Source organism: Pseudomonas pharyngis (assembly GCF_021602345.1).
Taxonomy (GTDB): domain Bacteria; phylum Pseudomonadota; class Gammaproteobacteria; order Pseudomonadales; family Pseudomonadaceae; genus Aquipseudomonas; species Aquipseudomonas pharyngis.
Map to the genome: position 1 here is coordinate 341,319 of NZ_BQID01000001.1, position 226,656 is coordinate 567,974.

General features: G+C 60.8%; 215 protein-coding genes, 1 other RNA gene and 2 pseudogenes (2 of these 218 running past the window's edge). 86 read left to right on the forward strand and 132 right to left on the reverse strand.

From position 1 onward, the window contains the following. Nucleotides 1–170, forward strand: partial view of a glutamine synthetase family protein gene (locus L6D74_RS01555; protein WP_039765386.1) — the end only. Its footprint begins 1,207 nt before the window's first position; the window shows 170 of its 1,377 coding nt (coding positions 1,208–1,377); the start codon falls outside the window, past its left edge; it ends in the stop codon at nt 168–170. Between the two features lie 231 nt (nt 171–401). Beyond that, nucleotides 402–1,034, forward strand: a complete 633-nt coding sequence (locus L6D74_RS01560; protein ID WP_039765384.1) for a TetR/AcrR family transcriptional regulator — start codon at nt 402–404, stop codon at nt 1,032–1,034. Nucleotides 1,035–1,129: 95 nt separating this feature from the next. Here the strand turns inward: L6D74_RS01560 and L6D74_RS01565 are convergent, their stop codons facing one another. From L6D74_RS01565 to L6D74_RS01600, 8 genes are all read right to left on the reverse strand, one after another. Beyond that, nucleotides 1,130–1,345 (reverse strand): TOBE domain-containing protein, encoded by a 216-nt coding sequence (locus L6D74_RS01565; protein ID WP_007953520.1) that lies wholly within the window; start codon nt 1,343–1,345, stop codon nt 1,130–1,132. Between the two features lie 27 nt (nt 1,346–1,372). Continuing rightward, the gene (ssuB, locus tag L6D74_RS01570; RefSeq protein WP_236187536.1) at nt 1,373–2,179 is read right to left on the reverse strand and encodes an aliphatic sulfonates ABC transporter ATP-binding protein; all 807 of its coding nucleotides are present in this window, start codon (nt 2,177–2,179) and stop codon (nt 1,373–1,375) included. Further along, on the reverse strand, nt 2,176–2,958 hold the full coding sequence (ssuC, locus tag L6D74_RS01575; protein WP_011336451.1) for an aliphatic sulfonate ABC transporter permease SsuC: 783 nt from the start codon (nt 2,956–2,958) through the stop codon (nt 2,176–2,178). The genes ssuB and ssuC overlap by 4 nt, the downstream gene beginning before the upstream one ends. 9 nt (nt 2,959–2,967) lie before the next feature. After that, nucleotides 2,968–4,116, reverse strand: coding sequence for an FMNH2-dependent alkanesulfonate monooxygenase (ssuD, locus tag L6D74_RS01580; protein WP_011336452.1), 1,149 nt, complete (start codon nt 4,114–4,116; stop codon nt 2,968–2,970). A 25-nt stretch (nt 4,117–4,141) separates the two neighbouring features. Further along, nucleotides 4,142–5,122 carry a sulfonate ABC transporter substrate-binding protein gene (locus L6D74_RS01585; RefSeq protein WP_236187537.1) on the reverse strand — a complete coding sequence of 327 codons (981 nt, stop codon included), beginning with the start codon at nt 5,120–5,122 and terminating at the stop codon, nt 4,142–4,144. Between the two features lie 89 nt (nt 5,123–5,211). Further along, nucleotides 5,212–5,805: an NADPH-dependent FMN reductase gene (gene ssuE, locus L6D74_RS01590; RefSeq protein ID WP_011336454.1), complete on the reverse strand. Its 594-nt coding sequence runs from the start codon at nt 5,803–5,805 to the stop codon at nt 5,212–5,214. A gap of 297 nt (nt 5,806–6,102) precedes the next feature. Continuing rightward, the gene (locus L6D74_RS01595) at nt 6,103–6,741 is read right to left on the reverse strand and encodes a peroxiredoxin (protein WP_011336455.1); all 639 of its coding nucleotides are present in this window, start codon (nt 6,739–6,741) and stop codon (nt 6,103–6,105) included. 294 nt (nt 6,742–7,035) lie between these two features. Beyond that, nucleotides 7,036–8,379: an OprD family porin gene (locus L6D74_RS01600; protein WP_064600252.1), complete on the reverse strand. Its 1,344-nt coding sequence runs from the start codon at nt 8,377–8,379 to the stop codon at nt 7,036–7,038. A 365-nt stretch (nt 8,380–8,744) separates the two neighbouring features. Here L6D74_RS01600 and tauA point away from each other — a divergent pair, with 365 nt between their 5' ends. Continuing rightward, nucleotides 8,745–9,734, forward strand: coding sequence for a taurine ABC transporter substrate-binding protein (gene tauA / locus L6D74_RS01605; RefSeq protein ID WP_445009179.1), 990 nt, complete (start codon nt 8,745–8,747; stop codon nt 9,732–9,734). Between the two features lie 39 nt (nt 9,735–9,773). On the opposite strand, the gene argA is transcribed toward tauA, so the two are convergent. Both argA and argE read right to left on the reverse strand, forming a co-directional pair. After that, the gene (gene argA, locus L6D74_RS01610; RefSeq protein WP_007951778.1) at nt 9,774–11,072 is read right to left on the reverse strand and encodes an amino-acid N-acetyltransferase; all 1,299 of its coding nucleotides are present in this window, start codon (nt 11,070–11,072) and stop codon (nt 9,774–9,776) included. 135 nt (nt 11,073–11,207) lie between these two features. Continuing rightward, nucleotides 11,208–12,356 carry an acetylornithine deacetylase gene (gene argE, locus L6D74_RS01615; RefSeq protein WP_236187538.1) on the reverse strand — a complete coding sequence of 383 codons (1,149 nt, stop codon included), beginning with the start codon at nt 12,354–12,356 and terminating at the stop codon, nt 11,208–11,210. A 156-nt stretch (nt 12,357–12,512) separates the two neighbouring features. On the opposite strand from argE, the gene L6D74_RS01620 reads away from it, so the two are divergent. Continuing rightward, the gene (locus L6D74_RS01620; RefSeq protein WP_236187539.1) at nt 12,513–13,883 is read left to right on the forward strand and encodes a CYTH domain-containing protein; all 1,371 of its coding nucleotides are present in this window, start codon (nt 12,513–12,515) and stop codon (nt 13,881–13,883) included. Between the two features lie 85 nt (nt 13,884–13,968). Here L6D74_RS01620 and L6D74_RS01625 read toward each other — a convergent pair whose 3' ends face one another. After that, on the reverse strand, nt 13,969–14,439 hold the full coding sequence (locus tag L6D74_RS01625; protein ID WP_007951785.1) for an Lrp/AsnC family transcriptional regulator: 471 nt from the start codon (nt 14,437–14,439) through the stop codon (nt 13,969–13,971). A gap of 126 nt (nt 14,440–14,565) precedes the next feature. Between L6D74_RS01625 and L6D74_RS01630 the strand changes: the two genes are divergently transcribed. From L6D74_RS01630 to L6D74_RS01640, 3 genes are all read left to right on the forward strand, one after another. After that, entirely contained in the window at nt 14,566–14,904 is a 339-nt protein-coding gene (locus tag L6D74_RS01630; RefSeq protein WP_236187540.1) for a hypothetical protein, read from the forward strand. Nucleotides 14,905–14,994: 90 nt separating this feature from the next. Further along, nucleotides 14,995–16,779 (forward strand): type IV pilus assembly ATPase TfpB, encoded by a 1,785-nt coding sequence (gene tfpB, locus L6D74_RS01635; RefSeq protein ID WP_064379973.1) that lies wholly within the window; start codon nt 14,995–14,997, stop codon nt 16,777–16,779. Nucleotides 16,780–16,848: 69 nt separating this feature from the next. Beyond that, a complete protein-coding gene (locus L6D74_RS01640) occupies nt 16,849–17,166 on the forward strand; it encodes a DUF2388 domain-containing protein (protein ID WP_007951791.1) in 318 nt (105 codons plus the stop codon). Between the two features lie 55 nt (nt 17,167–17,221). On the opposite strand, the gene gcvP is transcribed toward L6D74_RS01640, so the two are convergent. From gcvP to L6D74_RS01690, 10 genes are all read right to left on the reverse strand, one after another. After that, the gene (gene gcvP, locus L6D74_RS01645) at nt 17,222–20,095 is read right to left on the reverse strand and encodes an aminomethyl-transferring glycine dehydrogenase (RefSeq protein WP_236187541.1); all 2,874 of its coding nucleotides are present in this window, start codon (nt 20,093–20,095) and stop codon (nt 17,222–17,224) included. A 134-nt stretch (nt 20,096–20,229) separates the two neighbouring features. Then, nucleotides 20,230–20,613, reverse strand: a complete 384-nt coding sequence (gcvH, locus tag L6D74_RS01650) for a glycine cleavage system protein GcvH (RefSeq protein ID WP_011336464.1) — start codon at nt 20,611–20,613, stop codon at nt 20,230–20,232. Nucleotides 20,614–20,661: 48 nt separating this feature from the next. Beyond that, nucleotides 20,662–21,744 carry a glycine cleavage system aminomethyltransferase GcvT gene (gene gcvT / locus L6D74_RS01655; protein ID WP_236187542.1) on the reverse strand — a complete coding sequence of 361 codons (1,083 nt, stop codon included), beginning with the start codon at nt 21,742–21,744 and terminating at the stop codon, nt 20,662–20,664. Nucleotides 21,745–21,901: 157 nt separating this feature from the next. Beyond that, on the reverse strand, nt 21,902–23,518 hold the full coding sequence (locus L6D74_RS01660) for an ABC transporter permease (protein ID WP_236187543.1): 1,617 nt from the start codon (nt 23,516–23,518) through the stop codon (nt 21,902–21,904). Nucleotides 23,519–23,780: 262 nt separating this feature from the next. Then, on the reverse strand, nt 23,781–24,785 hold the full coding sequence (locus tag L6D74_RS01665) for an extracellular solute-binding protein (RefSeq protein ID WP_236187544.1): 1,005 nt from the start codon (nt 24,783–24,785) through the stop codon (nt 23,781–23,783). A 107-nt stretch (nt 24,786–24,892) separates the two neighbouring features. Further along, nucleotides 24,893–26,110, reverse strand: a complete 1,218-nt coding sequence (locus L6D74_RS01670; RefSeq protein ID WP_236187693.1) for a 2-octaprenyl-3-methyl-6-methoxy-1,4-benzoquinol hydroxylase — start codon at nt 26,108–26,110, stop codon at nt 24,893–24,895. A gap of 9 nt (nt 26,111–26,119) precedes the next feature. Continuing rightward, entirely contained in the window at nt 26,120–26,605 is a 486-nt protein-coding gene (locus tag L6D74_RS01675) for a DUF4442 domain-containing protein (protein WP_103385897.1), read from the reverse strand. After that, nucleotides 26,598–27,785, reverse strand: a complete 1,188-nt coding sequence (gene ubiH / locus L6D74_RS01680) for a 2-octaprenyl-6-methoxyphenyl hydroxylase (RefSeq protein WP_064600276.1) — start codon at nt 27,783–27,785, stop codon at nt 26,598–26,600. Before ubiH ends, L6D74_RS01675 begins: the two co-directional genes overlap by 8 nt. Further along, nucleotides 27,782–29,116 (reverse strand): Xaa-Pro aminopeptidase, encoded by a 1,335-nt coding sequence (gene pepP / locus L6D74_RS01685; protein WP_039765352.1) that lies wholly within the window; start codon nt 29,114–29,116, stop codon nt 27,782–27,784. Before pepP ends, ubiH begins: the two co-directional genes overlap by 4 nt. Nucleotides 29,117–29,143: 27 nt before the next feature. Then, entirely contained in the window at nt 29,144–29,704 is a 561-nt protein-coding gene (locus tag L6D74_RS01690) for a YecA/YgfB family protein (protein ID WP_085647021.1), read from the reverse strand. A 125-nt stretch (nt 29,705–29,829) separates the two neighbouring features. Here L6D74_RS01690 and L6D74_RS01695 point away from each other — a divergent pair, with 125 nt between their 5' ends. From L6D74_RS01695 to L6D74_RS01710, 4 genes are all read left to right on the forward strand, one after another. Then, nucleotides 29,830–30,039, forward strand: a complete 210-nt coding sequence (locus tag L6D74_RS01695; protein ID WP_007940359.1) for a TIGR02449 family protein — start codon at nt 29,830–29,832, stop codon at nt 30,037–30,039. Then, nucleotides 30,036–30,353 (forward strand): cell division protein ZapA, encoded by a 318-nt coding sequence (locus L6D74_RS01700; protein ID WP_039765346.1) that lies wholly within the window; start codon nt 30,036–30,038, stop codon nt 30,351–30,353. Before L6D74_RS01695 ends, L6D74_RS01700 begins: the two co-directional genes overlap by 4 nt. A 30-nt stretch (nt 30,354–30,383) precedes the next feature. Next, nucleotides 30,384–30,562, forward strand: a non-coding RNA gene (gene ssrS, locus L6D74_RS01705) — 6S RNA. Between the two features lie 81 nt (nt 30,563–30,643). Further along, nucleotides 30,644–31,249, forward strand: coding sequence for a 5-formyltetrahydrofolate cyclo-ligase (locus L6D74_RS01710; protein ID WP_064600281.1), 606 nt, complete (start codon nt 30,644–30,646; stop codon nt 31,247–31,249). 35 nt (nt 31,250–31,284) lie between these two features. On the opposite strand, the gene L6D74_RS01715 is transcribed toward L6D74_RS01710, so the two are convergent. Then, the gene (locus L6D74_RS01715; protein ID WP_007911192.1) at nt 31,285–31,440 is read right to left on the reverse strand and encodes a hypothetical protein; all 156 of its coding nucleotides are present in this window, start codon (nt 31,438–31,440) and stop codon (nt 31,285–31,287) included. A gap of 197 nt (nt 31,441–31,637) precedes the next feature. Here L6D74_RS01715 and L6D74_RS01720 point away from each other — a divergent pair, with 197 nt between their 5' ends. Then, nucleotides 31,638–32,090, forward strand: coding sequence for an EVE domain-containing protein (locus L6D74_RS01720; RefSeq protein WP_236187545.1), 453 nt, complete (start codon nt 31,638–31,640; stop codon nt 32,088–32,090). Nucleotides 32,091–32,246: 156 nt separating this feature from the next. On the opposite strand, the gene L6D74_RS01725 is transcribed toward L6D74_RS01720, so the two are convergent. Beyond that, a complete protein-coding gene (locus L6D74_RS01725) occupies nt 32,247–32,654 on the reverse strand; it encodes a flagellar basal body-associated protein FliL (protein WP_007951814.1) in 408 nt (135 codons plus the stop codon). Nucleotides 32,655–32,804: 150 nt separating this feature from the next. On the opposite strand from L6D74_RS01725, the gene L6D74_RS01730 reads away from it, so the two are divergent. Continuing rightward, nucleotides 32,805–33,782 (forward strand): NADPH:quinone oxidoreductase family protein, encoded by a 978-nt coding sequence (locus L6D74_RS01730; protein WP_085647022.1) that lies wholly within the window; start codon nt 32,805–32,807, stop codon nt 33,780–33,782. A gap of 51 nt (nt 33,783–33,833) precedes the next feature. On the opposite strand, the gene L6D74_RS01735 is transcribed toward L6D74_RS01730, so the two are convergent. After that, nucleotides 33,834–34,442, reverse strand: a complete 609-nt coding sequence (locus L6D74_RS01735) for an energy transducer TonB (protein ID WP_236187546.1) — start codon at nt 34,440–34,442, stop codon at nt 33,834–33,836. Nucleotides 34,443–34,768: 326 nt separating this feature from the next. On the opposite strand from L6D74_RS01735, the gene glpT reads away from it, so the two are divergent. Beyond that, on the forward strand, nt 34,769–36,118 hold the full coding sequence (glpT, locus tag L6D74_RS01740) for a glycerol-3-phosphate transporter (RefSeq protein ID WP_007951819.1): 1,350 nt from the start codon (nt 34,769–34,771) through the stop codon (nt 36,116–36,118). On the opposite strand, the gene L6D74_RS01745 is transcribed toward glpT, so the two are convergent. The 7 genes from L6D74_RS01745 to L6D74_RS01775 all read right to left on the reverse strand — a co-directional run bounded on the left by L6D74_RS01745 (nt 36,094) and on the right by L6D74_RS01775 (nt 44,234). Then, entirely contained in the window at nt 36,094–36,762 is a 669-nt protein-coding gene (locus tag L6D74_RS01745; protein WP_039765337.1) for a gamma-glutamylcyclotransferase, read from the reverse strand. The genes glpT and L6D74_RS01745 overlap by 25 nt on opposite strands. 197 nt (nt 36,763–36,959) lie before the next feature. Further along, nucleotides 36,960–37,928 (reverse strand): CDP-6-deoxy-delta-3,4-glucoseen reductase, encoded by a 969-nt coding sequence (locus L6D74_RS01750; RefSeq protein WP_236187547.1) that lies wholly within the window; start codon nt 37,926–37,928, stop codon nt 36,960–36,962. Beyond that, complete coding sequence (gene ubiD / locus L6D74_RS01755) at nt 37,928–39,394, reverse strand: 4-hydroxy-3-polyprenylbenzoate decarboxylase (protein WP_064600291.1); 1,467 nt, start codon at nt 39,392–39,394, stop codon at nt 37,928–37,930. Before ubiD ends, L6D74_RS01750 begins: the two co-directional genes overlap by 1 nt. Nucleotides 39,395–39,474: 80 nt before the next feature. Beyond that, complete coding sequence (locus L6D74_RS01760; protein WP_064600293.1) at nt 39,475–41,430, reverse strand: acyltransferase family protein; 1,956 nt, start codon at nt 41,428–41,430, stop codon at nt 39,475–39,477. Nucleotides 41,431–41,567: 137 nt separating this feature from the next. Continuing rightward, nucleotides 41,568–42,827, reverse strand: coding sequence for a transcription termination factor Rho (gene rho, locus L6D74_RS01765; RefSeq protein WP_011336486.1), 1,260 nt, complete (start codon nt 42,825–42,827; stop codon nt 41,568–41,570). 249 nt (nt 42,828–43,076) lie between these two features. After that, nucleotides 43,077–43,406, reverse strand: coding sequence for a thioredoxin TrxA (gene trxA / locus L6D74_RS01770; protein WP_003206727.1), 330 nt, complete (start codon nt 43,404–43,406; stop codon nt 43,077–43,079). Between the two features lie 120 nt (nt 43,407–43,526). Next, the gene (locus tag L6D74_RS01775; RefSeq protein WP_007951828.1) at nt 43,527–44,234 is read right to left on the reverse strand and encodes a FadR/GntR family transcriptional regulator; all 708 of its coding nucleotides are present in this window, start codon (nt 44,232–44,234) and stop codon (nt 43,527–43,529) included. Between the two features lie 256 nt (nt 44,235–44,490). On the opposite strand from L6D74_RS01775, the gene L6D74_RS01780 reads away from it, so the two are divergent. From L6D74_RS01780 to ppx, 5 genes are all read left to right on the forward strand, one after another. Next, the gene (locus tag L6D74_RS01780) at nt 44,491–45,276 is read left to right on the forward strand and encodes a transporter substrate-binding domain-containing protein (protein ID WP_011336488.1); all 786 of its coding nucleotides are present in this window, start codon (nt 44,491–44,493) and stop codon (nt 45,274–45,276) included. A gap of 21 nt (nt 45,277–45,297) precedes the next feature. Continuing rightward, a complete protein-coding gene (locus L6D74_RS01785; RefSeq protein WP_039765327.1) occupies nt 45,298–45,978 on the forward strand; it encodes an amino acid ABC transporter permease in 681 nt (226 codons plus the stop codon). Beyond that, on the forward strand, nt 45,975–46,625 hold the full coding sequence (locus L6D74_RS01790) for an amino acid ABC transporter permease (RefSeq protein ID WP_007951832.1): 651 nt from the start codon (nt 45,975–45,977) through the stop codon (nt 46,623–46,625). Before L6D74_RS01785 ends, L6D74_RS01790 begins: the two co-directional genes overlap by 4 nt. Further along, a complete protein-coding gene (locus tag L6D74_RS01795; protein ID WP_064600296.1) occupies nt 46,612–47,349 on the forward strand; it encodes an amino acid ABC transporter ATP-binding protein in 738 nt (245 codons plus the stop codon). The genes L6D74_RS01790 and L6D74_RS01795 overlap by 14 nt, the downstream gene beginning before the upstream one ends. Nucleotides 47,350–47,597: 248 nt before the next feature. Further along, nucleotides 47,598–49,100: an exopolyphosphatase gene (gene ppx, locus L6D74_RS01800; protein ID WP_039765323.1), complete on the forward strand. Its 1,503-nt coding sequence runs from the start codon at nt 47,598–47,600 to the stop codon at nt 49,098–49,100. Between the two features lie 266 nt (nt 49,101–49,366). On the opposite strand, the gene ppk1 is transcribed toward ppx, so the two are convergent. Both ppk1 and hemB read right to left on the reverse strand, forming a co-directional pair. After that, nucleotides 49,367–51,592, reverse strand: coding sequence for a polyphosphate kinase 1 (gene ppk1, locus L6D74_RS01805; protein WP_064600299.1), 2,226 nt, complete (start codon nt 51,590–51,592; stop codon nt 49,367–49,369). Nucleotides 51,593–51,610: 18 nt separating this feature from the next. Beyond that, a complete protein-coding gene (gene hemB, locus L6D74_RS01810; protein ID WP_236187548.1) occupies nt 51,611–52,624 on the reverse strand; it encodes a porphobilinogen synthase in 1,014 nt (337 codons plus the stop codon). A gap of 208 nt (nt 52,625–52,832) precedes the next feature. Here hemB and L6D74_RS01815 point away from each other — a divergent pair, with 208 nt between their 5' ends. Then, nucleotides 52,833–53,489 carry a DedA family protein gene (locus L6D74_RS01815; protein ID WP_236187549.1) on the forward strand — a complete coding sequence of 219 codons (657 nt, stop codon included), beginning with the start codon at nt 52,833–52,835 and terminating at the stop codon, nt 53,487–53,489. Here the strand turns inward: L6D74_RS01815 and L6D74_RS01820 are convergent. Next, nucleotides 53,470–54,705, reverse strand: coding sequence for a sterol desaturase family protein (locus L6D74_RS01820; protein ID WP_236187550.1), 1,236 nt, complete (start codon nt 54,703–54,705; stop codon nt 53,470–53,472). The two genes, L6D74_RS01815 and L6D74_RS01820, sit on opposite strands and share 20 nt — an antisense overlap. A gap of 115 nt (nt 54,706–54,820) precedes the next feature. On the opposite strand from L6D74_RS01820, the gene elbB reads away from it, so the two are divergent. After that, nucleotides 54,821–55,489 carry an isoprenoid biosynthesis glyoxalase ElbB gene (gene elbB / locus L6D74_RS01825; protein ID WP_085612043.1) on the forward strand — a complete coding sequence of 223 codons (669 nt, stop codon included), beginning with the start codon at nt 54,821–54,823 and terminating at the stop codon, nt 55,487–55,489. A gap of 130 nt (nt 55,490–55,619) precedes the next feature. Here the strand turns inward: elbB and L6D74_RS01830 are convergent, their stop codons facing one another. Next, nucleotides 55,620–56,075, reverse strand: coding sequence for a YaiI/YqxD family protein (locus L6D74_RS01830; RefSeq protein WP_064600974.1), 456 nt, complete (start codon nt 56,073–56,075; stop codon nt 55,620–55,622). 4 nt (nt 56,076–56,079) lie between these two features. Then, on the reverse strand, nt 56,080–57,975 hold the full coding sequence (locus L6D74_RS01835; protein WP_221398314.1) for an FTR1 family protein: 1,896 nt from the start codon (nt 57,973–57,975) through the stop codon (nt 56,080–56,082). 151 nt (nt 57,976–58,126) lie between these two features. Here L6D74_RS01835 and L6D74_RS01840 point away from each other — a divergent pair, with 151 nt between their 5' ends. From L6D74_RS01840 to L6D74_RS01860, 5 genes are all read left to right on the forward strand, one after another. Continuing rightward, nucleotides 58,127–59,500: a COG3014 family protein gene (locus L6D74_RS01840; RefSeq protein WP_236187551.1), complete on the forward strand. Its 1,374-nt coding sequence runs from the start codon at nt 58,127–58,129 to the stop codon at nt 59,498–59,500. Nucleotides 59,501–59,703: 203 nt separating this feature from the next. After that, a complete protein-coding gene (locus tag L6D74_RS01845) occupies nt 59,704–61,098 on the forward strand; it encodes a COG3014 family protein (protein WP_236187552.1) in 1,395 nt (464 codons plus the stop codon). 15 nt (nt 61,099–61,113) lie between these two features. Next, the gene (locus L6D74_RS01850; protein WP_011336502.1) at nt 61,114–61,488 is read left to right on the forward strand and encodes a YcfL family putative periplasmic lipoprotein; all 375 of its coding nucleotides are present in this window, start codon (nt 61,114–61,116) and stop codon (nt 61,486–61,488) included. A gap of 36 nt (nt 61,489–61,524) precedes the next feature. Next, nucleotides 61,525–62,112: a penicillin-binding protein activator LpoB gene (gene lpoB, locus L6D74_RS01855; RefSeq protein ID WP_007951848.1), complete on the forward strand. Its 588-nt coding sequence runs from the start codon at nt 61,525–61,527 to the stop codon at nt 62,110–62,112. Nucleotides 62,113–62,115: 3 nt separating this feature from the next. Continuing rightward, the gene (locus L6D74_RS01860; RefSeq protein WP_064600314.1) at nt 62,116–62,859 is read left to right on the forward strand and encodes a hypothetical protein; all 744 of its coding nucleotides are present in this window, start codon (nt 62,116–62,118) and stop codon (nt 62,857–62,859) included. A 61-nt stretch (nt 62,860–62,920) separates the two neighbouring features. Here the strand turns inward: L6D74_RS01860 and L6D74_RS01865 are convergent, their stop codons facing one another. The 3 genes from L6D74_RS01865 to L6D74_RS01875 form a co-directional block, all read right to left on the reverse strand. Next, nucleotides 62,921–63,553, reverse strand: coding sequence for a LysE family transporter (locus tag L6D74_RS01865; protein ID WP_064600316.1), 633 nt, complete (start codon nt 63,551–63,553; stop codon nt 62,921–62,923). Nucleotides 63,554–63,667: 114 nt separating this feature from the next. After that, complete coding sequence (locus tag L6D74_RS01870; protein WP_039765304.1) at nt 63,668–64,249, reverse strand: mechanosensitive ion channel family protein; 582 nt, start codon at nt 64,247–64,249, stop codon at nt 63,668–63,670. After that, a complete protein-coding gene (locus tag L6D74_RS01875) occupies nt 64,249–66,159 on the reverse strand; it encodes an ATP-binding cassette domain-containing protein (protein ID WP_236187553.1) in 1,911 nt (636 codons plus the stop codon). The genes L6D74_RS01870 and L6D74_RS01875 overlap by 1 nt, the downstream gene beginning before the upstream one ends. A gap of 50 nt (nt 66,160–66,209) precedes the next feature. On the opposite strand from L6D74_RS01875, the gene L6D74_RS01880 reads away from it, so the two are divergent. After that, entirely contained in the window at nt 66,210–66,671 is a 462-nt protein-coding gene (locus L6D74_RS01880) for a TIGR02444 family protein (protein ID WP_236187554.1), read from the forward strand. Here the strand turns inward: L6D74_RS01880 and L6D74_RS01885 are convergent. Continuing rightward, nucleotides 66,668–67,840: an AlgP family protein gene (locus tag L6D74_RS01885; protein ID WP_236187555.1), complete on the reverse strand. Its 1,173-nt coding sequence runs from the start codon at nt 67,838–67,840 to the stop codon at nt 66,668–66,670. The genes L6D74_RS01880 and L6D74_RS01885 overlap by 4 nt on opposite strands. Nucleotides 67,841–68,032: 192 nt before the next feature. Between L6D74_RS01885 and L6D74_RS01890 the strand changes: the two genes are divergently transcribed. Next, nucleotides 68,033–68,698: an FKBP-type peptidyl-prolyl cis-trans isomerase gene (locus L6D74_RS01890; RefSeq protein ID WP_039765295.1), complete on the forward strand. Its 666-nt coding sequence runs from the start codon at nt 68,033–68,035 to the stop codon at nt 68,696–68,698. Between the two features lie 60 nt (nt 68,699–68,758). On the opposite strand, the gene L6D74_RS01895 is transcribed toward L6D74_RS01890, so the two are convergent. From L6D74_RS01895 to L6D74_RS01925, 7 genes are all read right to left on the reverse strand, one after another. After that, nucleotides 68,759–69,217, reverse strand: a complete 459-nt coding sequence (locus L6D74_RS01895; protein WP_007951863.1) for an Rsd/AlgQ family anti-sigma factor — start codon at nt 69,215–69,217, stop codon at nt 68,759–68,761. A gap of 185 nt (nt 69,218–69,402) precedes the next feature. Continuing rightward, the gene (locus tag L6D74_RS01900) at nt 69,403–69,954 is read right to left on the reverse strand and encodes a disulfide bond formation protein B (RefSeq protein WP_064600326.1); all 552 of its coding nucleotides are present in this window, start codon (nt 69,952–69,954) and stop codon (nt 69,403–69,405) included. A gap of 221 nt (nt 69,955–70,175) precedes the next feature. Further along, a complete protein-coding gene (locus L6D74_RS01905; RefSeq protein ID WP_210710250.1) occupies nt 70,176–71,414 on the reverse strand; it encodes a heme biosynthesis protein HemY in 1,239 nt (412 codons plus the stop codon). Further along, nucleotides 71,411–72,553, reverse strand: coding sequence for a uroporphyrinogen-III C-methyltransferase (locus L6D74_RS01910; protein ID WP_236187556.1), 1,143 nt, complete (start codon nt 72,551–72,553; stop codon nt 71,411–71,413). The genes L6D74_RS01905 and L6D74_RS01910 overlap by 4 nt, the downstream gene beginning before the upstream one ends. Nucleotides 72,554–72,569: 16 nt before the next feature. Further along, on the reverse strand, nt 72,570–73,337 hold the full coding sequence (locus L6D74_RS01915) for a uroporphyrinogen-III synthase (protein WP_236187557.1): 768 nt from the start codon (nt 73,335–73,337) through the stop codon (nt 72,570–72,572). After that, nucleotides 73,334–74,275, reverse strand: a complete 942-nt coding sequence (hemC, locus tag L6D74_RS01920) for a hydroxymethylbilane synthase (protein WP_236187558.1) — start codon at nt 74,273–74,275, stop codon at nt 73,334–73,336. Before hemC ends, L6D74_RS01915 begins: the two co-directional genes overlap by 4 nt. Before the next feature lie 138 nt (nt 74,276–74,413). After that, nucleotides 74,414–75,160 carry a LytR/AlgR family response regulator transcription factor gene (locus L6D74_RS01925; protein WP_039765284.1) on the reverse strand — a complete coding sequence of 249 codons (747 nt, stop codon included), beginning with the start codon at nt 75,158–75,160 and terminating at the stop codon, nt 74,414–74,416. A 473-nt stretch (nt 75,161–75,633) separates the two neighbouring features. Here L6D74_RS01925 and argH point away from each other — a divergent pair, with 473 nt between their 5' ends. Then, a complete protein-coding gene (gene argH / locus L6D74_RS01935) occupies nt 75,634–77,028 on the forward strand; it encodes an argininosuccinate lyase (RefSeq protein ID WP_011336517.1) in 1,395 nt (464 codons plus the stop codon). Between the two features lie 127 nt (nt 77,029–77,155). Here the strand turns inward: argH and L6D74_RS01940 are convergent, their stop codons facing one another. After that, complete coding sequence (locus L6D74_RS01940; protein WP_236187559.1) at nt 77,156–77,815, reverse strand: glutathione S-transferase family protein; 660 nt, start codon at nt 77,813–77,815, stop codon at nt 77,156–77,158. A gap of 123 nt (nt 77,816–77,938) precedes the next feature. Between L6D74_RS01940 and L6D74_RS01945 the strand changes: the two genes are divergently transcribed. From L6D74_RS01945 to L6D74_RS01955, 3 genes are all read left to right on the forward strand, one after another. Then, nucleotides 77,939–78,223: a hypothetical protein gene (locus L6D74_RS01945; RefSeq protein ID WP_064379885.1), complete on the forward strand. Its 285-nt coding sequence runs from the start codon at nt 77,939–77,941 to the stop codon at nt 78,221–78,223. A 191-nt stretch (nt 78,224–78,414) separates the two neighbouring features. Beyond that, nucleotides 78,415–78,660 (forward strand): TIGR02647 family protein, encoded by a 246-nt coding sequence (locus L6D74_RS01950; protein WP_007951883.1) that lies wholly within the window; start codon nt 78,415–78,417, stop codon nt 78,658–78,660. Nucleotides 78,661–78,854: 194 nt separating this feature from the next. Continuing rightward, on the forward strand, nt 78,855–81,698 hold the full coding sequence (locus L6D74_RS01955; protein WP_236187560.1) for a class I adenylate cyclase: 2,844 nt from the start codon (nt 78,855–78,857) through the stop codon (nt 81,696–81,698). Nucleotides 81,699–81,704: 6 nt separating this feature from the next. Here the strand turns inward: L6D74_RS01955 and rnk are convergent, their stop codons facing one another. The 3 genes from rnk to cyaY form a co-directional block, all read right to left on the reverse strand. After that, nucleotides 81,705–82,115, reverse strand: coding sequence for a nucleoside diphosphate kinase regulator (gene rnk / locus L6D74_RS01960; protein WP_236187561.1), 411 nt, complete (start codon nt 82,113–82,115; stop codon nt 81,705–81,707). Nucleotides 82,116–82,243: 128 nt separating this feature from the next. Further along, a complete protein-coding gene (locus tag L6D74_RS01965) occupies nt 82,244–82,468 on the reverse strand; it encodes a DUF1289 domain-containing protein (RefSeq protein WP_045121669.1) in 225 nt (74 codons plus the stop codon). A 4-nt stretch (nt 82,469–82,472) separates the two neighbouring features. Continuing rightward, nucleotides 82,473–82,805, reverse strand: coding sequence for an iron donor protein CyaY (gene cyaY / locus L6D74_RS01970; protein ID WP_007951887.1), 333 nt, complete (start codon nt 82,803–82,805; stop codon nt 82,473–82,475). A 239-nt stretch (nt 82,806–83,044) separates the two neighbouring features. On the opposite strand from cyaY, the gene lptM reads away from it, so the two are divergent. Genes lptM through L6D74_RS02000 form a run of 6 tightly spaced genes read left to right on the forward strand, consistent with a single transcriptional unit; the run spans nt 83,045 to nt 87,652 of the window. Further along, nucleotides 83,045–83,218: an LPS translocon maturation chaperone LptM gene (gene lptM, locus L6D74_RS01975; RefSeq protein ID WP_082934452.1), complete on the forward strand. Its 174-nt coding sequence runs from the start codon at nt 83,045–83,047 to the stop codon at nt 83,216–83,218. A 9-nt stretch (nt 83,219–83,227) separates the two neighbouring features. After that, complete coding sequence (gene lysA, locus L6D74_RS01980) at nt 83,228–84,475, forward strand: diaminopimelate decarboxylase (protein WP_064600345.1); 1,248 nt, start codon at nt 83,228–83,230, stop codon at nt 84,473–84,475. 4 nt (nt 84,476–84,479) lie between these two features. Next, nucleotides 84,480–85,310, forward strand: a complete 831-nt coding sequence (gene dapF, locus L6D74_RS01985) for a diaminopimelate epimerase (protein WP_011336523.1) — start codon at nt 84,480–84,482, stop codon at nt 85,308–85,310. A gap of 13 nt (nt 85,311–85,323) precedes the next feature. Continuing rightward, the gene (locus tag L6D74_RS01990; RefSeq protein WP_007951894.1) at nt 85,324–86,049 is read left to right on the forward strand and encodes a DUF484 family protein; all 726 of its coding nucleotides are present in this window, start codon (nt 85,324–85,326) and stop codon (nt 86,047–86,049) included. A 2-nt stretch (nt 86,050–86,051) separates the two neighbouring features. Then, complete coding sequence (gene xerC, locus L6D74_RS01995; RefSeq protein WP_007951897.1) at nt 86,052–86,951, forward strand: tyrosine recombinase XerC; 900 nt, start codon at nt 86,052–86,054, stop codon at nt 86,949–86,951. Further along, a complete protein-coding gene (locus L6D74_RS02000; RefSeq protein ID WP_085667349.1) occupies nt 86,948–87,652 on the forward strand; it encodes an HAD family hydrolase in 705 nt (234 codons plus the stop codon). The genes xerC and L6D74_RS02000 overlap by 4 nt, the downstream gene beginning before the upstream one ends. 65 nt (nt 87,653–87,717) lie before the next feature. On the opposite strand, the gene sutA is transcribed toward L6D74_RS02000, so the two are convergent. The 4 genes from sutA to glnK all read right to left on the reverse strand — a co-directional run bounded on the left by sutA (nt 87,718) and on the right by glnK (nt 90,501). After that, nucleotides 87,718–88,044 (reverse strand): transcriptional regulator SutA, encoded by a 327-nt coding sequence (gene sutA / locus L6D74_RS02005; protein WP_007964546.1) that lies wholly within the window; start codon nt 88,042–88,044, stop codon nt 87,718–87,720. 102 nt (nt 88,045–88,146) lie between these two features. Continuing rightward, complete coding sequence (locus L6D74_RS02010; protein WP_039765261.1) at nt 88,147–88,572, reverse strand: secondary thiamine-phosphate synthase enzyme YjbQ; 426 nt, start codon at nt 88,570–88,572, stop codon at nt 88,147–88,149. Nucleotides 88,573–88,787: 215 nt separating this feature from the next. Beyond that, nucleotides 88,788–90,125 carry an ammonium transporter gene (locus tag L6D74_RS02015; protein WP_007951904.1) on the reverse strand — a complete coding sequence of 446 codons (1,338 nt, stop codon included), beginning with the start codon at nt 90,123–90,125 and terminating at the stop codon, nt 88,788–88,790. A 37-nt stretch (nt 90,126–90,162) separates the two neighbouring features. Continuing rightward, nucleotides 90,163–90,501 (reverse strand): P-II family nitrogen regulator, encoded by a 339-nt coding sequence (gene glnK, locus L6D74_RS02020; protein WP_002555808.1) that lies wholly within the window; start codon nt 90,499–90,501, stop codon nt 90,163–90,165. Nucleotides 90,502–90,899: 398 nt separating this feature from the next. Here glnK and L6D74_RS02025 point away from each other — a divergent pair, with 398 nt between their 5' ends. After that, nucleotides 90,900–91,160 carry an accessory factor UbiK family protein gene (locus tag L6D74_RS02025; protein WP_007920416.1) on the forward strand — a complete coding sequence of 87 codons (261 nt, stop codon included), beginning with the start codon at nt 90,900–90,902 and terminating at the stop codon, nt 91,158–91,160. Nucleotides 91,161–91,463: 303 nt separating this feature from the next. Here the strand turns inward: L6D74_RS02025 and L6D74_RS02030 are convergent, their stop codons facing one another. Further along, complete coding sequence (locus L6D74_RS02030; RefSeq protein ID WP_276574939.1) at nt 91,464–91,652, reverse strand: HigA family addiction module antitoxin; 189 nt, start codon at nt 91,650–91,652, stop codon at nt 91,464–91,466. Nucleotides 91,653–91,847: 195 nt separating this feature from the next. On the opposite strand from L6D74_RS02030, the gene L6D74_RS02035 reads away from it, so the two are divergent. The 7 genes from L6D74_RS02035 to L6D74_RS02065 all read left to right on the forward strand — a co-directional run bounded on the left by L6D74_RS02035 (nt 91,848) and on the right by L6D74_RS02065 (nt 99,892). Next, complete coding sequence (locus L6D74_RS02035; protein WP_236187563.1) at nt 91,848–93,341, forward strand: YifB family Mg chelatase-like AAA ATPase; 1,494 nt, start codon at nt 91,848–91,850, stop codon at nt 93,339–93,341. Between the two features lie 368 nt (nt 93,342–93,709). Next, nucleotides 93,710–94,876, forward strand: coding sequence for a hypothetical protein (locus tag L6D74_RS02040; RefSeq protein ID WP_085647041.1), 1,167 nt, complete (start codon nt 93,710–93,712; stop codon nt 94,874–94,876). Between the two features lie 73 nt (nt 94,877–94,949). Then, complete coding sequence (locus L6D74_RS02045; RefSeq protein ID WP_064600359.1) at nt 94,950–95,498, forward strand: adenylyl-sulfate kinase; 549 nt, start codon at nt 94,950–94,952, stop codon at nt 95,496–95,498. Next, nucleotides 95,495–96,244, forward strand: coding sequence for a class I SAM-dependent methyltransferase (locus L6D74_RS02050; RefSeq protein WP_236187564.1), 750 nt, complete (start codon nt 95,495–95,497; stop codon nt 96,242–96,244). The genes L6D74_RS02045 and L6D74_RS02050 overlap by 4 nt, the downstream gene beginning before the upstream one ends. Before the next feature lie 6 nt (nt 96,245–96,250). Beyond that, nucleotides 96,251–98,566, forward strand: coding sequence for a PEP-utilizing enzyme (locus L6D74_RS02055; RefSeq protein ID WP_064600363.1), 2,316 nt, complete (start codon nt 96,251–96,253; stop codon nt 98,564–98,566). After that, on the forward strand, nt 98,563–99,159 hold the full coding sequence (locus L6D74_RS02060) for a gamma-glutamyl-gamma-aminobutyrate hydrolase family protein (protein WP_064600365.1): 597 nt from the start codon (nt 98,563–98,565) through the stop codon (nt 99,157–99,159). The genes L6D74_RS02055 and L6D74_RS02060 overlap by 4 nt, the downstream gene beginning before the upstream one ends. 19 nt (nt 99,160–99,178) lie before the next feature. Continuing rightward, entirely contained in the window at nt 99,179–99,892 is a 714-nt protein-coding gene (locus L6D74_RS02065) for a phosphocholine cytidylyltransferase family protein (protein WP_064600367.1), read from the forward strand. Between the two features lie 14 nt (nt 99,893–99,906). Here the strand turns inward: L6D74_RS02065 and L6D74_RS30055 are convergent, their stop codons facing one another. The 3 genes and pseudogenes from L6D74_RS30055 to L6D74_RS02075 form a co-directional block, all read right to left on the reverse strand. Beyond that, entirely contained in the window at nt 99,907–100,767 is an 861-nt protein-coding gene (locus L6D74_RS30055) for a methyl-accepting chemotaxis protein (protein ID WP_371855392.1), read from the reverse strand. Beyond that, nucleotides 100,762–101,883: pseudogene (locus L6D74_RS30060) on the reverse strand (Cache 3/Cache 2 fusion domain-containing protein); the annotation flags it as partial. The pseudogene L6D74_RS30060 and the gene L6D74_RS30055, both read right to left, overlap by 6 nt. A 180-nt stretch (nt 101,884–102,063) precedes the next feature. Beyond that, entirely contained in the window at nt 102,064–102,984 is a 921-nt protein-coding gene (locus tag L6D74_RS02075; protein WP_236187566.1) for a LysR substrate-binding domain-containing protein, read from the reverse strand. Nucleotides 102,985–103,142: 158 nt separating this feature from the next. Here L6D74_RS02075 and L6D74_RS02080 point away from each other — a divergent pair, with 158 nt between their 5' ends. Then, nucleotides 103,143–104,537 (forward strand): NorM family multidrug efflux MATE transporter, encoded by a 1,395-nt coding sequence (locus L6D74_RS02080; protein ID WP_074690005.1) that lies wholly within the window; start codon nt 103,143–103,145, stop codon nt 104,535–104,537. Nucleotides 104,538–104,579: 42 nt separating this feature from the next. Here the strand turns inward: L6D74_RS02080 and L6D74_RS02085 are convergent, their stop codons facing one another. Beyond that, a complete protein-coding gene (locus L6D74_RS02085; RefSeq protein ID WP_064600376.1) occupies nt 104,580–106,250 on the reverse strand; it encodes a putative bifunctional diguanylate cyclase/phosphodiesterase in 1,671 nt (556 codons plus the stop codon). Between the two features lie 264 nt (nt 106,251–106,514). Between L6D74_RS02085 and rep the strand changes: the two genes are divergently transcribed. Both rep and L6D74_RS02095 read left to right on the forward strand, forming a co-directional pair. Further along, complete coding sequence (gene rep / locus L6D74_RS02090; RefSeq protein WP_039765244.1) at nt 106,515–108,524, forward strand: DNA helicase Rep; 2,010 nt, start codon at nt 106,515–106,517, stop codon at nt 108,522–108,524. A 57-nt stretch (nt 108,525–108,581) separates the two neighbouring features. Next, complete coding sequence (locus tag L6D74_RS02095; RefSeq protein WP_007954497.1) at nt 108,582–109,154, forward strand: xanthine phosphoribosyltransferase; 573 nt, start codon at nt 108,582–108,584, stop codon at nt 109,152–109,154. A 126-nt stretch (nt 109,155–109,280) separates the two neighbouring features. On the opposite strand, the gene L6D74_RS02100 is transcribed toward L6D74_RS02095, so the two are convergent. From L6D74_RS02100 to dadA, 6 genes are all read right to left on the reverse strand, one after another. Then, nucleotides 109,281–111,203 (reverse strand): acetyl-CoA hydrolase/transferase C-terminal domain-containing protein, encoded by a 1,923-nt coding sequence (locus tag L6D74_RS02100; protein WP_236187567.1) that lies wholly within the window; start codon nt 111,201–111,203, stop codon nt 109,281–109,283. Between the two features lie 136 nt (nt 111,204–111,339). Next, nucleotides 111,340–111,756 (reverse strand): c-type cytochrome, encoded by a 417-nt coding sequence (locus L6D74_RS02105; RefSeq protein WP_064600380.1) that lies wholly within the window; start codon nt 111,754–111,756, stop codon nt 111,340–111,342. A gap of 182 nt (nt 111,757–111,938) precedes the next feature. Beyond that, complete coding sequence (locus L6D74_RS02110) at nt 111,939–112,487, reverse strand: cupin domain-containing protein (RefSeq protein WP_003229444.1); 549 nt, start codon at nt 112,485–112,487, stop codon at nt 111,939–111,941. An 88-nt stretch (nt 112,488–112,575) separates the two neighbouring features. Beyond that, nucleotides 112,576–113,649: an alanine racemase gene (gene alr / locus L6D74_RS02115; protein ID WP_085612071.1), complete on the reverse strand. Its 1,074-nt coding sequence runs from the start codon at nt 113,647–113,649 to the stop codon at nt 112,576–112,578. Between the two features lie 95 nt (nt 113,650–113,744). Then, nucleotides 113,745–114,098 carry a RidA family protein gene (locus L6D74_RS02120; RefSeq protein WP_039765240.1) on the reverse strand — a complete coding sequence of 118 codons (354 nt, stop codon included), beginning with the start codon at nt 114,096–114,098 and terminating at the stop codon, nt 113,745–113,747. Further along, nucleotides 114,070–115,374: a D-amino acid dehydrogenase gene (gene dadA, locus L6D74_RS02125; RefSeq protein WP_064600388.1), complete on the reverse strand. Its 1,305-nt coding sequence runs from the start codon at nt 115,372–115,374 to the stop codon at nt 114,070–114,072. Before dadA ends, L6D74_RS02120 begins: the two co-directional genes overlap by 29 nt. Before the next feature lie 154 nt (nt 115,375–115,528). Here dadA and L6D74_RS02130 point away from each other — a divergent pair, with 154 nt between their 5' ends. Next, on the forward strand, nt 115,529–116,017 hold the full coding sequence (locus tag L6D74_RS02130) for an Lrp/AsnC ligand binding domain-containing protein (RefSeq protein WP_003177284.1): 489 nt from the start codon (nt 115,529–115,531) through the stop codon (nt 116,015–116,017). 4 nt (nt 116,018–116,021) lie between these two features. Here the strand turns inward: L6D74_RS02130 and L6D74_RS02135 are convergent, their stop codons facing one another. Further along, nucleotides 116,022–116,375 (reverse strand): YkgJ family cysteine cluster protein, encoded by a 354-nt coding sequence (locus L6D74_RS02135; RefSeq protein WP_129973031.1) that lies wholly within the window; start codon nt 116,373–116,375, stop codon nt 116,022–116,024. A 145-nt stretch (nt 116,376–116,520) separates the two neighbouring features. On the opposite strand from L6D74_RS02135, the gene L6D74_RS02140 reads away from it, so the two are divergent. Then, a complete protein-coding gene (locus L6D74_RS02140; RefSeq protein WP_236187568.1) occupies nt 116,521–117,831 on the forward strand; it encodes an NAD(P)/FAD-dependent oxidoreductase in 1,311 nt (436 codons plus the stop codon). 114 nt (nt 117,832–117,945) lie between these two features. Here L6D74_RS02140 and L6D74_RS02145 read toward each other — a convergent pair whose 3' ends face one another. Continuing rightward, nucleotides 117,946–118,191, reverse strand: a complete 246-nt coding sequence (locus L6D74_RS02145) for a DUF1127 domain-containing protein (protein ID WP_039765237.1) — start codon at nt 118,189–118,191, stop codon at nt 117,946–117,948. A gap of 179 nt (nt 118,192–118,370) precedes the next feature. On the opposite strand from L6D74_RS02145, the gene L6D74_RS02150 reads away from it, so the two are divergent. Then, nucleotides 118,371–119,792, forward strand: a complete 1,422-nt coding sequence (locus tag L6D74_RS02150; protein WP_064600394.1) for an aminotransferase-like domain-containing protein — start codon at nt 118,371–118,373, stop codon at nt 119,790–119,792. Nucleotides 119,793–119,852: 60 nt separating this feature from the next. Beyond that, nucleotides 119,853–121,421, forward strand: coding sequence for a phospholipase D family protein (locus tag L6D74_RS02155; protein ID WP_236187569.1), 1,569 nt, complete (start codon nt 119,853–119,855; stop codon nt 121,419–121,421). 21 nt (nt 121,422–121,442) lie between these two features. Here the strand turns inward: L6D74_RS02155 and L6D74_RS02160 are convergent, their stop codons facing one another. Both L6D74_RS02160 and L6D74_RS02165 read right to left on the reverse strand, forming a co-directional pair. After that, entirely contained in the window at nt 121,443–122,588 is a 1,146-nt protein-coding gene (locus tag L6D74_RS02160; protein WP_236187570.1) for an MFS transporter, read from the reverse strand. Between the two features lie 184 nt (nt 122,589–122,772). Then, nucleotides 122,773–124,266, reverse strand: a complete 1,494-nt coding sequence (locus L6D74_RS02165; RefSeq protein WP_064600402.1) for an aldehyde dehydrogenase — start codon at nt 124,264–124,266, stop codon at nt 122,773–122,775. A gap of 234 nt (nt 124,267–124,500) precedes the next feature. On the opposite strand from L6D74_RS02165, the gene L6D74_RS02170 reads away from it, so the two are divergent. Both L6D74_RS02170 and L6D74_RS02175 read left to right on the forward strand, forming a co-directional pair. Continuing rightward, entirely contained in the window at nt 124,501–124,863 is a 363-nt protein-coding gene (locus tag L6D74_RS02170; protein WP_236187571.1) for a cupin domain-containing protein, read from the forward strand. Nucleotides 124,864–125,023: 160 nt separating this feature from the next. Continuing rightward, nucleotides 125,024–125,233 carry a peptidase inhibitor gene (locus L6D74_RS02175; protein WP_064600404.1) on the forward strand — a complete coding sequence of 70 codons (210 nt, stop codon included), beginning with the start codon at nt 125,024–125,026 and terminating at the stop codon, nt 125,231–125,233. Between the two features lie 74 nt (nt 125,234–125,307). Here the strand turns inward: L6D74_RS02175 and rpmG are convergent, their stop codons facing one another. Beyond that, complete coding sequence (gene rpmG / locus L6D74_RS02180) at nt 125,308–125,463, reverse strand: 50S ribosomal protein L33 (protein WP_003177274.1); 156 nt, start codon at nt 125,461–125,463, stop codon at nt 125,308–125,310. Between the two features lie 11 nt (nt 125,464–125,474). Next, the gene (rpmB, locus tag L6D74_RS02185) at nt 125,475–125,708 is read right to left on the reverse strand and encodes a 50S ribosomal protein L28 (RefSeq protein WP_003177273.1); all 234 of its coding nucleotides are present in this window, start codon (nt 125,706–125,708) and stop codon (nt 125,475–125,477) included. A 446-nt stretch (nt 125,709–126,154) separates the two neighbouring features. Here rpmB and L6D74_RS02190 point away from each other — a divergent pair, with 446 nt between their 5' ends. Beyond that, nucleotides 126,155–127,741 carry an ABC transporter substrate-binding protein gene (locus L6D74_RS02190; RefSeq protein WP_064600406.1) on the forward strand — a complete coding sequence of 529 codons (1,587 nt, stop codon included), beginning with the start codon at nt 126,155–126,157 and terminating at the stop codon, nt 127,739–127,741. A gap of 132 nt (nt 127,742–127,873) precedes the next feature. Here the strand turns inward: L6D74_RS02190 and radC are convergent, their stop codons facing one another. After that, nucleotides 127,874–128,548, reverse strand: coding sequence for a RadC family protein (gene radC / locus L6D74_RS02195; RefSeq protein WP_064600411.1), 675 nt, complete (start codon nt 128,546–128,548; stop codon nt 127,874–127,876). Between the two features lie 135 nt (nt 128,549–128,683). Here radC and coaBC point away from each other — a divergent pair, with 135 nt between their 5' ends. The 4 genes and pseudogenes from coaBC (at nt 128,684) to argB (ending at nt 132,916) form a co-directional block, all read left to right on the forward strand. Beyond that, nucleotides 128,684–129,892 carry a bifunctional phosphopantothenoylcysteine decarboxylase/phosphopantothenate--cysteine ligase CoaBC gene (gene coaBC / locus L6D74_RS02200; protein WP_064600412.1) on the forward strand — a complete coding sequence of 403 codons (1,209 nt, stop codon included), beginning with the start codon at nt 128,684–128,686 and terminating at the stop codon, nt 129,890–129,892. A gap of 5 nt (nt 129,893–129,897) precedes the next feature. Next, nucleotides 129,898–130,353 (forward strand): dUTP diphosphatase, encoded by a 456-nt coding sequence (gene dut, locus L6D74_RS02205; protein ID WP_007954445.1) that lies wholly within the window; start codon nt 129,898–129,900, stop codon nt 130,351–130,353. Between the two features lie 256 nt (nt 130,354–130,609). Continuing rightward, nucleotides 130,610–131,986, forward strand: a pseudogene (locus L6D74_RS02210) (phosphomannomutase/phosphoglucomutase); the annotation flags it as partial. Nucleotides 131,987–132,010: 24 nt separating this feature from the next. Then, the gene (argB, locus tag L6D74_RS02215) at nt 132,011–132,916 is read left to right on the forward strand and encodes an acetylglutamate kinase (protein ID WP_007954443.1); all 906 of its coding nucleotides are present in this window, start codon (nt 132,011–132,013) and stop codon (nt 132,914–132,916) included. A gap of 69 nt (nt 132,917–132,985) precedes the next feature. Here the strand turns inward: argB and pyrE are convergent, their stop codons facing one another. Next, nucleotides 132,986–133,630, reverse strand: coding sequence for an orotate phosphoribosyltransferase (gene pyrE, locus L6D74_RS02220; protein WP_011336558.1), 645 nt, complete (start codon nt 133,628–133,630; stop codon nt 132,986–132,988). 82 nt (nt 133,631–133,712) lie between these two features. On the opposite strand from pyrE, the gene L6D74_RS02225 reads away from it, so the two are divergent. Beyond that, nucleotides 133,713–134,492, forward strand: coding sequence for an exodeoxyribonuclease III (locus tag L6D74_RS02225; protein ID WP_007920349.1), 780 nt, complete (start codon nt 133,713–133,715; stop codon nt 134,490–134,492). A 79-nt stretch (nt 134,493–134,571) separates the two neighbouring features. Here L6D74_RS02225 and gltS read toward each other — a convergent pair whose 3' ends face one another. The 3 genes from gltS to rph all read right to left on the reverse strand — a co-directional run bounded on the left by gltS (nt 134,572) and on the right by rph (nt 137,285). Continuing rightward, nucleotides 134,572–135,780: a sodium/glutamate symporter gene (gene gltS / locus L6D74_RS02230; RefSeq protein WP_236187572.1), complete on the reverse strand. Its 1,209-nt coding sequence runs from the start codon at nt 135,778–135,780 to the stop codon at nt 134,572–134,574. A 384-nt stretch (nt 135,781–136,164) separates the two neighbouring features. After that, entirely contained in the window at nt 136,165–136,533 is a 369-nt protein-coding gene (locus tag L6D74_RS02235) for a DUF4870 domain-containing protein (protein WP_064600417.1), read from the reverse strand. 29 nt (nt 136,534–136,562) lie between these two features. Further along, on the reverse strand, nt 136,563–137,285 hold the full coding sequence (gene rph / locus L6D74_RS02240; protein WP_003229494.1) for a ribonuclease PH: 723 nt from the start codon (nt 137,283–137,285) through the stop codon (nt 136,563–136,565). Between the two features lie 267 nt (nt 137,286–137,552). On the opposite strand from rph, the gene L6D74_RS02245 reads away from it, so the two are divergent. From L6D74_RS02245 to L6D74_RS02270, 6 genes are all read left to right on the forward strand, one after another. Continuing rightward, nucleotides 137,553–138,416 (forward strand): YicC/YloC family endoribonuclease, encoded by an 864-nt coding sequence (locus L6D74_RS02245; RefSeq protein ID WP_016770639.1) that lies wholly within the window; start codon nt 137,553–137,555, stop codon nt 138,414–138,416. 12 nt (nt 138,417–138,428) lie between these two features. After that, a complete protein-coding gene (gmk, locus tag L6D74_RS02250; protein ID WP_236187573.1) occupies nt 138,429–139,049 on the forward strand; it encodes a guanylate kinase in 621 nt (206 codons plus the stop codon). A gap of 168 nt (nt 139,050–139,217) precedes the next feature. Continuing rightward, nucleotides 139,218–139,481: a DNA-directed RNA polymerase subunit omega gene (gene rpoZ, locus L6D74_RS02255; RefSeq protein ID WP_003229503.1), complete on the forward strand. Its 264-nt coding sequence runs from the start codon at nt 139,218–139,220 to the stop codon at nt 139,479–139,481. A gap of 57 nt (nt 139,482–139,538) precedes the next feature. Further along, nucleotides 139,539–141,644 (forward strand): bifunctional GTP diphosphokinase/guanosine-3',5'-bis pyrophosphate 3'-pyrophosphohydrolase, encoded by a 2,106-nt coding sequence (gene spoT / locus L6D74_RS02260; protein ID WP_007954439.1) that lies wholly within the window; start codon nt 139,539–139,541, stop codon nt 141,642–141,644. Between the two features lie 24 nt (nt 141,645–141,668). Continuing rightward, nucleotides 141,669–142,049 carry a RidA family protein gene (locus L6D74_RS02265; protein WP_003229509.1) on the forward strand — a complete coding sequence of 127 codons (381 nt, stop codon included), beginning with the start codon at nt 141,669–141,671 and terminating at the stop codon, nt 142,047–142,049. A 70-nt stretch (nt 142,050–142,119) separates the two neighbouring features. Further along, nucleotides 142,120–142,860 (forward strand): putative periplasmic lipoprotein, encoded by a 741-nt coding sequence (locus L6D74_RS02270; protein WP_007954437.1) that lies wholly within the window; start codon nt 142,120–142,122, stop codon nt 142,858–142,860. 139 nt (nt 142,861–142,999) lie between these two features. On the opposite strand, the gene L6D74_RS02275 is transcribed toward L6D74_RS02270, so the two are convergent. Next, complete coding sequence (locus L6D74_RS02275) at nt 143,000–143,857, reverse strand: SDR family oxidoreductase (RefSeq protein ID WP_236187574.1); 858 nt, start codon at nt 143,855–143,857, stop codon at nt 143,000–143,002. Between the two features lie 188 nt (nt 143,858–144,045). Between L6D74_RS02275 and exbB the strand changes: the two genes are divergently transcribed. The 6 genes from exbB (at nt 144,046) to L6D74_RS02305 (ending at nt 150,940) form a co-directional block, all read left to right on the forward strand. Beyond that, the gene (gene exbB / locus L6D74_RS02280) at nt 144,046–144,999 is read left to right on the forward strand and encodes a tonB-system energizer ExbB (protein WP_064600426.1); all 954 of its coding nucleotides are present in this window, start codon (nt 144,046–144,048) and stop codon (nt 144,997–144,999) included. Between the two features lie 6 nt (nt 145,000–145,005). Further along, nucleotides 145,006–145,434: a TonB system transport protein ExbD gene (gene exbD, locus L6D74_RS02285; RefSeq protein WP_039765185.1), complete on the forward strand. Its 429-nt coding sequence runs from the start codon at nt 145,006–145,008 to the stop codon at nt 145,432–145,434. Continuing rightward, nucleotides 145,431–146,177, forward strand: coding sequence for a TonB family protein (locus tag L6D74_RS02290; RefSeq protein WP_064600428.1), 747 nt, complete (start codon nt 145,431–145,433; stop codon nt 146,175–146,177). Before exbD ends, L6D74_RS02290 begins: the two co-directional genes overlap by 4 nt. 268 nt (nt 146,178–146,445) lie before the next feature. Then, entirely contained in the window at nt 146,446–147,375 is a 930-nt protein-coding gene (locus tag L6D74_RS02295) for a hydrogen peroxide-inducible genes activator (protein ID WP_007954418.1), read from the forward strand. Between the two features lie 9 nt (nt 147,376–147,384). After that, nucleotides 147,385–149,460 (forward strand): ATP-dependent DNA helicase RecG, encoded by a 2,076-nt coding sequence (recG, locus tag L6D74_RS02300; protein WP_074689971.1) that lies wholly within the window; start codon nt 147,385–147,387, stop codon nt 149,458–149,460. A 79-nt stretch (nt 149,461–149,539) separates the two neighbouring features. Then, nucleotides 149,540–150,940: an aminoacyl-tRNA deacylase and HDOD domain-containing protein gene (locus L6D74_RS02305; protein WP_039765182.1), complete on the forward strand. Its 1,401-nt coding sequence runs from the start codon at nt 149,540–149,542 to the stop codon at nt 150,938–150,940. A 96-nt stretch (nt 150,941–151,036) separates the two neighbouring features. Here L6D74_RS02305 and L6D74_RS02310 read toward each other — a convergent pair whose 3' ends face one another. Continuing rightward, nucleotides 151,037–151,420, reverse strand: coding sequence for an SCP2 sterol-binding domain-containing protein (locus tag L6D74_RS02310; RefSeq protein ID WP_096817262.1), 384 nt, complete (start codon nt 151,418–151,420; stop codon nt 151,037–151,039). A gap of 588 nt (nt 151,421–152,008) precedes the next feature. Between L6D74_RS02310 and L6D74_RS02315 the strand changes: the two genes are divergently transcribed. Further along, entirely contained in the window at nt 152,009–152,377 is a 369-nt protein-coding gene (locus L6D74_RS02315; RefSeq protein ID WP_236187575.1) for a DUF6124 family protein, read from the forward strand. Nucleotides 152,378–152,435: 58 nt separating this feature from the next. On the opposite strand, the gene L6D74_RS02320 is transcribed toward L6D74_RS02315, so the two are convergent. From L6D74_RS02320 to tssA, 36 genes are all read right to left on the reverse strand, one after another. After that, complete coding sequence (locus L6D74_RS02320; RefSeq protein WP_236187576.1) at nt 152,436–152,861, reverse strand: hypothetical protein; 426 nt, start codon at nt 152,859–152,861, stop codon at nt 152,436–152,438. Between the two features lie 22 nt (nt 152,862–152,883). Continuing rightward, nucleotides 152,884–153,483: a lysozyme inhibitor LprI family protein gene (locus tag L6D74_RS02325; protein ID WP_236187577.1), complete on the reverse strand. Its 600-nt coding sequence runs from the start codon at nt 153,481–153,483 to the stop codon at nt 152,884–152,886. Then, nucleotides 153,480–154,559 carry a tetratricopeptide repeat protein gene (locus L6D74_RS02330; protein WP_236187578.1) on the reverse strand — a complete coding sequence of 360 codons (1,080 nt, stop codon included), beginning with the start codon at nt 154,557–154,559 and terminating at the stop codon, nt 153,480–153,482. The genes L6D74_RS02325 and L6D74_RS02330 overlap by 4 nt, the downstream gene beginning before the upstream one ends. After that, entirely contained in the window at nt 154,556–155,404 is an 849-nt protein-coding gene (locus L6D74_RS02335) for a tetratricopeptide repeat protein (protein ID WP_236187579.1), read from the reverse strand. The genes L6D74_RS02330 and L6D74_RS02335 overlap by 4 nt, the downstream gene beginning before the upstream one ends. Beyond that, nucleotides 155,391–155,936: a hypothetical protein gene (locus L6D74_RS02340; protein ID WP_236187580.1), complete on the reverse strand. Its 546-nt coding sequence runs from the start codon at nt 155,934–155,936 to the stop codon at nt 155,391–155,393. Before L6D74_RS02340 ends, L6D74_RS02335 begins: the two co-directional genes overlap by 14 nt. Before the next feature lie 28 nt (nt 155,937–155,964). Next, nucleotides 155,965–156,396, reverse strand: coding sequence for a hypothetical protein (locus L6D74_RS02345; RefSeq protein ID WP_236187694.1), 432 nt, complete (start codon nt 156,394–156,396; stop codon nt 155,965–155,967). Between the two features lie 86 nt (nt 156,397–156,482). Then, entirely contained in the window at nt 156,483–156,995 is a 513-nt protein-coding gene (locus L6D74_RS02350; protein ID WP_236187581.1) for a hypothetical protein, read from the reverse strand. Then, nucleotides 156,992–159,442, reverse strand: coding sequence for a PEP-utilizing enzyme (locus L6D74_RS02355; protein WP_236187582.1), 2,451 nt, complete (start codon nt 159,440–159,442; stop codon nt 156,992–156,994). The genes L6D74_RS02350 and L6D74_RS02355 overlap by 4 nt, the downstream gene beginning before the upstream one ends. 9 nt (nt 159,443–159,451) lie before the next feature. Then, nucleotides 159,452–160,846: a TIGR01777 family oxidoreductase gene (locus L6D74_RS02360; RefSeq protein WP_236187583.1), complete on the reverse strand. Its 1,395-nt coding sequence runs from the start codon at nt 160,844–160,846 to the stop codon at nt 159,452–159,454. 67 nt (nt 160,847–160,913) lie between these two features. Beyond that, complete coding sequence (locus L6D74_RS02365) at nt 160,914–162,263, reverse strand: lysozyme inhibitor LprI family protein (protein WP_373874450.1); 1,350 nt, start codon at nt 162,261–162,263, stop codon at nt 160,914–160,916. 117 nt (nt 162,264–162,380) lie between these two features. Then, nucleotides 162,381–163,028: a hypothetical protein gene (locus L6D74_RS02370; protein ID WP_236187585.1), complete on the reverse strand. Its 648-nt coding sequence runs from the start codon at nt 163,026–163,028 to the stop codon at nt 162,381–162,383. Nucleotides 163,029–163,402: 374 nt separating this feature from the next. Beyond that, a complete protein-coding gene (locus tag L6D74_RS02375) occupies nt 163,403–164,281 on the reverse strand; it encodes a lysozyme inhibitor LprI family protein (RefSeq protein ID WP_236187586.1) in 879 nt (292 codons plus the stop codon). Nucleotides 164,282–164,441: 160 nt separating this feature from the next. After that, a complete protein-coding gene (locus tag L6D74_RS02380) occupies nt 164,442–165,170 on the reverse strand; it encodes a hypothetical protein (protein ID WP_236187587.1) in 729 nt (242 codons plus the stop codon). A gap of 2 nt (nt 165,171–165,172) precedes the next feature. Further along, a complete protein-coding gene (locus L6D74_RS02385) occupies nt 165,173–168,223 on the reverse strand; it encodes a hypothetical protein (RefSeq protein ID WP_236187588.1) in 3,051 nt (1,016 codons plus the stop codon). Between the two features lie 16 nt (nt 168,224–168,239). After that, nucleotides 168,240–169,259 (reverse strand): tetratricopeptide repeat protein, encoded by a 1,020-nt coding sequence (locus tag L6D74_RS02390; RefSeq protein WP_236187589.1) that lies wholly within the window; start codon nt 169,257–169,259, stop codon nt 168,240–168,242. Nucleotides 169,260–169,264: 5 nt separating this feature from the next. After that, entirely contained in the window at nt 169,265–171,313 is a 2,049-nt protein-coding gene (locus tag L6D74_RS02395; RefSeq protein ID WP_236187590.1) for a type VI secretion system Vgr family protein, read from the reverse strand. 28 nt (nt 171,314–171,341) lie between these two features. Continuing rightward, nucleotides 171,342–172,343 carry a serine/threonine-protein kinase gene (locus L6D74_RS02400; protein WP_236187591.1) on the reverse strand — a complete coding sequence of 334 codons (1,002 nt, stop codon included), beginning with the start codon at nt 172,341–172,343 and terminating at the stop codon, nt 171,342–171,344. Further along, complete coding sequence (locus L6D74_RS02405; RefSeq protein WP_236187592.1) at nt 172,340–173,068, reverse strand: PP2C family protein-serine/threonine phosphatase; 729 nt, start codon at nt 173,066–173,068, stop codon at nt 172,340–172,342. Before L6D74_RS02405 ends, L6D74_RS02400 begins: the two co-directional genes overlap by 4 nt. Then, on the reverse strand, nt 173,068–176,607 hold the full coding sequence (gene tssM, locus L6D74_RS02410; protein ID WP_236187593.1) for a type VI secretion system membrane subunit TssM: 3,540 nt from the start codon (nt 176,605–176,607) through the stop codon (nt 173,068–173,070). The genes L6D74_RS02405 and tssM overlap by 1 nt, the downstream gene beginning before the upstream one ends. Nucleotides 176,608–176,620: 13 nt before the next feature. Beyond that, nucleotides 176,621–177,496: a type IVB secretion system protein IcmH/DotU gene (gene icmH / locus L6D74_RS02415; protein WP_064600459.1), complete on the reverse strand. Its 876-nt coding sequence runs from the start codon at nt 177,494–177,496 to the stop codon at nt 176,621–176,623. Nucleotides 177,497–177,501: 5 nt separating this feature from the next. After that, a complete protein-coding gene (tssK, locus tag L6D74_RS02420; protein ID WP_039765155.1) occupies nt 177,502–178,833 on the reverse strand; it encodes a type VI secretion system baseplate subunit TssK in 1,332 nt (443 codons plus the stop codon). Nucleotides 178,834–178,835: 2 nt separating this feature from the next. Beyond that, on the reverse strand, nt 178,836–179,336 hold the full coding sequence (tssJ, locus tag L6D74_RS02425; RefSeq protein WP_011336587.1) for a type VI secretion system lipoprotein TssJ: 501 nt from the start codon (nt 179,334–179,336) through the stop codon (nt 178,836–178,838). A 5-nt stretch (nt 179,337–179,341) separates the two neighbouring features. After that, the gene (tagH, locus tag L6D74_RS02430; RefSeq protein ID WP_236179737.1) at nt 179,342–180,535 is read right to left on the reverse strand and encodes a type VI secretion system-associated FHA domain protein TagH; all 1,194 of its coding nucleotides are present in this window, start codon (nt 180,533–180,535) and stop codon (nt 179,342–179,344) included. Between the two features lie 18 nt (nt 180,536–180,553). Continuing rightward, on the reverse strand, nt 180,554–180,694 hold the full coding sequence (locus L6D74_RS02435) for a hypothetical protein (RefSeq protein WP_003229566.1): 141 nt from the start codon (nt 180,692–180,694) through the stop codon (nt 180,554–180,556). A gap of 93 nt (nt 180,695–180,787) precedes the next feature. Further along, on the reverse strand, nt 180,788–182,314 hold the full coding sequence (locus L6D74_RS02440) for a sigma-54 interaction domain-containing protein (protein ID WP_085747929.1): 1,527 nt from the start codon (nt 182,312–182,314) through the stop codon (nt 180,788–180,790). Nucleotides 182,315–182,324: 10 nt separating this feature from the next. Beyond that, on the reverse strand, nt 182,325–184,982 hold the full coding sequence (gene tssH, locus L6D74_RS02445; RefSeq protein ID WP_085612407.1) for a type VI secretion system ATPase TssH: 2,658 nt from the start codon (nt 184,980–184,982) through the stop codon (nt 182,325–182,327). A gap of 11 nt (nt 184,983–184,993) precedes the next feature. Further along, nucleotides 184,994–186,001: a type VI secretion system baseplate subunit TssG gene (tssG, locus tag L6D74_RS02450; RefSeq protein WP_039765146.1), complete on the reverse strand. Its 1,008-nt coding sequence runs from the start codon at nt 185,999–186,001 to the stop codon at nt 184,994–184,996. After that, on the reverse strand, nt 185,965–187,752 hold the full coding sequence (gene tssF / locus L6D74_RS02455) for a type VI secretion system baseplate subunit TssF (protein WP_011336593.1): 1,788 nt from the start codon (nt 187,750–187,752) through the stop codon (nt 185,965–185,967). Before tssF ends, tssG begins: the two co-directional genes overlap by 37 nt. A gap of 147 nt (nt 187,753–187,899) precedes the next feature. Then, a complete protein-coding gene (locus tag L6D74_RS02460) occupies nt 187,900–188,181 on the reverse strand; it encodes a hypothetical protein (RefSeq protein WP_236187594.1) in 282 nt (93 codons plus the stop codon). Nucleotides 188,182–188,315: 134 nt separating this feature from the next. Further along, nucleotides 188,316–188,729, reverse strand: coding sequence for a hypothetical protein (locus L6D74_RS02465; RefSeq protein WP_143491788.1), 414 nt, complete (start codon nt 188,727–188,729; stop codon nt 188,316–188,318). Then, on the reverse strand, nt 188,726–189,694 hold the full coding sequence (locus tag L6D74_RS02470) for a DUF6402 family protein (protein ID WP_085647086.1): 969 nt from the start codon (nt 189,692–189,694) through the stop codon (nt 188,726–188,728). The genes L6D74_RS02465 and L6D74_RS02470 overlap by 4 nt, the downstream gene beginning before the upstream one ends. A gap of 57 nt (nt 189,695–189,751) precedes the next feature. Then, on the reverse strand, nt 189,752–190,276 hold the full coding sequence (locus L6D74_RS02475; RefSeq protein WP_085667339.1) for a PAAR domain-containing protein: 525 nt from the start codon (nt 190,274–190,276) through the stop codon (nt 189,752–189,754). 11 nt (nt 190,277–190,287) lie between these two features. Beyond that, a complete protein-coding gene (gene tssE / locus L6D74_RS02480) occupies nt 190,288–190,695 on the reverse strand; it encodes a type VI secretion system baseplate subunit TssE (protein ID WP_039765135.1) in 408 nt (135 codons plus the stop codon). 9 nt (nt 190,696–190,704) lie between these two features. Then, complete coding sequence (gene tssC, locus L6D74_RS02485) at nt 190,705–192,180, reverse strand: type VI secretion system contractile sheath large subunit (RefSeq protein ID WP_011336600.1); 1,476 nt, start codon at nt 192,178–192,180, stop codon at nt 190,705–190,707. Nucleotides 192,181–192,208: 28 nt separating this feature from the next. Continuing rightward, nucleotides 192,209–192,712, reverse strand: a complete 504-nt coding sequence (gene tssB / locus L6D74_RS02490) for a type VI secretion system contractile sheath small subunit (protein ID WP_003229587.1) — start codon at nt 192,710–192,712, stop codon at nt 192,209–192,211. Nucleotides 192,713–192,744: 32 nt separating this feature from the next. Further along, nucleotides 192,745–194,307, reverse strand: a complete 1,563-nt coding sequence (gene tssA / locus L6D74_RS02495; protein ID WP_039765132.1) for a type VI secretion system protein TssA — start codon at nt 194,305–194,307, stop codon at nt 192,745–192,747. A 715-nt stretch (nt 194,308–195,022) separates the two neighbouring features. On the opposite strand from tssA, the gene tssI reads away from it, so the two are divergent. From tssI to L6D74_RS02510, 3 genes are all read left to right on the forward strand, one after another. Continuing rightward, nucleotides 195,023–198,379, forward strand: coding sequence for a type VI secretion system tip protein TssI/VgrG (tssI, locus tag L6D74_RS02500; RefSeq protein WP_236187595.1), 3,357 nt, complete (start codon nt 195,023–195,025; stop codon nt 198,377–198,379). Continuing rightward, nucleotides 198,372–199,043, forward strand: a complete 672-nt coding sequence (locus L6D74_RS02505) for a DUF2931 family protein (protein ID WP_236187596.1) — start codon at nt 198,372–198,374, stop codon at nt 199,041–199,043. The genes tssI and L6D74_RS02505 overlap by 8 nt, the downstream gene beginning before the upstream one ends. Nucleotides 199,044–199,276: 233 nt before the next feature. Continuing rightward, nucleotides 199,277–199,525 carry a hypothetical protein gene (locus L6D74_RS02510; RefSeq protein ID WP_236187597.1) on the forward strand — a complete coding sequence of 83 codons (249 nt, stop codon included), beginning with the start codon at nt 199,277–199,279 and terminating at the stop codon, nt 199,523–199,525. Nucleotides 199,526–199,662: 137 nt separating this feature from the next. On the opposite strand, the gene L6D74_RS02515 is transcribed toward L6D74_RS02510, so the two are convergent. The 3 genes from L6D74_RS02515 to L6D74_RS02525 all read right to left on the reverse strand — a co-directional run bounded on the left by L6D74_RS02515 (nt 199,663) and on the right by L6D74_RS02525 (nt 201,466). Further along, nucleotides 199,663–199,938, reverse strand: coding sequence for an HU family DNA-binding protein (locus tag L6D74_RS02515; protein ID WP_003213368.1), 276 nt, complete (start codon nt 199,936–199,938; stop codon nt 199,663–199,665). 190 nt (nt 199,939–200,128) lie between these two features. Beyond that, nucleotides 200,129–201,277 (reverse strand): NAD(P)/FAD-dependent oxidoreductase, encoded by a 1,149-nt coding sequence (locus L6D74_RS02520; RefSeq protein WP_236187598.1) that lies wholly within the window; start codon nt 201,275–201,277, stop codon nt 200,129–200,131. Between the two features lie 21 nt (nt 201,278–201,298). Further along, on the reverse strand, nt 201,299–201,466 hold the full coding sequence (locus L6D74_RS02525) for a rubredoxin (protein WP_007954349.1): 168 nt from the start codon (nt 201,464–201,466) through the stop codon (nt 201,299–201,301). Nucleotides 201,467–201,665: 199 nt separating this feature from the next. On the opposite strand from L6D74_RS02525, the gene L6D74_RS02530 reads away from it, so the two are divergent. Continuing rightward, nucleotides 201,666–202,217, forward strand: coding sequence for a chorismate--pyruvate lyase family protein (locus L6D74_RS02530; protein WP_085647090.1), 552 nt, complete (start codon nt 201,666–201,668; stop codon nt 202,215–202,217). Further along, the gene (ubiA, locus tag L6D74_RS02535; RefSeq protein ID WP_064600491.1) at nt 202,217–203,107 is read left to right on the forward strand and encodes a 4-hydroxybenzoate octaprenyltransferase; all 891 of its coding nucleotides are present in this window, start codon (nt 202,217–202,219) and stop codon (nt 203,105–203,107) included. The genes L6D74_RS02530 and ubiA overlap by 1 nt, the downstream gene beginning before the upstream one ends. Nucleotides 203,108–203,154: 47 nt before the next feature. Here the strand turns inward: ubiA and L6D74_RS02540 are convergent, their stop codons facing one another. Further along, on the reverse strand, nt 203,155–203,538 hold the full coding sequence (locus L6D74_RS02540; RefSeq protein WP_007954346.1) for a COG4315 family predicted lipoprotein: 384 nt from the start codon (nt 203,536–203,538) through the stop codon (nt 203,155–203,157). A 151-nt stretch (nt 203,539–203,689) separates the two neighbouring features. Between L6D74_RS02540 and phoB the strand changes: the two genes are divergently transcribed. From phoB to L6D74_RS02555, 3 genes are all read left to right on the forward strand, one after another. Then, the gene (phoB, locus tag L6D74_RS02545) at nt 203,690–204,379 is read left to right on the forward strand and encodes a phosphate regulon transcriptional regulator PhoB (RefSeq protein WP_007896474.1); all 690 of its coding nucleotides are present in this window, start codon (nt 203,690–203,692) and stop codon (nt 204,377–204,379) included. Nucleotides 204,380–204,453: 74 nt separating this feature from the next. Next, nucleotides 204,454–205,740: a phosphate regulon sensor histidine kinase PhoR gene (gene phoR, locus L6D74_RS02550; protein ID WP_236187695.1), complete on the forward strand. Its 1,287-nt coding sequence runs from the start codon at nt 204,454–204,456 to the stop codon at nt 205,738–205,740. Between the two features lie 111 nt (nt 205,741–205,851). Then, on the forward strand, nt 205,852–207,192 hold the full coding sequence (locus tag L6D74_RS02555) for a hemolysin family protein (protein WP_007954342.1): 1,341 nt from the start codon (nt 205,852–205,854) through the stop codon (nt 207,190–207,192). Between the two features lie 6 nt (nt 207,193–207,198). Here the strand turns inward: L6D74_RS02555 and L6D74_RS02560 are convergent, their stop codons facing one another. The 8 genes from L6D74_RS02560 to L6D74_RS02595 all read right to left on the reverse strand — a co-directional run bounded on the left by L6D74_RS02560 (nt 207,199) and on the right by L6D74_RS02595 (nt 217,785). Then, on the reverse strand, nt 207,199–208,095 hold the full coding sequence (locus L6D74_RS02560; RefSeq protein ID WP_064600495.1) for a peptidoglycan DD-metalloendopeptidase family protein: 897 nt from the start codon (nt 208,093–208,095) through the stop codon (nt 207,199–207,201). A 207-nt stretch (nt 208,096–208,302) separates the two neighbouring features. Next, a complete protein-coding gene (locus L6D74_RS02565) occupies nt 208,303–209,259 on the reverse strand; it encodes a response regulator (protein WP_011336612.1) in 957 nt (318 codons plus the stop codon). Nucleotides 209,260–209,436: 177 nt separating this feature from the next. Further along, the gene (gene phoU, locus L6D74_RS02570) at nt 209,437–210,198 is read right to left on the reverse strand and encodes a phosphate signaling complex protein PhoU (RefSeq protein WP_007954334.1); all 762 of its coding nucleotides are present in this window, start codon (nt 210,196–210,198) and stop codon (nt 209,437–209,439) included. Nucleotides 210,199–210,269: 71 nt separating this feature from the next. Then, nucleotides 210,270–211,103: a phosphate ABC transporter ATP-binding protein PstB gene (gene pstB, locus L6D74_RS02575; protein ID WP_007954333.1), complete on the reverse strand. Its 834-nt coding sequence runs from the start codon at nt 211,101–211,103 to the stop codon at nt 210,270–210,272. Nucleotides 211,104–211,185: 82 nt separating this feature from the next. Further along, the gene (pstA, locus tag L6D74_RS02580) at nt 211,186–212,856 is read right to left on the reverse strand and encodes a phosphate ABC transporter permease PstA (protein WP_064600499.1); all 1,671 of its coding nucleotides are present in this window, start codon (nt 212,854–212,856) and stop codon (nt 211,186–211,188) included. 16 nt (nt 212,857–212,872) lie between these two features. Then, nucleotides 212,873–214,906, reverse strand: coding sequence for an ABC transporter permease subunit (locus tag L6D74_RS02585; protein WP_236187696.1), 2,034 nt, complete (start codon nt 214,904–214,906; stop codon nt 212,873–212,875). A gap of 424 nt (nt 214,907–215,330) precedes the next feature. Continuing rightward, a complete protein-coding gene (locus tag L6D74_RS02590) occupies nt 215,331–216,332 on the reverse strand; it encodes a phosphate ABC transporter substrate-binding protein PstS (protein ID WP_064600501.1) in 1,002 nt (333 codons plus the stop codon). Nucleotides 216,333–216,486: 154 nt separating this feature from the next. Next, entirely contained in the window at nt 216,487–217,785 is a 1,299-nt protein-coding gene (locus L6D74_RS02595) for an MFS transporter (RefSeq protein ID WP_064600503.1), read from the reverse strand. A gap of 377 nt (nt 217,786–218,162) precedes the next feature. Here L6D74_RS02595 and L6D74_RS02600 point away from each other — a divergent pair, with 377 nt between their 5' ends. Together L6D74_RS02600 and L6D74_RS02605 are read left to right on the forward strand one after the other, a co-directional pair. Next, nucleotides 218,163–218,567 (forward strand): acyl-CoA thioesterase, encoded by a 405-nt coding sequence (locus tag L6D74_RS02600; RefSeq protein ID WP_003229628.1) that lies wholly within the window; start codon nt 218,163–218,165, stop codon nt 218,565–218,567. A gap of 57 nt (nt 218,568–218,624) precedes the next feature. Next, the gene (locus tag L6D74_RS02605) at nt 218,625–219,524 is read left to right on the forward strand and encodes a D-hexose-6-phosphate mutarotase (RefSeq protein WP_236187599.1); all 900 of its coding nucleotides are present in this window, start codon (nt 218,625–218,627) and stop codon (nt 219,522–219,524) included. 126 nt (nt 219,525–219,650) lie between these two features. Here L6D74_RS02605 and L6D74_RS02610 read toward each other — a convergent pair whose 3' ends face one another. From L6D74_RS02610 to L6D74_RS02630, 5 genes are all read right to left on the reverse strand, one after another. Beyond that, nucleotides 219,651–220,187 carry a DUF3299 domain-containing protein gene (locus L6D74_RS02610; protein WP_064379774.1) on the reverse strand — a complete coding sequence of 179 codons (537 nt, stop codon included), beginning with the start codon at nt 220,185–220,187 and terminating at the stop codon, nt 219,651–219,653. Nucleotides 220,188–220,290: 103 nt separating this feature from the next. Next, nucleotides 220,291–220,536: a GlsB/YeaQ/YmgE family stress response membrane protein gene (locus L6D74_RS02615; RefSeq protein ID WP_003229635.1), complete on the reverse strand. Its 246-nt coding sequence runs from the start codon at nt 220,534–220,536 to the stop codon at nt 220,291–220,293. 113 nt (nt 220,537–220,649) lie between these two features. Further along, nucleotides 220,650–221,732, reverse strand: coding sequence for a 5-(carboxyamino)imidazole ribonucleotide synthase (locus tag L6D74_RS02620; protein ID WP_236187600.1), 1,083 nt, complete (start codon nt 221,730–221,732; stop codon nt 220,650–220,652). A 10-nt stretch (nt 221,733–221,742) separates the two neighbouring features. Beyond that, nucleotides 221,743–222,234, reverse strand: a complete 492-nt coding sequence (gene purE / locus L6D74_RS02625; protein WP_007954291.1) for a 5-(carboxyamino)imidazole ribonucleotide mutase — start codon at nt 222,232–222,234, stop codon at nt 221,743–221,745. A gap of 266 nt (nt 222,235–222,500) precedes the next feature. After that, nucleotides 222,501–223,409, reverse strand: coding sequence for a LysR substrate-binding domain-containing protein (locus L6D74_RS02630; protein ID WP_236187601.1), 909 nt, complete (start codon nt 223,407–223,409; stop codon nt 222,501–222,503). Nucleotides 223,410–223,589: 180 nt separating this feature from the next. On the opposite strand from L6D74_RS02630, the gene aspA reads away from it, so the two are divergent. Together aspA and L6D74_RS02640 are read left to right on the forward strand one after the other, a co-directional pair. Beyond that, nucleotides 223,590–225,014 (forward strand): aspartate ammonia-lyase, encoded by a 1,425-nt coding sequence (aspA, locus tag L6D74_RS02635; RefSeq protein ID WP_039765095.1) that lies wholly within the window; start codon nt 223,590–223,592, stop codon nt 225,012–225,014. Nucleotides 225,015–225,455: 441 nt separating this feature from the next. Next, nucleotides 225,456–226,656: the 5' portion of an alanine/glycine:cation symporter family protein gene (locus L6D74_RS02640; protein ID WP_064600511.1), read on the forward strand. 245 nt of this gene lie beyond the right edge of the window; 1,201 of the gene's 1,446 nt are visible here — the first part of the coding sequence; it begins with the start codon at nt 225,456–225,458; its stop codon lies beyond the right edge, outside the window.

Below are 226,656 nucleotides of genomic sequence, written 5' to 3' on the forward strand. Positions count from 1 at the left end.
CGAACAACTTGCGCGATGCCCTGCGCGAGCTGGACGACAGCGAGGTGATGGCCAAGTACATCGATCCGAAATACATCGATATCTTCGTCGCCTGTAAAGAGAGCGAGCTGGAGGAGTTCGAACACTCCATCTCCGACCTCGAGTACAACTGGTACCTGCATACCGTTTAAGCGGATTGCAGCGCCAAAAAGAACGCCGTCGGCTATCGCAGCCAGCGGCGTTTTTTTATGGCCGCCTGCGGCGGTTCGCGAGCAAGCCCGCTCCCACAATGAATCTCCTGCGAACAGAAAATTTCATCTCACAGGAGATACCCCGTGGAAGCGGGCTTACTCCCGAAAGCGGCCGACAAGACAACACAAGAGCCGGCTCGTACAATGCCCGCTGCCCCGCAGGAGACTTTCATGACGCGTCCCGCCCCCGTTCGCAAACCCCGAGCCCGCAGTCAGGCGCGGATCGATTCGATACTCGACGCCGCGCGCACGCTGCTGGCCGCCGAGGGCGTGGCGAGCCTGTCGATCTACAGCGTGGCCGAGCGCGCGCAGATTCCGCCCTCCTCGGTCTACCACTTCTTCGCCAGCGTCCCGGCGCTGCTCGAAGCGCTGACGGCGGATGTGCACGCAGCCTTCCGCGCGTGCCTGCAGGCACCAATCGATCACGATGCCCTGCGCGACTGGCGCGACCTGTCGCGGCTGGTCGAAGAGCGGATGCTGGAGATCTATGGCGAGGATGCCGCCGCCCGCCAGCTGATCCTCGCGCAACACGGCCTCACCGAAGTCACCCAGGCTGACCGTCAGCACGACCTCGAACTCGGCGACCTGATGCACAAGCTGTTCGACCATCACTTCGAACTGCCGCGCCTGCCGGATGACGTCGATGTATTCGCGCTGGCCATGGAGCTGGGCGACCGCGTCTACGCCCGCTCGGTGCAGCAGCACGGGCAGATCACCCCGCGCATGGCCGAGGAAGGCATGCGGGTGTTTGATGCCTATATCGGGCTGTATCTGCCGCCGTATCTGCCCAAGAGAATTCTCTAGCGTCCTGCTCGCGAAGGCCGCACCGCCGATTTCCAGTCAGACACAAAAAACCCCGAAGGGCTCACACCCTTCGGGGTTGTTTTTTACTCACAGGCTTACAACTTGGCGATGGACACCTCGGTGGATTTCACGAAGGCGATCACTTCGCTGCCGACCTCCAGTTCCAGCTCCTTGACCGAACGGGTGGTGATCACCGAAGTGACGATGCCGGAAGCGGTCTGCACGTCGATTTCCGACAGCACGTCGCCGAGAACGATCTCCTTGATCGCGCCTTTGAACTGGTTGCGTACGTTGATGGCTTTGATAGTCATGGCATTGATTCCTGTCGTTTGCTTGAGTTATTGAGCCCAACGCAGTTGCGTAGGCAAGGGTGAAACGGGTTCCGGCGCCGGCGGCTCGCCGGGCAGGGACAACACACGGTTGAGCACTTCGGTTTCCAGCGCGGCCAGGCGATGGGAGCCACGCACCCGAGGACGCGGCAGCTCCACTTGCAGGTCGAGACCGACTTCGCCGTCCTCGATCAGAATCACCCGGTCGGCAATCGCCACCGCTTCGCTGACGTCGTGGGTCACCAGCAACACGGTGAAACCATGCTGTTGCCAGAGACGTTCGATCAATTGCTGCATCTCGATCCGGGTCAGCGCATCCAGTGCGCCCAGCGGCTCGTCGAGCAACAGCAGACGCGGCTGATGGATCAAGGCTCGGGCCAGCGCCACGCGCTGCTTCTGCCCACCGGACAGTGCCGCCGGCCATTCATTGGCGCGATCGGCGAGGCCGACTGCATCCAGCGCCTGCAAGGCTTGCGCACGCCAGTTGCCCTTGAGGCCGAGACCGACGTTGTCGATGATCTTTTTCCACGGCAGCAGTCGCGCTTCCTGGAACATCAACCGGGTGTCATCCCGCGCATCGCTGAGCGGTGCGGCACCGGCGAGCAAATCGCCGCCAGTGGGTTGATCGAGGCCGGCAAGCAAGCGCAGAAATGTGCTCTTGCCGCATCCGCTGCGCCCGACCACGGCGACAAACTGGCCTGCCGGAATGTGCAGGTCGATGTCACGCAGCACCTGCCGCGTGCCGAAGGTCTTTTGCAGGTTGCGCACCGCCAGCGGAATCCCGCGCAGCAGGCGTGGAGGTTGTTGAGCGGTCATGCCGCACCTCCTTTCGCCACTTGATACGCCGGATGCCAACGCAGCCACACACGTTCAAGTCCACGGGCCGCGAGGTCGGCCAGTTTGCCGAGTACCGCGTACAGCAGAATCGCCAGCACCACCACGTCGGTCTGCAAGAACTCGCGGGCATTCATCGCCAGATAACCGATGCCGGAGCTCGCGGAGATGGTTTCCGCGACGATCAGCGTCAGCCACATGAAGCCCAGAGCGAAACGCACGCCGACCAGAATCGAAGGCAGCGCGCCCGGCAGAATCACCTGCCAGAACAGGCTGAAGCCGGACAGGCCATAACTGCGTGCCATTTCCACCAGCGCCGGATCGACGTTGCGGATGCCGTGATAGGTGTTGAGGTAGATCGGGAACAAGGTGCCCAATGCCACCAGGAAAATCTTCGCCGACTCGTCGATGCCGAACCACAGGATCACCAGCGGAATCAGCGCCAGGTGCGGCACGTTGCGGATCATCTGCACCGAGCTGTCGAGCAGGCGTTCACCCCACTTCGACAGGCCGGTGATGAAGCCCAGCACCAGGCCGATGCTGCCACCGATGGTGAAGCCCAGCGCCGCGCGCCAGCCGCTGATCGCCAGGTGCGTCCAGATTTCGCCGCTGCGCACCAGGCTCACGCCGGCTTCGATCACTGCCACCGGCGCCGGCAGAATCCGCGTCGACAACCAGCCTGCCGACACCGACAACTGCCACACCGCCAGCAACAACACCGGCAACGCCCAGGGCGCGAGGCTGTGGATAAATTTCTTCATGGCGGCGCCTCAGCTCTGGGACGCGGCTTTGGGAAGAATGTCGTTGGCCACCATCTCGCCGAACGGGCTGACGTAACCGGCGCTTTTCGGCAATTCCGGGCGCTCGACGTCGAGGTGCGGGAACAGCAGTTCGGCCACCCGATACGACTCCTCGAGGTGTGGATAACCGGAGAAGATGAAGGTATCGATGCCCAGATCCGCGTATTCCTTCACCCGTGCAGCCACGGTCGGGCCGTCGCCAACCAGCGCCGTACCGGCACCGCCGCGCACCAGACCGACGCCCGCCCACAGGTTCGGGCTGACTTCGAGGTTGTCGCGGCTGCCACCGTGCAGTGCGGCCATGCGCTGCTGGCCGACCGAATCGAACCGAGCCAGCGAAGCCTGGGCACGTTTGATGGTGTCGTCGTCCAGGTGCGAGATCAGGCGATCCGCCGCTTGCCAGGCCTCGGCGTTGGTTTCCCGCACGATCACATGCAGACGAATGCCGAAGCGCACGGTACGACCGAGCTTTGCGGCCTTGGCGCGAACCTGCTCGATTTTCTCGGCAACGGCTGCGGGCGGCTCGCCCCAGGTCAGGACCATTTCCACTTGTTCGGCGGCCAGATCCTGCGCGGCTTCCGAAGAACCACCGAAGTACAGCGGCGGACGCGGTTGCTGGATTGGCGGATAGAGCAATTTGGCGCCCTTCACGCTGATGTGCTCGCCGTCGTAATCCACGGTTTCGCCTTCCAGCACCCGACGCCAGATCCGGGTGAATTCCACCGAGGCCTGATAGCGCGCTTCGTGATCGAGGAACAGACCGTCGCCGGCCAACTCTTCCGGATCGCCACCGGTCACCAGGTTGAACAGCGCACGACCGCCGGACAACCGATCCAGCGTTGCTGCCTGACGCGCTGCCACCGTCGGGGAAATGATCCCGGGGCGCAGGGCGACGAGGAACTTCAGACGCTGGGTCACCGGGATCAGCGAGGCCGCCACCAGCCACGAGTCTTCGCAGGAACGGCCGGTGGGAATCAGCACGCCGCCGAAACCCAGGCGATCCGCCGCTTGCGCGACCTGTTGCAGATAGCCGTGATCGACGGCGCGGGCGCCTTCGGCGGTGCCAAGGTAATGGCCGTCGCCGTGGGTAGGCAGGAACCAGAAGATGTTGAGGCTCATGGAGTGGTCTCCTTGGGGATTCGATTTACTGGGCTTGGGTGACCGAGCTTTGGGCCACTGCGGCCGGCGGGGTCCAGATCACGTCCTTGATGCTCAACGGCTTGGGAATCAGCTTGAGCTGGTAGAAGGTGTCAGCGATTTTCTGTTGCGCGGCGACCACTTCCGGGGTCAGGAACAGCGCGCCGTAGCCCTGGCGCTTCACCGAGGTCAGGGTGATGTCTGCCGGCAGGCCGAGCAGCGGCGATACCTGTTGAGCCACGTCTTCCGGGTTGGCCTTGGACCACTCACCGACGGCGCGCACTTCTTCCACGAGGGTCTTGATCACCTCGGGATTTTTCTGTGCGTAGGGTTTGGTCGCCAGGTAGAACTGGTGGTTGTCGACGATGCCTTTACCGTCACGCAGGGTGTGTGCTTGCAGTTGCTTCTCGGCGGCGGCCTGGTACGGGTCCCAGATGACCCAGGCGTCGACGCTGCCACGCTCGAACGCGGCGCGGGCATCGGCCGGCGGCAGGAACACGGTTTGAATGTCGGTGTACTTGAGGCCGGCATCTTCCAGCGCACGCACCAGCAGGTAGTGAACGTTGGAGCCTTTGTTCAGCGCGACTTTCTTGCCCTTGAGATCCGCCACCGATTTGATCGGCGAATCTTTCGGCACGAGGATCGCTTCGCTGTTCGGCGCTGGTGGCTCGTAGGCGACGTAGAGCAGATCGGCACCGGCCGCCTGGGCAAAGACCGGCGGGGTTTCGCCAGTGACGCCGAAGTCGATCGAACCGACGTTCAGGCCTTCGAGCAGTTGCGGGCCGCCGGGGAATTCAGTCCATTGCACGTCAACGCCTTGGGCGGCGAGACGTTTTTCCAGGGTGCCCTTGGCTTTGAGCAGCACCAAAGTGCCGTACTTCTGGTAACCGATTCGTAGCGTTTCAGCTTGAGCTTGAGTGATGGCGCCGAAGGACACAGCCGCAGCAAACAGAGCGACCAGACCACGACGCAAAAATACAGTGCGCATAGCGCTCTCCTTTTTGCTGTTGGGTTTTGGCTGCACCTGCTTGGCCGTTGGCGGCTGAGTAAGGTGAGTACTTCAAGTTTCGGTGTGGCTCAAATGCTCCAGCGAGCACTCAACAAACGTTCGTTCAGCAGCCCCGGCTCCAGCGGCTTCGGCCGGCGGGCCATGGCGCTGACAAACTGGTCCAGCGCTTCATGCAACCGCTGCTCCAGAGCCGGAGCCAACTGGGCCTGGGCACTGCCTTCGCCATAGGCGATCTGGCTGTCCTCGGCAAAAATCCCTTGCAGCATTTCCTGGGCCTTCAACGCCGACAGCACAGGCTTGAGGGCGTAATCGACCACCAGCATGTGAGCGATGCTGCCGCCGGTAGCCATCGGTAAAACAATCTTGTGGTTCAGCGCACGCTCGGGCAGCAGATCCAGTACGGTCTTCAGGGCACCGGAAAACGACGCCTTGTACACCGGCGTAGCGATCAGCAGGCCATCGGCGTTTTCAATCTGTTGCAGCAAGTCGAGCACCTTCGGGCTGTCGAAGCGGGCGTGAAGCAGGTCTTCGGCCGGGAAGTCCCGCACCTGATAACTCACCACTTCCACCCCTTGCTGCTGCAACCAGCGTTGCGAGCGTTCCAGCAACACCCCGGAGCGGGAACGTTGACTGGGACTGCCACCGAGTGAGACGACCAGCATTCAGAAAATTCCTTGCGCGTTACAGGCGATTCGCGGGTTGCGATCTCGCTTCGATGTGAGTGACCTTACCAGCTGATTTATATATCCATAAATCATATTTATTCATTTGGTTATTCTTTATGGAGATATGCATTTTCCTTTCCAGCGGGCAAAAAAACAGGCCGTGAAAACGGCCTGAAACCCTGCATCGTGGTTACAAATTGGAGGCGCGCGGCGCATTCACCACCGCCATCGCCAGCAGGCTGGCTCCCACATGGAACGCTCCCTTGTGGGAGCCAGCCTGCTGGCGATTGGACTTTATTTGTTCGGCTGTGGGGTGAGGCGCAGGTACGGTTTCACCGCGCGGTAACCCTTCGGAAAGCGCTGCTTGATTTCGTCTTCGTCCTTGAGCGACGGCACGATCACCACTTCTTCACCGTCCTGCCAGTTGGCCGGGGTGGCCACCTTGTAGTTGTCGGTGAGCTGCAGCGAGTCGATCACCCGCAGGATCTCGTGGAAGTTGCGCCCGGTGCTGGCCGGATAAGTGATGGTCAGGCGGATCTTCTTGTTCGGATCGATCACGAACAGCGAACGCACGGTCAGGGTGTCGTTGGCGTTCGGGTGAATCAGATCGTACAGATCGGACACCTTGCGATCGGCATCGGCCAGGATCGGAAAGTTGACGATGGTGTTCTGGGTTTCGTTGATGTCCTCGATCCACTTGTGGTGCGAGTCCACCGGGTCGACCGACAGTGCAATGGCCTTCACACCGCGTTTGGTGAACTCGTCCTTGAGTTTGGCGGTGAAGCCCAGCTCGGTGGTGCAGACCGGGGTGAAGTCTGCCGGGTGGGAAAACAGCACGCCCCAGCTATCGCCCAGCCATTCGTGGAAACGAATCTTGCCGGCGCTGGAATCCTGTTCGAAATCGGGGGCGATATCGCCAAGTCTGAGGCTCATGGTGCGGCTCCTGATGAGTGGTTGGAGACCTCAACTGTAGCTTGTGATTCGTTCTTCTGAAAAAGAATAAATAACTAGATATCTATATCTTTATTGAATATTAAACATCTGTTCACTGGACGCCCCGCTGCATCGCGACGAACATCGCCCTCAAGGTTCGAGAAGGCCTTGAGTTGCTGTAAAGAGGGGAACATCGGGAAAGGCTTACGGGGGTGAGCCGGACCCGAAAACGCAAAAGCCCCGTCCGGCGCAATGCCGGACGGGGCTTTTTTACATCAGTGCAGGAGCGCGCTATTACAGCAGCGGGATCGAGTAGCTGACGATCAGGCGGTTTTCGTCCTGCGAACGGGTGTTCGGCAGGTCGGTGCGCCATACAGCGTTTTTCCACATCAGGCCGACGTTCTTGAACGGACCTTCCGGTACGACGTAACCGATGGTGAAGTCGCGTTCCCACTCGGAACGGTTCGAAGCGTTTTCGCGGCCGTTGGTGCCAACGGTGTCGATCGAATCGCCTTTCAGGTAAACCACACCGGCGGTCAGGCCAGGTACGCCGACTTTAGCGAAGTCATACGAGTAGCGTGCCTGCCAGGTTTTCTCGCCGGCACGACCGAACTTCTGGATCTGCATGTCGGTGATGGTGTAGTTCGACGAACCGTCGCCCTGGTTCAGCCAAGGGAAGTCGGAGCTGCCGTTGGAAACCTGGTAACCGCCACCGAAGGTGTGACCTTCAACGGTGTACAGGAACAGGCCGCTGTACAGGTTGTTGTCGACTTCGCCACGACCGGAACGGAAACCGGTGTAGTTGCCGCTGCTGTAGTAGGCCGGATCAGTGCCGTTCTTGCCGTCGTCGGAGCTGTTGAAGTAACGGAAGTCAGACTTCAATACGCCCGGGCCGATGGCCCAGTTGTGTACCAGACCCAGGAAGTGCTGCTTGTAGAAGTCTTCCAGGTTGCCGTAGTAGTACTGGGCAGTCAGGTCTTTGGTGATCTTGTAGTCGCCACCGGCGTAGATGAACTTGTTGCTGTCACGGAAGCCAGCGCCACGGGTGTTTGCACCGCCGATGGACAGGTTTTCGTTGTTGCTGGAGTTACGGCCTTTCACGGCTTCGATCTGACCACCGACCAGGGTCAGGTCCTTGATTTCGCCGGAAGTGATCTGACCGCCCTGCCAGGTTTGTGGCAGCAGACGACCGTCGTTGGTCACGATCACCGGGTTTTTCGGCTGCAGGGTGCCCAGCTTCAGTTCGGTCTGGGAGATCTTGGCTTTGGCAGTCAGACCCAGGCTGGAGAAGTTGTCCACTGCTTTGCCGTTGGACTCGCTCGGGAACACAGTGCCGCCGTAAGCGGTGCCGCTGTTGCCGTTGGTGCCGCCGCCCGAATCCAGACGCACGCCCAGCAGGCCGATGGCATCAATACCGAAGCCTACGGTGCCTTGGGTGTAGCCGGAGATGAAACGCAGATCGAAGCCTTGGCCCCACTCTTCGTTCTTGTTGGCGCCAGCGCCATCGCGGTTGTCAGTGTTGATGTAGAAGTTACGCAGACCCAGAGTGGCCTTGCTGTCTTCGATGAAACCGGCGGCGCCTGCCTGCTGCGCCAAAACCCCTACGGCCACGGCCAGGGCCAAGGTGGACTTGTTCATGTTTCGCTCCTCTCGTTTCTAATTCTTGTGTTCCTGGTCCGGGGTCTGATGCCCCTGGATCCTAAGATGCGCGATTAGCGCCAGACCGTGACTGACAAGTCAATCGTAACCTTGTATGTCTACGACCAAGGTCTAATCGCAGTGATTTGGTCCCTGCAGGGTAAAGACTTCCTGATAAACCGAAAAAGAATTTATTCATTCTTTTTCATACCATTCGGCTATATGGCCAGCCATTTGCCATCTTCACCGGGATACAGCGTATCGGCGACTAAGCTCATTACTAAATGGTATTTGTTAGCCTTTTTTTAGATCGATTAGCTTTGACGCAACCCCGATTCGTCAAACCCTATCGAAAAGGCGACGCCATGATGGCCAAACGCGCACTATCTAGTCAATTTGTTACAGTTTGTGTGTCGGCGCTGATTTCTTTTTCAGCCCATGCCGCCAACCTCACTGTGGGCTACCAGACCGGTATCGACCCGAGCAAAGTCCCCCAGGCCGACGGCGTCTACGAGAAGACCATCGGCGAGAAAATCGACTGGCGTCGCTTCAACAGTGGCCCGGAAGTTGTGACAGCCATCGCCTCCGGCGATGTGCAGATCGGCAACCTCGGCTCCAGTCCGTTGGCGGCCGCCGCCTCGCGCAATCTGCCGATCGTGGCCTTTATCGTCTCGGCGCAGATCAATGCCGCCGAAGCACTGGTGGTGCGCAACGGCAGCGGTATCAACAAGCCCGAAGACCTGATCGGCAAGACCATCGCCACCCCGTTCGTTTCCACCTCCCACTACAGCCTGCTCGGCGCGCTCAAGCACTGGGGCCTGGACACCTCGAAAGTCAAAGTGGTGAACCTGCAACCCGCAGAAATCGCGGCGGCCTGGAAACGTGGCGACATCGACGGCGCCTTTGTCTGGTCGCCGGCGCTGGGTGAAATCCGCAAAACCGGCAAGACCCTGACTGATGCCGCGCAGGTCGGCCAATGGGGCGCGCCGACCTTCGAAGTCTGGGTCGCGCGCAAGGACTTTGCCGAGAAGCATCCTGAAGTCGTGGCCAGGTTCGCCAAGGTGACCCTGGACTCGTTCGCTGATTACGCGGCCCATAAAGACAGCTGGACGGCCGACTCGGTGCCTGTGCAGAAAATCGCCAAACTGACCGGTGCCAATCCTGCCGACGTTCCGGAATTGCTCGCGGGCTCGGCGTTCCCGGACGCCAAGGCGCAACAGACCACGGCGCTGCTGGACGGCGGCACGGCGAAGGCGATTGGTGAGACGGCGAAATTCTTGAAGGAACAGGGCAAGGTCGAAAGTGTTTTGCCTGACTACTCGCCGTACGTCAGTGCGAAGTTTGTAGCGGAGTAAAACAATTGCCCCCACGCATCCCGCGGGGGCAATCGCATCTCACAGAGACTTTTCGAAGATCTTCGAATTGCGCTGATAGTTATAAAGAGAAGCCCGAGCCGCCGGCAGGCGTTCGACGCTGCTCGGTTCGAAGCCACGCTCGCGGAACCAGTGGGCGGTGCGGGTGGTGAGAACGAACAGGGTTTTCAGGCCTTGCGCCCGGGCACGGGTCTCGATGCGCTCGAGCAATTCGTCGCCGCGACCGCCATGGCGATACTCGGGATTCACCGCCAGACACGCCAGCTCGCCGGCATCCGAATCGGCAATCTGATACAGCGCCGCACAGGCGATGATCATCCCTTCACGTTCGACCACGCTGAACTGTTCGATCTCGCGCTCCAGCACTTCACGGGAACGGCGCACCAGAATGCCCTGCTCTTCCAGCGGGCTGATCAGGTCGAGCAAGCCGCCGACGTCTTCAATCGCCGCCTCGCGCACCAGTTCGAATTGCTCCTGGGCCACCAGCGTACCGCCACCGTCACGGGTGAACAGTTCGGTCAGCAGCGCACCGTCCTCGGCATAACTGACGATATGACTGCGCGCCACGCCGCCACGACAGGCTTCGGCAGCGGCATCGAGCAATTCCGCCTGATAGTTGCTGCCCAGACGCTGCAAATGCGCCGGCACCTGTTGCGGACGCAGCTCGCGCACCAGTTTGCCGTTTTCGTCGATCAGACCGAGGTCGGCGCCGAACAGCAGCAGCTTGTCGGCGCCCAGATCGATGGCGGCGCGGGTGGCGACGTCTTCACAGGCCAGGTTGAAGATTTCACCGGTCGGCGAATACCCCAGCGGCGACAGCAATACGATGGAGCGCTCGTCGAGCAGGCGGTTGATGCCTTTGCGGTCGACCCGGCGCACTTCGCCGGTGTGGTGATAGTCGACACCTTCCAGCACGCCGATCGGCCGCGCCGTCACGAGGTTGCCGCTGGCCACCCGCAGGCGCGAGCCCTGCATCGGCGATGAGGCCATGTCCATCGACAGCCGCGCTTCGATGGCGATGCGCAGTTGGCCGACCGCGTCGATCACGCATTCCAGCGTCGCGGCATCGGTGATGCGCATGCCGTGGTGGTAGTGCGGGGTCAGGCCGCGTGCGGCAAGGCGGGTTTCGATTTGCGGACGCGAACCATGAACCAGCACCAGCCGCACGCCGAGGCTGTGCAGCAGCACGATGTCATGGACGATGTTGCCGAAATTCGGATGCTCCACGCCGTCGCCCGGAAGCATGACAACGAAGGTGCAATCGCGGTGAGCATTGATATAAGGAGACGCGTGGCGAAGCCAATTGACGTATTCGGGCATGAACCTGGGCCTGTAATAAATAGCAGCCGGAAAAAGGGCAGAACGGAAAACGCACAGCGGGCTGATGGTTATCGTCGGAACAGGCTTGGCGACACGCGCGCTCTCCTCATGAATACGGGTGGGTGTGTGGGCAATTTATACAGCTTTGAGACAGTAATGTTCGATCAACTGCCGCAATAGATGCACGGTAGGCTGTAAACGTGACATTTCGAGGTACTCGCCCGGTTGGTGCGCACAGGCGATGTCGCCGGGGCCGAGTACGATGGTTTCGCAGCCAAGGCGCTGAAGATAAGGCGCTTCGGTGCCGAACGCTACCGCTTCGGCCTTGTGGCCGGTGAGTTTTTCGGCAATTCGCACTAACTCCGCGTCTTCGGCCTGTTCGAACGGCGGCACTTCGGGAAACAGCGGCGCGTAATCGATCTTCACTTTATGCCGCTCGGCGACCGGGTTGAGTTTGCGCAGGATCTCGCTGCGCAAGACGTTCGGGTCCATCCCCGGCAACGGCCGCAGATCGAATTCCAGCGAACACTGGCCGCAGATGCGGTTGGGGTTGTCGCCCCCGTGGATACAGCCGAAGTTCATGGTCGGCTGCGGCACGCTGAACTGCGGGTTGTTGAATTCGCGCTGCCACAACAGGCGCAGGCCGCGCAGTTCGCCGATGGCATCGTGCATCGCTTCGAGGGCGCTGTGCCCCAGGCGCGGATCCGACGAATGGCCGCTCTGCCCGAGGATATCGATGCGCTCCATCATGATGCCCTTGTGCATGCGGATCGGCTTGAGCCCGGTCGGCTCGCCGATCACTGCCGCCCGGCCCAGCGGTCGCCCCGCTTCGGCCAGCGCACGGGCACCGGACATCGAGCTTTCTTCATCGCAGGTGGCGAGGATCAGCAGCGGCTGCTTGAAGGATTGATCGAGCAGCGGTTGCACGGCTTCGATGATCAGGGCGAAGAAGCCCTTCATGTCGCAACTGCCGAGGCCGACCCAGCGGCCGTCGACTTCGGTGAGTTTCAGCGGGTCGGTTTTCCACAGCGCATCGTCGTACGGCACCGTGTCGCTGTGTCCGGCCAGCACCAGCCCGCCGGGGCCGCTGCCGAAACTGGCGAGCAGATTGAATTTGCCGGGGTTGACCTGCTGGATGTCGCAACTGAAACCCAGGTCGCCAAGCCAACCCGCGAGCAGATCGATCACCGCCCGGTTGGACTGGTCGAGGCCCGGCTGGGTGCAACTGACCGACGGCGCGGCGATCAGTGCAGCGAACTGGTCTTGCATGGACGGCAAAGGCATCGCTGACTCCAACTCCCGGATTGAGGTTCATCATAGAACCATCCGGCGCCGAGAATAAACCGCCGCAAAGCGTAGGAAGGTTCAGTCCTGTACACTGCACGGCCTTGGCAGCCACACATTCCCCCGGCTGCGCTCCCGATCCTGGATTTTCCGGCCATGCAGAAAGAAACCGAAATCAAACTCCGCGTCAGCCGCGAAACCCTCGCCGCCCTGCGCGAGCACCCTCTCCTGAAAAAACGCAACAAAAGTGGCTGGGAACGCCGTGAGTTGATGAATCAGTATTTCGACACGCCCGAGCGTGACCTGGCCCGGGCCAAAGTTGCCCTGCGCCTGCGCAAGGACGGCGAAGACGTGATTCAGACCCTCAAGACCCGTGGCCAGAGCGTCGCCGGCCTGTCCGAGCGTAACGAGTACGACTGGAACCTGCCCAAAGCCAAGCTCGACGTGAAGAAACTCGACGGCGAATGCTGGCCCGAGTCCCTCGCTGAGCTGGACAAGAAAACCCTGAAACCGATCTTCACCACCGATTTCGTCCGCGAGCGCGCCGAAATCGCCTGGGGCCGTGGCAAGACCAAAGTGGTCATCGAAGCCGCGCTGGACCTGGGCCACGTGGTAGTCGGCAAACAGAAAGAAGAAATCTGTGAGCTGGAACTGGAGCTGCGCGAAGGCGAGCCTGCCGCGCTGCTGGAACTGGCCGCCGAACTGGCCGAAACCCTGGCCCTGATGCCGTGCGACATCAGCAAGGCCGAGCGCGGCTATCGCCTGTACGACGCCAACAGCTATTCGCTGAGCCTGCCGGCGCCGGCCATCACCGCCGAAACCCCGCTGGACGACGCTTTCGCCGCCCTGGCCTGGCACCTGCTCGGCAGCAGCCAGCGTCTGGCCGAACAGTATCGCTTCAACGGCCACTGGCGCCTGTTGCAGGACTGGGTCGAGAACCTCGCGGAAATGCGCGCCCTGCTCAGCAGCCTCGGCCAGGCCGCACCGCGTCCGTCGACCCACGACCTGCGCGTGGCGCTGGATGCGCTGCTGGAAGACTGGCGCCCGCTGGTACAGGTCGGCATTGAAGACGAAGACGTACGCAAAGCCGCGCCGGAACAGTTCCTCGAAGAACTGGAAGATCCGCGCTGGGGCCTGTTTTCGCTGAACGCTTCGCGCTGGTTGCTGGCCCGCACCTGGACAGCTGACCGCAACACCCGTGGCAATCGCCAGGGTGCCGCGCAGTTGCAAAGCTGGCTGCCGCGCCTGCTGGGCGAAGAAGCCACTTCGCTGCAATTGCAGCGTTATCAGCAGCAGCCGGAAGATCTGGCCGAGCAACTGCCGCGCATCGAGCGCATCCAGGTCTGGTTGCACCACGCGCGCAACGTGCTGGAAATCCCGGAAATGGATCGACTGTACGGCGAGCTGAACAAACTGGCGCAACTGGCCAACGAGCCGACCATCACCGACGAACTGCTCGATGCACGCAAGCATCAGGCGATTGCGGTTTACCAGAACCGCGCCTGGAAAATGCTGTTGCGTATGTAACATCCCTTTCGCGAGCAGGCTCGCTCCCACAGGGAAATGCATTCCAACTGTGGGAGCGAGCCTGCTAGCGATGAGGCCAGCACATTCAGCGCAGTACCGGCAAACTCGTCGTGGACTTGATCTCCGACAACGCCACAATCGAGTTCACTTCCTGAATCCCCGGCACCAGCGACAGCTTCTCGAAAAAGAACCGCTCATACGCCTCGATGTCAGCCGCGACGATCCGCAACAGAAAATCCACCGCCCCCATCAGCACGTAACACTCCAGCACTTCGGGAAAGCCGCGAATCGCCTCGGTGAACTCAGTGAAGTTCGAACGGCCGTGGGCGTTGAGTTTGATCTCGGCGAAGATCTGCGTGTTCAGGCCGATTTTCTTGCGATCGAGCAGGGTCACCTGGCCGCGAATGATCCCCTCCTCCTTCATCCGCTGAATCCGCCGCCAGCACGGCGATTGCGACAGACCCACCTGTTCGGCGATCTGTGCGCTGGACAAGGAAGCGTCCTCTTGCAGCAGGGCGAGAATGCGCCGGTCGTAGCTGTCCAGCTCGCTGTGCATAAATAATCCTCAAATTCAGCCAAACCCGAATTGATCTACCCGATCAATAACGTAATCGGCTCATCTTAGATAAGAAATGCCCGGCATCGAATGTAAAAATTCCTCCACTGATTCCGGAGACCTGCCATGCCACACCTCGAAGCCGTCAACACCCCTGCGCCCCGTGCCGATGTGTGGAACGGCGGCAACGCCCATTGCCTTGCGCAATACCAGATCCTGGCCGAGGCCGAGCCGGATTTGCTGGTGCGGGTGCTGAACCTGTTCGCCTTGCAGTGCCTCACCCCGGAACAGGTCAATGTCCAGCGCCTCGACGATCTGCTGTCGATCGACATCGTCATGGGTGGCCTGAGCTGGCACCGCGCCCAGGTGATCGCGGAAAAACTTCGTAACCTGATCAGCGTCTGCTCGGTGGACCTGCAAAACCCCGAAGCGGCGTGGGATGCGCCGGCGCAGGCGGCCGGCTGACAAGAACCGAAACGTCTTCGTCGGGTAGTGGCCCAACGGTCGGCGGGGCCACGACTATCCTTTGCGCACTGTCGTTCAAAAGGAGCCCGCATGTCCGTTCAACTCGCCACTCAGGACCGCTGGCTGGATCTCAATGAGGTACTGCGTGAACTGGTCGCCCAAGGCTTCATCTGCCAGGACTCGGCCGAGCAGGCGCTGAATGCCCGGCGTCGGCATGCCGCCCACGGCCAGAAGCACCCGCTGGAATTCATCGCCAGCCAGCAACTGGACGACCTCAGCCGTCCGGGCAAACACCTCGACCTGGAGAGCCTGACCCTGTGGCTGGCGCAGCAGGCCGGCCAGCCGTACCTGCGAATCGATCCGCTGAAGATCAACGTCGCCGCCATCACGCCGCTGATGTCCTATGCCTTTGCCCAGCGCCACAAGATCCTCGCGGTGTCGGTCGACCGCGACGCGGTGACCGTGGCCAGCGCCCAGCCCTATGTCAGCGGCTGGGAGGCGGATCTGACTCACGTCCTGAAACTGCCGATCAAACGGGTGGTGGCCAACCCGGCGGACATTCAGCGTTTCAGCGTCGAATTCTTCCGCCTCGCCAAATCGGTCAGCGGCGCCAGCAATGCCGATGCGCAGGGCGGCAACCTCGGCAACTTCGAACAACTGCTCAACCTCGGCGCCAGCGATCAGGAACCGGACGCCAACGACGCGCACATCGTCAACATCGTCGACTGGCTGTTCCAGTACGCCTTCCAGCAACGGGCCAGCGATATCCACATCGAACCCCGGCGCGAGCAAGGCACGGTGCGTTTTCGCATCGACGGCGTGCTGCACAACGTCTATCAATTCCCGCCGCAGGTGACGATGGCCATCGTCAGCCGCCTGAAAAGCCTTGGCCGGATGAACGTCGCCGAGAAGCGCAAACCTCAGGACGGCCGGGTCAAGACCAAGACTCCGGACGGCGGTGAAGTCGAGTTGCGGCTGTCGACCCTGCCCACCGCGTTCGGCGAAAAAATGGTCATGCGAATCTTCGACCCGGAGGTGCTGCTCAAGGATTTCGATCAACTTGGCTTTTCCGCCGACGACCTGCGGCGCTGGCAGGACATGACCCGCCAGCCCAACGGCATCATCCTGGTCACCGGCCCGACCGGTTCCGGCAAGACCACTACGCTGTACACCACGCTGAAAAAACTGGCGACGCCGGAGGTCAACCTCTGCACCATCGAGGACCCGATCGAGATGGTCGAGCCGGCCTTCAACCAGATGCAGGTCCAGCACAACATCGACCTGACGTTCGCCGCCGGCGTGCGGGCGCTGATGCGGCAAGACCCGGACATCATCATGATCGGCGAGATCCGCGACCTGGAAACCGCCGAAATGGCGATCCAGGCGGCGCTGACCGGGCACCTGGTGCTCTCGACCCTGCACACCAACGACGCGCCGAGCGCCATCAGCCGTCTGCTGGAACTCGGCGTGCCGCATTACCTGATCAAGGCCACCGTGCTTGGCGTGATGGCGCAACGCCTGGTGCGCACCCTGTGTCCGCACTGCAAGGCGCCGCTGACGCTGGACGAAGAAGACTGGCAAACCCTGACCCGGCCGTGGCAGGCGCCGCTGCCGGGCAATGCGCAACGGGCCATCGGTTGCCTGGAGTGTCGCGACACCGGTTATCACGGTCGCGCCGGGGTCTACGAAATCATGCAACTGAGCGACAGCCTCAAGGCCTTGATCAGCCCCGACACCGATCTCACCGCGATCCGTCGCCAGGCCTTCAAGGAAGGCATGCGCAGCCTGCGATTGTCCGGCGCGCAGAAAGTCGCGGCGGGGCTGACAACTCTTGAAGAAGTATTGCGGGTGACACCACAGAGCGAGCAGAAATAGCCTCTCACGGAACCGGATCGGCGTTACGACGATCCAACCCGTTATTCAACACCAGTGGAGTCACCCAACATGCGTCTCAAACTTGCTGTCGCCACCCTCGCCTTGCTGTCCCTCCCTGTTGGTTCAGCGATGGCCGACAGCTTTTGGCGTAACGTCATTTCGTCCGGTGCCACCACCGGCTCGACCTACCTGACCTTCAAGGATCACAAACTGATCGTTGCCGCCCAGGACGACGCGGGCAGCTTCGTCGCCAGCGACGGCGGTATCCGTGGCCCGTACCTGGAAGCGGCGATGCAGAAAGTCCGCGCCGACAACCCGGGCCTGCAGGCAACGGACATGGAACTGGCGAACGCGATTCTGGCGAAGAACGCCGTGGCGTCGGAATAACCTTCCGGACAGACAAAAATGCCGCTCACACGAGCGGCGTTTTTTTGCCCGCTGTTCAGCGGTAATCGTCCACCGGCACGCAAGCGCAGAACAGGTTGCGGTCGCCGTAGACGTTATCCACCCGGTTCACCGCCGGCCAATATTTGTGCGCCTTGGTGTGTGCATCCGGCGTGATGCCCTGCTCGATGCTGTACGGCCGCTCCCACACGCCGGTGATATCGGCCAGGGTATGCGGCGCCCGTTTGAGCGGGTTGTCCTCGGCCGGCCAGTTGCCGTTCTGCACCTCGGTGATTTCTGCACGGATGCTCAGCATCGCGCCGATGAAGCGATCCAGTTCGGCCTTGGACTCGCTTTCGGTCGGCTCGACCATCAAGGTGCCCGGCACCGGGAACGACATGGTCGGTGCATGAAAACCGTAATCCATCAGGCGTTTGGCGACGTCTTCTTCGCTGATGCCGGTCTGCGCTTTCAGCGGCCGCAGATCCAGAATGCATTCGTGGGCGACCCGCTCGTTGCGGCCGGTGTACAGAACGGGGAAAGCACCGGACAGATGCTGCGCCAGATAATTGGCCGCGAGGATCGCCACCTCGCTGGCATCCGCCAGTTGCGGCCCCATCATCGCGATGTACATCCAGCTGATCGGCAGAATGCTCGCACTGCCCCACGGCGCGGCACTGACCGCTCCGTTCTGCGGTTGCGGCCCGTCGATCGGCACCACCGGATGGTTGGCAACGAATGGCGCCAGATGCGCACGCACGCCAATCGGCCCCATGCCCGGCCCGCCTCCGCCGTGGGGAATGCAGAAGGTCTTGTGCAGGTTCATGTGTGACACGTCGGCGCCAATGTCCGCCGGCCGCGCCAACCCGACTTGGGCATTGAGGTTGGCGCCGTCCATGTACACCTGGCCGCCGTGCTGGTGGATAACTTCGCAGATTTCGCTGATGCCTTCCTCGTACACGCCGTGGGTCGACGGATAGGTCGCCATCAGGCACGACAGCTTGGCCCCGGCCTCGGACGCCTTGGCTTTCAAATCCTCCAGATCGACGTTGCCCGCCTCATCGCACTCGACGATCACCACGCGCATCCCGGCCATCTGCGCCGAGGCCGGGTTGGTGCCGTGGGCCGAAGAAGGAATCAGACAGATATCCCGCCCGCCCTGCTGGCGGCTCTCGTGGTATTTGCGGATTGCCAGCAACCCGGCGTACTCGCCCTGGGCGCCGGAGTTGGGCTGCATGCAGATTGCATCGAACCCGGTGATCGCACACAGCCAGCGCTCCAGTTCCTCGATCATCAGCGTGTACCCGACTGCCTGCTCGCGGGGCACGAACGGGTGCAGATTGGCGAATTGCGGCCAGGTGATCGGGATCATTTCGCTGGTGGCGTTGAGTTTCATGGTGCAGGAGCCCAGCGGAATCATCGACTGGTTAAGCGCCAGATCCTTGTTCTCCAGTTGCTTGAGGTAGCGCAGCATCTCGGTTTCGCTGTGGTGGGCGTTGAACACCGGATGACGCAGGTACGGCGTGCTGCGTTGCAGCGTGTCGGGAATGCCGGAGGCCAGCGTTTCGGCGTCGAGATCAGCGACGTTCAACCCGTGATCGGCGCCCAGCAGCACATCGAACAGTCTGGCCACGGTGCTTTCATCACAGGTCTCGTCAAGGCTCAGACCCAGTCGGCCACGACCGAGGATGCGCAGGTTGATCTGCGCGGCCCGGGCGCTTTCGATGATCGCGGTTTGCGCCCCGCCCACGTCCAGCGTGAGGGTGTCGAAGAAGTGTTGGTTGAGGCGCTGGATGCCATGGCGCTCAAGACCGGCGGCGAGAATGCAGGTCAGCCGGTGCACGCGCTGGGCGATTCGTTTCAGTCCTTCCGGGCCGTGATAGACCGCATAGAAACTGGCGATGTTGGCCAACAGGACCTGGGCAGTGCAGATGTTCGAATTGGCTTTCTCCCGACGAATATGCTGCTCGCGGGTTTGCAGGGCCATGCGCAGCGCGACGTTGCCACGGGCATCTTTCGATACGCCGATGATCCGCCCGGGAATCGCTCGTTTGTATTCCTCGCGACTGGCGAAAAACGCCGCGTGCGGCCCGCCGTAACCCATCGGCACGCCAAAGCGCTGGGATGAACCGAACACCACATCGGCACCCAGTTCGCCCGGCGGGGTCAGCAGCAACAGACTCAACAGGTCGGTCGCCACGCAGGCCAGCGCCTGCTGCGCGTGCAGGTGATCGATCAAGGGTCGCAGGTCACGGATCTCGCCGTGGGTGTCGGGGTATTGCAGCAGTGCGCCGAATACCTGGTGCTGCTTCAAGTTATCCACAGCGTCGACGATCAGCTCGAAGCCGAAGCCTTCGGCGCGGGTCTGCACCACGGAAATGGTCTGGGGATGACAGTTTTCGTCGACGAAGAACAGATTGCTCTTCGACTTCGCCACGCGCTTGGCCAGGGCCATGGCTTCCGCGGCGGCGGTGGCTTCATCGAGCAGCGAAGCGTTGGCCAGTTCAAGGCCGGTGAGGTCAATGGTCAGTTGCTGAAAGTTGAGCAACGCTTCGAGCCGGCCCTGAGCGATTTCCGGTTGGTAAGGCGTGTAAGCCGTGTACCAACCGGGATTTTCCAGCACGTTGCGCAGGATGACGGTCGGGGTCAGGGTGCCGTGGTAGCCCATGCCGATCAGGCTGGTCCAGACCTGGTTCTGTTCGGCATAACCACGCAGTTTGGCCAGCGCTGCCTGCTCGTCCAGCGCCGGCGGCAGGTCCAGCTCGCGGTTGAGGCGAATGCCCGGCGGCACGGTCTGTTCGATCAGTTCGACCCGGCTGCCGAGGCCGAGGCTGTCGAGCATCGCCTGTTGCTCGGCGGCATCGGGGCCGAGGTGGCGGCGCAGAAAGGCATGGGGATCGCGTAACTGGCTCAGGGATGGCAACTGGGACATGACGGGCTCTCTCTTGGCTGGCGGCTCAGCGTCAATGCAACACGGTCAAACCAGCATAGCAGCCACCCCGAAGGCCAAAGTCCCGGGCAGAAAAAAGCCCCGACGGGTCGGGGCTTTGGGGGCTAGCGTGCAGCTTATTCGCCGATGGCAGCCTTGTAGGCGGCCGCGTCGAGCAGCTTGTCCAGCTCGGCCTTGTCGCTTGGCTTGAGCTTGAAGATCCACGCGGCGTACGGATCATTGTTCAGTTCTTCCGGCGAACCGGCCAGGTCTTCGTTGACGGCAATCACTTCGCCACCGACCGGGGAGTAGATGTCGGAAGCGGCCTTGACCGACTCGACGACACCGGCGGTATCACCGGCGGCGAACACCTTGCCCACTTCTGCCAGCTCGACAAACACCACATCACCCAACGCTTCCTGGGCGTGATCGCTGATGCCCACAGTGACGGTGCCGTCGGCTTCAAGGCGCGCCCATTCATGACTTTCGGCAAAACGCAGTTCAGCTGGGATGTTGCTCATGCTCGGTGTCCTCAAGAAATTGTCAGCGGTCGTGCCCGCCGGAAAAGGTTAGATCAGGGTTTTGCCATGGCGTACGAAGGTCGGTTTGACCACGCGTACCGGATACCACTTGCCACGGATTTCCACTTCGGCGCGGTCGGCAGTCGCCATCGGTACACGCGCCAGGGCAATCGACTTGCTAAGCGTAGGAGAGAAACTACCACTGGTGATCTCCCCTTCGCCAACATCAGCGATACGAACCACCTGATGGGCCCGCAAAACCCCGCGCTCCTCAAGCACCAGACCGACCAGTTTGTGCTGCACACCAACGGCTTTTTCCGCCTCCAGCGCATCGCGACCGATGAAGCGGCGCGTGGCCGGCTCCCAGGCGATGCTCCAGGCCATGTTCGAGGCCAGTGGCGAAATGTCCTGATGGATGTCCTGACCGTAGAGGTTCATGCCGGCTTCGACCCGCAGCGTGTCGCGAGCGCCGAGACCAATGGGGGAAATGCCGGCGCCCACCAGATCGTTGAAAAATCCGGGGGCCTGATCGGCTGGCAGGGCGATTTCCAGACCGTCCTCACCGGTGTAGCCGGTGCGTGCGATGAACCAGTCGCCGTCGATGTGGCCTTCGAAAGGCTTGAGCATCTGGATCAGGTTAGCGCGGGACTGGCTCACCAGTTCGGCAATCCTGTGCCGGGCATGGGGCCCTTGAATGGCGAGCATCGCCAGCTCGGAGCGTTCGGTAATCTGAACATCGAAGCTGCCCAACTGTGCCTGCATCCAGGCCAGGTCCTGATCGCGGGTGGAGGCATTGACCACCAGACGATAACCGTCTTCGAGGCGGTAGACGATCATGTCGTCGACGATGCCGCCGCGCTCGTTGAGCATGGTGCTGTACAACGCACGGCCGGGGCTGTGCAGGCGTTCGACGTCATTGGCCAGCAAATGCTGGAGCCAGGCCTTGGCCTGGGGGCCGGTGACATCGATCACGGTCATGTGGGAAACATCGAACACTCCGCAATCGCGACGCACCTCGTGGTGTTCCTCGACCTGCGAGCCGTAATGCAGGGGCATGTCCCAACCGCCAAAATCGACCATCTTCGCGCCGAGGGCGAGATGCAGGTCATACAGAGGCGTACGCTGTCCCATGGGTTTCTCCTTCCGGGCGTGGCGAAGGTGCGGAGCGCTGCTGCACGGTTCGGAAAACCCTGTAAAAAAGGGCCTTCAGCCGATTTCAGCGACAGGGTCTGTCAGACGGACCGCACCGAATGCCGCGCATTGTAGCCGCATGATTCAGGACTGACGACTAAGTGTTTCTGTGCGCCGAGCGTCGGATCAAACCGATGACCGGCAACAGACCGACCAATACCAGGGTAAGCGCCGGCAACGACGCCCTCGCCCATTCGCCCTCACTGGTCATTTCGAAGATCCGCACCGCCAGCGTGTCCCAGCCAAACGGGCGCATCAGCAAGGTCGCGGGCATTTCCTTGAGCACATCGACGAACACCAGCAACGCCGCGCTGAGCGTGCCGGGCAGCAGCAACGGCAGATACACTTTGAAAAACAGTCGCGGCCCACTGACACCCAGGCTACGTGCCGCTTCAGGCAAAGAGGGCCGTATACGCGCCAGACTGCTTTCCAGAGGCCCATAGGCCACCGCCACGAAACGCACCAGATACGCCAGCAGCAGCGCCGCCAGACTGCCCAGCAGCAACGGTTTGCCCGCCCCGCCGAGCCAGCCGGACAGCGGAATCACCAGCTCCCGGTCCAGATAACTGAACGCCAGCATGATCGACACCGCCAGCACCGAGCCCGGCAAGGCATAACCGAGATTGGCCAGACCGACTGCGGAGTTGATCGTCCGGGTCGGCGCCAGACGCCGGGCGAAGGCCAGCAACATCGCCACGCTGACCGTGATCAGCGCCGCCATGCCGCCCAAATACAACGTATGGAGAATCAGCCCGGCGTAGCGCTCATCCAGGTCGAAGCGCCCGCGCTGCCAGAACCACACCACCAGTTGCAGCACCGGAATGACAAATGCGCAGGCGAACACCAGACCGCACCAACCGGTCGCCGCCCAGGCCTTGGGCCCGCGCAGGTGATACAGCGCCTTGACCCGTGGCCGCTCGTTACTCGCCCGATTGGCGCCGCGCGCGCGACGTTCGCCGTACAACACCAGCATCACCACCAGCAGCAACAGGCTGGCCAGTTGCGCAGCGCTGGGCAGACTGAAAAAGCCGTACCAGGTCTTGTAGATGGCAGTGGTGAAGGTGTCGAAGTTGAACACCGACACCGCACCGAAATCCGCCAGCGTTTCCATCAGCGCCAGCGCCACACCAGCACCGATGGCCGGCCGCGCCATCGGCAATGCGACACGCCAGAACGCTTTCCACGGTGACTGACCGAGCACTCGCGCCGCTTCCATCAGGCCCTTGCCCTGAGCCAGGAACGCAGTACGCGCCAATAGATAAACGTAGGGATAAAACACCAGCACCAGCACCAGAATCACGCCACCGGTGGAGCGCACTCGCGGCAGGCGCAGGCCGCTGCCGAACCATTCGCGCAGCAGGGTTTGCACGGGGCCTGCGAAGTCCAGCAGTCCGACGAAGACGAATGCCAGCACGTAGGCCGGGATGGCGAACGGCAGCATCAGCGCCCAGTCGAGCCAGCGCCGCCCGGGGAACTCGCAGAGGCTGGTGAGCCAGGCGAGGCTTACGCCGATCAGCGTTACACCGATGCCTACGCCGAGGACCAGCGTCAACGTATTGCCCAGCAGACGCGGCATCTGGGTTTCCCACAGGTGGGACCAGATCTGGTGATCGATGGTTTGCCACGAGAGCAGGAGCACGCTGAGGGGGAGCAGCACCAACGCGGCGATGGCGAAGACGATGGGGTACCAGCGGCGTTGGGCGGGGTGGGCCACTTTGGGGTCTCTGAGGGATTCTGTGGTGTTGTTGAGCTGAGTGTTTCAAGTGGGGATTGCTGCCCTCACCCTAACCCTCTCCCGGAGGGAGAGGGGACTGACCGTGTTGTTCATTCGCTATACATCGACCTGAGATATCGCGTCGAACTCAGGATTCGAATTCGGCGCAAATCGGCTCCCTCTCCCTCCGGGCGGTCCGACGTTTCGGGAGGGCTGGGGTGAGGGCAGCGATCTTAAGCGAACACAGCAACCGGCAACATACTCAGTTCCAACCCGCCCGATCCATCATCCGGATCGCTTCAGCCTGACGCTTGCCCGCCACTTCAACCGGCAGCGTATCTGCCACGAACTGGCCCCACGCCGCCACTTCTTCCGAAGGCTTCACCGCCGGATTCGCCGGGAACTCCTGGTTCACATCGGCAAAGATCTTCTGCGCCTCAGGCGTGGTCATCCACTCGACCAAAGCCTTGGCCGCTTCCGGGTGCGGCGCATGTTTGGTCAGGCCGATGCCCGACAGGTTGACGTGTACGCCACGATCCGCCTGATTCGGCCAGAACAGTTTCACCGGCAGTTCCGGCTTCTGCTTGTGCAGGCGACCGTAGTAGTAGGTGTTGACGATGCCGACGTCGCACTGGCCGGCATTGATCGCTTCCAGCACCGCGACGTCGTCGGAGAACACGTCGGTGGACAGGTTGTTGACCCAGCCCTTGAGGATCTGCTCGGTCTTCTCGGCGCCGTGGACTTCGATCATGGTGGCGGTCAGCGACTGGTTGTAGACCTTCTTCGCCGTGCGCAGGCACAGGCGACCTTCCCAGTTCTTGTCGGCCAATGCTTCGTAGGTGGTCAGTTCGCCCGGTTTCACCCGTTCGGTGGAGTAGGCGATGATCCGCGCGCGCAGGCTCAGGCCGGTCCAGGCGTGGGTGGACGAGCGATATTGCAGGGGAATGTTGGTGTCGATGGCTTTCGAGGTGAACGGCTGGAGAATGCCCATCTGCTCGGCCTGCCAGAGGTTGCCGGCATCGACAGTCAAAAGCAGGTCGGCGGTGGCGTTCTCGCCTTCGGCCTTGATCCGCTGCATCAGCGGCGCTTCCTTGTCGGTGATGAACTTGATCTTCACCCCGGTCTTGGCGGTATAGGCATCGAACACCGGCTTGATCAGCTCATCGATACGCGAGGAGTAGACCACCACCTCGTCGGCGGCCTGGGCGGCGGTGCTGCCGATCAGGGTCAGGGCCAGTGCGGTCAGAACACGCTTGGATGCCAACATGGGAGCGGTCTCTCGGTCGGGAAAAGTGGCCCAAATGATAAGGACTCACATTTACCAGCTCAATCGAACACTTTCCCAAGGAGTTACCAGATGTTGCACAACATTTGTCAGGCCTTGGCCAAGGCCGGCAAGTCGCCGGTCAGACCCAATGCTTCACGCACGAACAACGCCTTGGCCTCAGGCATCTGCTCGACGATTTTCAGTCCGGTGTTGCGCAGCCAGCGCAGCGGCAGCGGATCGGCCTGGAACAGCCGCTCGAAGCCTTCCATCGCCGCCATCAGCGCCAGATTGTGCGGCATGCGCCGGCGTTCGTAGCGGCTCAGGACTTTCACGTCCGCCAGGCGTTCGCCGCGTTCGTTGGCCTGCAACAAGACTTCGGCCAGCACCGCGGCGTCAAGGAAGCCGAGATTCACGCCCTGCCCCGCCAACGGGTGAATGGTGTGCGCGGCATCGCCGATCAGCGCCAGGCCTTCGGCCACGTAGCGTTTGGCGTGGCGTTGACGCAACGGCACACACAGGCGCGGGTCGGCGCTGATGACCTCGCCGAGGCAACCTTCGAACGCGCGCTCCAGCTCGCGGCAGAAATCCGCCTCATCCAGCGCCATCAGCCGTTCGGCTTCGCTCGGCGTGGTCGACCAGACGATCGAGCACCAGTCCTGCTGCCCGCCACGCCCCAGCGGCAGAAACGCCAGCGGCCCGTGATCGGTAAAACGCTGCCACGCGGTCATGCGGTGCGGCTTGCTGCTGCGCACGCTGGTGACGATGGCGTGGTGCAAGTAGTCCCATTCGCGGGTGGCGACGCCGGTCAGACGGCGCACGGCGGAGTTGGCGCCGTCCGCCGCGATCACCAGCGGCGCGCGCAAGGTGCGGCCGTCGGCCAGGGTCAGCAGCCAGTCGTCACCGGACCGGCGCATCTGCTCCAGCCGCGCGTTGGCCAGCAGACCCAGGTCGCAATCATGCAAACGGTCGAGCAAGGCATCCTGGACCACGCGGTTTTCGACAATGTGGCCGAGCACCTCGGCGTGCACGCTGCTGGCCGAGAAGTGAATCTGGCCGGTGCCGCTGCCGTCCCAGACGTGCATGTCGGTGTAAGGGCTGCTGCGTCGGTTGACGATGCCGTCCCACACGCCGAGGCGATCGAGGATCCGCTGGCTGGCCGCCGACAGCGCGCTCACCCGCGGCTCGAACGGCGCATCGCCGTCGAAGGGTTTGACGCTCAACGGGCTGCCGTCGAGCAGCAGGACTTCCAGCCCGCTGCCCTGCAACGCCAGCGCCAGGGCACTGCCGACCATTCCGGCTCCGACAATCAGCACATCCGCGCGCATTTCCATGCTTTAAGCCTGTCTCGCTGGCGGCTTGAGCCGCACGTAAAGGGTTTTACCGACCCGCGCCACCAGGTTGCCGGCGCCGTCATGAATGTCGACCTGCAACTGCGGCAGGTATTTCTCGCCACTGGCGGTCTGCCGACGGATCTCGTCGAGCAGGGTGTCGTCGATGTTGAACCGGGCGAACACCGGGCCTTTGCCCGGCGATATGAAATCGATGTCGGCGGCCTTGTCCCAGACAATGTACTTCGAGCCGAGATTCTCCATGAGCATCAACATGAAGAACGGGTCGACCATCGAATACAGACTGCCGCCAAACTGGGTGCCGACGTAATTGCGGTTGTACCAGCCCAGGCCCATCGAGACACGGATGTCACGAAAGTCATCGCTGATGTGCTGCACCCGGACACCGGCGCCAAAGTAAGGCGGGTAGAGCGTCATGATCCAGCGCATCAGCCGCGCCTTGCCAAACCGTCTGATCAGCCACTCACGCATCCGGCCGCGTCCCCAGCCCCATGGCCTGACGGGCGAACCAGCGTTTGGCCGGCGGCAGCAGATCAAGGCCGAGCAGGCCGATGTTGCGCCCCAGCGACACCAGCGGCTGAGTACTGCCGAACAGGCGCGTGACCTGATCGGAGAAGCCGACGGTGAGGTCCTGATCGAGACGCTGACGCTCGCGATAGGCCTGCAACGTGGCGAAATCCCCCAGCGGTTTGTCGCTGGCCAGCAGCGCGGCGGCCAAGGCATCGGCATCGCGCAGGGACAGGTTGAAACCCTGCCCGGCAATTGGGTGCAGGCTGTGGGCGGCGTTGCCGAGGACGGCCAGATGCGAGCGCACCTGCTCTTCGGCCTCCACCAGCGCGAGCGGATACAAATGTCGCGCGCCGACCTGTTTCAGGGTGCCGAGGCGGTAACCGAATACGCCTTGCAGCTCACTGAGGAAATCCCGTTCGCTCAAGTCAGCCAGCCGTTGCGCGTCCATGCCCAGACGGGTCCAGACCAGCGCGCAGCGGTTTTCCGGCAGCGGCAACAGGGCCATCGGGCCTTCGTCGGTGAAGCGCTCGAAGGCCATGCCGTTGTGCGCTTCGCTCGGGGTGATGTTGGCGATCAGCGCGCTCTGGTTGTACGGGCGCTTGCGCACGTTGATGCCCAGTTGCTCGCGCAGACCGGAACGGCCGCCATCGGCGAGCACCGCCAGATCGCATTCGACCGTGGTTTCATCGTTGAGGGTCAGCCGATAGCCGTCGGGCAGCGGCTCCATGCGGGAAACTTCCGCCGGGCAGCGCCAACTGATCACGTCTTTGTCGAGGTGCTGCCACAGGCACTGGCCGAGCCAGGCGTTTTCCACCACATAGCCGAGCGCCGGGACGCCCTCTTCCATCGCCGACAGGCGAGCAGTGGAGAAACGACCACGGTCGGACACATGAATCTGCTTGATCGGCTCGGCGCGACGGGAAATTTCCTGCCACACGCCCAGCCGCTGATAAATCTGCCGCGAACCGAAAGACAGCGCCGAGGAGCGCGCGTCATAGCTTGGCTGCCAGGTGTCACCGGGGGCGAACGGTTCGATCAGCACGATCTTCCAGCCACGGGCCTTGGCCCCGGCCTGCAAGGCCAACGCCAGACTGGCGCCGACCAGACCACCACCGATGATTGCCAGATTGACCCGACTCATGCCGCGCAGGTCCGTGCTTGCGCCATCAGGGCTTCGATCTCGGCGACGGTTTTCGGCACGCCGCCGGTCAGGATTTCACAACCGCTCTTGGTCACTACCACGTCGTCCTCGATGCGCACGCCAATGCCGCGCCATTTCTTCGCTACGTTCTGATTGTCCGGGGCGATGTAGATGCCCGGCTCCACGGTCAGCGCCATGCCGACTTCCAGCACCCGCCATTCGCCGCCGACCTTGTATTCGCCGACGTCATGCACATCCATCCCGAGCCAGTGGCCGGCGCGGTGCATGTAAAACGCCTTGTAGGCCTCGGAGGCGATCAATTCGTCGACTTCGCCCTGCAACAGCCCCAGCTTCACCAGCCCGGTGGTGATGACCCGAACCGTGGCTTCGTGCGCCTGGTTCCAGTGTTTGTTAGGAGCGATTTCGGCGAATGCCGCTTCCTGCGAGGCCAGCACCAGTTCGTAGATCGCTTTCTGCTCGGCGGAAAACTTGCCGTTGACCGGCCAGGTGCGGGTGATGTCGCTGGCGTAGCAGTCGATCTCGCAACCGGCGTCGATCAGCACCAGATCGCCGTCCTTGAGCAACGCGTCATTCTGCTGGTAATGCAGGATGCAGCTGTTGCGCCCGGCAGCGACGATCGAACCATAAGCCGGCATCTTCGCCCCGCCCTTGCGGAACTCGTAATCCAGTTCGGCTTCGAGGCTGTACTCGTACAGCCCGGCACGACTGGCCTGCATCGCCCGGATGTGAGCCTGGGCGGAAATCCGCGCGGCCTCGCGCATCACCTTCACTTCTGCCGCCGATTTATACAGGCGCATGTCGTGCAGCAGGTGATCCAGGGCAACGAATTCGTTCGGCGGCTGGGCGCCGAGGTGCGCCTTGGAGCGGATCACGTTGATCCAGTCCATCAGATGGCGGTCGAATTCCGGGTTGCTGCCCATGGCCGAATACACCCGGTCGCGGCCTTCGATCAGGCCCGGCAGGATGTCGTCGATGTCGGTGATGGGGAAAGCGTCATCGGCGCCGAAATCGCGGATCGCGCCTTCCTGGCCAGCGCGCAGGCCGTCCCAGAGTTCCCGTTCGGCGTTGCGTTCACGGCAGAACAGCACGTACTCGCCGTGTTCGCGACCGGGCATCAGGACGATGACCGCCTGTGGCTCGGGGAAACCGCTGAGGTACTGGAAGTCGCTGTCCTGGCGATAGACGTGCTCGACGTCGCGGTTGCGGATGGCGACCGCCGCCGCCGGCAGGATCGCGATACTGTTGGGTTCCATCTGCGCCATCAGCGCCTTGCGGCGCCGGGCGTATTCCGCTTTCGGGATATGGATCATGGGCAGATGGCTTTCCCTGGCACGCGATCAGTGCAGCGACGGCTTGGCCGCTGGCGGCACGTCGGCCTTTTTGGTTTCGGAGAACAGCAGCAGCGGAGCGACACGCAGGTACTCCATGACTTCCATATAGTCGCTTTCGCCGTCTTCGGATTCTTCCAGTGCGTCTTGCACCTGGGAGATCGCTGCAAGATCCTGCAACACTTCGGTGGCCTCGGTGCTCAGCATGCTGCTGTCGCGGCAGTTCAGGCCGAACCCGGTGAGGAAGCCCTGGCACCATTCGCCCAGCGCGGCGGCACGCTCGGCCAGAGGCGTGTCATCGTTCGGCAACAGCAGAACCACGGTGACGTCGTCGCCGGTGAGTTCGCTCTTGACCATCTCCTGCAGACCGATCAGCGCGTTGCGGACGTTGTCCTGCGGCTCGCTTTCGAGCAGCTCGGCGGCATCGATCAGCCACTCTTCGGCATTGAAGCCGGCGCCAGCGCAACTGCGCCCCAGCAACAGGCCGTGCAGTTCGGCAGGCGAAACGGAATGACCGCTGGATTTCAGCAGCGTGGCAAAGCCTTGGTACGGGGAATTCTGAATGGGCATGGGCAGCTAGGCGCCAGACGGCGCTATGTCTAGAATGAAGGCCTTGTATCCTACATCGACAGACTCGCCAAGACCATTAAAGGCTGTCCGCCAGCCAAACCCATCAGACCGAACCAGTGGACACAATGGAAGACACCGACCTGCAAGCGCTGATGGCCAGACTCGAACTGCTGATTACCCGAGTCGAGCAACTAAAGAGTCAAAATGCACTCTTACTTGCTCAGGAAAAGACCTGGCGCGAGGAACGCGCGCACCTCATTGAAAAAAACGAAATCGCCCGGCGTAAGGTCGAATCGATGATTTCGCGCCTCAAGGCCCTGGAGCAAGACTCATGAGTTCAAGCAATAGCGTTACCGTGCAGATCCTCGACAAAGAGTATTCGATCATCTGCCCCCAGGAAGAGCGCAGCAATCTGATCAGCGCCGCCCGCTACCTGGACGGCAAGATGCGCGAGATCCGCAGCAGCGGCAAAGTCATCGGCGCCGACCGCATCGCCGTGATGGCCGCGCTGAACATCACCCACGACCTCTTGCACAAAGAAGAGCGCCCGGACATCCAGGCCAGCGGTTCGACCCGTGAACAGGTGCGTGACTTGCTCGATCGTGTCGATCTGGTGCTGGCGACCGATCCGGACGTCACCAAGGGCTGATTCGCCAGGCCGCTTGAGTTATACTCGCCGCACTCCCTGGGGTGCTTGCCAGTTGACGATGTCCCTGAGCCGATTTGCACTACCCTGGGGGTTGCACGTTGGGCTGGTGTGCATGTCCGCCAGACGGAAAGCCTTAAAGCCTACTGCATCCTCCACCTTGAACTCTCGGGTTCAAGGGCTAAGTCGACAGCGGCTCATCCGGGGAGCCTGATTCGAATCCGATGCCGGTGCATGCCGGCATCGGATTTTTTATGCGTACGTTTTCGTCCCCACCCTGCCGAAGCCGAACCATGACCGAACCCGCGTTGCTGCCCCGCCCCCAACTGCGCCGCCTGCTGCGCAAGGCCCGTCGCTCGTTGACGCGAAGCGAGCAGCGCCAGGCCGCCGAAGGTCTGTACAGGCAACTGGCACAAGACCCGCACTTTCGCCGGGCGAGACACATTTCCCTGTACCTGCCCACCGACGGTGAAATCGACCCGCGCCTGTTGCTGCGCGCTGCCCAGCGTCGCGGCAAGAAAACCTACCTGCCGGTGCTCAGTGCCTGGCCACGAACCAAAATGGTCTTTCAGCAGATCCGCCCCGGCGAAAAGCTCAAACCCAACCGTTTCCGCATTCTTGAGCCGCGCGCCAATCTGGCCCGTCAGCGCAAGGTCTGGGCACTGGATCTGGTGTTGTTGCCACTGGTGGGATTCGACGATGTCGGCGGGCGCTTGGGCATGGGCGGCGGATTCTACGACCGTAGCCTGGCCTATCTGGCCCGACGCCAGAACTGGCGCAAGCCGACGCTATTGGGCCTGGCCCATGAATGTCAGAAAGTCGAACGTCTCGCGCAAGCGAGCTGGGATGTACCGTTGCAGGGAACGGTGACAGACAAGGCGTGGTATTTCGCAGGATAGACGCCGCGCGGATCAGCGGCGTCGAAAAGGCAGTTTCAGCGCTTGAAAGCTGTCGACTGTTGTACTTGTTGCGCCACTTCAATCGGTGCATCGGCCTTGTTGGCCCACAGACTTTGCGCATAACCGGTGGTCACGACGCCCAGACCGAACAAAATTACCAAAGTCCACAGCAAATCCGGTTTGCGTTTCATCGATTGCCCCCCTCAAGGCACATCATCACGATGACAGCAGCGGTTTCCATTCGTAGGCCGTGCAGCAGCGTCAAGCTTTAAAGGCCGGCATTTTGCGACAACGTGAACCGTCGCGCAAATGCTGACGTCAACCGACCGTCGGTTTGTCATAAAATTGCCGGACAACCTGCCCAATGACCGCTTGAGGAGCACACACCATGGCCTACTGGCTGATGAAATCCGAGCCCGACGAGCTCTCGATCAAGGGCCTGGAAAAGCTCGGCAAAGCGCGCTGGGACGGGGTTCGCAACTATCAGGCACGCAATTTCCTGCGCGCCATGGCGGTGGGGGACGAGTTCTTTTTCTACCATTCCAGCTGCCCGGAGCCGGGCATTGCCGGAATCGGCAAAATAATCGAAGCGGCGTACCCGGATCCCACCGCACTGGAACCGGAAAGCCATTACTTCGACCCGAAAGCCACGCCGGAGAAAAACGCCTGGAGCGCGATCGATGTCGCCCACGTAGAGACATTCAACCGAGTCTTGAAGCTGGATTATCTGAAGCAGCAGACCGCGCTGGCCGAGATGCCGCTGGTGCAAAAGGGTTCGCGGCTGTCGGTGATGCCGGTGACGGCCGAGCAGTGGGCGGCGGTGATCGCGCTCAAATCCTGAATCATCCTTCGCCTGACAAAATGCCTTCGCGGGCAAGCCCGCTCCCACAGGTATTTCTGGTGGTCACAAATAATGTGTTCACTAAAAATCCCTGTGGGAGCTGCGGTGCGACGATTCGACTTGCCAGCGATGAGGCCCGCCCGGACAACGAATGCCTTACTGAATGATCAGGTTATTGAACAACAGGTCTTCAACCACCGGCTTGCCGGTCTCGTCATTCATCACTTGCTGGGTCTGTTTCAAGGCTTCCTGACGCAATTTTTCCTTGCCCTCGATGCTGCCCATCGCATCGGTGGTCTGCTGAGTGAACAGCGCCACCAGTTGATTGCGGATCAGCGGCTCGTTGGCCTTGACCAGTTTGGTCGCCTCTTCGCCAGTCACCCGCAGTGCCACGTCGGCCTTGTAGACCTTGAGCTTCGGAGTGCCATCGAGCCCGTAGTTGCCCACGAACGGCGGGCTCAGGGTGATGTAGTTGACCTTCGGCGCCTCGCCCTCTTTGGCTTCTTCGGCCAGCGCTGCCACAGGCAGAGACAGGGCCAGCAACAACATGATCCACGCTTTCACAATTCGCTCCTTATCCGGTTTGCGGCCTAGCATAACGACCCGCCGCGCAAGCACAAGCTTATGGCGGACTATCAGGGCCGGGCATGCTCGTTGACCCGTTGACTGCCACACCTACACTTATCGGCCATCACTCCCAAAGGAATAGCCCTGATGAAAGCCGTGCTGTGCAAAGCCTTCGGCCCTGCCGAATCGCTGGTGCTGGAAGACGTCGCCAGTCCTGTCGCCAAGAAGAATGAAATCCTGCTGGACGTGCACGCCGCCGGGGTCAACTTCCCGGACACGCTGATCATCGAGGGCAAGTACCAGTTCAAGCCGCCCTTCCCGTTCTCGCCGGGTGGCGAAGCCTCCGGCGTGGTCAGCGCGGTGGGGGAAAAGGTCAGTCACCTGAAAGTCGGTGACCGGGTCATGGCCCTGACCGGCTGGGGCAGCTTCGCCGAGCAGGTCGCGGTGCCGGGCTACAACGTGCTGCCGATCCCGCCATCGATGGATTTCAACACCGCCGCCGCCTTCAGCATGACCTACGGCACGTCGATGCACGCCCTCAAGCAGCGCGGCAATCTGCAACCGGGCGAAACCCTGCTGGTACTCGGCGCCTCCGGCGGCGTTGGCCTGGCCGCCGTGGAAATCGGCAAAGCCATGGGCGCCCGGGTGATCGCCGCCGCCAGCAGCGCGGAAAAACTCTCGGTGGCCAAGGCTGCCGGTGCCGACGAACTGATCAACTACAGCGAAACCAGCCTCAAGGACGAGATCAAGCGCCTGACCGACGGCCAGGGCGCGGATGTGATCTACGACCCTGTCGGCGGCGACCTGTTCGACCAGGCCATCCGCGCCATCGCCTGGAACGGCCGCCTGCTGGTGGTCGGCTTCGCCAGCGGACGCATTCCCGAACTGCCGGTCAACCTCGCCCTGCTCAAGGGGGCGGCGGTGCTCGGCGTTTTCTGGGGCTCCTTCGCCCAGCGCCAGCCGCAGGACAACGCGGCGAATTTCCAGCAATTGTTCGGCTGGTTTGCCGAGGGCAAGCTCAAGCCGCTGGTGTCGCAGGTCTATCCGCTGGGCAATGCCGCGCAGGCGATCAATGATCTCGGGCAGCGCAAGGCCGTGGGCAAGGTGGTAGTCAGCGTGCGCTAAACAGAAAAAGCTGTCTGGTCATACACCTGACCAGACAGGCATGCGCTGTTCTCATAAAACCTTACGAATGTCTTCCGGCAGAAGGGTTACGTACTTAAGACCTGGACTCTTTTGGCAACGCATCACAATGCCGGGAACACGCTTGTTCATTTTGGCTATCATCGCCAAACGTTGCTCCATTGGGATCTGCCTCTGGAAAAACGTACTTGCCAGATAGCCGCGCACGTAATGAAACGGTGCAGCATCCATCCAGGAATGTTTTGGGTAATGCGCCAGCAAACTGTTGAACTCACGACATTTGAGATCTTTTAGCCACAGGTTCAAGCCGTCAGGAGAATCGAATCCGAACGTCATCGGCGCGATGATTTCCTGTTCTGGCGGGCGCTCTCCTTCAACAGTCCACGGTTTAAAGCGCCATTGCGTCAGAGCGTTTTTCACCGCATCGGACAGTTCGGCATGATCGCTTTTCAAAATTCCGACCTTACTCACTGCGCCGTCCGCACTGACGATGAAGCTTACTTTGACTCCTCCGGTAAACCCGGCCCGTTGCAGTCCCGGCGGGTAGATGGGTTTCGGATTATGTTCCGGAATCAAGAACACTTCAGCCGCCCTGGAACTGGCGGCCACCAACAGCAAAATCAACAACACACACCACGGCATAACCCCTCCCCTTGCGACCCGAATGCCCGATCAGGCATCTGCGAAAAGGTTAAGGTGCCGCCACCCAAAACAGAACGTCGTCGCTTCTGCGTTGGAAGCAGGACATTTCCTCGAGTTCTGCCCTACAACGCACTGGAACCCCGCAGGAAGACGCCGAGGTAACCTTTCCCACAACGCCCTGCACTTATATCTGAGCGACATGTTCATAAAGGAACGCGCGACATCCAACATTTCCACTGTTTTGCCGATGGGAAGCGGTGCTATTTTCGGTAACGAAACTGTAACATTCGCATCCGCAGTCAAAACAAGAAATCTGGAGCTCTTGAATGTTTGCTTTCTTTCGTCCTGCCGCACATCAGGCTCCATTGCCTGAAGAAAAAATCGACAGCACCTACCGACGCCTGCGTTGGCAGATCTTCGCCGGCATCTTCTTTGGCTATGCGGGTTATTACCTGTTGCGCAAGAACTTCTCGCTGGCAATGCCGTACCTGATCGACGAAGGCTACAGCCGTGGCGACCTGGGCCTGGCGATGTCAGCAATCGCCATCGCGTACGGTCTGTCCAAGTTCCTCATGGGCCTGGTGTCCGACCGCTCCAACCCGCGTTACTTCCTGCCGTTCGGCCTGCTGGTCTCGGCCGGGGTGATGTTCATTTTCGGTTTCGCGCCTTGGGCAACCTCCAGCGTGACCATGATGTTCATCCTGCTGTTCATCAACGGTTGGGCCCAAGGCATGGGCTGGCCGCCGAGCGGACGCACGATGGTGCACTGGTGGTCGCAGAAGGAACGTGGCGGCGTGGTGTCGGTGTGGAACGTGGCGCATAACGTCGGTGGCGGTCTGATCGGCCCGCTGTTCCTGATCGGCATGGGCCTGTTCAACGACTGGCACGCAGCGTTCTACGTCCCGGCCGCCGTGGCTCTGGCAGTAGCGGTGTTCGCTTTCGTGACCATGCGTGACACCCCGCAATCGGTCGGCCTGCCGCCGATCGAGAAGTACAAGAACGACTACCCGGAAGGCTACGACGCCAGCCACGAAGACGAATTCAGCGCCAAGGAAATCTTCGTCAAATACGTGCTGCGCAACAAAATGCTCTGGTACATCGCCATGGCCAACGTCTTCGTCTACCTGCTGCGCTACGGCGTGCTGGACTGGGCGCCGACCTACCTGAAAGAAGCCAAGGGTTTTACCGTGGATAAAACCTCGTGGGCCTATTTCTTCTACGAGTGGGCGGGGATTCCGGGCACGCTGCTGTGCGGCTGGATGTCGGACAAGATCTTCCGTGGCAACCGTGGCCTGACCGGTATGGTGTTCATGGCACTGGTGACCGTCGCGACGCTGGTGTACTGGCTGAACCCGGCCGGCAACCCGACCGTCGACATGATCGCGCTGTTCTCCATCGGCTTCCTGATCTATGGCCCGGTGATGCTGATCGGTCTGCAGGCGCTGGAACTGGCGCCGAAGAAAGCCGCCGGCACCGCTGCGGGCTTCACCGGTCTGTTCGGGTATCTGGGTGGTTCGGTCGCGGCCAGTGCTGCGATGGGCTACACCGTGGACCATTTCGGCTGGGATGGCGGTTTCGTGCTGCTGGTGGGCGCTTGCCTGCTGTCGATGGCCTTCCTGGCCCCGACCCTGTGGCACAAGCAAGTCGCCAGTCAGAGCCGCGAAGCAGTCGCCTGATCGGCTTTTGACTTACAGCGCTTGAGCCGCGCCTCCAGATTCCGGTCTGGCATGGCGTGGCTGCGCAGGGCGTGAGCGGTCTGCTCGACATAATCGCGAGTCGTGCCGTACCGCCCGCAAGCGCTTTCGAACACCTGGCTCAGCACATGATCCGGCAAGTTGCCGGCATAGCTGGGCAGGTGTCGCTCCAACACGAATCCCAGCGCCTGAACCTGGCTGCCATCTTCGAGTCGGCAGTTGAGCCAGTGTGGCCGATAGGACGGGAACGGCATTTCGCGCTTCCATAATGCATACAGCGCGCTGTCCAGATTGTCTTCCGGCAACCGGTATGCGAAGCCGCTGCACGAGCCGCCACGATCCAGACCAAAGACCAGACCGGGCATTTCCGGCGTGCCGCGATGCTCGTGGGACCACAGGTACAAGCCACGGTGATAGCCATGCACGCGCCCACGCACCCGCTCCACGGCTGTGCATTCCGGCCGCCAGATCAGCGAACCGTAGGCGAACAGCCACACCGGCCCGCCCTTGTGGCGTGCCATGGTCGATTGCATGGAAGCGAGAAGTTGTTCGTGCGTCAGCTGCGGCCCAAGATCGAGCCGCGGAGGGTAAGCCAGGTTCAGAAAAGCGTTTTCAATGGCGCTCATGGCGAATAGCGTTCAGCTCCCCGCGGGTGAAGAATTACTTAATAGAACGCACCGCTGTAACAATAAGGCACATATGTTTTAAGGCAATTTGAGTGCCATGGCACAGTTCTTAATTGATTGCCCAATGGATATATAACCTACCGGCATTTATGCAATTACATAAATACCGATCGGCTATATGGAGAGTTATAACGAACTTATGAGCGGGGCGCGTAAGCGAATACATCCGCGCGCATCTGATGAGCGTCCATCCCCGCTTCCACCAGCGCATCCAGCGTGCCGTAGACCATGGCCGGCGAGCCGCTGGCATAGACGTGCAGCGGCTTCAAATCGGGGAAATCCTCGCAGACGGCTTCGTGCAACATCCCGCAACGCCCTTCCCAGCCGCACTGGTCACTGACGACTTTGTGCAGGAACAGATTGGGCAATTTCAGCCATTCGTCCCAATGTTCGATTTCATAGAAGTCTTCCGGACGACGCACGCCCCAGTACAAGTGCACCGGATGCTTGAAGCCGCTGGCCCGGCAATGTTCGATCAGGCTGTGGATCTGGCCCATACCGGTGCCAGCGGCGATCAGCACCAGCGGCCCGTCCGGCAGTTCCGCCAGGTGAGTGTCGCCGAACGGCAGCTCGACCCGCACCATCGGGTTGCGCTTGAGCTGATCAATCAGGCTCAGCGCACTGGATTCGCGCGCCAGCACATGGATTTCCAGATCGCGACCGCCGTGGGGCGCCGAAGCCATGGAGAACGCCGACTTCTCGCCGTTCTCGCGCTCGATCATCAAATACTGGCCAGCGTGGTAGCGCGGCGGCTTGCCGGCCGGCGCCCGCAGCCGCACACGAAAGGTATCGCCACCGACGTCCCGGCATTCGATGACCTGACACGACACGCTGCGCACCGGCAGTTCTCCCAGCGCGAGCACGCCATCCCACAGCACGATGCAGTCTTCCAGCGGCTCCGCTATGCAAGTGTAGAACTCGCCGTGGTCGTGCACCTTGCCGGCCTGTTCGACCCGGCCTTCCACCAGCAGCGCCGCACACACATGGCAATTGCCGTTGCGGCAGCTTTGTGGGCATTCGTAGCCCAGGCGCCGCGCACCATCGAGAATCCGCTCTCCGGGCCGTATCTCGAGCACCGCTCCGGAGGGCTGCAGGGTTACACGCATCAATCTATTCCTAACTGATTCCAGATGGCATCGATCCGTTGGGTGACGGCGTCATCCTTGACGATGACGCGGCCCCACTCGCGAGTGGTTTCGCCCGGCCATTTGTGGGTGGCGTCCAGGCCCATCTTCGAGCCGAGTCCCGACACCGGCGAGGCGAAGTCGAGGTAATCGATCGGCGTGTTGTCGATCATCACTGTGTCGCGCTTGGGGTCCATGCGCGTGGTGATGGCCCAGATCACGTCGTTCCAGTCCCGCGCGTTGATGTCGTCGTCGGTGACGATAACGAACTTGGTGTACATGAACTGTCGCAAAAACGACCAGACACCCAGCATCACGCGCTTGGCGTGGCCCGGATACGACTTCTTCATCGTCACCACGGCCATGCGGTACGAGCAGCCTTCCGGCGGCAGGTAGAAATCGGTGATTTCCGGGAACTGCTTCTGCAGGATCGGCACGAACACTTCGTTCAGTGCCACGCCGAGAATCGCCGGCTCATCCGGCGGACGGCCGGTGTAGGTGCTGTGGTAGATCGGATTGATCCGGTGAGTGATGCGCTCGACGGTGAACACCGGGAAGCTGTCGACTTCGTTGTAGTAACCGGTGTGGTCGCCGTACGGGCCTTCATCGGCCATTTCGCCCGGATGGATCACGCCTTCGAGGATGATTTCGGCAGTGGCCGGCACTTGCAGGTCGTTGCCGCGGCACTTCACCAGCTCCGTGCGGCTGTCACGCAGCAGGCCGGCGAAGGCGTATTCGGAGAGGCTGTCCGGGACCGGGGTGACCGCGCCGAGAATGGTCGCCGGATCCGCACCGAGGGCCACGGACACCGGGAACGGCTGGCCCGGATGCTTCTCGCACCACTCACGGAAATCCAGCGCACCGCCACGATGGCTGAGCCAGCGCATGATGACCTTGTTGCGGCCAATCACTTGCTGACGGTAGATGCCAAGGTTCTGCCGATCCTTGTTCGGACCTTTGGTGACGGTCAGGCCCCAGGTGATCAGCGGTGCCACGTCGCCCGGCCAGCAGGTCTGCACCGGCAGCATCGCCAGATCGACGTCATCGCCTTCGATGACCACTTCCTGGCACGGCGCGTCTTTGATGACTTTCGGCGCCATCGCAATGATCTTGCGGAAGATCGGCAGCTTCGACCACGCGTCCTTCAAGCCCTTCGGCGGCTCCGGTTCCTTGAGGAACGCCAGCAGCTTGCCGATTTCGCGCAGCTCGCTGACCGACTCGGCACCCATGCCCATCGCCACCCGCTCGGGCGTGCCGAACAGGTTGCCGAGCACCGGGATGTCGTAACCGGTCGGCTTCTCGAACAGCAGCGCCGGGCCCTTGGCCCGCAGCGTGCGGTCGCACACCTCGGTCATTTCCAGCACCGGCGAAACGGGAATCTGGATGCGTTTCAACTCTCCGCGCTGCTCAAGCTGCTGCACGAAATCCCGAAGATCCTTGAATTTCATTGACGATGGCACCCTCAAAATAGGCGTACATCCTACCTGCTCTGACGGGCAAACAGCAGCCCGTCAGCATCAGGCCTCGCTCAATTGTGGCTCGTCCCCAGCAGCAGAGGTGCAAACAGCGGGCTCAGCCGGGAGCTCCCCGCGTCCGAAAGATGATCCTCATCCTTGTACTGCGAATGGCCGTTGACCTCGATGCCGCAGACGCCATTGCCGCACATCAGCGGCGTTGGATCGATCACGTGCACACCCGGATCAGCGGCGCTCATGGAGTCGAACAGGCTGCTGAGGAAATGCTGGCGCGCCAGATGTTCCTCAAGCGGACGACCCAGCCCTTCGGCGGACCTTCCGATCCGCGCCAGGCTGGTCAAGCGGTTGATGGTGCCTTTGCGTTGCAGCGGCACCTCCTTGAACAGCCAGACTTGCGCCCCCGTTGCCCTCAATGCGGCAACTCGCGCCTTCAGCGCTGCGGCCATGCGTTGCTCGGCCTGGACGGTATCGTCTTGCGAATTGAGCAGCACCTTCTTATCGCCGTCTTCGCGGCCATACACGTAAAGGCTCCAGTTGGACGCCAGCACCACATCCTTGATGCCGAGGCTGCGCACACGTTCCATGGTCTGTTCGTTGAAATCCTTGCAGCGCTGACGCGGGTCGTCGCTGAGAATCGGCGGGCACGCGCTCATGCTGTACAGCCAAACCGGACGCCCCTCGCGACGGGCATTATTCTCGATGGCCGGCAGCAAGGCGGCGGCGTGGCTGTCGCCCCAAAACAATTGAGTGGCCGGAACATCCTCGTTGCCACCCACCAGACAGGCCTTGTCCAGCTCTTTATCCTGAGTCACCAGCATGCATTTCATCTGCCCTGCATGCCACTCACGGGACTGTGCATACTCCAGCGCTTTACCGGTCAGACGCTGAGGGACACCGTCGGCGGAACGGATCGCCGACCCCGTCGCCACGAGTGCAACGATGGCGGCCAGACCGCCCGCCAGCACTGCATTACGCGAGGCGAGCAAGCGTTTTTCGCGAAACGGCAGCTCGATATAGCGCAAACTCAGCCAGGCCAGACCCAGCGCCAAGGCTATCCAGCCGATTGCCTCAACAGGCTGAATGCCATCGATGGAAATCGCGTTGGCGTAGACAAACACCGGCCAATGCCAAAGATAGAGCGAATACGAAAGCAAGCCGACCCAGACCAACGGCCGCAGACTCAAGAGCCGCCCGGTGAGGCTCGCACCTTGCGCGCCCGACCAGATCAGCGCCGTCGTCCCCAACACCGGCAACAAGGCTGCCCAGCCCGGAAACACGGTGGATTTGTCAAAAGTGAACACCGCGACCAGCACTGCCGCCAGACCGGCCAGCCCCACGGCCTGATACAACCACGGACGCACCGCCTGCTTCGGCGCCGGAATTACCGCGAGCATCGCACCGCAGAGCAACTCCCAAGCCCGGGTAGGCAGCGAGAAGAAGGTGAATTCCGGCTTGTGTTCGATGTTGGCGATGTTCAAGCCGAACGATACCAGCAACACGGCGAACAGCATCCAGCGCCAATGGCGGAAATAGCGGATCAGCACCGCCATCAACAGCGGAAAGAAGATGTAGTACTGCTCTTCCACCGCCAGCGACCAGGTATGCAGCAGCGGCTTCAGATCCGAGGCTGGCTGGAAGTAGCCGTCCTCGCGCATGAACAGAATGTTGGAGATGAACAGCGACTGATAGCGCACTGTTCGCCCGAGTTCGGCGAAGTCCTTGGCCGTCAGCAGCAACCAGCCCAATGCCAGCGTCACCAGCATGACCACGCTCAGGGCAGGAATGATGCGGCGGGCACGGCGTGCCCAGAAATCAATGAAGCTGAAGCGCTGAGCGCTGATTTCGCGGAACAGGATCGTTGTGATCAGGAAGCCGGAAATGACGAAAAAAACGTCAACCCCGACAAAGCCGCCACTGAATGTACTGAATCCAAAATGAAACAGTACGACGGGAATAACCGCCAGAGCTCGTAATCCGTCGATATCACGGCGATTGCCAAACGTGTGCATGACCTTTCTCGTTTCTGGATACAGAGTCCTTGGAAAGCGCGAAAGTTATCAGCCACGTGCATTTCAATCCAGATACAAATAATCCGTCGCGAAAAAAAAAGCGCCCTTATGGGGCGCTTTTTTCAAACAACAGCGTATTACTTGCGCTTCATCGACAGGAAGAACTCGTCGTTGGTCTTGGTCGTCTTCAGCTTGTCGACCAGGAACTCGATGGCCGCCACTTCGTCCATCGGGTGCAGCAGTTTGCGCAGGATCCACATACGCTGCAGTTCGTCGTCGGCAGTCAGCAGCTCTTCACGACGAGTACCGGACTTGTTGATGTTGATGGCCGGGAACACACGCTTCTCGGCGATACGACGGTCCAGTGGCAGTTCCATGTTGCCGGTGCCCTTGAACTCTTCGTAGATCACTTCATCCATCTTCGAGCCGGTTTCAACCAGCGCAGTGGCGATGATGGTCAGCGAGCCGCCTTCTTCGATGTTGCGCGCGGCGCCGAAGAAACGCTTCGGTTTCTCCAGGGCGTGGGCATCGACACCACCGGTCAGCACCTTGCCGGAGCTCGGGATCACGGTGTTGTAGGCACGGGCCAGACGGGTGATGGAGTCGAGCAGGATCACCACGTCCTTCTTGTGTTCGACCAGGCGCTTGGCCTTCTCGATCACCATTTCAGCCACTTGCACGTGACGGGTCGGTGGCTCGTCGAAGGTCGAGGCAACCACTTCGCCGCGCACGGTGCGCTGCATTTCGGTCACTTCTTCCGGACGCTCGTCGATCAACAGCACGATCAGGTGAACTTCAGGGTTGTTACGGGCGATGTTCGCTGCGATGTTCTGCAGCATGATCGTTTTACCGGCTTTCGGCGGTGCAACGATCAGACCACGCTGGCCTTTGCCGATCGGAGCGCACAGGTCGATCACACGACCGGTCAGGTCTTCGGTGGAACCGTTGCCGGCTTCCATCTTCATGCGCACGGTCGGGAACAGCGGGGTCAGGTTCTCGAAGAGAATCTTGTTCTTCGCGTTCTCAGGACGATCGAAGTTGATCGTGTCGACCTTGAGCAGGGCGAAATAACGCTCGCCTTCCTTCGGAGGGCGGATCTTGCCAACGATGGTGTCACCGGTGCGCAAGTTGAAACGGCGGATCTGGCTCGGCGAGACGTAGATGTCGTCAGGACCGGCGAGGTAGGAAGCGTCAGCGGAGCGCAGGAAGCCGAAGCCGTCCTGGAGAATCTCCAGCACGCCATCACCGGAGATTTCCTCACCGCTTTTAGCGTGCTTTTTCAGCAGGGAGAAAATCACGTCCTGCTTGCGCGAACGGGCCATATTTTCTATGCCCATCTGTTCGGCCAATTCGAGCAGTTCGGTAATCGGCTTTTGCTTGAGTTCAGTCAGATTCATATAGGAATGACGTAATCATTTATGGAGGGGGGGGAAATTAAGCTTTTGGCTTAATGAGGCCGCGCCGCGGAGAGGCGACAGGATCGCGTACTTATTCGAAAAGGAGTGCGTCGGCGACGGCTAGCAGGGGGCAGTGGAGAAACCAGTGCGGGGCCGAATGTACCACCTGAGTTTCGGAGCGTCTAGCCCTGAATACGCAAAAAGCCCCGCAATTTGCGGGGCTTTTTGAGGACGACTTTACCGCGACGCTTAGATGTTGGCGTCGAGGAAAGCAGCCAGTTGCGACTTCGACAGAGCGCCGACCTTGGTCGCTTCCACGTTGCCGTTCTTGAACAGCATCAGGGTCGGAATACCACGTACGCCGTGCTTGGCAGGGGTTTCCTGGTTTTCGTCGATGTTCAGCTTGGCGACGGTCAGCTTGCCTTTGTAAGTCTCTGCAATCTCGTCCAGAACCGGAGCGATCATTTTGCAAGGGCCGCACCATTCAGCCCAGTAGTCGACCAGGACAGCGCCTTCGGCCTTGAGTACGTCGGCTTCGAAGCTAGCGTCGCTAACGTGTTTGATCAGATCGCTGCTCATGGAATTCTCCAGGTTGTAAGCAAAAAAACGTGGCCCATCATAGCCGCCCTTCCCTTGTTCAGGAAGCCGCAGATGATTGAGTCTTGCTATGGCACTCGATGAGTTTGGGTATAGCTCAAGTCACGCGCTGGCGGGGGCGATGAAGGAAATTCCGGTGCGCAGGGCCGCGTTGCGCACGTGCTCCTGCATGGCTTTCTGCGCGGCGGCGGAGGCCCGGCGGGCCAGGGCGCGGAGGATCTTGCGGTGTTCCTGCCAGGTTTCCATGGCCCGCTCGGCGCGGATGAACGGTAGCTTCTGGCTCTCCAGAAAGATGTCGGCGCTGGCGGTGAGGATGCTCAGCATCGCCTGATTGCCGCTGGCCAGGAGGATCCGCCGGTGGAATTCGAAATCCAGTTTCGCCGCCGCCTCGAAGTCGCCGGCGCGCAGTTGCTCGCGCATGGCGGCGACGTTGTCTTCCAGTTCGTCCAGATCAAACGTGCTCAACGTCACGGCCGCCAAACCGGCCGCAAACCCTTCCAGCGCATAGCGCAACTGAAAGATTTCCAGCGGCGAAGCCTGGGCGGCGAACGGCCAGGCCGGTGCGCCCTCGCCACGAGGCAACTCGACCGGCGCCTGCACGAACACGCCTTTGCCCGGTTGAATGCTGACCACACCCAGCGCACTCAAGGACGACAACGCCTCACGCAACGACGCGCGGCTGACGCCCAGCTGAACCGCCAGATCCCGCTGCGAGGGCAACGCATCGCCGGGGCCGAAGCCCTGCTCGGTAATCAGTTTGCGGATCGCTTGCAGCGCCACTTCGGGTACGGCGCGGGAGATCGAGTTCATGGTTTTCCAGACGGACCAGGCCAAGGTGCGGCCAGTTGTAAAGCTATTCGAGGCATCAGGCAAGTCGTGCCCCAGCGGGGTTCGACGGTGCGCGTCGATGCGCTATCGCAGTGCGAAATCCGACCTGACTGTTCAGACCAGTAAGACCGAACAAACCCGCCAAACCCGTGGCTTTGCGACGCCAAACCCCTGTCTTGGCACGGCCCGTGCTCTGTCCGATCGCAGAATTCACTTCCCGCCGATCCGGAGATTGTCCATGACGAAGCGTTACAGCGCCCTCCTCGCCGCCCTGTTTGCCGGTCTGATGCTGAGCCAGGCCCCCGCCCATGCCGACGGTCTGGATGACGTGGTCAAGCGCGGCACCTTGAAAGTCGCCGTGCCCCAGGACTTCCCGCCGTTCGGTTCGGTCGGCCCGGACATGAAGCCGCGCGGCCTCGATATCGACACCGCGAAACTGCTGGCCGAGCAGCTCAAGGTCAAACTCGAACTGACCCCGGTCAACAGCACCAACCGCATTCCGTTCCTGACCACCGGCAAGGTCGACCTGGTGATTTCCAGCCTCGGCAAGAACCCCGAGCGCGAGAAGGTCATCGATTTCTCCCGCGCCTACGCGCCGTTCTACCTCGCCGTGTTCGGCCCGCCGGATGCAGCGGTCAGCACCCTCGACGATCTCAAAGGCAAAACCATCAGCGTCACCCGTGGCGCCATCGAAGATATCGAGCTGACCAAGGTCGCCCCCGAAGGCGTGACCATCAAGCGCTTCGAAGACAACAACTCGACCATCGCCGCCTACCTCGCAGGTCAGGTCGACCTGATCGCCAGCGGCAACGTGGTAATGGTCGCGATCAGTGAAAAGAACCCCAAACGCGTACCCGCGCTGAAAGTGAAGCTCAAGGATTCGCCGGTCTACGTCGGCGTGAACAAGAACGAGCCGGCGCTGCTGGGCAAGGTCAACGAGATCCTGACCACCGCCAAGGCTGACGGCGCGCTGGAAAAGAACGCGCAGACCTGGCTCAAAGAGCCGCTGCCGGCCGACCTCTGACCGGCGACGCGGGAGACCTTCATGGCCTATCAGTTCGATTTTTTGCCGGTGGTGGAAAACACCGACCTGCTCTTGCGCGGGGCGCTGTTCACCCTTGAGCTGACGGCCATCGGCGCACTCTTCGGGGTTGGCGTGGGCATCGTCGGGGCGCTGGTGCGGGCGTGGAACATCCGCCCGTTCTCGGCGATCTTCGGCGTGTATGTGGAGTTGATCCGCAACACGCCGTTTCTGGTGCAGTTGTTCTTCATCTTCTTCGGCCTGCCGTCCCTCGGCGTGCAGATTTCCGAGTGGCAGGCGGCGGTGCTGGCGATGGTGATCAATCTCGGTGCGTACTCGACCGAAATCATCCGCGCCGGCATCCAGGCGATCCCGCGCGGACAACTGGAAGCGGCGGCGGCATTGGCGATGAGCCGCTTCGAGGCGTTTCGTCACGTGGTGCTGCTGCCGGCGCTGGGCAAGGTCTGGCCGGCGCTGAGCAGCCAGATCATCATCGTCATGCTCGGTTCGGCGGTGTGTTCGCAGATTGCCACCGAAGAATTGAGCTTCGCCGCCAACTTCATTCAGTCGCGCAACTTCCGCGCCTTTGAAACCTATGCGCTGACCACCCTCATTTATCTGTGCATGGCGCTGCTGATCCGTCAGCTATTGAACTGGCTCGGTCGGCGTTATCTGTCTAAAAGCAGCGCAAGGAGCAGCCAATGAGCGACTTCACGTTCTGGGACATCCTGCGCAATCTGCTGACCGGCCTGCAATGGACGCTGGCGCTGTCGCTGGTGGCGTTCATCGGCGGCGGTATCGTCGGGTTGCTGATCCTGATCATGCGCATCTCGAAAAACCCGCTGCCCAGCAGCATCGCCCGCACCTGGATCGAACTGTTCCAGGGCACACCGCTGTTGATGCAGCTGTTTCTGGTGTTCTTCGGCGTGGCCCTGGCCGGGGTGGAAATTTCGCCGTGGATGGCGGCGGCGATTGCCCTGACCCTGTTCACCAGTGCTTATCTGGCGGAGATCTGGCGCGGCTGCGTCGAGGCGATTCCCAATGGTCAGTGGGAAGCTTCGTCGAGCCTGGCGCTGAATCCGCTGGAGCAACTGCGCTACGTGATCTTGCCGCAAGCGCTGCGGATTGCCGTGGCGCCGACCGTGGGCTTCTCGGTGCAAGTGGTCAAGGGAACCGCGGTGACCTCGATCATCGGCTTCACCGAGCTGACCAAGACCGGCGGCATGCTCGCCAACGCCACTTTCGAACCGTTCATGGTCTACGGCCTCGTTGCCTTGGGCTACTTCCTGCTCTGCTACCCCCTGTCCCTCAGTGCGCGCTACCTGGAAAGGAGACTGCATGCCTCTGCTTAGAATTTCTGCCCTGCATAAATATTACGGCGATCACCACGTGCTCAAAGGCATCGACCTGAGCGTCGAGGAAGGTCAGGTGGTGGCGATCATCGGCCGCAGCGGCTCAGGCAAGTCCACCCTGCTGCGCACCCTCAACGGTCTGGAGTCCATCAACGACGGTGTGATCGAAGTTGACGGCGAATACCTCGACGCCGCCCGCGCCGACCTGCGCAGCCTGCGGCAGAAAGTCGGCATGGTGTTTCAGCAGTTCAACCTTTTCCCGCACCTGACGGTGGGTGAAAACGTGATGCTCGCGCCGCAGGTGGTGCAGAAAGTGCCCAAGGCCAAGGCACAAGAACTGGCGCGACAGATGCTGGAACGTGTGGGTCTGGGTGAGAAGTTCGATGCCTTCCCGGAGCGTCTCTCCGGCGGTCAGCAACAGCGCGTGGCGATTGCCCGGGCGCTGGCGATGTCGCCCAAGGTGCTGCTGTGCGACGAGATCACCTCGGCGCTGGACCCGGAGCTGGTCAACGAAGTGCTCAGCGTGGTCCGCCAGCTCGCGAAGGAAGGCATGACCCTGATCATGGTCACCCACGAAATGCGCTTCGCTCGGGAGGTCGGGGACAAACTGGTGTTCATGCATCAGGGCAAGGTGCACGAGGTAGGGGACCCGAAAGTGCTGTTTGCCGATCCGCAGACGCCGGAACTGGCGAACTTCATTGGCACCGTCGAGGCGACTGCCTGAAGGATTTTCAGGGACTTTTCTGACCTCATCGTCGGATCGCCGCCCGGACCAAGCCCGCTCCCACAGGGTTCTCTAGCGGGATACCGTTTTGTGTTCGACACAAAACCTGTGGGAGCGGGCTTGCCCGCGAATGGCCGCGCCGCGGTCTTGAGACTTTATGCGCTGAATCAACGGTTTGAACCATGCGCGTTGGCGGCAGCGTTTGATCGTGGCACGATGTCGGGGTTATCGACCGAGACCCCCAGACCATGCCGCAATCCCAAGCCAAGAATCTGTCCCTGATCGCCGCGATCGACCTGGGCTCCAACAGCTTCCATATGGTCGTGGCCAAGGCCCAGAACGGCGAAATCCGTATTCTCGAACGGCTCGGAGAAAAGGTTCAGCTGGCCGCTGGCATCGACGATGAGCGTCAGCTCAACGAAGAATCCATGCAGCGCGGGCTCGACTGCCTCAAGCGCTTTGCCCAACTGATCAACGGCATGCCACTGGGCGCCGTGCGGATCGTCGGCACGAACGCCCTGCGTGAGGCGCGCAACCGTGGCGAATTCATCCGCCGCGCAGAAGAAATCCTCGGCCATCCGGTGGAAGTCATCTCCGGCCGTGAAGAGGCCCGCCTGATCTACCTCGGCGTGTCCCACACCCTCGCCGACACCCCGGGCAAACGCCTGGTCGCCGACATCGGCGGCGGCAGTACCGAATTCATCATTGGCCAGCGTTTCGAACCGCTGCTGCGCGAAAGCCTGCAAATGGGCTGCGTGAGTTTCACCCAGCGCTACTTCAAGGACGGCAAGATCACCCCGGCCCGCTACGCCCAGGCGTACACGGCGGCGCGCCTGGAGATCATGAGCATCGAACACGCCCTGCATCGCCTGACCTGGGATGAAGCCATCGGCTCCTCGGGCACCATCCGCGCCATCGGTCTGGCGCTGAAGGCCGGCGGTCATGGCACCGGCGAGGTGAATGCCGAAGGCCTGGCGTGGCTCAAGCGCCGTCTGTTCAAGCTCGGCGATGTCGACAAGATCGATTTCGAAGGCATCAAGCCGGATCGTCGGGCGATCTTCCCGGCCGGTCTGGCGATTCTCGAAGCGATCTTCGACGCCCTCGAACTGCAACGCATGGATCACTGCGAAGGCGCGCTGCGTGAAGGCGTGCTCTACGACCTGCTCGGCCGCCATCACCACGAAGACGTGCGCGAACGCACCCTGACCTCGCTGATGGAGCGCTACCACGTCGATCAGGAACAGGCCGCACGGGTCGAGCGCAAAGCCTTGCACGCCTTCGATCAAGTGGCCGTGGATTGGGAGCTGGACGACGGCATCTGGCGCGAACTGCTGGGCTGGGCGGCGAAAGTGCACGAAGTCGGGCTCGACATCGCGCACTATCACTACCACAAGCACGGCGCCTACCTGATCGAACACTCGGACCTCGCCGGGTTCTCCCGCGAAGACCAGCAAATGCTCGCCCTGCTGGTGCGCGGCCACCGTCGCAACATCCCCAAGGACAAGTTCGCCGAGTTCGGCGACGACGGCGACAAGCTGATCCGCCTGTGCGTGCTGCTGCGTTTCGCCATCCTGTTCCACCACATCCGTGGCACTCAGGCGATGCCGCAAGTGACGCTGCATGCAAATGGCAACCACCTCGACGTGGAATTCCCGGAGAACTGGCTGGATGAAAATCAGCTGACCCAGGCGGATTTCGGGCTTGAGGCGGAGTGGCTGACGCGGGTGGGGATTGTCCTGACCGTACATTGAGTAACGGGCGGGCACAAAAAAGGCGATCCTTCGGGATCGCCTTTTTATTGGGTGCTCGGCTGGATTCAGGTGGTGTGCTTACGATCGATCCCCCTCACCCCAACCCTCTCCCCCAAGGGGACGAGGGGGGAAAGGGAGCCGATCTTCATGCTTTTCAAGACCTGAGTTCGACTCGATATTTCAGGTCGATGTACCTCGAGCATCCAACTCGATCAGTCCCCTCTCCCTCTGGGAGAGGGTTAGGGTGAGGGGGTGCTTTTAAGCTCTCAGCTGCTCACCGGCAGAATCGGACTGCCCAATCGCTCCAGCAACGTCGCCTGCGCACTGCGCGGGTTCTGGTTGCCGGTCGGCGTGTTGCGGATGTAGCGACCGTCCGATTGCAGGCTCCAGCTGTGGGTGTTGTCGGTCAGGTACAGCTCCAGCTCTTTCTTGACCCGGGTCAGCAGCTTCTTGCCTTCCACCGGGAAGCAAGTCTCGACGCGCTTGTCGAGGTTGCGTTCCATCCAGTCGGCGCTGGACAGGAACATCTGCTCTTCGCCACCGTTGAGGAAGTAGAACACTCGGGTGTGCTCAAGGAAGCGGCCGATGATCGAGCGCACGTGGATGTTGTGCGAAACCCCGGCGATGCCCGGACGCAGGCAGCACATGCCGCGCACCACCAGATCGATGCGCACGCCGGACTGGCTGGCCTTGTACAGCGCGCGAATGATCTTCGGATCGGTCAGCGAGTTGAACTTGGCGATGATGTGCGCCGGTTTACCGTCGAGCGCGAATTGCGTCTCGCGGGTGATCATGTCGAGCATGCCCTTCTTCAGAGTGAACGGCGCATGCAGCAGCTTCTTCATGCGCAGCGTCTTGCCCATGCCGATCAACTGGCTGAACAGTTTGCCGACGTCTTCGCACAAGGCGTCGTCGGAGGTCAGCAGGCTGTAGTCGGTGTACAGACGGGCGTTGCCGGCGTGGTAGTTACCGGTGCCGAGGTGCGCGTAACGCACGATCTCACCGGCCTCGCGGCGCAGGATCAGCATCATCTTGGCGTGGGTCTTGAAGCCGACCACACCGTAGATCACCACCGCACCCGCCGCTTGCAGACGGCTGGCCAGTTGCAGGTTGGACTCTTCGTCGAAGCGCGCTCGCAGCTCGATGACCGCCGTCACTTCCTTGCCGTTACGCGCGGCGTCCACCAGCGCATCGACGATTTCCGAGTTGGCGCCGGAACGGTACAGGGTCTGGCGCACGGCGAGGACGTGCGGGTCCTTGGCGGCCTGGCGCAACAGGTCGACCACCGGGGTGAACGACTCGAACGGGTGCAGCAACAGGATGTCCTGCTTGCTGATCACGCTGAAAATGTTTTCGCTGTTCTGCAGCAGTTTCGGGATCTGCGGCGTGAACGGCGTGTATTGCAGCTCCGGATGGCTGTCCAGGCCGGTGATGCTGAACAGACGCGTCAGGTTCACCGGACCGTTGACCTGATACAGCTCGGTCTCGCTCAGGTTGAACTGCTTGAGCAGGTAGTCCGACAGGTGTTTCGGGCAAGTGTCGGCGACTTCCAGGCGCACGGCGTCACCGTATCGACGCGAAAACAGCTCGCCACGCAGTGCGCGGGCCAGGTCTTCGACGTCTTCGGAATCGAGCGCCAGGTCGGCGTTTCGGGTCAGGCGGAACTGGTAGCAGCCTTTTACCTTCATGCCCTGGAACAGGTCATCGGCGTGGGCGTGGATCATCGACGACAGGAACACATAGTTGTCGCCAGGGCCGCCGACTTCTTCCGGCACCTTGATGATTCGCGGCAACAGGCGCGGTGCCGGGATGATCGCCAGACCGGAATCGCGACCGAAGGCGTCGATACCTTCGAGCTCGACGATGAAGTTCAGGCTCTTGTTCACCAGCAACGGGAACGGGTGCGTCGGGTCGAGGCCGATCGGAGTGATGATCGGCGCGATCTCGTCGCGGAAATAGCGGCGGACCCAGGTTTTGATCTTGGTCGTCCAGTGGCGACGACGGATGAAACGCACCTGATGCTTTTCCAGCTCCGGGAGCAGGATGTCGTTGAGGATCGCGTACTGGCGATCTACGTGACCGTGCACCAGCTCGCTGATCCGGGCCAGTGCCTGATGCGGTTGCAGGCCGTCGGCGCCGGCCTGTTCACGGGCGAAGGTGATCTGCTTCTTGAGGCCGGCGACGCGGATTTCGAAGAATTCGTCGAGGTTGCTGGAGAAGATCAGCAGGAACTTCAGCCGCTCCAGCAACGGGTAGGACTCGTCCAGCGCCTGTTCCAGCACGCGGATGTTGAACTGCAGTTGCGACAATTCACGGTGGATGTACAGGCTGCTGTCATCCAGGCCGGGAATCGCGATCGCCGGAACCGCCGCGGCAGGCTCGGTTGCCGGCGCGGGTGGCGCAGGCTCCAGTTCCGGCGGGGTTTCGGTAATCTGCTCGACCACGGGTTGAGCTTCTTTTACGGCAACTTCAGTGAGTCCTTCGGTATTCATCGAATGTTCCTGGGAGGGCTATTTCTGCTCTCGTAACAATTGAGCGGCACGGACAGCAAAGTAAGTCAGGATGCCATCAGCGCCGGCACGTTTAAAGGCGGTCAGGGATTCGAGGATCACGCCTTCGCTCAACCAGCCATTCTGGATCGCCGCCATGTGCATGGCGTATTCGCCGCTGACCTGATAGACGAAGGTCGGCACTTTGAAGGCATCTTTTACCCGGAACAAAATGTCCAGGTACGGCATGCCGGGTTTGACCATGACCATGTCCGCGCCTTCAGACAAGTCCGCACCCACTTCGTGCAGGGCTTCATCGCTGTTGGCCGGGTCCATCTGATAGGAGGCCTTGTTCGCCTTGCCCAGGTTCGCGGCCGAACCCACCGCATCGCGGAACGGGCCGTAATAGGCACTGGTGTACTTGGCCGAGTAGGCCATGATCCGCACGTTGACGTGACCGGCCAGCTCCAGCGCTTCGCGGATCGCCTGAATGCGGCCGTCCATCATGTCCGACGGCGCAACCACCTGGGCGCCCGCAGCAGCATGGGACAAGGCTTGCTTGACCAGTGCATCGACGGTGATGTCGTTCTGCACATAGCCTTCTTCATCGAGAATGCCGTCCTGACCGTGAGTGGTGAACGGGTCGAGGGCGACGTCAGTGATAACGCCCAGTTCCGGGAACCGGTCACGCAGGGCGCGAGTAGCGCGCTGCGCGATACCTTCGGGATTCCAGGCTTCGGCGGCATCGAGGGATTTGAGTTCAGGCGGGGTGACCGGGAACAGCGCCAGCGCCGGAATCCCCAGCTCGACCCATGTGGCGGCTTCTTCAAGCAGCAGGTCGATGGTCAGGCGCTCGACACCCGGCATCGAGGCCACGGCTTCGCGGCGGTTTTCACCGTCGAGGACGAACACCGGCAGGATCAGGTCATCGACCGTCAGCACATTCTCACGCACCAGCCGCCGGGAAAAATCATCACGGCGATTGCGACGCAGGCGGGTGGCAGGGAACAGACGGTTGGCTGGGGTAAAGCTCACGGCAGACTCCTGAGCCCGCGCAAACGGGCGAGCGTGACAGTTATAGATGGCCATTATGACGGTCGTATGACAGTTATGTGCACCCCTGCGACAGGTAGTCGCTTTCCATTGTCCGTGTAGGAAATGTTCACGTCGAGACACATTTCGACACTTTCCTGAATGTGTCCGAAGGGTTAGGCTGCGCGTTCATTTCGCCAGCACCCAGACAATGCTCCAACAATTTCTGCATGACTTCGGCTACTTTGCCCTGTTTCTCGGGACGTTCTTCGAAGGCGAAACCATCCTGGTGCTCGCGGGCTTCCTCGCGTTCCGTGAATACATGGACATCAAACTGGTGGTGGTCGTGGCGTTCTTCGGCAGCTATGCCGGCGATCAGCTGTGGTACTTCCTGGGCCGCAAGCACGGGCGCAAGCTGCTGGCGCGCAAACCGCGCTGGCAGATGATGGGCGACCGCGCGCTGGAACACATCCGCAAGCACCCGGACATCTGGGTCCTGAGCTTTCGCTTCGTGTACGGACTGCGCACGGTGATGCCGGTGGCAATCGGCCTCTCGGGCTATCCCCCGGGACGTTATCTGCTGCTCAACGGTATCGGCGCCGCGATCTGGGCCACCGCCCTGGCCGCCGCTGCTTACCACTTCGGTGCCGTGCTCGAAGGCATGCTCGGCAGCATCAAGAAGTATGAGTTGTGGGTGCTGGGCGCTCTGCTGGTGCTCGGCCTGGGCCTATGGCTGCGCCGCCGGTTCAAGAATGCCCGGCTGGCGAAAAAGGTTTACGAGCAAGAACAGGCCGAGCTGCTGGCCAAGGCCGAACGGCACAAAGTCGAAATGACCAACGCCGCCGATCCTAAGACGCCAGCCGAGTAAGTCGCTGGCGACAGCAATACAGCCCGATGCCGCTGAGCAGGCTGTAACTGAGCAGGCCGACCCATATCCCCGGGCTGGCCGGCCAGAGTCCGACCAGCGGCGCCAGCCACACCAGCGGCAGGTTCGAAGCCAGCCGCAACACTTCCAGCTTGCCCGCCCACGGGCGATTCTCCAGGGCTACGCCCAACACGAACAAACCGAACGCCACCGCGCCCCAGCCGAGCAGCAATGCTCCGGTGGGCAGACTGTGTTCCAGATTCATCAGATAACTGCCCAGCGCCACATAGACGCCAAACTGCAACCCCACGTACCACTGCTGACGACTGTCCAGCGGCACCTCGAATTTGCGGAACTGACTCAGGTCCGGCTTGTTCATCGGGTACTTCGCCGCGACGTCCGCCGGACGCCAGCCGGTACGCATGAACCAGATCCGGATCTTGTCCCACGTACGCTCGGCCCGGCGCGCGTCATCCCATAGCTGCGCATAAAACTGCAGGTTGGCCCACAACGGGTTCCAGCTCGCCAGCGGCGTGGTCACGCCGAAAATCACCGGCTCGTTGTCGTCCTCCTCCTGGAAGGAGCCGAACAGTCGGTCCCAAATAATGAACACCCCGCCGTAGTTGCGATCCATGTAGAGAGCGTTCTGTGCATGGTGGGCCCGATGGTTGGACGGCGTGACGAAGCACCACTCGAACCAGCCGAGCTTGGGAATGTGCCGGGTATGGACCCAGAACTGATACAGCAGATTCAGCGCCGCAACGCTGACGAACACCAGCAGCGGCACCCCGAGCACGGCCATCGGCAGGTAGAAGATCCAGCTCAGCAGGAACCCGGTGCTGGTCTGGCGCAAGGCCGTGGAAAGGTTGTAGTCCTCGCTCTGGTGATGCACCGAATGCGCCGCCCAGAGAATGTTCCGTTCATGGCCCATGCGATGCAGCCAGTAATAGCAGAAGTCATAGAAGACAAAGGCAAACACCCAGACCCAGACGCTGTCCGCAGGCAACCTGACCAGCGCCAGATGCTCCAGGGCAAACGCATAGGTCACCAGGCCCACGCCCTTGGTCAACAGGCCGGTGGTGGTCGACAACACCCCGGTGCTGATGCTGCTCACCGCATCGGCCAGGCGATAGTTGCTCACCCCGCGCCAGCGGTCGGCGATGAGCTCCGCCGCAATCAACACGAAGAAAAACGGTACCGCATACAGGATGAAGTTCATGACGCGCCCTGGTCGGAATCTGTAGCTCAGATCCTAGGTGTAGCCGCGGCTTGATCCTATGGCAACGAACGACAAATTAGAGGACATTTAGCGCCATGAATCTGGAGAGAAACCCATGAGCAAAAAAGTTGCAGTGATCCTGTCCGGTTGCGGCGTTTACGACGGCGCCGAGATCTACGAAAGCGTCATTACCCTGTTGCGCCTCGACCAGCGCGGCGCCCAGGTGCAGTGCTTCGCCCCGAACATCGCTCAACTGCATGTGATCAATCACCTGACCGGCGAAGAAATGCCCGAGTCGCGCAACGTGCTGGTGGAATCGGCTCGCATCGCCCGAGGCAACGTCAAGGATCTGCGTGAGGCCGATGTCGAGGACTTCGATGCGCTGATCGTGCCAGGCGGTTTCGGTGCGGCGAAGAACCTGTCGAACTTCGCCATCGAAGGCGCCGGCTGCACCGTGCAGCCGCAAGTACTGGCGCTGGCCGAAGCCTTTGCCGAAGCGGGCAAACCGGTGGGCCTGATCTGCATTTCGCCGGCGCTGGCCGCGAAGATCTACGGCCCGGGCGTGACCTGCACCATCGGCAACGACGCCGACACGGCCGCCGCCATGAACAAGATGGGCGCCAACCACGAAGACTGCGCGGTGACCGACATTATTGAAGACAAGGCGCGCAAACTGGTGACCACTCCGGCCTACATGCTGGCGCAGTCGATCAGTGAGGCGGCTTCGGGGATCAACAAGCTGGTGGATCGGGTGCTAGAGCTGACCCACGAAAACGACGCCTGATCTCTTGGTCGAATACACACCCAATGTGGGAGCGGGCTTGCTCGCGAAGACGTCAGGTCAGACAACTATTCGTTGAATGACACACCGCCTTCGCGAGCAAGCCCGCTCCCACAGAGGATTTGTGTAATGTTCAGGTTTTGCGGGCGAGCCTTGTGAGGATCCGGTCCAGCGCATTGGCGAACGCCTGCTTCTCGCGGTCACCGAACGGCGCCGGGCCGCCAGTGACCTGGCCTTGCTCACGCAGGTCGGTGAACAGGTTGCGTGTCGCCAGCCGCTCACCCATGTTCTGCGCGTCGAACTCTTTGCCTCGCGGGTCCAGCGCTGCAACGCCCTTCTTCACCAGCCGGTCGGCCAGTGGAATGTCGCTGCAGATCACCAGTTCACCCGGCACCGCATGCTCCACCAGATAATCATCCGCCGCATCCGGGCCGCTCGGCACCACGATCAGCTTGACGAGCGCCAGCGCCGGCTTGCTCTGCGGCTGCCCCGCCACCAGCACCACTTCGAAGCGGCGTTTGAGGGCGAACTTCACCACCAACTCCTTGGCCATCTTCGGGCAGGCGTCGGCATCGATCCATACGCGCATCATCTCAAGCCGCCATGCGGCGCTTTTCAGCCACCCAACTGCGGCCATACAGCACGATGATCGCCGCAATCGCCACGGCCTGCGCCGTCAGCGAATAGGCATCAGCGTGAATCCCCAGCCAGTCGAAATCGAAGAACGCCACCGGCCGGGTGCCAAAGATCCCGGCTTCCTGCAGCGCCTTCACGCCATGACCGGCGAACACCACCGACAACGCGCAGAGCAGCGCCGCGTTGATGCTGAAGAACAGCGCCAGCGGCAGTTTCGCCGAACCGCGCAGGATCACCCACGCCAGACCGAACAGCAGCACCAGCGCCGTCGCACCGCCCGCCAACACCGCGTTGTGCCCGGCAGGACCGGCCTGCAGCCACAGGGTTTCGTAGAACAGGATCACTTCGAACAGCTCGCGGTACACCGAGAAGAACGCCAGGATCGCGAAACCGAAACGCCCGCCTCCGCCAACCAGACTCTGCTTGATGTAGTCCTGCCAGGCTGCCGCGTGGCGACGGTCGTGCATCCACACCCCGAGCCACAGCACCATGACGCTGGCGAACAGCGCCGTGGCGCCTTCCAGCAGTTCACGCTGGGAGCCGCTGACATCGATCACGTACGCCGCCAGCGCCCAGGTCCCGAGACCGGCCAGCAATGCCAGACCCCAACCGACGTTGACGCTGCGCACCGCCGATTGCTGGCCGGTGTTGCGCAGGAACGCGAGGATCGCCGCCAGCACCAGAATCGCTTCCAGACCTTCGCGCAGCAGAATCAGCAGACCGGAGATGTAGCTCAGCGACCAGCTCAATCCATCGCTGCCCAACAGGCCGGCAGACTCCTTGAGTTTGGCCTTGGCCGCATCGAGACGCTGTTCGGCCTGCTCCACCGGCAAGCCGTCCTGCAGCGATTGCCGATAGGCCATCAGGGACTTTTCGGTGTCCTTGCGCACGTTGGCGTCGACGTTGTCCAGCGAGCTTTCGACCAGTTCGAAGCCTTCCAGATACGCCGCCACCGACAGGTCGTAAGCCTGATCGTGTTCACCGGCACGGTACGCCGCCAGGCTCTTGTCCAGGGTCGCGGCGGTGTAGTCGAGCAACTGCGCCGGGCCGCGCTTGACCTGCGGCGGCTGCGCCCGTTGCGCACGGAAGATCGCGGCGGCTTCAGCGCCCTCGGCAGCCTGCACCTCGGCCGGGGTCTGGCGGGCCAGATCGGCAATGTTGTAGGTCTTGTCGGCTTTGGCCGTGGCCGGATCGGCGCTGAACTGCGCGATATAGGTCGCCAGATCCCAGCGCTGACGGTCGTCCAGTTGATCGGCAAAGGCTGGCATGTCAGTGCCTTCGACGCCCTGGCCGAGGGTGCTGTAGATCGCATACAGGCTCAGGTGATCCATCCGCGCAGCATCGCGCAGATTGGCCGGCGCCGGCGTCATACCGAGACCTGCCGGGCCGTCGCCGGCACCCGCGTCGCCGTGGCACACCGAGCAGTTTTGCGCGTAGAGCGGCGCACCACGGGTCGGATCAGGCGTGATGATCGGGGCCTGGCTGACTTCATAAGCCACCGCCAGTTTCGCCCCCAGTTGTCGGGCCTGACGGGCCACGTCCGCACCGTCCTGTTTCGCCGTGATCGCGGCGTGCAAGGCGCTGACGCCCTGTTCCAGCGCCGCTTTCTCCGGTTTGGCCGGCAGGCCGGCGATCAGCCCCTGCAGCACCTGGGTGAATTCCAGTTGCTCGCGGTATTCGCCATCGTCGATGACCTTGCCTGCCGCTACCGTCGGCGGGTAATCGGCGCTGATGTAATCAAGCAGGTGCAACGCTTGCGGCGCGCCTTCCACGGTGTCGGCCAGCAGATTGAAGCTGCTCAGGGCGCACAGCGGGAACACCAGCCAGGCCAGAAATCGGGACGCGGCAGTCATGAATGAGTCTCAAGTGGAAATGCGAAGTTACATATTGTTCACTTCGAGCGCGATTCCCTCAAGCTTTCTCTCCAATCCCCGGCACATGGCCACTGCCCACCCCTATAATCCTTCACCTTTCGCCTCTCTGCTCCAGGAAGAGCTGCACTCCATGCGCCAATGCTTGCTGCTCCCGGTATTAATCAGCGCGATCCTGCAACTGAGCGGCTGCGCGGCTTATCGCAATTACGATCTGGAAATGCAGCAGACCAATGACCGGTTGATGCTCGGCGACTATCAGGGCGCCCTGGATGTGCTGGAGTGGCACAACCCGTGGGAAGACAAGGACCTGCTCTACTACTTCGAGAAGGGTTCGATTCTCAGCTTCGCCAACGCCCGCCCGCAGAGCCAGAAAGCCTGGCGCAGCGCCGACCGGATGGTGTTCCAGCGTGAAGAAGCCGTGCCTTCCGCCCCCATGAAGCTGCTCAACCGGTTTGCCTATGAAATGGGCACCATGCTGGTCAATGACAAGCTCAGCCGCTACGAAGGCTATGACTACGAAAAAGTCATGCTGACCACACAGATGGCCCTCAACCAATTGGGTGAAAGTGATTTCGACGGCGCCCGGGCAGACATCAAGAAGACCCACGAACGTGAAGCACTGATCGCCCGCCAGCGGGAGCGCCAGTATGAAGAGCTCGAGGAACAGGCCAAAGCTCAAGGCATCGTCGTGCAATACAAGGATCTGCGGGGCTATCCCGTCACCACCCTGGACGCGCCAGCAGTTATCGAACTGAAGAACGGCTACCAGAGTGCTTTCAGCCATTACCTGGCCGGGTTCACCTACGAAGCGCTGGGTGAACGGGATCTGGCCGCACCGGGTTATCGCCAGGCAATCGAGTTGCGCCCGAACACGCCCTTCCTCGAACAGGCGCTGCGCAATCTCGACCAGCCGCCGGCCAAGGATGATGAAAGCGATGTTCTGATCGTCGTCCAGAGCGGTCTGGCGCCGGCCCGCAGCTCGGTAACGGTGCCGATCCCGGTGCGACTCAATGAAAGTCTGGTCATTACCGCACCGATCTCGTTTCCCATCCTGGTGCCGGACACCGTCACACCAGCGTTCGACCACATCCTGGTGGATGGCCGCAAACGCCCGCTGACCGTGATCAACAGCGTCACCGACATGGCGTTTCGTACGCTTCGCGATGACATGCCGGCGATCATTTCCCGGGCAATGTTCCGCGCCAACATGGCCGCCATCTCGCAGGCTCAGGAAAACGAACGCAATCCGGCCAAGTCCTCGCTGGTCGTCACCGAGCACGACCCCTTTGAGGAGGCCGACACCCGAACGTGGCGCACGCTCCCCGACAAGACATTGGTGGCGCGCATACGGCTGAAGAAAGGCGATCACCAATTCAATGCGCCCAATGCACCCGGAGCGTCATCGGTCACCCTGCGCATCGATCGCGATCACCAATTGGTCAACCTGCGAGTTCTGAGAGATGTCGCCAACGTAATCGGCAATGCCAGACTGCCGGATAAGTAATGGCACCCAACCAACCAGTGCAATTAAAAAGCTATTACATAGCCAGCATCGCCCGCTTATAATGCCGCGCCCGCGCTATCGCGTTGCGGCATTAAAGCTCCTCTTTTTATGAGGAATTGGCAGGAGGCCAGCGCCACTGCCGATCGGTCCCAGCAGCCCGACCCGCACCCGAGGCTGTCGCTACTCATGGAAGAAGTAACCCCATGGCATTCCGCGCTCCCACTCTGATTGCGCTCAGCGCTGTCACCCTGCTGTCCGGCTGTTCGGCGTTTCGCAACTACGATTCCGAACTGGCCCAGACCAACCAGCAACTGGCCACCGGCAACGTCGACGCCGCCCTGACCCTGCTGGAAAAGAACAACACCGGCCCGGACAAAGACCTGCTCTATTACTTCGAGAAAGGTGAACTGCTGCGCGCCAAGGGCGATCTGTCCGGCAGCCAGAATGCCTGGACCAGCGCCGACCAGGTGGTGGGCAAGTGGGAAGACTCGGTCAAACTCGACACCGACAAGTACCTGGCCCAGTTCGGCAGTTTCCTGGTCAACGACAAGGTGCGCCGCTACGAAGGCTACGACTACGAAAAAGTCATGCTGACCACGCAGATGGCCCTGAACCTGCTGGCGGTCAACGACTTCGACGGCGCCCGCACCGCGATCAAGAAGACTCATGAACGCGAAGCGGTGATCGCCGACCTGCGCGACAAGGAATACCTCAAGAGCGAAGAGGAAGCCGAGAAAGAAGGCATCAAGACCGAATACAAGGATTTGCAGGGCTACCCGGTCGCCAGCCTCGACGCGCCGGAAGTGGTCGGCCTGAAGAACAGCTACCAGAGTGCGTTCAGCCATTACCTGGCCGGTTTCGTCTATGAAGCTCTGGGCGAAAAAGACCTCGCTGCGCCGGGCTATCGCAAGGCTGCCGAACTGCGCCCGAATACGCCGCTGCTGGAGCAGGCGTTGGTCAACCTCGACAAACCGGTCAAGAGCGATGACAGCGACATTCTGATCGTGGTGCAAAGCGGTCTGGCGCCGGCCCGCGATTCGATCCGCGTGCCGTTGCCGCTGCCAATCTCCAACAACGTAGTGATCACTCCGCTGTCGTTCCCGATCATCAAACCTGACACTTCCACCGCGCCATTCGCGCAGATCGGTGTCGATGGCCAGCAGGTCGACCTGACCGCGCTGAACAGCACCACCGCGATGTCCCGCCGCGCCCTGCGCGATGACATGCCGGGGATCATCCTGCGCACCACCGTGCGCGCGATCACCAAAGGTGTGGCGCAGAAGAAGATCAACGAAACCAACCCGCTGGCGGGTCTGGCCGTAGGTATTTCTTCAGCTGTGCTCGAAGGTGCCGATACCCGTACGTGGCGCACCCTGCCGGACATGACTCAGGTTGTACGTCTGCGCTTGAAGAAAGGTGAGCACCAAGTCACTCTGCCGAGCGCCGTCGGTGGCTCTCAGGTCAAGGTCACCGTCGATCAGCGTTATCAGGTGATCACCCTGCGCGCCGTCGGCAATCAGGTGTTCGCCGCAGGCCTCGCCGCCCACGTCACCCCGAGCGCTGGCGCTACCGCCGTGGCCAGCCTCAAACAACCTTAAGAACGGAGTCTTTGCATGCGCTTCAAACTCATCGCCGTCGCTGCCCTCGCCCTGCTGGCGAGCGGCTGCGCTACCCCGCCACCACCGGAGCCGGGCAGTGCCGCGAGCAAGGTCGTGGCCATGGGCCCGCAGAAACACATCGTGGTCGGCGCGATGCGCGTGGCCCGCGAAAACGGCTTCATGACCGTCAACGTGCAGTTGAGCAACACCCTCAACAGCAACAAGACGTTCTACTACCGCTTCGCCTGGCTCGGGCCGGAAGGTTTCCCGATCGCCGAAGAAGAAGTATGGAAAAGCCAGATGATGTACGGCGCCCAGACCAGCTTCATCCAGGGCATCGCCCCGACGCCCAAAGCCGTGGACTTCCGTCTGGAACTCAAGACGCCTTAAGCCCGACACCCTATTCCCGATTCAGAGAGCACTCCCATGTTTGCACGCTTTTCCTTCATCGCCGTCCTCGCCCTGCTGGCCAGCGGTTGCGCCAACACTTCGCCGACCCTGGGCAGCAAGAACATCAGCTACGGCGACACCAAGGCCGTTGAAACCGTGACCAACGAGTTCGGTTCGACCGACCTGCAGATGATCGCCGAGTCGATGACCCGTTCCTTGGCCCAGTCCGGCATTCTGCAGGGTCGTCCTGTGGTGCAGGTCTACGACGTGAAGAACAAGACCAGCGAATACATCGACACCCGCGAAATCACCACCAGCATCAAGACCCAGCTGATGAAGTCCGGCACTGCCCGTTTCGCCAGCGACAACACCGCGATGCAGAGCCAGGTCGACCAGCTCAAGCTGCAAAACCAGAGCGGCTTGTACAAGAAGAGCACCGTGGCCAAGACCGGCAACATGATCGCCGCCAAATACCGTCTTGAAGGTTCGATCAGCTCGATCGTCAAGCGCAGCAGCGACTACAAGGACGTCTTCTACAAATTCAGCCTGCAACTGATCGACGTTGAAAGCGGTCTGGCCGAGTGGATGGACGAGAAAGAGATCCGCAAAACCACGGAGCGTTAATCGATGCGCACATGGATTGGCATGATGGCCCTGGCTTGCGCGTTCAGCGTGCAGGCGGCCCCGAAAGTCGCGGTGACGGATCTGGCGTATCAGGAACGTGTGGAGCAATACATCCACATCGTTTCGGCCCAGAACAATTACCGCGAGGGCTACTACAGTTCCAGCGGTTCTTCGAGCTACAACGAGCTCGAAGCCACCACCAGCTACATCGAACAGACCGAGCTGCGCAAGTTCACCGGCGACATCAAGGGTGAAATCCTGCGCACCGGCATGTTCCAGCTGGTGCAGGGCACGCCGTACACGGCGTCGTCCAAGGGTGACGTCTACGACGTGATCAAGCGGATCAAGGCCGGCAACTTCAAGGGTGCCGACTACGTGCTGTTCGGCACGGTGTCGGACATCGACTTCACCCAGGACGTAAACGAGCTGGCGAACACCGACAGCTATTCCGCAGTGCTGGGCCTGACGCTGGTGGCCGATTTCAGCCTGATCAACACCAAGACCTTCGAAATCACCTCGGCCTTCACGGCGATGGGCGAAGCGCAGGACACCAAACTGGTGAACCACCGCGACATCAAGATCTCGCTGAACCGCCCGCGGGTGGTGCGTGATGTTTCGAAGGCGCTGGGCGAAGACGTGGCCGGACAGCTGAGCATGCAGCTCGGCGGTGGCGGTTACGAGCAGCCGCGCGAACCGCAGCAGCGCAACAATCTGCCGCGTGATACGGCGCCAGTGATTCTTCACTGACCGACTGCCGGAAACGAAAAAGGCGACCTTCTCAGGTCGCCTTTTTTTGTGGCTGCACGCTTTATGCGGCCGCTTTGCGCAATGTCGCCATGAACGCCGCAGCACCAATGAACAGCCCGGCAAACGTGCGGTTCATGCGTCGCTGCTGGGTCGGTGTGCGCAACAGGCGCAACACCTTCGACGCCAGACCGGTGTAGCCGGCCATGACGATCAGGTCGACCGCGATCATGGTCACGCCGATCACCACGTACTGGATCAGCAGCGGCGCATGCGGATTGATGAACTGCGGCAGCACCGCGAGCATGAACACCAGGGCCTTGGGGTTGCTGATGTTCACCAGAAAACCACGGAACACCAGCGCCAGCGGCTTGCCGATCGGCCGGACCGCCGCGTCGTCACTCATGTCCATCGGCAGTGCGCGCCACTGCTTGATTGCCAGATAAACCAGATACGCGACACCGAACCATTTGATCGCGTGGAACGCAGTGGCCGAAGCGGTGAGGATCGCACCGACACCGGCGCCGACGATGGCAATCTGCACAGCCAGGCCGATCTGCAGGCCCAGGGCGTTCCAGTAACCGCGCCAGAAACCGTATTGCAGACCGCTGGACATCGACGCAATGGCGCCGGCCCCCGGAGAAAGACTGATCACCCAGCAGGCGGCAAAAAACGCCAGCCATGTTTGAAGCTCCATCGCACACCTCGACTCGGACTCGTGACAATCCTCAAAGCTAATGCGGAATTGGCTGGATGACTACCGATTTTTTGCAGGATGTTGCGGGCGCCGACCAATGTGGCCGGCGTCCGATCACTTTTCGAAACCGCTGGAAGGGAACACATCAGTGCCGCGCCAGCGGCGCACCGAACGCTGGAAGAACAGGCTGTTGGGCACCTGCACCATGGCGCTGCCGGTGCCGAGTTCTTCGGCTTCGATCAGCGTGGTGTAGAGCAGATTGATCGCCACCACCCGGCCTTTGACGCCGGGTTTGTCGGTGGTATCGACCAACTCGACCACATCGCCAAGACGGAACGGGCCAACGGTGAAGATCAGAATCGCGCAGAGCAGGTTCGACAGCACGCTCCACATGGCGAAGAACGCCACCGCCGCCACCGCGACGAAGCCCGACAGCGCGGTCCAGAGCACCGTGGCCGACACCCCGAGACGCTCCAGCACAAAGATCAGCGCACTACCCATGATCAGCCAGCGCAGACCGCCGCGCAGCGGCATCAGCAACTGCGGCGGGAACGGATACTTCTCGCCCAGGCGAGTCAGGAATCGGGCGACGACGCGCTGGGCGAAGTAACCGGCCAGCAGGATCAGCAGAATCTGCACACCGAGCCAGATCGGCTCGGCCCACATCGCCGGCAATGGAAGTTTGAAAGCTTCCATCAGGACAACGCCTCCAGCTCCGCCTGCATGCTTTCCAGCGTTTCCAGCGCTTGCATCCATGCTTCTTCAAGTTCGCCTTCGCGGACTTTCAGCTTGGCCTGTTCGGCCAGCAGGTCACGCAGTTCGTTCTTGCGCGCCGGCTCGTAGAGGTCGCTGTCGCTGAGGCTGGCATCGACCTTCGCCAGTTTCTCGTGCAGCTTGCCGAGCTCGGCTTCGAGCTTGTCCGCCTCGCGTTTGTGCGGCGCCAGTTGCTGACGCAGCGCAGCGGCGGCCTGGCGCTGTGCCTTTCTGTCGGTCTTGTCCGGGTTGACCGGTGTGTTGCTGACCGGGGCGTTGCGCTGACGGTACTCGACCAGCCAACGGGCGTAGTCCTCAAGGTCGCCGTCGAACTCCTCGACCTTGCCGTCCGCGACCAGGAAGAAGTTGTCGGTGGTGCTCTTGAGCAGATGCCGATCGTGGGAAACCACCAACACCGCGCCGCTGAATTCCTGCAACGCCATGGTCAGCGCCAGGCGCATTTCCAGGTCGAGGTGGTTGGTCGGTTCGTCGAGCAGCAGCAGGTTCGGCCGTTCCCATGCGATCAGCGCCAAAGCCAGACGGGCCTTTTCGCCACCGGAGAAATTCAGCACCGGTTCGTCGATCCGTGCGCCGCGGAAGTCGAAACCACCAAGGAAATCGCGCAGGGTCTGCTCGCGCTCGGTCGGCGCCAGACGCTGCAAGTGCAGCAACGGGCTGGCCTTGGAATCCAGCGAGTCGAGTTGATGCTGAGCGAAGTAACCGACCACGGTGTTCTCACCGCGAGTCAGGCGCCCGGCCAGTGGTTCGAGTTCGCCGGCAAGGTTCTTGATCAGGGTCGACTTGCCCGCGCCGTTGGGGCCGAGCAAGCCGATCCGCGCGCCGGGGGTCAGTTGCAGCTTGACCTTCTCCAGCACGGTTTTCTCGCCATAACCCAGACGCGCATCGGACAGATCGATCAGCGGGCTGGAGATCTTGGTCGACTCGCGGAACACGAAGTCGAACGGCGAATCGACGTGGGCCGCCGACAGCTCTTCCATGCGCTCCAGCGCCTTGATCCGGCTCTGGGCCTGACGGGCCTTGGTGGCCTGGGCCTTGAACCGGGCGATGTAGCTTTCCATGTGCGCACGCTGCGCCTGCTGCTTCTCGTAGGCCTGTTGCTGCTGGGCCAGACGCTCGGCACGGGCGCGTTCGAACGCGGTGTAGCCGCCACGGTAGAGCGTCAGCTTGCGCTGATCGACGTGAGCCACGTGATCGACGACTTCATCGAGAAAATCGCGGTCGTGGGAAATCAGCAGCAAGGTGCCGGGGTAACTTTTCAGCCACTCTTCGAGCCAGATGATGGCGTCGAGGTCCAAGTGGTTGGTCGGCTCGTCGAGCAGCAACAGGTCCGATGGGCACATCAAAGCCTGCGCAAGGTTCAGACGCATCCGCCAGCCACCGGAGAAATCTCCTACCTGACGATCCATCTGCTCGTTGGTGAAACCGAGGCCGGCGAGCAGCTTGCGCGCCCGCGCATCGGCGGTGTAGCCGTCGGCGCTGTCGAGCTCGGCGTGCAGGCGGGCCAGCGCAGTGCCGTCGTGGGCCTCTTCGGCCGCTGCGAGCTCACGCTGCACTTCGCGCAGGCGCAGGTCACCGTCGAGCACATAGTCGACCGCCAGGCGCTCGAGCGTGTCGACCTCCTGGCGCATGTGGGCGATACGCCAGTCGGACGGCAGCAGGCAGTCGCCCGAGTCCGGGTGCAACTCACCGCGGAGCAAGGCGAACAGGCTGGATTTGCCGGCGCCGTTGGCACCGATGAGGCCGGCTTTGTGGCCGGCGTGCAGGGTCAGCTCGGCGTCTTCTAGCAGACGTTGCGGGCCACGCTGTAAAGTCAGGTTCTGAAGTCGGATCATAATGGCGGCGGAGTCTACCAGCTTCCCCCGCAACTGGCGCGAGTAGCACGATGTCCTCTGACCTGTGGAGCTTTGCCCTTGCCGTCTACGCCCGTCCCGGCGTGGAGGATGCCTGCCTGCGCCTGCAATCGGCGGGGGCCAACGTGTGCCTGATGCTGTGCGGTTTATGGCTGGAACAACGCGATGCCACCTGCAACGAGGTGCGAGCCCGGCAACTTCTTGAACTGACAGAGCCTTGGGACCGGGAGGTGGTGCAACCGTTGCGCACATTGCGCATGCAGTGGAAAGCGCTGGCCGAAACCGATCCGGTGCTCAAGGGGATGCGCGAGCAGATCAAGGGACTGGAACTGGAAGCGGAACGTGCTCTTCTGTCGCGACTGGAAGGCGCCGCGCAAGGCTGGAAGCGTCATTCAAAGGAATCGAGTGACTGGCTGGAAGTGCTGGCCGGCCCTGCGGCCAACCTGAACCGCGACGCGCTGCAAGTGCTGCGCGTCGCGGCGACCGGCGCTTAGGAAGCGCTGGACGGGTTGCTGGCGACGCTCGACACCGGCGCCGACGATGACGTGGTTGCGGTGGTCGAGGTAGTGGCGGCGGGTGCAGGTGCAGCGGTCGCAGCCGGAGTTGCCGGTGCGGCAGGTTTGGCAGCAGGAGCAGCGGTCGGTTTTGCTGCAGCGGGTTTCGCGGCAGCCGGCTTGGCAGCGGCAGGTTTTTTCACCGCAGGTTTTGCAGCAGGTTTCGCTGCTGGCTTGGCGGCCGGTTTAGCGGTGGTCGCTGGCTTGGCGGCGGTCGTTGCAGGCTTGGCGGCGGCAGCCGGTTTGGCCGCTGGTTTTGCAGCGGGTTTGGCCGCAGCTTTTACCGCAGGCTTGGCCGCTGGTTTCGCTGCCGCTTTGGCCGCAGGTTTGGCAGCAACCGGTTTGGCAGCGGTTTTCGCCGCAGGCTTGGCAGCAGCTGTTTTGGCAGCTGGTTTAGCGGCGGCTTTAACGGCTGCTTTGGCAGCTGGCTTGGCAGCAGGTTTCGCAGCGGCAGTTTTCGCTGGAGCCGCTTTCGCAGCAGCAGTTCTCGCCGCAGGTTTGGCGGCTGGTTTTGCAGCAGCTGACTTGGCGGCAGCTGGTTTGGCTGCTGTGGTTTTGGCCGCAGGTTTGGCAGCGCTGGCGGCTGCGGGTTTCTTCGCGGCTGGTTTTGCAGTGGCTTTCACTGGCGCTTTTGCAGGAGCCTTGGCCGGTGCTTTTGCAGCAGGTTTGGCGGCTGCTTTTTTCGCAGGTGCCGCTGCAGGTTTAGCCGAACGCAGGGACAGCGCCTTGCCGACGGCTTCTTGAACACGACCGACACCCTGGGCCAGTTTCAGGCTTTCCTGGGCATCGCGCTTGAGTTGCAGAATGTAGCTGCGGGTGTCGGACTGACGTTCCTTCAGCGCATCGAGCAGGTCTTCGAGTTCCTTCACGGCAGCCTTGGCCTTGGTCTGCGCCTTGGCTTTACCGGCTGCTGCTGCGTCCTGCAGCTTGGTGCGGGATTTGTGCAGCTTTTCTTGTGCCTTGCCGCGTTGCTTTTCCAGTTTGGCGAGCAGTTTTTCAGCATCAGCCAAGGCTTGGGAGCAAGCGTTTTCCAGATGCTCGAGCAGGCTGCCCGAGAGTTGTTGGAGTAAATGCAACGGAGTGTTTACAGGCTTCTTGGTGGCCGACATGGTTTACCTCCTGGCTGACGTGAGTGCGGCTCATACTAGACCTCTGCTGCTACCGCCGCTAGGGCATGTTGACAGTATCGAAAGCACTCGGTTGCAGGCTTGCAAAAAACTTCTGCGCATTGGCAAAAGCAGTTCACCGTTGCAGACGTTCGCGCTGGCATAATCCACCGCAATTCAGGATGGAGAGTGCCCATGTCGCGCTACTTTTTTTTATCCCTCTGCATGATTTTTTCCGTGGCTCAGGCCGACGAAAAAACCACCGCGAATGATGCTCATGATCTGGCTTACAGCCTCGGCGCCAGCCTCGGCGAACGACTGCGTCAGGAAGTGCCGCAGCTGCAGATCCAGGCGTTGATCGAAGGTCTGCAGCAGGCCTATCAAGGCAAGCCGTTGGCACTGAGCGAGGCACGCATCGAGCAGATCCTCGCCGATCACGAATCGCAGACAGCCGAGCAGGCGGCGATGCCTTCGACTGAAGCGGCGATGGAAAACGAGCGACGTTTTCTCACCGCCGAAAAAGCCAAACCGGGTGTAAAGGAGCTGGCCGACGGCATCCTGCTGACCGAGCTTGCGCCGGGGAATGGCACGAAGGCCGGCCCGGATGGAAAAGTGCAGGTGCTGTACATCGGCCGACTGCCGGACGGCACCGTGTTCGATCAGAACAGCCAGCCGCAGTGGTTCAATCTCGACAGCGTGATCGCCGGCTGGCGCACCGCGCTGCAAAACATGCCGGTCGGCGCGAAGTGGCGTCTGGTGATTCCATCGGATCAAGCGTACGGCGCCGACGGTGCCGGCGACTTGATCGCGCCATTCACACCACTGGTGTTCGAAGTGGAATTACGCGGCGCGACCAGTTGATCGCCCAATAAAAAACGGTGCGCTGTGGGCGCACCGTTTCTGGTTCTTGCGAGGTTCGATTCAGGCCTGAACCGAATCCTCTTCCTTGTGTGCGGTATGCAGCACTTCGATCAGGCAGTCTTCCAGTTCGAAGCGCTCGTGGAGCAGGCCGCCCAGCTCCTTGAATTTCTCCGCAACGCATTTGCCTTCATCGCAAAGGTCGTTGAACGCGAGCAGCTTTTCGGTGATGACATCGATCCGCGGATAGATCGTCTCGGCCAGTTCCAGGCCGCGTTTGTCGTTGAAGGCCTTGGCCTCGCCCGTCAGCTGTTCGTAGATCTCGAAGTGGCCGGCCGAGACATAATCGACCAGCACACCGCAGAATTCCTGCAAAGGCTTTCGATCCTCGGACAGCGCCTGAGGTTTGGCGCCCAGCTTGTCATAGGCAGCGATCAATTCTTCACGCTCCTGCAGCCAGCGGTCGATCAGCAGATGAACTCCACCCCAACGTTCCTGAGCATTCTGACAACTTTCGAGCATGGTGATCTCTCTTCCCTTGTGGGTCATGCTGCCCTACACCCGCGCCTCTTCTTGTGGCTATTGCTTTGAGAGGCGGCCAGGCAGAGCGTCATCGAGCAACACAATTCCAATGACACGTGCGGGCCAGATTATGCCCGCACGCCTATGGCTTCAAGGTACGCAGGAGAGAAAGTTCATACAAGTGTTTAATCCCTGACCAGCGCCGGGTGCGACGGTTGGCCGCTAAGTGGTCGCTGTAAAGCCATCCAGACCTGTCGCAGCAACTGGTAAGCGGCAAGGATCGACATCCCCACGAAGAACAGCAGGCTCCACTCCGGAATGCTCAAATCGAACAGTGTCCAGGACAACTCCGTGCAATCGGCAGTGTCGTTGAACATACGCATCAGTGCGCATAACCACGGCAGGCTGCTGAACATTTCCTCCGGCCCTGGCCCGCAATGCGCCAGCCTTTGCAGGGAATCACTTTGCAACAGCACCTGTCGCCAGGCCGCCGTCATCCCGCCAAGACTGGTCAGCAACGCCATCATCCAGTACAGCGACAGACCGACACGCTGCGGCCCATGGACCGCCGCCACACCACAAAAAATGGTGAGCACACACATGAACAGACGCTGGACCAGACACAGGCTGCAGGGCACCAGACCGACCGCGTATTCGAGATAATAAGAAGCTCCCAGGGCCAGAATCCCCGCAGTGAAAGCCATAAAGAACAGGGAGCGTGAGCAGGCCAACGACATGGCTTATCCGTAACAATAAAGACAGGCAGTTACGGTAGAGGAAAGCGCCTCGGGCTTTCAAGGCAGGTCACTGGCGACACTTCATCAGAAGTGTAGGGAAATCCCGACAGGCACCGAAGGATTCGGTGTAGCCCACTGTAGGATTTTGCTCGGGAGGGGATTTACCGGTAACAATTCAGTCACCGGGAAAGAAATGGAGGAGCAACGCTCCCCCTTTCTGATCATGCTCGAGCGGCTACCGGCAATGGTGCAGCCAGCAGGCGCTCATCCAGCATACCGAGCCCTTCCTGGAACAGCAGATTGCTGCGTTCGGTGTCACCGAGCCGGGCCAGCAGCCGCGCCAACTCGGCGCACGCTTCCGGATTGCGCTGCACTCGCAGACTGCTTTCCAGGTAGTCCCGCGCCTTGCCCCACAGACTGGCTTGCAGGCACAGGCGTCCCAGCGTCAGCAGCAGGCTGGCATCGCCCGGATGATCCTTGAGCCAGCCTTCGGCTGTCTGCAACTGACGCGCCGGATCACTGCCGCGCACCAGACCGTAGAGACGCGCCAGATGACTGTCGTACTTGCGCTTGAGCGCCGTGCGCAGCACTTCTTCCGCTTCGACCTGAGCACCCAGCTGGCGCAACTGCTCGGCGTAGGCCAGCACCAGCGCCGGCTCCTGGCGTTGGGCAGACGTCAGTTGCTGCCAAGCGCGGTTGAGCGACTGTAAACCGACGGCGCCGTCCTCTTCACGCTGGGCCGCGAGGGACAGGTTTTCCCCCCAGGCGCGACGTTCGAGTTCGGTCAATTCGGACGGTGGCAGGACTTTGTCCTTGCGCAGCTCCGGCAACAGCCTAATCACGGACGACCAGTCACCGCGCTGCTGATGCAGGCGCTGCAACTGGCGCAGGGTCTGGACGTTGTGCGGATGGCGTTCATGCATCGCCTGCAAAGTGACCAGCGCCCCATCGGTATCGCCACGATCGGTCTGCAACTGCGCATGGCTGAGGGCGATCGCCAGCTCGGCCTGCGGCTGACGCTCGAGGGCGCGTTCCAGCAGGCGATCGCTTTCCTCGTAGTTGCCTTGTTCGTTGGCGGCTCGAGCAGCCCCCAGGTAATACAGCAACGGTTGACGCTCGGCTTCAGCGGCCCGGTACAGGTGACGCTGGGCGCTGGCCCAGCGGCCTTCGGCCAGGTCGAGCTGACCATGCTCGATTGCTACCTGCACGCGTCGGCTGCGGTTACGACGCGACCACGGATTGACCACGCCGCCTGAAGTCAGCACCAGCTCGACCAGCGCCTTGATGCCCCAGACCAGCAGCCACAGCACCGCCACCACCGCCAGGGTCGCCCACAGGCTCGATTCATAACGAAAGCTTTTGTAGGCGACCAGCACGTAACCGGAATGCTCGGCAATCGCCAGGCCCAGCGCCGCCGTCGCCGCGATCACCAGAAACACGATCACATACAGGCGCTTCATGGTGTCGCCTCCTGCGCGGTGCTGGCAGCCGGTTTGGCGAAGGGTTTCACCGAGTCTTCGGCGTTGACGTTGCGGCGCTCCAGATAGGCCTGCACCGCACTTAAGGTTCCAGCGAGATCCGGCGTGTTGACGGTAACCGGTTGCTTGCTCAATTCCGCGACCTGCTCGAGCATGATTTTGCTCTGCGGGTTGTCCGGATTGAAGTTGCCCGTGAGGACGTCACGCGCTTCGGCCAGCGCCTGGGTGTACACCGGCGCCTGACCGTTGAGCGCAGCCCATTGCGCCTGTTCGAGCGTAAGGCTCAGGGCCAGACGCACCTGGCTCAGGCTCTGGCCGGCAAGCAGCGGCCGGACGTTTTTGCCGGCGTTGAAATCGATGCGGATGTAGCGCGATATCTGATCCCACCACTGCGCCCAGCGACTGGCGCCGTCGCCATCGGAGGTCAGGCCCAGCAGCGAATCGCCGCGATCCTTGTATTCCGGCGCCAGCTCGGTGAGGCCGACGACCTGATCGCGCAAGGCGCCCAGGCGCAGGAACAGCCCGGTGCGATCCGGCTGCTCGGTACTGCGCAGCGCCACCAGGGTTTTCGCCACTTGCTCGCGGGCGGCGAACGAACCGGGATCATTCTGCTCGCGCAGGATTTCATCGGCACCCTGGACCAGCGCCTGAGCGCTGCTGATGTCTTGCAGGGCGGAAAGACGCAGGCTGGCCAGACGCAGCAAGTGCTCGGCCTCGGCCAGCCGCCAGTCCTTGCGGCTGGCGCCGAGGACCGTTTCCAGACGCTGGTTGAGGCGTTGCTGATCGCCCTGAAGCTGGGTCACTAGACGCTGGCGTTCGGCAAGTTCATCGGCACCGGGCAATTGCCCGAGGCGCTCGGTCAGTCGTTGCTCGTTAAGCTTCAGGGTCTGTGCCTGATCGTTCAACGCCTGAACCTGATTCAACTGATTCTGAGTGCTGGTCTGCAGGTGTCGCACCTGCCACACACCCCAGCCACCCACCGCAACACCGGCAGCGCCGAGCAGCAGCGCGAGAATGGCCAATCCGTTGCCTCGGCGCGGTTCCGCGGCCGGTGGCGGTGCATCAACCGGTGCATCGATCACAGGTTGAACGTCATCTTTAGGCAAGGCTGTTTCGCTCACGTATCCATCCTTTGCATTAGAGAACGGGCACGGGATGCTCCCGTAACGCCGTCAGCAAGGCCGCGGCACTGGCGCCGCGACAATCCACAACTGTTCGGGCCCCGGCGGCACTGGCCTGCTCGGCAACCCTTGGGCTTGGAACAAACAACGGCAGCCGCGCAAGTGCAGGCCAGCTGTCGCCGGCCAGTTGGCGCAGGTGCTCGAAACCCTGTCCACTGCTGACCACCAGCCCGTTCAGGCGTTCCGCTGCAATCCTGCGGGGCAGCTCCTGCGGCGGATAGTCCGGCAGGTCGCGACGGTACACCTCCAAGTATTCGACACTAGCACCAAGCGCGCGCAGACGCTCGGCCAGCAGCTCGCGTCCGCCCTCCCCACGCAGGATCAATACCTGCGAACCGGGCACGGCCACCGCCTCAAGCAGACGCGGCAATTGCAGCAAGGCCTCGCTGTCGTCACCCGCGTCCGGGAAGCTCACATCCAGCCCCCGATCCCGAAGGATAGCGGCGGTCGCTGCACCCACACTGAACCACGGCATCGTAGGAGTCGCCAGACCCAGAGCGTCGAGCAGATCCACCGCGATCCGCGCCGCCGGTTTGCTGACCACGATCACCGCGCTGTAACGCGGCAGTTGCGTGATCGTGCGACGCATTGTGTCAGAGACCGGCAGTGGGGCGATTTCCAAAAGCGGCAGACAGCTGCTGAAAAACCCTTGTTCGGCCAGCACGGCGGCGAGCGCCGAGCAGTCTTCCGCCGGGCGCGTCAGCAGCAGGCGCCAGGCGGTCACTCGTGACCTGCCTCGCCGTAGACTGCCTTGAGAATATCGTCGGCGCCCTGGCTCAGCAGTTCTTCGGCCACCTGCACACCCAGGGTCTCGGCTGCCGCACGCGGCGCACGGGCTTGCGCGCTGAGCAGCTTGCCGCCACTCGGCTCGCCCACCAGACCGCGCAGCCACAACTGATCGCCCTCGAGCACGGCGTAGCAGGCGATCGGCACCTGGCAGCCGCCATTCAGATGTTTGTTGAGGGCACGCTCGGCGGTGACACGGTCAGCGGTGTCGGCGTGATGCAGGGGCGCGAGCAAGGCATGGATTTCGGTGTCGGCGCTGCGGCATTCGATACCGACGGCGCCCTGGCCACCGGCCGGCAGGCTGTCATCGACGCTGATGGCCGAGGTGATGCGATCTTCGAAACCGAGGCGGATCAGGCCCGCTGCCGCGAGGATGATCGCGTCGTACTCGCCGGCGTCGAGCTTGGCCAGACGGGTGTTGACGTTGCCACGCAGGAAGCGGATCTCGAGATCCGGACGGCGCGTCAGCAACTGCGCCTGACGCCGCAGGCTGGAAGTGCCGACAATGCTGCCGGCGGGCAATGCATCGAGGCTGGAATACATATTGGAGACAAACGCGTCACGGGGATCTTCGCGCTCGCAGATGCAGAACAGACCAAGGCCTTCGGGAAAATCCATCGGCACGTCTTTCATCGAATGCACGGCGATGTCGGCTTCGTTTTCCAGCAGCGCGGTTTCCAGTTCCTTGACGAACAGGCCCTTGCCGCCGATTTTCGACAGGGGCGAATCGAGCAGCTTGTCGCCGCGACTGACCATGGGCACCAGCGTCACCAGCAGGCCCGGGTGGGATGCTTCAAGACGGGCTTTGACGTATTCGGCCTGCCAGAGGGCCAGAGCACTTTTGCGGGTGGCGATGCGGATTTCGCGAGAGGACATGGATCAATCCGTACTGAATAGATACGGCGGATAATAACAGCTCAGCCAAATCCACTTTGACCTGAATCAGATACGGCGTGGCCTCCCTGGCCTGCAATGCCTGGTGAAATGAACAAAGAACCGCCCGGAGCCTGCGGACTAAAGCCCCTGCATCATTTTGCGCACACCCGCCACATGTCGACGGCTGACAATCAGCGCGTCACCGTTGAGGCCCTTGAGGAACAACTGGAAGTGGCCCAGCGGTGTGCGTTGCAGTCGCTCGATGCGGTCGCGGGCGACCAGCGCATTGCGGTGGATCCGCACGAAGCGCTCGCCGAATTCGTCTTCCAGCGCCTTGAGCGGCTCATCCAGAAGGACTTCGCCAGCTTCGTGGCGCAAGGTCACGTATTTGTGGTCGGCAATGAAGTACACCACCTGATCCAGCGGGATCAGTTCGATGCCTTTGCGGGTCCGGGCGCTGATGTGGCTGCGCGGGCCGTTACCGCTTTCGGCGGCAGGACGGGTCAGGGCCGAGAGTTGGGCCCGGTTGGGACGTTCAGCCCGTTTCAGGGCGTCATGCAGATGTTCGGTTCGCACGGGTTTCACCACATAGCCCACGGCGCTGGCCTGCAGGGCTTCCACGGCAAATTCATCGGGACCTGCGCAAAACACCACGGCTGGCGGGGTTTCGCGTTCGCACAGACGGGCAGCCACCTGCAGGCCATCGAGGCCCGGCATGCGGATATCGAGCAGTACGATATCCGGCTTGTGGCTGTCGATCAGTGCCAACGCCTCTTCGCCATTGGTGGCGCTGGGCTCCAGGATTGTGTAGCCCTCGAGCTCGCTCACCATTCGGCTGAGTCGCTCGCGGGCCAGTGGTTCGTCATCAACGATCAGGACATTCATATTGCGCTGGATTCCTGCGTGAGTCTCGCACAAGGATAGCGTAGACAAGTGGAGTGACGTCCGTCACCGCGATCCACGCTAAGACTAGCGCGAGCGCCAAAAAGTGCCGTACGTCGGCCGGCAATATTTGCCGACACCTGCAACGTACCGCCCGACGCCCGTCGCCGACTGCGTTTTACGCAGGGTATGCCAATGGCCAATACACCCACCCCTCTCTCTTCTTATAGTCGGTGGCCGGATCTTTGCCCGATCCGTGGTCACCCGACCCCTATGTCCTACTGTAGACGCTCGTCGGGCCGATATTGCTCAATCGAAAAATATCCTTGCGCAAATCCCCCGGGGACGCCGACAACTATGGCGGAGCGAATGAGAAAAAAACGTATCGACCAGTGTCAGCGACAGGATTGGCAACCCTGTTATTATCCGCGCCAGCGTTTCACGCCTTCTTTCTTCAAGCCGATACGAGCGAATTCATGAGCACTGACAAGACCAATCAGTCCTGGGGCGGCCGCTTCAGTGAACCCGTCGACGCCTTCGTCGCCCGCTTCACCGCCTCCGTCACTTTCGACCAGCGCCTGTATCGCCACGACATCATGGGCTCGATCGCCCACGCCACCATGCTGGCCAAGGTCGGTGTGCTGACGGATGCCGAGCGCGACAGCATCATCGATGGCCTGAAGACCATCCAGGGCGAAATCGAGGCCGGCCAGTTCGACTGGCGCGTCGACCTCGAAGACGTGCACATGAACATCGAAGCACGCCTGACCGACCGCATCGGCGTCACCGGCAAGAAGCTGCACACCGGCCGCAGCCGCAACGACCAGGTCGCCACCGACATCCGCCTGTGGCTGCGTGACGAAATCGACCTGATCCTGAGCGAAATCACCCGCCTGCAAAAAGGCCTGCTGGAGCAGGCCGAGCGTGAAGCCGCCAGCATCATGCCGGGCTTCACCCACCTGCAGACCGCTCAGCCGGTGACCTTCGGGCACCACATGCTGGCCTGGTTCGAAATGCTCAGCCGCGACTACGAGCGCCTGGTCGACTGCCGCAAGCGCACCAACCGCATGCCGCTGGGCAGCGCCGCGCTGGCCGGCACCACGTACCCGATCGACCGCGAATACACCGCGCAACTGCTGGGCTTCGACGCCGTCGGCGGCAACTCGCTGGACAACGTGTCCGACCGAGACTTCGCCATCGAATTCTGCTCGGCCGCGAGCATCGCGATGATGCACCTGTCGCGCTTCTCCGAAGAGCTGGTGCTGTGGACCAGCGCGCAGTTCCAGTTCATCGATCTGCCGGACCGGTTCTGCACCGGCAGCTCGATCATGCCGCAAAAGAAAAACCCGGATGTTCCGGAGCTGGTACGTGGCAAGACCGGTCGGGTATTCGGCGCCCTGATGGGCCTGTTGACCCTGATGAAAGGCCAGCCGCTGGCCTACAACAAGGACAACCAGGAAGACAAGGAACCGCTGTTCGACGCCGCCGACACCCTGCGCGACTCGCTGCGTGCCTTTGCCGACATGATCCCGGCGATCAAACCGAAACACGCGATCATGCGCGAAGCGGCGCTGCGCGGTTTCTCCACCGCCACCGACCTGGCCGACTACCTGGTTCGCCGTGGCCTGCCGTTCCGTGATTGCCACGAGATCGTCGGCCATGCCGTGAAGTACGGCGTCGACACCGGCAAGGATCTGGCGGAAATGAGCCTGGAAGAACTGCGCCAGTTCAGCGACCAGATCGAGCAGGACGTGTTTGCCGTGCTGACCCTGGAAGGCTCGGTGAATGCCCGTGACCACATCGGCGGCACTGCGCCGGCGCAGGTCAAGGCTGCCGTGGTTCGCGGTCAGGCGTTGATCGCCAGCCGCTAAAAGTCAAAGCTTCGCGAGCAAGCTCGCTCCCACATTTGATCTGCTGCGAACACCGAACAGGTGTCCAATCGAGATCAAGTGTGGGAGCGGGCTTGCTCGCAAAAGCTATCTCGAAAACTCCAAAAAATTACTTCTTCGCTGCGATCATCGCCAAAAACGCCGGCATCGCCGCATCCTTGTCCGCCGCAATCTTCTGCACGTGCGGATTCAGCTCAAGCCGCTCCAGCAGTGCCTTGGCCTTCGGCATCTGCGCCAGCAAATCCAGACCGAACAGCTTGTGCCCCACCGCAACTGCCAACGGCACGCTGTAGAGGAAGTACAAATCCGCAATAGTCAGGCTGTCGCCCGCCACATACGGAGCGAACTTGCCGTGACGTGCCAGCGCCGCAAAACCCAGCAGCAATTCAGCCTTGGTTTTCTCCTTGATCGCCTCCGGGAGTGCCATGCCAAAAAACGCCTCGCCATAGCAGGCACGGGCCGGCAGTTCAATATACAGCTCGATCTCCTTGGCCACTGCCAGCACCTGAGCACGGGCAAACGGCTCGGCCGGCAGCAGTGGAGCACCCTTCTGGGTGCTTTCGAGGTATTCGAGCATCACCATCGTTTCATTGATGTAGCCACCTTCGGCCCCCAGCACCGGCACCTTGCCGCGCGGGCTGATGGCCAGGGACTCCGGCGTTGGTGTCGGGTAGAACGTGACCTCTTCGAACGGCAGGTCTTTTTCCAGCAGCGCCAGCTTGACCATGTTGTAGTAGTTGCTGACGGAGAATCCATAGAGCTTGAACATCACATAGCCTCCAGGCCGTGCGGGGTGGGCAGTGCCTGTTTATAGATCGCCCCGGGTATTCGTGCCAGCAGCATCACGCCGCTGAATGCGGGTAAACTGGCGCCTTTCCTTGAGGAGCCTGCCATGAGCGAGCCGACTGACATCGACAATGATGAAGAAGAGTTCACCGAATCGACGCTGATCGAAGCGATCGAGAACCAGATCGAAAGCGACAACCCGCCAGCGGCCAAGGCAACCTTCAACAAGCTGACGCTGGTCGGTTACGAACGCGATGACATCCTGAATCTGATGGCCCACGTGCTGGCCTACGAAATTGACGCGATGCTCGACGAAGACCGCGCGTTCGATACCGAGTGGTACGAAACCGCGCTGCGCGCACTGCCCGAGCTGCCACCGGAAAAGCAGTAAACGGCCCCGCCCTGTGGGAGCCCGCCTGCTCCCACACAATTTGTCACCCATCTGCGCGGTCTTCTGCCGCTCCCTGACTACACTGGAATCCACCCCGGGACAAAAACCCTGACACGCGCACTGGACAGGCCACGCCGGCAGGTTCACCTTAGGGGCGCTGTCGTCCAATTCCTAGAAAGTCTGGAGTCCTTATGTCGCTTACCCCTGAGTTGGTTGCCGAACTGGAAGTCCTCGCACTCTTCAACCTGGACAGTTCCCAGGAAGGTCTGAAAATTCATCAGACCGCTGCCCCGAAGCACATTGCCGCCGCACAACGCCTGTTCGAAAAAGAACTGACAGACCAGCCTGATGGCGGTTACCTGACCAGCCTCGGTCGCGATGCCGCACAAAACGTGCAAACCGTACTGACGATTCTCAAAGAGCAGCAAACCGCCTGATCCTCCCGACTTTGCCCACGGAAACCCCTGTCACGGGATTTCCGCGGGCCAGCCATGAACGTCGTCCATCACCGCGCGATAGAAATCTGACGTCAAAAAACAAATTCAGCTTAAAACTCCTGCCGCTCAGGCGCTAAACTCCCGGACACCCGAGACCCCTTGCCTCCGAGCCCTGCGCGCCGGTTTGAGCCGACATGACCCGCACCCATGAAATCCGCCCCGACCTCGACGAAGGCATCGACCGCAAGGTACTCAGCCAGCTACGTGCACGCTTTCTGAAACTCAATGAAGGCCGCCTGAACCGGGCGCGGGAAGGACTGTCGACGCGCCAGCAAAGTGTGCTGACGCTGCTGCCGCTGTTTTTTCACGTTAATCATCCGCTGCTGCCAGGTTATGTCTCGGGCAGCACGCCAACCGGGCTGTCGAATTACGAGCCTGACGCCGAGGCGCTCGCCGAAGCCCAGCGCCTGACCCGCTCGTTCTCCTACAAACCGCGTCACGGCAGCAACCCGCCACGGCCGATTCACGGCCTGTTCCTGATGGGCAGCCTCGGCACCCTGGCCCAGGCCGACCAGAGCGACATGGACGTGTGGGTCTGCCACGCCCCCGACCTGAGCGACAGTGAGCTGGCCGAACTGCGCAAGAAATGCCAGTTGCTCGAAACCTGGGCCGCCAGCCAAGGGGCCGAAGCGCACTTTTTCCTGATCGACCCGGCGCGTTTCGTCAAAGGCGAACGCGACACTCAACTCAGCTCCGAAGATTGCGGCACCACCCAGCACTATCTGCTGCTGGACGAGTTCTACCGCACCGCGATCTGGCTCGCCGGGCGCACGCCGATCTGGTGGCTGGTGCCGGTCTATGAAGAACATGCCTACGACGCGTACACCCACACCCTGATTTCCAAACGTTTCATCCGCAACGATGAAACCCTCGACCTGGGGCCGATGGCGCACATTCCGCCGGGCGAGTTCGTCGGCGCCGGGCTGTGGCAACTGTTCAAGGGCATCGAGTCACCTTACAAATCGGTGCTCAAGCTGCTGCTGACCGAGGTCTACGCCAGCGAGCATCCACATGTGCAGTGCCTGAGCCTGCGCTTCAAGCAGGCGGTGTTCGCCAACCGGCTGGATCTCGACGAGCTGGATCCGTACATGGTGGTCTACCGCCGGATCGAGGAATACCTTACTGCGCGCAATGAGCCGGAACGCCTTGAGCTGGTTCGACGGGCGCTGTACCTCAAGGTCAACCGCAAGCTCACCGGCAACAGCCGCACCCAGAGCTGGCAGCGTTCACTGCTGGAAAGACTGGCCAGCGAATGGCACTGGGATCAGCGGCAACTGGCGCTGCTCGACAGCCGCAGCCAGTGGAAAGTCCGCCAGGTCAGCGCCGAACGCCGGGCGCTGGTCAACGAACTCAATTACAGCTATCGCTTCCTGACCCAGTTCGCCCGCGCAGAGCAGACCGTCAGCCTGATCAACAAGCGCGACCTCAACGTTCTCGGACGGCGCCTGTATGCGGCGTTCGAGCGCAAGGCGGACAAGGTCGAGTTCATCAATCCCGGCATCGCCCCGGACCTGGCCGAAGACACGCTGACTCTGGTGCAATCGCCGAACAAAAAGGAACCGGGCCAGACCCAGTGGGGCCTTTACAACGGCAGCCTGACAGCGCTGGAGTGGGAACACTTCGCACCGATCAAGCGCAGCCGCGAGTTGCTGGAATTGTTGACCTGGTGCCACCGCAACGGCGTGATCGACAGCAGCACCCGACTGGCCCTGCACCCCGGCACCAGCGACATGAGCGAGTTCGAGCTGTTCAACCTGCTCGGCAGCCTGCAACAGAGCATCCCCCTACCCTTGCCGACCGTTGCCGAAGAACCGCTGCTGCGCGCCGCCGTACCGAACGAAGTCTTGATGCTGGTGAATGTCGGGGTCGATCCGCTCAAGCATCACCGCGACCTGAACATCCTGATGACCACCGAGCGTACCGATTCGCTGAGCTACGCCGGTGTGCGCGAGAACCTGGTGTTGACCTTGGATCAGGTCACGCTCAACAGCTGGAACGAAGTGCTGGTCAACCGCTTCGATGGCCCGCATGCCCTGATGGACTGCCTGCGCGATTACCTCAACAATCTGCCGCGCGGAGCGCAACAACCCTCGCTGCGAGTGCGCTGCTTCTGTCACAACCGCGCGCAATTCATCGCGCGCCGGGTGGAAGAAATCATCGACACCGCGCAGACCCTGTTGCTCAGCGACCTGAATCACCGCTACCTGATCCAGGTGCAGCAGCATTACCACGTGCTGGAACTGGTGCCGGGCCAGGTCAGCCATGTCGCCCTCGCCACCCTGCCGGCGCTGCTCGATTACCTGGGCGAGGAACAGCCGCGCTACAGCCCGCTGCACCTGGACCCGATGGCGCTGGAAGACCACGACCTGGCGTTGATCCTGCCGATGGGCCAGCCCGAATGCATTCAGGTGTTCTACCGGATCACCGAAAAAACCGCCGAGCTGTACGTGCTCGATGAGTTCAACGCGCTGTGGCAACAGCACTTGCCCTTTCACGACGAGCAAAGCCTGTTGGTGCCATTGCAGCGGTTCCTGCAGTCGATCCAGTTCCGTCGCGAAGCGCTGCTGCCGATGGATTCGAACCATGCCGCCAGTCTTGAAATCTTGTATTACCAGTTATTGCCATCAGGACCGGGACGCGCGCGACGGGTCGAAATGCGCCCGGCGCCGCAGACGCCGGTCAACAAACCGTTCTACGACGTGCAGGCGATCGTCGGCAAAGCCGCACCCGGCGAAGTGCAGGTCACGCTGTATTGCAATCAACGGGAATTCAGCGAGCTGGAACATGGCGACCAGCTGTTCAGCGTGGTCGCCCGGGAGATCGTCGGGCAGCGCCGGGAAACCGAGCGCTACCGCTGCTACATCACCGACCTGGACCTGTCGGGCGTGATCGGTGACGGGCAGAGTTCGAGCAATCTGTATCTGCGTTACAAGGCCGACCTTGAACGCTCTCTGAACGAGGCGCTCGAGCAGGTCTGACGCGGGTTACTCCGGGAAATCACCGCCGTTGGACGGCTGCGATTCGACTTCGAGCAAAGTCAGTTTCAGGGTCTTGCCACCCGGAGCCGGCCAGTCGATGTGCTGACCAACCTTCAGGCCCAGCAGCGCACTGCCGACCGGGGCCAGGATCGAGATTTTGCCTTCGTCGGCGTTGGCGTGCTTCGGATAGACCAGGGTCAGGTGGTAGTCCTTGCCGCTGCTTTCTTCGCGGCAGTGCACACGGGAATTCATCGTCACGACATCGGCAGGCACTTCATCGTGACCGACCAGTGTATCGGCGCGGTCCAGTTCGGTTTGCAGCGCGATCACGCCCGGCAGCGTGTCATCCAGGCTGTCGATCAGGCGCTCCAGACGTTGCACGTCCAGACGGGTAAGGGTGATGGAAGGTGCGGTCATGATCCGGGCAGACTCCTTTCTTCTGCACACAAAAAAAGCAAAACCCCGCCAAAAAAGACGGGGTTTTCACCAGGCCTCGATGGGTTGAGGCGTTTCCGGACACTACCACAGCTCAAAAAATATACAAGCTACGCTCCGGCGAGCTGCCGGCGCTGAGCCGCTTGCGCACAAATCACCCGACGGCGCTCGTCATCGGCCGAACGCCACTCGCGAATGTCTTCGACATGGCGCATGCAACCGAGGCAGACCTTCTGCTCATCCAGCCGGCACACGCCGGTGCACGGCGAAGGCACGGCTGGGCTGACGTTGCTGTAGAGCGGCTTCGGCGGACGGACGGGCGCAGTATCAGTCACGAAATCACAGGCCTTCGAAATCGAATTCGGTGCCGGCCTGCTGCTTGACGATACGCTCGAGCATTTCGCCCAGCTGTTCTTCGCTCTTGTCGCACATCCAGCGTTCGCTTTCTTCGTCGTAGTCGAAGTGGAAACCGCCAGACACGGCGGCCAGCCACAGCTGCCGCAACGGTTCCTGACGACTGAAGATCAGCTGCGTGCCGTTCTCGAACTTGACGGTCAGCACACCGGCCGAGTTCTCCATGTCGATGTCCAGGTCGCTGTCGTCGAAGATGTCTTCCAGTTTTTCCTGGGTTTCATCGACCAGATCGTGGAAACGGGCTTCGGACAAACTCATTGCGGCAACCTCAAAAAATGTCTGATCAGGCTCAAGCGCCGCAAGATACGGACGCCGCCGGCCGATTGCAAAGGATAACGACCAAGCGCCCTGCCCGGCGACGAAATATCCACCCGTCACGCGGGAAAAGTTTCCGCGCCGCAGCCCGAGCCCCGCCGGACGGGAGTTCCGTCGCATAGGCAAGCTGCCGGGTGGCCGGTATACTCCGGCGCAATTAACGCATTTTCAAGGATTTCGCCATGAAGCGCCTGATCTCTTCCCTTGCTGCGCTCGTCGCGGTTGCCTGCCTTGTTTCGGCTTGTGGTCAAAAAGGCCCGCTGTACCTGCCCGATGAAGATCAGGACCCGGCCGAGCAAGCCCAGTCTTCGCAAAAGCAGCCTGCCTCCAAGGCACACAAGCACGACGTTTACTAAGGGATCGCCATGGACGCTTTTAACTACCGTGGCGGGGAGCTGTTCGCGGAAGGTGTGGCGCTGTCCGCCATCGCCGATCGCTTCGGCACACCGACCTACGTCTACTCCCGCGCCCACATCGAGGCCCAGTACCTGGCCTACGCCGATGCGCTGGCCGGCATGCCGCACCTGGTGTGCTTCGCGGTCAAGGCCAACTCCAACCTCGGCGTCCTGAATGTCCTGGCCCGTATCGGCGCCGGTTTCGACATCGTCTCCCGTGGCGAGCTGGAACGCGTGCTGGCAGCCGGCGGCAGCCCGGACAAGATCGTGTTCTCCGGCGTCGGCAAGACCCGTGACGACATGCGCCGTGCGCTGGAAGTCGGCGTGCACTGCTTCAACGTCGAATCCACCGACGAGCTCGAGCGCCTGCAAGTGGTCGCCGCCGAGCTGGGCGTTCGCGCGCCGATCTCGCTGCGCGTGAACCCGGACGTCGATGCCGGCACCCACCCGTACATTTCCACCGGTCTCAAAGAGAACAAGTTCGGCATCGCCATCGCCGACGCCGAAGACGTGTACGTGCGTGCCGCGCACCTGCCGAACCTGGAAGTGGTCGGCGTCGACTGCCACATCGGTTCGCAACTGACCACTCTGCCGCCGTTCCTCGATGCCCTTGATCGCCTGCTGGATCTGGTCGATCGCCTTGGCGATTGCGGCATCCACCTGCGACACATCGATCTCGGTGGCGGCCTGGGTGTGCGTTATCGCGACGAAGAGCCGCCATTGGCTGCCGATTACATCAAGGCTGTGCGCGAGCGTCTGGTTGGCCGTGATCTGGCGCTGGTGTTCGAACCGGGCCGCTTCATCGTCGCCAACGCCGGCGTGCTGCTGACTCAAGTCGAATACCTCAAGCACACCGAGCACAAAGACTTCGCCATCGTCGACGCGGCCATGAACGACCTGATCCGCCCGGCGCTGTACCAGGCCTGGATGGACGTGACCGCGGTCAAACCGCGCGACACCGCCGCACGCAAGTACGACGTGGTCGGCCCGATCTGCGAAACCGGCGACTTCCTCGCCAAGGAACGCGAACTGGCGCTGGAAGAAGGCGATCTGCTGGCCGTGCATTCGGCCGGTGCCTACGGTTTCGTGATGAGCTCCAACTACAACACCCGCGGCCGTGCCGCCGAGGTGCTGGTGGATGGCGATCAGGCCTTTGAAGTGCGTCGCCGCGAAACCGTGGCCGAGCTGTTTGCCGGCGAAAGCCTGCTGCCGGAGTAACCCCATGCTGCTGCGTTTTACCAAGATGCACGGCCTGGGCAACGACTTCATGGTCCTCGACCTGGTCAGCCAGCACGCGCATATTCAGCCCAAGCACGCAAAAATGTGGGGCGACCGGCACACCGGCATCGGTTTCGACCAGTTGCTGATCGTCGAAGCGCCGAGCAATCCGGATGTGGACTTCCGTTACCGGATCTTCAACTCCGACGGTTCCGAAGTGGAGCAGTGCGGCAATGGTGCGCGCTGCTTCGCCCGCTTCGTGCTCGACAAACGCCTGACCGCCAAACGGCAGATCCGCGTCGAGACCAAGGGCGGCATCATCGAACTGGACGTGCGTAACGACGGCCAGATCGGCGTGAACATGGGCGCCCCGCGCCTGGTGCCAGCGGACATTCCGTTCCAGGCGCCGGAGCAGGCCCTGAGTTATCAGGTCGATGTCGACGGTACGCCGGTCGATCTGGCGGCGGTGTCCATGGGCAACCCCCATGCGGTGCTGCGAGTCAGCGATATCAACACTGCACCGGTGCATGAACTGGGGCCGAAAATCGAACACCATCCGCGCTTTCCGGCGCGAGTCAACGTCGGTTTTCTCCAGGTCATCGACCGCCACCGCGCACAACTGCGCGTCTGGGAACGCGGCGCCGGGGAAACCCAGGCCTGCGGCACCGGTGCCTGCGCTGCTGCTGTAGCTGCGATCAGTCAGGGGTGGATGGATTCGCCACTGTTGATCGACCTGCCGGGCGGGCGCCTGTCCATTGAGTGGGCAGGCCCCGGCCAACCGGTGTTGATGACCGGCCCGGCAGTGCGCGTATACGAAGGACAAGTGCGTCTTTGAGTGAGCAGAAGCCATGACCGATAAGCCTCAGGTACCCGCCCGACAGTCCGGTGAATCAGCGTCCGAGAGCCTGGAGGCGGCAGCGGTTGCCGCGTACCTGGAGGCCCATCCGGACTTTTTCGTCGAGCATGAAGAACTGCTGCCGTCCCTGCGCATCCCCCATCAGCGCGGCGATACCGTTTCGCTGGTCGAGCGCCAGATGGCCATCCTGCGCGACCGCAACATCGAGATGCGTCACCGCCTCTCGCACTTGATGGACGTCGCTCGGGACAACGATCGCCTGTTCGACAAGACCCGTCGCCTGATCCTCGCCCTGATGGACGCTGCCACCCTGGAAGATGTGGTGATCAGCGTCGAAGACAGCCTGCGTCAGGATTTCCAGGTGCCCTTCGTCAGCCTGATCCTGCTCGGAGACAACCCGGCCCCGGTCGGCCGCTGGGTGACCCACGCCGACGCGCAGACCGCCATCGGCGGCCTGCTCACCGAAGGCAAGAGCGTCAGCGGCAGCCTGCGTGAACACGAACTCGACTTCCTGTTCGGCGAAGAGCAACGCAAGCAGATCGGCTCCACCGCCGTGGTCGCCGTCAGCCACCAGGGCATCCACGGAATCCTGGCCATCGCCAGCCGTGATCCGCAGCACTACAAGAGCTCGGTCGGCACGCTGTTCCTCAGCTACATCGCCGAAGTCATGGGTCGCGTGCTGCCACGGGTCAACAGCTCCCTGCGCTCGGTACGCTGAGCATGGAACGACAACTGGACGCTTACTGCGAACACCTGCGCAGTGAGCGGCAGGTGTCGCCGCACACGCTGTCGGCCTACCGCCGCGACCTCGACAAAGTCCTCGGCTGGTGCAACAAACAGAACATCGGCAGCTGGCAGGCCCTGGACATCCAGCGCCTGCGCAGCCTGATCGCCCGCCTGCATGCCCAGGGGCAGTCCTCGCGCAGTCTGGCTCGCCTGCTCTCGGCGGTGCGCGGGCTCTATCACTATCTGAATCGCGAAGGCCTCTGCGACCACGACCCGGCCACCGGCCTGGCACCGCCCAAAGGCGAACGCCGCCTGCCGAAAACCCTCGACACCGACCGCGCCCTGCAACTGCTTGAAGGTGCGGTCGAGGACGATTTTCTCGCGCGGCGGGATCAGGCAATTCTGGAGTTGTTCTACTCTTCCGGCCTGCGCCTGTCGGAGCTGACCGGGCTCAATCTCGATCAGCTCGATCTGGCCGACGGCATGGTTCAGGTACTCGGCAAGGGCAGCAAGACGCGCCTGTTGCCCGTCGGCAAAAAGGCCCGGGAAGCGCTGGAGCAATGGCTGCCGCTGCGGGCGCTGACCAATCCGGCGGACGATGCGGTGTTCGTCAGCCAGCAAGGCAGACGCCTTGGCCCGCGAGCGATTCAGGTGCGGGTCAAACTGGCCGGCGAGCGCGAACTGGGACAGAACCTGCACCCGCACATGCTGCGGCACTCCTTCGCCAGCCATTTGCTCGAGTCCTCCCAAGACCTGCGCGCGGTGCAGGAATTGCTCGGCCACTCGGACATCAAGACCACCCAGATCTATACCCACCTGGACTTCCAGCACCTGGCGGCGGTCTACGACAGCGCCCACCCACGGGCCAAACGCATGAAAGGCGACGATTCATGAGCATCCAGTTGATCACCTTCGATCTCGACGACACCCTGTGGGACACCGCTCCGGTGATCGTCAGCGCCGAAGCGGTTTTGCGCGAATGGCTGAGCGAACATGCGCCGAATCTGGGCGCGGTGCCGGTGGAGCATCTGTGGTCGATCCGCGAACGGGTGCTGGCCAACGAGCCGGGACTCAAGCACCGCATCAGCGCGCTGCGCCGGCGAGTGCTGTTCCATGCGCTGGAGGAAGCCGGATACGCCCACAGCGAAGCGTCGGATCTGGCGGACAAGAGTTTTGAAGTGTTTCTGCATGCGCGGCATCAGATCGAGGTGTTCCCGGAAGTCGAGCCGATTCTGGAAACTCTCGCCAAGCATTACGCCCTCGGGGTGGTCACCAATGGCAACGCCGATGTCCGTCGTCTCGGACTGGCGGACTACTTCAAGTTTGCGCTGTGCGCCGAAGACATCGGCATCGCCAAGCCGGATGCGCGCCTGTTCCATGAGGCTTTGCAACGTGGTGGTGTCAGCGCCGAAGCGGCGGTGCATATCGGCGATCACCCGGGGGACGACATCGCCGGGGCGCAGCAGGCCGGATTGCGTGCGATCTGGTTCAACCCCGCCGGCAAGGTCTGGGAAGCGGAGCGCCTGCCGGATGCCGAGATTCGCAGCCTGAACGATCTGCCCGCGGTGCTCGCCCGCTGGAACAGCCGCGGCTGATTTTCTTTCGCCCATAAAAAAGCCCGCAGCGACGGCGGGCTTTTTCAGCAAGCAAGCGCCACGCCTCAGATAGGGCGGCTGCCGTACTTGTTGTCCGGCTTCTTGGGCGGATCGGCGACCACGTTGGCCTCCACTTCCTGAACCTTGCCACCGCGCGCAAGGAACTCTTCCATGGCCTTGGCCAGGGCATCGCGCTCCTTGTTCTTGGCTTCGATGCTCGGCAACTCGTCGACCGACACCGCAGCCTTGGCCTTGCCTTTGGCAGCCGGGGCCGGCGTATCGTCACCGCCATCGTCGTCAGCAACGTCTTCCGCTGCTGCTTCCAGACCTTCCTCGGCCTCGTCTTCGTCGCCTACTTCGAGGTCGTCGTTTTCCAGATCATCGTCGCTCATGTTCTACCTCATGACTTGCGAAAAGCAGATTAGTTATAGACCAGCTTTGGCGACTGTCGAAAGTCGCCGGAAAAAAATCAGTAACCATTGGTGACCAACGGTTTATGCCCCTTCACCGTGCAAGGTGGCGAGGACTTTACGGGCACCGCCATGATCACGGTGCTCGCCCAGGTAAACGCCTTGCCAGGTGCCCAGTGCCAGTCGGCCCGCCGTTACCGGCAAACTGATCTGACAGCCCAGCACGCTGGCCTTGAAGTGCGCCGGGAGGTCGTCCAGGCCTTCGTCGTTATGCTCATAGCCGTCTGTTCCTTGTGGGATCAGACGATTGAAAAATCGTTCGAAGTCGCGACGTACCGCCGGATCGGCGTTCTCGTTGATGGTCAACGACGCCGAGGTATGCTGCAGCCACAAATGCAACAGACCGACACGGCATGCCTTGAGTTCAGGCAGACCGGCGAGCAGCTCGTCCGTCACCAGATGAAAGCCCCGGGGCCGTGCCCGCAGGGTTATCAGAGTCTGTTGCCACATACAGTTCTCCGCACGTTCGGGGCGCATTCTAGCGCGCTCTGGAAAAAAACAAAGGCCCTAATATTCCTTCAATGATGTAAGCCTTTGGCCGCAGAAAAACACTCGTCGTAAACACGACCAAAGCAGTACGAAAAATCCTTTCAGCTGTATCAGGGAAGACAAATTCCAGATAAAAAAATGCCCGGCAAGCCGGGCAAGTTTTTTGCGGCGCGTGCTTACAGGTTGTAGCCGCGCTCGTTGTGTTGTGCCAGATCCAGGCCGACCGATTCTTCTTCCTCGGTCACACGCAGACCCATCACGGCATCCAGCACCTTGAGGATGATGAAAGTGACGATGGCGGTGTAGATCACGGTGAAGCCGACGCCTTTGCACTGAATCCAGACTTGTGCGGCGATGTCGGTGACGGTGCCGAAGCCACCCAGCGACGGTGCAGCGAACACACCGGTCAGGATCGCGCCGAGGATACCGCCGATACCGTGCACGCCGAAGGCGTCCAGGGAGTCGTCATAACCGAGTTTGCGTTTCAGGGTGGTGGCGCAGAAGAAGCACACCACGCCTGCTGCCAGACCGATCACCAGGGCGCCCATCGGGCCCACAGTGCCAGCGGCCGGAGTGATCGCGACCAGACCTGCAACGACGCCGGATGCGATACCCAGTGCGCTTGGTTTGCCGTGGGTGATCCACTCGGCGAACATCCAGCCCAATGCAGCAGCAGCGGTAGCGATCTGAGTGACCAGCATCGCCATGCCGGCGGTGCCGTTGGCGGCCGCAGCGGAACCGGCGTTGAAGCCGAACCAGCCGACCCACAGCATCGCCGCGCCCATCAGGGTGTAACCCAGATTGTGTGGCGCCATCGGAGTGGTCGGGAAACCTTTGCGTTTACCCAGTACCAGGCAGGCGATCAGACCGGCCACACCGGCGTTGATGTGCACCACGGTGCCGCCGGCGAAGTCGAGCACGCCCCAGTCCCACATCAGGCCGCCGTTGCCGGACCAGACCATGTGTGCGATCGGTGCATAGACCAGGGTGAACCAGATGCCCATGAAGATCAGCATCGCGGAGAACTTCATCCGCTCGGCGAACGCACCGACGATCAGCGCCGGGGTGATGATCGCGAAGGTCATCTGGAAGGTGATGAACACCGCCTCAGGGAACAGCGCCGCCGGGCCGGTCAGGCTCGCTGGCGTAACACCGGCAAGGAACGCCTTGCCGAAACCGCCCACGAACGAGTTGAAGTTGACGACGCCCTGCTCCATGCCGGTGGTGTCGAACGCGATGCTGTAGCCATAAATGACCCACAGGACGCTGATCAGACCGGTAATGGCGAAGCACTGCATCATCACGGAAAGAATGTTTTTCGACCGAACCATGCCGCCGTAGAACAGCGCGAGGCCGGGAATGGTCATGAACAGCACGAGGGCTGTGGAAGTAAGCATCCAGGCAGTGTCGCCGGAATTCAGGACTGGGGCTGCCACTTCGTCTGCCGCCATGGCCAGGCCGGGCATTACGATAGACAACAGGGCTCCTAGCCCTGCGAATTTACGCAGAGTCATATTGTTTTCTCCTGGGGCGTTGGGTTTGTGGCGGCGTTTAGATCGCGTCGGTATCGGTTTCGCCGGTACGGATGCGGATCGCCTGTTCCAGATTGACCACGAAGATCTTGCCGTCACCGATCTTGCCAGTGTTGGCAGCCTTGGTTATCGCCTCGATAACCCGATCCAGATCCTTGTCGTCGATGGCAACGTCGATTTTCACCTTGGGCAGAAAATCGACCACATACTCCGCGCCGCGATACAGCTCGGTGTGACCCTTCTGCCGACCGAAGCCTTTGACTTCAGTAACGGTAATGCCCTGCACGCCGATTTCGGACAGCGACTCGCGCACGTCGTCCAACTTGAACGGCTTGATGATGGCAGTGACTAGCTTCATGAAACTCTCTCCCGAATTGGTGGACTTGCCCCAGGAAAACAAACCCGACTCAAGTCTAAGCGCAGTGCCTGGCTTTGTAACGCTTCGTTGTCGACGCCAGCTAACCGCTCCAGACGAAACTCCCCGCTCCGTCTGCCGCACTGCATTCGTCACAGCGACTGCATCAGTGCATGGGTCGAAGGTGACTAAGCAGAAAGCTTGCCATCTCGCCAAAAACCACTGATTTCAATCCCTTGGCCGCTGCCGCAGATGCCATCACCCAAATGGCACTCCGGATACGCACAACAACGGTGCGTGGCCGTGCATCCCGTTGCGCGAAAAGCGTGCATCCGTGCCTGCGCCAATGACTATAGACACTGCGTGATACACTGCCGGCCATTGTTTCCAGGACATATCCCATGCTCGCGCCCAAAGACTTCCTCGACGCCCTGAGCGGCACCGCCTCCCGCCTGTTCAGCGGCGACACGCCCTTGCCAAAAGCCGAAATCGAAAGCCAGTTCAAGATGCTGCTGCAAAGTGCGTTCAGCAAACTCGACCTGGTGAGCCGTGAAGAGTTTGACAGTCAGATGGTGGTGCTGGCGCGCACTCGCGCCCGGCTCGAGAGCCTTGAGGCGAAGGTGGCTGAGATGGAAGCGAAGCTGACGCCGCCGGCTGAGTGAGTCTTCATCCCAGCCTGCCACTGGCTGGCGGAATTTCGTTGATGCTTGCGCCAGCGATCAAACATGCACAACCTCGGGATACGCGAGTGTGTCCACTAAGGATGCGCAGGCCTTGGCCTCACCGAAGCCTGCAACTGAAAACCGTCTCCTCAAGGCGGTTTTTTTTCGCCTCGAGATAGCTGCAACAATCGGTTTTCTGAGGAGTAGTCACAGCAACTGTTCAGCTCCCCGCCGTACGACCTTGAATTCAGATCAAGCGCAATGCGCCAGCCACTCCACTTGATCACGGACGGAAGCTCCTCTCTAAACTCCAGCTTTTCGCAAATCGTAAGTCGACTGAAGATTCATCCAGAACTCAGTCGTGGTGTTGAGGTGAATGGCCAGCCTGATTGCCAGATCGGCGCAGATCCTGAGCTGGCATTTCACAAGCTTCTCGATCTCGGTTTCAGGCCAGTTTGTGGGCATGGCCAAGTCCATGACAGTCATGCCCAACGGCTCCCAGTTGCCGTTACGTACGGACCTGAGCTTGAGCCAAGTGGTCTGTTAGCAGGCAGAAGATGAATGCATAGGCCCGCACAACCGCTTTCTGATACGTCTTGTAAACCTCTACTCAAACGCTAGAACCCCGCTCAACTACCCTTCAAAAACCCGCAGGAAGCGGCCCCCGATTCAACTCAAGGAACGACCATGTCCCTCGCCATCGTCCACAGCCGCGCCCAGATTGGCGTGGATGCTCCCGCCGTCACCGTCGAAGTCCACCTGGCCAACGGCTTGCCCTCGCTGACCATGGTCGGCCTGCCCGAAGCGGCGGTGAAGGAAAGCAAGGATCGGGTGCGTAGTGCGATCATCAATTCCGGGCTGCAGTTTCCGGCGCGGCGGATCACGTTGAATCTGGCGCCGGCGGATCTGCCCAAGGATGGCGGGCGGTTCGATCTGGCGATTGCGCTGGGGATTCTGTCGGCGAGTGTGCAGGTGCCGACGTTGACGCTCGATGACGTGGAATGTCTGGGTGAACTGGCGTTATCCGGCGCAGTCCGGGCGGTGCGCGGGGTTTTGCCGGCGGCGCTGGCGGCACGCAAGGCCGGGCGGACGCTGGTGGTGCCACGGGCGAATGCCGAGGAGGCTTGTCTGGCGTCGGGACTGAGGGTGATTGCGGTGGATCATCTGCTGGAGGCTGTGGCGCATTTCAACGGGCATACGCCAGTCGAGCCTTATGTCTCGGACGGGCTGATCCATGCTGCCAAACCTTATCCCGACCTGAATGAAGTACAGGGCCAACTGGCGGCCAAACGGGCGCTGCTGATTGCCGCTGCCGGCGCCCACAACCTGCTGTTCAGCGGGCCACCGGGGACGGGCAAGACATTGCTGGCCAGTCGTTTGCCAGGGCTGCTGCCACCGCTGACCGAGAGTGAAGCGCTGGAAGTGGCGGCGATTCAATCCGTCGCCAGTGGCGCGCCGCTGACTCACTGGCCGCAACGCCCGTTCCGCCAACCGCATCACTCGGCTTCCGGGCCGGCATTGGTCGGTGGCAGTTCAAAACCTCAGCCCGGCGAAATCACCCTCGCCCACCATGGCGTGCTGTTTCTCGATGAGCTGCCCGAGTTTGATCGCAAGGTGCTGGAGGTGCTGCGCGAACCGCTGGAATCCGGCTGCATCGTGATCGCAAGGGCCAAGGAACGGGTGCGGTTTCCCGCGAGATTCCAGCTGGTCGCGGCGATGAATCCCTGCCCCTGTGGATATCTCGGCGAACCGAGCGGCAAATGCTCATGCACACCGGACATGGTGCAGCGCTATCGCAACAAACTGTCGGGGCCGTTGCTGGACCGGATCGATTTGCACCTGACAGTAGCGCGGGAGGCGACAGCGTTGAACCCTGCCGTGAAACCGGGAGAAGACAGCGCCAGCGCGGCCACATTGGTCGCCGAGGCCCGCGAGCGTCAGCAAAAACGCCAGGGCTGTGCCAATGCGTTTCTCGATTTGCCGGGGCTGAAGAAGCACTGCAAGTTATCCACAGCCGATGAAACCTGGCTGGAGTCAGCCTGTGAGCGACTGACCCTGTCGCTGCGTTCAGCACATCGGCTGCTCAAGGTTGCACGGACACTGGCCGATATAGAGAAGGTTGATGCCATATCACGTGAGCATCTGGCCGAAGCGCTGCAGTATCGCCCAGCGACGCAATGACGGGATGGACAGGCAGCTTAGAGGCGACCTGTGCCAGCTGAAAATAAAGTCCGCACGCGCTGATAGCCATTAGCCAAGATGTGATATAACGACGGCGCTGTTCATCAGGCGCCAGAGCTTTTAGTTAAAAACTTCAAAATTTAAAGCAATATAAAATGGAGGCGACACATCATGGAAAAGAACTCTTCAGCCCAGCGGGCGCAATACACTTAATCAATAAAATCATCATGAGACGGCAGAATTAAAACAACTGTCGATGACAGATTTTCAATGGCGAACGCGTCAAGACAATATCAATCAGTTGTCTACGCGCAATCCAGCTGATCCAACTTTTTTGCCACGGCAAATTTTAAAAGTACAAGTCATTAATGAAAAACGTCTATTTGATCAGCAATGTCACCCGTGGCGGAAAAACCTACCTCGAATACCTGATCCCGGCGCTCAATGCCCTGCGCCACGCCTACAACTGCATCGTGCTGCAGACCGACAAGACCGGCCTGAGCAGGCAGGAGGCAGAAGAGATCCTTGACTATCCGGTTGAGCAGGTTGAAGTCGAAGTCATCGCGAACCTGGCCTCGCAAGTCGTCATTTCAAACGATGCCTGGATTGGCCGACTGCTCGACGATTCGAACTTCGGTATTTTCCTGACCCACGGCAATGTGGGAATGCCGACCAAAGACAAGTATTACTACGCCGAACTGACGTCCTATTGGGATGTGGTCATTTCTTCGTCCCGATCGGGTTTTGATCTGATCAGATCGGGCCTGCAACGCTACAGACCCGACAGAAAGGCCCTGAAATCGCTGATTGCCGATGGCATAGCCTTGCGCTCCGACCTGCGCAAGACCAGTCCGGTCGCGACTCTGCCCATCAAGGTTCCGAAATTCTTTGAATCCGCTCCCGGGTCAAACAAGGCGTCGGATGATTTCGTTGTCGGACTGCTGCCGACCCAACTGGGAATCTGCCCAAGCGGCGCCTCCCTGTACGAGAACCTGCAAACCGTGATCAACGCGGTCAAATCACAGATCCCTCACGCCCGGTTCATCCTGCGTCCGTACATGGCCGACCTTCAGCATCCAACCCTGAAGGACCTGTGCAACCAGCTCTCGGCGTATGAATGGATCACCATCGACACGACAGGCACCAGCAGCACGGTTTTCTATCAACAGTGCGACACCATCATCACCGATGCCTCGACCGGCGGTGTCTCGTTCATGCTCAACACGTGCAAGCTGCCGATCTATTACGTTCCGACGACCGACGAGTCCAACCCGACCGTCGACGTCTGGCTGCAGCAAATGAACAACTTGCTGCCCATCGCCAAAAACGGCGAAGAACTCAAAGAGCTGGCACTCGGTTTCAGCCTGATGTCCCCTGAAGACTGCTACTTCATTTACAAAAAGTTCTATGAGCGTCAATACAGCAACTTGCCATTACCGCAGGATGTGTTTCACGACTTGATTGAAAACAGGCACGACTCGATGTTCTGCCAACTAACCATCGACTCTTTTGGCAATATTAAAGAGCGTGATTGAACTTGCATTGCGTGTTGAACCGGCCACGGCTTCATCACGCCAGGTATCCAAACCGGACACTGGTCAGAACGCTATGAAATGTAACCCTCACGCACAGGTAATCTGGATTACGGGCCTTTCAGGCGCCGGAAAGTCAACGCTGGCCGGTGATCTCGTTACCCGTCTGCGCAACCGCGGGGAATCGGTCGTGATGCTCGACGGCGACGAGCTGCGCGAGGTGTTCGGCGCCACCGCAGCCAGCTCGCAGAACCATGGCCGCGAAGGGCGACTCGCGTTGGCCATGCAATACGCCCACCTCTGCAGAATGATCGCCGCACAAGGCCACACCGTGGTGATCGCAACGATTTCGCTGTTTCGTGAAGTTCATGCGTGGAACCGTGCCCACCTGCCTGGCTATTTCGAGGTTTACCTCAAAGTACCAGTAGAGGAACTCGGTCGCCGGGATCCCAAGGGCATCTACCGCCGGTTTCATGCCGGTGAACTGCACAACGTTGCCGGTCTCGACTTGCCTGTGGATGAACCGCAGGCAGCGGACTGGCTGGTCGAATTCGACCCGCTGCGCTCCAGGCAAGACCTGGCAGACGATCTACTCAATAAAATTCACACAAGGAATCCGGCATGAAAACCGAATGGGATTACACCACCCTGGCCGACGCTTACCTGAAGCGCCCTGACTACGCCGATGCTGCCATCGATGCCATGCTCTCGATCGCAGGGGCCGAACAGGGCGACAAATTCTGTGACGTCGGCGCCGGTGTTGCACACCTGACGCTGATGCTCGCCGCTCGCGGTCTGGACGTCACCGCCGTGGAGCCGAACGACGCGATGCGCGCCAACGGCATCAAGCGCACTGCCGAGCTGTCCAATGTCAAATGGCACGAAGGCACTGGCGAAGCGACCGGGCAAACGACCCAGGCGTTCGACATGGTCACCTTCGGCAGCTCGTTCAACGTCTGCGACCGCCAGCAGGCCCTCAAGGAAACCGCGCGCATTCTCAAGCCTCGGGGCTGGTTCGCCTGCATGTGGAACCACCGCAACCTCGAAGACCCGATCCAGGCCCGGATCGAAGCCATCATCAAGGATCGCGTACCCGGTTATGGCTACGGCACCCGCCGCGAAGACCAGACGGCCGTGATCGACGCCAGCGAACTGTTCGGCCCGGTCGTGCACCTGGATGCCCGCGTCATTCACGAGCAGAGCATCGAAGAATGCCTGGAAGCCTGGCGCTCCCACGCGACGCTGGAGCGTCAGGCCGGTGCGAATTTCCATGAAGTGATCAGCGCCATCGACGACTACCTCAAAGGCCTGAAGACGCCTTCGATCCAGATTCCGTACTCGACGAACATTTGGGTTGCCCAGCTGAGATAACGCCTGATGGCCCTGCATTTCTCTACCAAGGCCGGGACGCTGTCCAGCCTGCAAGAACGGCTGACCTCGGCCCGTATTGCTCCGCTGCTGGCATTCACCGTGGCGGACTGGCGGCGGAACCGGCAAGCCTGTGTCCAGGCGGTCGGTGAGCGGCTGCCGGCCGCCCCATGGATCGTGCGTTCCAGTTGCGGGCGTGAAGACAGTGCCCAGGCGTCCTTCGCGGGCGCCTTCCTGTCGATCCCGAATGTCGACGATGCAGGGCTGAGCCCGGCGGTGGAACAGGTCATCGCCAGTTATGGCGAGGCGTTTCCGGCGGACGAAATACTGATTCAGCCCATGCTGGGGAACGTACTGCGCTCCGGCGTGGCCTTTTCCCACGACCCCAACACCTGCGCGCCCTATCGCGTGGTGAACTGGTCGGAAGGCAGCGACACGGCCTCGGTGACCGGTGGCATGGGCGGGCGGCTCTGGCAACAGGCTGCCCAGAGCAAGATTGCAGCGCCCGCCGCCCTCGCGCCCGTGGTTGGCCTGCTCGAAGAGCTGCTGGCACTGTTCGGTGGCGAGCCCGTCGACTGCGAGTTTGCAGTCACCCGTGAAACCGAAGGCGAAGTGCTCTGGCTGTTACAGGCCCGGCCACTGATCCTGCCTTCCCGTCCGGAGACCGATGCCGAGCAATCGGCCCGCCTGGACAGCATTCAGCGCAAAGTCGCACGCGGCATGCGACCGCATCCGTTCCTGATCGGCCAGCGCACGGTCTATGGCGTGATGCCTGACTGGAACCCGGCGGAGATCATCGGAATCCGGCCCAAACCTTTGGCGCTCTCGCTGTACCGCGATCTGGTGACCGATTCCATCTGGGCTTACCAGCGGCACAACTACGGCTACCGCAACCTGCGCAGCTTTCCGCTGATGCCGCACTTTTTCGGCTTGCCCTATATCGATGTGCGCCTGTCGTTCAACTCGTTCATTCCGGCGGACCTCGATGAGGATCTGGCGGGAAGACTGGTCGACTATTACATCGACAGATTGCTGGCCGAACCGACACTCCACGACAAGGTGGAGTTCGAAATCGTGTTCTCGTGCTACACCCTCGATCTCTCGCAACAACTGGAGCGCCTCGCCGATGCAGGCTTTCAGCCCCACGAGCTGGAGGCAATCAGCACCAGCCTGCGCAAGCTGACCAATCGCATCGTCCATCCCAAGGACGGTCTGTGGCGCAGCGATGCCAACAAGCTGGATGTGCTCAATGCCCGTCGTGAAGAGCTGATGGCCTCCGACGCCGACCCGCTGGAGCGCATTTACTGGCTGCTGGAAGACGCGAAACGCTATGGCACCCTGCCGTTCGCCGGTTTGGCGCGCGCCGGTTTCGTCGCCGTGCAGATGCTCAGGTCGCTGGTGTCCGTGGGCGTGTTCTCGCAAGCCGACTACGATGCGTTCATGGCCGGTGTTTCAACCGTCAGCGGGCAGCTGGCGCGCGACCGGGCAACGCTCGACAAGACGACCTTCCTCGCGCGTTACGGCCATTTGCGACCTGGCACCTACGACATCCTGTCTCCCCGTTACGATGAAGCCCCGGAACTCTATTTCGACTGGACCCAGCGCCCCGCCGCTCCGGAACCGCTTCAACCGTTTTCGCTGACGCTGCCACAGATGCGCGAGATCGTGAAACTGCTCGAAGCCCATGGCTTGCAGCCGGATCCGGTGGGTTTGCTGGACTTCCTGCAGAACGGTATCGAACTTCGCGAACTCGCCAAGTTTCACTTCACCCGCAACCTGTCCGACGCACTGGCGTTGATTGCCCAAGTCGGTGCCGAGCACGGTATCGGGCGCGAAGATCTTGCTTATTGCGACATCCGTGCCTTCACCGAACTGCACGTGGCGGCAGCGGAGCCCAAGGAAGTGCTGCTGCGCAGCATTGAACAGGGCAAGGCGCGTTACGCCGAGACGCTCAAGGTATCCCTGCCGCCGGTGATTACCCGGCCGGAAGATGTCTGGGGCTTCGAGTGGCCGGAAACGGCGCCCAACTTCATCACCCAGAAACGCGTGACCGCACCGGTTGTGCTGTGCGACGACCGGGACAAACTCGCCGGGGCGATCGTCTGCATTCCCAACGCGGATCCGGGGTTTGACTGGCTGTTCGCCTACCCGATCGCCGGATTGATCACGGCGTGGGGCGGCGCCAATTCGCACATGGCAATCCGTGCCGGCGAGCTTGGCCTGCCGGCTGTCATTGGGGCGGGTGAAGTGCTTTACCGTCGCTGGTCGACCGCGGACTTCCTGCACCTGGATTGCCCGGGCCGGCGGGTGGAGATGATGACATGAAGGTGGTCGCAGTCAGTCAACGGGTGGACAGCTATCCAGAGCGAGGAGAAACCCGGGATGCGCTGGATCAGCGACTGATCGGGTTCCTTCTGGCAGCCGGTTTCATTCCGGTACCCGTGCCCAACGGCTTGCCGCTCGATCACTGGCTGGCGGCCGTCGCGCCACACGCCATTGTGCTGTCGGGTGGCAATGACATCGGTCAGTGCCCGACCCGCGACCGTACCGAGAGCGAGTTGCTGGATCACGCTCGCGAACGTCAGTTGCCAGTACTGGGCATTTGTCGCGGCATGCAGATGCTGGCGCACGAGGCTGGCGGCGAGTTGAAACCGGTGACCGGTCATGTGCGAACCCGGCATCAGCTGTCCGGCCGGATCGTCGCCGAGGTGAACAGCTATCACGGCCTCGCTCTTGCCGGTTGCCCGCAGGGTTTCGACGTCATGGCGCGCAGCGAAGACGGTGAAATCGAAGCCATCCGCCACCTTCAACTGCCTTGGGAAGGCTGGATGTGGCACCCGGAGCGCGAAGCGGATTTTGCCACCCACGACCTTGAACGTATCCGGCAGCTGTTCGGCGAACCTGACTCCATTCAATAACCCACGGGATAGACGTGTTGTGAAAGCCATTATTCTGGCTGCCGGACGTGGCAGTCGCATGAAAAGCCTCACGGATGAGCGCCCCAAGTGCCTGGTCGAACTGCGAGGCAAAGCCCTGCTCGAATGGCAGCTGGAATCCTTGCGCGCGGCGGGCATCAGCGAAATCGCCATAGTGACCGGCTATAAAAGAGAGTGGCTGGCCGAGCGTGGCCTGATCGAATTCCATAACCCACGCTGGGCGGACACCAACATGGTGTCGTCGCTGGCGTACGCCGAATCCTGGTTGCAGGGCCAGCCGTGCATCGTGAGTTATTCCGATATTTTCTACAGCCCGGACGCCGTTCAGTCGTTGATGACCAACGAAGCATCGCTGGCCGTCACCTACGACCCCCATTGGCTGAAATTGTGGACGCAGCGTTTCGGCGATCCGTTGCTGGATGCCGAAACGTTCCGCCTGACCGACGCCGGTACGCTGGCCGAAATCGGCAACAAGCCGCAATCGGTGGACGAAGTTCAGGGTCAGTACATGGGGCTGCTGCGCTTCACCCCTGAGGGTTGGGCAGAAGTCGTTCGGCTACGAGCCGAACTGACCCCGGAACAACGCGACAAGATGCACATGACCAACACCCTGCAACGTGTCATCGATGCGGGTCGGGTTCCGGTCTCGGCCGTGGCCTACAGCGGAGAATGGGGAGAGGTCGACTCCAGCGAAGACCTCTCCGCTTACCAGTAAGCGGGCACGGCGCCTCAACGGAAGCGGTCGACCTCTTGGCGCAGGTCGGCTGCCAGGCCTTCCAGTTCCTTGGCGGTGATGGCCAGGTTCGACACCACTTCGCGCTGCTCGCTGTTGGCCATCGCGATGCTCTGCAAGTTGCTGCTGAGCAAAGTCGCGGTGCTGCTCTGCTCCTGAGTCGCGGTGGTGATCGCGGCAAACTGCTCACCCGCCGAGCGACTTTGCTCGTCAATGCGCGCCAGCGCCGACGCCACGTTGGCATTTCGCGACAGGCCTTCCTGCATCAGCAGGTTGCCCTGCTCCATGTTGCTGATGGCGTTGCCGGTTTCCTGCTGGATGCTGTGAATCATGCTGGAAATTTCATCCGTCGCCTGACGGGTACGCGAGGCCAGGCTGCGTACCTCGTCGGCCACCACGGCAAAGCCGCGACCCTGCTCGCCGGCACGGGCGGCTTCGATCGCAGCGTTGAGTGCCAGCAGGTTGGTCTGTTCGGCAATCGAGGTGATCACGCTGACAATGCCGCCGATTTCCTGGGAACGCTGACCGAGCGTGTTGATCACGGTCGCGGTGGTGTTCAGTGCGCCGGCAATCTGCTCCAGCGATGAAGACGCTTCCTCCATCGACGTGCGACCGATCTGGGTCTGCTGCGCGTTTTCCTGGGCCAGACGCTGGGTGTTGCCCATGTTGTCGGCAATGTTCAGCGACGTGGCGGAAAACTCCTCTACCGCGCCGGCCATGCTGGTGATCTCGCCGGACTGTTGCTCCATGCCTTCATAGGCGCCGCCGGACAGACCGGACAGCGCCTGAGCCCGACGGTTGACCTCTTCGGAGGCGCGGCGGATATGCTCGACCATGGTCGACAGCGCCTGGCTCATCTGGTTGAAGGCGCGGGCCAACTGACCAATCTCGTCGTTGCTCGACACACTCAGGCGCACGCTCAAATCACCGGCACCCAAGGCTTCGGCCTGACGGACCAGATCGCCCAGTGGCGCCAGTTTGCTACGCAGCAACCAGACCACGGAACCGACCGCCAGCAACATCGCCAACAGACTGCCGATGGCCAGTTGGGTGCCGACGCTCCAGGTTACCGCGCGAATCTCCGCCTTCGGCATGCTCGCCACTACCGACCACGGCCCACCCTCGAACGGCACGGCGATGCTGTAGAAATCTTCGGACTTGTCGCTCCAGAACTGTCCTTTACCCGGCGCTTTCGCCAGATCGTTGATTACCGGAATCGCTTGATCCAGCGCCTGCACGCCCGCCGGGGCCACCAGCCATTGGTTTTTCTCGTCCAGCAATGCCAGCGAACCGGTCTGGCCGATGCGGAAGCGCTTGAGATTGGCGAACTGGGCGTTCTGCGCGTCGGTGTAATCGAAACCGACGAACAACACCGCAATCACCTTGCCGCTGCTGTCACGCACCGGGGTGTATTGGGTCATGTAGGAACGGTCGAACAGCAAGGCGCGACCGACGTAACCCTGCCCCGCCATCAATTTCGCATAGGCCGGGTGAGCATGGTCGAGCACAGTGCCGATGGCGCGGGTGCCGTCTTGTTTGCTCAGAGAGGTGCTGACGCGAATGAAGTCTTCGCCGCTGCGCACGAACAGCGTGGCGACACCGGCCGTCATCTGTTTGAACTCGTCGACTTCCTTGAAGTTGTTGTTCAACACTTCGCTGCCCAGGTGCAGGCCCGGGGTTTGGGTGCCGGCGACATTGACCGGCTCGCTCGGATGAATGCTCAGGCCGGCGCTGAAGCGCTTCTCGAACAACCCGCTCAGGCGCTGGGTGCTTTCGCGCAGCGTGCCGTGGAAGGTGCTCAATTGGTCGGCGAGCAGACGCGCTTCACTGGCGAGGTGCTCCTCACGAGTGGCGAGGTTGGCGGTATCCAGCGAACGCAAAGCAAAGACTGTACTGCCGCTGATGACAATCGCCAGTATCACGGCGAGCGCGAGGCCCAGCTGCGAGGCGATCCGAGCGCGAGGTTGAGACATGGACAGCTCCTGGCCGAACTTCCGATCCTCCTTGATCGCAGCTCGGATAATTTTCTAATGGGGGTGAATCGTGGAGACCGGCACGACGGTTCCACATGCACGTATTCGGCGGTAAAACCGAATACTTGAGCGAACAGCAGGGTTATGGCGAAAGGCCGGCATTGTGCAGGCTCGAACGATTCAGCTCAAGCGCGTGACCGCCGGCAGCGCCATGGCGCGGACTTCGCCTTGCAGGAAGTCGCTGAGGCGGCGCAAACGTTCACCTCCCGGACGGGTCTTTGGCCACACCAGGTAATAATTCAGTCCGCTGGCGACCGCCGTCGGCCAGGGCAGACTCAAGCGCCCTTGCGCGACATCCTCGGCCACCATCAGCAGATCGCCCATGGACACCCCATAGCCCCTGGCTGCCGCGATCATGCCCAGCTCCAGGGTGTCGAACACCTGCCCGCCCTTGAGCGACACCTGTTCCGACAGTCCCATGTGTTCCAGCCAACTGCGCCAGTCCCGGCGATCCGGCGTCGGGTGCAGTAGCTCGGCGCTGGCCAGCCGCGCCACGTCCCACGGCTGATCGTTGAGCAGGTTCGGCGCGCCAACCGGAATCAGCTCCTCTGGAAACAGCAGGCTGGCTTCCCAGTCCGGCGGGAAATGCCCGTCACTGAGCAACACCGCGCAATCGAAGGGCTCGTTGTTGAAGTCCACCGAGTCCACGTCCATCCACGCGCTGGTCAACTGCACCTCGTTGCCCGGCTGCAACTGCCTAAAACGACTGAGCCGCGCCAGCAACCAGCGCATGGTCAGGGTCGACGGGGCTTTCATGCGCAGGATGTCATCTTCGGCGCGCAAGGTATTGCAGGCTCGTTCCAACGCAGCAAAGCCATCACGGATGCCCGGCAGCAGTAGGCGTGCCGACTCGGTCAGTTGCAGGTTGCGCCCGCTGCGGTGGAACAAGCGGCAGGCGAAATGCTCTTCGAGCGTGCGGATGTGCCGGCTCACTGCACTCTGAGTGATCGACAGCTCTTCGGCAGCCCGGGTGAACGAGCTGTGGCGAGCCGCCGCTTCGAATGCGCGCAGGGCATACAAGGGCGGAAGACGACGGGACATGCACAGCGCTCCTATGGCGGGATTGCGCCAACTTAGCAGAATCGCGGCAGGATGAGTTTTAATCATGCCACTCATCCTTTTTATCCCTTTGTGCAACCTGCGCCAAACCCTGAGAATCGACGGTCTCTTGCTCCCTCTTTTATAAGGATGTGAACGCCATGCAGCGTCCTGTGCGTACCGAACTCTGGGCCATCCTGCGGCTGGCGGGGCCGTTGATCGCCTCGCAGTTGGCGCACATGCTGATGGTGCTGACCGACACCCTGATGATGGCGCGCCTCAGCCCCGAAGCGCTGGCCGGTGGCGGTCTGGGCGCGGCGAGCTATTCGTTCGTGTCGATTTTCTGCATCGGCGTGATTGCGGCGGTCGGCACCCTGGTGGCGATTCGTCAGGGCGCCGGCGACATCATCGGCGCCGCCCGCCTGACCCAGGCCGGGCTGTGGCTGGCGTGGCTGATGGCGCTCGGTGCCGGGCTGCTGCTGTGGAATCTGAAACCGGTGCTCTTGCTATTCGGCCAGACCGAGACCAACGTCAATGCCGCCGGGCAATTCCTGATCGCCTTGCCGTTCGCCCTGCCCGGCTACCTGAGCTTCATGGCCCTGCGCGGTTTCACCAGCGCCATCGGCCGGGCAACGCCGGTGATGGTCATCAGCCTCGCCGGCACGGTGGCCAACTTCCTGCTCAACTACGCGCTGATCACCGGCCTGTTCGGCCTGCCGAAACTCGGGCTGACAGGCATCGGCCTGGTCACGGCAATTGTCGCCAACTGCATGGCGCTGGCACTGGCCTGGCATATTCGCCGGCATCCGGCCTATGACGCGTACCCGTTGCGCGAAGGCCTGTCGCGGCCGAACCGGCAGTACCTGAAAGAACTCTGGCGCCTGGGTCTGCCGATCGGCGGAACCTACGCGGTGGAAGTCGGGCTGTTCGCCTTCGCGGCGCTGTGCATGGGCACCATGGGCAGCACGCAACTGGCGGCGCATCAGATCGCCCTGCAAATCGTCTCGGTGGCATTCATGGTTCCTGCGGGGATGTCGTATGCGATCACCATGCGCGTCGGCCAGCATTACGGCGCCGGGCAATTGAACGATGCGCGGATGTCAGGAAGGGTCGGCATCGTCTTTGGTGCGGTGGTAATGCTGGGGTTTGCGATGGTGTTCTGGTTGCTGCCGAATCAGTTGGTCGGTTTGTTCCTCGACCATAACGACCCGGCGTTTGCCGAAGTGATTCGTCTGGCCGTGAGCCTGCTGGCCGTGGCGGCGTGGTTCGAGCTGTTCGACGGCACGCAGACGATTGCCATGGGCTGCATCCGCGGGCTCAAGGATGCCAAGACCACATTCCTGGTCGGGCTCGTTTGCTACTGGCTGATCGGCGCGCCGGCGGCGTGGCTGATGGCGTTTCATCTGCACTGGGGGCCGACCGGCGTCTGGTGGGGTCTGGCGCTGGGGCTGGCCTGTGCGGCGGTGAGCTTGACGCTGGCGTTCGAATGGAAGATGAAGCGAATGATTCGGCTTGAGCCGCAATCTCAAGGTTTCAAGATCGCTCAGCCGGAATGAGTCTCCCTGTGGGAGCGAGCTCGCTCCCACAGGGATTTGAGGCTAAACCACGATACCCAGCGGCGGCTGGCTGGCGTCAACCACCAGATATTCAACCAGTTCCGCCAACGGCAGCGGCTTGCTGATCAGGTAACCCTGCACCTGATCACAGCCGAACCCGCGCAACAGATCCAGTTGCTCCCGGGTTTCCACCCCTTCGGCCACCACTTCCAGGTGCAGGTTGTGCGCGAGATTGATCATCGCGTGCACCAGTTTGCGGTTCTCTTCGCGCTGCTCCATGCCGCCGACAAAGCTCTTGTCGATCTTCAGCAAGGTGATCGGCAGGCTGTTGAGGTGCACGAACGACGAGAACCCGGTACCGAAATCATCCAGCGAAAATCGCACGCCGAGGCGACCGAGGGCGTCCATGGTCTGCTTGACCAGATCGCTGCGGCGCATCACGGCGGTTTCGGTGAGTTCGAATTCCAGCCACTGCGCCTCGACCCCGCGCTCGGCGATCAGACGACTGAGCGTCGGCAGCAACTGACTGTCCTGAAACTGGCGGAACGACAGGTTGATCGCCATGTGCAGCGCCGGCAGTCCGCGCTCGCGCAACGCCTGCATGTCGCGCAGGGCCCGGGAAATCACCCAGTAACCCAGCGGCACGATCAGACCGCTCTGCTCGGCCAGCGGCACGAATTCGCTCGGCGGCAGCAGGCCGCGTTCACTGTGACGCCAGCGCACCAGCGCTTCGAGGCCGACGATCTGGCCGTCCTGCAGGTTCAGGCGCGGCTGGTAATGCAGCTCCAATTCATCGCGACGCAAGGCCCGGCGCAGCTCGCTCTCGAGGTCGGCCATGCTTCGCGCGTTGCGGTTGATTCGTTCGTTGAAGATGTGAAAGGTGCAGCCCTGAGTGCTCTTGGCCTGCTGCATGGCGATGTGCGCATGCCACATCAGCGGATCCGCACCACCCTGGGCGCGGGCATGGGCGATGCCCAGGCTGGAGCCGATCAACAGGCTTTCGCCGTCGACCCAGTAAGGTTCGGCCAGGGCTTCGGTGATGCGTTCGGCCATCCATTCCGCCCGTTGCGGGGCGCGGCGGGTGTCGATCAGCAGGGCGAATTCATCGCTGCCGAGGCGCGCCAGTTGATCGCCGACTTCCAGCTGGCTTTTCAGCCGTGCGACGACTTGCAGGATCAGGCGGTCGCCGGCCTGGTGGCCGAGGGCATCGTTGGCGTGACGGAAGTTGTCGAGATCAAGGTGCCCAAGGGCCAGGCCGCGGCCGTCGTTTTCGGCGAGGCGCGCCGTCAGCAGGGTCTGGAAGCCCTGGCGGTTGGCGATGCCGGTCAGCGGATCCTGCTCGGCCAGGCGTTGCAGGGTGTTTTCCAGCACGCCACGTTCGCGCACATGCCGCAGGCAACGTCGAAGCATGCCGGGATCGAGGGCATCGAACACCAGCCAGTCGCTGACACCATCGGGCGCGGTCGCCGGCTCGTGTTCCAACAGCAAGACCGTCGGCAGGCTGCAACGGCCGGGCGCCGGCTGCAACGCGGGAACGGTCAACAACACCGCGTGGCGGTTGTCTTCGAACAGGCTGCTGACCGACTCCCAGCTCGGCGCGCTGATCAGCACCGCCGCACTCCCCAACGGAGCCAGACACTCGCGCAATAACGCTGTCCACGCTGGCTCTTCGGCCAGTAGCAGCAAACGCAAGGGTTCGACAGGCGTAGTCAAGCTGACTCCCTAGACTCTGCAATGATGTGGGCGGCGGGCATTATGCCGTTGCGGCAACCAATGACCAAACGACAACGGAAAGCAAAACGTTATTTTGTGTCACGAATGAGAACATTAGCCGCAAAATCACCGCGCATCCTGCGTGAAAGTAACAAAACCGGCAAATTTGAATCGCGTGCTGCGTCACAAGTCGGAGAGAGCAGCACAAATCGCTGAGCCTGTTAAAATGCCGGCCCATTTCGTCAACGACTCCCGAATTTTCGTATGTCCCGACTCAATCCCCGGCAGCAAGAAGCCGTGAACTACGTCGGCGGCCCTCTATTGGTGCTCGCCGGTGCTGGCTCCGGCAAGACCAGCGTGATCACGCGCAAGATCGCGCACTTGATCCAGAACTGCGGCATCCGTGCCCAGTACATCGTCGCCATGACCTTCACCAACAAGGCCGCGCGCGAAATGAAAGAGCGGGTCGGCACCCTGCTGCGTCCAGGTGAAGGACGCGGGCTGACGGTCTGCACCTTCCACAACCTGGGCCTGAACATCATCCGCAAGGAACATGAACGGCTGGGCTACAAACCCGGTTTCTCGATCTTCGACGAAACCGACGTCAAGTCGCTGATGACCGACATCATGCAGAAGGAATATGCAGGCGACGACGGCGTCGACGAGATCAAGAATATGATCGGCGCCTGGAAAAACGACCTGATCCTGCCGGCCCAGGCCCTGGAAAACGCCCGCAACCCCAAGGAACAGACCGCCGCCATCGTCTACACCCACTACCAGCGCACGCTCAAGGCGTTCAACGCGGTGGACTTCGACGACCTGATCCTGCTGCCGGTGAAACTCTTCGAAGAGCACGCCGACATCCTCGAAAAGTGGCAGAACAAGGTGCGTTACCTGCTGGTCGACGAATACCAGGACACCAACGCCAGCCAGTACCTGCTGGTGAAAATGCTCATCGGCAAACGCAACCAGTTCACCGTGGTGGGCGACGACGACCAGTCGATCTACGCCTGGCGCGGCGCGCGGCCGGAAAACCTGATGCTGCTCAAGGACGACTATCCGTCCCTGAAAGTGGTGATGCTCGAGCAGAACTACCGCTCCACCAGCCGCATCCTGCGCTGCGCCAACGTGCTGATCTCGAACAACCCGCACGAATTCGAGAAGCAGCTGTGGAGTGAGATGGGCCACGGCGACGAGATCCGCGTGATCCGCTGCCGCAACGAGGACGCCGAAGCCGAACGCGTGGCCATGGAAATCCTCAGCCTGCACTTGCGCACCGACCGCCCGTACAGCGATTTCGCGATCCTCTATCGCGGCAACTACCAGGCCAAGCTGATCGAGCTGAAACTGCAGCACCATCAGGTGCCGTACCGTCTGAGCGGCGGCAACAGCTTCTTCGGCCGTCAGGAAGTGAAAGACCTGATGGCCTACTTCCGCCTGATCGTGAACCCGGACGACGACAACGCCTTCCTGCGGGTGATCAACGTGCCGCGCCGGGAAATCGGCTCCACGACTTTGGAAAAGCTCGGCAACTACGCCACCGAACGCAAGATCTCGATGTACGCCGCCACCGACGAACTCGGCCTGGGCGAACATCTGGACAGCCGCTTCACCGACCGTCTGTCGCGCTTCAAGCGTTTCATGGACAAGGTGCGCGAGCAGTGCGCCGGCGAAGACCCGATCTCCGCCCTGCGCAGCATGGTCATGGACATCGACTACGAGAACTGGCTGCGCACCAACAGTTCCAGCGACAAGGCCGCGGACTACCGGATGAGCAACGTCTGGTTCCTGATCGAAGCCTTGAAGAACACCCTGGAAAAAGACGAAGACGGCGAAATGACCGTCGAGGACGCCATCGGCAAACTGGTCCTGCGTGACATGCTCGAACGTCAGCAGGAAGAGGAAGACGGCGCCGAAGGCGTGCAGATGATGACCCTGCATGCGTCCAAGGGCCTGGAATTCCCCTACGTGTTCATCATGGGCATGGAAGAGGAAATCCTCCCGCACCGTTCCAGCATCGAAGCCGACACCATCGAAGAAGAACGCCGCCTGGCCTACGTGGGCATTACCCGCGCGCGCCAGACCCTCGCGTTTACCTTCGCCGCCAAGCGCAAACAGTACGGCGAGATCATCGACTGCGCGCCAAGCCGCTTCCTCGATGAACTGCCGCCGGACGACCTGGCCTGGGAAGGCAACGACGACACACCGACCGAAGTCAAAGCCGTGCGGGGCAATAGCGCACTGGCTGATATACGCGCGATGTTAAAGCGCTAGAATTGACCACTTTTTACTAGACCTTCGGCGCACAAAGCGCCAAATGAGGACAGCTTCATGGAAGCATTGCACCAGAAAATCCGCGAACTAGGCATCGTGCTTTCCGACCAGGTCCTGAAGGTCGACGCCTTCCTGAACCACCAGATCGACCCGGCCCTGATGAAGCTGATCGGCGACGAATTCGCCACGCTGTTCAAGGATTCGGGCATCACCAAGATTGTCACCATCGAAGCATCGGGCATCGCCCCGGCGATCATGACCGGTCTGAACCTCGGCGTGCCGGTGATCTTCGCCCGCAAGCAACAGTCCCTGACCCTGACTGAAAACCTGCTGTCGGCGACCGTTTACTCGTTCACCAAGAAAACCGAAAGCACAGTGGCCATCTCCCCGCGCCACCTGACCAGCAGCGACCGTGTGCTGATCATCGACGACTTCCTGGCCAACGGTAAGGCGTCCCAGGCGCTGATCTCGATCATCAAACAGGCCGGCGCCACCGTCGCGGGCCTGGGCATCGTGATCGAGAAGTCGTTCCAGGGCGGCCGTGCGGAACTGGATTCGCAGGGTTACCGCGTCGAGTCGCTGGCTCGCGTGAAGTCGCTGAAGGATGGCGTCGTTACTTTCATCGAGTAAGCAACACCGCATTACCTCTGTGGGAGCCAGCCTGCTGGCGATGGCGTGGTGTCAGTCAACATCTTCAGGACTGGCGGATAGCAATCGCCAGCAGGCTGGCTCCCACAGTTGTTTTGGGTGCTGGAGTTATTGCGCGGTGGCCTTCAGGCCGGTGAGGAGCAACCGCTGAAACAGGTCTTCCTTAAGACCTTCCGGGTTTGTGAGTTGCATCCGCTCAAGATGCTCCGGATACAGCGAAGCCTGCGGCGCATCCATCGCGGCCTTGCCCAACTCCAGAATCTCCGTCAGCTTGAACTTGCTCTTGAGCCAGTTCAGCGCCCGCAGCAGATCCTTCTCGACCTCCGTGAAATCGCAGCCCAGCGGATACTCCGGAAACAGATTCGGATGCCGTGCGGCAATCGCCTGCAAGCGTTGTGGGGTGTTGTCGGTAAAGCGCGGATCGAGACGAAAGTCCTTTGGCAGCTTGCCGACCTTCTGCGCCTGTTCGATCAGGCCCTGCTGGAAGCGCGAGTCGCTGATGTTCAACAGCGCCTCGATTACCACCGCATCCGACTTGCCGCGCAGATCGGCGATGCCGTACTCGGTGATTACGATGTCACGCAAGTGCCGCGGAATCGTGCAATGGCCGTACTCCCAGACGATGTTCGAACTGACGTCACCGCCGGATTCGCGCCAGCTGCGCAGCAGCAGGATCGAGCGCGCATCGTGCAGCGCATGGCCCTGAGCGACGAAGTTGTATTGCCCGCCGACGCCGCTGAGCACCCGCCCGTCTTCCAGCTGATCCGCCACCCCGGCGCCCAGCAGGGTCATGGTGAACACGGTGTTGATGAACCGCGCATCCAGACGTTGTAGGCGCTTGAGCTCTTCCTGACCGTACAGCTCGTTGATGTAGCTGATGCGGGTCATGTTGAATTCGAGGCGTTTGCTCAGCGGCAACTCACGCAAACGTTCATAGAAACTGCGCGGCCCGAGGAAGAAACCGCCATGGATCGAGATGCCATCGGTTTGCGCCGGCTCGTCGAGGGTCCCGGCGTTGGCCTGCTCCTGAGTCTGTACATCCGGGTAAACCTTGCGCCGGATGATCCCGGCTTCGGCCAGCACCAGCAGGCCGTTGACGAACATTTCGCTGCAACCGTACAGGCCTTTGGCGAACGGCTCGATGCCGCCCTCGCGTTCGATCAACTGCGCCCACTGGCTGAGGTTCACATCGGTCAGCAAGTCCTGATATCCGGCGTTGTCGGCCTGACGCGCCAGCAACGCTGCGGTCAGCGCATCGCCCATCGAGCCGATACCGATCTGCAAGGTGCCGCCATCGCGCACCAAGGTGCTGGCGTGCAAACCGATGAAATGATCCTGAAAGCCGACAGGCATGTTCGGTGTGGAAAACAGCGTGCTGCTGTCCTTCTCGTCGATCAGCAGGTCGAAGGTATCGATGTCGACTTCGGCGTCGCCCGGCATGTACGGCAACTCGGTGTGCACCTGGCCGACCAGCAGAATGGTCTCCCCCGCCGCCCGGCGTTTGGCGATCATCGGGAACAGGTCGAGGGTGATGTCCGGGTTGCAACTGAGGCTCAGGCGATCCGGGTGTTCGCTGCTGCTGGCGAGCAACTGCGCCACCAGGTTCAGGCCGGCGGCGTTGATGTCGCGGGCGGCGTGGCTGTAGTTGCTGCTGACGTAATCCTGCTGGGCCGGCGCGCTGTTGAGCAGGCTGCCGGGCTGCATGAAGAATTGCTCGATGCGGATGTTGGACGGCAGGCTGTCGCGGTGCAGGTCGGCGAGGAATTCCAGCTCCGGGTAATCGCCGAACACCCGCTCGACGAAGGGTTCGATGAAGCGCTTCTGCAAACCATCGCCCAAGGTCGGACGGCCAAGGCACAAGGCGGTGTAGATCGTCAGCTGACGTTCGGGCAATCCGGCAATCCGCCGGTACAGCGCGTTGACGAAGGGATTGGGTTTGCCCAGCCCCAGCGGCAGGCCCATGTGGATGTGCGCCGGCAACCGCGCCAGCACGTCGTCCACCGCCTGTTCGATCGAACACAACTGCACCATCTGAAGCCTCCTGCCCGTTCCGTGAATAGAGGTACGACCGAGATTGCCGGTTGTTTGCTGCAAAGAACAGCCTCAGGTCTGAATCGCGGGCACAAAAAAACCGTCCGGAGACGGTTTTTTTCGTCAGAAGCGCGGCTTATTTCAGGCCGGACATCTTCTGGATCGCGCCTTTGAGCTCTTCATCGGAGCAGTCGGCGCAGGTGCCTTTTGGCGGCATCGAGTTGATGCCGGTGATGGCCTTGGCCAGGATGCCGTCGAGGCCGCCCTGGTGATCGGCGCGCTCTTTCCAGGCCGCGGCGTCACCGATTTTCGGGGCGCCCAGCAGACCGGAGCCGTGGCAAGCGTTGCAATGTTTGGCAATCACTTCGTCCGGCGTCTTGGCGCCGCCACCGCCGCCTGCCGAAGCAGCGACTTCCATCCCCTTGCACTCTTGCCCTTGAACACACACCTGGCCGACCGGCTCGAGGCGTTTGGCAATGTCGTCATTCGTCGCAGCTTGAGCGCTGACAGCCCAGAGGGCCAATACGGTTGCTGGTGCAGCCAGCATTTTCATAATTAGGTTCACGCGTTCACCCTCAATGGTGGCTATTCACGCCTGCGGCCACGGTTCGCAGGCGGGCGCAAGTATAGCGGTTAGCCCGCTTCACTGAAACAACCCCAAATTCAAAGGGGTTATATCGCGCTGTGGAAAAACGTTTCGGGTGCCTTCGCCGGTATGGCCTGGCGCCTCTTGGTTTAAAAATTCGCCGGCGTGGCTGCGCTGATTAGTCGCGCCGGTGCATCAAACGGGTTACGGAAACGATGCGGCTTGGTACTTTCAAAGTAGTAGCTGTCGCCGGCTTCGAGGATAAAAGTTTCAAGGCCTACCACCAGTTCCAGGCGCCCTTCCACCAGAATCCCGGTTTCCTCGCCTTCGTGGGTCAGCATTTCTTCGCCGGTGTCGGCGCCCGGCGGGTAGATTTCATTGAGGAACGCGATGGCCCGGCTCGGGTGCGCGCGGCCGACCAGTTTCATGGTCACGGCGCCGTCGGAAATGTCGATCAGCTCGTTGGCCTTGTAGACGATCTGGGTCGGTTTTTCCTGCAGGATCTCTTCGGAAAAGAACTCGACCATGGACATGGGAATCCCGCCAAGAACCTTCCTCAGCGAACTGATCGAAGGGCTGACGCTGTTCTTTTCGATCATCGAAATGGTGCTGTTGGTGACGCCCGCGCGCTTGGCGAGTTCACGCTGGGAAAGCCCTTTGAGCTTGCGGATCGATTGCAGTCGTTCACCGACGTCCAAGGCTGGAGCCTCCTGATGTTGTAGAAATATTGAGCGTTATCATGGCGACAGCGTTCAGTATTTACAACACTTGGGCCCCGCTAGCGCTTCAACCCTCGGAATAGAGCCTTGGCACCCGCCGCAGGTTGCAGAAGATCTGGTACGGAATGGTGTCCGCCCACTTCGCCACATCGCTGGCGAGGATGTTTTTACCCCACAACTCGACGGTCGAACCGAGGCCGGCTTGCGGCACGTCAGTCAGGTCGATGCACAGCATGTCCATCGACACCCGGCCAAGGATGCGGCTGCGCTGGCCGGCCACCAGTACCGGAGTGCCGGTCGGTGCCTGACGCGGGTAACCGTCGGCATAACCCATGGCGACCACGCCGATGCGCATCGGTTTGTCGGTGATGAACTTCGCGCCGTAACCCACCGGTTCGCCGGCCGGCAGTTCGCGCACGCTGATAACTTTCGATTCCAGGGTCATCACCGGCTGCAGGCGCTCGGCCACGGCGTTGGCTTCTTCGAACGGGGTGGCGCCATAGAGCATGATGCCCGGGCGCACCCAGTCGCTGTGAATCTGCGGCCAGCCCAGCACCGCCGGCGAGTTGCGCAGGCTGACTTCGGCCGCCAGGCCCTGACGTGCGGCTTCGAACACCGCGACCTGATCGGCGCTGCTCTGCTCGTGCAGTTCATCGGCCCGGGCGAAATGGCTCATCAGCACGACTTTCGCCACTTTGCCGCTGGCCAGCAGACGCTGGTAAGCCGCCGGGTAATCCTTGGGATGCAGGCCCACGCGATGCATGCCCGAATCGAGCTTCAGCCACACGGTGATCGGCTTGCTCAACGCCGCCTGCTCGATCGCTTCGAGCTGCCACAGCGAATGCACCACGCACCAGAAATCGTGCTCGACGATCAGCGCCAGCTCATCGGCCTCGAAAAAACCTTCAAGCAGCAGCACTGGCGCGCGAATCCCGGCGGCACGCAGCTCCAGGGCTTCTTCGATGCACGCCACCGCGAAGCCGTCCGCTTCAGCCTCCAGCGCCTGGGCGCAACGTACCGCGCCATGGCCGTAGGCATCGGCCTTGATCACCGCCAGTGCCTTGGCACCGGTGACTTCACGGGCGATACGGTAGTTGTGACGCAGGGCTTGAAGGTCGATCAGGGCACGGGCAGGACGCATGGCAGCAGACTTCTTGGCGGTCATGGGAATAAAAACCGGCGCTGGCTGACGGCGTGAACCGCCAACAGCACCGGGAGAGGGATCTTTACAACGGGTTACGGCAACGCGGCGACGATGGAGATTTCGACCAGGATGCTCGGCTTGGCCATCTTCGCTTCAACGGTGGCACGGGCCGGGGCGGCGCCCTTGGGCAGCCACTGATCCCACACCGAATTCATGCCGGCAAAATGCGCCTCGATGTCGTTCAGGTAGATCGTCGCCGACAGCAGATGCTGTTTGTCGGTGCCGGCCAGATCGAGCAGGCGCTCGATGTTGGCGAGGACGTCGCGGGTCTGCTGTTCGACACCGGCGTTGAAGTCATCGCCGACCTGCCCGGACAGATACACCGTACCGTTGTGGCTGACGATCTGACTCATGCGCTCATTGGTGAGCTGGCGCTGGATTGCCATGCTTTGCGGACTCCTGGGTGGTGTTGCCATAACGGGAAATATCGAGACCTTCGGCGCTGATCTGCGGCTTTTTCTTCGCCATCAGGTCGGCCAGCAAGCGACCGGAGCCGCACGCCATGGTCCAGCCGAGAGTGCCGTGACCGGTGTTCAGGAACAGGTTCTTGAACGGGGTGGCGCCAACGATCGGCGTGCCATCCGGGGTGGTTGGACGCAGGCCGGTCCAGAAACTCGCTTCGGCCAGATTGCCGCCCTGAGGATAAAGGTCGTTGACGATCATCTCCAGGGTTTCGCGCCGACGCGGGTTGAGCGACAGGTCAAAACCGGCGATCTCCGCCATGCCGCCGACGCGGATGCGGTTGTCGAAACGGGTGATCGCGACCTTGTAGGTCTCGTCGAGAATGGTCGAGGTCGGAGCCATGGCCGGGTTGGTGATCGGCACGGTCAGCGAGTAGCCCTTCAATGGATACACCGGGGCCTTGATGCCCAGCGGCTTGAGCAGTTGTGGCGAATAGCTGCCGAGGGCGAGTACGTAACGGTCGGCGGTTTCCAGCTTGCCGTCGATCCACACGCCGTTGATGCGGTCACCGGCGAAGTCGAGGCGCTGGATGTCCTGGCCGAAGCGGAATTCCACACCCAGTTTGGTGGCCATTTCGGCGAGGCGGGTGGTGAAGATCTGGCAGTCGCCGGTCTGGTCGTTCGGCAGGCGCAGGGCACCGGCGAGGATGTCGGTGACACCCGCCAGCGCCGGTTCGACGCGGGCAATGCCGTCGCGGTCGAGCACTTCGAACGGTACGCCGGATTCTTTCAGTACGGCGATGTCTTTGGCGGCGTTATCCAGTTGTGCCTGGGTGCGGAACAACTGGGTGGTGCCGAGGCTGCGGCCTTCGTAGGCGATGCCGGTCTCGGCGCGCAGTTCGTCGAGGCAGTCGCGGCTGTACTCGGACAGACGCACCATGCGCTCCTTGTTCACCGCGTAACGGTTGGCAGTGCAGTTGCGCAGCATCTGCGCCATCCACAGGTACTGGTCGATGTCGGCGGTGGCCTTGATCGCCAGCGGTGCGTGGCGTTGCAGCAGCCACTTGATGGCTTTGAGGGGTACGCCCGGCGCGGCCCACGGCGAGGCGTAGCCCGGCGAGACCTGGCCGGCGTTGGCGAAACTGGTCTCCATGGCCGCGGCGGGCTGCCGGTCAACCACCACCACTTCAAACCCGGCACGGGCCAGATAGTAAGCACTGGCGGTACCGATGACGCCGCTACCCAAGACCATAACGCGCATTTTGTATCCCTCATCGCGGCGTGCCGCGTACGTCTGTTGTTAGAGCAATGATGCGCGCAGTGTAAAAAAGATTTGCCAGTGCTTTTCACTGTATAAGCGCCTATATTTGGCGACAATTCTCGGCAAAAACCCTTTTCACGGAGGCGCATCCCCTATGCGTACCAACACTCAGACCAAACGTGAGCTGGACAAGATCGACCGCAACATCTTGCGGATCCTGCAGGCGGACGGGCGGATTTCATTCACCGAACTGGGCGAAAAGGTCGGGCTCTCCACCACGCCGTGCACCGAGCGGGTGCGGCGCCTGGAGCGCGAGGGGATCATCATGGGCTACAACGCCCGCCTGAATCCGCAGCACTTGAAGGGTAGTCTGCTGGTGTTCGTCGAGATCAGTCTCGACTACAAATCCGGCGATACTTTCGAAGAGTTCCGACGTGCGGTGCTGAAATTGCCCCACGTGCTCGAATGCCACTTGGTGTCAGGGGATTTCGACTATCTGGTGAAGGCGCGGATTTCCGAGATGGCTTCGTACCGCAAATTGCTGGGCGACATCCTGCTCAAGTTGCCGCACGTGCGCGAATCCAAGAGCTACATCGTCATGGAAGAAGTAAAGGAGAGCCTGAGCCTGCCGATTCCGGACTGATCGCTCAAACCAGCACTTGCCGATTTTCGGCCATGTACTCGAACACTTGCTTCTCGACCCGCGGGTGAATCAGCTCCACCGGTCGTCGGCCGTTGGGGCACGGCAAGGTCTGCGTCGTACCGAACAACCGGCAAATCAGTGGCCGTTCGTCATACACCGTGCAGCCGTTCGGCCCCAGGTGTACACAGTTGAGCTCTTCCATGGCCGCGTCCTGCTCGGCGCGGGTCTTGCGCGGCAGGCGGGACATTTCCTCGGGCGAGGTGGTCACCGGCCCGCAGCAGTCATGACAGCCCGGCACGCACTCGAACGTGGGAATCTGCTGACGCAGGGTGCGGATTTTCTGACTCTTGCAGCTCATTGCAGCGGTAACCGGAGCGGAATAGGCGGCAATTGTGCCGCAAAAGCCGTGATCCAGACACCACGGGCCGACCAATGTTGCCCGTCCTCGGGCCTGCGGCTTATGCTCCGTCAAATTTTCTCGACACCCGCTCAGGATGACGCCCATGAATGCCCGCGCCCACGCCTCCGCGAGCCAACCCCACGTTGCCTCTTACTACGCCGCCAGCAGCCTGCCGCACCCCGACCATCCGGTGCTGCAAGGTGAACTGATCGCGGACGTGTGCGTGGTCGGTGGCGGCTTCTCCGGGCTGAACACCGCGCTGGAACTGGTGGAGCGCGGCTTAAGCGTCGTGTTGCTGGAGGCGCACCGGATCGGCTGGGGCGCCAGCGGTCGCAACGGCGGGCAACTGATTCGCGGGGTCGGTCACGGCCTCGATCAATTCGCCAACGTGATCGGCACCGACGGCGTACGTCAGATGAAACTCATGGGCCTGGAAGCGGTGGAAATCGTCCGCCAGCGCGTCGAAAAATTTCAGATCCCCTGCGACCTGACCTGGGGTTACTGCGACCTCGCCAACAAACCTTCCGACCTTGAAGGTTTTGCCGAAGACGCCGAAGAGCTGCGCAGCCTCGGTTATCGCTACGAAACCCGCCTGCTGCAAGCGAACGAAATGCACACCGTGGTCGGCTCCAAACGCTACGTCGGCGGCCTGATCGACATGGGCTCCGGGCATCTGCACCCACTGAACCTGGCACTCGGCGAAGCCGCAGCAGCGCAGCAACTGGGGGTGAAGCTGTTCGAACAATCGGCGGTCACCCGCATCGACTACGGCCCTGAAGTCCGGGTGCACACCGCACAAGGTTCGGTGCGGGCGAAAACCCTGGTGCTCGGCTGCAACGCCTATCTCAATGACCTCAATCCGCAACTCAGCGGCAAGGTGCTGCCGGCCGGCAGCTACATCATTGCCACCGAACCGCTGAGCGAAGAACAGGCCCACGCCCTGCTGCCACAGAACATGGCGGTCTGCGATCAGCGGGTGGCGCTGGATTACTACCGCCTCTCGGCGGATCGTCGCCTGCTGTTCGGCGGCGCCTGCCATTACTCGGGGCGTGACCCAAAAGACATCGGCGCGTACATGCGGCCCAAAATGCTGGAAGTGTTTCCGCAACTGGCCTCGGTAAATATTGATTATCAGTGGGGCGGGATGATCGGCATCGGCGCCAACCGTCTGCCGCAGATTGGCCGGCTCGCGGAGCAGCCGAACGTGTATTACGCCCAGGCCTATTCCGGCCATGGCGTGAATGCCACACATTTGGCGGGCAAGCTGCTGGCCGAAGCCATCAGCGGACAGCAAAGCGGCGGTTTCGACCTGTTCGCCAAAGTGCCACACATCACCTTCCCCGGTGGCAAGCATCTGCGTTCGCCGCTGCTGGCGTTGGGGATGTTGTGGCATCGCCTTAAAGAGTTGGTCTGATACTTTTGCAGCGCCATTGATGACGCCTTCGCGAGCAGGCTCGCTCCCACTTTGCAATGCATATCCCTGTGGGAGCGAGCCTGCTCGCGAATGGGCTTCATGAGTTCCGAAGATTCAGATCCGCCAGAACGGCTTCAATCCCTCCTCCAGCGCCTGCTCGCGGGTCAGCCCGATATCCTTGAGCTGTTCCGGCGTCAGGCGCAGCAACGCCTTGCGCGTGTGCAGACGATGCCAGAACAGGTCCCAGCGACTCAGGCCGGACGGTGCGTTGCACATGCTCTCGTTGCGCGCATTGTCCTGTTGCCCTGCCTCCAGTTCCTGACTGTGTAACGTCAGCCGCACATCGCTCAAGCCGTTCATTTTGATTGCTCCTGTTTACTTGGGTAGCCAGAGATTCCATGATGCGCGGGCGGGCAAAAGCATTACAGATTCAACAGATCTGTATTAATTCCATACAGATTGATCGTCTCAAGCTCTGAATTGTCGATTTTTGCCGCATCTGTACCGGTTTACCGAATCACCTGCACCGAGGCAGTGTCATGACCCTATATGTAAACCTCGCCGAATTGCTCGGCACCCGCATCGAACAAGGCTTCTACCGTCCTGGTGATCGCCTGCCGTCGGTGCGCGCCCTGAGCGTCGAACACGGGGTCAGCCTGAGCACGGTGCAGCAGGCCTATCGCATGCTGGAAGACAGCGGCCTGGCCACGCCGAAACCCAAGTCCGGGTACTTCGTGCCGGTCGGTCGCGAGTTGCCGGAACTGCCGGCGGTGGGGCGTCCGGCGCAGCGGCCGGTGGAAATTTCCCAGTGGGATCAGGTGCTGGAACTGATTCGCGCCGTGCCGCGCAAGGACGTGGTGCAGCTGGGTCGCGGCATGCCGGACATCTCGTCGCCGACGATGAAACCGCTGCTGCGCGGACTGGCCCGTATCAGCCGCCGTCAGGACATGCCCGGTCTGTATTACGATAACATCCACGGTACCCTCGAACTGCGCGAACAGATCGCCCGGCTGATGCTCGATTCCGGCTGCCAGTTGAGTGCCAGCGATCTGGTGGTGACCACCGGTTGCCACGAAGCACTCTCCACCAGCATTCACGCGATCTGCGAGCCCGGCGACATCGTCGCGGTGGATTCGCCGAGCTTTCACGGCGCCATGCAGACCCTAAAAGGCCTGGGCATGAAAGCCCTGGAAATCCCCACCGACCCGCTCACCGGCATCAGCCTCGAAGCGCTGGAACTGGCGCTGGAACAATGGCCGATCAAGGTCATCCAGCTCACGCCCAACTGCAACAACCCGCTCGGCTACATCATGCCGGAGTCGCGCAAACGTGCCCTGCTCAACCTGGCCCAGCGCTTCGACGTGGCGATCATCGAGGACGATGTCTATGGCGAACTGGCCTACACCTATCCACGTCCGCGCACGATCAAATCCTTCGACGAAGACGGCCGCGTGCTGCTGTGCAGTTCGTTCTCCAAGACCCTGGCGCCGGGCCTGCGCATTGGCTGGGTCGCGCCCGGCCGCTATCTCGAGCGGGTGCTGCACATGAAATACATCAGCACTGGCTCCACGGCACCGCAACCGCAGATCGCCATCGCCGAATTTCTCAAGGCCGGGCACTTCGAACCGCATTTGCGGCGGATGCGCACGCAATACCAGCGCAATCGCGACGTGATGATCGATTGGGTGACGCGCTACTTCCCGGCCGGCACCCGCGCCAGCCGCCCGCAGGGCAGCTTCATGCTCTGGGTCGAACTGCCGGAAGGTTTCGATACGCTGAAACTGAACCGTGCGCTGCACGATCAAGGCGTACAGATTGCCGTCGGCAGCATCTTTTCCGCCTCGGGCAAGTACCGCAATTGCCTGCGCATGAACTACGCTGCCAAACCGACACCGCTGATCGAAGAAGCGGTGCGCAAGGTCGGTGCGGCAGCGATCAGACTGCTGGCCGAGGCCGACTGACTTTTACCGAGCAAAAAGCGTCCATATGCCCAACTCTGCCGCCAACCGGAACGATCCCACGTGAGTTTCAGACAGCCCCTACTCGCTCTGCTGCTACTCGCCTCGTTCCTGGGCGGTTGTGCGTCCCTCGACGTACCGCGCGAACCAAGCCAGGCCTTGCCGGCCTCCGACTCCGCTTTCGGCCGTTCGATCCTGGCCCAGGCGGCGCCCTACAAGGGCCAGTCCGGCTTTCGCCTGCTGTCCAACAGTACCGAAGCCTTTACCGCCCGCGCCGAGCTGATCCGCAACGCTCAACGCAGCCTCGATTTGCAGTACTACATCGTCCATGACGGCATCAGCACCCGAATGCTGGTGGAAGAATTGTTGAAGGCTGCCGACCGTGGCGTGCGGGTGCGGATCCTGCTGGACGACACCACCAGCGACGGTCTCGACCTCATCATCGCCACCCTGGCGGCGCATCCACAGATCCAGATCCGTCTGTTCAATCCGCTGCACCTGGGGCGCAGCACCGGCGTGACCCGTGCGGCCGGGCGGCTGTTCAACCTGTCGCTGCAACATCGGCGCATGCACAACAAGTTGTGGCTGGCGGACAACAGTGTGGCCATCGTCGGCGGGCGCAATCTGGGCGATGAATACTTCGATGCCGAGCCCAACCTGAACTTCACCGACATCGACATGCTCAGTGTCGGGCCGGTCGCCGAACAGCTCGGGCACAGTTTCGACCAGTACTGGAACAGTGCCCTGAGCAAGCCGATCGACGAATTCCTCTCCAGCAAACCCACGGCCAAAGACCTGCAGAACACCCGCACGCGCCTGGAAGAATCCCTGGAAGAGACCCGCAAACAGAATCACGCGCTGTATCAGCAGTTGATGACTTACCGCACCGCTCCGCGCATGGACGTCTGGCGCCGGGAGCTGATCTGGGCCTGGAATCAGGCGTTGTGGGATGCGCCGAGCAAGGTGCTGGCCAAGGGCGAGCCCGATTCGCAGCTGCTGCTGACCACACAACTGGCGCCGGAGCTCACCGGTGTCAGCAAAGAACTGGTGATGATTTCTGCCTATTTCGTGCCGGGACAACCGGGGCTGGTCTACCTGACCGGCCGCGCCGATGCGGGCGTGTCGGTAAGCCTGCTGACCAACTCGCTGGAAGCCACCGACGTGCCGGCGGTGCACGGCGGTTATGCGCCGTATCGCAAGGCGTTGCTGGAACATGGCGTGAAGCTGTTTGAGCTGCGGCGCCAGCCTGGGGATAACGATGGCAGCGGCCCGCACCTGTTTTACAGCAAGTCCTATCGCGGCTCGGATTCGAGCCTGCACAGCAAGGCGATGATCTTCGACGGCAAAAAATCGTTCATCGGCTCGTTCAATTTCGACCCGCGCTCGGTGCTGTGGAACACCGAAGTCGGCGTGCTGGTGGACAGCCCCGAACTGGCGGCGCACGTGCGCGAACTGGCCTTGCAAGGCATGGCGCCGGCGCTCAGCTACGAAGCGAAACTGCAGGACGGAAAAGTGGTGTGGGTCACCGAGGACAATGGCCAGATGCACACGCTGACCAAGGAGCCCGGCAACTGGTGGCGGCGCTTCAATGCGTGGTTCAGCACCACCGTGGGACTGGAGCGGATGCTGTAGCAACCCGCTCCAGCCGCCTCGTCAAGCGGGCTCCGGCACCTTGCCGAACGCCCCTTGTCGCGACAGCAGAATCACCAGCCCGAACGCGCCGGCCGCCATCAGCCACGGCAACGCATGTCCGCTGATCCACTGGCTGCCCGCGCCCGCCATCAACGGCCCGATCAGACAACCGACACCCCACAGCTGCGCGACATGCGCGTTGGCGCGCACCAGCGCATCATCGCGGTAGCGCTCGCCAATCAAAATCAGCGACAGGGTGAACAGGCCACCCGCACTGGCGCCGAACAGCACCCACAGCGGCCAGATCAGCAAGGTGTCGAGCAGCATCGGAATCGCCAGGCTCGACAGCATCAACACCACGGCGCAGCCGGTGAACAGGGTCCGCCGTGACAGATAATCGGCCAGCGCACCGATCGGCAATTGCAGCAGCGCATCGCCCACCACCACGGTACTGACCATCGCCAGCGCGATTTCAGCGGTGAAGCCCTGTTGCAGGCAATACACCGGCAACAGCGTCAGGATCATCGCTTCGAACGCGGCGAACAAAGACACTGCCCAGGCGATGGCCGGCAGTTCGCGAGCGAAGCCCCACAGATCGCCGAAGGTCACGCTGCTGGCCTCGCTGCTCGGCGCACCGCTGCGGCCCAGCAGCAGAAGCGGCGATACGATCAACAGGCCAACACCGACCCAGAAACCATAATCGTGATCAGTGCCCAGCGCGCCCAACAGCAACGGACCGGACAGTTGGCTCAACGCGTAACTACTGCCGTACAGCGCCACCAGTCGCCCACGCCACTGCTCGACCACCAGTTGATTGATCCAGCTCTCGCCAAGGATGAAGACGATGGTCAGAGCCACGCCGATCATCAGCCGCAGGACCAGCCAGATCGGGTAGCTCGGCAGCAGCGCCAGCAGGCCGATGGACAGCGCCCCTGCCCACAGGCACAGGCGCATCAGGTTCGCCGTGCCGAAGTGCGCGGCCAGATGACTGGAAACCTTCGCCCCCAGCAACACGCCAATGGCCGGCATCGCCGCCATCACGCCAATGGCGAACGAGCCGTAGCCCCAGCCCTCCAGGCGCAACGACACCAGCGGCATGCTGACCCCCAGGGCCAGACCAACACTCAAGACAGACGCCAACACGGCGAAATACGTCGCCCAACGCATGGTCCACGCTCCTGTGGATATTTTTTGTATTCACACAAAACCAATGTGGGAGCGGGCTTGCTCGCGAATGCAGTCTGACAGTCGACATTGATGCTGACTGACACACCGCCTTCGCGAGCAAGCCCGCTCCCACAGGGATCCTTGTACCGTTCGGGAGCCCGCCTCGGCGGGCTCCCTTAGCGATTTACAGCTTGATCCAGGTCGCCTTCAGCTCGGTGTATTTGTCGAACGCGTGCAGCGACTTGTCGCGGCCGTTGCCCGACTGCTTGAAGCCGCCAAACGGTGCGGTCATGTCGCCGCCATCGTACTGATTGACCCACACGCTGCCGGCCCGCAGGGCCTTGGCGGTCAGGTGCGCCTTGGAAATGTCCTGGGTCCACACCGCTGCCGCCAGGCCGTAAGGCGTGTCGTTGGCGATGCTGATCGCTTCCTCGGCGGTATCGAAGGCGATAACCGACAGCACCGGGCCGAAGATCTCTTCCTGGGCAATCTTCATCGCGTTGCTCACGCCGTCGAAAATCGTCGGCTCAACGTAGGTGCCACCGGTTTCCTGAAGAATGCGCTTGCCGCCGGCCACCAGTTTGGCGCCATCGGTGTGGCCCGACTCGATGTAGGACAGCACGGTGTTCATCTGCTGAGTGTCGACCAGCGCGCCAACGTTGGTGGCCGGATCCAGCGGGTTGCCCGGTTTCCAGGTTTTCAGCGCCTCGATCACCATCGGAAGGAATTTGTCCTTGATCGAACGCTCGACCAGCAGACGGGAACCTGCGGTGCAGACTTCGCCCTGGTTGAAGGCGATGGCGCTGGCGGCGGATTCGGCAGCGGCTTGCAGATCCGGCGCATCGGCAAACACGATGTTCGGGCTCTTGCCGCCGGCTTCCAGCCAGACGCGCTTCATGTTCGATTCGCCGGAATAGATCATCAGTTGCTTGGCGATCTTGGTCGAACCGGTGAACACCAAGGTGTCGACGTCGTTATGCAGCGCGAGCGCCTTGCCGACGGTATGGCCGTAGCCCGGCAGCACGTTCAGCACGCCTTTCGGGATGCCGGCCTCGACCGCCAGTTCGGCGATGCGGATGGCGGTCAGCGGAGATTTTTCCGACGGTTTGAGGATCACCGAGTTACCGGTCGACAGCGCCGGCCCGAGTTTCCAGCAGGCCATCATCAGCGGGAAGTTCCACGGCACGATGGCCCCGACCACGCCAACCGGCTCACGGGTTACCAGACCCAGTTGATCGTGCGGGGTAGCGGCGACTTCGTCGTAGATCTTGTCGATCGCTTCACCGCTCCAGCTCAGCGCTTGCGCGGCACCCGGCACGTCGATATACAGCGAATCGCTGATCGGCTTGCCCATGTCGAGGGTTTCGAGCAGGGCCAGTTCTTCGGCATGCTGCTTGAGCAGGCCGGCGAAACGGATCATGGTGGCTTTGCGTTTGGTCGGCGCCAGGCGCGACCAGACGCCGGAGTTGAACGTGGCGCGGGCGTTTTCCACGGCGCGCTGAGCGTCGGCGGCGTCACAGCTGGCAATCTTGCCCAGCAGGCGGCCATCGACCGGGCTGATGCACTCGAAGGTCTCGCCGGAGACGGCATCGGTGTACTCGCCATTGAGGAAGGCGCGGCCTTCGATCTTCAGGTCGCGAGCGCGTTGTTCCCAGTCGGCACGAGTCAGGGTGGTCATTCGAGTGTCCTCCTCTTGTTCAATACGAGCGCCGCGATCGTCGCGGTCGTTCTCGGGAATACTGCCCGGCCAGCCTGCTTTCGGCCCGAGGCATCCGCCACCCTAAACCAGCGGCCGGGGTTGTTTCAATATATTTGACATAAGGCAGTTATAGCGCCTTGCGGCGTTCAATTTAATCAACATAGACTTTGCCCCTTTCAAGCCACCGCGCCGTCATCACGGGAGAAAACAACAATGAACATCCAGAACGTCGTCGACATCAGCCTGACCACAACCGAAGCCGACCGCTATCGCCCGGACCCGGCCAAAGTACTCAAGGGCGATCCCGAGCAGGCGGTGTTCAACCAGTACGACAGCCCATGTGGGCAAATGGGCGTTGGCGTTTGGGAAGGTGCGGTCGGGCAGTGGACGGTGAATTACACCGAACATGAATACTGCGAAATCCTGCAAGGTGTTTCAGTGCTGCGTGACGGTGAAGGCAATGCAAAGACCCTGCGTGTCGGCGACCGCTTCGTGATTCCGGCCGGTTTCCGTGGCACCTGGGAAGTGCTGGAAGCGTGCCGCAAGGTCTATGTGATCTTCGAACAGAAGGCCTGATCCGACACAAGTGGTGACTACACGAGTAAGACGCGTGCAGTGCTTCTGAGTGAAACTTCGCGGCAGCGCTCATACATCGGGCAATTTCCTACCGAGGCAGGATGTCTCGGCAGGACTGACCGGCGAGCGCTCCCAACCGAATGGAACGCAAGGAGGCACCATGCCTGATTTCTGCAATATCAACGCCGCGCAATTTGCTGTCGGCCAAGTCGCCACCCCAGAGACCCTGAGCGCTATCCGCACTGCGGCCGGAGTTCAGAAACATCGACTGGAACGGCCGGAGGACTTGTTCAATCTCCTGCCCAAACCTGACCGGATCAGGGTGCTGGTCAACGATCGCAATGAGATCGATGAACTGATCTGCGGCTGATTGCTAATCGCCAGGCAACAAAAAAGGCCCGTATCGTGAGATACGGGCCTTTTTCGTAAGTCGGGAAAAATCAATTACTTGATTTTGCCTTCCTTGTAGATCACGTGCTTGCGAACAACCGGATCATATTTCTTGATCTCGATTTTGTCCGGGGTAGTACGCTTGTTCTTGTCGGTAGTGTAGAAGTGACCAGTACCGGCGCTCGAGATCAAACGAATCAATTCACGCATGATTAGCTCCCTTAAACCTTGCCGTCGCGACGCAGCTCGGCCAGCACAACGCTGATGCCACGCTTGTCGATGATACGCATGCCTTTGGCGGAAACGCGCAGGCGTACGAAACGTTTCTCTTCTTCAACCCAGAAGCGGTGATGCTGCAGGTTCGGCAGGAAACGACGACGGGTTTTGTTGTTTGCGTGGGAAATGTTGTTCCCAGTCACCGGACCCTTACCGGTAACTTGACATACTCTAGACATGCCTCAGCCCTCTAAAACCACATGCCCAACCCGGCATGGGTTGGCCGCTTAATCTCTAGTCATTGTGGCGCCAGGCGCCGCGATTCTTTAGAGGTCTTACCGGCTACACCTACAAGCGAAGGAACCGGGCCCCTAGAAAAGAGCGCTGCTTTATACCAGAAAGACCACGGAGCAACAACTTTCCGTGCGCAAAGAATGGCTAAAAAGCCGCTTTTCCCGGCCGCAAGCGCCTTGGGCAAAGGCTGCCGGCAATTTTTACCATTCGTCGAAGAAAATCGGCCATGCCCGCAATCGAGACTTTTCCCGCCACCTCTTCCGACAAATCCTTAACCCCGCAGCCCCGAAAATGCAAAAAGGGGATAGTCATTTTCAATCGCGACCACTAGGGTAGGCCTTTTCCAGACTGCACTTGCAGATGGGCCTTCGATCTGTAAAGGAAGCCGACCATGCGCCTCGCTGCCCTCCCCCTGCTCTTCGCCCCGCTGTTACTGAGTCCACTGGCCCAGGCCGCCGCCCTGAGCGTCTGCACCGAGGCCAGCCCCGAGGGCTTCGACGTGGTGCAGTACAACTCGCTGACCACCACCAACGCCTCGGCCGATGTGCTGATGAACCGTCTGGTGGACTTCGACACCGCCAGCGGCAAGGTGGTCCCGAGCCTGGCCGATAGCTGGGAAGTCAGCACCGATGGCCTGACCTACGTGTTCAAGCTGCACCCGCAGGTGAAGTTTCACACGACTGATTACTTCAAGCCGACACGCGAACTGACCGCCGAAGACGTCAAATTCAGCTTCGACCGCATGCTCGACCCGGCCAATCCGTGGCACAAGGTCGCCCAGAGCGGCTTTCCCCATGCTCAGTCGATGCAGTTGCCGAGCCTGATCAAGAAGATCGACGCACTGGATCCGCTGACCGTGCGCTTCACCCTCGATCACCCGGACTCGACGTTCCTCGCGACCCTGAGCATGGGTTTCGCCTCGATTTATTCTGCTGAATACGCCGACAAGCTGTTGAAGGCCGGCGCCACCGACAAGCTCAACAGCCAGCCGGTCGGCACCGGGCCGTTCGTCTTCACCCGGTTCCAGAAAGACGCCTCGATCCGCTACAAGGCCAACCCGGACTACTTCCGCGGCAAACCTGCGGTGGACCCGCTGATCTTCGCCATCACCCCGGACGCTAACGTGCGGCTGCAAAAGCTGCGGCGCAACGAGTGCCAGATTGCCCTGTCGCCAAAACCACTAGACGTACAGGCTGCCAAGCAGGAGCCGACGCTGAAAGTCGAAAAGACTGACGCGTTCATGACTGCTTTCGTAGGCATCAACAGCCAGCATCCGCCGCTGGACAAAGCGGAAGTGCGCCAGGCGATCAACCTCGCCTTCGACAAGGCCAACTACCTGAAAGCCGTGTTCGAGGACACCGCCGAAGCCGCCAACGGCCCGTACCCGCCGAACACCTGGAGCTACGCGAAGAACCTGCCGGGTTACGCCCACGACGTGAACAAGGCCAAGGCCCTGCTGGCCAAGGCCGGATTGAAGGACGGTTTCCAGACCACCATCTGGACGCGCCCGTCCGGCAGCCTGCTCAACCCGAACCCGAGCCTCGGCGCGCAGCTCCTGCAATCGGATCTGGCAGAAATCGGCATTCAAGCGGAAATCCGCGTGATCGAATGGGGCGAACTGATCCGTCGCGCCAAGGCTGGCGAACATGACTTGCTGTTCATGGGCTGGGCCGGCGACAACGGTGACCCGGACAACTTCCTCACGCCGCAGTTTTCCTGCGCGGCGGTCAAATCCGGCACCAACTTCGCCCGCTACTGCAATGCCGACCTGGACAAGCTGATCAGCGCCGGCAAGACCACCAGCGAACAAGGCGTACGCACCAAGCTCTACGAACAGGCGCAGGCGCAGATCCAGCAGCAGGCACTGTGGCTGCCGCTGGCGCATCCGACGGCCTATGCGCTGACGCGTAAGGACGTGCAGGGTTACTCGGTGAGCCCGTTCGGGCGGCAGGATTACTCCAAGGTCACCCTGAAGTAACCCGCCACAACACAAAACCTGTGGGAGCTGGCTTGCCAGCGATAGCGGACTGACAGACAACATTGTGCTGAATGTGCCGCCGTCATCGCTGGCAAGCCAGCTCCCACAGGGTTTTGCATTCTCCCTTCGGAGCTACATCCAGCCACACTCCGCCATCGACAACGGTTCACCATCGCCAACGATGAAGTGATCGAGCACCCGCACGTCGATCAACTCCAAAGCCTTCTGCAAACGCTTGGTCAATAATCGATCAGCCTGACTGGGATCGGAGTTTCCCGACGGATGGTTATGGCACAGGATCACCGCTGCCGCGTTGTTGGCCAGGGAACGCTTCACGACTTCCCGGGGATGCACGGCCGTGTTGTCGATCGAGCCGCGAAACAGCGTCTCGAAAGTCAGCACCTGATGTTTGGAGTCGAGAAACAGGCAACCGAACACCTCGTGCGGCTCGTGGCGCAGCATGGCCTTGAGGTAATCACGCACGACCTGCGGATTTTCCAGCGCCGTTTTCTGGCGCATGCGCTCGGCCAAGTGTCGCCGCCCCATTTCCAGCACGGCCTGCAACTGGGCGAACTTCGCCGGGCCCAGGCCCAGTTGTTCACTGAACGTTGCGAGATCGGCCTCAAGCAAAGCACGCAAGCTGCCGAACTGACTCAACAGATGCCTTGCTACATCCACCGCACTTTTGCCGGATACGCCGGTACGTAGAAAAATCGCCAGCAATTCGGCATCGGAAAGACTTCCCGAGCCCTGTTCCAACAGCTTCTCCCGCGGCCTTTCCGCCGCCGGCCAATCGCGAATACTCATACACCTTCCTTGTCTGTGGGCGCCGCTGTTCCGTAGCGGTCGCTGTGATATCGTAGCCCATCTTTTTTGCGGGCGAATTCACCCTGGGGAGGGGGTTTCGCCACGTATGTCACCAACGAAATGAAAGGCAGACCTATGCAGCGGCTGTATCGGAAACGCATCGTTCTGGGCGTCGGCGGCGGCATTGCTGCCTACAAGAGCGCCGACCTTGTGCGCCGCCTGATCGATCAGGGCGCCGAAGTGCGCGTGGTCATGACCCGTGGCGGCAGCGAATTCATCACCCCGTTGACCATGCAGGCGTTGTCCGGTCACCCGGTTCACCTGGACTTGCTCGACCCGGCCGCCGAAGCGGCGATGGGCCACATCGAACTGGCCAAATGGGCCGATCTGGTGCTGATCGCCCCGGCCACCGCCGACCTGCTCGCCCGTCTGGCCCAAGGCATTGCCAACGATTTGCTGACCACCCTGGTGCTGGCCACCGACGCGGTCGTAGCGGTCGCCCCGGCCATGAACCAGGCCATGTGGCGCGACCCGGCGACCCAGGCCAACCTGCAACTTCTTGAAAGCCGTGGCCTGAAGACCTTCGGCCCGGCCTCGGGCAGCCAGGCCTGCGGCGACGTCGGCATGGGCCGCATGATGGAAGCCACCGACCTGGCCCAGCTCGCGGCGGACTGCTTCCAGCGTCAGGCATTGACCGGCAAGCACGTGGTGATCACCGCCGGCCCGACCCAGGAAAACATCGACCCGGTGCGCTACATCACCAACCACAGCTCCGGAAAAATGGGCTTCGCCCTGGCCGAAGCGGCAGTGGAGGCCGGCGCCCGCGTGACCCTGATCAGCGGCCCGGTGCACCTGCCGACGCCGGATCGTGTGACCCGTATCGACGTGGTCAGCGCCCGGGACATGCTCGCCGCGTGCGAAGCCGCGATTCCTTGCGACATCTTCATCGCCTCGGCGGCGGTGGCGGACTACCGCCCGGAAGTCGTCGCCCCGCAAAAATTGAAGAAAGACCCTACGAGCGGCGACGGCTTCGTCCTGCAAATGGTGCGCAACCCGGACATCCTGGCCACCATCGCGACCCGTCCCGACCGTCCGTTCAGTGTCGGCTTCGCCGCCGAGACCGAACACCTGCTCGACTACGCTGCACGCAAGCTGAAGGACAAGAATCTCGATCTGATCGTCGCCAACGACGTCGCCAACCCGAGCATCGGTTTCAACAGCGAAGAAAACGCCTGCAGCGTCATCGACCGTGCGCTGCACGCCACGCTTTTCGCCCAGACCAGCAAGAGCAAGATCGCTCGCCAACTGGTCACTTTTATCGCCGAACGTCTGAACCAGGTTTAATTTACATGCACGCTTTGCAAGCCAAGATCCTCGACCCACGCATCGGTACCGAATTCCCGCTGCCGCAATACGCCACACCGGGCTCCGCCGGCCTCGACCTGCGCGCCATGCTGCAAGAGGACATCGTGATCAAACCGGGTGAAACGGTGCTGATCCCCACCGGTCTGTCGGTCTACATCGGCGACCCGAACCTCGCCGCGCTGATCCTGCCGCGCTCGGGCATGGGCCATAAGCACGGCATCGTGCTGGGCAACCTCGTCGGCCTGATCGACTCCGACTACCAGGGCCCGCTGATGGTCTCCTGCTGGAACCGTGGCCAGACCGAATTCACCATGCCGGTCGGCGAGCGCCTGGCGCAGCTGGTGCTGGTGCCGGTGGTTCAGGCGCACTTCGAAATGGTTGAAGAGTTCGTCGAAACCGAACGCGGCGCTGGCGGTTTCGGCCATTCCGGCACCAAGTGATTGGTTTTGTGACGAGGGAGCCTGCTCCTTCGCCATAAAAATACGCAGATTCATCTGCAAGCTTTACCGCTGAAAATCAAGGCATTGGCAGGCCAAAGCCACGCCGTACAAGGCGTCATGGCCCTTTCACACCACGAACTCTCTGTGAAAACCGCCGTCATACCCTTCAGTTTGAGCTTGCCGTCGAATAGTCGTCGGTGTGTCCAGCCACTTTCGAGATGGAGCATTTTCGCAGATGAGCACCCCCGCCCAAGTCGCCCCGAAGCTTCCCGACAGCATCTTCCGCGCCTATGACATTCGCGGCACCGTGCCGGAATTCCTCAATGGCGAAACCGCCTACTGGATCGGTCGCGCCATCGGTTCCCAGAGCCTGGCCCAGGGCGAACCGAACGTGTCCGTCGGCCGTGACGGCCGCCTGTCCGGTCCGGAACTGGTTGCCGAACTGATCCGCGGTATCGCCGAAAGCGGCTGCCATGTCAGCGACGTCGGCCTGGTGCCGACCCCGGCGCTGTACTACGCCGCCAACGTGCTGGCCGGCAAATCCGGCGTGATGCTCACCGGCAGTCACAACCCGTCGAACTACAACGGCTTCAAGATCGTGATCGCCGGCGACACCCTCGCCAATGAACAGATTCAGGTTTTGCATGAGCGTATCAAGACCGGCAACCTGAGCAGTGGCACGGGCAGCGTGACCCAGGTCGAAATCCTCGACCGCTACACCACCGAAATCGTCCAGGACATCAAACTGGCCCGGCGCCTGAAAGTCGTGGTCGACTGCGGCAACGGCGCGGCCGGCGTGATCGCCCCGCAACTGATCGAAGCACTGAACTGCGAAGTCATCCCGCTGTTCTGCGAAGTCGACGGCAACTTCCCGAACCACCACCCGGACCCGGGCAAGCCTGAGAACCTCGTCGACCTGATCGCCAAGGTCAAGGAAACCAACGCCGACATCGGCCTGGCCTTCGACGGTGACGGTGACCGCGTCGGCGTGGTGACCAACACCGGCACCATTGTGTTCCCGGATCGCCTGCTTATGCTGTTCGCCCGTGACGTGGTGGCGCGCAACCCGGACGCGGAGATCATCTTCGACGTCAAATGCACCCGTCGCCTGATCCCGCTGATCAAGGAATATGGCGGCCGGCCGCTAATGTGGAAGACCGGTCACTCGTTGATCAAAAAGAAAATGAAACAGTCCGGCGCACTGCTGGCCGGCGAAATGAGCGGGCACATTTTCTTCAAGGAGCGCTGGTTCGGTTTCGACGACGGCATTTACAGCGCCGCACGGCTGCTGGAAATCCTCAGCAAGGAAAAATCTTCGGCCGAGGAGCTGTTCGCGACCTTCCCGAACGATATTTCCACGCCGGAAATCAATATCCATGTGACCGAAGAGAGCAAATTCAGCATCATTGATGCACTGCACGATGCGCAGTGGGGCCCAGGCGCCGACCTGACCACCATTGACGGCGTGCGGGTCGACTACGCCAAAGGCTGGGGCCTGGTGCGCGCGTCCAACACCACACCGGTGCTGGTGCTGCGCTTCGAGGCCGATGACGAGGCTGAATTGCAGCGCATCAAGGCTGTGTTCCATGCCCAACTGAAACGCGTTGCACCTGATCTCCAACTACCGTTCTGATTGCTGATTCACCCGGAGCCCTGAATGACCCTCGAACGCGATGCCGCCGCCAACACTGCCAAGGTCCTGTCCGAAGCGCTGCCTTACATCCGCCGATACGTCGGCAAGACCCTGGTGATCAAATACGGCGGCAACGCGATGGAAAGCGAGGAGCTGAAAACCGGCTTCGCCCGCGACATCGTGCTGATGAAGGCCGTGGGCATCAACCCGGTGGTCGTGCACGGCGGTGGCCCGCAGATCGGTGATCTGCTCAAGCGCCTGTCGATCGAAAGCCACTTCGTCGACGGCATGCGCGTCACCGACGCCGCGACCATGGACGTAGTGGAGATGGTCCTGGGCGGTCAGGTCAACAAAAGCATCGTCAACCTGATCAACCGTCACGGCGGCAGCGCCATCGGCCTGACCGGTAAAGACGCCGGGCTGATTCGTGCGAAGAAGCTCACCGTCACCCGCCAGACCCCGGAGATGACCCAGCCGGAAATCATCGACATCGGCCATGTGGGCGAGGTTGTCGGGATCAACACCGAACTGCTGAACCTGCTGGTCAAAGGCAACTTCATCCCGGTGATCGCGCCGATCGGCGTGGGTGAGAACGGCGAGTCGTACAACATCAACGCTGACCTGGTGGCCGGCAAGGTCGCCGAAGCACTGAAAGCCGAGAAGCTGATGCTGCTGACCAACATCGCCGGCCTGATGGACAAGTCGGGCACCGTGCTGACCGGCCTGAGCACCCAGCAGGTCGACGACCTGATCGCCGACGGCACCATCTACGGCGGCATGCTGCCGAAGATCCGCTGTGCACTGGAAGCGGTTCAGGGCGGCGTGGGCAGCTCGCTGATCATCGACGGCCGTGTACCGAACGCGATCCTGCTGGAAATCTTCACCGATACCGGTGTGGGTACGCTGATCAGCAATCGCAAGCGTCCGTAAGCGCTCGCGCAAACAAAAAGACCCCGCTCAGCCTGGCTGAGCGGGGTCTTTTTTTGCCTGAAGCTGCGATCAGACGCCGAACTGGGCGCGATAGGCTTCAACGGCTGGCAGGTGCTGCTTGAGCTGCGGATCGTCAGCCAGGAATTCCAGCACCTGGTTCAGCGACACGATGCTGATGACCGGGATGCCGAAATCACGCTCGACTTCCTGGATTGCCGACAGCTCGCCGTTACCGCGCTCCTGACGGTTCAGGGCGATCAGCACGCCGGCGGCCTTGGCGCCGTCCTGGGAAGCGATGATCTGCATCACTTCACGGATCGCAGTGCCGGCAGTGATCACGTCGTCGATGATCAGCACATCACCGGTCAGCGGTGCGCCGACCAGGCTGCCGCCCTCGCCGTGGGCCTTGGCTTCCTTGCGGTTGAAGCACCATGGCAAATCACGGTTATGGTGTTCGGCCAGCGCCACGGCAGTGGTTGCCGCCAGCGGGATGCCTTTGTAGGCCGGGCCGAACAGCACGTCGAACGGAATACCGCTCTCGGCGATGGCTGCGGCGTAGAAACGGCCCAGCTGCGCCAGCGCGGAACCCGAGTTGAACAGGCCGGCATTGAAGAAGTAAGGACTGGTGCGCCCGGACTTCAGGGTGAACTCACCGAAGCGCAAAACGCCGCGATCGATGGCAAAACGAATGAAATCGCGCTGATACGCTTGCATGAAAAAAACCCCAAATACCACGGATTTAGCTAATTAGCTTGACGCCGTGTATCATACACGCACGCGATTTTTGGGGCCATTTATGCGGATCATCAGTGTGAACGTCAATGGTATTCAGGCTGCAGTCGAGCGTGGTTTGCTCAGTTGGCTGCAGGCACAGAATGCCGACGTCATCTGCCTGCAGGACACCCGTGCCTCCGCCTTTGAACTGGACGACCCAGCCTTCCAACTGGATGGCTACTTCCTTTATGCCTGCGATGCTGAAGTCCCTGCCCAAGGCGGCGTGGCTTTGTATTCGCGGTTGCAACCGAAGGCTGTCATCAGCGGTCTCGGATTCGAGACGGCCGACCGCTACGGGCGCTACCTGCAAGCAGATTTCGACAAAGTCAGTATTGCCACCTTGCTGCTTCCTTCGGGGATGAACGGCGATGAGGACTTGAACCAGAAGTTCAAGCTCATGGACGACTTCGGCAAGTACCTGGACAAACAGCGGCGCAAACGTCGCGAGTACATTTATTGTGGCTCGCTGTACGTCGCGCAGCAGAAGCTCGACATCAAGAACTGGCGCGACAGCCAGCAATCCCCCGGCTTCCTGGCGCCGGAACGTGCCTGGATGGACGAGATTGTCGGCAACATGGGTTATGTCGACGCCTTGCGCGAAGTCAGCCGCGAAGGCGACCAGTACAGCTGGTGGCCGGACAACGAACAGGCCGAGATGCTGAATCTGGGCTGGCGCTTCGACTACCAGATCCTGACTCCAGGGCTGCGGCGCTTCGTGCGCAGCGCACGCCTGCCGCGTCAGCCTCGGTTCTCACAGCACGCGCCGCTGATCGTCGACTACGACTGGACGCTGACTATCTAAGCGCAGTTTCGTAGTTGAAAAAATGCCCGTATCACAAGATACGGGCATTTTTTTGCCTGCGTTCGAAGTGAAATCGAACTCAGATGACGGCGAAGAAAGGCAGCATCAGATACAGCTTGATCACGATGACATTAATAATGTCGATGAAGAACGCCCCCACCATCGGTACGACCAAAAACGCGATCTGCGAAGGCCCATAGCGTTGCGTAACCACTTGCATGTTAGCGATGGCAGTCGGCGTAGCACCGAGACCAAAACCGCAGTGCCCCGCCGCCAGTACGGCAGCATCGTAGTTACTGCCCATCATCCGGAACGTCACAAAGATCGCGAACAGCGCCATGACCAGCGCCTGTACAGCCAGAATGATGAAGATCGGCAACGCCAACGCCGCCAGATCCCACAATTTGAGCGACATCAGGGCGATCGCCAGAAACAGCGAGAGGCTGACATTCCCCAACACCGAGACTTCACGTTCAAACACCTGATACAACCCCAGCGCTGAAAGACCGTTGCGCAGCACCACGCCCACGAACAGCACGCAAACGAACGTCGGCAATTCGAATGCCGTGCCGTGAAGCAGGCCATTAAGAAGATTACCCGCCAGCAAGCTGACCGCGATCAGAGCCAGGGTTTCGATAAAGGAAAATGGCGTGATCGAGCGCTCTTTGTTCGGCTGCTCGAAGCCCCGTGGCAGGCTTTGCGGCGCCTGGGCGTTGCAGCCAGGCACTTCCACACGCTTGATGAGTAAACGAGCAACCGGACCGCCTATCAGACCACCCAGTACAAGACCGAACGTCGCAGAGGCGATCGCCAGTTCCGAGGCGGAGGCCAGGTCGTATTTCTCATTGAATACCGCGCCCCATGCAGCGCCGGTACCGTGACCGCCCGCCAGGGTAATCGACCCCGTCAGCAGCCCCATCAGCGGATCAAGGCCAAGCACTTTTGCGAGTCCGATACCCATGGCGTTTTGCAGAATCAGAAGGCCGATGACCGCTAACAAGAACATTCCGACTACGCGACCGCCCTTCTTGAGACTGGCGAAATCGGCACTCAGACCGATAGTGGCAAAAAACGCCAGCATGAGCGGTGTCTGCAATGAGGTATCGAAACGAACTTCTATATCGAGCGCTCGCAATACCAGAAGAACCAGCGCAACCAACAAACCACCCGCAACGGGTTCGGGAATATTGAAATTGCGCAGTATACCAACACGGGCAACAAGGCCACGCCCCAGCAGAAGTACGAGTGAAGCGGCCACGAGCGTGCCGTAGAAATCGAGCTGAATCATCTGGATTATTCTTGGCTATATATTCAGAGGCGAACTTTCCCTGGATACGCCTCATGAACCGGCGAACTGTTCAACACCGGAAACACTGGAATTCAAAAGCCTTCGATGGCTTGAACATATCGAAATATTTCTGAAGGAATATAACGTGCGGCAACCATAGCAAGCATAAAGTCATGCTGCCAATGTCCTTCGGCAACATAAAGGCAACGTACTTGTGACTAAAAATGTAAGGCTGATGAATATATTAAATATCCTCTACCACTCATCGCAGAAAGATTATTCCTACAAGCATTACAGGTTTATTGAGTTGCAAAAAAGCCCTGACAAGTCAGGGCTTTTAAATATGCGGATTGATTATTCCAACATGCACCTTTCGGCCGGATGCTATTTGATCAACCGCCAAGTGAACGGATAGCGATACGGGAAACCTTCGTTGGCTTTCACTCCACCGATAATTGTCAGCACCAGCGCCGCAATGGCCAGCAGGCCGAACAGCACGAATCCGATAATCAGCAGCATCAGCACGAAGCAGATCATCGAAGCGATCGCCACGGTGATCTGGAAATTCAGCGCTTCCTTGCCCTGGGCGTCGATGAACGGATCGGTCTCGCGCTTCATCTGCCATAGGACCAGCGGCCCGATCAGCGTGCCGAACGGAATCCAGATCCCCAGCAAGGCGGACAAGTGACAAAACATGGCCCATTGGCGAACCTCCTGGCTCGGCTTGGGCAGCAACTCTTGCTCACCACTCATTGCGTCCTCCTTGCGGGTTACGAACCTGCTCAGTCGGCCAGTGCAGCCTTTTGCAGTTCGAAGATCTCGTTCATGCCTTTCTTCGCCAGCTCCAGCATCGCGTTCAGCTCTTCAGGCTGGAACGGCGCGCCTTCGGCGGTGCCCTGCACCTCAATGAAGCCACCGGTGCTGGTCATCACCACATTGAGATCGGTCTCGGCGGCAGAGTCTTCAAGATAGTCCAGATCCAGCACCGGCTCGCCCTGGTACATGCCCACGGAAACGGCACCGATCATTTGCTTGAGCGGGTCGCCGCCTTTCAGGCCGCCGCGCTTCTTGATCACTTTCAGTGCATCGACCAGCGCAACCATGGCGCCGGTGATCGACGCAGTGCGGGTACCGCCGTCGGCCTGGATCACGTCGCAGTCGACGTACAGGGTGACGTCGCCCAGCTTGGACATGTCCAGCGCGGCGCGCAGGGAGCGGCCGATCAGGCGCTGGATTTCCAGGGTACGGCCGCCCTGCTTGCCACGGCTGGCTTCACGCTGGTTACGCTCGCCGGTGGCGCGCGGCAGCATGCCGTATTCGGCGGTCAGCCAACCCTGGCCCTGGCCTTTGAGGAAACGCGGCACGCCGTTTTCGACGCTGACGGTGCAGATGACTTTGGTATCACCGAATTCGACCAGTACCGATCCCTCGGCGTGTTTGGTGTAGTTGCGGGTAATGCGGATCGAGCGGAGCTGATCGGCAGCGCGACCACTTGGACGTTTCATAGGAGATACCTGTACTGGGGACGGAAAACTGCGGAGCATTATAGAGCCGCGCACCGCGCCTGGGCACTCGTTAAAAAATCCGGCCGACGACCGAAGGCCCTGAAACGCGCTTCGCCGACGGCCTGCAGCCCTTTGTCACACCGTGTGTTTGGGCGCATCTGCCGCACTGCGCTACAATCCTGCGCCTTTGCTGCCAGTCGGCTTAAATTCATTGATATCGAGCTGCGGAGCTTAAATTCGCGCCGATCTGTATCGCGAGGTCACCCCATGGTGCACAGCATGACCGCCTTCGCCCGCGTCGAAAAAGCCGGCGTCCAGGGCACCCTGAGCTGGGAACTGCGCTCGGTCAACAGCCGCTACCTGGAACCCCACCTGCGCCTGCCGGAGTCGTTTCGCGACCTCGAAGGCGCTGTCCGCGAAGCCCTGCGCCAGGGCCTGTCGCGCGGCAAACTGGAATGCACCCTGCGTTTCACCGAGGAAAGCACCGGCAAGCCGCTGCAAGTGGACCGTGAGCGCGCCGCACAACTGGTCGCCGCTGCCGAAACCGTTGCTGGCCTGATCAAGAACCCGGCCGCGCTGAACCCGCTGGAAGTGCTGGCCTGGCCAGGCGTACTGGTCGCCGACGCCACCGACCCGCAGGCGCTGAACGCCGAGGCGCTGGCCCTGTTCAATCAAGGCCTGAAAGACCTCAAGGCCGGCCGCGAGCGCGAAGGCGCGGAGTTGGCCCGCCTGATCAACGATCGCCTGACCTCCATCGAGGAAGATGTGGTGACCCTGCGCGAACTGGTTCCGCAGATGCTCGCCACCCAGCGCCAGAAAGTCCTCGACCGTTTCGCCGACATGAAGGCCGAACTGGACCCGCAGCGCCTGGAACAGGAAATGGTCATCCTCGCGCAAAAGAGCGACGTGGCCGAAGAACTGGATCGCCTGAGCACCCACATCATCGAAGTTCGCCGGGTGCTGAAATCCGGCGGTGCCGCCGGCCGGCGCCTGGACTTCCTGATGCAGGAGCTCAACCGCGAAGCCAACACACTGGGCTCCAAGGCCTTCGACCCGCGCAGCACCCAGGCGGCGGTCAACCTCAAGGTGTTGATCGAGCAGATGCGCGAACAAGTGCAGAATATTGAGTAAGGCTACCCCGACATGACCCACAGCACCGGCACCCTGTACATCATTTCCGCCCCTTCGGGCGCGGGCAAGAGCAGTCTGGTCAAGGCCCTGACCGACGCCAACCCGGAAATCCGCGTTTCGATTTCCCACACCACCCGCGCCATGCGCCCGGGCGAAGTGGATGGCGTGAACTATCACTTCGTGACCCGCGAAGAGTTCGTGAAGATGGGAGAGCACGGCGACTTCCTGGAACGCGCCGAAGTCTTCGGCAACTTCTACGGAACCTCGCAAAGCCGCCTGCAGCAGACCCTGGACGAAGGTCACGACCTGATTCTGGAGATCGACTGGCAAGGCGCCGAGCAAGTGCGCAAGCTGATGCCGCAGGCCCGTTCGATCTTCATTCTGCCGCCATCGCTGCAGGCCCTGCACCAGCGCCTGACCAACCGTGGCCAGGACAGCGACGACATCATCGACGGCCGGATGCGTGAAGCGGTCAGCGAGATGAGCCACTACGTCGAGTACGACTACCTGATCATCAACGACGATTTCGCCCACGCGCTGGACGATCTGAAGGCGATTTTCCGCGCCAATCAGCTGCAACAGAAACGTCAGCAAGTGCGTTTCGGCAAATTGCTGGCTGAATTGCTCGGCTGAAACAGCACTTCCCAAAACCGCTGCAAGGGCTTTACATTGGCACTTGCAGCGCGTTGAAGAGCCTGGTCAAAAAATCAGCGCTTCCCTAATCGCTGGTGATTTTTTAAACTGTTGAGTCCGCTCGCCCAACCGGGCAGCGCGCATATTGCATTCGCTCCGAGGAATACCATGGCCCGCGTAACCGTTGAAGACTGCCTAGAACACGTGGAAAACCGCTTTGAGCTGGTCATGCTCTCTACCAAGCGTGCCCGTCAACTGGCCACCGGCGGCAAAGAGCCCCTGGTTCAGTGGGAAAACGACAAACCGACCGTAGTTGCGCTGCGTGAAATCGCTGAAGGCCTGATGAGCTACGAGTTCATCGCCGAGCAGGAAATCGTCCACGAAGACCCGGTCTTCGCTGCGTTCGAGGACGAGTCCAACGAGGCCGTCTAAGCCTATGCCTGGTCGACGTAGCACGGCGCGGGATCACAGCTTACGGCAGGAGACATCATGCCGAGCATAGACGCCCTCGCCGATCGCTTATCGACCTACCTCGGCAACGACCAGGTCAACCTGGTCCGCCGAGCGTATTTCTACGCCGAACAAGCCCACGACGGCCAACGCCGCCGCAGCGGCGAGGCGTACGTCACGCATCCTCTTGCCGTGGCGAATATTCTTGCCGACATGCACATGGACCATCAAAGCCTGATGGCCGCGATGCTGCATGACGTGATCGAAGACACCGGTATCGCCAAAGAGGCGCTGCAAGCGCAGTTCGGTGAAACCGTGGCCGAACTGGTCGACGGGGTCAGCAAACTGACCCAGATGAACTTCGAGACCAAGGCCGAAGCCCAGGCTGAAAACTTCCAGAAGATGGCCATGGCCATGGCGCGCGACATTCGCGTGATCCTGGTGAAGCTCGCCGACCGTCTGCACAACATGCGTACGCTGGAAGTGCTGTCCGGCGAAAAACGCCGACGCATCGCCAAGGAAACCCTCGAGATCTACGCCCCCATCGCCAACCGGCTGGGCATGCACGCGATCCGCATCGAGTTCGAAGACCTCGGCTTCAAGGCGATGCACCCGATGCGTTCCGCGCGTATCTACCAGGCGGTCAAGCGCGCCCGGGGTAACCGCAAGGAAATCGTCAACAAGATCGAAGAATCCCTTGGCCACTGCCTCGCCATCGACGGCATCCAGGGTGAAGTCAGCGGTCGCCAGAAACACCTTTACGGCATCTACAAGAAAATGCGCGGCAAGCGTCGGGCCTTCAACGAGATCATGGACGTCTACGCGTTCCGGATCATCGTCGACAAGGTCGATACCTGCTACCGCGTGCTGGGTGCCGTACATAATTTGTACAAACCGTTGCCGGGGCGCTTCAAGGATTACATCGCGATCCCCAAGGCCAACGGCTATCAGTCCCTGCACACCACGCTGTTCGGCATGCACGGCGTACCGATCGAGATCCAGATCCGCACCCGCGAAATGGAAGAGATGGCCAACAACGGCATCGCCGCCCATTGGCTGTACAAATCCAGCGGTGACGAGCAGCCGAAAGGCACCCATGCCCGCGCCCGTCAGTGGGTCAAAGGCGTGCTGGAAATGCAGCAACGTGCCGGCAACTCGCTGGAATTCATCGAGAGCGTGAAGATCGACCTGTTCCCGGACGAGGTCTACGTGTTCACGCCCAAAGGCCGGATCATGGAGCTGCCCAAAGGCTCCACGGCGGTCGACTTTGCCTACGCGGTACACACCGACGTCGGCAACAGCTGCATCGCCTGCCGGATCAACCGTCGTCTCGCGCCGCTGTCCGAACCGCTGCAAAGCGGCTCCACGGTCGAGATCGTCAGCGCTCCCGGCGCACGGCCGAACCCGGCGTGGCTCAACTTCGTGGTCACCGGCAAGGCGCGAACCCATATCCGCCACGCGCTGAAACTGCAACGCCGCTCCGAATCCATCAGCCTCGGCGAACGCCTGCTGAACAAGGTGCTCAACGGCTTCGACAGCGCGCTGGAACAGATTCCGGCCGAGCGCGTGAAGGCGATGCTCACCGAGTACCGCCTCGAACTGATCGAAGACCTGCTCGAAGACATCGGCCTGGGCAACCGCATGGCCTACGTCGTGGCGCGCCGCCTGCTCGGCGAAGGCGAACAACTGCCAAGCCCGGAAGGTCCGCTGGCGATTCGCGGCACCGAAGGCCTGGTCCTCAGCTACGCCAAATGCTGTACGCCGATCCCGGGCGACCCGATTGTCGGTCACCTGTCGGCGGGCAAAGGAATGGTCGTGCACCTGGACAACTGCCGCAACATCAGCGAAATCAGGCACAACCCGGAAAAATGCATCCAGCTCTCATGGGCCAAGGATGTCACCGGCGAATTCAACGTCGAACTGCGCGTCGAGCTGGAACATCAGCGCGGCCTGATCGCGCTGCTGGCCAGCAGCGTCAACGCAGCCGACGGCAATATCGAGAAAATCAGCATGGACGAACGCGATGGTCGCATCAGCGTTGTCCAGTTGGTGGTCAGCGTCCACGACCGTGTGCACCTGGCCCGCGTGATCAAGAAACTGCGCGCCCTGACCGGGGTGATCCGCATCACCCGCATGCGTGCATAACTCAAACATTACAAGGAGTCATACATGACCAAGACTGTTATCACCAGCGACAAGGCCCCGGCCGCCATCGGCACTTACTCCCAGGCGATCAAGGCCGGTAACACCGTTTACATGTCGGGTCAGATTCCCCTCGATCCAAAAACCATGGAACTGGTCGAAGGCTTCGAAGCCCAGACCGTCCAGGTGTTCGAGAACCTGAAAGCCGTGGCCGAAGCCGCCGGCGGTTCGTTCAAGGACATCGTCAAGCTGAACATCTTCCTCACCGACCTGAGCCACTTCGCCAAGGTCAACGAGATCATGGGCAAGTACTTCGACCAGCCGTACCCAGCGCGCGCCGCCATCGGTGTGGCAGCCCTGCCAAAGGGCTCGCAGGTTGAAATGGATGCCATTCTGGTCATCGAGTAATGCGCACGGCGCGGCCTCACGCCGCGCCGACTGCTCTGCGGTAAAGAAAAGGTTTTGAAAGGATTCCACCATGCGCAAAGCGCTTGCTCTCTCGCTGCTCGCCATTTTCCTCGGCGGTTGCGCCAGCAACCCTGCCGACCGTGACATCAGCGGCACCTGGATCAATCAGGTCGCCATCGATGCCGCTGCCAAGGGCGGCCCCCTGCGCGAAGCGCTTCAGGCTTACGGCCCGAACCTGGAGTGGGACGTCAACACCAAGGCCGGCCAGGCCCGCTACACCAACGGTTTCGAAAACGTCGAAGGTCGCTTGCTCGGCGAACAGTCCGGTGCCTGGAAAGTCGACTTCTATGGCAGCTCCGCCAGCGAGCTGAAACGTGACGGTGGTCAACTGCAACAAGCCGCCAACGAAAACGAACCGGAACAGGTCTTCGACCGCGCGCAGATTCCGGTGCCGGAGGGCGCACCGATCGGCGCCAGCTTCGAACGCGCGCTGTATTCCGCTTATCTGGGCGGCAACTGGACGATCACCAGCGGCCAAGGCGAAGGCGCCACCGTGCAATTCCAGGCGGACGGTCAAGTCTCCGGCCTGCCGGGTGCCGATCGTTATGCGCTGTGCCTCGCAGGCGATTGCGCGTCGATGAGCAGCGGCAACGACAGCATGTGGTTGCAGCAGAACGGTCAGGGCAACAACTGGATCTTTGTGCGCAAGGGCAAAGAGCTGGAAATCCTGCAGGCCGTGAACACGGCATTGGCGGATGAACAACCGCAGTTCACCCCGGGTGAGCGCAAGTGGTTGCTCGAGAAGCAATAACCAGCCTCTGAAGCTACAGAGAACCCATGTGGGAGCGAGCCTGCTCGCGATAGCAGTCTGACAGTCAGCATCAATGTTGAATGTTATGACTTCATCGCGAGCAGGCTCGCTCTCACATTTACTTTGTAATGCCTGAAAGTCAGCAGCGCCCCTCAAGAATCGCGGCATACCCCTCGCGATAACTCGGATACTTCGGCACCCAACCCAGCGCCTTCGCCCGAGCATTGCTGCAACGCTTGCTGCCGGTGCGACGCACGCTCTCGTCTTCCGACCATTCGGTAACGCCCAGATACTCGCGCAACCACGCTACCACTTCGGCCAGCGGCGCTGGCGCGTCGTCCACACCGATATAGATGTCATCCAGCGCCCCGCCCTTGCGAGCCGCTTCCAGCAGAAACGCCATCAACCCCGCCGCGTCATCGGCATGGATGCGATTGCCATAAAGCGGCGGATCGACCGCCACGCGATAACCCCGACGCACCTGGGTCAGCAGCCACTCACGGCCGGGGCCGTAGATGCCGGTCAGGCGCACGATGCTCGCCGGAATGCCGCTGTTGAGCGCAACCTGCTCGGCCTCCAGCATCACCCGACCGGAATAACCCGCACCGACGGTTTCGGACTTTTCATCGACCCATTCGCCGTTCTGCTGGCCATAAACACTGCTGCTGGAAACAAACAGCAACCGCTCAGGCTCCTGACCGTAATCGTTCAGCCAACCCAGCACATGCTGCAAACCCTGCACATAAGCCGCGCGATAACCGGCTTCATCGTGATCAGTAGCCGCCGCGCTATACACCAGGTAATCGATAGCGCCCACCGGCCACGTCTCGGGGCAATCCTCATTGAACAAGTCACCGGCCACACCGATAACGCCGTCCGGCAAACGTGAAATATCACGGCGCAGGCCGTAGACCTGGAAGCCGGCAGCCAGCAATTGCGTGGCCAGACGACTGCCGACATCACCACAACCGGCGATCAAAACAGAAGGCGCGGACATCAAAAATCTCCCATCGGAAAGCGACAGACTAGCCTCGGCAAGGGACGAGCGGCTAGCAATCAAGGAAAAAAAGCAACTCTATTACTTTTGTTAACAAGAATTACTTGCAATAATGCACGCCACTTTTGTTCTCGGCCTCACGAGGCCTGGAAGAGCATTACCGTTTTTCTATCTCAGGTCCGGCCAGCATGACACGCATTCAAAACTCCGCTTCGCCAACCAACCGACCTCGCGCCTGGAGCGCCGTGGCTGCCCTGCTGGTCAGCCTGATGCTGGCGCCAGCCGCCGCCTTCGCTGACGCACAAGCCCCGGCCGCGCCAGCCGCCACCGAGCAAAGCGCTCCGGCCGCCGCACCGGCCGCGACCGACCCGGTGCAGGCCGTAGACGCCAGCGCCGCCGACGCGCCGGAAGTCCTCGAAGCCGACAACACCCTGGGCATGGCCCACGACCTGTCGCCATGGGGCATGTACCAGAACGCCGACGTGATCGTTAAAGCCGTGATGATCGGCCTGGCCATCGCCTCGATCATCACCTGGACCATCTGGATCGCCAAGGGCTTCGAGTTGATGGGCGCCAAGCGTCGTCTGCGCGGCGAGATTGCCGCCCTGAAAAAAGCCGCCACGCTCAAAGAGGCCAGCGCCACCGCCGCGAAGGAAGGCACCCTCGCCAACCTGCTGGTACACGACGCGCTGGAAGAAATGCGCCTGTCGACCAACGCCCGCGAAAAAGAAGGCATCAAGGAACGCGTCAGCTTCCGCCTCGAGCGCCTGGTCGCAGCCTGTGGCCGCAACATGAGCAGCGGCACCGGCGTCCTCGCCACCATCGGTTCCACCGCACCGTTCGTCGGCCTGTTCGGAACCGTGTGGGGCATCATGAACAGCTTCATCGGCATCGCCAAAACCCAGACCACCAACCTTGCCGTCGTAGCACCGGGTATCGCTGAAGCGCTGCTGGCTACCGCACTGGGTCTGGTGGCCGCGATTCCTGCCGTGGTCATCTACAACGTCTTTGCCCGCTCCATCGCCGGTTACAAGGCTCAGGTGTCCGATGCGTCGGCTCAGGTGCTGCTGCTGGTCAGCCGCGACCTCGACCACCAGCCTGAGCGCAACAGCTCGCAACCGCACATGGTGAAAGTGGGGTAATCGGCCATGGGCCTGCATTTGAAAGAAGGCGCAGACGATGATCTGGCCGAGAACCACGAAATCAACGTCACGCCGTTCATCGACGTGATGCTGGTGCTGTTGATCATCTTCATGGTGGCCGCGCCGCTGGCCACCGTGGACATCAAGGTTGACCTGCCTGCCTCGACCGCCAAACCGGCGCCGCGGCCGGAGAAACCGGTGTTCCTCAGCGTGAAGGCTGACCAGCGCCTGTTCATTGGCGATGACGAAGTGAAAGCCGAAACCCTCGGCGCAGTCCTCGACGCCAAGACTCAGGGCAAGAAAGACACGACGATCTTCTTTCAGGCCGATAAAGGCGTGGATTACGGCGACCTGATGAGCGTGATGGATAACCTGCGCGCTGCCGGTTACCTGAAGGTCGGTCTGGTCGGACTCGAGAGCGCAGTCAAGAAATGATCACCACGCGCCATAAGCTGACGCGTTACAGCGGTAGCCTGGCCGTGGTGCTGGGTGTTCACGCGCTGGCCATCGCGCTGGCGCTGAACTGGAACGTCCGCCCGCCCATCGAATTGCCGCCGCAGGCAATGATGGTCGAGCTGGCACCGGTTCCAGCCCCGCCACCGCCTGCACCGCCGAAAGTCGTCACACCACCGCAGCCACCGGCTCCGGTTGAGGAACTGCCGATCCCGAAACTGGCCGAAGCGCCGAAAGCCGAGATCGCGGTACCGAAACCGAAGCCCAAGCCGAAACCCAAACCGCCGAAGCCGATCGAGAAGAAACTGCCCGATCCGCCGAAGGAGAAACCGTCCGAAGAGAAGCCGGCCGATACCCAGCCGACTCAGGCCCCGACGGAGAAATCCGCCCAGCCTGCACCGGGCCCGTCGCCTGCACAATTGGCCGCCAAGGCCAGCTGGCAAGGCACCCTGCTCGCGCATCTGGCCAAGTACAAGAAGTACCCGGCCAGTGCTCAGGCACGGGGCAAGGAAGGCTTGAACCGGTTGCGTTTCGTGGTCGATGGCGAAGGCAACGTGCTGTCGTTCGAACTGGTGGGTCGCTCCGGCAACGCCGATCTGGACCGGGCCACCCTGGAAATGATCCGCCGCGCCCAGCCGCTGCCCAAGCCACCGGCCGACATGCTGACCAATGGCGCGATCGAAATCGTTGCGCCGTTTGTGTACTCCCTCGAAAGACGCCGCTGATCAAATGTGGGAGCGGGCTTGCTCGCGAATGCGGTGCTTCAGTCAGCTCAATATTGACTGACACGGCCCATTCGCGAGCAAGCCCGCTCCCACAGGGTTTAGTGCTCAGCCGAGAGAACCAGGCCCAAAAGGCACCGCAAGGTGCCTTTCGCTTATCCATCCACGGCAAACCGGCATTGCCCGGTGTCGCATTCATCACTCAGTCTGATAACGTGCGTCTATCGATTGCAGCCGGTATGCTTGGCCCGCATCTTCATGGACGCTTGCTATGACTCTCACAGAATTACGCTACATCGTTACCCTCGCCCAAGAGCAGCATTTCGGCCACGCGGCCGAGCGTTGCCACGTCAGCCAGCCGACCCTGTCGGTGGGCGTGAAAAAGCTTGAAGACGAACTCGGTGTGCTGATTTTCGAGCGCAGCAAAAGCGCCGTGCGCCTGACCCCGGTCGGTGAAGGCATCGTCGCCCAGGCGCAGAAAGTGCTGGAGCAGGCCCAGGGCATCCGCGAACTGGCCCAGGCCGGCAAGAACCAGCTGACCGCCCCGCTGAAAGTCGGCGCGATCTACACCGTCGGCCCCTACCTGTTCCCGCACCTGATTCCACAACTGCACCGGGTCGCCCCGCAGATGCCGTTGTACATCGAAGAAAACTTCACCCACGTGCTGCGCGACAAACTGCGCAACGGCGAGCTGGACGCGATCATCATCGCCCTGCCGTTCAACGAAGCCGACGTGCTGACCCTGCAACTCTACGACGAGCCGTTCTACGTCCTGATGCCGGCCCAGCACCCGTGGACCCAGAAAGAATCCATCGACGCCGCGCTGCTCAACGACAAGAGCCTGCTGCTGCTCGGCGAGGGCCATTGCTTCCGCGATCAGGTGCTGGAAGCCTGCCCGACCCTGACCAAGGGCAACGACGGCGCCAAGCACACCACGGTCGAATCCAGCTCGCTGGAAACCATTCGCCACATGGTCGCGTCCGGCCTGGGCATCTCGATCCTGCCGCTGTCGGCGGTAGATAGCCATCACTACGCTCCGGGCGTGATCGAAGTGCGTCCGTTGTCGGCACCGGTGCCGTTCCGCACCGTGGCCATCGCCTGGCGCGCCAGCTTCCCACGGCCGAAAGCCATCGAGATCCTCGCCGACTCCATTCGCCTGTGCTCGGTCGCCAAGCCTGCCGCGCCGGTCACGGCCGGTTAAGCCAGCGTCATGACGGAGCTGTCGCAGGTCTCGGTCACCGCACTCAAGGGTGTCGGTGAAGCCATGGCCGAGAAACTGGCCAAGGTTGGTCTGGAAAACCTCCAGGACGTGCTGTTCCACCTGCCGCTGCGTTATCAGGATCGCACCCGCGTGGTGCCGATCGGCGCGTTGCGGCCGGGGCAGGACGCCGTGGTCGAAGGCACCGTCAGCGGCGCCGACGTGGTCATGGGCCGACGCCGCAGCCTCGTCGTGCGCTTGCAGGACGGCACCGGTGGCTTGAGCCTGCGCTTCTACCACTTCAGCAACGCGCAGAAAGAAGGTCTCAAGCGCGGCACGCGGATTCGCTGCTACGGCGAAGCCCGGCCCGGCGCCTCGGGGCTGGAGATCTACCACCCGGAATACCGCGCCATCAACGGCGACGAACCGCCGCCGGTGGATGAAACCCTGACCCCGGTCTACCCGCTGACCGAAGGCCTGACCCAGGCGCGTCTGCGTCAGTTGTGCATGCAGACGTTGACCCTGCTTAAGCCATCCACCCTGCCCGACTGGTTGCCGACCGAACTGGCCCGCGACTATCAACTGGCGCCGCTGGCCGACGCGATCCGCTACCTGCACAACCCGCCCGCCGATGCCGACGTCGACGAACTCGCCCTTGGCCATCACTGGGCCCAGCACCGCCTCGCTTTCGAGGAACTGCTGACTCATCAACTGTCCCAGCAACGCCTGCGCGAGAGCATGCGCTCCCTGCGCGCGCCGGCGATGCCGAAAGCCACCAAGCTGCCGGCAAAATACCTGGCCAACCTCGGCTTCAATCCGACCGGCGCTCAGCAACGAGTCGGCAACGAAATCGCCTACGACCTCAGCCAGCACGAACCGATGCTGCGACTGATTCAGGGCGACGTCGGCGCGGGCAAAACCGTGGTCGCCGCCCTCGCTGCGCTGCAAGCGCTTGAGGCGGGTTATCAGGTCGCACTGATGGCGCCGACCGAGATCCTCGCCGAGCAGCACTTCATCACCTTCAAGCGCTGGCTCGAACCGCTGGGCATCGACGTGGCGTGGCTGGCCGGCAAGCTCAAGGGCAAGAACCGCGTCGCCGCGCTGGAACAGATCGCCAGCGGCACGCCGATGGTGGTCGGCACCCACGCGCTGTTCCAGGACGAAGTGCAGTTCAAGAACCTCGCGCTGGTGATCATCGACGAACAACACCGCTTCGGCGTGCAGCAACGTCTGGCGCTGCGGCAGAAAGGCGTCGGCGGGCGCATGTGCCCGCATCAACTGATCATGACCGCCACGCCGATTCCGCGGACGCTGGCGATGAGCGCCTACGCCGACCTCGACACCTCGATCCTCGACGAACTGCCGCCCGGCCGAACCCCGGTCAACACCGTGCTGGTCACCGACACCCGCCGCGTCGAAGTCATCGAGCGGGTGCGCAGCGCCTGCGCCGAAGGCCGTCAGGCCTATTGGGTGTGCACGCTGATCGAAGAATCCGAAGAGCTGACCTGTCAGGCCGCCGAAACCACTTTCGAAGACCTGACCGCCGCCCTCGGCGAGCTGAAGGTCGGGCTGATCCACGGCCGCATGAAACCCGCCGAGAAAGCCGCCGTCATGGCCGAATTCAAGGCCGGCAACCTGCAACTGCTGGTCGCCACCACCGTGATCGAAGTCGGCGTGGACGTACCCAACGCCAGCCTGATGATCATCGAAAACCCCGAGCGCCTGGGCCTTGCGCAACTGCACCAGTTGCGCGGTCGGGTCGGCCGGGGCAGCGCGGTCAGCCATTGCGTGCTGCTCTACCATCCGCCGCTGTCGCAGATCGGCCGCCAGCGCCTGGGCATCATGCGCGAGACCAACGATGGTTTCGTCATCGCCGAAAAAGACCTCGAACTGCGCGGCCCCGGCGAAATGCTCGGCACCCGCCAGACCGGTCTGCTGCAATTCAAGGTCGCCGACCTGATGCGCGACGCCGATCTGCTGCCCGCCGTGCGCGATGCCGCCCAGGCCTTGCTCGAACGCTGGCCTACCCACGTCAGCCCGTTGCTCGACCGCTGGCTGCGACACGGGCAGCAATACGGCCAAGTGTGAGCACCGTCGCAGTTTCTGACAGCTCGTTCCAACCAAGCTGGTTATACTCCTGCAATTGTTTCAAAAACGGATACAGACCATGACCGAAGCTGCTCTCGCCCCCGAATCACCGCACGCTCCGTCTGTTATTCGGCTGCTGCTCAACAAGCTGGGCGTCGCCTACGAAGAAGTGCTCGACCACCACGGCCTCAATGCCTCGCGCAAAGTGCAGGCGGTGTTGCTGGACGACGCGGTCGGTGCGCTGATGGTGCTGTTTCCACAGAGCCAGTTGCTGGATCTCAACCGCCTCGCCGAGCTGACGGGCCGTCGCCTGACCGCCGTGTCCACCGAGCGCCTGGAAAAGATGCTCGGCAAACACAGCCTGAGCCTGCTGCCGGGCCTGCCGGCGCTGACCAGCTCGCCGTGCCTCTACGAAGAAGGCCTGCTGCGCGAGCCGAAGTTGCTGATCAACTCCGGCGAGCCGGGCCTGCTGCTGGAAATCGCCAGCGAAGACTTCAAGACCATGCTGACCAAGGCCAGCGCCGCCAACTTCGGCGAAGCCCTGAGCAGCATCCGTCCGAACCTCGACCGCCCGGACGATGACCGCGAGGAAATCACCCAGGCCGTGCAGGCGTTCACCGCGCGGCGCATCCAGCAGCGTCTGGAAGCGACCATCGAGATTCCGCCGCTGGCCGAAACCGCACAAAAAATCATCAAGCTGCGCGTCGACCCCAACGCCACCATCGACGACATCACCGGCGTGGTCGAAACCGACCCGGCGCTGGCCGCGCAAGTGGTGAGCTGGGCGGCGTCGCCGTACTACGCCTCGCCGGGCAAGATCCGTTCGGTGGAAGACGCGATCGTCCGCGTGCTGGGCTTCGATCTGGTGATCAACCTGGCGCTGGGCCTGGCCCTCGGCAAGACCCTGAGCCTGCCCAAAGACCATCCGCAACACACCACGCCGTACTGGCAGCAGTCGATCTACACCGCCGCCGTCATCGAAGGCCTGACCCGCGCCATGCCGCGTGCCCAGCGCCCGGAATCCGGCCTGACCTACCTCGCCGGCCTGCTGCACAACTTCGGCTACCTGCTGCTGGCCCACGTGTTCCCGCCGCACTTCTCACTGATCTGCCGCCACCTGGAGGTCAACCCGCACCTGTGCCACAGCTATGTCGAGCAACACCTGCTGGGCATCAGCCGCGAACAGATCGGCTCCTGGCTGATGCGCTACTGGGACATGCCGGACGAACTGGCCACCGCCCTGCGCTTCCAGCACGACCCGAACTACGACGGCGCCTACGCCGAATACCCGAACCTCGTCTGCCTGGCCGTGCGCCTGCTGCGCAGTCGCGGGATCGGCTCCGGCCCGGATGAAGACATCCCGGATGCGCTGCTGGAGCGTGTTGGTTTGACTCGCGACAAGGCCAATGACGTTGTCAGCAAAGTCCTGGAAGCCGAAGTCCTCCTGCGCGAACTGGCTTCGCAGTTCAGCCAGGCTTAAAAGCATCGCGGGCAAGCCACGCTCCCACAAGATCAACGCGATCCCTGTGGGAGCGGGCTTGCCCGCGATGAATCCAACTCGGTCCAACTGAACGCATCAAGCCTTTGGCTTGGCCTTCCTAGGCTTCAAATACTTCATCAACCCCTGAAACCACATCACCAGCGCCGGATTGCCCTTGAGCTGGATCGACTTGTCCTGAATCCCCTGCATGAACGCCAACTGCTTGTTCTTCGCCTGCATCGTGGCAAACCCAAAAGCCGCATCCTTGAATGCAATCGCAAACGCCGGCTCCGCCACCACGCCAGACTTGCTGGTAATGCGCTGATCTTTCACCACGAAATGCCGCGCCACTTTCCCGTCCAGAGTCTGTAGCTGAAAAACCAGATCCTTGTCACCCAACTGCTGCTGGAACGCAGGATTAGTCCGACTGGCCTTACCCATCAACAGACCCAGCATCCACAGAAGAAAACGAAATTTCATGCGCACAGCCTCAAAAGGAAAATGAACGGCTGGGGGAGTGTAAGGGATTCGGACGGATTCGCCACTATCCAAGACTGATAGAAGACGATGCAGCGCTTTTCCTGCCAGATGACTACCAAGTCACGAATTCCAGCCCCTGAACCCGATCGTTCCCACGCTCTGCGTGGGAATGCATCCCGTGACGCTACGCGTCACACCATCCCCCCGTCCTACACCTGAAGAAACACATTCCTGTAGGAGCTGCCGAAGGCTGTGGTTTCTTGTTCCTCTACCTCGCAAATCCTTGGGAAATGTCCTTCAAACTGCGGTGCTGTCCATGAACTAGGCAGACTGGACCATCGTCGATAGCCTCTGTGTGTCGCCGCAAAATCGGTGACTCGGACGTGCAAGTCCGGTTCAGGTGCACAATCGCAATGGCATTTCGCCGAGCCTTTTCCTATGCTCGCGGATCGTTATGGCGGCTGTGCGTCGGAGACCTTTGGGTCTGCCGGGCACCTGGACCGGTCTTGCACACCAACGCACAGCTGCCACCTATTTCGAAGTGCAAAGCGAAACGGTGTCAGCGTCTTAACTCCAGGGATGACATCCATGATCAAACCAACACCCAATCCACCAGAAACACCAGAAACCTCCCCCTACGAATCCCCCGATTCGAAGAAACTCCACGAAGCCGCCGAACGCGCCCTCGACCACCATTTCAAACCTACCATCCCACGCCCAAAACGCTTGGGTGGCTTGTTCGCCCTCTGCCCCAACGCCGACGCCGAAGCCCTCATGGCCAACGCCTCCGAAGACCTCCTGTCCATCAGCGCCTTCGCCGCCAACCTGGCCGACGACCTCGACGGCCCCCGCCGCTCAATGGCACTGGGCCTGAGCAGAATGGCGGACGGCGTGCGCTTGATGGTGGAAGGCACGCTCGATCACATTGAGTTTCGGGAGTATCAGGCCAAGCCGTAGCTGAATTGCTGGCGGAAAAAAGGGGACGTTGAGTCCCCTTTTCCAACTTTCCAATTCCTCACCACTGACAGCCCGTCTCCGGTGAGAAATCCATACTGAAATCGTGTTCGAAGGAGTACTTCTTCCCGGTTTTGTAGTTCGTATAAGTCATTCCATAGACCCGGGCACCCTGACTGACCATTTCATACTCACCCGTCAGCGCGCCCTCCGAAACCTCAACCCAAGTCGTCGTGAACTGATACGGACGATCCTCTGCCAGAATTTCTTGCTCGGTATTCCGATGCACCAGAGAAATAGCCTTCTTCGACTTGCTGTACCTGACAGCCGCTCCGCTCCATTTGGAGAAGGAGTCGTAATAGGTTCTGAGTTCGAAATTGATGCTTTTGGCACTTTCTTGCGAACGGAAGCAATAAATCTCCGTCGAGACTTCACTGTGCGCCGCCATAGGAAAGAGAACAAACAGTGCAGCAGATAAAACTCGCATTGATATCAATCTGATCATTCCTTCAACGATTCAGAGGCAACTGAAAACGCATTCGCACTGCGCAGTTAGCGATGTCCTCCCGGAACACGCGCTCACTCATTTCACAGTGCCCATCGACGTATTGCCGCCACAACGGATCATCGAAGTTGTCACCCCCCAATCGCTCCATCGAAGCCACCAGACCTTTTTCTCGATCCTGCCCCGCCATGGCCGATGCAGCTTTATAAAAACCGTCCAGGGGTAACCCAGTCTGCAGAGCAACCAATTCCCCCAACCGGGCATTGGTTGTTTGCACCAGGCACCCAAGCTTTTCGATGGGCGCCTCTGCACCGGGCAAGGCCGACTGATAAATATCCTCGCAATACGCCTCTTTGAAGCGCACCCACTTCTTTTGCACGTCAGTCAGTTGCTTCTTGTCGGCGGGCGCCAAACTGACCAGCGCTTTCTTGTATTGCTCATTCAACACTGCGTCGACTTTTTCGAAAGTCTGCTGACCGCAAATGATCAAATCGGGATTGGAAAAGCTGTCGGGATTGCAGGTTTCCTGGGCATGCGCAGGAACCAGCAATGCAGCCAAAGAAGCACCCGCGACCCATTCAAATAACGCCTTGAGTTTGATCATGATCCGGATACTCCGGCGCTGCGCTCAGCTACCCGAGCAGGAATCTTCGAAACCTTTCCCGCGTCCGACATACGCGATGCGTATTGCTTGTACGCCGCCGATGCCCGCTCTTTATCGTTCGCACCCCAATAGCTATCAGCGAGATTCAGATAAGCAACTGTCCGGTCCGGGTTGTTGGCAATCACTGCATTCAATAACTTAATCGACTCGGCGTAATACCCCGCTTCGCCGAGTAGAAAACCGAAGTCGTTGGACCAGCCGGGATACTGCGGGTAGTAGTACTTTTCGACGATGTAGCTGTCGGGCGGGCAAGTGTCATGCGAGCCACCGTCCATCAACGCGTAGCTCATCGTATCCTTGAAGGAGAGGTCATCACCCTTTCGGTAGGCTGCCAGCGCCATATCCAGCAGATCAGCAGAACTGACCGTCATCAGCTTTTTATAACCGCCCTGAGGGCCACCTACGTTCGCAGCCCGCAACTTTTTAAGCGCCTCGAGACCGTTGAACGAAGCCAGAGTGGTTGGGCCCAACGTCTCAATTGGAAACTCCGCTACGCTCACAAGCGAGCGATCGCAGGAGTCGTTATTGGCCACTTGCAGCACTTTCTTCAGCTCAAACTGCTTTGAGCCGTTATTGAAGGTGAACAACAGATTGAAGTTATAAACCGGATTATCTTCCTCGATCGTCACCAGCGTAATGTAGTCACCCGCGTCAACGAAGCGCTGCTTGACCAGGGCCTCTTCCTCCAGTGGACTCACAACCGTCAAGGCACCGGGCCGACCTTTGAAAACCCGAACGCTGAAACTATCCAGAAGCACAGACGAATACTGACTCTTCGTCAGAGGCAACGCCTTGGACGTATCGAGCAATATGTCCTCATTGCGCGCTTGAGCCGGCGCGATCAACAACCGGTTGGATGCCTCGTCCGCATCTCCCGCCAGAACGAACACGTTTTGCCGTGATCCATCGCCCAGCAGGCTTGCGGGGATTTCCTTGAGAACTTGGGGCGCAGCGAGTGCGTATGAAGTGAGTATCAACCCAAGGCTCAATACGATAAAGCGAACAATCCTGTTCAATTTCTCATTTCCTGATATGCAATTCGCTCAACGACACGTTTTGGAATTTTCTGCGCCTTGCCGTCCACGCTCATCGCGTCGCGGTACTGGCTGTAATAACGCTGCGCTTCGTCTTTGCGATCAAGGCGCCAGAGTGAGTCGGCGATGTTCAACATCAGCACTGTGCGTTTACCGACGGCCTCAACGCCGCGATAGAACGTCAATGCAAGTTCATCGTTACCGCCCTCGGCCAAGTAGAAGGCCAGGTCGTTGAGAGCTTGAACATTACGTGCCGGTGGGTGACAAGCCATATAGGCGTCTGGACTTATAGTGCGAAGATTGAATTCGAGCTCTTCCACGCGAGATTGCGGTATCTCAATACTTGAGACTCGATTCAACAAATCCTTTGGAGACGGTGTCGTCAAGGCAAGGTCAAGAACCTCCCCCTCACCGGAGGTCCATCGATTGCCCTCCCACTTGCCGTCGCAAAACCTGGCTACGTGCTCACTTAGTACGCAACCGGTCTCCATCGAAATGACACCGCAACCCGTCTCCTCCGTCGGAATCTCTTCACCCTCTTGACCAATGACAACGCCATACAGAGTCTGAAGAAGCAGAACTGTTTTCTTGTCAGGACTTAGCCAACTGTCATGCGTTTCGGTACCAACATCGGAAATATAGAGGGGAAAAGTCTTGCCATTCGCGGTAAACGAGGCGACCGCTGACTCCGGAGCAGGCCTGCTCCATTTCTTATCCTTCAGCGTCAACATGTGCCCGCCAACCCCGACGATCTGTATGTTCTCCGCCAAGGCATTGGCTGAAGCAAACAGGCTCATGACAATCATCAACCACTTAAGGCTGCCCATAGTCGATCCTTTTCACTGACGGGCTTTCCGACTGCAACTGCCTCTTCGTCACGCCATAAGCCTTGATCAGCTCTTCCCAGGAACCCTTCGAACCAAATGAGCGCTGGGTATTATCGAAGCTGTATTGCTCCAATCGTCCCGCTGTCGAGTAATACCCGCGCCATTCAGGACAGGCACCGCAACCGCCATAGCCGCCTATTGAAACAAGACTGCCCTTGGTGCCTTTCACACAATCCATCGCCACAACCACGTTACTCAGCATCTTCGCTTTCTTACCGTCAGACGTAAGCTGTGAAACCTTGTCGATGTTGCGCCGCAACACTTTGCCGCCAATGTTGATCGTCTGGTCGGAGCAAACCGGGATGAGGTGGGTTTCCGCGTCATCCACCGTCACGGATCGGCAGGACGACATCATCACCACTTCAACACCGCCACATTGCATGACATCGCGCTGGGTGTAGGCATCCTTGGGAGCGGCGAAAGCTGGAAGCGAGAGCAGCAGCGAAAGGCTGCCCGCGAGAAAATGGTTCATCCAATCATCCTTAATCAAACAGCGGCGATCACAAATCCTTGAACGTCAGCAGCCGGAACTCGTTGTTCACAAACTCGAAGTAGCGGGTCCTGTAGCGGCTTTCCAGCTCATTACCCTGCGCGTCCTCTTCGGTATCGGCCGCAATGCCGGAAACAATGAGCAGACGGCTATCAGGCCGGTTTGACAGGCTTAACGCATTGCCGTCGTATGCGTTCGGCAGTCCGCCGACAACCTCCCCCGTGCGCGCATCCAGCACTTCGCCGCAAATGGCACTGCCACCACAACCGACTCGGTACAGGATGTAATGGCCGGCAAAGTTGACCTTGCCTTGCAGGGCCCTCGCCCGAGTACTGTCCATGACCGCGTTGCTTTGTTCTTGCTGCACCGGCTCATGGTTGGGGCCGCTGAAAACGGGGGTGACGGCGTAATCCTTGAAGTCGGGATCGGCGGCGAATGCCATGGAAGTGGCAGCTGACAGCAAGCTGCCGAGAACAATCGAAAATCCTTTCAAGTACTAACTCCATAACTGCAGTGGGAAACCGTTGGCTACTCGGACTGACCTTCATAACGCTGTGTCTGCGGGTTGAATTGCCATAGATGACGCCGAGTTAACGCGTCTTTTCCCATGTAACTGATCTGGTCGCGCTTATCCCTGACGTAGGAATAGATTGCGATGTCTTTGAAGTCTCCGCCGTTCTTGGGCGGACCATCCAAGACCTTCACTCTGGCGAAATAATCTCCACCGACATGCTTCAAGTAACCATGGCACTGGATCAGGAAGGCGAAGGTTGAGTCACCCGCTGATCCGCGACTTGAGTAGGAGGTGAAAATGAAGTCTTCCTGACCGTCGTCATTGAGATCACCGCGGTACACAACCTTGCCGTACTCCACAGAAAATTGGTCCTTGTGGAGGCCGGAAAGTATTTCGTCAGGCTTGTTATCTCGACTCTCTGACCACTGAGAGAGAAAGTGCTTGGTATCAGACTCGGAATTGCACACATCCATCGCCATGCTCGCCATCGGCAACCAGGCCATACACATCAACGACAGTCGCTTCACTTCACATCCTTCGAATTCATCAATTCCAGCTCACCATCCCGATACAACACTTCGCACCCGATCCACGCCAGATCCACCTGCGGCATCACCGCCGAAGGCTTGCGCAGTTCCCGCAACAACGTCGAACCATGCGACAACCGCCCACCCATCCGCGCAATCACCGCCCGCGCGGCCTGATAGTGCGCGTGACGCCCTGGATCGAGGGTGTCTTCCAGCAAGATGTCTTCGCCAAGAATGCCCCGCACCTGCCCCGGGTAAATCATGAATCCGGTGGCTTGTTCGGCACCTTCGCGGCCGTCCTGCCAGAAGCTGCCGTCGCGCGTGCGGATGTCCGGGTGCGGCGCAAACCAATGTTCGCGATCCGCCAGTGGCATGGCGTGATGCAGGCGGAAGAAGATGCGCATCAGGTTGTCGCGATACCACTCGCGCACTTGCAGGTAGTAACCACGCAGGCCCGGCAGGCCGGTTGAATGAGCGAGGCGAATCAGCCCTGACCATTGCGGGAACGCCTGTAATGGCAACGCGCTCGACGCGGGTCGAGGTGTGGCCGGATCGGTCTCCCACGGCAGTCGATGGGGGCTGTTTTCCAGGTTGTCGTAAGCGGTGGGCGGTCGGCCCAGCCAGTCCCCGCCACTGCTGGCCAGCGCCGTGGCGATGCACAAATTGCCCTGCACCACGAACACATAGAACCGGGTGAACCAGTCGGCCAGTTGCTGACCGTCAGCACCTTGGGCGACGAGGTCGGTCAGCTCCCGGTCGAAGCGCTGCAAGCCGTGCTCAAGGCTCAGCAAATGACCGCGAGCGATACGTTGCATGCGCAAAAACAACGGCAGCGAACGCAACATCCGCAGCGGTCGCCACGGCAGATGCGGAGTCGCGCCGCCAACTTCACCGGCATAGTTGCTGGCGCTGATGCCCCAGTCGCGCAAACGTGCGAGAAACAGGTCGTTATTGATGTAAGACGCACCGCCAAACACGGCCGTGAACGGCTCGTTGTCCTGCAACACCCGCGCATCCCAACGGGCCATGATCGCCGGAATGCTCGCGGCGGCCCGGCGCTGGGCGTACTCCACCAGCACGCTGGGTTGCGGCGGCAGGATCTCGGCGATGTTGGCGGCCGTCAGGTGCCGGCGCCAGCCGTAGTCGCTGATCGGCCGGTATTGCAGCAGCCACAGTTGCGTACCGTCCCAGGCCCATTCGACATCGCCCGGCACATAGTGAAACACCCGCAAGACATCCTGGAGAAAGCGCCACAGCACGTCTTCGGTCAACCCATGGGCGGCCGTGAACGTGCCGCTGCGCCAGGCATCGCCGAGCCGCGAAAGCGTCGCCCGTTCCGGGCTGATCTGACCATCGGCAAGGGACTCAAGATGGCCTTCAACCCATTCGAGTTCCACCGACAGATGACGCACAAACGCGATGCCCGACACCTGCGGCGTGATGAAGCGCTGCACAACCACTTCCTCGACACCTTCGGTTGTCAGCTCGGCGATGCGTGCCGGCACGTTGGCGGCCGGCTCGCGCAGATAGGTCGTGCTCAAACCGGCATTCGCCGAGTCGGCCTGATCTTCGCCGTAACTGGAGGAGCGCACCGCCCAGATCGCCTGTGGTTGGAGGGCGAGGAAGGCCGGTAGTCGCGGATCGTTGCAATCGTTGAGGGTCAGCGCCGCAGGCACCGGTTGCCGGGCCAGTGCCGCCAGACGCAAACGCCCGCCCTTGGTGTGCGCGACAAACCCGCGCTCGTCCGATTCCAGCCACTGCGCAAACTGCGCGGGCGCGTCGATCCACGGGTAATGACCCCAACCGGGTTTGAGGCTGATGGTCAGATCCGCGCGCGCAAGAATCGCCGACCATGCCGCCGCTTGTTCGATGCCAAGCACCTTGTCCTGATCGCCCCAGACCAGTTCGACCGGGTCGGTGATCCACTCCAGCAAGGGCAGCGCGGTGTCGGCACGGATCAGATCCCAGTGCGGCACAAACGCACGGCAGCGCGCATAACCGGCGCCCATGCGCTGGTACTGCGCGGGCGTCCAGGTCTGGTTGGAGAACTTGCGCGCGAACAGCGTGGGTCTGTTCGACAGCAGCCAATGAATGGACTTGCGGAATGGCAGCGGTGACATCAGCGCCGGCAATCGGCGCTGCCACAAAAAGGCGCCAACCGGCGCCAGCAACACACTGCGAGAAAAGTGCCCGGGCCGACGTTGCAGCGCATGCAGCACCAGCAACGCGTTGACCCCGACGGCCATGATCGCGCTGCCCTTTTGCGTCATCGCCAACAAGGTCTGCGCATAAGCCGCCAGATCCTCGCAGGGGGGCTGCGGGTTGGCGCCGAAGCCCGGCAGCTCCAGCGGCACCACGGTGTAACGCTGAAAATGCGGCAGCGAGTCATCCCACCAATCGGCGGCGCTGCCGTTGCCGGCCAGCAGGTACATCAGGGGCTTGCTCATGGGCGATCCTCAGGCCAGATCGCGCAGCGCGGCGTCGAGGGTCGGATAGCGGAACGTGTAGCCCGCCTCGTTCAAACGCCGCGGCACCACACGCTGACCGTCGAAAAACAGCTGAGCCATTTCCCCGGCCAACGCACGCACCGGCGCTGCAGGAATGTGGAACCACACCGGACGATTGAGGACTTTGCCGACGTTCTCGGCGAACGCTGCCTGACTGACCGTTTCGGGCGCGACCATGTTGTAGGTGCCGCGCAAATTTTCATCGTGGAAGGATCGAGCGATCACCTGAATCACATCGTCGCGATGCACCCAGCTCATGGTCTGCTGACCGTCGCCCATGCGCCCGCCGAAGCCCAGGCGGAACGGAATCAGCAATGGCAACAACGCACCGCCCGGCCCGAACACCACGCCGAGGCGCAGCACCACCTGACGCACGCCAAACTGCGTCGCGGGTTGCGCTGAAGCCTCCCAACGCGCACAGAGTTCGGCCATGAAACCGTCACCCTTGCTCGCCTGTTCATCGAGGCTTTCGCTGGCATCGCGCACGCCGTAGAAACCGATGGCCGAGGCCTGAATCCACAGCGCGGGTTTATGGCTCGTGTGCTTCAGCCAGGTCATCAAGGCTTCGGTGGTATCGACCCGACTGGCGAGCAGTTGCGCCTGCCGAGCGGGGCTCCAGCGAGGCCCGGCAACCGGTGCGCCGGCCAGATTGATCACCACGTCGAAGGGTTCGTCGCAGCCAAGTTCGCTCAACGACCGCACACAGCGAACACGACCGTTGAACAGGTTCGCCGCTTTCAACGGATCCCGCGCCAACACGCTGACCGTGTGGCCGGCGTCGAGTAACTGATTGACCACGGCTTCACCGATAAACCCGGTACCCCCGGTGATCAGCACGCGCTTGTAGGCGCCGCCGACAAACGGGTTGGACTTGCTCACGGTCCTTTCTGGCGGGGATGACCGACGATCATGACGCAGCAACCAGATCAGCGGCGGCAACAGGACCAGCAGCGCAAAACCATCGAGCCACAAGTGCGACCAGACCTGTTTTTTCGTTGAAAGCCACATGTCCTGCGGCGCCCATAACAGGATGCCAGCCATCAACCAGCCCCAAATTGCGGGAGCTTTAAGACGGTTGCCGAGGTGCACCAACGCGAGCATATACAGCGAATAACTTTGCAGCGTCGCGCCGAACAGTGCGAGCCACCACACCTGCTGCTCGTGGCCGGCGGCAGGAACCGCATCGGCGCCCCAGAATGCGAGTTCGAGGGTGTGAAGATAGCCGTCGAGTAATCCGGAATGGCCGGCCCAGGTCAGCGTGAGACCGGCGAGCACATGCACGATTGCCGCGGCATACAGCCAAAGCACCATCGCGGAGCGAAGAGAGAAAGAGGGGGCTGGCATTCCGTGTCCTGAGCGCGTTCCTTGAGGGCGGGGAGTTTAAAGGAAAACCGTCCGGCTTCGGGGGCAGTCAGAGGCAATAACTGGGTTTGATTTCAGTGGTGGAATTTTTCTTCAGATGTTCCAGACCGAAGTTCGCCCCTTCGTAACCCTGGGCGAGAGCCAATTGATAGCAGGCCATGGCTCGGGAGGGGTCTTTGGTACCCCACTCGCCGCTCGCAAAGGTCGATCCCAACTTGCTGATCGCGACGGCATTACCCATTTTCACAGCGCCGATCAGCGCTTGCTCTGCGAGCGCGGGATTTTTGCAGGGCCCGTCGAAGGTGAGCTCGTTGCCGTCACAGTAAAACTCGGAAAGCCCCATCGCACCGTTGGGCAGCGTAGTGGCTGCTGCTTTGAACAAAGACTCCAGCGTGTCCGTCGGCACCTGCGGCGCCATACCCGAGAGACTCAGAATGGCCGCTTTGTAACTGACAAGTGGGTCTCCAGAGCGCGCTGCGCACAACAGGTTTTCCAACGTGGCTTCATACAACTCCACCGTGAGCGGTTGATCTTCCGGAGCCCCCAATGCTTCGAACGCCTCGGCACGTTGGTAACAGAAACTCTCTTCCTTACTCAGCTTGGGTTTGCTCGCAACGACCAGATCTTTATCACTGATCGACCAGTCTTCAACGCCTTCAAGCACCCAACAGGCCTGCCGCGAAAAGTTGAAGACTTTGACGTGGCTCCAACCTGCGCGCTTATCCACAACGATGGAATGGCTATCGTCGAGCTCTTGTATCTTGACTCCCAGAATCTTGCGGGAGGGGATGGGTGCCATTAACGGATAGCCCAACTCGGCCCCCTTCACACCCGTAACGATCGGTTCGAAATGACCGGCTTCGGCTGTCGGTTTCAACGCGAGCGATTTGACTGTCATCGCCGTAAATCTGCGCTGTGATCGGCCATCGGCAGAAAATGCCGCAAGGAACGGCATGAAGTCGTCGGATGGGCACGCAACGCTTTTATCGGATGACTGCTCAGGTTGTCCAGGCGCGATCTTGTCCAGATAAGCCGAGCGCTCGCGACTCATTCTGGCGATGCACAAGTTGACCGCGAACACATGCGCCGGCATCCCCGTCTCGATCTCGAATGCTTCCAAAGGGCAGTTCGCATCGCGCAATTTCAGCCATGCACGTTGCGACTCTTTGACCTTCGCCGCGTACTCCGCGCCCAATGCCGGATCTGCCCGATAATCAGACTCAAGCCGCGCCATCAATTGCTTGTAGCTGAGGTTCAGCTGCGTATCGGCAGCTTTCTTCGCCGCTTCCGAGCAGGGCACCATTTCCAGGCTTGAGGCGACATGGCTGCAGTCGTCCTGCGCATAGACCGTTGAAACAGGCAGCAGAACGGCCAGAAGGGTAAAACCGAAACGGTTCAATGTGTTCATCCTAGAGTCATTCAGGCTTTGTGTTTGGCGAACCGGGTGGCGCATTGCTTGGCTATGTTCATTTCCCAATAGGTGCTGAGCAAAGCTTTACGTTTTTTGGGGCCGGGTCTATTCCGATCCCGCTACACACTGCCCATCCTGAAGATCAGGAGCCAGCGCCCGATTTCCCGACAGATACCAACTCGCAAGCGACTGACTCTCGCAATAAGCGTTCTTCTCGGCATCGTAATAAAACGCGACCTTCTGCTTGGCCATCCCGCCCCGGTTAGGAACGAACAACTCGACGGCGAACACGACATCGGGCAAAGCAGTTTTTCTGTCCGACATCAGCGTGGGTGGCCCCAGAAACTTACAGGGCACGCCGTCAAAAGGCAGATCCAACCGGCCGTCTTGATACCTGTAAATCGCGCAAATGCCATTCGGATCTTCAATCACCACGGCAGCCATCGTTCCACCGCTCCAGTTCACCACGCCATCTGCAATGGCGCGAAAACTATCGGCAGGCATTTGGTTTTCCTTCGTGAGTGCAGCGACCATCGCGGTGGGCATTGTATGGCTTGTACTGACACCGGCTGGCGCTGCGCTTGCGGACAACGCCCACGTCAACGCCAGGAACAACAGGGGAGCGACTTTCACTCTGAATCTCCGATGGCATGGCTGACCGATATGCAATGCACGATACTTACTGCGCCGTACATTCAGGTTCTGCGAGATGTTCAACATCAACTCGGAATTTGCATAATTCGGTAGTTTCATTCACTCCGACCAACGACATCAGCTTGAAGGTCAACTGCAATTCGGTGTCGGAAAACGTGGCCCTATCCAATGAAACATCGGTGAAGCCGTTGTTAAAGTTCTTCCCTTCAATGTCGCAGAACTCCATCGAGTCGCTCGCTGCTCCTTGTCCCCCAGGCTTGAGAATCTGAATATTGACGCAGGGGCTATCGAACGTTTGGTAATAACGGACCAGTTTTCCGGAAACTTGAGCAACATTGGCTTTATATATATATCGACGACCGGCCCTCGTGCATTACCTGCAAATGCACAACATGAAAAACACAAAACTGAAAACAGCGAAAATCCTTTCAAGACTCACCCACTCCATAAACCTGCTGATCAAATGCTTTAGTTCACTGTTTGCGATTGTCCGGAGCCATAGCCAATTGACGGGCTCTCTCTATCGTCGCACGGATCAAGCAGGAATTTGACCACTCCCCGAAAACCGATTTAGACGATTTCGGCTCAGGCAGACACTCCGCATCACGAAATTTCATCCAGGCCCTTTGGGTTTCCCTCAGGCCTTTCCGTGCATTTTCGTCCAACCGTTCCATGCGCTCCCGGTAAACGAGGTTGAGCAGTGCATCCGTATCCGTCATAACCAGATCAAGCGCCCCACTCGACGCAGTTGGCCACACAACGTCCGCCAACGCCTGCTTGGTTTCGTTGTTCCAATTGTAGAAACCGTTCTCTTCAATTTTCAGCCAGGCAGAGCGCCCATAATGATTGGTCGGATCGCTCGCACTGACTTCAGATTGGTAGACAATTTCCAGATAGATCGGGTCGGTTGAGCGCTGAGGATCATTCAGCAGCGTTTGACGAACGATGGACCGTTGCTTTTTGCTCTCGGTGATTTCAATCGAAAAACATGGGTCCGGGCCGGGACGGTCGGTCGACTTCACCCGCGCCAGACACTCTTTACGAAGGGCCATGGACGGAGCATCTGGCCCAAATCCTATGTCTACAATCCTCACGAGCAGCCGTACTTCAGGATCTTTGGAAAAATCCGCCTGAAGCACGGTCGCAATCATAGTTCCTTCTGCTTTCACAACCGAAGACAGCAAAGAAAAAACCACAACAAGAATAAATCTAAAACTCATAATCCCTTGATGTCCGCAAAAATCCAACAGCAAACTAGAACCTGTTTTAATCCAAACATACGAAACAGATCTATTTAAACGCTGCACCAAAATCAAAGCCGCTGAGCGCAACACCACAAATAAATCTGTCACCTTTTCTCTTATATCGCATATGCACGGCTGCCCCACCAGAATTCAGTGAATTAACGTGGGCATTGAATTAGGCGGAACTAATCTGCATGCCCTCGTAATTTAGACAAAATCGCAGTGCCCCAAACAGATCCTAGCTTTGCTTTGATACAAGAACTATTAATCAGAAAAACTTATCTATACCAGCCCGATCATATCGTACAAATACACTGTCAAGCTTTCCAGATGACACATCAAGATAGAGCGGGTTAATTAAGTCCCCGGGAGTATAAACGGAAAATACGTAGCTATCACCAAAGGAGTGGCTGAATTTATCTTTCTTTACAACGCTCTCAGGACGTGAGAATTTGAGGTCATTCGGAGAATGATAGGTCCGGGACAACTTAACCCCATCTAGAACCGACTCTTCAACCTCTACCGATACCGGCGGTGTTGCTAACAAAGGAGTTATAGCAACCTTATTAGTTAGGTTCTTCCACTGATCTGAAAATTCAGACGCCACCTCCTCATACTCTTCAGCTAACGGGCGTTCCAAACCACAGACGGCCTTGTTTATTAGGATTCCGTTCTGCTCGTTCCGAACGTTTGTATAAACGCAGTCTATGAAAACCTCCGCGCCATGCCTAGTCAACGTAAAATACGCTTCGAAAGGAGCACGCGACGCCAGGTTCTCATAATGGAGGGCCTTCCCCCCGTTAAAATCAACTAGCTCTCTGGTTGTCTCGCCTTGGCTGCCGATTACGTCCTTGATTGTTTTACTACCACCTGACCAAGTCACGATTAAAGAGCGGGCGTCGACATCGGCTGAATACACGTCATGCGGATCGGCGAATGCGACATCTGCTAACACGAAATATATGATAGCCATGACTACGTGCAATTTCATCTTCATGCTTATTTGGTCTCCGGTGCAATTGATGTGGCTTTTAATATCGCTTCGAACTTAACGGCATAACTCGCGATCAGCGCCTTCTGGTCGGACCCGTTGATAACCTTCCGTGCCCCTTCATAATCCTTAGAAGTATTATTAACGTAATCGCCAAGTTTTTTCCCAGTAAATATACCTTCCTTCATACCCCATATCATGATGGGCACGGAATTCTCAAACCCTGCAGCCTCCTCGGGATGTGTGACAAAATCAATTCCGAAGTAATCTTTTGCTTTTTGATAATTTTTCTTCCAAGTCAAATGAACGAGACCACGCCCTCGATATTTGTAACCGTCCCCTTGTACCGTGTTACCGTTGTCTAACGCAGTTTGTCTGCGTGTTGCGGTATCTGCAAGCACAGGGTCATATTTGTCGAAATAGGAAACCGGCCCATACTCAGGAGCAGCACTAAAATACTCAGCAATCATAAATTGATAAGCCTCGTGGCGCGCCGTAGCGAACATATACGACAACTCATAAATGGTATAAATTTCTTTAGTTTTTTCTAGATACTTATTAACGTTCTCTGCGATCTTACGCAAATTAGACTTGGACGTAGCAGAAAGCTGAGGCGCATCAGCCTGAAACGAAGCATGTTGCTCAGCATACATAGCTACAAAACGCTCGACATCTATAAATTCAGAACGCCTCATGAAGTTACTCAGCATTTCAATAGAATGAAAATGCCAAACCACGTCCGAAGTCATGGCAGCCTTTTCTTTCAGATCATCCCAAAACACATAGCTGCTGATCCTTTCTTTTTCATGCTTCAGTGTCTTCGGGGCGTGCACAAGCTCTGTATCGAGCCGGCTCCACTTGGGAGCGTCTGCTTTCGCTTTCCACTCAGTCGGATGATGGGCCACCAGCCTGGACCATTGCGAGCGCGTATCTGGGTTTTTCAAAGCCTCGGCCAGCTCGGTCGGATCGACGTCCCGGCTCTGGTCTTTATCGATCTTCGCAAACAGATCCTGAAAGAACACGGGCATGTCTTTCGGATCGAGAAACCCGTCCGCTGTCGCATTGGTTTCTTCGACGATCTGAAACCCCAGTTTTTCCCAATCATGCTGAGTGATGATTTGTGCACCGGCTTTTTTGACAAGACCATTGACGGCCTGAGCATCGTCAGTGACGGTCACATCGTAGTAATCGTCGGTGCCCACTTTAATGACCGGGGCCTTGTTCAAATCAACCGCATGTTTCGTTTTCAGCACCGTACTATCCGTCGCAGGTGCTTTTTTCTTCAGCTCACCTCCCGCCGGCAGATACAGGTATTGCTTGCCGATCTTCAGCCCAGCCGTATTCTTGAGGAAGTCTTTTACATCGGCTTCGGCAGTAAATATCTCGACGTGTACTTGATACTTACTCGCTACACCGCCATCTTCGCCAGTGAGATTTTCAGTCAATCCCAGATAGCCAATCGGATCTCCCGCCTTGATACCGGTACTTGCAGGCTCTACAGAATTGAAACTAATCGGGATTACATCCCAGGCAACGTAGTCGTTTTCCACAATCGCCCAGAAGCTGGGAGGAACGCTCCCCGCCCCAGCCAAGCTGCCGCTGCTGGTACATTTCGCCATTCGACGAATTGTCCCTGAAACATTGAGATTCAGAACTTCTTTGCTTTCAAACTCCACCGTACTTTGAGGGGTGAGTTGCAGCGAGCCCATCTTAGCACCGGCAGTCTGCCCATTTTGAGCAGAGACAGGATCCTGATAAAGATCCAATCTCTTCAACGCGGTTCCCTTCACCTTACCTTGCCAATATTTGGGCTTTAAACGCTCCGGGATCGGGTCTGCCAGCCATATACGCGCGGGTTTGGAGTTCTTGTAGGGTTCTCCATCTTTCAAGTATGCGAACCAGACCTCTTTGCCAGCCTCGCGAACTTTGTGGCCACTCTTTTTAACGCTACCTGACAGGATTTTTCCTTTCGCGTAGGTAACGTTGCCTAAGTCCTTTTGATCCAATATCTCAAGTTTGGTCCCTGCAACGAGCTTGCCAACATTCTGAACGCTACTGGATTCAGGGAAATCGTCGTAAGCGTTGAAGTCACTTACCTTCATGGTCACTTGAGGCTTCGGAGTTTCTTCCTCAGTCAGCGGATAACGCTTGAAGGGCAGAAGATGCATGTACAAGCTGTAGAAATTCAGCTTGTTTTGCTTGCCCTTATTTGGCCCTTCTTCTGGGTTTGGGGCAGACTTATACTCATGTCGCACCAAACAAAACGAGTTGGAATATTTCAGTTTTTTCTCATTTTCGCCAAAAGTAGACTCCAGATAATCTTCGTTAAGTCGGTAGGCCACGACTTCACCGTCGGCCATACACCGAATTGGCTCGTTCAAAATGCACTGAGGAGCGCTGGCATTGCTGATGTGAATGCCGCCGTGCCAGAACTTGTTACTGCCCAGCAGGTAGTGGCCGGCAGTTTCAGCCTCGAGGGCTTTGTAAACCTCCTCCGCATCAGTGAATTGTTTGCCGTCAGCTTTTCTGAACGGATATTGAAAGTTCATCAATGGGGCAGGGCCTGCCGGTACAGGAGCAGGCGCCGGCGCTGGATTAGCACCTGTCCGATACTCCTCCTTTGCCCTTAGAAACTTTGTTGGAACAGGCCAGTAGTATGCAGGCGGGTTCCGGCCAAAGAACGCTTCCGAGGGTCCGTTAGTGGTCTGAGCACCAAAAATTTTTCCCTGGCCTGTCGCTGCGTTGTATTCCATGACAATGCCGGTATGAAACAGGCGACGATTGCCTCCTGTAAGAGGAAGGATGTCAATCCAAAGAGCAATGTCCCCTTTCTTGACCTCTGTCGGTGGCACCACGGTGTAAAAGCGAGAGGAAGCATTCATCGCTCTCGTCTCCTCATACTCAATCTGGTAGCCCGCGCCAGTGAGCAGAAGATTCACCATATGTGAACAATCGATCAGTTTTTTTCCTGCCGCGTTGGTTTGAGTACCATTACCTCCCATCAGGTAGACGTAATCACCGCCGGTGTACTGGTTTCTTAAATCGAGTGGTTCGGTCATTTCTGCATCCTGCAAATTAATAGCAATAGCTGGTCTTGGTAGAAGCAGCGTCTTGCGCGTTTAAACGTTTCAGATTTCCGGCAGCGGTGTCGTCACCCTTGTCAGCTGCGAGGCGATAGCAGGCAAGCGCTCTGGACATGTCTTTGGTAACGAGCCTCCCTTCTTCAAACGAATAACCCAAGTAATTCATCGCGCTGACCGAACCCATTGACGCGGCGCGAATTAGCTCCTTCTCGGCTTGCTCTGGATGTTGGCACGGCCCTTCGGGTACAGGGTTGTTCCCATAGCAATAGAAAGTCGAAAGAGAGGCTGCACCGTCGGCAAGGGTTGTCGCGGCGGCCTTGAAAAGTGCCTCGACCTTTTCCGTTTCCAACTGTGGAGCCATGCCGGATAGACTCAGGCCCGCAGCACTTAAACTTGCTTGTGGGTCTCCCGAAGCAGCAGCGCACACATAGTTTTCCAGCGCAGCCACAAACAGCTCACCGGTCAGCCGATACTGCTCCAACCCACCTAGCCCAGCGAAGGCTTGAGCGCGCTGATAACAAAAATTCTCGGATGTGTTCATGGTCGGAGTACTTGCCACTACGAGATTTTTGTCGCTAACCGACCAATCCTCAACGCCCTCCAGAACCCAACACGCCTGGCGAGAAAAGTTAAAGATCTTGATATTGCTGTTACCTGCACGCTTATCAACAACGTTGAAATGACTGTCGTCAACCGCTTCGACTTCGACGCCTTCTGCCTTGTCTGTGGCTATGGGTGCCATCAGTGGAAAGGCCAATGTCGAGCTATTGACTCCCTTCGTTTGCGGCTCAAAATTTCCATTCTCCCCGGTAGGTTTCAAAACCAGCGACTTCACCGTCATCGCAGTCAACCGCTGCTGAGTTTCAGCATTCGCAGAGAACGCCGGCAGGAACTGTGAAAAGTCCTCAGACGGACAATCATCAGCATAAGCGCTGCCATGAAACAGGCTCAGCAGCGAGGCGGTGAAAGCCGCTACCGCGAAGCCGTGCCTTTTCTTCAAAAAACCATTCATGTCGATCACTCAGAAAACACAAAAAAAGCCTTCGGCTTAACCTTCTCAGGCGGCGCATTCAACAACGCCTGATCCATCAAACTCCCCGCCTTATCCTTATCCGCCGCCCCCGGCAGCACCGGCGGCTTAATCCCGATCCCGGTGCCACTCCCCGCCGACCCGCCAGCATTAATCTTCACCACCGGCCCAACCACGGTCACACCACCGCCATCGAGCTTGATGAAACTGCCACCGCCGAGAATCGTCAGCTCAGTCCCCGCCTCAATGACAATCTTGTCCCCCGCCTTGATGTGAATCTCTTTCCCGACACTGGTCAGTTGCGCCGTCCCGAGCTTCACATGCTGGCTCTCACCAATGGTCAGGTGGTCGTCCATCCGCGCTTCGATCTTGCGGTCGGAAAACGTGGTGCGATGTTCTTCAGCCTTCAGCTCGGTGTAGGTGTTCTTCACCACGGTGTCGTGACGTTCATTCCCGACCCGAATCTTCTGATCGTGCTCAACGTTTTCATCCCAGTCGCGCTGGGCGTGGATGAAGATTTGTTCGGCGCCTTTTTTGTCTTCGATGCGCAGTTCGTTGTAGCCACCGCCGCCCGGGGAGCTGAGGGTTTTGAAGACGCTGCGGGTTTTGTTCGCCGGCAGGGCGTAGGGCACCGGGTTTTCCTTGTGGTACAGGCAGCCGGTGACCAGCGGTTGGTCGGGGTCGCCTTCGAGGAAGGTGACGAGGACTTCCATGCCGATGCGCGGGATGGAGATGGCGCCATAGCGGTCGCCGGCCCAGGAGCTGGAGACGCGCAGCCAGCAGCTGGTTTTGTCGTCGGCCAGGCCTTCGCGGTCCCAGTGGAATTGCACCTTGATGCGGCCGTACTGGTCGCAGTGGATTTCTTCGCCTTTGGGTCCGGTGACCATCGCGGTCTGGCTGCCGAGCACGCGGGGTTTCGGGTGTTCCAGGGCCGGGCGGTAGAACACGTCCCACGGGGTGGCGAGGAAGCGGTTGCGGTAGCCCTGGTGGAAGTCGTCCTTGTTGTCGGTGGTGTCGCTGGTCACCGATTCTTCGAGGACTTGCGGCTGTTTGCCTTCGTGGAAGATTTCGGTGAGCAGCCACAGGTCGTTCCACTCGCTGCGCGGGTGGTCGGACATTTCCATGAAATGGCCACTGACCAGTTTGGTCTGATCGCCGCGACCTTCGGCCTGACGGTAGTCGGCGCGATGACGTTCGAGGGCGCGCTGGCTGAGGAACTTGCCGCGCGCGCGATCGATGAAACGGCCAGGGTAGTCGTAGTCTTCCAGATCCGGTTCAGCGTCTTTGCTATCGAGAGCGCCGTCTGGTTTGTAGGCCGCTTCCATTTGCAGGCGCGGCTTTTCGAAATCGTAGTCGCGGCGCGTTGTGCGGCTGGTGCGGGTTTCCAGGCGCAGCTTGAAGCCTTTGATCACCGGTTCTTCGGCGACCATGCCGCTGCCCTGCACATACGCGGTCGGTTGGCCGAGGTTCGGGAACACGGTCTGGTCATCGCCGAACACCAGCAGATGGCCTTTCTTGCTGTGCTGGAAGTGGTAGTGAATGCCTTCTTCTTCGCACAGACGCTGGACGAAATGCAGATCGGTTTCGTCGTACTGCACGCAGTAGTCGCGATCCGGGCACGGCTGGCTGAGCTGGAAGCTGTAGGCGTTGCCCTTGATGCCGTGCTCGTCGAGGATCAGCGCGATGATTTTCGGCGCCGACATCTGCTGGTAGATGCGCTGGTTGGTGCGGTGATGCAGGTATTGCAGCTGCGGCACCAGTGAAACCTTGTAGCGGGTCAGGCGCTTGCCGGCATCGCCCTGGGCCACGCGGTAGATCTGGCCGTGGATGCCCGAGCCCTGCGGATCGAGGGCGAGGAATGCCTGTTTGTGCAGGAGTTTTTCCAGGTCCAGATCCGGGTTTTCGCTGACCAGTTCGATGTCGAAACGAAACGGCTGGCTGATGCCTTCGGTGCCGGTGAACGACAGGACTTGCAGGTCGCCTACGTAATCTTCAACAGTCAGGCTGAAGTGCGTTTCGTTAGCTGGGTTGAACATAAAGTGCTCCCTGTTCGAATGTCATCCGTTACGCCCTCAGCCGCAAACGCTGCAGCCAGGACGAAGTGGCGCCCAAGGCGTCACGCAATTGTTCGGCAGAAATGTTGCGCTCTGCCGCGTCAAAGGCCAGCGCGGTGCGCAGCGCGGGCCAGCAGTGTGTCGGTAGATTTGCCGGGGCTTGCAGCTCGCGCTCCAGGTATTCGTCACGGGCCTGGGTCGAGGGCAAGCGGCGGAACGGGTGTTTGCCGCCCGCCAGTTCATAGATCACGCAGGCCACGCCGTACACGTCCGCGCTGGCCGACAGCGGTTGGCCCTCAAGCAGTTCGGGGGCGGCGTAGCCCGGGGTCCAGGCGTTGAAGCGCTCGCGGCTCAGGTGCGGCAGGCCGGGCAGGATGCCCTCCTCGGCCTGCCCGAGACCGAAGTCAAAGAGGCGAACGCCGTCTTCGCTGAGCATGACGTTGCTCGGTTTCATGTCACCGTGCAGCACGCCGCGACGGTGGGCGTAAGCCAGCGCGTCGAGCAGCGGCAGCGCGATGTCGCGCAGTTCTTTCCACGGCAGGCCCAGCGGCCGCTCGCAGAGCAGTTTGTCCAGGGTCAGGCCACGCATGAGTTCCATGGTGATGAAGGCCCGCTGGCAATCGGTGTCCACTTCGAACGTGTGCGGTCGCAGCACATTGTCGTGGCGCAGGCGTCGGGTCAGGGCGAACTCGCTGTAGAGCAAGGCACTGGCATCCGGCGACTCGGCAAATTCTTCGCTGAGGATTTTCAGCGCAATGTAAGGATCGGGATCGCCGAACTGCTCGTGAAGGAGATCCCGGGCCCGGTAAACCGCACCCATGCCACCGGCCCCGAGCAGGCGCTCGAGGTGGTAGCGGCCTGCCAGAACATCCGGCAGTGCGCCGACGCTGGCCTTGGTTGGCGCCAGCGGGGGTTCGGCGTTGTGCTGCTTTGCAAAAGCGAAATAGGTCAGGTTGTTGGCCTGCTCCTCGCTCATCAGCAAGTCATCGACTGAGGATTCGATTTCAGTCATTGGCGGATCACCACGGCCGTCAGATTGTCCCGTGCGGCGCCCCGCAGGGCACCGTCGAACAGACGTTCCAGCGCCACATGTGGCGCCGCCAGGCTGAGGGCGTTGCCGAGGGCATCGCTGCTCAGGCCTTGATACAAACCATCGCTGCACAGCAGGAACACATCGCCCGGATACACCTCAAGCTCCAGCACATCCAGCGTCAGTTGTTCCGCCGCGCCGACCGCCCGGGTCAAGGCCTGGGCCGCCGGGTGCGCCGCTGCCTGTTCGACGCTCATCTGCTGCTCGTCGATCAATTGCTGCTGCAGCGAATGGTCCTTCGACAGCTGATACAACCGCTGCCCACGCCACATGTAGCAACGACTGTCGCCGGCCCAGATGCAGGCCGCGCGATTGCCTTCCACCAGCAGCGCCACGACGGTGCTGCCCATGATGCTGTCGTGGCGCCCGGCGGTGACGGTCAACTCCTGCCCCAGGCGCCGGTTCAGCCAGTGCAGGCACTGGCGGATGGCTTTGAGGCGTTCGTCGAAGTCTTCGTACTGCGGCAGTTCAGCCAGGCTGGCGACGATCAACTGGCTGGCGATGTCGCCACCCTGATGACCGCCCATGCCGTCCGCGACCACCCACAGCCCATGCTGCGGGGTGTCGAGGAAGGCATCTTCGTTGCGCGACCGCACCTTGCCCGGGTCGGTTCGCGCCGCGCTGCGCCAGGGACTGGCCACCAGCATCAGAGCTGCACCGGCATACGGAAGGTGCGCAGCACGCCCATGTCGAACGGGTTCGGCGTGCGCTGGCTGGTCAGCAGGTAATTGGCGCGCAGGCCACCCACGTCGGCTTTGAGCACCAGCACGTCGCGACCGGTCAGGTACTCGGTCTGCATCAGGTCGAACAGACGGAACAGCGACCACGGGCCGGAGTTCTTCTCGATGCCGATCGGGCGCCCGGCCATCTTGTCCATGACCAGGCTGGTGCGACCGTCTTCAGCATCGGTCGGCCACTTGAAGCTCATGGGCAGGATCGGACCGTGGCGGTACTCCATGGTCTTGTCGCCGAACTTGAACTCGGAACGGCTGACCGCCGGATCGAGGGTGTACGGCTCCAGCTTGAACTGCACGGTCGGTTCGGCCGGGTTGATCGAGAAGAAGCTCTGGCGAATGTTCAGGGCCGCCGCCATCTGGTCGAGGAAGACCTTCGACACCGGCAGGCTGCGGCCGTCGACGCTGCGCATCCGGTAGTTGCCCGGATCACCGCTGACGAACGGACGCATGTAGCTGTCGAAGAAGCGGTCGATGGTGCCTTGAGCGCGGAAGAACTCGCGGAAATCGCTGATCGCCACGTCGCTGGTGCTCGAGGCGCTGAACGGGTAACGCTTGTTGATGGTTTTGCCATACACGCTGTACAGCTCGTTCTGATAACGGCCGTTCAGGTACTGGTAGGCATCGTTAAGCACCAGGCGCCACGAGTCTTCGGCCAGCACGTTGAACCACACGCTCAGCGGACGCGGCAGACGACCGGACGCATTGCGCAGGTTGGTCAGCGCATCACGCTGGCCGCTCATGCGGGTCTTGGCCAGCTCGAACGCGGCCTGCTCCGGCGTGCTGGAACGGGCGAGGCCCGCCAGCTGCAGTTGCAGGTCGTTGAGCGCGGTGAAGGCCGGGGTCAGGTCAGCGGCCGGGCCGTTGTTGTCGTCGAGCAATTTGTGCAGCGGCTCGAAGCGGCGTTGCAGGGACTTCTTGGCGGTGTCCGGCAGGTTCTTCGCCACGTTCAGGGCCGAGGCCTTGTCCGCTGCCGCCGCGGCGAGTTTGCCCACCTTGCCCAGTTTGCCTTTCTGTCCGGCCAGCGCATCAGCCGCGTCACCCGCCTCGTCCACCGGATCGGCAGCGGCCGGGAAGCGGGTGTTCTCGCGCACTTCGGTCAGCAGCGCCAGCACCGGCGAGTTGGCCGAGGTCAGGCCCGCCAGTTGCTCGGCGCCTTCACCGGCATCGCTGATCGGCGGCAGTGCTACCTGGCCAACGGCCTCGCTCCAGTAGTTGGCGTAGTCGCGGAAGTACAGTTGCTCCAGCTCGACCATCAGGCGACGCAGATCCATGTCGCTGATGCCCGCGCCTTCGCCCAGCACCCAGTTGTCACGCAGGATGTCGGTCACCAGCGACGCGCCTTGCACCGAAAAATACTGCTGATAACCGGTCTGGGTGTAGAAGCCCGGAATCACGTATTCAGTGCCGATGAACAGCGAGCCCTGCGGCCCGAGGTGCTGGCTGAAACGGTAATCCGGCAGGTTGCGCGCCTGCTCGCGGAGCATGCGGTAAACCACGGTCGCCAGCGACTCGCTGCGCAGGATCTGACGCGCCTGGGCCACCAGTTGCTCGTTGAGCGGATAGATAAACGGCTGCTGCAACAGACGCTCGAGGTGCGTGTTCAGACCGTTCTGCACCGCGGTGTTGCCGGTGTAACGCTGCGACCAGTCCGCCGCGATCCAGTCCTTGAGCCATGCCGCGTCACGACGATCCTTCATGTTCAGCATCAGGTACGCGCGCAGGCTGTTGATCAGCTTTTCGCGGTCCTTCATGTTGGCGCGGATCTGGCCTTCGAGCATCGTTGCAACGCGCGGCAGCAGTTGCTTTTCGAGCTCGTGCTCGTAAGCCTCCTTGACCACCGGATTGACGTCCTGGCCCTGATACAGACCCATCCGTTCGTGGTACGCCGCGTCGCCTTTTTTCGGGAACACCTGGGTGGCAGCGTAGCTGGTGTCGAGGGTTTTCAGTGCGCCCATGGCGTCATCGCGCGGCGACAGTGCCGTGCGTTGCTGCGTCCAGTTCTGCGCCAGATTGCGCAGGCTTTCCAGACGCTCGTAGTTGGCCGAGAAACCACCGGCCCAGAGCATGCCGAACAGCACCAGCGCACCCAGTGCGCCGACGTACAACGCACGCTGGCCCCAGTGGATGCGGCTGCGCTCGCGCTTGTCCAGACCGGCCAGATCGGCCTCGGGGAAAATCACCCGGCTGAGCAAGTGATGGATGAAACGCGAACGACCGCTGCGCAGCGTCGGCAGCACGCCGGCGCTCATGCCCAGACTCGCGCCGATGCCGGCGGTGGTCGAATCCATTTCCTGAGTCAGGTGCGGTGCGCTGGTCAGGTAGAAGCCACGCAGTTGCGTCGCACGCTGGTAGCGGTTGCCGGTGAACGCCATGTCGACCAGCAGGCACAGACGCTCGCCGATCTGGCCCATCTGGTGCGGGAAGTCGAGGATGCGGCCACGGCGCTGGGTGTCGCGCTCGGAGTGCATGCGCATGATCACCTGGCTGTTGAGGCGACGCAGCAGCTCTTCGAACTCGTTGCGCAGCACCGTCACGTCGGTGCCGACCTGATCCTTGCGGAAACTGGTGCCCAGCACCTGATCGCTTTCTTCGCGAGTCAGTTGGTCGAAGAACTCATCGAAGCCCAGCAGCTTGTCGGCCTTGCTCAGCACCAGATACACCGGCACATCGACGTGCAGCTTCTGATAGACGTCTTGCAGACGCGCACGCACCTGGCGGGCCAGGGTTTCGATGTCCTGTTCGCTGCCACCGGTCAGGGTTTCCACCGGAATGGTCACCAGCACGCCGTTCAGCGGACGACCGCGACGACGCTTGCGCAACAGTTCCAGCAAGGTGGTCCAGGCGCTGCCGTCGACTTCCGCATCCGGCTGGGTCAGGTAGCGGCCGGCGGTGTCGATCAGTACACCGTGATCGGCGAAGTACCAGTCGCAATGACGGGTGCCGTGGGTGTCGCGGGTCAGTTTGCGGTCGATCTTGTTGATCGGGAATTCCAGCCCGGAGAAGTCCAGCAGGCTGGTCTTGCCGCTGGCCTGCGGGCCGATCAGCAAGTACCACGGCAAGTCATTGCGCCAGCGCTCGCTGCGGCCGCGGTACAGGCTCGAAGTCTTGAGGGTTTTCAGGGCGTCCTTGAAACGCTCCTTCAACTCTTTCTGCTCTTCGTCGATCAACTCTTCGCGGCGGATACGGTCCTGGCCGTCTTCGGTTTCTTCGACGGCTTTCTTGCGGATACCGGCGCGCCAGCTGACGAAGACCATGGTCAGGCCCCAGATCAGGAACAGCACGCTGATGGTCAGCAGACGCGAAGTCGCGCTTTCCCAGAACTTGTAGTCATCCACTGCCAACAACGGGCCGACGAACCACACCAGCAGCGCCACGAACAGCACCAGCAGCAAGGTCCAGACCCAGGTCTGGCGCAGGAAGGCGCCGACTTTCTTGAAAAACTTTTTCATCACACGTCCCTGTTTACGGCTGCGACTGCGGCGAGGCCGCGGCCGGATCAAGCGGCTGATATGGTTGCAGAACGGTGTCGCGCTGCTCGCCCAAGACCCAGGCGAAGCCCGAATACATCATCACCAGACAGACGAAGGTGAACAGCACCACCATCCACGCCGGCACGATGCGCACCAGGTTGCGGCGCTGATCGTTGAGGCCTTCCCACTGCGGCGACAATTCGCGCGGCACGTCGCCACGCAACTGACGGATCTGCCGGTACAGGGCGTCGCGGATGCCTTCGAGTTCCAGCATGCCGCGCGCCTGCACGCGGTACTTGCCTTCGAAACCGAGGGACAGGCACAGGTACATCAGCTCCAGCATCGGCAGGTGCTTGACCGGGTTTTTCGACAGCCGATCGAGCAACTGGAAGAACTTCTCGCCACCGAAGGTTTCGTTGTGGAAGCTGCTGAGCAGGCTCATCTGCGACCACTCGCTTTCATTGCCCCACGGCGTGGTCACGACGGCTTCGTCGACCACGGTGCAGAGCACGTAACGGGCGGCCATCACCTGGCTGCTTTCGGCGCCGTTGTGCAGGGCGCGCACTTCGAACAGCTTGAGCCCGGCGGTCAGGCGCTCGTTGAGCGCGTAGAGGTCTTCGCGGGTTTCACTGTGCTTGAGGCGCACCACTTCCGACAGCAGTTCGGACGACGCCGCCACCAGCGAATTGAGGCTGATGTTGAAGGCCTCCGCCGGGCGCAGGCGCGCGGCGTAGATCATCCGTTCTTCCAGTTGCTCGAAGCGCGGTGGCGCGGCGAAGTCGGTCAGCGGACTCGCCGCCGGGCCATGGCCCTGACGGTCGAGCAGGACGGTTTTGTCGTCCTGGTTGTGTTCCATGTCCTTGATCATGTCGGTCAGTTCCTGATGGCCCAGAATTTCAGTTCAAGCTCGGCGAATTCGCCGGACACATGGAACGCGAAGCCGCCGGAGCGCTCGAGTTGTGCCAGGTCTTCGGAACTGAGTTCGAGGATGAAATAGGTTTTGTTGGAGTGGAACGCGATCTGCCGCGGGGCCACCGGCAACGGTTTGACCTTGATCCCCGGCAGGTGCAGGTTGACCAGTTGGCGGATGCGCTCCACCGGGCCGACCTTGAGGTGCGCAGGCAAGCGATTGCGCAGTTCTTCGGAGTCGCAGTTGGCACTGGCTGCCAGCACGAACGACGCCGAGCCCAGCAGTTTGTGGTCGTGCAGCGGCGACACGATGATCCCGTACTGACGCGCTTGCAGGATCAGTTCGATGGCGTGCTGTTCCAGCACCATCGACAGTACCTGACGGATCGACTCCATCAGCTTGCGGAAACTCGCACCCTGGTCGGCGTGGGAGTAACGGCTGTCCAGACGCGGGCGTTTGCTGTCGCTGGAGAACGTCGCCAGATCGCCGAGCATGGTCAGCAGCGTGCGGTACAACTCTTCCGGGTGAACCTGCTCCAGACCCAGGTAGTGGCGCAGCAGCAGTTCGGTGCGGTTGATAAGTTGCAACATCATGAAGTCGCCGATTTCCGCGCCGCCGACCTTGCCGTTCGAACGGATGCGCTCGGCAATGGTGTCGCCCCGGTGACCGAGCATGCTGATCACTTCTTTCAGGCACGACAGCAGGTAGCTGGAGGCGTGGGCCTGAATGTAGGTCGGCACGAAATCCGGGTCGAGGCTGATCACGCCGTCCGGCGTGGTGTCGAGCACGTCGCAGATCTTCAGCTTCACGTAGGCCTGATCGCTCTGCTGCTCGCCGAGCAACAGCTTGAAGTCCGGGCGACCGCAACTGACCTGGCTGGCGGAATCATCACCAGCGTTGGAGTCGGCCACTTCGGCGTCATACGCGGTGTAACGCGCCAGCACGTCGGACTGCTCCGGGCGACGGGCCTCGATGTGGTTACCGGTGACCAGTGGCAGCGCCAGGTAGATCGGCGTGTTGCCGGTGTTCGGCGGCACGTCCAGCGCCAGCGGTTCGGTGTTGCCGCCGAGTTCGAACAGGCTGCCGTCCGGCAGAATTCCCGAGGCTTCACTGATTACCAGTTTGCCCATGTTGAGGAACTGCAGGTCGATCTCCAGATTCAGGAAACCCCAGGTGTAGCCGCCCAGCAACCGGGTGCGGGTCTTCATCTGGTGATCGTAGTAGCGGTCGTTGTGCTGGAAGTGCTGCGGACGTAGCAGCATGCCTTCCTGCCAGATGACTTTATGGGTATTCATGATCAGTCATCCGCCTTGGCGAGCACTTCGTTGGTCTTGCGGATACCGGCCTGATCCAGGGTCAGATCGGCTTCGGTGACTTCCAGCGGTGTGATCGGGAACGTGTGGCGCCATTTGGTTTCCGGCAGGTCGCGGTACGCGGCGAGGATGCCGATGAAGCGGCTGCCCTCCTCCACGCTGAGTTTCAGTTCCACGGTTTCACCCGGGCGCAGTTCGAGTTCTTCGCTGGCCACCAGATCCGGGTTGAGGGATTCCTTGGCGCGCTCATAGAGGCTGAAGAAATCGGCGTTCTCGAAGGTCACCGGGTGCTTGAGTTCGAACAGGCGCACCACGATCGGCGACGGACGACCGTTGAGGTCCGGATTCAGCTGATCGCTGCCGGTCAACTTCAGGTTGATCTTGGTCACTTTCGAATACGGCGACAGCGACGAACAACCGGCGAGCAGCACCAACAGGGTGAGCGCGGTCAGCGTCTTGAAAAAAGCGGTCGAGCGGCGAGACATGCGCATCATCCTTGGTGGTCGGTGTGGAGGGTGGAGATCAGGCGGATCTGTTCTTCGTAGGCCTGGGCGAAGTCGCGAGCCAGCAGGCGCTCGCTCCAGTCGTCGTCCTGACGCAGCGCATGGTGGTAACGGTTGAACGCTCTCCAACGCCCGCCGGCGGTGGCGAGCAACGGCTTGTTGTCACGCTCGAAACGCAGGGTCAACTGCTCCGGCGAGAAGTGTTCCAGAGTGCCGCGCACCGCCGCGCGGCTGGCGGTCAGCAGCGCCACCTGATGCGCCTGCAAGTCACGGAACGCCCGGGAGATCGCCTGCTCGGCCGGCAGATGGCCCGGCTTGTGCGGCTGCAACAGGATGTCCAGCGCTTCGCTCGGATCGACGGCGAATTTCAGCGGATTCTTGTTGGTGCCTTGTACGGTGGTCTGGGCCAGACGCAGTTCGTTTTTCAGCTCCGAACGGGTGCGCAGGCTCTGTTGCAGACCGCCGACGCTCTGGCGCAGCAGACGTGCAGCGTTCAGCGCAAGAGCTTCACGCTCGTCGTGGCTGAGGTTCTTCACGTTCACGCCAAGGGCCGCGCCGAATTTATCCCAGAAGGTTTCGCTCTGACGCTCGACCGCTTTCGGCGCCGGCGCAGGCTCAGGCGTGGGCTCGACGATCAGCTCCGGCACCATCAGGCTTTCCATGTCGATGCGCGCGTAGTCGGCGCGCTGACGGGAGTCTTCAGGGTCGGTCACCGGTGCGAGCATTTCCTCGAATTCCGAGTACACGCGCTCTTGCTGCTCCAGCGACTTCAGCGGGTCGAGGTCGAGGAACGCGTCATCCGGAATGATGCTGCCGGCGGCGCGTGGCAGACCGACTTCACCGTCGAACGTCGCCGGGTCGCGCACCAGTCGTGCGCGAATCTCGAAGTCGCCCAGCACGTAGGTGCTGCCGTGCTCGATGCGCACCGGTTCGCCCTTGTGCAGACGTGCGCCGCTGTCGCCGTCCTGCACACCGTTGCTGCTGGTGTCGGTCAGGAAGAACGAACCCTCGCGATAGCTGACTATCGCGTGGTGGTTGGACAAGTGACGCTTGCGGTCAGGGATGATCCAGTCGCAGTCCTCGCCCCGCCCGATCACGCCGCCGGCCTGTTTGAAGGTCCGCTGGCACAGCTCGGTGGGCACGAACTGCTTGGTGTTCAGCATTTCGAAAACCAATTCCATGTTTGATGCTCCTTGCGGTCACTTGCCGCGATTGACCGCCTGCGGATCACCCAGCGGGCGGTAATCGTTATCGTTGAATTTGTAATTGCCGCTGCAACCGCCGAGGCCGCATAGAACGACGAGGGTCAGCAGGACAGCGTGCCAGTGACGAACAGACATCAGAGGGTCTCCAGGTGTAGACAAAGCACAAAGCGCCGACCCTCGCGGGCGGCGCTGAAATAGGTGTTCGAGGTGAATCCGACGGACTTTCGCCTACCCATCGAAATCACCCAGATTGATGTTCAAGCGGCCGAGCCGGTACAGCAGCGTGCGGCGCGGCAAGCCCAGTTCGCGGGCGGCGAGCGTCTGGTTGCCGTCGTTCTTGCGCAGGCAATCGAGCAACAGATTGCGTTCGACCGCTTCCAGTCGTTCGCGCAGATTGAGGCCGCAGTGGTCTTCCGGCACCGGCGCCGATTCCAGGCGCAGCGAGAAATGTTCGGCCAGCAACTCGCCGCCCTCGCACAACAGCACCGCCCGCTCGACCAGGCCTTTGAGTTCACGCACGTTGCCGGGGAAGGTGTAACCGGAAAGGTGTTCCAGCGCCGCGTCCGACCAGCGCACCGGGTCACGTTGCAGGAAAGTGCAGGCCTTGTCGGCAAAGTGCTTGGCCAGGTCGAGGATGTCGCCTTCGCGCTGACGCAAGGCCGGCAATTCGATCGGGAATTGCGCGAGACGGTAGTACAGGTCTTCGCGGAATTTGCCTTCGCTGACCAGCACCGACAGATCGCGGTGCGTCGCGGCGATGATGCGCACGTCGATCTTGTGCGTGTCGTTGGAACCCAGCGGGCGGATCTCGCCTTCCTGCAACACGCGCAGCAACTTGGCTTGCAGCGACAGCGGCATGTCGCCGATTTCATCGAGCAACAGAGTGCCGCCGTTGGCCGCGTCGAACAGCCCGGCGCGGTCGCGATCGGCGCCGGTAAACGCGCCTTTGCGGTAGCCGAACAGCTCGCTTTCCAGCAGGTTTTCCGGGAACGCCGCGCAGTTCTGCACGATGAACGCCTGGGACCGACGCGGGCCGCAATCGTGGATCGCCCGCGCGACCACTTCCTTGCCGGTGCCGGTCTCGCCACGCAACAGCACGGTGTACGGGCTGTGCAGGACTTTGCTTATCAGCGAGTAGGTCTGGCGCATTGCCGCGCTCTTGCCGATCAGGCCGTAGCCGCTGGCACTCGGCAGACTGCGCACGACCGGCGCGGCCGCATCCACTGGCTGGCGCAGGCGTTGCAGCAAGTGCAGTTGACCAAGCACGAACGAGCCGAGCTGGCCGAGAGAATCGGCAAACCCTTGCAGGTTGATGTGGCGACGGCTGGCGCACAGCAACAGGCCTTCAACGGCCTTCTGCTGATTGACCAGCGGCACGCACAACAGCGACTGCCACGGCGTGGACGACGCCGGCAGAAAACTGGTTTCGTGCAGGCTGCCGCCCAGGTCGTCGAAGCTCACCACGCGGTTCTGGCACAGGGCGAACTGCAACAGTTGCTCGCCGTTGTAGTCCGCCGGCAGGCTCGCCGCACTGCGCGGTTGCAGCACGCCGTCGAGGCATTCGGCGTTCATCCCCAGCGACGTGTGCGTGGCATCCAGCAAGTACAGCTGCGTCAGTTCGCAACCGCTCAGCCCGGCCAGACCGCGCACGAAGTCACCCAGCAGCGCAGCACCGTCCGCCGCGCGCGACAGGCTGGCGAACTGCGCCAGCAAGGCTTCGGCATAGAGCAGTGGCTGCGGCACTTGAGTGAACATCACACTCACCTCAGGCGAACTCGCAGGTCACGCTGGCTTCACCGTCAAGCGTCGCATGCACGCGCTTGAGGCTTTCACCGGTGGCCATGGCGTCGAGCAAGCGGTCGGCCACCAGCGGCAGTACGTGCTGGTCGAGCAAGTGGTCGATCAGGCGTGCACCGCTTTCGCTTTGGGTGCAGCGCTCGGACAGGTGATCGACGAGGTTCTGGCACCAGGTGAAGTCCAGCTGGCGACGGTTCAGACGCTCGCCCAGACGACCGAGCTTGATCTCGATCAGCTCGCGCAGCACCGGGCCGCCGACCGGGTAGTACGGCACCACTTTCATCCGCGCCAGCAGCGCCGGTTTGAAGTGTTTGCTGAGCACCGGGCGAATGGTTTCTTCCAGCACTTCGGCGGTCGGACGCGCGCCGTCTTCGCAGAGGTCGCTGATCTTGTCGCTGCCCAGGTTCGAGGTCATCAGGATCAAGGTATTGCGGAAGTCGATCTCGCGACCTTCGCCGTCGTTGGCCACGCCTTTGTCGAAGATTTGGTAGAACAGATTGAGCACGTCCGGGTCGGCCTTCTCGACTTCATCGAGCAGCACCACCGAGTACGGCTTCTGGCGTACGGCTTCGGTGAGCATGCCGCCCTCGCCGTAACCGACGTAGCCTGGCGGTGCACCGATCAGGCGGGAAACGGTGTGTTTCTCCTGGAACTCGGACATGTTGATGGTGGTGATGAAGCGGTCGCCGCCGTACAGCAGGTCGGCAAGTGCCAGAGCGGTTTCGGTCTTGCCGACGCCGCTCGGGCCGACCAGCAGGAACACGCCGACCGGTGCGTCAGGCTTGTTCAGGCCGGCAGCGGTGGCGCGCATCGAGCGGTCCAGTGCGTGCACGGCTTGTTCCTGGCCACGGATGCGGGTGCGCAGGTCGGTGGCGAAACTCGCCACCTTGGCGTTGTGTTCGCGGGCCAGTTGCGCCAGTGGCACGCCGGTCCAGGCGCTGATCACTTCGGCCACCAGACGCGGGCAGACTTCGAAGCTGACCAGACGCTCCTTGACCTGAGCGGCGGTCAGGGCGCTGTGGGTTTCGTTGAGTTGTGCTTCCAGCGCTTCGACGCTTTGGCCTTCTTCAACTTCAGCAGCAACGGTTTCGATCACCGTGCCTTCGGCGTCTTCTTCAACGGTGACCACCGGCTCGACCGCAGCGGCTTCACGGGCCTTGGCCAGTTGCTGACGCAGTTCCAGCAGACGCTCGGCCAGTTGTTTCTGCTCGGTCCACTGGGTTTCCAGTGCGACCCTTTCCGCTTCGGCTTCGTCCAGGCGCGCTTCCAGTGCCTCCAGCGCTTCGTGGTCGATCAACAGACCGGCTTCGGCATCGCGACGCAGGGCCTGACGCTGACGGCCACCTTCAGCCAGTTCGCCACGCAGGCGTTCCAGGCTTTCCGGGGCCGCAGCGAGGCTGATGCGAACACGGGCGCACGCGGTGTCGAGCACATCAACAGCCTTGTCCGGCAGTTGCCGACCGGCCAGGTAACGGGCGGACAGCTCGGCTGCGGAAACCACCGCGTCATCCCGCAGGTAGATGCCGTGGCTCTTCTCGTAGACCTGAGCCAGGCCACGCAGGATGGTCACGGCTTCGCTCACGGTCGGTTCGTGCAGTTGAACCGGTTGGAAACGACGGGCCAGCGCCGGGTCTTTCTCGAAGTATTTCTTGTACTCGGCCCAGGTGGTAGCGGCGATGGTGCGCAGTTCGCCACGAGCCAGTGCCGGCTTCAGCAGATTGGCCGCGTCGGAACCGCCGGCATTGCCGCCCGCGCCGATCAGGGTGTGGGCTTCGTCGATGAACAGGATGATCGGCTTCGGCGAGGCTTTGACCTCGTCGATCACGCCTTTCAGACGACGTTCGAATTCACCTTTGACGCTGGCGCCGGCCTGCAACAGGCCCATGTCCAGTGACAGCAGCTCGACGCCCTTGAGCACCTGAGGCACTTCACCGGCAGCGATGCGCGAGGCCAGGCCTTCGACGATGGCGGTTTTACCGACACCGGCTTCACCGACCACGATCGGGTTGTTCTTGCGGCGACGGGCGAGGATATCGACCATCTGGCGGATCGCGCCATCGCGGCACAGCACCGGGTCGAGTTTGCCGTCGCGGGCCTGTTGGGTCAGGTTGTGGGTGAAGCGCTCGAGCAGCGATTCGCCCTGGGCGGCCGGTTTGCCGTTGGCCGCTGCCTGAGGTTGTTGCGACAGGGCAAATTCCTTCAGGCGATCGATGTTCAGTTTGGCGAGCAACGGCTGGTAGCGGCTGCCGGCGTAACGCATCGGGTTGCGCAACAGCGCGAGGATCAGCGCCGCGTCTTCGACCGAGGTCTGGCCCAGCTCAAGGTTGGCCACCAGCAGCGCGTCTTGCAGCCACTGCACCAGTTCCGGAGCGAACACCGGGTTGCGCGAAGCGCTGTGCTCGACCCGCGATTGCAGGGCGGCGCTCAGTTCACCGGCATCAACGTCGGCATCCTGCAGCGCACGGGAGAGCAGACCGTTCGGGCGCTCCAGCAGGCCGAGCAGCAAGTCTTCGACCAGAATCTTGCTGCCGCCACGGGCCACGCAGCGCTCGGCCGAACGCTCCAGATCGCGACGGGTTTCGGCGTCCAGCGCCTGGATGAGTTGTTGCAGGTCTACGTTGATCATGGCTCACGTCCTTAATGAATTTTGCTGCCCAGGGTCACCACGCCGTCTGCTTTCTCGCAGCCCAGCCAACTGGTCCACCCCAGGCGACAGTCGTTCTTCTCGCCAATGCGCAGTTCGCGGATTTCTTCCGGGCGCAGCACCAGGCGAATGTCGTAATCGAGCGGGTCACGCAGGGTGAACCGCACCAGCGCGCAGAGCGGCTGGTAACCGAAACCGATGGGCAGGAATTCGTGGAAGCGTTCCCAGTCGAGTTCGGTGATGTGAATGCGGAATTTGCCGCTGCGATCGCGCACGCGTTCGCCCAGCACCAGGTCTTCACCCAGCACGCTGTTGGCGAAGCCGAGTCGGTTGCGCTGTTCTTCGAGGATTTCCACGCGGCGCTCGATGCATTGCTCGATGACCAGGTCTTCGTGCTTGAAGTAGTAACGCAGCACCGCTTCGATCAGCGCCGCCGAGTGCGCCCGCAAACTGAGCAGGCCGAGGTACGGCAGCAGGCGTTTCCAGTTCAGCTCCTTGGCCTTGCGGATCTCGTCGCCGCCGAGGCCGATCAGGGCGAACAGTTGCGAGGAGAACGGGTCGACCGCGCCGCTCTGGAAGCTCGCGCGGTAACGGTATTTGCGCCAGATCGGCAGCATCAGCCGTTGCAGGCGATGGTGGAACAGGTCGAGGAAGTTGCGCGTCGGGTTGCCGTCTTCGCTGTCGCCCAGGGCTTGCTCGCCGTAAAACGCCGGCAGCGGCGAACCGGAACCGACCAGGCCGATCAGGTTGAACCGCAGGCGCGCGCGCATCTGCCCGTGCTCTTCGAAAAACTCCACGCGATCGACATCGCTGCGCGGAAATCCAAGGCTCGGGTTGGCCTGGAATTCCAGCTGGTCGTACAGGTCGTCTTCGCTCAGGTACGGGTGCGCATCGCGCAGCCGGTCGATCACCAGCAGCACGGCCTGAAACAGCGAGTACTCGCGTATTACCTTCGTCAGCCCGCTTAAAGCAGGGGCTGCAGGCCCATACGTGGTGTCCATTGGTACACCTCTCCCTGTGTGCTTTTTACCCGCAGCTCATGGAATGAATTGAGACTGGCGTAAAGCGCGAAAAACTCGTTGAGAACCGAGGCGAAGACGAACAGGTCGCCCTCACCGATATACCCTTCCGGGTCGATGGTCAGTTCGGTGCGCAGACCGCGTACCGGCAAACCACGGTGCAAGCGGTCCACGTGGTGATGCTTGATGTGCTTGAGGCCGCCGAGCAGGCGTTTGCTGACCTTCTCCGCGTGCTGGTCGTAGTAGCGCGGCAGGTCGTAGGTTTCGAGAATCACCTTCAATGCATTGACGTCGGCCAGCGACAGATAGTTAAGCGACATGTTGCTGATCAGCTTCCACAGGAAGTCACGGTTCAGCGGCGGCGCGAAACTGGAAGTGGCCGGGGTGATGTTGCGGAAACTCAGGAACTCCGGGGTCTCTTCGCAGGCCATGCAGATCTGCCCGAGCTTGAGTTTGCGCGGCAGGTTCTGGTTGGTGCAGACCAGCTCGATCGACAGGGTTTCATGGGCTTCGGTGTGGCGGATACCGAAGCTAAGGTAGGTGTCGAGGCCGTCGTGCAGCAGCGACGAACGCTGACGGATGCTGTAATGCGGACGGCTGTTGGGCACGTCGAAACTCGGATCGTGCTCGAAGGATTCGAACGGCACGTACTCCTGATAACCGAGGCCGCCGGGTTTCCAGCCGGTCACGGTCTCCACCGAGAACACGCCGCAGTTTTCCAGATCGTATTCGGCCGGCAGCAGCAGGTATTCGTCCTGTTTGCCGTCGAGGCGGATCGGCAGTGCGTCGTGCTTGAACAGGTTGACGATCGGCGTGCAGAACAGCTTCACGTTATCCAGGGTCGGACGCATGCGCATGATGCCGCTCTTGCGGATGTCGAAGCGCAATTCCAGGCCGCGCATCTGCTTGAGCGTGTCTTCCGGCAGCGCCTTGAGAATGTCCAGGCCGTGGACATCGACGAACAGGAATTTGTCCTGGAAGGCGAAGTATTCCTGCAGGTAGCGATAGCCCCGGAAGGTGTTCAGCGGATACGGGATCAACGCTTCTTCTTCGGCAAAGCCCACTGGCTTGACCCGGTCGCCCGGAATCTTGAACGCCATCGGTTTGCCGCTCACGCCGTCGATCGGCTTGCCGGCGCCGTCGAGCGGGATCAGTTCGATGCCGTCGAGGTTGCGCAGCAGGCTCAGGTAGAGCATCTGGCTGATGTAGCGCTCGCCGGCAAAGTGCAGGCGCAGTTTGCTCAGCTCCAGCTCGCCGAGGTGGCCGTCGGCACTCATCTCCAGGCGCAGGCTGAGCAGCGAACCGTCGCCCTTCACCGAGTAGTTGAGCGCGGCCAGATCCAGTGCCATGACTTCGGTCGGGTAGCAGGTGCGGAAACGGCAACGCACGTCTTCGATCGGCACGCTCTCGATTGGCGTATCACGCTCGACCTTCAGCGCCGGCCCGGAACGCTTGAGCGGGTCGAACTGCAGAATGCTGAACGCCGGCAGCGGGCGCATGTAGTTCGGCCAGAGCAACTGCATCAGGGAATGGCTGAGCTCCGGCAACTCGTCATCGAGCTTCTGACGCAGCCGCCCGGTCAGAAACGCAAAGCCTTCCAGCAACCGCTCCACATCCGGATCCCGCCCGGCCTGCCCCAGGAACGGCGCCAACGCCGGACTACGCTCGGCGAAACGGCGGCCCAGTTGGCGCAGTGCGGTGAGTTCGCTTTGGTAGTAGTGGTTAAAGGACACGGGTTACCTGCCTGGTAGTGGAACTCATCAAAAAAATATCCTGTAGAGCGCGACTGCCAGCCCGGACACCACCTAGCCCACGATGAGCAAGGCAACGGCTCCTCGCACACGGTTCACAGACATTGCGAAAATCCATCGCCCTCATAATTATTGGTCCTTCGATTTTTCAGGTGTCATCGCCATGCTGGTGTGCAGATAAAGCTCTACACCATCAAACCCGACAATCCCGGCAGCACTTAGTGGATAGCCGTCTTTTGTGCCATAGCGAACCCAGCCTTCTGACCATATCTCGCCACTTTCGTGACGGACTTGCACGTAGTAGTCCGGGGCCTCGGCTTTGGCGATCTCGACAAATACGCCACCATCTTCAGCCCCCACCCAATGTGCGTTGGGGTGAGCGATCAACGTCGGCGGGTTAGATCGTTCCATTCGCAGCAATACTGCTAACAAAACCACAATCGCCAGAAGTCCAACGGAACTAAGGAAAGCAACAAGCAACTTAAGAGCTGGATGCGCTCTGTTGGTGCAATTGCACAAAACTCCCTCTTTCCCTAGCCCAGACATCAATTTTCCAGCACCTTGTAAGGCGTATTACTGATAAACAGATCAAGCCAATGTTTTCTCGGATTAGATAGCGCCAACGTGAATTCCTTGCTTCCCTTATCCAGCTCAATGAATACAACACCGACCGCCTCATCATCCTCATCGGCATTCATATCCAGTGAAACATCAGAAAAAAGAGGAGTTCGATAAGTACGAGCAGGGTTATTCAAATCCGTAAAGCGCAAGTACACCGAATCTCGTGGAGTCAAAAGCGAACTCGCCGGAATAGACTCTATAAGATATTGTCCGGACGGACTCTTTTTTGAGACATCAGGCGCACGACTCAAAATACCATTTACTACAAAAGCAACAGCGATTACCAAGCTAGCTAGCAGCGCTGCAAAATTTATAAAAAGCTTACGCCATGAGTTCATTTAGAAATGACCTCAATAGGAGCGACTGATACACTTTCGTACAAGATGTCCGAATAAACGCGAAAGTCTCCGCCTTTTTTATTTTGATCCCGATAGTCACGAAAATCGCTATTTTGAACAAGTATGTAATGCTTGCCTTCTAACTCTCTATAACGACGTACGGCTTCTTCTTTCTGCTGAGGCGATTGCTGCCCCGTGACCTGCTTGTACGTGGACTCAGCCATCACAGAATTCATTTCGGTAGCGAGCTTGGCGTTTGTTTTAAAACCGACAACGGGATCAGCAATCAATTTATCAAAGTTCCAATAGCCTAGAACCTGGCTAAAAAGAGCAATGCCATCATTAAAGTCGTAAGCATCTTCAATATAAAAACCAATTTTTGATGGCGTAAAAACAATGCTCTTACCTGTCACGACGACTGAGCCTTCGGCAATGACACGCAAATTGAAGTTAGCGAGCGCTGCTCGAAGCTCGTTTACGTCATCAGCCCCGGTCTGTTCGAACTCGACAACTTTATTATTGGAGTAACCAAACTTTTCAGCAGCACTTGCCACTCCATTAAAAGCCAGTGGATAACAGCCAGGAGCGCTATTGGAAAAAGCTTTGCGCAATCTCTGCTTTATTAGATCGGTCCCAAGCGGGCTATTCCAATTCGCCTTCAGTTGTTTGAATGCGGTATTTGCACGCTCAAACCCAAGGACCCAACTCATTTTTACTATGGACTCTTCGATGTACTCTGCCGGTGCAAAAGCTTCATGCCTTTTAACAGCATCATCCATCCCACCACTTTCGTTTGGCCACGGTTTGCCATTGAACCAATGGGCCATCAGATCCGCTGCAACAGGCCAGTTGAGTTTTCTCATCGTGTTCGGAATATCAGTAATCTTGAACTGACGTGCAGTAGCAGTCTGGCCGGACTTGTTACTCGCCGGAGTCATTGTCGTTGCTACTGTCGTTGCAGCCATCTTCACATCCCTCTGATATCACTTCACGTAAATTTCGCCAGTTTTAAAGTTCAACAACTAAGCGAGAACAACCCTACTCTGTGGCTCTATGATCAGCTCAACCGCTTCTGCAGTAGTGGAAAACACTTTTTGAGTTTTCCCGTCGGCACCTGTCACACCGTTTATGATTTTCCCCGAAGCTGTTTTAAGTGTGTATTCCACCCCAGCTAGCGGCTTGCCTGTCTCTTCGCAATTGATCACGAAGTGCTCGTTAAATGGCCATTTGAGTTCAACCGGCAACGGCGGCACAAACGGCGCCGGCGAATGTGAATTGCCGATAATCACCGTCCCGGAACCGGCAGTGACTTTGTTGCCGTGAGAGCCCACGGAATCCACAGTGACAGCAGACTTGCCATTGATTTTCACCGTCGTGGCCAAACCGCCGACCATCGCACCACCACACGCGGAGGCATCGCCTTCGCGGGCGGCCGCGAGGCCGTCGAAGAACACGTCGCCGGAACCGGCGGCGATCGGGTTGGTGCCGTGGCCGGGGAGCGGGCAAGCGGTGGGGTCGGATACGCGTGCTGCAGGTTTGCCAGACATCGGGGTTCTCCTTAGTTGACCTTCACTTGACCGCTGCCATCCAGGCGCGCGGAGAAACTGACCTGACGCTTGAACCCCTCGACTTCCAGCAGGCCTTCGATGCTGAAGGCCAGGCGGAGCTGATCGTGGTCACGCGGCAGGGAAATGACACGCACGTTGCTCAGGCGCGGCTCGTAGGCTTCGATGAAGCTTTCGATGGCCAGGCGGGCCTGACTCAGGGAGTCGTGCAGGCTCAGGCGCATGTCATTGAGATCGGGCAACCCGTAGTCGGACAGCGTTTGCACGCTGCCGGCCCGGGTGCTGAGCATTTTGGCCAGATGGGCAGCCACCGACGCCATGGCCGAAGCCTCGAGGCTCCTGCCCTTGCGTAGTTCCGCGTCGCCGTTGAGGCGTTCGAAAAGGCTGCCGTATCCGTCCATGAGTCGCTCTTACTCTTTGTCCAGCTTGCCAACCAGCGACAGGGTGAAATCGGCACCCATGTACTTGAAGTGCGGGCGCACGTTCAGGCTGACGCGGTACCAGCCCGGCTCGCCTTCAACGTCGCTGACGATCACTTGCGCAGCGCGCAGCGGACGACGGCCACGCACTTCGGCGCTCGGGTTTTCCTGGTCGGCCACGTACTGGCGGATCCACTTGTTCAGTTCCAGCTCGAGGTCGGTACGCTCTTTCCACGAACCGAGTTGCTCGCGCTGCAGCACTTTCAGGTAGTGAGCCAGGCGGTTGACGATCATCATGTACGGCAGTTGGGTGCCGAGCTTGTAGTTCAGCTCTGCAGCCTTGCCTTCTGCGCTGATGCCGAAGAACTTCGGCTTCTGCACTGAGCTGGCGGAGAAGAACGCCGCGTTGTCGGAGCCTTTACGCATGGTCAGGGAGATGAAGCCTTCCTCGGCCAGTTCGTATTCACGACGGTCGGAAACCAGAACTTCGGTAGGAATCTTGGTTTCGATTTCGCCCATGCTTTCGAAGTGGTGCAGAGGCAGGTCTTCAACGGCGCCGCCGCTCTGTGGGCCGATGATGTTCGGGCACCAGCGGAATTTGGCGAAGCTGTCGGTCAGCTTGGTGCCGAACGCGTAAGCGGTGTTGCCCCACAGGTAGTGCTCGTGGCTGTTGGCAACGTTTTCCTTGTACACGAACGATTTGACCGGGTTTTCTTCCGGGTCGTACGGGTTACGCAGCAGGAAACGCGGCACGGTCAGGCCAACGTAGCGGGAGTCTTCCGAGGTACGGAAGCTCTGCCATTTGGCGAATTGCGGGCCTTCGAAGTGATCTTTCAGATCCTTCAGGTCCGGCAGGCCGGTGAAGCTTTCCAGGCCGAAGAATTTCGGGCCGGCGGCGGCGATGAACGGCGCGTGGGACATGCAGGCTACGCTGGACACGTACTGCATCAGCTTCACGTCCGGCGAGCTTGGGGACATGTAGTAGTTGGCAATGATCGCGCCAACCGGCTGACCACCGAACTGGCCGTATTCAGCGGTGTAGATGTGCTTGTACAGGCCCGACTGCATGACTTCCGGCGAGTCTTCGAAATCGTCCAGCAGGTCTTCTTTGGAGACGTTGAGGATTTCGATCTTGATGTTTTCGCGGAAGTTGGTGCGGTCGACCAGCAGTTGCAGGCCACGCCACGACGATTCCAGGGCCTGGAAGTCCGGGTGGTGCAGGATTTCGTCCATCTGACGGCTGAGCTTGGCATCGATCTCGGCGATCATGCGGTCAACCATGGCTTTCTTGACCGGCTCACCGTTGTTCTGCGGCTTGAGCAGCTCTTCGATGAACGCCGACACACCGCGCTTGGCGATGTCGTAGGCTTCGTCGTCCGGCGTCAGGCGGGTTTCGGCGATGATGCTGTCGAGGATGCTGTATTCGCCGTTTTCTGCGGCGTTCTGTTGTGCTGCGCTAGTGCTCATTGTGTTGGCTTCCTTGGCTGCTGGAGTCTCAAGCGTCCGGAGCTGCGGCGTTCAGGCCCAGCTCACCGAGTACGCGACCGCGGGATTCATCGTCGGCGAGCACGCCTTCGATGGCTTTACGGAACGCAGGTGCGTTACCCAGCGGGCCTTTGAGGGCCACCAGCGCGTCGCGCAGTTCCATCAGTTTTTTCAGCTCAGGCACTTGCTCGACCAGGCTGGCCGGGTTGAAGTCCTTCATGGAGTTGACGCGCAGTTGCACAGCCAGCTCGTCGGCCTCGCCATCTTCCTGCAGACGGTTCGGCACGCTCAGCGTCAGACCCAGCTCTTGCTTGGCCAGCACTTCGTCGAAGGTCATCTTGTCGATGCTGATCGGCTTGCGATCCTCGATCTTGCGATCGTCCTTGCGGTGGGTGTAGTCACCGATTGCCAGCAGCTTCAGCGGCAGTTCAATCTCTTCCTGAGCACCGCCGGTGGCGGGTTTGAAGGTGACGTTGATGCGTTCCTTGGGGGCTACCGAGCCTTCTTTGGCCATGGCTTTTCTCCTTGCGGTTGTGGCCCTGGGGCCTATTCGAGTACCACTTCGAGGTCGAGGTGGCACAGCCTGCGATAAATCTCTTCCTTGCGTTCACGTACGGCATGGTTCTGCGGTAACAACTCGCAGCAACTGTGCAGCAGGTGCAGCACTTCCAATGCAAGATCGGGCTCCCAGGCGTGCAGGCCTGAGTCCTGTAATGTCTGATCGAGGGTTTCGAGCTGGTTCTTGGCCAGTTCGTACTTCTTGGCCAGGAAGCACAACCGCGCGAGGGCGAACTGCCAGAAGAAGCGTTCGCGGCCGCCGTGCGCCGATTGCAGGCCCTGCTTGAGGATCTGAACTGCGGGCTTGAGGCCTTCCTTGCGCAGGATCGGCTGGACTTCTTCGAGGGCCTTTTCCCAGGCCGGCTGGGTTTCGGCGTTCTCGGTCTCGACCTTGCGCGGTGCGCTGGCGCTTTGCAGGTGCGGCATGACGTTGCCGGCGATCCACGCCCGGGTGGACGGATCGGCGAACGGCGCGCCGTCATGGAAACGCAGCTCGATGATGCCGGGCAGGCGTTGAATCAAAAGCGCGAAGTGGATTTCCACTTCGCGCATGGCCAGCTCGGCGTTGAGGTTCTGGAGACATTCCCAGACCATCCTCTGGCCATCGAACCAGAACGGCGCCTTCGCCAGGCTCGCCTCCAGTTCCACCAGCAGGTCGGCGTATTTGCCCTGATCGAAACGGTCCTGATACTGCTTGAGCTTGTCCACCGGCAACCCGCGCAGCACGGTGATCTGCTCGGCGTTGCGCTCGGGCACCGCGTCGATCGTCATCCACAGCAAGGTGCGGTTGAGGCGCAGGGCGCGCAGGTCGGTGGCTTTCTGCTTGAGCCACCAGGCGCACAACGGGCGGGCGCTTTCCTGCTGGGCGCGCAGGGCCTTGTGGGCTTCTTTCTCGTTGTCGATCGGCGCGCCGGGCGCCAGCAACTGGCTGGCGGCCTGCTTGACCTGCGCCACCGCCGCCCCCACCACACCGGGTGCCGGCTGGTTGTCGGCGGCGCGCTGGATCATGGTTTTCAGGCGGCGGGAGAGCGGCAGCAGCAGCGGCGCATCATCGCCCAGATGCTCGGTGCAGGCGGCGTCGAGACCGGACAGATGCTCGGACAACTGCCGGAACATCGGCAGCTGTTCCTTGATCGCGATATTTTCGGTGATCACCTGCTCAAGACGCGGCACCAGCCAGCCGATGGCGGCGGCCCGGGTGCGGGGTTTGAGCGGGTGAATCTCGGCCCAGTGGTTTTCCGACAAATGGTGCAGAAAACCGAGGCCGGCCAGCAGGCCGGGGAAGGATTCACGCTGGTACAGCGACCAGGTCAGCCAGGCGCCGACACGCAAATCCTTGGATTGGGTACGCAGGAGGTTTTCGCTGTTTTCGCGAATTTTCAGCCAGTCAATCTGCCCGCTTTCGTGCATCGACGAGGCTTTGGCCAGCTCGCTTTCCAGGGCCTCGAATTCGCTCGAGAAACGAACGTCTTCGCCCGCAAAATTCTCTTTGGAAACAGAGACTTTAGCGAGTTCGAGGTAATGGGCGGAAAGTTTGCTTGAGTAGGACATCCATGGCCTTTATCAGGATTACGGTCGTGCGCCTATTGGAGTTGCAGCGGCGCGGGACAGTATCGAAGAGCAGTCGGAAGACTCATCCAATTGAGTGTTTGCTCTTTCAAGTGCGCGCATCGTAATCACTATGATGGCCACTAGCAAGCATCTGATTAAACAACAAGACGAACTGTTCATTGGGCGCTGTAGGAGATCGCCCTATATGTGACAGGGGTTTCCCTGATGTCCCTTTATATTTCACTTTTAAGCCTATCCCTTCCGAAAGCATTGGACCAGAGCGGCCGGCGCGCGGCATCGAGAACATCTGCACGCTCGTTCCACAAGTAAGCGGCGAAAGCATGACAAACCCCGAAAAAATTTGAAGTAGGACGCTTCCGAAAATACACCGCCATTTATTAACAAATGACTGGCGACAACAGACAACATTAAAAGTGCCATCAATTTGATGGCATTTATATGTTTAATAGTCCTGGATCCTTGCCTGCATAAGACTATTACGCAGGATTCCAATCATTCGCCGTCACTTTCTCACAGCCATTTCCCACAATTTCTACGTTGTTTTACAACCCGGAAAGCTCCGACTTAAACAAGCGATCCTTCTTACATAAATCTGTTTAACGCCTTGTTAGCGTGCCGGCCAATGTTCGCGTGCGCTGACCAGGGAGGGTTTCGACATCACGCCGTCTTCCCCTCTCTGCTTAAGGACAAGCGTATGCCTGGAGCTGTCAGTTCTGCGCACTTTGCGCTGCAGATTCCTGCCGTTCGCAACGATTTCAAGGTGCTGGCCTTCGAAGGCACCGAGACCATCAGCACCCTTTACTCCCTCCACATCGAACTGGTCAGTGAAGACCCCGACTTCGATATGGAAGGCTTGCTCAGTCAGCCTGCCTTCCTGCAGTTCGGCCTCAACGGCGAAGGTATTCACGGGCGCATCGAAGATGTGTTGGCGGGTGAGTCGGAAAAACGCCTGACCCGCTATCGCCTGACACTGGTGCCGAGCCTCCACTATTTGCAGTTCAGTCACGATCAACGGATTTACCAGGAGCAGACTGTCCCGCAGATCATCACGCAAACGCTCAAACGACATGGCATCCTCGCCGATGCGTTCACCTTTCATGTCCAGCCCCTCGCGGCACGGGAGTACTGCACCCAATACGGCGAAAGTGATTTCGAGTTCATTCAGCGCTTGTGTGCCGAGGAGGGCATCGCCTGGCATCACCAGCACTCCGCGCAAGGCCATTTGCTGGTGTTCACCGATGACGCGGTGTTCCTCCCGACTTTGCGCGCCACACCCTATCGCCGGGATAGCGGGATGGTCCCGGAATATACGGTGGTCAGCAGGTTTTCCTTGCGCGCCGCCGCTCGGACAAGCCGGGTCACGCGACGCGACAATGACCTGAGGCGACCGACGCTTTTACTCGAAAGCCGCTTCAGCGCCGGATTCACGCCGACGCTTGAGGACTACCGATACCCGCTGCTGCTGGAGAACGAAAAGCGTGGCAAGCAGCTGGCCCGTCAGGCCCTGGAACGCCATCGCGCCGACTATGAAATGGCCGAGGGTCAAAGCAACCAACCGACCCTGCGCTGTGGCCATCTGCTTGAACTGACCGAACACCCTCGCCAGAAATACAACGGTCTGTGGCTGCTGCTCGGTGTCACCCACACCGGACGGCAGCCGCAAGTTCTGGAGGAGTCGGCCAGCAGCGAAACTCAATCGGCGGACGGTTTTACCCAAGGCTATCGCAACACCTTCCGCGCGATTCCTGCCGAAGTAGTGTTCCGCCCGCCACTGCCCGCACGCCGGTCACCGCTGGTCAGCCAGACCGCTCGAGTAACCGGCCCCAAAGGGGAAGAGATCTACTGCGATGAGTTCGGCCGCGTAAAAGTCGAATTCCACTGGGACCGCGCCGAATTCAACAGTGAGCGCAGCAGTTGCTGGGTGCGGGTGGCGTCGAGCTGGGCCGGTAACGGTTTCGGTGCCGTCATCCTCCCCCGCATCGGGATGGAAGTGGTGGTGACCTTCGAGGAAGGTGATCCCGACAAGCCGCTGATTACCGGCTGCGTGATCAACAAGATAACCCCCGCGCCGTACAAGCTTCCCGAGCACAAGACCCGAACCGTGCTGCGCAGTCGCAGCTCGCCTGACACGGGTGGCTACAACGAACTGACGCTTGAAGATCGCGCCGGTCAGGAACTGGTTTACCTGCGCGCCCAGCGCGACATGGAGCGGCAGGTTCTCCATGACAGCCGGCTGGCGGTCGGGCGTGATCGTTGGGAAAGCATTCAGGGCAGCAGCCAGACGACGGCCGGAAAAATCATCACCGTCGAGGCGGGCCAGCAGGTGCAGATCAAGGCCGGCGCCAGCGTGGTGCTGGATGCCGGCGCCAGCATCACGCTGAAGGCGGGCGGTCACCACATCGTGATCGACAGCGGCGGGATCTTCAGCAGTACCGAGATGGTGGCGAGTGGAAAGACGTCCACCAGCGGAGCCGTTGATCATCCAGAAGCCGCGATGGCGGGGGCATTGGCCGCAGGACCAGCAACTGCTTCCACTCAAGCAGCGGAGGAAGGAGAACTCGAAGAAGAGGAGGAAGAGGTCGAACTGGAAGACGAGTTACCTGCTGGCATCACCTTGCGGATCGGCGTGTTTTTCGATGGGACGGGGAACAACAAGGCCAACAGCGAAACGGTCGCGGCTTGCTATGCGCCAGATGCCAATCTGGCTGAGGCAGCCGAAGAGATTCAGAAGCACTGCGCCACTTATGGCTATGACGGAAATGGCAACTCGCCGGATAACAGTTATGGAAACGATGTGAGCAACATTGTGCGGTTGCATGAACTGTATACGGACCATGCCTTCGAGGTATTAGCGGAGAACACGAAACAGGCCTCCCTGCGCGTATACATCGAAGGCATCGGTACAACCGCTGATGGAGGCGATTCACTTTACGCACAGGCAACCGGCCGAGGCGAAACCGGTGTCCTGGCTCGTGTGGAGCAGAGCCCTGAAAAAATCATGGACCAAATGCGAACACTGATTAAAAAAAACCCCAATGCGCTAATAGAAAGAATCGAGTTCGATATTTTCGGTTTCAGTCGCGGCGCCGCCGCTGCACGGCACTTCGCGAACGAGGTACTCAAGGGCAAGCGCAGCATTCTCGCAAAGGCGCTGCCAGCGGGCTCTCCGTTCTTGGTCAGTGGCTTTGACTGGGATCCACAATCCAGTATAGGCATCAACTTCATTGGTCTGTTTGATACCGTCGCGGCAATCGCCAATCCATGGTTGCTCGACTTCACTGGCGCCAACAGCAGAAATCCGGGACTGAACTTGAAGCTGCCGGAGGGTTGCGCCAACAAAGTGGTGCACCTGGTGGCGCGTGATGAACATCGCGAGAACTTTGCCCTTAACAGCCTGGGTGAGATCGATCTGGTTTTGCCCGGCGTCCACTCGGATCTGGGAGGTGGTTATCTGCCCAGAGCCAGGGAGAAACTTCTGTTGAGCAGTCCGATTACCAGCACCATCAGCCAAAGCAAGGAAGCGACCCGCAGCGCAGCCTATGTCGCTGCCGAAAAGGAGGCGTTTGCCTGGTATACGAAAGGCGTCATCGAAGATGACGCTCCAGGCAATCAACTGCGGGTTGCACTCTGGGAAACCCCTGTCATTCAACGATTGGAAAGGGGCCGATCCACACCGGATCCCCAGAAGCGGGTTTATGCTGCGGCCATGATTGAGCGCCCGGTACACGGTGAGTTGTCGCTGGTGTATCTACGCATCATGCATGAGCTTGCGGTGAGAGTCAGTGTACCGCTCAAGTTGATTCCCGACAGGCCAGAGCTAAATTTGCCCGTAGAGTTAATACCCATTCACAAAAAACTCCAGGCTTACGCCTTGGGCGAGTCATCTGTTGAAGGACTGACTATCAAAGAACGGGCTCTGTTACGCAGTCGCTATATCCATCTTTCTGCGCATTGGAACGCAGCCAAAGATTTCAACAACAGCGACATGAGCATTGTTTTCATAAACCGACCGACAAAAGACAAACAACGAGTGGTGCACCCCCATGAATAAATCCACTCGGCCCATCAAAAAAAACACAGGTTTCATCTTCGGATTGCTGTTGTTGCTCTGCACTCCAAGCAATGCACAGCCGATCACCAAACAGCCCTGGTATCTTGGCTTCGGTGCACCCGCCTACATGGAGGTCTGGATTGAAACGGCCGACGTGGTGGATATCCGCGAACGTGTATTCAAACGCGCCGGCGCCGGGATTGCCTCGGTGAACACCCCCGCCGACAACAAGGGCAAGCCCGCAGGATGGCCTGACAGCCCCGGCAGCGGCGCCGGACGTGACGTCACCGGTGCCGATCTTCCCCGCTTGATCTATGTGCGATGGCAATCATTGGCAGAGCCTCAAACCTACGAGGCCTACATTGTTATTCCCGAGTCCGCGCGGGAAATCATGCGCAAACCGGAAAAGGCTTTTTGCAGACTGGATGGCAAATGGATCACAGACTACCGCGACCGCATAGGTATTGGCTTGGCTCCCGGCGGCATTGCCAAGGTCTGGCTGGGAGCGCCTTGTCTCAAGTCTGTCGAGATAACTCGGGTTGAAGGGAGCATCGTCAAGCAGGGGCCGTATCAAGGGAAAAATGGAGGACGCTACGCGCTACCTCTTTCACCCGAGTCCAAAACCTACATCGAAAAATACGGCATTCCCTTCGGGAGCTGGTAAGGCATCACATCCCCTTCAGTCACCTGCCAATCTGCAATCACTGAACAAAGGGATCCATAAGTAACGTTAGGGAGGGTTAAACCATCATGAGCGGCAGACACAATAAACGATCAATATCAGGGTTTGGATGCGCTTTGGTTGTCATGCTAACGCTCACAACCAGCACCTCTGCTCGTGCTGAGGGCTGCATCGGATTTGGATGCCTATTGAACGGTGGCCCCTTGGAGTTCTCGATGCTGACCGGGATCGGGTTGCTATTCACAACGGTTGGACCGTTCATTTCAACTTCAGACGCCAGTTCGGACGGCCCCTCGAAACATTACACCCAAGCCTTGATAGACGATGCAGCTGCGCATCTGGCGACGGAGGGCGAATACGAAAGTCCCATTCTCGAGTCCGAGTGGCGTAAATACCTGAAATCTTATGGACACCAGCCAAGCAAGAACGAGTTCGCCAGAATGGTGCTGGCCACCTACGGGTAACCGGCTAGACGAATCCCATAACGATCCACCAAGACCAGCTCGGCTCGCCATCAGCCAAAAAAATGGGCATCCGACCGCAATCGGTATGCCCATTTTTTATTACGGTGTTCCCCCGCTGTTCAGGGAGTGCGCCGCGATTATGGATTAACGCTGTCTTTCAACGATTTGCCTGGCTTGAACGCAACGGTGTTGCTGGCCTTGATCTTCACCGGTTCACCGGTCTGCGGGTTTTTGCCGGTGCGGGCACCGCGGTGGCGTTGCAGGAAGGTGCCGAAGCCCACCAGCGTGACGCTGTCCTTGCGGTGCAGGGCGCCGGTGATTTCTTCGAGAACGGCGTTGAGAACGCGGTTGGCCTGCTCTTTGGTCAGATCCGCTTTTTCAGCGATTGCAGCGGCGAGTTCTGGTTTACGCATTAGTGAAGCCCCTTTGACGGTTTTTTGTTGTTATGTCCGTGCTGTTCTCGTTGGAACAGCGCCCAAGGCGCCGCAGGCTCTACTCTGCGGCAGACGGGAGTGAGGATGGCACGCGGTTAAGGGCGGCGCCAGTCTCCCCGCGACGTTTGTGGGGGCAAAAGCGGGGTGATTCCGACAGAACGACCGGTATTTACGCCAGCAAGGCCGGAAGCTGTTTGTTCAGCGCAAGTTTTTCCATCACCGTCGTGCCGGTCAGGGCATAACCGAGCAGTTGCCCTTCGGCGTCATGACACAGCACCTTGACGTCGGCGCCCTGCCCTTCGACCGTCCAGACGCCTTCGCGGCCCCGTGGCGGCGGGGAAACCACCAGTGGGCAAACCGGGGTTTTCACGGTGATCGGCATCGGTCCGTAGTTCACCACGGTCGGGTTGCCGGCCAGGGTCTGTGCCAGCGCTCGCGCACAACTCATGAGGGGCATGACGTACAGAAGATTCAGCCCGTCGACCTCGGCGCAGTCGCCCAAAGCGTAAATGTTGGCGTGCGAGGTTTGCAGATGACGGTCGACCACCACGCCGCGATTGGTCTGGATGCCGGCGGCCGCCGCCAGATCGATCCGCGGGCGCAGGCCGATGGCCGAGACCACCACATCGCACGGGACAACCTGACCGTCGGACAGGTGCGCTTCCAGCCCATCAGCGACTTTTTGCAGGCGGGTCAGCACCGGGCCGAGGTGGAAACGTGCACCGAGGCTTTCCAGCCCGGCCTGCACCGCAGCCGCCGCAGCGGGATGCAGCAGGGTCGGCATCACCTGCTCGCACGGTGCAACCAGTTGCACCTCGTAGCCACCCAGAATCAGGTCGTTGGCGAACTCGCAGCCGATCAGCCCGGCACCGAGCAACAGCACCCGACGCTTGCCGGCGGCCGCCGCGCGAAAGCGCGCGTAGTCTTCGAGATCGTTGATCGGGAACACCAGATCCCCGCCGTCGCCTTCGATCGGCACACGCACGGTTTCCGCGCCCCAGGCGAGGATCAAGTCGCGATAGCTCACCGCTTCCTCACCGATCCACAGCCGCTTGTGGCCCGGATCGATGCCGCTGATGCGGGTATGGGTGCGGATCTCGGCCTTCAACTGCTCGGCCATCGCGCCCGGCTCGGCCATGCTCAAGCCGTCGGCGTCCTTGTGCTTGCCGAAGCCGGTTGAAAGCATCGGCTTGGAGTAGGAGCGACCGTCATCGGCGGTAATCAGCAGCAACGGGGTTTCGCCATCGAGTTTGCGAAACTCGCGGGCCAGGTTGTAACCCGCAAGCCCGGTGCCAATGATGACGACAGGTGCGCTCATGCCCTACTCCTCAGTGTTTTCTCAGTTGATTTCGATCATTTCGAAGTCCATCTTGCCGACGCCGCAGTCCGGGCACAGCCAGTCTTCCGGCACGTCCTGCCACAGGGTGCCCGGCGCAATGCCGTCATCCGGCCAGCCGTCGGCTTCGTTGTAGATCAGGCCGCAGACCACACATTGCCACTTTTTCATTCAGGTACTTCCTCAGGGTTCAGGCTTTAGCCGGCGCGGACGGTCGATGGTGCAGCGTTGCCGTCCGGCTCAGGGCGTTTTGTACTGATCGAACCGGGCAGATGCAAGCCTGTTCGGCGCAGCGGCGTCCCGGATCAATCAAACTCTCGGTTCAGCATGGTAAGCTCGCCGCCTCATTTGCTGCCAATAATGACTCATTGTGCAACACACAAACGCTCCGCTGTGGCGCCCGCAAAGCGAACTGACACCCCTCCCCGACACATCCACGCTGGACTGGCTGTTCGATGAAGGCTCCCTGACCCGCCGGCTGACGCGCCTGTCCGATGACGGCTTCAGCGTGACGCCGCTTTTCGAAGGCTGGCAGACCCTGCGCGACGACGAATGCGCCGCGCTGGACCTGGCCGAAGGCAGCGAGGGCTGGGTGCGCGAGGTGTATCTGCGCGGGCATGGCGAGGCCTGGGTGTTCGCCCGCAGCGTGGCGTCGCGCAGTGCCTTGCAGGGCGACGGCTTGCACATGGATGAACTGGGCAGCCGCTCGCTGGGCGAACTGCTGTTTTGCGATCACGCCTTCCAGCGCCGCGCCATCGAAGTCTGCCATTACCCGGAACACTGGTTGCCGGAAGGCTCCCGGGCTGCCGGCCTGTGGGGACGGCGCTCGCGTTTCGACCGTGGCGCCTTGAGCGTCCTGGTGGCGGAGATTTTCCTGCCTGCGCTGTGGGAAGCTGTCCGCGCCCGTCCGGAGAACTGCTGATGTACCAAAGCCTGCTCAAATCCCTGAATCGCTTGAACCCGCGCGCCTGGGACTTCATCCAGCTGACGCGGATGGACAAGCCGATCGGCATTTACCTGCTGCTGTGGCCGACGCTCTGGGCCCTGTGGATTGCCGGTAAAGGCTCGCCATCGCTGGCCAATATCGTGATTTTCGTCCTCGGCGTGATCCTGACCCGCGCTGGGGGTTGCGTGATCAATGACTGGGCCGACCGCAAGGTCGACGGCCACGTCAAACGCACTGCGCAGCGACCCATTGCTGCCGGCAGGATCAGCTCGAAAGAAGCGCTGGTGTTCTTCGCGCTGTTGATGGGCGTGAGTTTCCTGCTGGTGCTGTGCACCAACGCCGCGACCATCTGGCTGTCGCTGGGCGGTCTGGCGCTGGCGTTCACTTATCCGTTCATGAAGCGCTACACCTACTACCCGCAAGTGGTGCTGGGCGCGGCGTTTTCCTGGGGCATGCCGATGGCGTTCACCGCCGAAACCGGTGAGCTGCCGGCCACCGCCTGGCTGCTGTGGATCGCCAATCTGCTGTGGACGGTGGGCTACGACACTTATTACGCGATGACCGACCGCGACGATGACCTGAAGATCGGCGTGAAATCCACGGCGATCCTGTTCGGCGATGCAGACCGGGTGATCATCCTGACCTTGCAGGCGCTGTCGCTGGGCTGTCTGGTGCTGGCGGGGTCGAAATTCGAGCTGGGAATCTGGTTCCACCTCGGCCTGCTGGTAGCCGCCGGGTGCTACGCCTGGGAATTCTGGTACACCCGCGACCGGGACCGGATGCGGTGCTTCAAGGCGTTCCTGCACAACCACTGGGCCGGGCTGGCGATTTTCGTCGGGATCGTGCTGGATTACGCGTTACGCTGAAGTGCACGACCTGTGGGAGCAGGCCCGCTCCCACAGGGAATTTGCGTTTACTTGTGCTCGTGAACCACGTGCCACACATCCTTCATCTTGTCACCGGTCATATCGCCCGGCTTGGCGTCTTTCACGAAGGTGTACAGCGGCTTGCCGTCGTAGGCGTACTGCATCATGCCGTCATCGCGTTTGATGACTGTCCATTTACCTTCAGCCTTGGCATCTGCCGGCGCCATCAACGGCGGCCAGTTCTTGGCGCAATCGCCGTTGCACATCGACTTGCCGCCACTGTCCTTGTCGAACGTGTAAAGCGTCATGCCCTTGTGGTCGACCATCATTCCGTCTTTCATCATGGCCGGCTCGGCCGCCATCGCCAGTCCAGGCAGAGTCAGGGCGGCAGCCATCAGCAAAGCCTTAAAGGAAGCAGTCATTTGAGTCATGGAAACCTTCTCTTGTGGTTGTCAGGATTCGGACTTAGAGCTTAGTTCAGGATTCGCACAATCGCCGCCGGACTAAAATACTGTCACACGACTGCAATAATTCCGTTATCTAATGCGGCGCAAGACAGTTAAATGACAAGAGGATTAAGGCATGGTTGGCAGGAGCATTCTGATCGTCGACGACGAAGCGCCCATTCGCGAAATGATCGCCGTTGCGTTGGAAATGGCCGGCTATGACTGCCTCGAGGCAGAGAACTCGCAGCAGGCCCACGCCATCATCGTCGACCGCAAGCCGGACCTGATCCTGCTCGACTGGATGCTGCCCGGCACTTCCGGCATCGAGCTGGCCCGCCGCCTCAAGCGTGACGAGCTGACCGGGGACATCCCGATCATCATGCTCACTGCCAAGGGCGAAGAGGACAACAAGATCCAGGGCCTGGAAGTCGGCGCCGACGACTACATCACCAAACCGTTTTCCCCCCGCGAACTGGTGGCACGCCTCAAGGCCGTGCTGCGTCGCGCCGGCCCGACCGATGGCGAAGCGCCGATCGAAGTCGGCGGCCTGCTGCTCGACCCGATCAGCCACCGCGTGACCATCGACGGCAAACCTGCCGAGATGGGCCCGACCGAATACCGTCTGCTGCAATTCTTCATGACCCACCAGGAGCGCGCCTACACCCGTGGCCAGTTGCTGGATCAGGTCTGGGGCGGCAACGTCTATGTTGAAGAGCGCACCGTCGACGTGCACATCCGGCGCCTGCGCAAGGCCCTCGGCGATGCCTACGAAAATCTGGTACAAACCGTGCGCGGCACCGGCTACCGATTCTCCACCAAAGCCTGAGCCGAGCGTCAGCCCCGTAGACAAGGACCGCATTTTCCGTGAACCAAAACTGGCATGGCACCCTGATTCGCCACATGCTGTTGCTGGTCACCGGCTGCCTGGTGATCGGCCTGATCACCGGCTACTACGGCTGGAGTCTGGCGGCGGGCCTGGGCCTGTACCTGGCCTGGACGCTCAAGCAACTGCTGCGCCTGCACGAATGGCTGCGCCTGCACCAACCCGATGAAGCACCGCCCGACGGCTACGGCCTGTGGGGCGAGGTGTTCGACAGCATCTACCACCTGCAACGCCGCGACCAACGAGTGCGCGGACGCCTGCAAGCGGTGATCGACCGCGTTCAGGAGTCCACCGCCGCGCTGAAAGACGCGGTGATCATGCTCGACAGCGACGGCAACCTGGAATGGTGGAACCGCGCCGCCGAAACCCTGCTCGGCCTCAAGACCCCGCAGGACAGCGGCCAGCCGGTGACCAACCTCGTCCGGCATCCGCGTTTCAAGGAATACTTCGAGCAGGAAAGCTACGCCGAACCGCTGGAAATCCCCTCACCGACCAATGATCGCGTACGCATCCAGCTGTACCTCACGCGCTACGGCAACAACGAACACTTGATGCTGGTGCGCGACGTCACGCGCATCCATCAGCTGGAACAGATGCGCAAGGACTTCATCGCCAACGTCTCCCACGAGCTGCGCACCCCGCTGACGGTGATCTGCGGCTACCTGGAAACCCTGCTCGACAACGTCGAGGAAGTGAACCCGCGCTGGAGCCGCGCCCTGCAGCAGATGCAGCAACAGGGCGGGCGTATGCAAACCCTGCTCAACGACCTGCTGTTGCTGGCCAAGCTGGAAGCCACCGATTACCCGTCGGACAACCAGCCCGTGCACATCGACACCCTGCTGCAGTCGATCAAGAGCGATGCGCAGCAGTTGTCCGGCTCGAAGAATCAGCGCATCACCCTGGAAGCCGACACCCGCATCCTGCTCAAGGGCAGCGAGGCGGAACTGCGCAGTGCGTTTTCCAATCTGGTGTTCAACGCCGTCAAATACACCCCGGCCGAGGGCAATATCCGCATCCGCTGGTGGGGCGACGATCAGGGCGCGCACCTGAGCGTGCAGGATTCCGGGATCGGCATCGACAGCAAACACCTGCCGCGCCTGACCGAACGCTTCTACCGCGTCGACTCCAGCCGCAACTCCAACACCGGCGGCACGGGCCTGGGCCTGGCCATCGTCAAACACGTACTGCTGCGCCATCGCGCCCGGATGGAAATCAGCAGCGTGCCCGGTCACGGCAGCACCTTCACCTGCCATTTCGCCCCGGCCCAGGTCGCTCAGGCACGGGTCATCAGCGCCGCTGAGTAATGCCGGACTAGGCAATCGCCAGGTCAGCCGCTACATTGGCTGACTTGCGCCTGCCTTTCAGGTGCGGATTTTTCTTTCTTTCGAATCACACGGAACCCGCAAAACTCCATCATGGACCCTTCCCCTGGCTTGTCCCTCGCAACAATATTCGCCGATTTCGGCATGATTCTTTTCGCTCTGATCCTGGTTCTGCTCAACGGCTTCTTCGTTGCGGCGGAATTCGCCATGGTCAAACTGCGCTCGACCCGGGTCGAAGCCATCGCTGAGCAGCACGGCTGGCGCGGGCACATCCTGCGCACGGTGCACAGTCAGCTCGATGCTTACCTCTCGGCGTGCCAGCTCGGTATCACTCTCGCCTCCCTCGGCCTGGGCTGGGTCGGTGAGCCGGCGTTCGCGCACATTCTCGAGCCGCTGCTGAGCGCGGTCGGCGTGCAGTCGGCGGAAGTCGTCAAAGGCATCTCGTTCTTCACTGCGTTCTTCATCATTTCGTACCTGCACATCGTGGTCGGCGAGCTCGCACCCAAATCCTGGGCGATCCGCAAACCCGAGCTGCTGTCGCTGTGGACGGCGGTGCCGCTGTACCTGTTCTACTGGGCCATGTACCCGGCGATCTACCTGCTCAACGCCAGCGCCAACACCATCCTGCGCATTGCGGGTCAAGGTGAGCCCGGCCCGCATCACGAGCACCATTACAGCCGCGAAGAACTGAAACTGATCCTGCACTCCAGCCGTGGCCAGGACCCGAGCGACCAGGGCATGCGCGTGCTGGCCTCGGCGGTGGAAATGGGCGAACTGGAAGTGGTCGACTGGGCCAACTCCCGGGAAGACCTGATCACCCTCGAGTTCAACGCCCCGCTGAAAGAAATCCTGGCGATGTTCCGTCGCCACAAGTTCAGCCGTTATCCGGTATACGACAGCGAGCGCAAGGAATTCGTCGGCCTGCTGCACATCAAGGATCTGCTGCTGGAGCTGGCGGCGCTGGATCACATTCCCGAGTCGTTCAACCTCGCCGAACTGACCCGCCCACTGGAGCGCGTGTCGCGGCACATGCCGCTGTCGCAGCTGCTGGAGCAGTTCCGCAAGGGCGGCTCGCACTTCGCTGTGGTCGAAGAGGCCGACGGCAACATCATCGGCTACCTGACCATGGAAGACGTGCTGGAAGTGCTGGTCGGCGACATCCAGGATGAGCACCGCAAGGCCGAGCGCGGCATCCTCGCCTACCAGCCGGGCAAGTTGCTGGTGCGGGGCGATACGCCGCTGTTCAAGGTCGAGCGCCTGCTGGGGATCGACCTGGATCACATCGAAGCCGAAACCCTCGCCGGGCTGATCTACGAAACCCTGAAACGGGTGCCGGAAGAGGAAGAAGTGCTGGAGGTCGAAGGCCTGCGGATCATCATCAAGAAGATGAAAGGTCCGAAGATCATTCTGGCCAAGGTGCTGATGCTCGACTGACGGGGTTTACTGCTTGCCCAGCGCAAAGTTGGGCAACGCCCCCAGCGGCTGGTTGAACTGATACGGAATCGACACCAGCCCCATCCCGGTATTGCGCTGCACCACGAAGTGCAAGTGCGGGCCGCTGCTGTTGCCGGTGTTGCCGGACAGCGCCAGCGGACTGCCCACCGCCACTCGCTGCCCCTCGCGCACACTCACCGACCCTTGCTTGAGATGCAGGTACACGCCCATCGTGCCGTCGTCGTGCAGGATCCGAACGAAGTTGCCGGACGGATCGGTGCCGCGTCCGTTCTGGGAATTCTCGGTCTTCACCACTACGCCGGCCCGCGCCGCAATGATCGGCGTGCCGACCGGCATGGCAATGTCCATCGCGTATTTGTTCTTCGGCCCGAAGTGGCTGTAATCACCATTGGCGCCCTGACTCAGGCGAAATGGCCCGCCACGCCATGGAAACGGATAGCGATAGCCCTGAGCCGCGCCAGCCGGGTCGCCGAGGGAATACTGGAACATCGGCGTGTACACCAGCGGTTTGCCACCGGATACCGGCGTCAGCAACGCCAGCCGCGTATTGCTGCGCGCCGGCAGCACCCGGCGAATCGTTTGCGCCGGTGCGCCGCGCACGTTGCTCATCCCGGTAAACGCCAGGGCAACCTCGACCGGCGCATACAGGTCGTTGCGCACGAACACCACGTCCGCGCCCTTCTGTTTCTTGATGTCGAGATAGACCTGGCGCTCGAGGCGCTCGACCATCCGATCCTGAAACACGAACACCTGGGAGCCTTTGCTCGGACGGTCGCTGTACGAAACCACTCCGTTGGCATCGGTGGACTTGTAGATCGTCATGGCCACCGTCGAGGTGGAGGCCATGAACAGACCACAGAAAAACAGCAGGCGCAGGGGCATGGGCAAAAGTTCTGTCGAGTAAGGCCTGGGAATGAGCCTAGCAGCTGAAGCAGACCAGGCTAGTCGACAGATGTTTCAAATTGGGCAGTGCGAGAGATGGGTGGTGCTTTTGATGACCCCATCGCCAGCAGACTGGCTCCCACAGGTTCGGTGTGAACCCCGTGGGAGCCAGCCTGCTGGCGATGGCGGACGGTCAGGCGACGAAGATCACGCGCCCGGAACGAAGTGCTTCTGCGCCGTGCCGCGGGCGATCAGGCGGGAGATGTAGTCGAGCTTCTGCGCGTCCTGGTCGACGAAGCGGAAGGTCAGTTGCAGCCAGTCGCTGTCGGGTTTCGGCTCGTGCGCAACGACGGCGTGCAGGTAGCCGTTGAGGCGGGCGATTTCGGCGTTGTCGCCCTGCTCCAGATCGAGCACGGCGCTATCGAGAATCTGCGGCAGGGTGTCGGTGCGTTTCACCACCAGCAGCGCTTCCTTGATGCTCAGGGCCTTGATCACGCATTGCTGGGTGCCGCTTGGCAGGCGCAGTTGACCCTGACCGCGACCGCCGGCCGGAGCGCTTGAGGCTGCTGGCGCTTTCACCGGCGGGCTGTTGAGCAGACCACGCTGTGGCGCGGCGGCAGGTGCCGGGGCTGCAGCGGCAGGCTTGGCAAACGGGTTGGCCGCAGCAGCAGCCGGAGCGGAACCGACCACGGCAGCCTTGCCGCCGGTCAACGCGCTCAGGGAGTCGTTGCCGAACGCCGAGTTCATCTTGGTTGGAGCGCTGTTCATCAGAGTGTCGAGCTTGCCGACCTTGTTCAGGGCCTGCTTGACCTTGGTCAGCAGTTGCTCGTTGGTGAACGGCTTGCTGACATAACCGGTAACACCGGCCTGGATCGCCTGCACGACGTTTTCCTTGTCGCCCCGGCTGGTGACCATGATGAACGGCATGGTCTTGAGGTTGTCCTGCTCACGGCACCAGGTCAGCAGTTCGAGACCGGACATTTCCGGCATTTCCCAGTCGCACAGCACCAGGTCGAAGGCTTCCTTGGCCAGCATGGCCTGGGCCTTCTTGCCGTTGATGGCGTCCTCGGTGCGGATCCCCGGGAAGTAATTACGCAGGCACTTTTTCACCAGGTCACGAATGAACGATGCATCGTCCACGACCAACACACTGATCTTGCTCATCCAACACCCCTATTAAAATCCCGGCAAGCATAACGCTGGCTGATGGCACATTGCCAAAACTCTTCAGTCACGCCGGGACTTTTCGTTCGCGGGTGCTGCTTTTTATTTCGGTTCTGCCTATGAAAAGCAGAAACAAAAACGCCCGGCCAAAGGGCCGGGCGCTTTTCTCAGGCAATCTTACTTATCGTCAGCATCGCCCGGAACATTAGCGGTTTCGCCACTTGTCCCTTCAACTTCTTCCTTCATGCGCTTGAGGCCCATGTGCCGCACGTCGGTACCGCGCACCAGGTAAATCACCAGCTCGGAGATGTTGCGCGCGTGGTCGCCGATCCGCTCAAGCGAACGCAGCACCCAGATAATGCTCAAGACCCGCGAGATAGAGCGCGGGTCTTCCATCATGTAAGTCGCCAGCTCGCGCAGGGCGGTCTTGTATTCGCGGTCGATGATCTTGTCGTATTGCGCCACCGACAGCGCCAGGTCGGCGTCGAAGCGGGCGAAAGCGTCCAGCGCATCGCGGACCATGTTGCGCACCTGGTCGCCGATGTGGCGAACCTCGACGTAACCGCGCGGCGCTTCGCCTTCTTCGCACAACTGGATCGCACGGCGGGCGATCTTGGTCGCTTCGTCGCCGATGCGCTCAAGGTCGATCACCGACTTGGAGATGCTGATGATCAGACGCAGGTCGGAGGCCGCCGGCTGACGACGGGCCAGAATGCGCAGGCATTCTTCGTCGATGTTGCGTTCCATCTGGTTGATCTGGTCGTCGATCTCGCGCACTTGCTGGGCCAGGCCCGAGTCGGCCTCGATCAGCGCGGTGACCGCGTCGTTGACCTGTTTCTCGACCAGCCCGCCCATGGCCAGCAGGTGGCTGCGCACTTCTTCCAGTTCGGCGTTGAACTGCGCGGAAATGTGATGGGTAAGGCCTTCTTTACTAATCATGTTGGCGTCCTTGGAGCGTCCGGTAAGGTGCGGCGGGCCGCAGCGTCAATTCTGTGAATAACCCGCAACTGTCAGCCGTAACGACCGGTGATGTAGTCTTCGGTCTGCTTCTTGGCCGGATTGGTGAACAGGGTATCGGTGTCGCCGAATTCCACCAGTTTGCCCATGTACATGAACGCCGTGTAGTCGGACACCCGCGCCGCCTGCTGCATGTTGTGGGTCACGATGACGATGGTGAACTTGGATTTGAGCTCGTAGATCAACTCTTCGACTTTCAGGGTCGAGATCGGGTCGAGTGCCGAGCACGGTTCGTCGAGCAGCAGCACTTCCGGTTCCACGGCGATAGTACGGGCGATCACCAGACGCTGTTGCTGACCACCGGACAGGCCGAGGGCCGAGTCATGCAGACGGTCTTTGACTTCGTCCCACAGGGCCGCGCCTTTCAGTGCCCACTCGACGGCTTCGTCGAGGATGCGCTTCTTGTTGATGCCCTGGATGCGCAGGCCGTAGACCACGTTCTCGTAGATGGTCTTCGGGAACGGGTTAGGCTTCTGGAACACCATGCCGACCCGGCGACGCAGCTCGGCCACGTCTTCGCCCTTGCGGTAGATGTTGTTGCCGTACAGGTTGATCGCGCCTTCGACGCGGCAGCCGTCCACCAGGTCGTTCATGCGGTTGAAGGTACGCAGCAGCGTGGACTTGCCGCAGCCGGACGGGCCGATGAAGGCGGTCACGCGCTGTTTCGGGATGTTCATGCTGACGTCGAACAGCGCCTGTTTCTCGCCGTAGTACAGGCTCAGGCCCGGTACTTCGATGGCCACGGTTTCCTGCTCGAGGTTCAGGCTCTGCTTGTCGCGGCCCAGGGCAGACATGTTGATGCCGTGGGTATGTGTTTCGTGCTGCATGGGAGATCCCCTGTGCTAACAAATTCGGTTCGGTTGGCTGCCGGGATACAGGCCGGCAGCCCTTCAATTCTTGTGACGGCGATCAGCTGTCCAGCGCCTTGTACTTCTCGCGCAGGTGGTTACGGATGTACACCGCCGACAGGTTCAGGGTGGCGATCACCAGCACCAGCAACAGCGCCGTGGCGTACACCAGCGGCCGCGCGGCCTCGACGTTCGGGCTCTGGAAGCCGACATCGTAGATGTGGAAGCCCAGGTGCATGATCTTCTGATCCAGGTGCAGGTACGGGTAGTTGCCGTCCACCGGCAGCGACGGCGCCAGTTTCACCACACCCACCAGCATCAGCGGCGCCACTTCACCGGCGGCGCGAGCCACGGCGAGGATCATGCCGGTCATCATGGCCGGACTGGCCATCGGCAGAACGATCTTCCACAGGGTTTCAGCCTTGGTCGCGCCGAGGGCCAGCGAGCCCTCACGCACGGTGCGCGGGATACGCGCCAGACCTTCCTCGGTGGCCACGATCACCACCGGCACCGCCAGCAGCGCCAGGGTCAGCGAAGCCCAGAGCAGACCCGGCGTACCGAAGGTCGGTGCCGGCAGCGCTTCAGGGAAGAACAGACGGTCGAGCGAGCCACCGAGCACATAGACGAAGAAGCCCAGACCGAACACGCCGTAAACAATCGCCGGAACACCCGCCAGGTTGTTCACCGCGATCCGGATCACCCGGGTCAGGGTGTTCTGCTTGGCGTATTCACGCAGGTACACCGCCGCCAACACGCCGAACGGGGTCACGATCATCGCCATGATCAGGGTCATCATCACGGTGCCGAAGATCGCCGGGAAAATCCCGCCTTCGGTGTTCGCTTCACGCGGGTCGTCGGACAGGAATTCCCAGACCTTGCTGAAGTAGAAACCGATCTTGGTGAACGTCCCCATCGCGTTCGGCTGGTAGGCGTGAACCACTTTGCCCAGGCCGATTTCGATTTCCTTGCCGTTGGCATCGCGAGCGGTCAGCGCGTCACGGTTGAACTGCGCGTGCAGATCAGCCAGACGGGCTTCGATGTCCTGATAGCGGGCGTTCAGCTCGGCGCGCTCGGATTCCATGTCCGCTTGCGCGGTGGCGTCGAGCTTGCCTTCCAGCTCCAGCTTGCGACCGTGCAGACGGATGCGCTCGAGGCCGGCGTTGATTGCGCCGATGTCGGTTTTTTCCAGCGACTTGAGCTGCGCGGCGAGGCCGTTCACGCGGTTGATCCGCGCCTGCAGCTCAGGCCAGGCCGCTTCGCCTTCGGCGATCACCTTGCCGTCCTGTTTGACGTTGACCAGGTAGCCGTAGAAGTTGCCCCACTCACGACGCTCCAGCGCCATCAGCTCCGGCGGATTCTTCTGGTCGGTCAGCCACTCGCCGACGATCCAGGTGAAGTCGTTGCCGTTCAGGTCACGGTTGCCGACCTTGATCAGCTCGCGGGTCATGAATTCCGGACCTTCGTCCGGCACCGGCAGGCCGGCGCTCTTCAGACGGGCGCGCGGCACTTCTTCTTTCTGCACCACTTCGCCCACGACCAGATGCTGGCCCTGGCCCGGTACGTCATAGCTGGCGTGGATCAGATCCGCCGGCCAGAAGTGACCCAGACCGCGCACGGCGATCACCGCCAGCAGGCCAATGGTCATGATGACCGCGATGGACACCGCGCCGCCGCTGATCCAGACGCCGGGGGCGCCGCTCTTGAACCATCCTTTCAGGGAGTTCTGTTTCACAGACTTCTACCTTTGCTTAAAGCGACGAGTATTTCTTGCGCAGACGCTGACGAATCAGTTCCGCGAGGGTGTTCATGACGAAGGTGAACAACAGCAGCACCAGCGCCGAGAGGAACAGCACGCGGTAGTGGCTGCCGCCGACTTCCGACTCCGGCATTTCCACCGCGACGTTGGCGGCCAGGGTGCGCAGGCCTTCGAACAGGTTCATTTCCATGACCGGGGTGTTGCCGGTGGCCATCAGCACGATCATGGTTTCACCGACCGCACGGCCCATGCCGATCATCAGCGCCGAGAAGATGCCCGGGCTGGCGGTCAGGATCACCACGCGCGTCATGGTCTGCCACGGCGTGGCACCGAGGGCCAGCGAGCCCAGGGTCAGGCCGCGCGGCACGCTGAACACGGCGTCTTCGGCGATCGAATAGATGTTCGGGATCACCGCAAAACCCATGGCCAGACCGACCACCAGTGCGTTGCGCTGGTCGTAGGTGATTCCCAGGTCGTGGGAAATCCACATGCGCATGTCACCGCCGAAGAACCAGTTCTCCATGAAAGGGCTCATGTACAGCGACAGCCAGCCCACGAACAGGATCACCGGAATCAGCAGTGCACTTTCCCAGCCGTCCGGGACTTTCAGGCGGAGCGATTCAGGCAGACGACTGAAGGTGAAACCGGCGATCAGAATGCCGATCGGCAGCAGCATCAGCAGGCTGAAGATACCCGGCAGATGCCCTTCTACATACGGTGCGAGGAACAGACCGGCGAAGAAACCGAGGATCACCGTCGGCATCGCTTCCATCAGCTCGATCACCGGCTTGACCTTGCGGCGCATGCCCGGGGCCATGAAGTACGCGGTGTAGATCGCAGCGGCGACGGCCAGCGGTGCGGCCAGCAGCATCGCGTAGAACGCGGCTTTCAGGGTGCCGAAGGTCAGTGGCGACAGGCTCAGTTTCGGTTCGAAATCGGTGTTGGCGGCGGTCGATTGCCAGACGTATTTAGGCTCGTCGTAGTTCTCGTACCAGACCTTGCTCCACAGTGCGCTCCACGAGACTTCCGGGTGCGGGTTGTCGAGCAGCAGCGGTTGCAGCTTGCCGCCGGCTTCGACGATCACGCGGTTGGCCCGTGGCGACAGACCGAACAGGCCCTGGCCTTCGACGACTTGATCGACCAGCAAGGTGCGGTGCGCGGTGCTGTGGAACACGCCGAGCTTGCCGCTGGCATCCAGGGCCAGGAAGCCCTTGCGACGTTCTTCGGCGGAAATTTCAACGATCGGCGTGGTGCCCATCTGGAAGGTGCGGATCTGCTTCAGGCGCAGCTCGCCATCGGTGTCGCGGGCCATGAACCACTGGGCCAGGCCACCCTTGGAGTCACCGACGATCAGCGAGATACCACCGACCAGTTGCGTAGTCGCAGTGACTTCAGCGTCAGCGTTTTCCAGCAGCTTGTAGCGACCGTTGAGGCTCTTGTCGCGCAGGCTGAACACGTCGGCCTGAGCACGCCCGTTGACCACGTACAGCCATTGCTGGCGCGGGTCGACGAAGATGTTTTTTACGGGCTCGGTCATCTGCGGCAGATCGATACGCTTCTGCTCGTTGGTGACTTCGCCGGTCATCATGTTTTCTTCGCTGGTCAGCGACAGCACATTCAGTTGCGAACCGGTGGAGCCGACCAGCATCAGGGTCGAATCGGTGGCATTGAGGCTGACGTGCTCCAGCGCACCGCCACTTTCGTTCAGCGCGATCGGTGTCTCGCCGTACGGGTACTCAATGGCCGGGGTGATGGTCTTCTTGCCATCCGGGTAGCTGACTTTATAAGTGTGACGGAACACCAGCGCCTGGCCGTTGGACAGGCCCACGGCCACCAGCGGATGGCCCGGCTGGTCTTCGCCGATGGAGGTCACACTGGCGCCTGCCGGCAGGGGCAGATCGACGCGCTTCAGTTCAGCGCCACTGTCGATGTCGAAGAACAGCGCCTGGCCCTTGTCGGAAACGCGCATGGCCACCTGATTCTGCTCTTCGAGCGAAATCATCAGCGGCTTGCCGGCGTCCTGCATCCAGGCCGGGGTGAGTGCATCTTTCGCGGTCAGGTCGGCACCTTTGAACAGCGGCGCGACCACGTAGGCGAGGAAGAAGAAAATCAGGGTGATGGCTGCCAGCACCGCCAGACCGCCGACGAGGACGTACCAGCGGGTGAAGCGATCCTTGAGCGCGCGAATGCGGCGCTTGCGTTGCAACTCAGGCGTATTGAAGTCAATGCGCTTGGGAGGGTTCGTAGTCATTTTGGAATTGGCCAGATCATTCATGCGCACACCCTAGCGATCCTGTATGACAGAAAGATGACAATGCAGTGACGCACCAAATCCGCCGCCAGCAGGGCACTGGCAGTGGATAGAAGAATTCGGGGAGTGTGGGGGCCGGGCCGCTTGCGGGCCGGGCCCCACACGTGAGTCAGGCGGGGTTCACCCCTGACTCAGTTTGTTACTTTTTTGCGACTTCAGCGCCGCCTTCCTGCAGACCCAGGTCAGCCAGTGCTTTTGCAGCAACCTTGGCCGGCAGCGGGATGTAACCGTCTTTCACGACCACTTCCTGACCCTGTTTCGACAGAACCAGTTTCACGAACTCGGCTTCCAGCGGGGCCAGAGGCTTGTTCGGGGCTTTGTTGACGTATACGTACAGGAAACGCGACAGCGGATACTTGCCGTTCAGGGCGTTTTCTTCGGTGTCTTCGATGAAGTCCGAGCTGCCTTTCTTGGCCAGGGCCACGGTTTTCACGCTGGCGGTCTTGTAGCCGATGCCCGAGTAACCGATGCCGTTCAGCGAGGAGCTGATCGACTGCACGACCGAAGCCGAGCCTGGTTGTTCGTTGACGTTAGGCTTGTAGTCGCCTTTGCACAGGGCTTCTTCCTTGAAGTAGCCGTAGGTGCCGGATACCGAGTTACGGCCAAACAGCTGAACCGGCTTGTTGGCCAGGTCGCCGGTCACGCCCAGGTCGCCCCAGGTCTTCACGTCGGCTTTGGCGCCGCACAGGCGGGTGGACGAGAAGATCGCGTCAACCTGTTCCATGGTCAGGTGCTGGATCGGGTTGTCCTTGTGCACGAAGACAGCCAGGGCGTCCACGGCAACCGGGATAGCGGTTGGCTTGTAGCCGTATTTCTGTTCGAAGGCCGCCAGTTCGGTGTCCTTCATCTTGCGGCTCATCGGGCCCAGATTGGAGGTGCCTTCAGTCAGCGCAGGTGGCGCGGTGGCGGAGCCAGCGGCCTGAATCTGGATGTTTACGTTCGGGTATTCTTTTTTGTAGTTCTCGGCCCAGAGGGTCATGAGGTTGGCCAGGGTATCGGAGCCGACGCTGGACAGGTTGCCCGACACACCAGTGGTCTTGGTGTAGCTCGGGATAGCAGGGTCAACAGCGGCAACCGCGTTGGCGGTCGCAACGCCAGCAGCGACAAAAGTCATTGCCGCCATCAAACGCTTCAGTTTCATGCCTTACTCCTAGCAGATAGGGTGTGTTAAGTCGGGGCCAAGTATCAGCAGGCCGTGTGAACACTCTATGGCTGAAATATGACAATTGGATGAAAGGCCAGCATCCCTGTCGGAAGGCTGGCCTTTCAGTTGTAACCGCAAGTGTGAAGTTGGCTTAGCGACCTTTGCTCCACAACCACGCGCCGACCAGGATCCCCATCCCGCACAGCACCGCCACATAGTAGGCCGGCCCCATCGCGCTTTCTTTCAGCAGCAGGCTGACGACCATCGGGGTCAGGCCGCCGAAGATCGCGTAAGCGACGTTATAAGAGAAGGACAGACCGCTGAAGCGCACCACCGGCGGGAAAGCCTTCACCATCACATAAGGCACCGCGCCGATGGTGCCGACCAGAAAACCGGTCAACGCGTACAGCGGGAACAGCCAGTTCGGGTGATCGGCGAGGCTGTGGTAGAAGGTCCAGGAGCTGGCCAGCAGAGCCGCGCAGCCGAACACAAACACGCGTCCGGCACCAAAGCGATCAGCCAGCGCGCCGGAAATGATGCAGCCAAAGCTCAGGAACACGATCGCCAGGCTGTTGGATTGCAGCGCGGTGGTCGGCGAGAAGTGATAGACCGTCTGCAGCACGGTCGGGGTCATCAGGATCACCACGACGATGCCGGCGGACAGCAACCAGGTCAGCAGCATCGACACTGCAATGGCCCCGCGATGGTCGCGCAGTACGGCGCGCAGCGGCACTTCTTCGGCCAGGGCCTTGCGCAGTTGCAGTTCGGCGAACACCGGGGTTTCGTGCAGCCAGCGACGCAGATAAACCGAGAACAGGCCGAACACGCCACCCAGCAGGAACGGAATCCGCCAGGCGTAATCGGAAACTTCCGTTGGCGTATAGAGGCTGTTGATCGCGGTGGCGACCAGCGATCCCAGCAGGATGCCTGCCGTCAGGCCGCTGGTCAGGGTGCCGCAGGCGTAGCCGATGTGCTTGCCGGGTACGTGTTCGGAAACGAAGACCCATGCCCCCGGTACTTCGCCGCCAATCGCCGCGCCCTGGATGACGCGCATCAACAGCAGCAGGATCGGCGCCCACAGGCCGATCTGCGCGTAGGTCGGCAGCAGGCCCATGATCAGGGTCGGCACCGCCATCATGAAAATGCTCAGGGTGAACATCTTCTTGCGCCCCAGCAGGTCGCCGAAGTGCGCCATCACGATCCCGCCCAGCGGCCGCGCGAGGTAGCCGGCGGCGAAGATGCCGAAAGTCTGCATCAGGCGCAGCCACTCGGGCATGTCGGCCGGGAAGAACAATTTGCCGACCACGGTGGCGAAGAACACAAAAATGATGAAATCGTAGAACTCCAGCGCGCCCCCCAGGGCCGAAAGCGACAGAGTCTTGTAGTCATTGCGGGTCAACGGTCGTGCGGGTTGGTCGGGCTGCGCGAGGCTCGAGGGCGCTGTGGTCATGGCAAGGTCTTCTCTTATAGTCGGATCTGCCGCCACAACAACGCTGGCTGTGGCTCGGGCAGGTTCGGCACCATAGCAAATTGTTCGAAAAAGCACATAGAGGTGCGTATTTGCCGGTCGAAATCAGAACCGGACGGTCGTCGCGGAGTCTACCGACCGATATACTCGCAACCTTGCTCCGGTTTGTAGGGGGTTGCTGTGCGAAAACGTCGTTGGCCCGGCCTTTGCTCGGGATTAGCCGGTTTCGCAGAGTTTCTCCTTAGGCGCCTGATGGAAAACGTGACGAACGTAGTATGTTCGGTGCTGAATCGTTTTTCCCGAAGACGGCTACCACCAGCAGCACCAACGAAGAGTCACGGGTCAGAGGCACCCCCGGCATGATAGAGCTCGAACAAGAAGATCCGATCCCGCAAGGCGACCTGGCCCTGCAAATCACCGCACTTCCCCGCGAAACCAACGGCTTCGGCGATATTTTCGGCGGTTGGCTGGTCGCACAGATGGACCTGGCCGGCACGGCCATGGCCAGCCGTGTTGCCGGTGGCCGTGTCGCGACCGTCGCCATCGACCGCATGGCGTTTCTGGTGCCGGTGGCTGTCGGCGCGCAATTGTCCTTTTATACCCAGACCCTGGAAATCGGCCGCAGCTCGATCCAGATGATGGTCGAGGTGTGGAGCGACGACCCGCTGTCCAGCGAGTGGCGCAAGGTGACCGAAGCGGTGTTCGTGTTCGTTGCCATCGATGGCAGCGGTCGCACCCGCTCGGTTCCGCCACGCGCACGTTAAACCTCGCGACCGTTTCACGGTCGATAGTCGTCCAAGTTGCTGATCGAGAGTTGTCCCATGAACACGCCCAACGTTGAAGCCGTGAAACTGGATGAACTGAACTGCTGGCGCATCCGCCACGGTCAGGCCGAAGTGCTGGTGGCCCAGCAAGGCGCGCACATCCTCAGTTATCAGATCGATGGCCAGCCGCCAATCATCTGGCTCAACGACAAGGCCGTGTTCAAGACCGGCCAGAGCATCCGCGCCGGTGTGCCGGTGTGCTGGCCGTGGTTCGGCAAGTTCGAACGCAACCCGCAGAGCGTGCAGGCCATGTACACAGGTGCGCAACCGGCCCCCGCGCACGGCTTGGTGCGGGCAATGGATTGGGAGCTGGGCGGCATCGAATCAGAGGCTGACGGCGTCAAGGTCGAATTCAGGCTGCCCCACCCCGAAGGCGGACTGCCGGGCTGGCCGCATCAGGTCGACCTGACCCTGACCCTGCATTTGTCCGAGCAATTGCAGTTCAGCCTGACCAGCCACAACCGTGGCAACGACACCGTCAGCCTCAGTCAGGCGTTGCACACGTATTTTTCCGTCAGCGATGTGCGCAATGTGCGCGTCGCCGGCGTCGATGGCTTGAACTACATCGAGACCCTGGACGACTGGAAGACCTGCACCCAGCAAGGCGACCTGCACTTTGCCGGCGAAACCGACCGCATTTACCTCGACGCCCCGCCGCAATTGAGCATCGTCGACCCGGCCTGGGAGCGGCGCATTGTGCTGACGGCTACCGGCTCGCGCACGGCGGTAATCTGGAACCCGTGGATCGACCGCGCGGCAGCACTGGCCGACATGGACAACGACGGCTGGCAACGCATGCTGTGCATCGAGACGGCGAATGTAATGGACGACGTTGTGACTTTGGCGCCAGGTGCTAGCCATACGATGGGCGTCAGCGTCGGCAGCAAGCCGCTTTAACCAGTACCGCAAAACAAAATGTGGGAGCGAGCCTGCTCGCGAATGCGTTATGTCAGCCACCCTTCAAGTGTCTGATACACCGCTTTCGCGAGCAGGCTCGCTCCCACAGCTGTTTTGGGGTGACTATTACAGATCCGATTCCTGCACCACCCGCACCTTGTCCGCTTCCAGCGCATACGCCGCATCGGCCAGGTCGTTGCTGACCTTTTCGATCTTCAGCGTGCCGGTCACCCATAACGGCGTGTAGATATCGTCCAGCTTCAAACCCTTCGGATAGCGCACCAGCACCAGTTGATTCGGTGGCGGTGGCGGCACATGGATGCAGGCGCCCGGGTACGGCACCAAGAAGAACAGCGTGCTGCGACCCTTGGCGTCGGATTCCAGCGGCACCGGATAACCGCCGATGCGGATGTGTTTGTCATTCATCGACGCTACGGTCTTGGTCGAATACATCACCGCCGGCAAACCTTTGGCCTGCTTCATCCCGCCTTTCTGGGTGAAGGTGCCGGTGGCTTCCGGGGAGTTGTGGTCGATTTCAGGCATGGCCTCGAGGGCTTTCTGGTCCGACTTGGGCATCAGTTCCAGCCAGTCGGTTTCCGGCAGTTCGCCGGCGTGGGCCAGACCGCTGCCCAGCAAAAGGAGAGTCAACAGAAGACGGCGCATGAAGGTGCTCGGTAAAGGATGCTCGAAAAGGGAGGGGACGCTGAATCGCCGAGCATTTTAGCCCTCCCCGCCGGATTGGCGGAGAGGACTTTGTCGCTTTGAATCAGTTCTTTTTGATCAGGCCGTAGATCACCAGCAATACGATGGCGCCAACCAGCGCACCGATGAAACCTGCGCCCTGACCGGCCTGATAAATGCCCAGAGCCTGGCCGCCATAAGTGGCTGCCAGCGAACCGCCGATACCGAGCAGGATGGTCATGATCCAGCCCATGCTGTCATCGCCCGGTTTCAGGAACCGCGCCAGCAGGCCGACGATGAGGCCGATAAAGATGGTTCCGATAATTCCCATGGCATTTCCCTCTGAATGGTAGATATGCGATGAAGCCTAGCCAGACTTTCGCATCCTGCCATCAGAGAACGGCGGCCCCGCAATGGTTCCGCCGCTGCCAGATGAAACTGTCGTTACTCGGCGATCAGCGCTTCGACCTTGAGGATCTGCTGCTCGAGGGTCGCCTTGTCCTTGCAGCGCAGGTTGGCGTGACCGACCTTGCGCCCGGCCTTGAAGGCCTTGCCGTAATGATGCAGGTGGCAATCGTCGATGGCGATGACCTTCTCGACCGGCGGCACCACACCGATGAAGTTGAGCATCGCGCTCTCGCCGACCTTGGCGGTCGAACCCAGCGGCAGACCGGCAACGGCCCGCAGGTGGTTTTCGAACTGGCTGCACTCGGCGCCTTCGGTGGTCCAGTGCCCGGAGTTGTGCACGCGCGGGGCGATTTCGTTGGCCTTGAGGCCACCGTCGACTTCAAAGAACTCGAACGCCATCACACCGACATAATCCAGCTGCTTGAGCACGCGGCTGGAATAGTCTTCGGCCAGGGCCTGCAGCGGGTGATCGGAGCTGGCGACCGACAGCTTGAGAATGCCGCTGTCGTGGGTGTTGTGCACCAGTGGATAGAATTTCGTCTCGCCATCGCGGGCGCGCACGGCGATCAGCGACACTTCACCGGTGAACGGCACGAAGCCTTCCAGCAGGCAAGGCACGCTGCCCAGTTCGGCGAACGTACCGACCACGTCTTCCGGCTTGCGCAGGACTTTCTGGCCCTTGCCGTCGTAACCCAGGGTGCGGGTTTTCAGCACGGCCGGCAGACTGATCGACGCGACGGCGGCGTCCAGGTCGGCTTGCGACTGGATGTCGGCGAACGCCGGGGTCGGAATCCCCAGGTCCTTGAACATGCTCTTCTCGAACCAGCGGTCGCGAGCGATGCGCAGGGCTTCGGCGCTCGGGTAGACCGGCACGAATTGCGACAGGAACGCCACGGTTTCCGCCGGGACGCTTTCGAACTCGAAGGTCACCAGATCGACTTCATCGGCCAACTGGCGCAGATGATCCTGATCGCCGTAATCGGCCCGCAGGTGTTCGCCCAGCGCAGCGGCGCAAGCGTCCGGCGCAGGGTCGAGGAAAGCGAAGTTCATGCCCAGCGGAGTACCCGCCAAGGCCAACATGCGACCCAACTGGCCGCCACCGATTACACCGATCTTCATCTCAACAACCTCAGGCAATACGTGGGTCTGGATTGTCCAGGACGCTGTCTGTCTGCTCGGCACGGAAGGTTTTCAGTACCGCGTGGAATTGTGGATGCTTGGCGCCCAGGATGCTCGCCGACAACAGCGCGGCGTTGATCGCGCCGGCCTTGCCGATGGCCAGGGTGGCGACCGGAATACCGGCCGGCATCTGCACGATCGACAGCAGCGAGTCGACGCCCGAAAGCATCGCCGACTGCACCGGCACGCCCAGCACCGGCAGGTGGGTCTTGGCCGCACACATGCCTGGCAGGTGGGCTGCGCCACCGGCACCGGCGATGATCACCTCGATGCCGCGGCCTTCAGCCTCTTCGGCGTACTGGAACAGCAGATCCGGGGTGCGGTGGGCAGAAACCACCTTGACCTCGTACGGGATGCCGAGCTTTTCCAGCATATCGGCGGTGTGGCTAAGGGTGGACCAATCGGACTTGGAGCCCATGATCACGCCAACCAGTGCACTCATCGTCGCGCCTCTTCTCTCTGGGCGCCCGCAGGCGCGTCAAAAACAACAAGCCACGCAGGATGCGTGGCTTGTTGTAGGAAAAATGGCCGGACGAACCGGCCGAAGGCCGCGCAGTATACCGCAAAGAAAGCAATAAACAGCCCCCGTTGCGACCATCTGTCATCTGCCGCAAAAGCCCGGTTTTATTGACTTTAAGGTCAGCGACAGAACACCGCAAATCCCCTGTGGAACCGGGCAGGCTCGCTCCCGATTGGCGCTGCAGTCACTCAGGAAGCTTGTGCTGCACCACCTTCAAGCTTGCGCCACAACAACCGCACATTGGCCTTGCGCACCAGCGCGCAGCGGTACAGGCGAATCTCCAGCGGCACATGCCATTGCGCACCGCCGCAGACCACCAGTTCGCCACGGGCCAGTTCGGCCCGCACGCTCAGTTGCGGAACCCAGGCGATACCAAGGCCTTCCAGCGCCATGCTTTTCAGGCTGTCGGCCATGGCGGTTTCATAAATCGTGGTGAAACGCAGCTGACGCTGGCGCAGCAAGCCATTCACCGAACGCCCGAGAAACGCTCCGGCGCTATACGCCAGCAACGGCACACTGCCCTCTCCTTCCAGATCGAACATCGGTTTGCCATCGGCATCCGCCGCGCACACCGGGAGCATTTCGGTCTGGCCCAGGTGCAGCGACGGGAAGATTTCCGGGTCCATCTGCATGGCGGCGTCCGGGTCATAGAACGCCAGCATCAAGTCGCAGCCACCTTCACGCAGCGCGTGCACCGCGTCGCCAACGTTGGTCGCGACCAGCCGGGTGGCGATGTTCAGGCCTTCATTGCGCAGTTGCGCGATCCAGCGCGGGAAGAAACCGAGTGCCAGCGAGTGCGCCGCTGCGACCTGGATCACTTCGCCCTGCCCGCCTTCCAAGTGATGAAGGTGGCGCAACACTTCACCGAGCTGTTCGACCACGGTGCGCGCGGTTACGAGGAACAATTGCCCCGCCGCCGTCAGCTCGATCGGCGTGCGCGAGCGGTTGACCAGCGTCAGCCCGAGCGCCGCTTCCAGGCTGCGGATCCGCCGGCTGAAGGCCGGCTGGGTCACGAAGCGCCGTTCGGCCGCCTGCGAGAAGCTGCGGGTGGCGGCCAGAGCACTGAAGTCCTCGAGCCATTTGCTTTCCAGATTCATCACGTCCTCCCGGACACGCACCAAAACAGGTCACACGTCTGCCGCGCACGCGGCGTCACACGGGCATTATGCCGAATGTGCATAGGGCAGTGTTTAACAGCATTGGCCCAAAAATTCCCACAAGCCTAGCATTCGCAGCGTTCCGGCACAGACCGGGTCCCTATCGAGATGATTTCTATCATGTCCTCCGCTGCATCATTCCGCACAGAAAACGACCTGCTTGGCACCCTCGAAGTCCCTGCTCAAGCGTATTACGGCATCCAGACCCTGCGAGCGGTGAACAACTTCCGTCTCTCTGGCGTTCCGATTTCGCACTACCCGAAGCTGGTTGTCGGTCTGGCAATGGTCAAACAGGCCGCTGCTGACGCCAACCGCGAGCTGGGTCACCTGAGCGAAGCCAAGCACGCTGCCATCAGCGAAGCCTGTGCCCGTCTGATCCGCGGCGATTTCCACGAAGAGTTCGTGGTCGACATGATTCAAGGTGGCGCCGGTACCTCCACCAACATGAACGCCAACGAAGTGATCGCCAACATTGCTCTTGAAGCGATGGGTCACCAGAAAGGCGAATACCAGTACCTGCACCCGAACGACGACGTGAACATGGCGCAGTCGACCAACGACGCCTACCCGACCGCGATCCGCCTGGGTCTGCTGCTGGGTCACGACGCGCTGCTGGCCAGCCTCGACAGCCTGATTCAGGCGTTCGCGGCCAAGGGTGAAGAATTCAACCACGTCCTGAAGATGGGTCGTACCCAGCTGCAAGACGCCGTGCCGATGACCCTGGGTCAAGAGTTCCGCGCATTCGCCACCACCATGGGCGAAGACCTGGCCCGTCTGAAGACGCTGGCCCCGGAACTGCTGACCGAAGTGAACCTGGGCGGCACCGCGATCGGCACCGGCATCAACGCCGACCCGCGCTACCAGGCCCTGGCCGTACAGCGTCTGGCCCTGATCAGCGGTCAACCGCTGGTTCCGGCCGCCGACCTGATCGAAGCCACTTCCGACATGGGCGCCTTCGTGCTGTTCTCCGGCATGCTCAAGCGCACCGCGGTCAAGCTGTCGAAGATCTGCAACGACCTGCGCCTGCTGTCCAGCGGCCCGCGCACCGGCATCAACGAAATCAACCTGCCGGCGCGTCAGCCAGGCAGCTCGATCATGCCAGGCAAGGTCAACCCGGTGATCCCGGAAGCCGTGAACCAGGTGGCGTTCCAGGTCATCGGTAACGATCTGGCGCTGACCATGGCAGCCGAAGGCGGCCAACTGCAACTGAACGTGATGGAGCCGCTGATCGCCTTCAAGATCCTCGACTCGATCCGCCTGCTGCAACGCGCCATGGACATGCTGCGCGAGCACTGCATCGTCGGCATCACCGCCAACGAAGCGCGCTGCCGCGAACTGGTCGAACACTCGATCGGTCTGGTCACTGCACTGAACCCGTACATCGGCTACAAAAACGCCACCCGCATCGCCCGTATCGCCCTTGAAAGCGGCCGCGGCGTGCTGGAACTGGTGCGCGAAGAAGGTCTGCTCGACGAAGCCATGCTCGCCGACATCCTGCGCCCGGAAAACATGATTGCTCCGCGTCTGGTTCCGCTCAAAGCCTGAGCCGACGCGTGACTTGTAGCACCGCTCACCAGGTCGAGGGACTAGACACCTCTCACCTTTTGAGGGCTTGGGGATGATTCCCCGAGCCCTTTTTTTTAACTGTTTGAACCTGAGAACCGTATGTATGGAAGCTGGCTGCAAACCGGCTCCCAGACAAGCCCGACGCCGGTAACGTCGGGTGTTTCAAAGCTTCGTTTCGTCGCTTGCACCACAACCGTGCAGACGGGCGCCGCACTGATCGGTATAGTGCCGCCCCTCTTCGCGTGAGCGGTCGTCGGTAACGAGGCCATAACCCATGCGAAACCCGAACTAATAACAAACCCGCGATATGGATCCGGGACGAACCCTCGCCTCGCCTGTTGTGCCGCGCGCACACCGGTGTAACGCGATGTTTCTGACCATCCAGCATTTGCTTAAACAATAAACAGCGAGGAAAAATCCATGCTCGAAGTCATCAACGACTTCCTCTCAGGGAAAGTACTGATCGTGCTCATTGTCGGGCTCGGTAGCTACTTCACGATTCGCTCGCGTTTCGTTCAATTGCGCCACTTCTTCCACATGTTCGCGGTGTTCCGCGACAGCCTCAAGGGCAGCGCCGGACAACTCAGCTCGTTCCAGGCCTTGATGCTCAGCCTCGCCGGCCGCGTCGGTGCGGGCAACATCGCCGGTGTCGGCATCGCCGTGACCCTGGGTGGTCCGGGTGCGGTGTTCTGGATGTGGGTGACCGCACTGGTCGGCATGTCCAGCAGCTTCTTCGAATGTACGCTGGCCCAGGTCTACAAGCGCGCCGATGGCGACGGCCTGTACCGTGGCGGTCCGGCTTACTACATCCAGCACGGCCTGAAGCTCAAAGGCATGGCGGTGGTGTTCTCGATCCTGCTGCTGGTCACCTACGGCTTCGCCTTCATCGGCCTGCAGTCCTACACCGTGACCCACTCGCTGCAAAACGCCTTTGCCTTTGATCCGCAACACACCGGCATCGTCCTGGCAGTGCTGCTGGCCATCACCTTCATCGGCGGCATCAAGCGCATCGCTTCGGTGTCCGACCTGTTGGTGCCGATCAAGACCCTGGCCTACATCGGTGTGACCCTGTACGTGATCGGCACTCAGATCGAACACGTGCCAGCCATGCTGGTCACCATCTTCAAAAGCGCCTTCGGTCTTGACCCGGCTTTCGGCGGCCTGCTCGGCAGCGCGATCGTGATGGGCGTGAAGCGTGGCGTGTTCGCCAACGAAGCGGGCCTGGGCAGTGCGCCGAACGTCGCCGCCGTGGCCGCCGTGAAGCACCCGGGTGCTCAGGGCGTGGTTCAGGCGTTCAGCGTGTTCCTCGACACCTTCGTGATCTGCACCTGCACCGCGCTGCTGATTCTGTTGTCGGGCTTCTACACCCCGGGCTTCGAAGGTGACGGCATCGTCCTGACCCAGAACTCGCTGGCCGCCGTGGTGGGTGACTGGGGCCGCATGTTCGTCAGCGTCGCGCTGTCGCTGTTCGTCTTCACGTGCATCCTCTACAACTACTACCTGGGCGAAAACAGCCTGCAGTTCCTCACCCGCAACCGCGCTGCGCTGATGACATTCCGCGGCCTGGTGCTGGCGCTGGTGGTCTGGGGTTCGATGCAGGATCTGTCGACCGTGTTCGCCT

Excerpts from the sequence above, each read along its gene's own strand:
- L6D74_RS02145 (WP_039765237.1), bottom strand. The coding sequence starts at position 118,191 with ATGAACGGCTTGAGCGATGTGCGGCTGACGTTACACAGTCAGGAACTG.
- pyrE (WP_011336558.1), bottom strand. The coding sequence starts at position 133,630 with ATGCAAGCGTATCAGCGCGATTTCATTCGTTTTGCCATCGATCGCGGC.
- L6D74_RS01595 (WP_011336455.1), bottom strand. The coding sequence starts at position 6,741 with ATGAGCCTCAGACTTGGCGATATCGCCCCCGATTTCGAACAGGATTCC.
- L6D74_RS01665 (WP_236187544.1), bottom strand. The coding sequence starts at position 24,785 with ATGTTGGCATCCAAGCGTGTTCTGACCGCACTGGCCCTGACCCTGATC.
- ssuC (WP_011336451.1), bottom strand. The coding sequence starts at position 2,958 with ATGAAGAAATTTATCCACAGCCTCGCGCCCTGGGCGTTGCCGGTGTTG.
- tssB (WP_003229587.1), bottom strand. The coding sequence starts at position 192,712 with ATGGCCAAAGAAGGCTCGGTAGCCCCCAAGGAACGCATCAACGTCACC.
- L6D74_RS02435 (WP_003229566.1), bottom strand. The coding sequence starts at position 180,694 with ATGTCTGTTCGTCACTGGCACGCTGTCCTGCTGACCCTCGTCGTTCTA.
- L6D74_RS01880 (WP_236187554.1), top strand. The coding sequence starts at position 66,210 with ATGTCCTCTGACCTGTGGAGCTTTGCCCTTGCCGTCTACGCCCGTCCC.
- spoT (WP_007954439.1), top strand. The coding sequence starts at position 139,539 with ATGCCGAGCATAGACGCCCTCGCCGATCGCTTATCGACCTACCTCGGC.
- L6D74_RS02595 (WP_064600503.1), bottom strand. The coding sequence starts at position 217,785 with ATGACCACAGCGCCCTCGAGCCTCGCGCAGCCCGACCAACCCGCACGA.
- L6D74_RS01830 (WP_064600974.1), bottom strand. The coding sequence starts at position 56,075 with ATGCGCGTATGGATCGATGCCGACGCCTGCCCGAAGATGGCCAAGGAG.
- rpmG (WP_003177274.1), bottom strand. The coding sequence starts at position 125,463 with ATGCGTGAATTGATTCGTTTGATCTCGAGCGCCGGTACTGGTCACTTC.
- L6D74_RS01885 (WP_236187555.1), bottom strand. The coding sequence starts at position 67,840 with ATGTCGGCCACCAAGAAGCCTGTAAACACTCCGTTGCATTTACTCCAA.
- L6D74_RS02440 (WP_085747929.1), bottom strand. The coding sequence starts at position 182,314 with ATGTTCACTCAAGTGCCGCAGCCACTGCTCTATGCCGAAGCCTTGCTG.
- dut (WP_007954445.1), top strand. The coding sequence starts at position 129,898 with ATGCACGCTTTGCAAGCCAAGATCCTCGACCCACGCATCGGTACCGAA.
- dadA (WP_064600388.1), bottom strand. The coding sequence starts at position 115,374 with ATGCGCGTTATGGTCTTGGGTAGCGGCGTCATCGGTACCGCCAGTGCT.
- lpoB (WP_007951848.1), top strand. The coding sequence starts at position 61,525 with ATGTTTGCACGCTTTTCCTTCATCGCCGTCCTCGCCCTGCTGGCCAGC.
- L6D74_RS01790 (WP_007951832.1), top strand. The coding sequence starts at position 45,975 with ATGAGCGACTTCACGTTCTGGGACATCCTGCGCAATCTGCTGACCGGC.
- tssA (WP_039765132.1), bottom strand. The coding sequence starts at position 194,307 with ATGTCCTACTCAAGCAAACTTTCCGCCCATTACCTCGAACTCGCTAAA.
- L6D74_RS01775 (WP_007951828.1), bottom strand. The coding sequence starts at position 44,234 with ATGAACTCGATCTCCCGCGCCGTACCCGAAGTGGCGCTGCAAGCGATC.
- L6D74_RS02465 (WP_143491788.1), bottom strand. The coding sequence starts at position 188,729 with ATGAACTCATGGCGTAAGCTTTTTATAAATTTTGCAGCGCTGCTAGCT.
- ssuB (WP_236187536.1), bottom strand. The coding sequence starts at position 2,179 with ATGACCGCTCAACAACCTCCACGCCTGCTGCGCGGGATTCCGCTGGCG.
- L6D74_RS02585 (WP_236187696.1), bottom strand. The coding sequence starts at position 214,906 with ATGCAGGACGCCGGCAAGCCGCTGATGATTTCGCTCGAAGAGCAGAAT.
- rph (WP_003229494.1), bottom strand. The coding sequence starts at position 137,285 with ATGAAACGTCCAAGTGGTCGCGCTGCCGATCAGCTCCGCTCGATCCGC.
- tssG (WP_039765146.1), bottom strand. The coding sequence starts at position 186,001 with ATGGACACCACGTATGGGCCTGCAGCCCCTGCTTTAAGCGGGCTGACG.
- rpoZ (WP_003229503.1), top strand. The coding sequence starts at position 139,218 with ATGGCCCGCGTAACCGTTGAAGACTGCCTAGAACACGTGGAAAACCGC.
- ubiD (WP_064600291.1), bottom strand. The coding sequence starts at position 39,394 with ATGAAATTCAAGGATCTTCGGGATTTCGTGCAGCAGCTTGAGCAGCGC.
- L6D74_RS02505 (WP_236187596.1), top strand. The coding sequence starts at position 198,372 with ATGAATAAATCCACTCGGCCCATCAAAAAAAACACAGGTTTCATCTTC.
- tauA (WP_445009179.1), top strand. The coding sequence starts at position 8,745 with ATGATGGCCAAACGCGCACTATCTAGTCAATTTGTTACAGTTTGTGTG.
- L6D74_RS01850 (WP_011336502.1), top strand. The coding sequence starts at position 61,114 with ATGCGCTTCAAACTCATCGCCGTCGCTGCCCTCGCCCTGCTGGCGAGC.
- ubiA (WP_064600491.1), top strand. The coding sequence starts at position 202,217 with ATGTACCAAAGCCTGCTCAAATCCCTGAATCGCTTGAACCCGCGCGCC.
- L6D74_RS01735 (WP_236187546.1), bottom strand. The coding sequence starts at position 34,442 with ATGCCGTGGTGTGTGTTGTTGATTTTGCTGTTGGTGGCCGCCAGTTCC.
- L6D74_RS02025 (WP_007920416.1), top strand. The coding sequence starts at position 90,900 with ATGCTCGCGCCCAAAGACTTCCTCGACGCCCTGAGCGGCACCGCCTCC.
- argH (WP_011336517.1), top strand. The coding sequence starts at position 75,634 with ATGAGCACTGACAAGACCAATCAGTCCTGGGGCGGCCGCTTCAGTGAA.
- tssC (WP_011336600.1), bottom strand. The coding sequence starts at position 192,180 with ATGAGCACTAGCGCAGCACAACAGAACGCCGCAGAAAACGGCGAATAC.
- L6D74_RS02600 (WP_003229628.1), top strand. The coding sequence starts at position 218,163 with ATGATAGAGCTCGAACAAGAAGATCCGATCCCGCAAGGCGACCTGGCC.
- L6D74_RS01875 (WP_236187553.1), bottom strand. The coding sequence starts at position 66,159 with ATGATCCGACTTCAGAACCTGACTTTACAGCGTGGCCCGCAACGTCTG.
- alr (WP_085612071.1), bottom strand. The coding sequence starts at position 113,649 with ATGCGTCCTGCCCGTGCCCTGATCGACCTTCAAGCCCTGCGTCACAAC.
- L6D74_RS02310 (WP_096817262.1), bottom strand. The coding sequence starts at position 151,420 with ATGAAATTTCGTTTTCTTCTGTGGATGCTGGGTCTGTTGATGGGTAAG.
- tssH (WP_085612407.1), bottom strand. The coding sequence starts at position 184,982 with ATGATCAACGTAGACCTGCAACAACTCATCCAGGCGCTGGACGCCGAA.
- dapF (WP_011336523.1), top strand. The coding sequence starts at position 84,480 with ATGCTGCTGCGTTTTACCAAGATGCACGGCCTGGGCAACGACTTCATG.
- L6D74_RS02560 (WP_064600495.1), bottom strand. The coding sequence starts at position 208,095 with ATGCCCCTGCGCCTGCTGTTTTTCTGTGGTCTGTTCATGGCCTCCACC.
- L6D74_RS02345 (WP_236187694.1), bottom strand. The coding sequence starts at position 156,396 with ATGGCATTCGCCGCCGATCCCGACTTCAAGGATTACGCCGTCACCCCC.
- argB (WP_007954443.1), top strand. The coding sequence starts at position 132,011 with ATGACCCTCGAACGCGATGCCGCCGCCAACACTGCCAAGGTCCTGTCC.
- L6D74_RS01905 (WP_210710250.1), bottom strand. The coding sequence starts at position 71,414 with ATGAAGCGCCTGTATGTGATCGTGTTTCTGGTGATCGCGGCGACGGCG.
- tssJ (WP_011336587.1), bottom strand. The coding sequence starts at position 179,336 with ATGTCTCGCCGCTCGACCGCTTTTTTCAAGACGCTGACCGCGCTCACC.
- L6D74_RS01780 (WP_011336488.1), top strand. The coding sequence starts at position 44,491 with ATGACGAAGCGTTACAGCGCCCTCCTCGCCGCCCTGTTTGCCGGTCTG.
- glnK (WP_002555808.1), bottom strand. The coding sequence starts at position 90,501 with ATGAAGCTAGTCACTGCCATCATCAAGCCGTTCAAGTTGGACGACGTG.
- L6D74_RS02340 (WP_236187580.1), bottom strand. The coding sequence starts at position 155,936 with ATGAACCATTTTCTCGCGGGCAGCCTTTCGCTGCTGCTCTCGCTTCCA.
- L6D74_RS01835 (WP_221398314.1), bottom strand. The coding sequence starts at position 57,975 with ATGACTGCCGCGTCCCGATTTCTGGCCTGGCTGGTGTTCCCGCTGTGC.
- purE (WP_007954291.1), bottom strand. The coding sequence starts at position 222,234 with ATGAGTGCACTGGTTGGCGTGATCATGGGCTCCAAGTCCGATTGGTCC.
- recG (WP_074689971.1), top strand. The coding sequence starts at position 147,385 with ATGACGGAGCTGTCGCAGGTCTCGGTCACCGCACTCAAGGGTGTCGGT.
- argA (WP_007951778.1), bottom strand. The coding sequence starts at position 11,072 with ATGCCCGAATACGTCAATTGGCTTCGCCACGCGTCTCCTTATATCAAT.
- L6D74_RS02315 (WP_236187575.1), top strand. The coding sequence starts at position 152,009 with ATGATCAAACCAACACCCAATCCACCAGAAACACCAGAAACCTCCCCC.
- ssuE (WP_011336454.1), bottom strand. The coding sequence starts at position 5,805 with ATGCTGGTCGTCTCACTCGGTGGCAGTCCCAGTCAACGTTCCCGCTCC.
- rho (WP_011336486.1), bottom strand. The coding sequence starts at position 42,827 with ATGAATCTGACTGAACTCAAGCAAAAGCCGATTACCGAACTGCTCGAA.
- rnk (WP_236187561.1), bottom strand. The coding sequence starts at position 82,115 with ATGACCGCACCTTCCATCACCCTTACCCGTCTGGACGTGCAACGTCTG.
- L6D74_RS02160 (WP_236187570.1), bottom strand. The coding sequence starts at position 122,588 with ATGCGTTGGGCGACGTATTTCGCCGTGTTGGCGTCTGTCTTGAGTGTT.
- exbD (WP_039765185.1), top strand. The coding sequence starts at position 145,006 with ATGGGCCTGCATTTGAAAGAAGGCGCAGACGATGATCTGGCCGAGAAC.
- L6D74_RS02130 (WP_003177284.1), top strand. The coding sequence starts at position 115,529 with ATGCGTACCAACACTCAGACCAAACGTGAGCTGGACAAGATCGACCGC.
- phoR (WP_236187695.1), top strand. The coding sequence starts at position 204,454 with ATGCTGTTGCTGGTCACCGGCTGCCTGGTGATCGGCCTGATCACCGGC.
- L6D74_RS02520 (WP_236187598.1), bottom strand. The coding sequence starts at position 201,277 with ATGAGCGCACCTGTCGTCATCATTGGCACCGGGCTTGCGGGTTACAAC.
- ppx (WP_039765323.1), top strand. The coding sequence starts at position 47,598 with ATGCCGCAATCCCAAGCCAAGAATCTGTCCCTGATCGCCGCGATCGAC.
- gcvH (WP_011336464.1), bottom strand. The coding sequence starts at position 20,613 with ATGAGCAACATCCCAGCTGAACTGCGTTTTGCCGAAAGTCATGAATGG.
- L6D74_RS02385 (WP_236187588.1), bottom strand. The coding sequence starts at position 168,223 with ATGACCGAACCACTCGATTTAAGAAACCAGTACACCGGCGGTGATTAC.
- L6D74_RS02610 (WP_064379774.1), bottom strand. The coding sequence starts at position 220,187 with ATGCGCCGTCTTCTGTTGACTCTCCTTTTGCTGGGCAGCGGTCTGGCC.
- L6D74_RS02140 (WP_236187568.1), top strand. The coding sequence starts at position 116,521 with ATGAATGCCCGCGCCCACGCCTCCGCGAGCCAACCCCACGTTGCCTCT.
- L6D74_RS01820 (WP_236187550.1), bottom strand. The coding sequence starts at position 54,705 with ATGAACTTCATCCTGTATGCGGTACCGTTTTTCTTCGTGTTGATTGCG.
- L6D74_RS02590 (WP_064600501.1), bottom strand. The coding sequence starts at position 216,332 with ATGAAACTGAAGCGTTTGATGGCGGCAATGACTTTTGTCGCTGCTGGC.
- L6D74_RS02405 (WP_236187592.1), bottom strand. The coding sequence starts at position 173,068 with ATGCTGGTGGCCAGTCCCTGGCGCAGCGCGGCGCGAACCGACCCGGGC.
- L6D74_RS02000 (WP_085667349.1), top strand. The coding sequence starts at position 86,948 with ATGAGCATCCAGTTGATCACCTTCGATCTCGACGACACCCTGTGGGAC.
- trxA (WP_003206727.1), bottom strand. The coding sequence starts at position 43,406 with ATGAGCAGCGATCTGATCAAACACGTTAGCGACGCTAGCTTCGAAGCC.
- L6D74_RS02010 (WP_039765261.1), bottom strand. The coding sequence starts at position 88,572 with ATGTGGCAACAGACTCTGATAACCCTGCGGGCACGGCCCCGGGGCTTT.
- L6D74_RS01620 (WP_236187539.1), top strand. The coding sequence starts at position 12,513 with ATGCAGAAAGAAACCGAAATCAAACTCCGCGTCAGCCGCGAAACCCTC.
- L6D74_RS02390 (WP_236187589.1), bottom strand. The coding sequence starts at position 169,259 with ATGAATGGTTTTTTGAAGAAAAGGCACGGCTTCGCGGTAGCGGCTTTC.
- L6D74_RS01945 (WP_064379885.1), top strand. The coding sequence starts at position 77,939 with ATGAGCGAGCCGACTGACATCGACAATGATGAAGAAGAGTTCACCGAA.
- L6D74_RS02100 (WP_236187567.1), bottom strand. The coding sequence starts at position 111,203 with ATGGTGCAGTTGTGTTCGATCGAACAGGCGGTGGACGACGTGCTGGCG.
- L6D74_RS02360 (WP_236187583.1), bottom strand. The coding sequence starts at position 160,846 with ATGCCAGCCCCCTCTTTCTCTCTTCGCTCCGCGATGGTGCTTTGGCTG.
- phoB (WP_007896474.1), top strand. The coding sequence starts at position 203,690 with ATGGTTGGCAGGAGCATTCTGATCGTCGACGACGAAGCGCCCATTCGC.
- gcvP (WP_236187541.1), bottom strand. The coding sequence starts at position 20,095 with ATGTCCCAGTTGCCATCCCTGAGCCAGTTACGCGATCCCCATGCCTTT.
- cyaY (WP_007951887.1), bottom strand. The coding sequence starts at position 82,805 with ATGAGTTTGTCCGAAGCCCGTTTCCACGATCTGGTCGATGAAACCCAG.
- tssK (WP_039765155.1), bottom strand. The coding sequence starts at position 178,833 with ATGAATACCCATAAAGTCATCTGGCAGGAAGGCATGCTGCTACGTCCG.
- ubiH (WP_064600276.1), bottom strand. The coding sequence starts at position 27,785 with ATGAGTCGGGTCAATCTGGCAATCATCGGTGGTGGTCTGGTCGGCGCC.
- exbB (WP_064600426.1), top strand. The coding sequence starts at position 144,046 with ATGACACGCATTCAAAACTCCGCTTCGCCAACCAACCGACCTCGCGCC.
- L6D74_RS02225 (WP_007920349.1), top strand. The coding sequence starts at position 133,713 with ATGCGGATCATCAGTGTGAACGTCAATGGTATTCAGGCTGCAGTCGAG.
- L6D74_RS01865 (WP_064600316.1), bottom strand. The coding sequence starts at position 63,553 with ATGGAGCTTCAAACATGGCTGGCGTTTTTTGCCGCCTGCTGGGTGATC.
- L6D74_RS02060 (WP_064600365.1), top strand. The coding sequence starts at position 98,563 with ATGAAGGTGGTCGCAGTCAGTCAACGGGTGGACAGCTATCCAGAGCGA.
- L6D74_RS01600 (WP_064600252.1), bottom strand. The coding sequence starts at position 8,379 with ATGAACAAGTCCACCTTGGCCCTGGCCGTGGCCGTAGGGGTTTTGGCG.
- L6D74_RS02400 (WP_236187591.1), bottom strand. The coding sequence starts at position 172,343 with ATGACTGAAATCGAATCCTCAGTCGATGACTTGCTGATGAGCGAGGAG.
- hemC (WP_236187558.1), bottom strand. The coding sequence starts at position 74,275 with ATGTCCTCTCGCGAAATCCGCATCGCCACCCGCAAAAGTGCTCTGGCC.
- L6D74_RS02080 (WP_074690005.1), top strand. The coding sequence starts at position 103,143 with ATGCAGCGTCCTGTGCGTACCGAACTCTGGGCCATCCTGCGGCTGGCG.
- tssE (WP_039765135.1), bottom strand. The coding sequence starts at position 190,695 with ATGGACGGATACGGCAGCCTTTTCGAACGCCTCAACGGCGACGCGGAA.
- L6D74_RS01670 (WP_236187693.1), bottom strand. The coding sequence starts at position 26,110 with ATGCGCGCGGATGTGCTGATTGTCGGAGCCGGAATGGTCGGCAGTGCC.
- L6D74_RS01675 (WP_103385897.1), bottom strand. The coding sequence starts at position 26,605 with ATGCGTGAGTGGCTGATCAGACGGTTTGGCAAGGCGCGGCTGATGCGC.
- L6D74_RS02105 (WP_064600380.1), bottom strand. The coding sequence starts at position 111,756 with ATGAAAATGCTGGCTGCACCAGCAACCGTATTGGCCCTCTGGGCTGTC.
- tfpB (WP_064379973.1), top strand. The coding sequence starts at position 14,995 with ATGTCCGTTCAACTCGCCACTCAGGACCGCTGGCTGGATCTCAATGAG.
- L6D74_RS02460 (WP_236187594.1), bottom strand. The coding sequence starts at position 188,181 with ATGGAACGATCTAACCCGCCGACGTTGATCGCTCACCCCAACGCACAT.
- L6D74_RS01750 (WP_236187547.1), bottom strand. The coding sequence starts at position 37,928 with ATGCGTGTAACCCTGCAGCCCTCCGGAGCGGTGCTCGAGATACGGCCC.
- gltS (WP_236187572.1), bottom strand. The coding sequence starts at position 135,780 with ATGATTCAGCTCGATTTCTACGGCACGCTCGTGGCCGCTTCACTCGTA.
- elbB (WP_085612043.1), top strand. The coding sequence starts at position 54,821 with ATGAGCAAAAAAGTTGCAGTGATCCTGTCCGGTTGCGGCGTTTACGAC.
- L6D74_RS01720 (WP_236187545.1), top strand. The coding sequence starts at position 31,638 with ATGGCCTACTGGCTGATGAAATCCGAGCCCGACGAGCTCTCGATCAAG.
- ssuD (WP_011336452.1), bottom strand. The coding sequence starts at position 4,116 with ATGAGCCTCAACATCTTCTGGTTCCTGCCTACCCACGGCGACGGCCAT.
- L6D74_RS01695 (WP_007940359.1), top strand. The coding sequence starts at position 29,830 with ATGGAAGACACCGACCTGCAAGCGCTGATGGCCAGACTCGAACTGCTG.
- L6D74_RS02055 (WP_064600363.1), top strand. The coding sequence starts at position 96,251 with ATGGCCCTGCATTTCTCTACCAAGGCCGGGACGCTGTCCAGCCTGCAA.
- pepP (WP_039765352.1), bottom strand. The coding sequence starts at position 29,116 with ATGATCCATATCCCGAAAGCGGAATACGCCCGGCGCCGCAAGGCGCTG.
- L6D74_RS01690 (WP_085647021.1), bottom strand. The coding sequence starts at position 29,704 with ATGCCCATTCAGAATTCCCCGTACCAAGGCTTTGCCACGCTGCTGAAA.
- L6D74_RS01560 (WP_039765384.1), top strand. The coding sequence starts at position 402 with ATGACGCGTCCCGCCCCCGTTCGCAAACCCCGAGCCCGCAGTCAGGCG.
- L6D74_RS01710 (WP_064600281.1), top strand. The coding sequence starts at position 30,644 with ATGACCGAACCCGCGTTGCTGCCCCGCCCCCAACTGCGCCGCCTGCTG.
- L6D74_RS01625 (WP_007951785.1), bottom strand. The coding sequence starts at position 14,439 with ATGCACAGCGAGCTGGACAGCTACGACCGGCGCATTCTCGCCCTGCTG.
- L6D74_RS02605 (WP_236187599.1), top strand. The coding sequence starts at position 218,625 with ATGAACACGCCCAACGTTGAAGCCGTGAAACTGGATGAACTGAACTGC.
- L6D74_RS02290 (WP_064600428.1), top strand. The coding sequence starts at position 145,431 with ATGATCACCACGCGCCATAAGCTGACGCGTTACAGCGGTAGCCTGGCC.
- coaBC (WP_064600412.1), top strand. The coding sequence starts at position 128,684 with ATGCAGCGGCTGTATCGGAAACGCATCGTTCTGGGCGTCGGCGGCGGC.
- L6D74_RS01990 (WP_007951894.1), top strand. The coding sequence starts at position 85,324 with ATGACCGATAAGCCTCAGGTACCCGCCCGACAGTCCGGTGAATCAGCG.
- L6D74_RS01745 (WP_039765337.1), bottom strand. The coding sequence starts at position 36,762 with ATGAGCGCCATTGAAAACGCTTTTCTGAACCTGGCTTACCCTCCGCGG.
- phoU (WP_007954334.1), bottom strand. The coding sequence starts at position 210,198 with ATGATTAGTAAAGAAGGCCTTACCCATCACATTTCCGCGCAGTTCAAC.
- L6D74_RS02515 (WP_003213368.1), bottom strand. The coding sequence starts at position 199,938 with ATGCGTAAACCAGAACTCGCCGCTGCAATCGCTGAAAAAGCGGATCTG.
- L6D74_RS02565 (WP_011336612.1), bottom strand. The coding sequence starts at position 209,259 with ATGAGCAAGATCAGTGTGTTGGTCGTGGACGATGCATCGTTCATTCGT.
- L6D74_RS01565 (WP_007953520.1), bottom strand. The coding sequence starts at position 1,345 with ATGACTATCAAAGCCATCAACGTACGCAACCAGTTCAAAGGCGCGATC.
- gcvT (WP_236187542.1), bottom strand. The coding sequence starts at position 21,744 with ATGGGACAGCGTACGCCTCTGTATGACCTGCATCTCGCCCTCGGCGCG.
- L6D74_RS02380 (WP_236187587.1), bottom strand. The coding sequence starts at position 165,170 with ATGAAGATGAAATTGCACGTAGTCATGGCTATCATATATTTCGTGTTA.
- L6D74_RS02370 (WP_236187585.1), bottom strand. The coding sequence starts at position 163,028 with ATGAAACTACCGAATTATGCAAATTCCGAGTTGATGTTGAACATCTCG.
- L6D74_RS01630 (WP_236187540.1), top strand. The coding sequence starts at position 14,566 with ATGCCACACCTCGAAGCCGTCAACACCCCTGCGCCCCGTGCCGATGTG.
- L6D74_RS02510 (WP_236187597.1), top strand. The coding sequence starts at position 199,277 with ATGCTGACCGGGATCGGGTTGCTATTCACAACGGTTGGACCGTTCATT.
- L6D74_RS02190 (WP_064600406.1), top strand. The coding sequence starts at position 126,155 with ATGCGCCTCGCTGCCCTCCCCCTGCTCTTCGCCCCGCTGTTACTGAGT.
- tagH (WP_236179737.1), bottom strand. The coding sequence starts at position 180,535 with ATGGAATTGGTTTTCGAAATGCTGAACACCAAGCAGTTCGTGCCCACC.
- L6D74_RS02165 (WP_064600402.1), bottom strand. The coding sequence starts at position 124,266 with ATGACCACCCTGACTCGTGCCGACTGGGAACAACGCGCTCGCGACCTG.
- L6D74_RS02295 (WP_007954418.1), top strand. The coding sequence starts at position 146,446 with ATGACTCTCACAGAATTACGCTACATCGTTACCCTCGCCCAAGAGCAG.
- L6D74_RS01955 (WP_236187560.1), top strand. The coding sequence starts at position 78,855 with ATGACCCGCACCCATGAAATCCGCCCCGACCTCGACGAAGGCATCGAC.
- L6D74_RS02355 (WP_236187582.1), bottom strand. The coding sequence starts at position 159,442 with ATGAGCAAGCCCCTGATGTACCTGCTGGCCGGCAACGGCAGCGCCGCC.
- lysA (WP_064600345.1), top strand. The coding sequence starts at position 83,228 with ATGGACGCTTTTAACTACCGTGGCGGGGAGCTGTTCGCGGAAGGTGTG.
- L6D74_RS01940 (WP_236187559.1), bottom strand. The coding sequence starts at position 77,815 with ATGTTCAAGCTCTATGGATTCTCCGTCAGCAACTACTACAACATGGTC.
- L6D74_RS02275 (WP_236187574.1), bottom strand. The coding sequence starts at position 143,857 with ATGTCCGCGCCTTCTGTTTTGATCGCCGGTTGTGGTGATGTCGGCAGT.
- L6D74_RS02075 (WP_236187566.1), bottom strand. The coding sequence starts at position 102,984 with ATGTCCCGTCGTCTTCCGCCCTTGTATGCCCTGCGCGCATTCGAAGCG.
- L6D74_RS02540 (WP_007954346.1), bottom strand. The coding sequence starts at position 203,538 with ATGACTCAAATGACTGCTTCCTTTAAGGCTTTGCTGATGGCTGCCGCC.
- L6D74_RS01730 (WP_085647022.1), top strand. The coding sequence starts at position 32,805 with ATGAAAGCCGTGCTGTGCAAAGCCTTCGGCCCTGCCGAATCGCTGGTG.
- pstB (WP_007954333.1), bottom strand. The coding sequence starts at position 211,103 with ATGCAGCACGAAACACATACCCACGGCATCAACATGTCTGCCCTGGGC.
- L6D74_RS02170 (WP_236187571.1), top strand. The coding sequence starts at position 124,501 with ATGAACATCCAGAACGTCGTCGACATCAGCCTGACCACAACCGAAGCC.
- L6D74_RS02270 (WP_007954437.1), top strand. The coding sequence starts at position 142,120 with ATGCGCAAAGCGCTTGCTCTCTCGCTGCTCGCCATTTTCCTCGGCGGT.
- lptM (WP_082934452.1), top strand. The coding sequence starts at position 83,045 with ATGAAGCGCCTGATCTCTTCCCTTGCTGCGCTCGTCGCGGTTGCCTGC.
- L6D74_RS02630 (WP_236187601.1), bottom strand. The coding sequence starts at position 223,409 with ATGAATCTGGAAAGCAAATGGCTCGAGGACTTCAGTGCTCTGGCCGCC.
- L6D74_RS01870 (WP_039765304.1), bottom strand. The coding sequence starts at position 64,249 with ATGGAAGCTTTCAAACTTCCATTGCCGGCGATGTGGGCCGAGCCGATC.
- L6D74_RS01585 (WP_236187537.1), bottom strand. The coding sequence starts at position 5,122 with ATGCGCACTGTATTTTTGCGTCGTGGTCTGGTCGCTCTGTTTGCTGCG.
- L6D74_RS02050 (WP_236187564.1), top strand. The coding sequence starts at position 95,495 with ATGAAAACCGAATGGGATTACACCACCCTGGCCGACGCTTACCTGAAG.
- L6D74_RS02040 (WP_085647041.1), top strand. The coding sequence starts at position 93,710 with ATGAAAAACGTCTATTTGATCAGCAATGTCACCCGTGGCGGAAAAACC.
- L6D74_RS01950 (WP_007951883.1), top strand. The coding sequence starts at position 78,415 with ATGTCGCTTACCCCTGAGTTGGTTGCCGAACTGGAAGTCCTCGCACTC.
- L6D74_RS02395 (WP_236187590.1), bottom strand. The coding sequence starts at position 171,313 with ATGTTCAACCCAGCTAACGAAACGCACTTCAGCCTGACTGTTGAAGAT.
- L6D74_RS01795 (WP_064600296.1), top strand. The coding sequence starts at position 46,612 with ATGCCTCTGCTTAGAATTTCTGCCCTGCATAAATATTACGGCGATCAC.
- L6D74_RS30055 (WP_371855392.1), bottom strand. The coding sequence starts at position 100,767 with ATGAGCCAGGCGCTGTCGACCATGGTCGAGCATATCCGCCGCGCCTCC.
- L6D74_RS01900 (WP_064600326.1), bottom strand. The coding sequence starts at position 69,954 with ATGTCGTTGGCCTGCTCACGCTCCCTGTTCTTTATGGCTTTCACTGCG.
- L6D74_RS02620 (WP_236187600.1), bottom strand. The coding sequence starts at position 221,732 with ATGAAGATCGGTGTAATCGGTGGCGGCCAGTTGGGTCGCATGTTGGCC.
- icmH (WP_064600459.1), bottom strand. The coding sequence starts at position 177,496 with ATGATCAAGGACATGGAACACAACCAGGACGACAAAACCGTCCTGCTC.
- L6D74_RS01845 (WP_236187552.1), top strand. The coding sequence starts at position 59,704 with ATGGCATTCCGCGCTCCCACTCTGATTGCGCTCAGCGCTGTCACCCTG.
- L6D74_RS01895 (WP_007951863.1), bottom strand. The coding sequence starts at position 69,217 with ATGCTCGAAAGTTGTCAGAATGCTCAGGAACGTTGGGGTGGAGTTCAT.
- L6D74_RS02120 (WP_039765240.1), bottom strand. The coding sequence starts at position 114,098 with ATGGCAATCCAGCGCCAGCTCACCAATGAGCGCATGAGTCAGATCGTC.
- L6D74_RS01640 (WP_007951791.1), top strand. The coding sequence starts at position 16,849 with ATGCGTCTCAAACTTGCTGTCGCCACCCTCGCCTTGCTGTCCCTCCCT.
- glpT (WP_007951819.1), top strand. The coding sequence starts at position 34,769 with ATGTTTGCTTTCTTTCGTCCTGCCGCACATCAGGCTCCATTGCCTGAA.
- L6D74_RS01840 (WP_236187551.1), top strand. The coding sequence starts at position 58,127 with ATGCGCCAATGCTTGCTGCTCCCGGTATTAATCAGCGCGATCCTGCAA.
- L6D74_RS02035 (WP_236187563.1), top strand. The coding sequence starts at position 91,848 with ATGTCCCTCGCCATCGTCCACAGCCGCGCCCAGATTGGCGTGGATGCT.
- L6D74_RS02335 (WP_236187579.1), bottom strand. The coding sequence starts at position 155,404 with ATGGGCAGCCTTAAGTGGTTGATGATTGTCATGAGCCTGTTTGCTTCA.
- radC (WP_064600411.1), bottom strand. The coding sequence starts at position 128,548 with ATGAGTATTCGCGATTGGCCGGCGGCGGAAAGGCCGCGGGAGAAGCTG.
- ppk1 (WP_064600299.1), bottom strand. The coding sequence starts at position 51,592 with ATGAATACCGAAGGACTCACTGAAGTTGCCGTAAAAGAAGCTCAACCC.
- sutA (WP_007964546.1), bottom strand. The coding sequence starts at position 88,044 with ATGAGCGACGATGATCTGGAAAACGACGACCTCGAAGTAGGCGACGAA.
- tssI (WP_236187595.1), top strand. The coding sequence starts at position 195,023 with ATGCCTGGAGCTGTCAGTTCTGCGCACTTTGCGCTGCAGATTCCTGCC.
- L6D74_RS02615 (WP_003229635.1), bottom strand. The coding sequence starts at position 220,536 with ATGGGAATTATCGGAACCATCTTTATCGGCCTCATCGTCGGCCTGCTG.
- xerC (WP_007951897.1), top strand. The coding sequence starts at position 86,052 with ATGGAACGACAACTGGACGCTTACTGCGAACACCTGCGCAGTGAGCGG.
- L6D74_RS02235 (WP_064600417.1), bottom strand. The coding sequence starts at position 136,533 with ATGAGTGGTGAGCAAGAGTTGCTGCCCAAGCCGAGCCAGGAGGTTCGC.
- L6D74_RS01860 (WP_064600314.1), top strand. The coding sequence starts at position 62,116 with ATGCGCACATGGATTGGCATGATGGCCCTGGCTTGCGCGTTCAGCGTG.
- L6D74_RS02470 (WP_085647086.1), bottom strand. The coding sequence starts at position 189,694 with ATGGCTGCAACGACAGTAGCAACGACAATGACTCCGGCGAGTAACAAG.
- L6D74_RS02015 (WP_007951904.1), bottom strand. The coding sequence starts at position 90,125 with ATGACTCTGCGTAAATTCGCAGGGCTAGGAGCCCTGTTGTCTATCGTA.
- L6D74_RS02150 (WP_064600394.1), top strand. The coding sequence starts at position 118,371 with ATGACCCTATATGTAAACCTCGCCGAATTGCTCGGCACCCGCATCGAA.
- L6D74_RS02045 (WP_064600359.1), top strand. The coding sequence starts at position 94,950 with ATGAAATGTAACCCTCACGCACAGGTAATCTGGATTACGGGCCTTTCA.
- L6D74_RS01760 (WP_064600293.1), bottom strand. The coding sequence starts at position 41,430 with ATGCACACGTTTGGCAATCGCCGTGATATCGACGGATTACGAGCTCTG.
- rpmB (WP_003177273.1), bottom strand. The coding sequence starts at position 125,708 with ATGTCTAGAGTATGTCAAGTTACCGGTAAGGGTCCGGTGACTGGGAAC.
- L6D74_RS02135 (WP_129973031.1), bottom strand. The coding sequence starts at position 116,375 with ATGAGCTGCAAGAGTCAGAAAATCCGCACCCTGCGTCAGCAGATTCCC.
- L6D74_RS02555 (WP_007954342.1), top strand. The coding sequence starts at position 205,852 with ATGGACCCTTCCCCTGGCTTGTCCCTCGCAACAATATTCGCCGATTTC.
- L6D74_RS01890 (WP_039765295.1), top strand. The coding sequence starts at position 68,033 with ATGTCGCGCTACTTTTTTTTATCCCTCTGCATGATTTTTTCCGTGGCT.
- rep (WP_039765244.1), top strand. The coding sequence starts at position 106,515 with ATGTCCCGACTCAATCCCCGGCAGCAAGAAGCCGTGAACTACGTCGGC.
- L6D74_RS02095 (WP_007954497.1), top strand. The coding sequence starts at position 108,582 with ATGGAAGCATTGCACCAGAAAATCCGCGAACTAGGCATCGTGCTTTCC.
- aspA (WP_039765095.1), top strand. The coding sequence starts at position 223,590 with ATGTCCTCCGCTGCATCATTCCGCACAGAAAACGACCTGCTTGGCACC.
- L6D74_RS02305 (WP_039765182.1), top strand. The coding sequence starts at position 149,540 with ATGACCGAAGCTGCTCTCGCCCCCGAATCACCGCACGCTCCGTCTGTT.
- tssM (WP_236187593.1), bottom strand. The coding sequence starts at position 176,607 with ATGAAAAAGTTTTTCAAGAAAGTCGGCGCCTTCCTGCGCCAGACCTGG.
- L6D74_RS02525 (WP_007954349.1), bottom strand. The coding sequence starts at position 201,466 with ATGAAAAAGTGGCAATGTGTGGTCTGCGGCCTGATCTACAACGAAGCC.
- L6D74_RS02265 (WP_003229509.1), top strand. The coding sequence starts at position 141,669 with ATGACCAAGACTGTTATCACCAGCGACAAGGCCCCGGCCGCCATCGGC.
- L6D74_RS01925 (WP_039765284.1), bottom strand. The coding sequence starts at position 75,160 with ATGAATGTCCTGATCGTTGATGACGAACCACTGGCCCGCGAGCGACTC.
- L6D74_RS02320 (WP_236187576.1), bottom strand. The coding sequence starts at position 152,861 with ATGCGAGTTTTATCTGCTGCACTGTTTGTTCTCTTTCCTATGGCGGCG.
- L6D74_RS02245 (WP_016770639.1), top strand. The coding sequence starts at position 137,553 with ATGGTGCACAGCATGACCGCCTTCGCCCGCGTCGAAAAAGCCGGCGTC.
- L6D74_RS02175 (WP_064600404.1), top strand. The coding sequence starts at position 125,024 with ATGCCTGATTTCTGCAATATCAACGCCGCGCAATTTGCTGTCGGCCAA.
- L6D74_RS02475 (WP_085667339.1), bottom strand. The coding sequence starts at position 190,276 with ATGTCTGGCAAACCTGCAGCACGCGTATCCGACCCCACCGCTTGCCCG.
- L6D74_RS01815 (WP_236187549.1), top strand. The coding sequence starts at position 52,833 with ATGCTCCAACAATTTCTGCATGACTTCGGCTACTTTGCCCTGTTTCTC.
- L6D74_RS02325 (WP_236187577.1), bottom strand. The coding sequence starts at position 153,483 with ATGATCAAACTCAAGGCGTTATTTGAATGGGTCGCGGGTGCTTCTTTG.
- L6D74_RS01715 (WP_007911192.1), bottom strand. The coding sequence starts at position 31,440 with ATGAAACGCAAACCGGATTTGCTGTGGACTTTGGTAATTTTGTTCGGT.
- L6D74_RS01700 (WP_039765346.1), top strand. The coding sequence starts at position 30,036 with ATGAGTTCAAGCAATAGCGTTACCGTGCAGATCCTCGACAAAGAGTAT.
- L6D74_RS01785 (WP_039765327.1), top strand. The coding sequence starts at position 45,298 with ATGGCCTATCAGTTCGATTTTTTGCCGGTGGTGGAAAACACCGACCTG.
- argE (WP_236187538.1), bottom strand. The coding sequence starts at position 12,356 with ATGCCTTTGCCGTCCATGCAAGACCAGTTCGCTGCACTGATCGCCGCG.
- gmk (WP_236187573.1), top strand. The coding sequence starts at position 138,429 with ATGACCCACAGCACCGGCACCCTGTACATCATTTCCGCCCCTTCGGGC.